Origin of the sequence: Flavihumibacter petaseus NBRC 106054 (assembly GCF_000974785.1) — a bacterium.
GTDB lineage: Bacteria > Bacteroidota > Bacteroidia > Chitinophagales > Chitinophagaceae > Flavihumibacter > Flavihumibacter petaseus.
Genome location: NZ_BBWV01000002.1, coordinates 980,417 through 1,203,663 on the forward strand (window position 1 = coordinate 980,417; position 223,247 = coordinate 1,203,663).

213 protein-coding genes and 2 tRNA genes (1 of these 215 cut by a window edge) are annotated in these 223,247 nt (G+C 49.1%); 153 read left to right on the forward strand and 62 right to left on the reverse strand.

The features are described from left to right. The 3 genes from FPE01S_RS14155 to FPE01S_RS14165 form a co-directional block, all read right to left on the reverse strand. Nucleotides 1-1,687, reverse strand: partial view of a glycosyltransferase family 117 protein gene (locus tag FPE01S_RS14155; protein WP_046369578.1) — the 5' portion only. 1,352 nt of this gene lie to the left of the window's left edge; 1,687 of the gene's 3,039 nt are visible here — the first part of the coding sequence; the start codon lies at nt 1,685-1,687; its stop codon lies off the left edge, out of view. A gap of 63 nt (nt 1,688-1,750) precedes the next feature. Then, complete coding sequence (locus FPE01S_RS14160; protein ID WP_046369579.1) at nt 1,751-2,572, reverse strand: SAM hydrolase/SAM-dependent halogenase family protein; 822 nt, start codon at nt 2,570-2,572, stop codon at nt 1,751-1,753. Beyond that, nucleotides 2,572-3,381 carry an SDR family oxidoreductase gene (locus FPE01S_RS14165; protein ID WP_046369580.1) on the reverse strand — a complete coding sequence of 270 codons (810 nt, stop codon included), beginning with the start codon at nt 3,379-3,381 and terminating at the stop codon, nt 2,572-2,574. Before FPE01S_RS14165 ends, FPE01S_RS14160 begins: the two co-directional genes overlap by 1 nt. A gap of 655 nt (nt 3,382-4,036) precedes the next feature. On the opposite strand from FPE01S_RS14165, the gene FPE01S_RS14175 reads away from it, so the two are divergent. Together FPE01S_RS14175 and FPE01S_RS14180 are read left to right on the forward strand one after the other, a co-directional pair. Continuing rightward, a tRNA-Lys gene (locus FPE01S_RS14175) sits at nt 4,037-4,109 on the forward strand. Nucleotides 4,110-4,232: 123 nt separating this feature from the next. Then, nucleotides 4,233-5,375 (forward strand): site-specific integrase, encoded by a 1,143-nt coding sequence (locus tag FPE01S_RS14180; RefSeq protein ID WP_046369582.1) that lies wholly within the window; start codon nt 4,233-4,235, stop codon nt 5,373-5,375. Between the two features lie 314 nt (nt 5,376-5,689). Here the strand turns inward: FPE01S_RS14180 and FPE01S_RS14185 are convergent, their stop codons facing one another. The 5 genes from FPE01S_RS14185 to FPE01S_RS14205 all read right to left on the reverse strand — a co-directional run bounded on the left by FPE01S_RS14185 (nt 5,690) and on the right by FPE01S_RS14205 (nt 8,282). After that, nucleotides 5,690-6,091 (reverse strand): hypothetical protein, encoded by a 402-nt coding sequence (locus FPE01S_RS14185; protein WP_046369583.1) that lies wholly within the window; start codon nt 6,089-6,091, stop codon nt 5,690-5,692. Between the two features lie 191 nt (nt 6,092-6,282). Continuing rightward, nucleotides 6,283-6,708 carry a hypothetical protein gene (locus FPE01S_RS14190; RefSeq protein ID WP_046369584.1) on the reverse strand — a complete coding sequence of 142 codons (426 nt, stop codon included), beginning with the start codon at nt 6,706-6,708 and terminating at the stop codon, nt 6,283-6,285. 10 nt (nt 6,709-6,718) lie between these two features. After that, nucleotides 6,719-7,108: a hypothetical protein gene (locus FPE01S_RS14195; protein WP_046369585.1), complete on the reverse strand. Its 390-nt coding sequence runs from the start codon at nt 7,106-7,108 to the stop codon at nt 6,719-6,721. A 1-nt stretch (nt 7,109) separates the two neighbouring features. Next, nucleotides 7,110-7,631: a hypothetical protein gene (locus FPE01S_RS25900; protein ID WP_157474030.1), complete on the reverse strand. Its 522-nt coding sequence runs from the start codon at nt 7,629-7,631 to the stop codon at nt 7,110-7,112. 171 nt (nt 7,632-7,802) lie between these two features. Beyond that, a complete protein-coding gene (locus FPE01S_RS14205) occupies nt 7,803-8,282 on the reverse strand; it encodes a hypothetical protein (RefSeq protein WP_046369587.1) in 480 nt (159 codons plus the stop codon). 437 nt (nt 8,283-8,719) lie between these two features. On the opposite strand from FPE01S_RS14205, the gene FPE01S_RS14215 reads away from it, so the two are divergent. From FPE01S_RS14215 to FPE01S_RS14560, 63 genes are all read left to right on the forward strand, one after another. Beyond that, nucleotides 8,720-8,956 (forward strand): hypothetical protein, encoded by a 237-nt coding sequence (locus FPE01S_RS14215; RefSeq protein ID WP_046369589.1) that lies wholly within the window; start codon nt 8,720-8,722, stop codon nt 8,954-8,956. 229 nt (nt 8,957-9,185) lie between these two features. Beyond that, entirely contained in the window at nt 9,186-9,596 is a 411-nt protein-coding gene (locus tag FPE01S_RS14225) for a hypothetical protein (RefSeq protein WP_046369591.1), read from the forward strand. A gap of 458 nt (nt 9,597-10,054) precedes the next feature. Next, a tRNA-Phe gene (locus tag FPE01S_RS14235) sits at nt 10,055-10,127 on the forward strand. Nucleotides 10,128-10,445: 318 nt separating this feature from the next. Further along, nucleotides 10,446-11,390: an AAA family ATPase gene (locus FPE01S_RS24955; RefSeq protein ID WP_169749170.1), complete on the forward strand. Its 945-nt coding sequence runs from the start codon at nt 10,446-10,448 to the stop codon at nt 11,388-11,390. Further along, nucleotides 11,387-13,525 carry a DNA translocase FtsK gene (locus FPE01S_RS14245; RefSeq protein ID WP_046369593.1) on the forward strand — a complete coding sequence of 713 codons (2,139 nt, stop codon included), beginning with the start codon at nt 11,387-11,389 and terminating at the stop codon, nt 13,523-13,525. Before FPE01S_RS24955 ends, FPE01S_RS14245 begins: the two co-directional genes overlap by 4 nt. 935 nt (nt 13,526-14,460) lie before the next feature. Beyond that, a complete protein-coding gene (locus tag FPE01S_RS14265) occupies nt 14,461-15,549 on the forward strand; it encodes a DNA polymerase III subunit beta (protein WP_046369597.1) in 1,089 nt (362 codons plus the stop codon). A gap of 9 nt (nt 15,550-15,558) precedes the next feature. After that, the gene (locus FPE01S_RS14270; RefSeq protein ID WP_046369598.1) at nt 15,559-16,002 is read left to right on the forward strand and encodes a hypothetical protein; all 444 of its coding nucleotides are present in this window, start codon (nt 15,559-15,561) and stop codon (nt 16,000-16,002) included. Between the two features lie 18 nt (nt 16,003-16,020). Beyond that, a complete protein-coding gene (locus tag FPE01S_RS14275; protein WP_046369599.1) occupies nt 16,021-16,242 on the forward strand; it encodes a PRTRC system protein C in 222 nt (73 codons plus the stop codon). 22 nt (nt 16,243-16,264) lie between these two features. Continuing rightward, a complete protein-coding gene (locus FPE01S_RS14280; RefSeq protein WP_046369600.1) occupies nt 16,265-17,443 on the forward strand; it encodes a hypothetical protein in 1,179 nt (392 codons plus the stop codon). After that, nucleotides 17,406-18,125, forward strand: a complete 720-nt coding sequence (locus tag FPE01S_RS14285) for a hypothetical protein (RefSeq protein ID WP_052955791.1) — start codon at nt 17,406-17,408, stop codon at nt 18,123-18,125. The genes FPE01S_RS14280 and FPE01S_RS14285 overlap by 38 nt, the downstream gene beginning before the upstream one ends. Further along, complete coding sequence (locus tag FPE01S_RS14290; RefSeq protein WP_046369601.1) at nt 18,122-18,922, forward strand: PRTRC system ThiF family protein; 801 nt, start codon at nt 18,122-18,124, stop codon at nt 18,920-18,922. The genes FPE01S_RS14285 and FPE01S_RS14290 overlap by 4 nt, the downstream gene beginning before the upstream one ends. Then, nucleotides 18,919-19,317, forward strand: coding sequence for a hypothetical protein (locus tag FPE01S_RS14295; protein ID WP_046369602.1), 399 nt, complete (start codon nt 18,919-18,921; stop codon nt 19,315-19,317). The genes FPE01S_RS14290 and FPE01S_RS14295 overlap by 4 nt, the downstream gene beginning before the upstream one ends. A gap of 9 nt (nt 19,318-19,326) precedes the next feature. After that, a complete protein-coding gene (locus FPE01S_RS14300; RefSeq protein WP_046369603.1) occupies nt 19,327-19,539 on the forward strand; it encodes a hypothetical protein in 213 nt (70 codons plus the stop codon). Next, nucleotides 19,523-20,284 carry a hypothetical protein gene (locus tag FPE01S_RS24960; RefSeq protein ID WP_052955794.1) on the forward strand — a complete coding sequence of 254 codons (762 nt, stop codon included), beginning with the start codon at nt 19,523-19,525 and terminating at the stop codon, nt 20,282-20,284. Before FPE01S_RS14300 ends, FPE01S_RS24960 begins: the two co-directional genes overlap by 17 nt. A gap of 2 nt (nt 20,285-20,286) precedes the next feature. After that, nucleotides 20,287-21,798 (forward strand): replicative DNA helicase, encoded by a 1,512-nt coding sequence (gene dnaB, locus FPE01S_RS14315; RefSeq protein ID WP_046369604.1) that lies wholly within the window; start codon nt 20,287-20,289, stop codon nt 21,796-21,798. 147 nt (nt 21,799-21,945) lie between these two features. After that, a complete protein-coding gene (locus FPE01S_RS14320) occupies nt 21,946-22,281 on the forward strand; it encodes a hypothetical protein (protein WP_046369605.1) in 336 nt (111 codons plus the stop codon). 2 nt (nt 22,282-22,283) lie between these two features. Beyond that, nucleotides 22,284-22,973 carry a hypothetical protein gene (locus tag FPE01S_RS14325; RefSeq protein ID WP_157474031.1) on the forward strand — a complete coding sequence of 230 codons (690 nt, stop codon included), beginning with the start codon at nt 22,284-22,286 and terminating at the stop codon, nt 22,971-22,973. Between the two features lie 7 nt (nt 22,974-22,980). After that, entirely contained in the window at nt 22,981-23,646 is a 666-nt protein-coding gene (locus FPE01S_RS14330) for a hypothetical protein (RefSeq protein ID WP_046369607.1), read from the forward strand. A 146-nt stretch (nt 23,647-23,792) separates the two neighbouring features. Then, nucleotides 23,793-24,275 carry a J domain-containing protein gene (locus tag FPE01S_RS14335; protein WP_157474032.1) on the forward strand — a complete coding sequence of 161 codons (483 nt, stop codon included), beginning with the start codon at nt 23,793-23,795 and terminating at the stop codon, nt 24,273-24,275. Next, nucleotides 24,275-24,667, forward strand: a complete 393-nt coding sequence (locus FPE01S_RS14340) for a hypothetical protein (protein WP_046369608.1) — start codon at nt 24,275-24,277, stop codon at nt 24,665-24,667. Before FPE01S_RS14335 ends, FPE01S_RS14340 begins: the two co-directional genes overlap by 1 nt. Nucleotides 24,668-24,697: 30 nt before the next feature. Beyond that, complete coding sequence (locus FPE01S_RS14345; protein ID WP_046369609.1) at nt 24,698-25,024, forward strand: helix-turn-helix domain-containing protein; 327 nt, start codon at nt 24,698-24,700, stop codon at nt 25,022-25,024. Next, nucleotides 25,021-25,359, forward strand: a complete 339-nt coding sequence (locus FPE01S_RS14350) for a hypothetical protein (protein ID WP_046369610.1) — start codon at nt 25,021-25,023, stop codon at nt 25,357-25,359. Before FPE01S_RS14345 ends, FPE01S_RS14350 begins: the two co-directional genes overlap by 4 nt. Further along, entirely contained in the window at nt 25,350-26,039 is a 690-nt protein-coding gene (locus FPE01S_RS14355; RefSeq protein ID WP_046369611.1) for a hypothetical protein, read from the forward strand. Before FPE01S_RS14350 ends, FPE01S_RS14355 begins: the two co-directional genes overlap by 10 nt. Nucleotides 26,040-26,292: 253 nt before the next feature. Then, on the forward strand, nt 26,293-26,520 hold the full coding sequence (locus FPE01S_RS14360) for a helix-turn-helix transcriptional regulator (RefSeq protein ID WP_072053995.1): 228 nt from the start codon (nt 26,293-26,295) through the stop codon (nt 26,518-26,520). Between the two features lie 98 nt (nt 26,521-26,618). Continuing rightward, complete coding sequence (locus FPE01S_RS14365; protein ID WP_046369613.1) at nt 26,619-27,092, forward strand: hypothetical protein; 474 nt, start codon at nt 26,619-26,621, stop codon at nt 27,090-27,092. Beyond that, nucleotides 27,089-27,601: a terminase small subunit-like protein gene (locus FPE01S_RS14370; protein WP_052955799.1), complete on the forward strand. Its 513-nt coding sequence runs from the start codon at nt 27,089-27,091 to the stop codon at nt 27,599-27,601. Before FPE01S_RS14365 ends, FPE01S_RS14370 begins: the two co-directional genes overlap by 4 nt. Next, a complete protein-coding gene (locus tag FPE01S_RS14375) occupies nt 27,582-29,168 on the forward strand; it encodes a hypothetical protein (RefSeq protein WP_046369614.1) in 1,587 nt (528 codons plus the stop codon). The genes FPE01S_RS14370 and FPE01S_RS14375 overlap by 20 nt, the downstream gene beginning before the upstream one ends. Next, nucleotides 29,165-29,716, forward strand: coding sequence for a class I SAM-dependent methyltransferase (locus FPE01S_RS14380; protein ID WP_052955801.1), 552 nt, complete (start codon nt 29,165-29,167; stop codon nt 29,714-29,716). The genes FPE01S_RS14375 and FPE01S_RS14380 overlap by 4 nt, the downstream gene beginning before the upstream one ends. 2 nt (nt 29,717-29,718) lie before the next feature. After that, nucleotides 29,719-30,057, forward strand: coding sequence for a hypothetical protein (locus tag FPE01S_RS14385; RefSeq protein WP_046369615.1), 339 nt, complete (start codon nt 29,719-29,721; stop codon nt 30,055-30,057). Continuing rightward, nucleotides 30,054-31,040: a glycosyltransferase family 9 protein gene (locus FPE01S_RS14390; RefSeq protein ID WP_046369616.1), complete on the forward strand. Its 987-nt coding sequence runs from the start codon at nt 30,054-30,056 to the stop codon at nt 31,038-31,040. Before FPE01S_RS14385 ends, FPE01S_RS14390 begins: the two co-directional genes overlap by 4 nt. Beyond that, nucleotides 31,033-32,046, forward strand: a complete 1,014-nt coding sequence (locus FPE01S_RS14395; RefSeq protein WP_157474033.1) for a glycosyltransferase family protein — start codon at nt 31,033-31,035, stop codon at nt 32,044-32,046. Before FPE01S_RS14390 ends, FPE01S_RS14395 begins: the two co-directional genes overlap by 8 nt. Before the next feature lie 61 nt (nt 32,047-32,107). Continuing rightward, nucleotides 32,108-32,425 (forward strand): DUF3892 domain-containing protein, encoded by a 318-nt coding sequence (locus tag FPE01S_RS14400; RefSeq protein ID WP_046369618.1) that lies wholly within the window; start codon nt 32,108-32,110, stop codon nt 32,423-32,425. 81 nt (nt 32,426-32,506) lie between these two features. Beyond that, a complete protein-coding gene (locus tag FPE01S_RS14405; RefSeq protein ID WP_052955804.1) occupies nt 32,507-33,928 on the forward strand; it encodes a phage portal protein in 1,422 nt (473 codons plus the stop codon). An 8-nt stretch (nt 33,929-33,936) separates the two neighbouring features. Beyond that, nucleotides 33,937-34,977, forward strand: a complete 1,041-nt coding sequence (locus FPE01S_RS14410; RefSeq protein ID WP_046369619.1) for a structural protein — start codon at nt 33,937-33,939, stop codon at nt 34,975-34,977. An 84-nt stretch (nt 34,978-35,061) separates the two neighbouring features. Further along, entirely contained in the window at nt 35,062-35,700 is a 639-nt protein-coding gene (locus tag FPE01S_RS14415) for a hypothetical protein (RefSeq protein WP_046369620.1), read from the forward strand. Nucleotides 35,701-35,730: 30 nt separating this feature from the next. Continuing rightward, on the forward strand, nt 35,731-36,315 hold the full coding sequence (locus FPE01S_RS24965; RefSeq protein ID WP_052955808.1) for a hypothetical protein: 585 nt from the start codon (nt 35,731-35,733) through the stop codon (nt 36,313-36,315). Between the two features lie 22 nt (nt 36,316-36,337). Then, nucleotides 36,338-37,432 carry a major capsid protein gene (locus tag FPE01S_RS14425; RefSeq protein ID WP_046369621.1) on the forward strand — a complete coding sequence of 365 codons (1,095 nt, stop codon included), beginning with the start codon at nt 36,338-36,340 and terminating at the stop codon, nt 37,430-37,432. 21 nt (nt 37,433-37,453) lie between these two features. Continuing rightward, nucleotides 37,454-37,774, forward strand: a complete 321-nt coding sequence (locus FPE01S_RS14430; protein ID WP_046369622.1) for a DUF6706 family protein — start codon at nt 37,454-37,456, stop codon at nt 37,772-37,774. Next, nucleotides 37,771-38,100: a hypothetical protein gene (locus FPE01S_RS14435; RefSeq protein ID WP_046369623.1), complete on the forward strand. Its 330-nt coding sequence runs from the start codon at nt 37,771-37,773 to the stop codon at nt 38,098-38,100. The genes FPE01S_RS14430 and FPE01S_RS14435 overlap by 4 nt, the downstream gene beginning before the upstream one ends. Next, nucleotides 38,091-38,597 carry a hypothetical protein gene (locus tag FPE01S_RS14440; RefSeq protein WP_046369624.1) on the forward strand — a complete coding sequence of 169 codons (507 nt, stop codon included), beginning with the start codon at nt 38,091-38,093 and terminating at the stop codon, nt 38,595-38,597. The genes FPE01S_RS14435 and FPE01S_RS14440 overlap by 10 nt, the downstream gene beginning before the upstream one ends. Then, a complete protein-coding gene (locus FPE01S_RS14445) occupies nt 38,594-39,007 on the forward strand; it encodes a hypothetical protein (protein WP_046369625.1) in 414 nt (137 codons plus the stop codon). Before FPE01S_RS14440 ends, FPE01S_RS14445 begins: the two co-directional genes overlap by 4 nt. Before the next feature lie 14 nt (nt 39,008-39,021). Then, nucleotides 39,022-39,534, forward strand: a complete 513-nt coding sequence (locus tag FPE01S_RS14450; protein ID WP_046369626.1) for a hypothetical protein — start codon at nt 39,022-39,024, stop codon at nt 39,532-39,534. Between the two features lie 50 nt (nt 39,535-39,584). Next, nucleotides 39,585-40,115 carry a hypothetical protein gene (locus FPE01S_RS14455; protein WP_046369627.1) on the forward strand — a complete coding sequence of 177 codons (531 nt, stop codon included), beginning with the start codon at nt 39,585-39,587 and terminating at the stop codon, nt 40,113-40,115. A gap of 173 nt (nt 40,116-40,288) precedes the next feature. Continuing rightward, nucleotides 40,289-45,211, forward strand: a complete 4,923-nt coding sequence (locus FPE01S_RS14460) for a glycine zipper domain-containing protein (RefSeq protein ID WP_046369628.1) — start codon at nt 40,289-40,291, stop codon at nt 45,209-45,211. A gap of 3 nt (nt 45,212-45,214) precedes the next feature. Continuing rightward, a complete protein-coding gene (locus FPE01S_RS14465) occupies nt 45,215-45,703 on the forward strand; it encodes a hypothetical protein (RefSeq protein WP_157474034.1) in 489 nt (162 codons plus the stop codon). Between the two features lie 12 nt (nt 45,704-45,715). Beyond that, on the forward strand, nt 45,716-47,281 hold the full coding sequence (locus FPE01S_RS14470) for a phage tail family protein (RefSeq protein WP_046369630.1): 1,566 nt from the start codon (nt 45,716-45,718) through the stop codon (nt 47,279-47,281). Nucleotides 47,282-47,350: 69 nt separating this feature from the next. After that, on the forward strand, nt 47,351-48,643 hold the full coding sequence (locus FPE01S_RS14475) for a hypothetical protein (protein ID WP_046369631.1): 1,293 nt from the start codon (nt 47,351-47,353) through the stop codon (nt 48,641-48,643). 5 nt (nt 48,644-48,648) lie between these two features. Further along, nucleotides 48,649-50,034 (forward strand): autotransporter outer membrane beta-barrel domain-containing protein, encoded by a 1,386-nt coding sequence (locus tag FPE01S_RS14480; protein WP_157474035.1) that lies wholly within the window; start codon nt 48,649-48,651, stop codon nt 50,032-50,034. Beyond that, nucleotides 50,031-51,497, forward strand: a complete 1,467-nt coding sequence (locus FPE01S_RS14485; RefSeq protein ID WP_169749171.1) for a PKD domain-containing protein — start codon at nt 50,031-50,033, stop codon at nt 51,495-51,497. Before FPE01S_RS14480 ends, FPE01S_RS14485 begins: the two co-directional genes overlap by 4 nt. A gap of 11 nt (nt 51,498-51,508) precedes the next feature. Continuing rightward, a complete protein-coding gene (locus FPE01S_RS14490) occupies nt 51,509-52,594 on the forward strand; it encodes a heparin lyase I family protein (protein WP_046369634.1) in 1,086 nt (361 codons plus the stop codon). 44 nt (nt 52,595-52,638) lie between these two features. Continuing rightward, nucleotides 52,639-52,893 carry a hypothetical protein gene (locus FPE01S_RS14495; protein WP_046369635.1) on the forward strand — a complete coding sequence of 85 codons (255 nt, stop codon included), beginning with the start codon at nt 52,639-52,641 and terminating at the stop codon, nt 52,891-52,893. Further along, on the forward strand, nt 52,893-53,150 hold the full coding sequence (locus FPE01S_RS14500; protein WP_046369636.1) for a hypothetical protein: 258 nt from the start codon (nt 52,893-52,895) through the stop codon (nt 53,148-53,150). The genes FPE01S_RS14495 and FPE01S_RS14500 overlap by 1 nt, the downstream gene beginning before the upstream one ends. Further along, a complete protein-coding gene (locus tag FPE01S_RS14505; protein ID WP_046369637.1) occupies nt 53,147-53,800 on the forward strand; it encodes a DUF6808 domain-containing protein in 654 nt (217 codons plus the stop codon). Before FPE01S_RS14500 ends, FPE01S_RS14505 begins: the two co-directional genes overlap by 4 nt. Nucleotides 53,801-54,032: 232 nt before the next feature. After that, a complete protein-coding gene (locus tag FPE01S_RS14515) occupies nt 54,033-54,287 on the forward strand; it encodes a hypothetical protein (protein WP_046369639.1) in 255 nt (84 codons plus the stop codon). 82 nt (nt 54,288-54,369) lie between these two features. Beyond that, nucleotides 54,370-54,915 (forward strand): hypothetical protein, encoded by a 546-nt coding sequence (locus FPE01S_RS14520; RefSeq protein WP_046369640.1) that lies wholly within the window; start codon nt 54,370-54,372, stop codon nt 54,913-54,915. Next, the gene (locus FPE01S_RS24970; protein WP_052955810.1) at nt 54,912-55,505 is read left to right on the forward strand and encodes a hypothetical protein; all 594 of its coding nucleotides are present in this window, start codon (nt 54,912-54,914) and stop codon (nt 55,503-55,505) included. The genes FPE01S_RS14520 and FPE01S_RS24970 overlap by 4 nt, the downstream gene beginning before the upstream one ends. 145 nt (nt 55,506-55,650) lie before the next feature. Next, on the forward strand, nt 55,651-57,393 hold the full coding sequence (locus tag FPE01S_RS14530; RefSeq protein WP_157474036.1) for a hypothetical protein: 1,743 nt from the start codon (nt 55,651-55,653) through the stop codon (nt 57,391-57,393). Then, nucleotides 57,390-58,718, forward strand: coding sequence for a hypothetical protein (locus FPE01S_RS14535; protein WP_046369642.1), 1,329 nt, complete (start codon nt 57,390-57,392; stop codon nt 58,716-58,718). Before FPE01S_RS14530 ends, FPE01S_RS14535 begins: the two co-directional genes overlap by 4 nt. 273 nt (nt 58,719-58,991) lie before the next feature. Beyond that, entirely contained in the window at nt 58,992-59,189 is a 198-nt protein-coding gene (locus FPE01S_RS14540) for a hypothetical protein (protein WP_157474037.1), read from the forward strand. 5 nt (nt 59,190-59,194) lie between these two features. Further along, complete coding sequence (locus tag FPE01S_RS14545) at nt 59,195-60,016, forward strand: hypothetical protein (protein WP_046369644.1); 822 nt, start codon at nt 59,195-59,197, stop codon at nt 60,014-60,016. 291 nt (nt 60,017-60,307) lie between these two features. Then, a complete protein-coding gene (locus FPE01S_RS14550; RefSeq protein ID WP_046369645.1) occupies nt 60,308-60,565 on the forward strand; it encodes a hypothetical protein in 258 nt (85 codons plus the stop codon). 27 nt (nt 60,566-60,592) lie between these two features. Then, nucleotides 60,593-60,892, forward strand: coding sequence for a hypothetical protein (locus FPE01S_RS14555; RefSeq protein WP_046369646.1), 300 nt, complete (start codon nt 60,593-60,595; stop codon nt 60,890-60,892). Further along, entirely contained in the window at nt 60,885-61,079 is a 195-nt protein-coding gene (locus tag FPE01S_RS14560) for a helix-turn-helix domain-containing protein (protein ID WP_046369647.1), read from the forward strand. The genes FPE01S_RS14555 and FPE01S_RS14560 overlap by 8 nt, the downstream gene beginning before the upstream one ends. Here the strand turns inward: FPE01S_RS14560 and FPE01S_RS14565 are convergent. Both FPE01S_RS14565 and FPE01S_RS14575 read right to left on the reverse strand, forming a co-directional pair. After that, the gene (locus FPE01S_RS14565; protein WP_157474038.1) at nt 61,074-61,298 is read right to left on the reverse strand and encodes a helix-turn-helix domain-containing protein; all 225 of its coding nucleotides are present in this window, start codon (nt 61,296-61,298) and stop codon (nt 61,074-61,076) included. The two genes, FPE01S_RS14560 and FPE01S_RS14565, sit on opposite strands and share 6 nt — an antisense overlap. Before the next feature lie 585 nt (nt 61,299-61,883). Next, a complete protein-coding gene (locus tag FPE01S_RS14575; RefSeq protein WP_046369650.1) occupies nt 61,884-62,465 on the reverse strand; it encodes a hypothetical protein in 582 nt (193 codons plus the stop codon). Between the two features lie 260 nt (nt 62,466-62,725). On the opposite strand from FPE01S_RS14575, the gene FPE01S_RS14580 reads away from it, so the two are divergent. Next, the gene (locus tag FPE01S_RS14580; protein WP_046369651.1) at nt 62,726-63,877 is read left to right on the forward strand and encodes an acyltransferase family protein; all 1,152 of its coding nucleotides are present in this window, start codon (nt 62,726-62,728) and stop codon (nt 63,875-63,877) included. On the opposite strand, the gene FPE01S_RS14585 is transcribed toward FPE01S_RS14580, so the two are convergent. The 4 genes from FPE01S_RS14585 to FPE01S_RS14600 form a co-directional block, all read right to left on the reverse strand. Further along, complete coding sequence (locus FPE01S_RS14585; RefSeq protein ID WP_046369652.1) at nt 63,853-66,930, reverse strand: beta-L-arabinofuranosidase domain-containing protein; 3,078 nt, start codon at nt 66,928-66,930, stop codon at nt 63,853-63,855. The genes FPE01S_RS14580 and FPE01S_RS14585 overlap by 25 nt on opposite strands. Nucleotides 66,931-67,054: 124 nt before the next feature. Next, on the reverse strand, nt 67,055-67,504 hold the full coding sequence (locus tag FPE01S_RS14590; protein WP_046369653.1) for an SRPBCC family protein: 450 nt from the start codon (nt 67,502-67,504) through the stop codon (nt 67,055-67,057). Nucleotides 67,505-67,601: 97 nt separating this feature from the next. Next, nucleotides 67,602-67,808, reverse strand: a complete 207-nt coding sequence (locus FPE01S_RS14595; RefSeq protein ID WP_046369654.1) for a helix-turn-helix domain-containing protein — start codon at nt 67,806-67,808, stop codon at nt 67,602-67,604. 3 nt (nt 67,809-67,811) lie between these two features. Further along, the gene (locus FPE01S_RS14600; protein WP_046369655.1) at nt 67,812-68,363 is read right to left on the reverse strand and encodes a DUF2975 domain-containing protein; all 552 of its coding nucleotides are present in this window, start codon (nt 68,361-68,363) and stop codon (nt 67,812-67,814) included. Between the two features lie 219 nt (nt 68,364-68,582). Between FPE01S_RS14600 and FPE01S_RS14605 the strand changes: the two genes are divergently transcribed. Beyond that, nucleotides 68,583-70,730, forward strand: a complete 2,148-nt coding sequence (locus FPE01S_RS14605) for a catalase (RefSeq protein ID WP_046369656.1) — start codon at nt 68,583-68,585, stop codon at nt 70,728-70,730. Between the two features lie 3 nt (nt 70,731-70,733). Then, the gene (locus tag FPE01S_RS14610) at nt 70,734-70,928 is read left to right on the forward strand and encodes a KTSC domain-containing protein (protein ID WP_046369657.1); all 195 of its coding nucleotides are present in this window, start codon (nt 70,734-70,736) and stop codon (nt 70,926-70,928) included. Here the strand turns inward: FPE01S_RS14610 and FPE01S_RS14615 are convergent. Next, complete coding sequence (locus tag FPE01S_RS14615; protein WP_046369658.1) at nt 70,915-71,586, reverse strand: hypothetical protein; 672 nt, start codon at nt 71,584-71,586, stop codon at nt 70,915-70,917. The two genes, FPE01S_RS14610 and FPE01S_RS14615, sit on opposite strands and share 14 nt — an antisense overlap. A gap of 191 nt (nt 71,587-71,777) precedes the next feature. On the opposite strand from FPE01S_RS14615, the gene FPE01S_RS26350 reads away from it, so the two are divergent. Further along, entirely contained in the window at nt 71,778-72,221 is a 444-nt protein-coding gene (locus tag FPE01S_RS26350) for a cold shock domain-containing protein (protein ID WP_046369659.1), read from the forward strand. 5 nt (nt 72,222-72,226) lie between these two features. On the opposite strand, the gene FPE01S_RS14625 is transcribed toward FPE01S_RS26350, so the two are convergent. The 6 genes from FPE01S_RS14625 to FPE01S_RS14650 form a co-directional block, all read right to left on the reverse strand. Further along, nucleotides 72,227-73,705 (reverse strand): YfcC family protein, encoded by a 1,479-nt coding sequence (locus FPE01S_RS14625; protein WP_169749172.1) that lies wholly within the window; start codon nt 73,703-73,705, stop codon nt 72,227-72,229. A 574-nt stretch (nt 73,706-74,279) separates the two neighbouring features. Then, nucleotides 74,280-77,393: an efflux RND transporter permease subunit gene (locus FPE01S_RS14630; RefSeq protein WP_046369661.1), complete on the reverse strand. Its 3,114-nt coding sequence runs from the start codon at nt 77,391-77,393 to the stop codon at nt 74,280-74,282. 4 nt (nt 77,394-77,397) lie between these two features. Beyond that, on the reverse strand, nt 77,398-78,501 hold the full coding sequence (locus tag FPE01S_RS14635) for an efflux RND transporter periplasmic adaptor subunit (protein WP_083990262.1): 1,104 nt from the start codon (nt 78,499-78,501) through the stop codon (nt 77,398-77,400). A gap of 21 nt (nt 78,502-78,522) precedes the next feature. Then, nucleotides 78,523-79,779, reverse strand: coding sequence for a TolC family protein (locus FPE01S_RS14640; protein ID WP_046369662.1), 1,257 nt, complete (start codon nt 79,777-79,779; stop codon nt 78,523-78,525). Nucleotides 79,780-79,848: 69 nt separating this feature from the next. Then, complete coding sequence (locus FPE01S_RS14645; RefSeq protein ID WP_046369663.1) at nt 79,849-81,216, reverse strand: sensor histidine kinase; 1,368 nt, start codon at nt 81,214-81,216, stop codon at nt 79,849-79,851. Continuing rightward, nucleotides 81,213-81,899, reverse strand: coding sequence for a response regulator transcription factor (locus FPE01S_RS14650; protein WP_046369664.1), 687 nt, complete (start codon nt 81,897-81,899; stop codon nt 81,213-81,215). Before FPE01S_RS14650 ends, FPE01S_RS14645 begins: the two co-directional genes overlap by 4 nt. A gap of 212 nt (nt 81,900-82,111) precedes the next feature. On the opposite strand from FPE01S_RS14650, the gene FPE01S_RS14655 reads away from it, so the two are divergent. Further along, on the forward strand, nt 82,112-84,481 hold the full coding sequence (locus FPE01S_RS14655) for an ABC transporter permease (protein WP_046369665.1): 2,370 nt from the start codon (nt 82,112-82,114) through the stop codon (nt 84,479-84,481). A 55-nt stretch (nt 84,482-84,536) separates the two neighbouring features. Here the strand turns inward: FPE01S_RS14655 and FPE01S_RS14660 are convergent, their stop codons facing one another. Beyond that, the gene (locus FPE01S_RS14660; protein ID WP_046369666.1) at nt 84,537-85,466 is read right to left on the reverse strand and encodes a hypothetical protein; all 930 of its coding nucleotides are present in this window, start codon (nt 85,464-85,466) and stop codon (nt 84,537-84,539) included. 74 nt (nt 85,467-85,540) lie between these two features. Between FPE01S_RS14660 and FPE01S_RS14665 the strand changes: the two genes are divergently transcribed. After that, nucleotides 85,541-86,974 carry a serine hydrolase domain-containing protein gene (locus FPE01S_RS14665; protein ID WP_046369667.1) on the forward strand — a complete coding sequence of 478 codons (1,434 nt, stop codon included), beginning with the start codon at nt 85,541-85,543 and terminating at the stop codon, nt 86,972-86,974. Between the two features lie 16 nt (nt 86,975-86,990). Here the strand turns inward: FPE01S_RS14665 and FPE01S_RS14670 are convergent, their stop codons facing one another. Beyond that, entirely contained in the window at nt 86,991-88,016 is a 1,026-nt protein-coding gene (locus FPE01S_RS14670; RefSeq protein WP_046369668.1) for an NAD(P)-dependent alcohol dehydrogenase, read from the reverse strand. 117 nt (nt 88,017-88,133) lie between these two features. Between FPE01S_RS14670 and FPE01S_RS14675 the strand changes: the two genes are divergently transcribed. Then, a complete protein-coding gene (locus FPE01S_RS14675) occupies nt 88,134-88,652 on the forward strand; it encodes a hypothetical protein (RefSeq protein ID WP_046369669.1) in 519 nt (172 codons plus the stop codon). Here the strand turns inward: FPE01S_RS14675 and FPE01S_RS14680 are convergent. Beyond that, nucleotides 88,646-89,833 carry an MFS transporter gene (locus FPE01S_RS14680; protein WP_046369670.1) on the reverse strand — a complete coding sequence of 396 codons (1,188 nt, stop codon included), beginning with the start codon at nt 89,831-89,833 and terminating at the stop codon, nt 88,646-88,648. The two genes, FPE01S_RS14675 and FPE01S_RS14680, sit on opposite strands and share 7 nt — an antisense overlap. 113 nt (nt 89,834-89,946) lie before the next feature. Here FPE01S_RS14680 and FPE01S_RS14685 point away from each other — a divergent pair, with 113 nt between their 5' ends. Both FPE01S_RS14685 and FPE01S_RS14690 read left to right on the forward strand, forming a co-directional pair. After that, on the forward strand, nt 89,947-90,525 hold the full coding sequence (locus FPE01S_RS14685; RefSeq protein WP_046369671.1) for a Crp/Fnr family transcriptional regulator: 579 nt from the start codon (nt 89,947-89,949) through the stop codon (nt 90,523-90,525). Nucleotides 90,526-90,599: 74 nt separating this feature from the next. After that, a complete protein-coding gene (locus FPE01S_RS14690; protein WP_046369932.1) occupies nt 90,600-91,493 on the forward strand; it encodes an SDR family oxidoreductase in 894 nt (297 codons plus the stop codon). Here FPE01S_RS14690 and FPE01S_RS14695 read toward each other — a convergent pair. Both FPE01S_RS14695 and FPE01S_RS14700 read right to left on the reverse strand, forming a co-directional pair. Beyond that, nucleotides 91,490-92,386 carry a hypothetical protein gene (locus FPE01S_RS14695; RefSeq protein ID WP_046369672.1) on the reverse strand — a complete coding sequence of 299 codons (897 nt, stop codon included), beginning with the start codon at nt 92,384-92,386 and terminating at the stop codon, nt 91,490-91,492. The genes FPE01S_RS14690 and FPE01S_RS14695 overlap by 4 nt on opposite strands. A gap of 28 nt (nt 92,387-92,414) precedes the next feature. Continuing rightward, a complete protein-coding gene (locus FPE01S_RS14700) occupies nt 92,415-93,353 on the reverse strand; it encodes a hypothetical protein (RefSeq protein ID WP_046369673.1) in 939 nt (312 codons plus the stop codon). Between the two features lie 65 nt (nt 93,354-93,418). Here FPE01S_RS14700 and FPE01S_RS14705 point away from each other — a divergent pair, with 65 nt between their 5' ends. Continuing rightward, a complete protein-coding gene (locus FPE01S_RS14705; RefSeq protein WP_046369674.1) occupies nt 93,419-94,177 on the forward strand; it encodes a methyltransferase domain-containing protein in 759 nt (252 codons plus the stop codon). A gap of 66 nt (nt 94,178-94,243) precedes the next feature. Here FPE01S_RS14705 and katG read toward each other — a convergent pair whose 3' ends face one another. Beyond that, nucleotides 94,244-96,529, reverse strand: coding sequence for a catalase/peroxidase HPI (katG, locus tag FPE01S_RS14710; protein ID WP_046369675.1), 2,286 nt, complete (start codon nt 96,527-96,529; stop codon nt 94,244-94,246). 159 nt (nt 96,530-96,688) lie between these two features. On the opposite strand from katG, the gene FPE01S_RS14715 reads away from it, so the two are divergent. Then, nucleotides 96,689-97,267, forward strand: a complete 579-nt coding sequence (locus FPE01S_RS14715; RefSeq protein ID WP_046369676.1) for a YdeI/OmpD-associated family protein — start codon at nt 96,689-96,691, stop codon at nt 97,265-97,267. Between the two features lie 15 nt (nt 97,268-97,282). On the opposite strand, the gene FPE01S_RS14720 is transcribed toward FPE01S_RS14715, so the two are convergent. Next, a complete protein-coding gene (locus tag FPE01S_RS14720; RefSeq protein WP_046369677.1) occupies nt 97,283-97,498 on the reverse strand; it encodes a hypothetical protein in 216 nt (71 codons plus the stop codon). 221 nt (nt 97,499-97,719) lie between these two features. On the opposite strand from FPE01S_RS14720, the gene FPE01S_RS14725 reads away from it, so the two are divergent. After that, nucleotides 97,720-98,124: a response regulator gene (locus FPE01S_RS14725; RefSeq protein ID WP_046369933.1), complete on the forward strand. Its 405-nt coding sequence runs from the start codon at nt 97,720-97,722 to the stop codon at nt 98,122-98,124. Next, nucleotides 98,121-99,665, forward strand: a complete 1,545-nt coding sequence (locus FPE01S_RS14730; protein ID WP_046369678.1) for a PAS domain-containing sensor histidine kinase — start codon at nt 98,121-98,123, stop codon at nt 99,663-99,665. The genes FPE01S_RS14725 and FPE01S_RS14730 overlap by 4 nt, the downstream gene beginning before the upstream one ends. 5 nt (nt 99,666-99,670) lie before the next feature. Here FPE01S_RS14730 and FPE01S_RS14735 read toward each other — a convergent pair whose 3' ends face one another. After that, a complete protein-coding gene (locus FPE01S_RS14735; RefSeq protein WP_046369679.1) occupies nt 99,671-100,414 on the reverse strand; it encodes a dienelactone hydrolase family protein in 744 nt (247 codons plus the stop codon). An 82-nt stretch (nt 100,415-100,496) separates the two neighbouring features. Here FPE01S_RS14735 and FPE01S_RS14740 point away from each other — a divergent pair, with 82 nt between their 5' ends. After that, nucleotides 100,497-101,183: a GNAT family N-acetyltransferase gene (locus FPE01S_RS14740; protein ID WP_052955812.1), complete on the forward strand. Its 687-nt coding sequence runs from the start codon at nt 100,497-100,499 to the stop codon at nt 101,181-101,183. Here the strand turns inward: FPE01S_RS14740 and FPE01S_RS14745 are convergent. Continuing rightward, nucleotides 101,102-103,366: an alpha-L-fucosidase gene (locus FPE01S_RS14745; protein WP_046369680.1), complete on the reverse strand. Its 2,265-nt coding sequence runs from the start codon at nt 103,364-103,366 to the stop codon at nt 101,102-101,104. The genes FPE01S_RS14740 and FPE01S_RS14745 overlap by 82 nt on opposite strands. Nucleotides 103,367-103,480: 114 nt before the next feature. On the opposite strand from FPE01S_RS14745, the gene FPE01S_RS14750 reads away from it, so the two are divergent. The 3 genes from FPE01S_RS14750 to FPE01S_RS14760 all read left to right on the forward strand — a co-directional run bounded on the left by FPE01S_RS14750 (nt 103,481) and on the right by FPE01S_RS14760 (nt 106,521). Continuing rightward, nucleotides 103,481-104,308, forward strand: a complete 828-nt coding sequence (locus FPE01S_RS14750; RefSeq protein WP_046369681.1) for a chromate resistance protein ChrB domain-containing protein — start codon at nt 103,481-103,483, stop codon at nt 104,306-104,308. Nucleotides 104,309-104,384: 76 nt separating this feature from the next. Further along, entirely contained in the window at nt 104,385-105,542 is a 1,158-nt protein-coding gene (locus FPE01S_RS14755; protein WP_046369682.1) for a chromate transporter, read from the forward strand. Nucleotides 105,543-105,558: 16 nt separating this feature from the next. Continuing rightward, nucleotides 105,559-106,521, forward strand: coding sequence for a DUF1259 domain-containing protein (locus FPE01S_RS14760; RefSeq protein ID WP_046369683.1), 963 nt, complete (start codon nt 105,559-105,561; stop codon nt 106,519-106,521). Here FPE01S_RS14760 and trxA read toward each other — a convergent pair. From trxA to FPE01S_RS14775, 3 genes are read right to left on the reverse strand one after another with little or no spacing between them, the layout of a single operon-like run. After that, on the reverse strand, nt 106,512-106,805 hold the full coding sequence (trxA, locus tag FPE01S_RS14765; RefSeq protein WP_046369684.1) for a thioredoxin: 294 nt from the start codon (nt 106,803-106,805) through the stop codon (nt 106,512-106,514). The two genes, FPE01S_RS14760 and trxA, sit on opposite strands and share 10 nt — an antisense overlap. Nucleotides 106,806-106,865: 60 nt before the next feature. After that, nucleotides 106,866-107,636 carry a response regulator transcription factor gene (locus tag FPE01S_RS25680; RefSeq protein ID WP_046369685.1) on the reverse strand — a complete coding sequence of 257 codons (771 nt, stop codon included), beginning with the start codon at nt 107,634-107,636 and terminating at the stop codon, nt 106,866-106,868. Beyond that, nucleotides 107,633-110,818, reverse strand: a complete 3,186-nt coding sequence (locus tag FPE01S_RS14775; RefSeq protein WP_052955814.1) for a sensor histidine kinase — start codon at nt 110,816-110,818, stop codon at nt 107,633-107,635. Before FPE01S_RS14775 ends, FPE01S_RS25680 begins: the two co-directional genes overlap by 4 nt. A gap of 120 nt (nt 110,819-110,938) precedes the next feature. Between FPE01S_RS14775 and FPE01S_RS14780 the strand changes: the two genes are divergently transcribed. The 7 genes from FPE01S_RS14780 to FPE01S_RS14810 are packed head-to-tail and all read left to right on the forward strand — an operon-like array spanning nt 110,939 to nt 121,862. Beyond that, nucleotides 110,939-114,013 (forward strand): SusC/RagA family TonB-linked outer membrane protein, encoded by a 3,075-nt coding sequence (locus FPE01S_RS14780; RefSeq protein ID WP_046369686.1) that lies wholly within the window; start codon nt 110,939-110,941, stop codon nt 114,011-114,013. A 17-nt stretch (nt 114,014-114,030) separates the two neighbouring features. After that, nucleotides 114,031-115,617 carry a RagB/SusD family nutrient uptake outer membrane protein gene (locus FPE01S_RS14785; RefSeq protein WP_046369687.1) on the forward strand — a complete coding sequence of 529 codons (1,587 nt, stop codon included), beginning with the start codon at nt 114,031-114,033 and terminating at the stop codon, nt 115,615-115,617. Between the two features lie 22 nt (nt 115,618-115,639). Then, nucleotides 115,640-117,133, forward strand: coding sequence for an arabinan endo-1,5-alpha-L-arabinosidase (locus FPE01S_RS14790; protein WP_052955816.1), 1,494 nt, complete (start codon nt 115,640-115,642; stop codon nt 117,131-117,133). A gap of 3 nt (nt 117,134-117,136) precedes the next feature. Beyond that, nucleotides 117,137-118,120, forward strand: coding sequence for a glycoside hydrolase family 43 protein (locus FPE01S_RS14795; RefSeq protein ID WP_046369688.1), 984 nt, complete (start codon nt 117,137-117,139; stop codon nt 118,118-118,120). A 9-nt stretch (nt 118,121-118,129) separates the two neighbouring features. Then, complete coding sequence (locus FPE01S_RS14800) at nt 118,130-120,172, forward strand: alpha-L-arabinofuranosidase family protein (RefSeq protein ID WP_052955818.1); 2,043 nt, start codon at nt 118,130-118,132, stop codon at nt 120,170-120,172. A gap of 2 nt (nt 120,173-120,174) precedes the next feature. Next, on the forward strand, nt 120,175-121,179 hold the full coding sequence (locus FPE01S_RS14805; protein WP_083990266.1) for an arabinan endo-1,5-alpha-L-arabinosidase: 1,005 nt from the start codon (nt 120,175-120,177) through the stop codon (nt 121,177-121,179). Between the two features lie 14 nt (nt 121,180-121,193). Beyond that, the gene (locus FPE01S_RS14810; protein WP_046369689.1) at nt 121,194-121,862 is read left to right on the forward strand and encodes an FAD-binding oxidoreductase; all 669 of its coding nucleotides are present in this window, start codon (nt 121,194-121,196) and stop codon (nt 121,860-121,862) included. A 17-nt stretch (nt 121,863-121,879) separates the two neighbouring features. Here FPE01S_RS14810 and FPE01S_RS14815 read toward each other — a convergent pair whose 3' ends face one another. Further along, on the reverse strand, nt 121,880-122,770 hold the full coding sequence (locus FPE01S_RS14815; RefSeq protein WP_046369690.1) for an AraC family transcriptional regulator: 891 nt from the start codon (nt 122,768-122,770) through the stop codon (nt 121,880-121,882). 92 nt (nt 122,771-122,862) lie between these two features. On the opposite strand from FPE01S_RS14815, the gene galK reads away from it, so the two are divergent. The 14 genes from galK (at nt 122,863) to FPE01S_RS14885 (ending at nt 140,329) form a co-directional block, all read left to right on the forward strand. After that, nucleotides 122,863-124,068, forward strand: coding sequence for a galactokinase (galK, locus tag FPE01S_RS14820; RefSeq protein WP_083990267.1), 1,206 nt, complete (start codon nt 122,863-122,865; stop codon nt 124,066-124,068). Between the two features lie 37 nt (nt 124,069-124,105). After that, nucleotides 124,106-124,549 (forward strand): RrF2 family transcriptional regulator, encoded by a 444-nt coding sequence (locus FPE01S_RS14825; RefSeq protein ID WP_046369691.1) that lies wholly within the window; start codon nt 124,106-124,108, stop codon nt 124,547-124,549. 126 nt (nt 124,550-124,675) lie between these two features. After that, nucleotides 124,676-126,538: an assimilatory sulfite reductase (NADPH) flavoprotein subunit gene (locus tag FPE01S_RS14830; RefSeq protein ID WP_046369692.1), complete on the forward strand. Its 1,863-nt coding sequence runs from the start codon at nt 124,676-124,678 to the stop codon at nt 126,536-126,538. A 9-nt stretch (nt 126,539-126,547) separates the two neighbouring features. Next, nucleotides 126,548-128,242 carry an assimilatory sulfite reductase (NADPH) hemoprotein subunit gene (gene cysI, locus FPE01S_RS14835; RefSeq protein ID WP_046369693.1) on the forward strand — a complete coding sequence of 565 codons (1,695 nt, stop codon included), beginning with the start codon at nt 126,548-126,550 and terminating at the stop codon, nt 128,240-128,242. A gap of 2 nt (nt 128,243-128,244) precedes the next feature. Beyond that, nucleotides 128,245-129,462 carry a glutamyl-tRNA reductase gene (gene hemA / locus FPE01S_RS14840; RefSeq protein ID WP_046369694.1) on the forward strand — a complete coding sequence of 406 codons (1,218 nt, stop codon included), beginning with the start codon at nt 128,245-128,247 and terminating at the stop codon, nt 129,460-129,462. Then, nucleotides 129,462-130,256 carry a uroporphyrinogen-III C-methyltransferase gene (gene cobA / locus FPE01S_RS14845; RefSeq protein WP_052955820.1) on the forward strand — a complete coding sequence of 265 codons (795 nt, stop codon included), beginning with the start codon at nt 129,462-129,464 and terminating at the stop codon, nt 130,254-130,256. Before hemA ends, cobA begins: the two co-directional genes overlap by 1 nt. Nucleotides 130,257-130,267: 11 nt before the next feature. Continuing rightward, nucleotides 130,268-131,080: a serine O-acetyltransferase EpsC gene (gene epsC / locus FPE01S_RS14850; RefSeq protein WP_217998214.1), complete on the forward strand. Its 813-nt coding sequence runs from the start codon at nt 130,268-130,270 to the stop codon at nt 131,078-131,080. Between the two features lie 29 nt (nt 131,081-131,109). Further along, nucleotides 131,110-132,021, forward strand: a complete 912-nt coding sequence (cysK, locus tag FPE01S_RS14855) for a cysteine synthase A (RefSeq protein WP_046369696.1) — start codon at nt 131,110-131,112, stop codon at nt 132,019-132,021. Between the two features lie 12 nt (nt 132,022-132,033). Then, a complete protein-coding gene (locus FPE01S_RS14860) occupies nt 132,034-132,738 on the forward strand; it encodes a phosphoadenylyl-sulfate reductase (RefSeq protein WP_046369697.1) in 705 nt (234 codons plus the stop codon). Nucleotides 132,739-132,758: 20 nt separating this feature from the next. Continuing rightward, nucleotides 132,759-133,670: a sulfate adenylyltransferase subunit CysD gene (gene cysD / locus FPE01S_RS14865; RefSeq protein ID WP_046369698.1), complete on the forward strand. Its 912-nt coding sequence runs from the start codon at nt 132,759-132,761 to the stop codon at nt 133,668-133,670. A gap of 177 nt (nt 133,671-133,847) precedes the next feature. Next, nucleotides 133,848-136,781, forward strand: coding sequence for a TonB-dependent receptor (locus tag FPE01S_RS14870; RefSeq protein WP_046369699.1), 2,934 nt, complete (start codon nt 133,848-133,850; stop codon nt 136,779-136,781). An 18-nt stretch (nt 136,782-136,799) separates the two neighbouring features. Continuing rightward, the gene (locus FPE01S_RS14875; RefSeq protein WP_083990268.1) at nt 136,800-138,293 is read left to right on the forward strand and encodes a TSUP family transporter; all 1,494 of its coding nucleotides are present in this window, start codon (nt 136,800-136,802) and stop codon (nt 138,291-138,293) included. 16 nt (nt 138,294-138,309) lie between these two features. Next, the gene (locus FPE01S_RS14880; protein ID WP_046369701.1) at nt 138,310-139,557 is read left to right on the forward strand and encodes a sulfate adenylyltransferase subunit 1; all 1,248 of its coding nucleotides are present in this window, start codon (nt 138,310-138,312) and stop codon (nt 139,555-139,557) included. Nucleotides 139,558-139,639: 82 nt separating this feature from the next. Further along, complete coding sequence (locus tag FPE01S_RS14885; RefSeq protein WP_046369702.1) at nt 139,640-140,329, forward strand: cell division ATP-binding protein FtsE; 690 nt, start codon at nt 139,640-139,642, stop codon at nt 140,327-140,329. A 7-nt stretch (nt 140,330-140,336) separates the two neighbouring features. Here FPE01S_RS14885 and FPE01S_RS14890 read toward each other — a convergent pair whose 3' ends face one another. From FPE01S_RS14890 to FPE01S_RS14900, 3 genes are read right to left on the reverse strand one after another with little or no spacing between them, the layout of a single operon-like run. Further along, nucleotides 140,337-141,461 carry a glycosyltransferase family 4 protein gene (locus FPE01S_RS14890; RefSeq protein WP_046369703.1) on the reverse strand — a complete coding sequence of 375 codons (1,125 nt, stop codon included), beginning with the start codon at nt 141,459-141,461 and terminating at the stop codon, nt 140,337-140,339. Continuing rightward, nucleotides 141,458-142,570: a glycosyltransferase gene (locus FPE01S_RS14895; protein ID WP_157474039.1), complete on the reverse strand. Its 1,113-nt coding sequence runs from the start codon at nt 142,568-142,570 to the stop codon at nt 141,458-141,460. Before FPE01S_RS14895 ends, FPE01S_RS14890 begins: the two co-directional genes overlap by 4 nt. Continuing rightward, complete coding sequence (locus FPE01S_RS14900; protein WP_046369704.1) at nt 142,545-143,525, reverse strand: Gfo/Idh/MocA family protein; 981 nt, start codon at nt 143,523-143,525, stop codon at nt 142,545-142,547. Before FPE01S_RS14900 ends, FPE01S_RS14895 begins: the two co-directional genes overlap by 26 nt. Nucleotides 143,526-143,642: 117 nt before the next feature. Between FPE01S_RS14900 and rpsO the strand changes: the two genes are divergently transcribed. From rpsO to FPE01S_RS14930, 6 genes are all read left to right on the forward strand, one after another. Next, nucleotides 143,643-143,915, forward strand: a complete 273-nt coding sequence (gene rpsO / locus FPE01S_RS14905; protein WP_046369705.1) for a 30S ribosomal protein S15 — start codon at nt 143,643-143,645, stop codon at nt 143,913-143,915. 112 nt (nt 143,916-144,027) lie between these two features. Continuing rightward, on the forward strand, nt 144,028-146,187 hold the full coding sequence (gene pnp / locus FPE01S_RS14910) for a polyribonucleotide nucleotidyltransferase (RefSeq protein WP_245624006.1): 2,160 nt from the start codon (nt 144,028-144,030) through the stop codon (nt 146,185-146,187). A 51-nt stretch (nt 146,188-146,238) separates the two neighbouring features. Further along, nucleotides 146,239-147,054, forward strand: a complete 816-nt coding sequence (gene prmA / locus FPE01S_RS14915) for a 50S ribosomal protein L11 methyltransferase (RefSeq protein ID WP_052955824.1) — start codon at nt 146,239-146,241, stop codon at nt 147,052-147,054. A 37-nt stretch (nt 147,055-147,091) separates the two neighbouring features. Continuing rightward, on the forward strand, nt 147,092-147,733 hold the full coding sequence (plsY, locus tag FPE01S_RS14920; RefSeq protein WP_046369707.1) for a glycerol-3-phosphate 1-O-acyltransferase PlsY: 642 nt from the start codon (nt 147,092-147,094) through the stop codon (nt 147,731-147,733). Nucleotides 147,734-147,800: 67 nt separating this feature from the next. Then, complete coding sequence (locus FPE01S_RS14925) at nt 147,801-148,610, forward strand: M48 family metallopeptidase (protein ID WP_046369708.1); 810 nt, start codon at nt 147,801-147,803, stop codon at nt 148,608-148,610. A 66-nt stretch (nt 148,611-148,676) separates the two neighbouring features. Then, nucleotides 148,677-149,348, forward strand: coding sequence for a YdeI/OmpD-associated family protein (locus FPE01S_RS14930; protein ID WP_046369709.1), 672 nt, complete (start codon nt 148,677-148,679; stop codon nt 149,346-149,348). An 8-nt stretch (nt 149,349-149,356) separates the two neighbouring features. On the opposite strand, the gene dnaG is transcribed toward FPE01S_RS14930, so the two are convergent. Then, the gene (gene dnaG, locus FPE01S_RS14935; RefSeq protein WP_046369710.1) at nt 149,357-151,300 is read right to left on the reverse strand and encodes a DNA primase; all 1,944 of its coding nucleotides are present in this window, start codon (nt 151,298-151,300) and stop codon (nt 149,357-149,359) included. A gap of 125 nt (nt 151,301-151,425) precedes the next feature. On the opposite strand from dnaG, the gene FPE01S_RS14940 reads away from it, so the two are divergent. From FPE01S_RS14940 to FPE01S_RS14965, 6 genes are read left to right on the forward strand one after another with little or no spacing between them, the layout of a single operon-like run. Beyond that, nucleotides 151,426-152,028, forward strand: a complete 603-nt coding sequence (locus FPE01S_RS14940) for an RNA polymerase sigma factor (RefSeq protein WP_046369711.1) — start codon at nt 151,426-151,428, stop codon at nt 152,026-152,028. After that, nucleotides 152,009-153,394 carry a porin family protein gene (locus FPE01S_RS14945; protein ID WP_157474040.1) on the forward strand — a complete coding sequence of 462 codons (1,386 nt, stop codon included), beginning with the start codon at nt 152,009-152,011 and terminating at the stop codon, nt 153,392-153,394. The genes FPE01S_RS14940 and FPE01S_RS14945 overlap by 20 nt, the downstream gene beginning before the upstream one ends. Nucleotides 153,395-153,451: 57 nt before the next feature. Then, nucleotides 153,452-153,880 (forward strand): OB-fold protein, encoded by a 429-nt coding sequence (locus tag FPE01S_RS14950; protein ID WP_046369713.1) that lies wholly within the window; start codon nt 153,452-153,454, stop codon nt 153,878-153,880. A 21-nt stretch (nt 153,881-153,901) separates the two neighbouring features. Then, the gene (locus tag FPE01S_RS14955; RefSeq protein WP_046369714.1) at nt 153,902-154,282 is read left to right on the forward strand and encodes a c-type cytochrome; all 381 of its coding nucleotides are present in this window, start codon (nt 153,902-153,904) and stop codon (nt 154,280-154,282) included. Then, the gene (locus tag FPE01S_RS14960) at nt 154,282-154,821 is read left to right on the forward strand and encodes a YceI family protein (protein WP_052955827.1); all 540 of its coding nucleotides are present in this window, start codon (nt 154,282-154,284) and stop codon (nt 154,819-154,821) included. Before FPE01S_RS14955 ends, FPE01S_RS14960 begins: the two co-directional genes overlap by 1 nt. 3 nt (nt 154,822-154,824) lie before the next feature. Next, nucleotides 154,825-155,703: a DUF5777 family beta-barrel protein gene (locus FPE01S_RS14965; protein WP_052955829.1), complete on the forward strand. Its 879-nt coding sequence runs from the start codon at nt 154,825-154,827 to the stop codon at nt 155,701-155,703. Here the strand turns inward: FPE01S_RS14965 and FPE01S_RS14970 are convergent. The 4 genes from FPE01S_RS14970 to FPE01S_RS14990 are packed head-to-tail and all read right to left on the reverse strand — an operon-like array spanning nt 155,669 to nt 157,438. Beyond that, on the reverse strand, nt 155,669-156,385 hold the full coding sequence (locus FPE01S_RS14970; RefSeq protein WP_052955832.1) for a thioredoxin domain-containing protein: 717 nt from the start codon (nt 156,383-156,385) through the stop codon (nt 155,669-155,671). The genes FPE01S_RS14965 and FPE01S_RS14970 overlap by 35 nt on opposite strands. Further along, nucleotides 156,382-156,891 carry a YkgJ family cysteine cluster protein gene (locus FPE01S_RS24975; RefSeq protein ID WP_052955834.1) on the reverse strand — a complete coding sequence of 170 codons (510 nt, stop codon included), beginning with the start codon at nt 156,889-156,891 and terminating at the stop codon, nt 156,382-156,384. The genes FPE01S_RS14970 and FPE01S_RS24975 overlap by 4 nt, the downstream gene beginning before the upstream one ends. Continuing rightward, nucleotides 156,884-157,159, reverse strand: coding sequence for a hypothetical protein (locus FPE01S_RS14985; protein ID WP_046369716.1), 276 nt, complete (start codon nt 157,157-157,159; stop codon nt 156,884-156,886). The genes FPE01S_RS24975 and FPE01S_RS14985 overlap by 8 nt, the downstream gene beginning before the upstream one ends. 12 nt (nt 157,160-157,171) lie before the next feature. Then, nucleotides 157,172-157,438, reverse strand: coding sequence for a hypothetical protein (locus FPE01S_RS14990; RefSeq protein ID WP_046369717.1), 267 nt, complete (start codon nt 157,436-157,438; stop codon nt 157,172-157,174). A 317-nt stretch (nt 157,439-157,755) separates the two neighbouring features. Between FPE01S_RS14990 and FPE01S_RS14995 the strand changes: the two genes are divergently transcribed. From FPE01S_RS14995 to FPE01S_RS15010, 4 genes are read left to right on the forward strand one after another with little or no spacing between them, the layout of a single operon-like run. Then, complete coding sequence (locus tag FPE01S_RS14995) at nt 157,756-159,666, forward strand: DNA topoisomerase IV subunit B (RefSeq protein ID WP_046369718.1); 1,911 nt, start codon at nt 157,756-157,758, stop codon at nt 159,664-159,666. A gap of 54 nt (nt 159,667-159,720) precedes the next feature. Further along, nucleotides 159,721-160,551: a DUF1835 domain-containing protein gene (locus tag FPE01S_RS15000; RefSeq protein WP_046369719.1), complete on the forward strand. Its 831-nt coding sequence runs from the start codon at nt 159,721-159,723 to the stop codon at nt 160,549-160,551. Nucleotide 160,552: 1 nt separating this feature from the next. Continuing rightward, nucleotides 160,553-160,936, forward strand: coding sequence for an SMU1112c/YaeR family gloxylase I-like metalloprotein (gene gloA2 / locus FPE01S_RS15005; protein WP_046369720.1), 384 nt, complete (start codon nt 160,553-160,555; stop codon nt 160,934-160,936). A 15-nt stretch (nt 160,937-160,951) separates the two neighbouring features. Next, nucleotides 160,952-163,462 carry a DNA gyrase/topoisomerase IV subunit A gene (locus tag FPE01S_RS15010; RefSeq protein ID WP_046369721.1) on the forward strand — a complete coding sequence of 837 codons (2,511 nt, stop codon included), beginning with the start codon at nt 160,952-160,954 and terminating at the stop codon, nt 163,460-163,462. A 47-nt stretch (nt 163,463-163,509) separates the two neighbouring features. On the opposite strand, the gene FPE01S_RS15015 is transcribed toward FPE01S_RS15010, so the two are convergent. Genes FPE01S_RS15015 through FPE01S_RS15035 form a run of 5 tightly spaced genes read right to left on the reverse strand, consistent with a single transcriptional unit; the run spans nt 163,510 to nt 168,644 of the window. Continuing rightward, entirely contained in the window at nt 163,510-164,487 is a 978-nt protein-coding gene (locus FPE01S_RS15015) for a hypothetical protein (protein WP_046369722.1), read from the reverse strand. Nucleotides 164,488-164,535: 48 nt separating this feature from the next. Next, nucleotides 164,536-164,970 (reverse strand): SsrA-binding protein SmpB, encoded by a 435-nt coding sequence (gene smpB / locus FPE01S_RS15020; RefSeq protein WP_046369723.1) that lies wholly within the window; start codon nt 164,968-164,970, stop codon nt 164,536-164,538. A gap of 10 nt (nt 164,971-164,980) precedes the next feature. Then, nucleotides 164,981-165,895: an acetyl-CoA carboxylase, carboxyltransferase subunit beta gene (gene accD / locus FPE01S_RS15025; protein WP_083990269.1), complete on the reverse strand. Its 915-nt coding sequence runs from the start codon at nt 165,893-165,895 to the stop codon at nt 164,981-164,983. A 46-nt stretch (nt 165,896-165,941) separates the two neighbouring features. After that, nucleotides 165,942-167,594, reverse strand: a complete 1,653-nt coding sequence (gene pgi / locus FPE01S_RS15030) for a glucose-6-phosphate isomerase (RefSeq protein ID WP_046369724.1) — start codon at nt 167,592-167,594, stop codon at nt 165,942-165,944. A 33-nt stretch (nt 167,595-167,627) separates the two neighbouring features. Further along, nucleotides 167,628-168,644 carry a threonine aldolase family protein gene (locus tag FPE01S_RS15035; protein ID WP_046369725.1) on the reverse strand — a complete coding sequence of 339 codons (1,017 nt, stop codon included), beginning with the start codon at nt 168,642-168,644 and terminating at the stop codon, nt 167,628-167,630. A gap of 331 nt (nt 168,645-168,975) precedes the next feature. Here FPE01S_RS15035 and smc point away from each other — a divergent pair, with 331 nt between their 5' ends. Then, on the forward strand, nt 168,976-172,494 hold the full coding sequence (smc, locus tag FPE01S_RS15040; protein ID WP_046369726.1) for a chromosome segregation protein SMC: 3,519 nt from the start codon (nt 168,976-168,978) through the stop codon (nt 172,492-172,494). Nucleotides 172,495-172,668: 174 nt separating this feature from the next. On the opposite strand, the gene FPE01S_RS24980 is transcribed toward smc, so the two are convergent. Further along, nucleotides 172,669-173,238 carry a cupredoxin domain-containing protein gene (locus tag FPE01S_RS24980; protein ID WP_157474042.1) on the reverse strand — a complete coding sequence of 190 codons (570 nt, stop codon included), beginning with the start codon at nt 173,236-173,238 and terminating at the stop codon, nt 172,669-172,671. A 384-nt stretch (nt 173,239-173,622) separates the two neighbouring features. Here FPE01S_RS24980 and FPE01S_RS15050 point away from each other — a divergent pair, with 384 nt between their 5' ends. The 4 genes from FPE01S_RS15050 (at nt 173,623) to FPE01S_RS15060 (ending at nt 175,043) form a co-directional block, all read left to right on the forward strand. Next, on the forward strand, nt 173,623-173,985 hold the full coding sequence (locus tag FPE01S_RS15050) for a LytTR family DNA-binding domain-containing protein (protein ID WP_046369727.1): 363 nt from the start codon (nt 173,623-173,625) through the stop codon (nt 173,983-173,985). A 210-nt stretch (nt 173,986-174,195) separates the two neighbouring features. Beyond that, nucleotides 174,196-174,459 (forward strand): hypothetical protein, encoded by a 264-nt coding sequence (locus FPE01S_RS15055; RefSeq protein ID WP_046369728.1) that lies wholly within the window; start codon nt 174,196-174,198, stop codon nt 174,457-174,459. Between the two features lie 2 nt (nt 174,460-174,461). Further along, nucleotides 174,462-174,614 (forward strand): hypothetical protein, encoded by a 153-nt coding sequence (locus FPE01S_RS25905; protein ID WP_157474043.1) that lies wholly within the window; start codon nt 174,462-174,464, stop codon nt 174,612-174,614. A 99-nt stretch (nt 174,615-174,713) separates the two neighbouring features. Continuing rightward, nucleotides 174,714-175,043, forward strand: coding sequence for a DMT family protein (locus tag FPE01S_RS15060; protein WP_046369729.1), 330 nt, complete (start codon nt 174,714-174,716; stop codon nt 175,041-175,043). A 6-nt stretch (nt 175,044-175,049) separates the two neighbouring features. Here the strand turns inward: FPE01S_RS15060 and FPE01S_RS24985 are convergent, their stop codons facing one another. The 3 genes from FPE01S_RS24985 to FPE01S_RS15075 are packed head-to-tail and all read right to left on the reverse strand — an operon-like array spanning nt 175,050 to nt 178,079. Beyond that, on the reverse strand, nt 175,050-175,805 hold the full coding sequence (locus FPE01S_RS24985) for a tRNA1(Val) (adenine(37)-N6)-methyltransferase (protein WP_052955837.1): 756 nt from the start codon (nt 175,803-175,805) through the stop codon (nt 175,050-175,052). A gap of 2 nt (nt 175,806-175,807) precedes the next feature. Further along, complete coding sequence (gene tsaD, locus FPE01S_RS15070) at nt 175,808-176,809, reverse strand: tRNA (adenosine(37)-N6)-threonylcarbamoyltransferase complex transferase subunit TsaD (RefSeq protein ID WP_046369730.1); 1,002 nt, start codon at nt 176,807-176,809, stop codon at nt 175,808-175,810. A 28-nt stretch (nt 176,810-176,837) separates the two neighbouring features. Then, a complete protein-coding gene (locus tag FPE01S_RS15075) occupies nt 176,838-178,079 on the reverse strand; it encodes an ABC transporter permease (RefSeq protein WP_046369731.1) in 1,242 nt (413 codons plus the stop codon). Nucleotides 178,080-178,197: 118 nt separating this feature from the next. On the opposite strand from FPE01S_RS15075, the gene FPE01S_RS15080 reads away from it, so the two are divergent. The 12 genes from FPE01S_RS15080 (at nt 178,198) to FPE01S_RS15135 (ending at nt 193,188) form a co-directional block, all read left to right on the forward strand. After that, nucleotides 178,198-178,575: a hypothetical protein gene (locus FPE01S_RS15080; RefSeq protein ID WP_046369732.1), complete on the forward strand. Its 378-nt coding sequence runs from the start codon at nt 178,198-178,200 to the stop codon at nt 178,573-178,575. A 53-nt stretch (nt 178,576-178,628) separates the two neighbouring features. Next, the gene (gene fusA2 / locus FPE01S_RS15085; RefSeq protein ID WP_046369733.1) at nt 178,629-180,767 is read left to right on the forward strand and encodes an elongation factor G2; all 2,139 of its coding nucleotides are present in this window, start codon (nt 178,629-178,631) and stop codon (nt 180,765-180,767) included. 139 nt (nt 180,768-180,906) lie between these two features. Beyond that, nucleotides 180,907-181,152: a hypothetical protein gene (locus FPE01S_RS15090; RefSeq protein ID WP_046369734.1), complete on the forward strand. Its 246-nt coding sequence runs from the start codon at nt 180,907-180,909 to the stop codon at nt 181,150-181,152. A gap of 70 nt (nt 181,153-181,222) precedes the next feature. Then, nucleotides 181,223-182,401 (forward strand): acetyl-CoA C-acyltransferase, encoded by a 1,179-nt coding sequence (locus FPE01S_RS15095; RefSeq protein WP_046369735.1) that lies wholly within the window; start codon nt 181,223-181,225, stop codon nt 182,399-182,401. A 1-nt stretch (nt 182,402) separates the two neighbouring features. Then, nucleotides 182,403-182,933 (forward strand): GNAT family N-acetyltransferase, encoded by a 531-nt coding sequence (locus FPE01S_RS15100; RefSeq protein WP_046369736.1) that lies wholly within the window; start codon nt 182,403-182,405, stop codon nt 182,931-182,933. Between the two features lie 96 nt (nt 182,934-183,029). Continuing rightward, on the forward strand, nt 183,030-186,434 hold the full coding sequence (locus tag FPE01S_RS15105; RefSeq protein ID WP_083990271.1) for a SusC/RagA family TonB-linked outer membrane protein: 3,405 nt from the start codon (nt 183,030-183,032) through the stop codon (nt 186,432-186,434). Between the two features lie 11 nt (nt 186,435-186,445). Beyond that, on the forward strand, nt 186,446-187,894 hold the full coding sequence (locus tag FPE01S_RS15110; protein WP_046369737.1) for a RagB/SusD family nutrient uptake outer membrane protein: 1,449 nt from the start codon (nt 186,446-186,448) through the stop codon (nt 187,892-187,894). A 14-nt stretch (nt 187,895-187,908) separates the two neighbouring features. Further along, entirely contained in the window at nt 187,909-188,796 is an 888-nt protein-coding gene (locus tag FPE01S_RS15115; protein WP_046369738.1) for a substrate import-associated zinc metallohydrolase lipoprotein, read from the forward strand. A 9-nt stretch (nt 188,797-188,805) separates the two neighbouring features. Further along, nucleotides 188,806-190,110 (forward strand): DUF4302 domain-containing protein, encoded by a 1,305-nt coding sequence (locus FPE01S_RS15120; RefSeq protein WP_046369739.1) that lies wholly within the window; start codon nt 188,806-188,808, stop codon nt 190,108-190,110. 63 nt (nt 190,111-190,173) lie between these two features. Further along, the gene (locus FPE01S_RS25910; protein ID WP_052955841.1) at nt 190,174-190,722 is read left to right on the forward strand and encodes a hypothetical protein; all 549 of its coding nucleotides are present in this window, start codon (nt 190,174-190,176) and stop codon (nt 190,720-190,722) included. A gap of 90 nt (nt 190,723-190,812) precedes the next feature. Further along, nucleotides 190,813-192,144: a S41 family peptidase gene (locus tag FPE01S_RS15130; protein WP_046369740.1), complete on the forward strand. Its 1,332-nt coding sequence runs from the start codon at nt 190,813-190,815 to the stop codon at nt 192,142-192,144. Between the two features lie 54 nt (nt 192,145-192,198). Then, on the forward strand, nt 192,199-193,188 hold the full coding sequence (locus FPE01S_RS15135; protein ID WP_046369741.1) for a pyruvate dehydrogenase complex E1 component subunit beta: 990 nt from the start codon (nt 192,199-192,201) through the stop codon (nt 193,186-193,188). A gap of 294 nt (nt 193,189-193,482) precedes the next feature. Here FPE01S_RS15135 and FPE01S_RS25915 read toward each other — a convergent pair whose 3' ends face one another. Continuing rightward, complete coding sequence (locus FPE01S_RS25915) at nt 193,483-193,635, reverse strand: hypothetical protein (protein WP_157474044.1); 153 nt, start codon at nt 193,633-193,635, stop codon at nt 193,483-193,485. Between the two features lie 109 nt (nt 193,636-193,744). After that, nucleotides 193,745-194,524, reverse strand: a complete 780-nt coding sequence (locus FPE01S_RS15140) for a DUF4846 domain-containing protein (protein WP_169749174.1) — start codon at nt 194,522-194,524, stop codon at nt 193,745-193,747. Nucleotides 194,525-194,638: 114 nt separating this feature from the next. Here FPE01S_RS15140 and FPE01S_RS15145 point away from each other — a divergent pair, with 114 nt between their 5' ends. Beyond that, nucleotides 194,639-195,802, forward strand: coding sequence for a sigma-54-dependent transcriptional regulator (locus tag FPE01S_RS15145; protein ID WP_046369743.1), 1,164 nt, complete (start codon nt 194,639-194,641; stop codon nt 195,800-195,802). A gap of 5 nt (nt 195,803-195,807) precedes the next feature. Here FPE01S_RS15145 and FPE01S_RS15150 read toward each other — a convergent pair whose 3' ends face one another. After that, entirely contained in the window at nt 195,808-196,701 is an 894-nt protein-coding gene (locus FPE01S_RS15150) for a MerR family transcriptional regulator (RefSeq protein ID WP_052955843.1), read from the reverse strand. A gap of 96 nt (nt 196,702-196,797) precedes the next feature. Between FPE01S_RS15150 and FPE01S_RS15155 the strand changes: the two genes are divergently transcribed. Both FPE01S_RS15155 and FPE01S_RS15160 read left to right on the forward strand, forming a co-directional pair. Next, on the forward strand, nt 196,798-198,354 hold the full coding sequence (locus FPE01S_RS15155) for a S26 family signal peptidase (RefSeq protein ID WP_052955845.1): 1,557 nt from the start codon (nt 196,798-196,800) through the stop codon (nt 198,352-198,354). 14 nt (nt 198,355-198,368) lie between these two features. After that, nucleotides 198,369-198,863, forward strand: a complete 495-nt coding sequence (locus FPE01S_RS15160; RefSeq protein ID WP_046369744.1) for a cytidine deaminase — start codon at nt 198,369-198,371, stop codon at nt 198,861-198,863. On the opposite strand, the gene FPE01S_RS15165 is transcribed toward FPE01S_RS15160, so the two are convergent. Both FPE01S_RS15165 and FPE01S_RS15170 read right to left on the reverse strand, forming a co-directional pair. After that, nucleotides 198,864-199,355, reverse strand: coding sequence for a methylated-DNA--[protein]-cysteine S-methyltransferase (locus tag FPE01S_RS15165; RefSeq protein ID WP_046369745.1), 492 nt, complete (start codon nt 199,353-199,355; stop codon nt 198,864-198,866). Between the two features lie 7 nt (nt 199,356-199,362). Then, on the reverse strand, nt 199,363-199,692 hold the full coding sequence (locus FPE01S_RS15170; RefSeq protein WP_046369746.1) for a tRNA-binding protein: 330 nt from the start codon (nt 199,690-199,692) through the stop codon (nt 199,363-199,365). A 71-nt stretch (nt 199,693-199,763) separates the two neighbouring features. Between FPE01S_RS15170 and FPE01S_RS15175 the strand changes: the two genes are divergently transcribed. Further along, complete coding sequence (locus tag FPE01S_RS15175) at nt 199,764-201,191, forward strand: Gfo/Idh/MocA family protein (protein WP_046369747.1); 1,428 nt, start codon at nt 199,764-199,766, stop codon at nt 201,189-201,191. 66 nt (nt 201,192-201,257) lie between these two features. On the opposite strand, the gene FPE01S_RS15180 is transcribed toward FPE01S_RS15175, so the two are convergent. The 3 genes from FPE01S_RS15180 to topA form a co-directional block, all read right to left on the reverse strand. Then, entirely contained in the window at nt 201,258-201,728 is a 471-nt protein-coding gene (locus tag FPE01S_RS15180; RefSeq protein WP_046369748.1) for a Dps family protein, read from the reverse strand. 48 nt (nt 201,729-201,776) lie between these two features. Continuing rightward, nucleotides 201,777-202,652, reverse strand: a complete 876-nt coding sequence (locus FPE01S_RS15185; protein WP_046369749.1) for a transglutaminase family protein — start codon at nt 202,650-202,652, stop codon at nt 201,777-201,779. Nucleotides 202,653-202,792: 140 nt separating this feature from the next. Next, on the reverse strand, nt 202,793-205,426 hold the full coding sequence (gene topA, locus FPE01S_RS15190; RefSeq protein ID WP_046369750.1) for a type I DNA topoisomerase: 2,634 nt from the start codon (nt 205,424-205,426) through the stop codon (nt 202,793-202,795). 162 nt (nt 205,427-205,588) lie between these two features. On the opposite strand from topA, the gene FPE01S_RS15195 reads away from it, so the two are divergent. Both FPE01S_RS15195 and FPE01S_RS15200 read left to right on the forward strand, forming a co-directional pair. Next, nucleotides 205,589-206,635, forward strand: coding sequence for a DUF4407 domain-containing protein (locus FPE01S_RS15195; protein WP_046369751.1), 1,047 nt, complete (start codon nt 205,589-205,591; stop codon nt 206,633-206,635). Nucleotides 206,636-206,659: 24 nt separating this feature from the next. Further along, nucleotides 206,660-207,112 (forward strand): nuclear transport factor 2 family protein, encoded by a 453-nt coding sequence (locus FPE01S_RS15200; RefSeq protein WP_046369752.1) that lies wholly within the window; start codon nt 206,660-206,662, stop codon nt 207,110-207,112. On the opposite strand, the gene FPE01S_RS15205 is transcribed toward FPE01S_RS15200, so the two are convergent. Together FPE01S_RS15205 and FPE01S_RS15210 are read right to left on the reverse strand one after the other, a co-directional pair. Beyond that, nucleotides 207,113-208,396 (reverse strand): hypothetical protein, encoded by a 1,284-nt coding sequence (locus FPE01S_RS15205; RefSeq protein WP_046369753.1) that lies wholly within the window; start codon nt 208,394-208,396, stop codon nt 207,113-207,115. It lies immediately after the preceding gene. 146 nt (nt 208,397-208,542) lie between these two features. Further along, complete coding sequence (locus FPE01S_RS15210) at nt 208,543-208,974, reverse strand: Hsp20/alpha crystallin family protein (RefSeq protein WP_046369754.1); 432 nt, start codon at nt 208,972-208,974, stop codon at nt 208,543-208,545. Nucleotides 208,975-209,191: 217 nt separating this feature from the next. On the opposite strand from FPE01S_RS15210, the gene FPE01S_RS15215 reads away from it, so the two are divergent. The 11 genes from FPE01S_RS15215 to FPE01S_RS15265 all read left to right on the forward strand — a co-directional run bounded on the left by FPE01S_RS15215 (nt 209,192) and on the right by FPE01S_RS15265 (nt 222,137). Then, a complete protein-coding gene (locus FPE01S_RS15215) occupies nt 209,192-209,605 on the forward strand; it encodes a BrxA/BrxB family bacilliredoxin (protein ID WP_046369755.1) in 414 nt (137 codons plus the stop codon). A 103-nt stretch (nt 209,606-209,708) separates the two neighbouring features. Then, the gene (locus FPE01S_RS15220; protein WP_046369756.1) at nt 209,709-210,878 is read left to right on the forward strand and encodes a prolipoprotein diacylglyceryl transferase; all 1,170 of its coding nucleotides are present in this window, start codon (nt 209,709-209,711) and stop codon (nt 210,876-210,878) included. Nucleotides 210,879-211,154: 276 nt separating this feature from the next. Next, the gene (locus tag FPE01S_RS15225) at nt 211,155-213,608 is read left to right on the forward strand and encodes an outer membrane beta-barrel protein (RefSeq protein ID WP_046369954.1); all 2,454 of its coding nucleotides are present in this window, start codon (nt 211,155-211,157) and stop codon (nt 213,606-213,608) included. 173 nt (nt 213,609-213,781) lie between these two features. Further along, entirely contained in the window at nt 213,782-216,238 is a 2,457-nt protein-coding gene (locus FPE01S_RS15230) for an outer membrane beta-barrel family protein (protein WP_046369955.1), read from the forward strand. An 86-nt stretch (nt 216,239-216,324) separates the two neighbouring features. After that, a complete protein-coding gene (locus FPE01S_RS15235; protein WP_046369757.1) occupies nt 216,325-216,819 on the forward strand; it encodes a YajQ family cyclic di-GMP-binding protein in 495 nt (164 codons plus the stop codon). A gap of 128 nt (nt 216,820-216,947) precedes the next feature. Beyond that, a complete protein-coding gene (locus FPE01S_RS15240; protein ID WP_046369758.1) occupies nt 216,948-217,196 on the forward strand; it encodes a type B 50S ribosomal protein L31 in 249 nt (82 codons plus the stop codon). 67 nt (nt 217,197-217,263) lie between these two features. Next, nucleotides 217,264-218,451, forward strand: a complete 1,188-nt coding sequence (locus FPE01S_RS15245) for a putative sugar nucleotidyl transferase (protein ID WP_046369759.1) — start codon at nt 217,264-217,266, stop codon at nt 218,449-218,451. Between the two features lie 14 nt (nt 218,452-218,465). After that, nucleotides 218,466-219,227: a triose-phosphate isomerase gene (gene tpiA / locus FPE01S_RS15250; RefSeq protein ID WP_046369760.1), complete on the forward strand. Its 762-nt coding sequence runs from the start codon at nt 218,466-218,468 to the stop codon at nt 219,225-219,227. 5 nt (nt 219,228-219,232) lie between these two features. Beyond that, nucleotides 219,233-219,700, forward strand: coding sequence for a hemerythrin domain-containing protein (locus FPE01S_RS15255; RefSeq protein WP_046369761.1), 468 nt, complete (start codon nt 219,233-219,235; stop codon nt 219,698-219,700). A 16-nt stretch (nt 219,701-219,716) separates the two neighbouring features. Further along, a complete protein-coding gene (gene kefF / locus FPE01S_RS15260; RefSeq protein WP_046369762.1) occupies nt 219,717-220,259 on the forward strand; it encodes a glutathione-regulated potassium-efflux system oxidoreductase KefF in 543 nt (180 codons plus the stop codon). A gap of 3 nt (nt 220,260-220,262) precedes the next feature. Continuing rightward, a complete protein-coding gene (locus FPE01S_RS15265) occupies nt 220,263-222,137 on the forward strand; it encodes a monovalent cation:proton antiporter-2 (CPA2) family protein (RefSeq protein WP_046369763.1) in 1,875 nt (624 codons plus the stop codon). Between the two features lies 1 nt (nt 222,138). Here the strand turns inward: FPE01S_RS15265 and FPE01S_RS15270 are convergent. After that, on the reverse strand, nt 222,139-223,247 hold a 1,109-nt coding region (locus tag FPE01S_RS15270; protein ID WP_046369764.1), incomplete at its 5' end, for a glycosyltransferase family protein.

Consider the following 223,247-nt stretch of genomic DNA (forward strand, 5'->3'; position numbering starts at 1 on the left):
CCTGCAATACACCAAGGCCGATCCAGATCGCGAAAGCATAGAAAGAACCCACATAGGCATAGTCCCGTTCACGGGGCTGGTTACCAGGCTGGTTCAGGTACAACACGATGGCGATACCGGTGAAGAAGAACAACGCTGCAGTTACCCAGAAATCGCGGCGGTTGGCGAAATACTGGTAAACGGCACCGAATATGCCCAGCAGGAAGGGCAGGGCAAACAGTTTATTGTTGGCCTTGTTGTGTTTGATGCTTTCCGGCATGGCGCCCTGGTTGCCGAGGCGAGCGTTGTCAAACGGAGAGATGCCGGTGATCCAGTTTCCGTCGCGCACATTACCGAAGCCCTGGATATCGTTTTGTTTGCCGGCGAAGTTCCACATGAAATAGCGCCAGTACATCCAGTTCAGCTGGTAGGAGAAAAAGAAACGGAAGTTATCGCCCATGGTTGGTCTTTCGCCGTCGGCGAGACCGAGCCAGTCTTTGTAAAAATTCGCATGCCCCTGGTCGTTACTCGCGTCCCATACGCGGGGGAAGAGCATCATGTCTTCCGGCTTGTACGTGGCTTTGATGTCCTGGCCGGTTTCAATATAACGATCGGCTCCCTTGGTGTACTTCATACCGGTTTCCTTGTAGTCATCCGGGCTGGCGGTGAAGACCTGTCCGTACAGCAATGGGAAATCGCCGTACTGGTCACGGCCGAGGTAACCTACCAGTGAATTGGGGTTGTCAACGTTATACATATCCACTGCCGGGTTGGCATTGGAGCGGATCATCGTGGTCACGTAGCTGGAATAACCGAGCAGCATGAAGATGGCGCACCAGATGCCGAGGCGCAGGAAATTCCAGTGTTTTTTGCGGGCGTACCGCAGGCCACCCCAAAGCAGGGCAGAAAGCAGTATAAAGAAGAAGATAAAGCCGCTGAAGAACGGCATGCCCAGGGTGTTCACGAAGCGGATATCGAACCAGCCGGCTGCTTTCACTGTCCACTGGATCACGACTACCTGAACAAATCCGGTAACGATACAGCCGATGATAAAGGCCCAGATGGTGCCTTTGGTGGTGGGCTGGTAACGTTTAAAATAGTATACGAGGACGATCGCGGGGATCGTCAGGAGGTTCAGCAGGTGTACACCGATGGAGAGACCCATCATGAAGAAGATGAATATGATCCAGCGGTCTGCGCCGGGTTCATCGGCGCTGTGTTCCCATTTCAGGATGGCCCAGAATACGATAGCGGTGAAGAAGGAAGACAATGCATATACTTCGCCTTCAACAGCACTGAACCAGAAGGAGTCGGAGAATGTATAGGCCAATGCACCTACTACGCCGGAGGCGATGATGGCAATGGTATTCTGACTGGTAGGTTCAGTATTACCCGGTGCCATCAGTTTGCGGGCGAAGTGGGTAATGGTCCAGAACAGGAAGAGGATGGTGAACCCGCTGCTGAGCGCACTCATGATGTTCACGCCGATTGCCGGGTTGGATCCGCCGAAGATCACGATGAACAGGCGGCCGAGCAATACGAACAGGGGAGCGCCGGGCGGGTGGGGAACCTGCAGTTTGTATACACTGGAAATGAATTCGCCACAATCCCACAGGCTGGCGGTGGCTTCCATGGTCATCAGGTATACCACACAGGCTATCGCACAAATGATCCAGCCGGCGATATTGTTCACTCTCTTAAAGTTCATAAAGCATTGGTTTAGAAATGCGCAGCAAATATAAGGGCTGCGCGGATGGCAAATATGTGGGATTTATTGGAAAAAGATCTTTACAGTCTGATAAAAAAGCCTGTTTTGCAGGTAGGCGTTCTGTGTCTGTTCGAGATAGCCCTGCAGGCCGAAGAGACCGGCAGCATTTCCTTTATTGATGGCGATTTCCAGGTAACCGGCTGAATTGAAGAGGGCCAGTTTCTCCCCCTCGGGTACGTCGGCATAGGTTTCGGAGATCCGGTCGATCACTTCATCCCGCTTGAAAACGATCTGGAAGCGGCGGCCTTTCCGCTGGGATTCAAAGGCTTCACGGGTGATATTGACCACCACATTCTCAAAATTATCAATATATATGATCTGTCCCTCAATCCAGGCTTCACTGAGCAGGGGTTTGAGCGGATTCTTTTCCACGTAGGGGACATCGGGTATCCCGATCTGGAGCAGGGGTTTTCCCTGCTGGATGTCCCGGATAGCATTTCCCATGATCCTGACACAGTGCAGGGTGTTCCTGGTTTCCTGGTTGCCTGCGGGCAGCCCCATGACGACCTCGGGTTTTTCTTCCAGGATCATGGTAAGCAGGCCATTATCGGCACAAAGGAGGTATTGATTCCGGTGGAAGGCGAGGAGCAGCTGGTCGGGCTTTTTTTCAAACAGGTTGACCAGCACGATATGGAAAGTAAAGTCCGGGAACTGCTGCAACGCGTTCCGGCAGATATAGGCCGCCTGCGGGTAGTTGAAGGGGGAAATAGTATGGGTAATGTCCACCACCTGGAATGCGGGATCGGTCCGGAGCAACTGACCTTTTACGGCGCCCACCAGGAAATCCTGCGTCCCGATATCGGAGGTGAGGGTGATCAGCGCCACTACTTCACCAGTTTACCGTCCTTGAAAAAAAACTTGTGGGTGAGCTTGTCAGCCCAGGACGGAAAAAAGCGGCTCATGAACACCGTTCGCTTGTCGGTGAAAGTGAGTACTTCGCTGCGTTTGCGTTTTTCGATGGCGTGAAGAATATGGTCGGCGCATTCGGAAGCCGGCATCATGGAAGCTTCGTCCATGGAAGTGGAACCGATGGCTTCTGCTTTGGCGTTCAGGGCGGCGACGCGGATATTGCTGGTGGTGAAGCCAGGGCTTACCCACATGACGTGCACCTGTTTGTCGAGCATTTCTGTACGGAGGGCTTCCAGCCAGCCCTGGAGGGCAAATTTGGAGGCTGAATACGCGCTTCTGCCTGGCAACCCGCGGTAACCGGCGATAGAAGAAATGCCCACCACCACACCCTGCTTGCGGATCAGTGAGGGCAGGGCGAACTTGGTGCAGTATACCGCACCAAAAAAGTTTACATCCATCACTTTGCGGAATACCTCGATCTCCGCGTCTTCAAAAAGGGCGCGCATGGATACACCGGCATTATTGATCAGGATATCAATGTCTCCGAAAGTGTCAATCGTTGATTCAATGAATTTACGGCAGTCATCTTCCTTGCTGACGTCGGCCACTACGGTGTGCATCATCACATTGGCATATTCCATCTGCAGGTTATAGAGCTTATCGTAGTTCCGGCCGCAAGTGGCAATCCGGGCGCCGAAAGGCACGAGTGCATCAATCAGTGCTTTTCCGATTCCTTCGCTGCCGCCGGTGATGGCGATGACCTTATTGGTAAAAAATGAAGACATAAAGTTCCTGGAGAATTAATGGCACAAACCTAGCCAAAAATTTACAGGCCCGCAAAGGTGGTTCACGGGAGGAATGAAATTTGGTTGGAACGTCTGGGTGGAAGGCGGCCGGTCGTTTCTCGCGGGTTGGTTTTTGCTGGGGTGTATGGGTCGCTGGCGCTCCCGGTTCACGCTGGTCTGTTTTTTTTCACGCAAAGCGCGCAGAGGAGCAAAGGCGCAGAGAAAGAAGTTAATACAGTACGTGAAGTGGGTGTGGGGGTTGGTGTAGAGAGAAGCTGAAGTAAAGAGGGATATGGGTGTGCGGATTGGTGATTGAGGGAGAGAAGTTAAGTTAAGAGGGATGTTGGTGTGCGGGTTGGTGATTGTGGGAGAGAAGTTGATATAATGAATTATGGGTTTGGAGCGTTGGTGAGTGTAGCGTGAAGTTGATTAGTCGCGTGAGGTGGGGTTGGTGAGCGGTGGATGTTAAGAGAGAAGTTTTGAAAAAAAAATGTTGGCGATGTTAAGTGGTTGTGATGCAGTCGTGACATAGTTTTGCAGGCGATGTGCCGGAGGCGAAATCATTGTTCTTTAAAAGGTTGATGAAATTTTTTGCAGAAAAATTTGGGAGTAAATGTTTTATCCCTATTTTTGCACTCCCAAATCAAACGGGAATGATTCCGTAGCTCAGCTGGTAGAGCAATACACTTTTAATGTATGGGCCCTGGGTTCGAGTCCCAGCGGGATCACAGGATTTACAGAGGAAATTAGGAAACCCGCCATCAAGGCGGGTTTTTCTATGTAGATAGGTGTCGATAAATGTGCTTTTATGGCTATAAAGTGCTATTTTTTGTTACCTATTCGTTACCATAATGGCAAAGTCTTCAGTAGCCCTTGTTCTCCAGGAACACAAGACAAACAAAAACGGACTGCATCCAATTTACTTACGCATCACTGTTGATGGCAAGCGCAACTACCTGGCCACTGGCAAGTATTGTTCAGCTCGCATGTGGGATGCAAGGAACGAATGTCTTCGGGACGCAAGCGATCATGCAAAACTCATCAACTCGGATCTGGATTTGATCAAGGCCGATGCTTTGAAAAAAATTGTTGATGATCGTGTGGCCGGAAAGCTGGTTACTTCAGTTTCTGTTAAGCGGGCTGCTGCAGCTCCCGGAAAAGGAGGGAAGGATTTCTTTCAATTCGCAGAAAAATTCATTGCAGCCAGTAAGGCTCGGAAGAACGACAGAACCATTGTTAACTATGTCTCCCATACCAAACACTTCAATTCTTTTATCAAAGGTCCGATAGCTTTTGAAGAAATAACACCGGAGCTGCTTGGAAAATATGAAGCTCATCTTCGGGCAGCTGAGATGTCGGACGGTTACACTCGTATACTATTAAGGCATATCAGAACGGTTTTCAATGCGGCCAAAAAAGAGGGCGCGACTGATTACTACCCATTCAATAATTTTTCACTTCCGGAGGAGAATTCCAGGCCGAAGGAATTCCTGTCTCACGAAGAGGTCAGGAAGATTGAAAAACATCTGAAGCATCTGTCTGGAGCGTCCCTTTCGTCAGCCCTCTACTTTTTGCTGGGCTGTTACACCGGCCTTCGCGTATCGGACTGGAAAACGTTTGATCAGGACGAAGCTGTGCGGGACGGCTGGGTAAGGACGGTAGCCAGGAAAAACAAAACCTGGGTTACGATGCCGGTACCGCCCGGACTCTCCCGGATATTGCCCTTGTTGGCTGAAAATTCATGCATCCAGTATGAGCAACAGATAAACGAATCACTTGGCCGGATCCTACCTGAAATAGGCATTACCCGGCACATTACCACTCACTGCGCGCGGCACACTTTCGCCGTGACGATGTGTGCTGAGCGAGGAATAAGTTGTGAAGTCTGCGCTGAACTGATGGGTATTACTGTCCAAGTTTGCTCTGAAACCTACTATAAGGTAACAAATGTCAAGATCGAAAAGGAAGTTAAGAAGGCTTGGAAAGGACTTTGAATATTTTACTTCTTCATTGATTACTTCGTAGGAAGACGAAATTTACCCTCCAATGGCATCCATCCATGGCCAGCAAAGAGATCATTAACAGTTCTCGGACGCCCATGCGTAGAGTTCGTCCATTGAAATTCCCATGGAACGACATGAAGTTTTTAAATGCAGTGCGGGCACATCTTTGTCGGCCTTTCGAACCACAATAGTTCTATAACCAGGTTTGGTATAGCTGGAATGACTGGCCCTTGTCCTGTCATATTTGAATCCATGTAATTGTAAAAAAGCCAACCAGCAAGAAGTTGGAATCGGTTTATAGGCCATCAGGCAACAAGTGTAAGGCTTCCAACGGTATTTTCTTCTGCATTAAAGTTTTTCAGAACTCCTTTGACGTCGACAAGCATTTTCGAGTATTGCTTGTGAAAGATTTTATTTTCTTTCCAACCTAGATCCCGTAGTTCGCGTTCAAACTGTTTTTTAGGAAGATTAACCAAATGAAAAAAGCAGTCGTTAATAGAATCAATGACCATTGCCTGGGCTTCCTGATCGTCGGTGCCATAGCCTGTAACCTCCAACGATGGAACATAGAAAACTTTCTGTTGTGTATCCTTATCCTTGAAGAAAAAGACTTTCAGTTTTGCTTTGACTAATTTTGTACTATAATTTATAGAAAGAGATTCGTGATCGATTTGCTCACCCGTAATATTTAGGTGCATTTGTGCCATAGTCAAAGTTGAGTTGCATTGCAAATTAAATAGAATAATTTCAATTATCATACAAGCTACTGTTAAATGCTGATAATCAAAGTGTTGAATATTGTTTATGACAATCCAATGTCATAAAATTGTCAACATGATGGTGATTAGCTGGTGTATTTTTGGTGACTTATTAGGGATAATCTGGTGATTTTAAGGACTCACTTTTCTTTGAGGACGATTACTTTAAAGATTTCCCAGGCCAAAACCAAAATTGATATCCCAATAGCAATTTTTGAAAGCCTTCTGGTCGACCGGTTCTCTTCCGGCAGATCTAGGAGCTGCTGGATCTGGAGATCCGTCAACTGCAGCTGGCGGTGGGCATGGATTTCTTGTAATTGTTTTTGTTTCTCCAATTCAGCTGCTTGAGCCTGATAGCCACCTTTAGCAATGAAGCCCTCTCCTCTAATTGTTGCTTTGTAAACTCTCCCTATTTGGTTTCTAGAAACCTCCATAATATATCCATCCGCCATTAGAACGGCGGCCAGCGGTAAAAACTGATTGTCAGGACCATGGTATTCGATTGACCAAACACCATCTGTAATCGTTTGACCAAGGAAATGGTCCTTATTTTCTGGAGTGAGCATCGATTAAGATTTAGGAAAAGAACTTAATATTAAGCGAGTACCATTCCTGGTGTTTCACCAGTTGCCTGTTGCTCTCGATCCAGCGCTTGGCCGTGGTTGGGATCATGGAGAAGTACCTCACGAACGGTTTCTCCTTCTTAAGCCCCAATAAATAGTCAAGCATAAGGTCCCGGGTTTTTTCATCTTCCAGAATCGGAAGTGCGATACATCGACATCCCTCGTGCCACCCGCCGAGGTAAGTAAACTCCTTCGGGTAGATTCCCTGCAGGTGCCGGCAGATCTGACAATTCATGTCCTGTTTGTTCGAAAGTCTTATCTCATAACCGATCACGAACCACTGGTCACGCCACCTGGCCATGTCATTTAAGGAGTAGAATTTGTTGATTGGATCTAACGCCATATCAAAGAAAGTGGTCAGATAGCTTGTTTAGTAGATCCGAGCAACAATCTGCGAAGGCTTTCTGTTGAGCTTTTTTGCCGTTGGACGTTCCCAAAGCATTTCCGGACTTTCGTTCCGCAGTGGCCATGTCGCTGAATATTCGGATCGTCCCATTCCTTTTATCAGCTGTCTTCACACTGATTTGGCTTTTGCCATTCCAAACTCCAGTATAGAATTCTGTATTATATTCTTCCAGGGTAATTGCCAGCATGATATCAGCTGATGTTGAGTCAGTGAAAGTTGCATTCGGCCAAGCTGATTTCAAGAAATTGGTAAGTATCACTTGATATTCTGAAGAAGAACATTCACCCTTAACTTTTCCAGAAAATACTCTTCCATCTGTAAATGATACCGAAATTTTAGCAACCGGAAGAGTTGTCCTGGGCGATGCCGTAATTGGATCTGGACACCACATATATGACTTTTGAGCGACAGTATTTAGTGTTATCAAAATCAGAAAAGGCAGGATCAGTACTCTTCTCATTATTTAAGGTTTAATTATAAGAAAGGGTGATTTCACCTATTGAATACAACAAAGTAAACATCTATATTGAACTCCCATCCTAAGAAAGGCACCATTCAGCAGACGTCATCAAACCCTAAACTATGCCTTTCATTCCTTGTCCTGGATGCCGCTACCCTGGCAGATGCCCGTTCATATCTTATCCGCTGCCAGATCGAGTAAGATTCTGCTTATTTGCTCCAGCTCGTTCTGTACAGCCTTCGGATCTCCCTTCGCACGAACAATTGCCTCGTGTTGAACGTGGGCCCGCAACCACCTATGTGTGTCCTGGTGGCCTTCGATCAGTTTGGCTAAACTAGGGCCAAACGATTCCAACACACGTTGTTTATTCGCATTCTCCTGCTCGAGAAGCTGAATATATTTAGCTTGCCAATCAGTTGATTTGCTTTCATCAGCCGGGCCACCCACACCAGGAGAGATATTGAATTTATTATAGAACTTTTCTAGAAAGCTGGGGGCCAGTGGGATCTTGCCGTTAATATAACTGCTCACATTTCCCTTGGAAATCACCAATTCGTTCGCAATCGCTGTCACAGGATTCTCTAGATTTAGGTAGGAAACATCCCGCTTAAATTGCTCAAAATCAACCGATTTATAAATGCTCTTGGACATTTGCAACAGCGTTGTAAAAATTGTTCTAAAATATGAGCAAAAATATTTGGAACAGTTCTAGAACTGTTTTTATATTTGTTCTGTCATTAACATGAAACGAATATTAAACGGAAATGACAGGAACACAAGATAGTAATACGACCCAACTCGACAAAGCTTTGGCTACACTGAAGGGACTTCTCATAAATGTAACGGACGAGGATAGGGCCGAGGCCATCAAGGACATGGATATGACGACTCAAACGATCACTCGTTATTTCAAGGGGAAGGGCAGGAACTTGGACACTGCGGTACGATTGATACAGTTCTTCCGGAAACGGATAGAAGACAGGGACAAATTGATATCAGCTTGAGTATCAGAGACTGAAAATGGAAAAATCCGGTTGCACAAGACCGGTAGAAAAACATAGGATTTTTTTGACCCCATAAATGCAACTATGACAACCGAACAGCGCCTGGAGAGAATAGAGAAGAAGCTGGATCAACTGCTGGGCACGGGGAAAAAGGCCAAGTCTTGGGTCAGTGGAAAGGAGCTGGCGAAACTTACAGGCTGGGATAACAACCGGCTGAGGGCAATGCGGGAAATGGGGGCAATACAATTCAAACGATACGGAAAGTCGATTTCATATGATCTCGATTCGATCCCGGAGAAATACCTAAAAGTTCAAGGATAATCTCATGAAAAAATTGATGATGGCAATCGTCCTGGGAATAGTATGCCTGGTACTGAACAGTTGTGGCCCTTGTGGAGGGATCATGGGATATCCAAACGGAAAAAGCTACCTGAAGAAATGAGCACTCTTGGTCGACGCATATTTCACCTGACGCTGCTTCTGCAACACTGCAACCCGGAAATGCGGGAAGGGCTGGAGGATTTAATAACCATGCTTCAAATTGAACGCTATGACCTATGCGATTAACATATCTCCTTACCTGGTAGGACAGCCGAAACATGCTGTTCTCGCTGAGGTGGATCATGTCTTCGGGAAGGCGATGGATATCAAGATCCCGCTGGACTACATCGATTGTCTCGCTGATCCAGTGAAGCTGAGGGAAGATGCGCATGCTGCAGCAATGAACAATTATGCAGAACTGAAGGTGCGTGATATGCTGGCGTCGATCGAAGGTGGAAATGTGATCGCTGATATCATCCGGATGGCGGCCGCTGATCAACGGTATTCGACCGAACTGGTGTTCAGTACCGTGGCAGATATGGCCCGAGACAACTACCCTGTGACAGAACAAATTATTGGATCGGAAACCCTCAAACAAGTTCTTTCATGGAATTCCAAAACGACGTGCACGCCTTGCTGACAATGCTTGGCTTTGTGATAGGATCGACCGTAGCGATCTATGTATCAATGGCAGTAGCGATTGCCTTTATCTACGGGGTGATTGAGTTGATCGTGGTGTTTCGAATTGTGTTCGATTATGTAACCAAAAGGCTTTCGGACTGGTTGGCACCGAGGTACAAAGAGGAGAATGATGGGGATTGGTTCGTTGAAAACTCCAGGCTATGAATGAGATATTGGCTTTTGCAGTGATTGTGTTAGGCTGGTATGTAATCACAAGTAACGATGACGATAAATTATTACCAGGTTAAGGTTTTGAAGTTTTTCTATGGTTTAGGGTTTAGGGGTTAAAACGCCCGTGATTTCCATCCGGGCTCCTTTTTAAAATCTGTGGCTTGACGGTGAGCCTATCATCGTTGCAGTTCTTTCCATCGGTTTTTTGTTAAACGAGCATGACGGCCTTGCATGTGGCCGTCATACGGACAGGTAACTCAGTTGGTAGAGTGCCAGACTGAAAATCTGGTGGTCACTGGTTCGAATCCGGTCTTGTCCGCGAACGGAGCACCTCAGTCCGATCACTGAGGTAAGCGAGGGAAGGCGCTGAAAACTTTAAGTGCAGTTAAGAACAGCGCCCCCTTGCTTTCACAAAGCAAATCAAAGTAAAATGGCTGTTTCACTTCCAGCAAATTTCACTACAGTGAACATAAAGTTTTCAAAGTTCCTGCACCAGCAGTTCAAACTCAAATGCAAAATGGAGAAAACAACAATGACCCGGCGCCTACGGGAGCTGATTCAACAGGATCTGAAAAGGGCGTAATAAAAAATGCCCTGCGCTAACAGGGCAAAAAAAACAAAAAGAAAAAACAAAAGTATGGGAATCTTAGACATCAGACCAGCAAAAAGAGGCGGCAGCAAAGCCATCATTGGCATTGCCGGTGTCTCTGGCTCCGGAAAGACCTACACGGCGCTCAAGATCGCCCGTGGCATGGTTGAGAAGCCCAGTCAGATCGGCTTCTTGGATACCGAAAACAAACGCGGATCCCTTTATGCTGACATCCTCGACGGCGACTTCATGATCGGTGATCTGTATCCGCCGTTCTCACCCAAACGCTACAGCGAAGCGATAAAGGAATTTCAGAATGCCGGGGTTAAGGTCCTGGTAATCGATAGCGTTTCACATGAATGGGAAGGTGAGGGTGGCTGTGACGATATCGCCAACGCGGCGCTACAGAACGACAAGAAGATGGCGAACTGGATCGGCGCCAAACGGGAGCATAAAAGCTTTATGAATACCCTGCTGCAGTGTGATATGAACATCATCTGCTGCCTTCGTGCTCGCGAAAAAACCGACTTCAAGAATCCAAATAAACCGGTTTCCCTGGGCATACAGCCGGTATGTGAGAAAAACTTCATGTTCGAGATGACGGCTTCGCTCCTGATGGAAAATGAGGGAAAAACGCAGCGTTTCCTGAAGATGCCGGCATTCCTCTTCGAGGCTTTCGGAAGTGGTAAAGGTTACCTGGGAGAAGCCACCGGCCGGAAGATCATTGACTGGATCAATACCGGCGAAAAGGAAGATCCTGAGATTACCCGTATAAAGTCAGAGATGCTCATGGCCTGTGAGTTCGGCCTGGCTGGTGTGATCGCCATCTGGAATGCCCTGACCCCTGCGATGAAAAAGAAGCTCGAGGCACACAAGAATATATGCAAGGAAGCGGCCCTGGAATACGAGCGCCAGGCAGAAGAGGGTGGGGAGACTCCGCAGGACACCCTGAAAAAGAATATGAAGAACGAAAAAATCCCTGAGCTGCCATGAGCCATAAATACAGAGACCTCGAACCGGAAGAGCAGGAAGAACTGTTCAGTAATTACCTGATGGATAGCTGGAGCTATTCTAAGGTGACCAGCTTCGCCCGTAACGAAAAAGGTTTCGAGATGAATCACATTTTCGGGCTATATGGGAAGAAATCAGCGACTTCTGTTGCCGGCAACGCATACCATACCGCGCTCCAGTACTTCTTCGAAACTATCCGGGATAAGAAGGGCCTGCTGCTGGATGTGGTTGAGCTGGAAGCCTGTGCATTTCAGTATATCGATGGTGTTTCCGCCAATGTGTGGAAGCTCGGAAAAACAACTCAAACCGTCGAAGAGTGCCAGAAGAAAGCAAGCTCAGTTGCTTCCACACTGCTCCGGAACTTCATAGTGGAAGTCGGAGTCTATCTGGATGACATGCAGGAGATCCTGGACGTCGAGGTTAGTATTGACGAATTTCTGACCATCAACGGCGTGGATATCCCCCTGCCATGCCATGGGAAGATTGACCTTGTTATCCTGACCACGGAAGGTAAAACCGTGATCGTTGACCACAAGTCGAAGACCTCCTACACGGATGACGATGAAATAGCCCTGAGTATCGGTACCCAGGCGATCACCTACGTCACTTCCTACGAAGCGCGTTCAGGCAGGACGATAGATGAAGTGTGGTTCGTGGAGAATAAAAGCTCTGTGAACAAGGATAAGTCTGCCCAGCTCCGGAAGTTCAAGGTGGAAATGGACCTCAACACCCGCCGGCTGTATGAAGCGCTGCTTTACGAACCGCTGAAGCGCATGCTGGAAGCCATATCAAATCCGGATTACATCTACCTGATCAATGAGGCGGATAATTATGTGGACCGCGCTGAAATGTACGACTTCTGGTGCCGGACAATGATCTGTGAAGTGGAAGATTTCAATGTCGAGGAATCGAAAAAGGACCTGGTAGCCAGGCGCCTGAAGCGGATCAAGGACTCAAGTCTAACAATCGTTACCCCCAACATTATCAAAAAATTCAAGGAAAACGCCTCGGCGTTCATCCAATACGATTTAAGCAACAAGAACATGACACAAGCTGAAAAAATTGAGCACGTTATGCGCAGCTTCGGAACAGCAATCCGGGTTGCCCATATGTTCGAAGGTTATTCCAGCAACACCTACCTCCTGGAGGTTTCCGCTGGTGTAAAGCTGGCATCGATCCAGTCTCATCGCCTGGATATTGCCAATGCCCTGGACGTTTCCAGTGTGCGAATCTCCAAGGATCTCGTGGTGCACGAAGGAAAATCCTACCTGGCTGTGGACTTCGTCAAGAAGCGTGACCGGGATCTGTTCTTTGACCGGTCTGCCTTGGTTGGCCGGAGGATTCCACTGGGCAAGGACAACTTTGACAATGTAGTTGCCTGGGATCTGGACAACAGTTCTACGCCACACATGCTGGTCTGCGGCGCAACAGGATCTGGTAAGTCTGTTTTCGTGAAATCCATTCTGGAGTATGGCCATCTCGCCGGCGTCAAGGAGATCGTCGTATTCGATCCTAAGTTCGAATTCACCGACTACAACCACCGGCGCAATGTTAAAGTGTACAACGATATCGAGGATATCGAAAAGGCTATGGAGAAGCTGGTAGAAGACATGCAGGGCCGGGTGAAGACTGGCCAGAACAGGTCCACACTGGTGATTTTCGACGAGTTTGCTGACGCCCTGGCCAACTCAGCCAAAGCAAAAGATCTTCGGATTTATGAGGAAATAGTAACGATCAATGCCAAGGGCGTTCCCATCAAACACCGTGAGCACGTCGGCGATCGCAAGCCGCTGGAAGAAAACCTCCGGATCCTACTGCAGAAAGGTCGCTCATCCGGGTTCCGGATTGTTGCCGCCACTCAACGGGCCTCTGTTAAGGTTATCACTGGTGATGCGAAAGTCAATTTCCCCGTGCAGGTTTGTTTCCGCGTGCCCAAAGAGGCTGATTCCCGCGTCGTTCTTGACGAATCTGGCGCTGAATCCCTTGCGGGCAGCGGTGACGGCCTGATCAAATCTCCGGAGTATAAGGATACCGTTCGCTTCCAGGCTTATTATGTAAAACCCAGCGAGATCACAGCTGTGAGTGACACCGGTGAGGAAATCATTGTAGTGGAATAGACATGAAGCCCCAGGACAGTTTCCTCCTCCCCGCAGACGTGTTCAGTTTTACTGGCAAACGTCAATATGCAGCAGCTGGCGACAGAGTTACGGTTGTTTCCGTGTCGCCAGCTGTATCGGGGGATCAGGTTCTGATTCTGGAAACGGCGGATGGCTTTCGGTTCCCATGGTCAGAAGACAAGCCAAAGAGAGTGGAAGTCCAGGCGCTAGATAGTTCCAAGAAACAAAAGTTAAAATCCGCGCCCATTCATCATAAAGAACAAACATCCCTTTTTTAACGACCAATTCCTATGGCAGCAACTTGTAAGCATGAACATTGTCGATTTCCGGTTTTCTCCCACGGCTACTGCAAAATCCATCAGTACTGCTGGAAGCAGGCTGCCGGGATACCGCCGGTCAGCAAAAAGAGGGTAAGCCTAAATAAGCAATACAGCATACTCGCCAGGACTTTCAAAAGGTTGTTTCCGGTTTGCATGGCAAAATTGCCAGGCTGCACCCATGCTGCAACGGATATCCACCATAAACGGGGACGGGGAATATTCTTTCTCGTGACCGCGACCTGGTTATCGGTATGTAGGTCATGTCACTGCAAGATCGAGCAGGATCCAGCTATGGCAAAAGAACGCGGGTTTAGCGACAGCAGATTAGGAAACCAAGATATCAGCAAATTATGACATCCAGCCAGATAAAACTAGTAGACCAACTGTTGGCGAAGGACAGGTTTATGATCCTTTCCCGAAATCATCGCGGCGCCGTTGCCTACAAAATATTCCAGGGTCGAATGAACCCTGTTGGCTATGCTCGGACCAAAACTGCAACCGCAATCTGGCACCTGATGAAGGAAGACAAGAAGGGTAGGGTCACGTTGAACCGTACCGCTATCCGGCAAGTACATGGTAATTCAACTGTCAAAAAACTTTATAAAAATCAACTGCATGCAAAAGGTGATTCTCAGCTCTGACGCGCTGAAAGCTGGCCTGAAAAAACTTTCCCAGGCCATCAGTAAAAAATCCGTCATGCCCGTCCTCCAGAACGTACTGTGTAAAGTTTCTGAGGGTCATATGGAGATGATCAGCAGCGATCTGGAGCTGACAATCAAGCTGGTTCTTGAAGTGGAAGCAAAGGAAAGTTTTCAGTTCCTGCTTCCCTTCGAATTCGTCAGTAAGATCGTGGGAATCCTTAAAGTTCAGCCGATAGCAATTGAGGTTGAAACCTCAAGGGTAGCGCTTAGAGCTGAGCACGATCTTTTTGAAATTGGGGGCTTCGAAGGTGCTGAGCTCTACCCGGCAGTGCCAGACATTCCAAAAAAGAACAGGACCATCCTGAATAATGAGTTGCTGTTTTGGTTGGGGCGTGCGATGGATACTGTCTCCAGTGACGAGAATCGGCCAGCAATGATGAAGGCTTGCCTGGATATCAAAGCTGAGAGCCTTACGATTGCCAGCACCAACGCAACGATGCTTTTCACAAAAGTGGCCGCCGTCGAGTCGGCAAACGTCGATCAACTGCTAATCACCCCTAAAGTTGCCAAAGTGTTGGAGGGATTTGCTGAGGCTGAGGTGTTCTGGCATAAAAAACAGATCGCATTTAAAAGCAGCCACATGACCGTTATCGCTACTCGACATGAAGATAAATTCCCAGATTACAAGGTTGTTATTCCAGACTTCAAGGCAAATCTCACTCTGGAAAGGTCGGTGTTAGTCGAAGCTCTGGAAAAGTCTTCTTTGAGCAGTAGCACGCTCACTACAGTTTTTCTCACCCGCGGCAAAGAGACGCAGACGATCTACTTTGAAACCTTTGATCAAGATCTCGATCGCAAAATTTTGATAGATATCACGGGTGACTACACCGGTACGGTTGATCAAGTAGCAATCAACCCAAAAAGCATGTTGACACTTTTAAAGCAGGTAGACTTTGGTGAGATCTCCCTTCATATCGAAAAGCCTGCCTCGCCTGTGCTGATCTCCAGTACTGAGGATGCTGGTTATTTAAGTCTTCTTGTACCATACAAAATCAATGATTAAAACTTTTATATGAACTTTTTTCAGTCACTTTTTGAAGCAGCTCCTGGCCTTGATCTTACCATACGGATGAAAGAAAAGGCCGGCATAATCACCATGACCGTTCTGCCGCACGTTGGCGCTAAGGATGGTAAGATCAAACCGGTCAATATCTCCGGTACCCCAGCTGATCTGGACGAAGGCTTCTTTGCAGCAATTACTCCGATGCTCGAAGCTGCCAAAGGCCTGACAGTATCGGAAGGCCCAGAAACCGCAAGCGATTCGGGTGATGATAACGGTACCGGGAAATCAGCACCAGCCAAAAAGCAGCCTGTTGAAAAGAAGTCAACTGCCAAGAAGCAGGCAATGAAGAAGGCGGCAAAGGCAGAGCCCAAGGACAGCGATACTGATTCGGAAGGTGATCAACCACCTACAGAGGAACTGAAACCAAAAGTTGAAACCCCATCCCTTTTTTAACCCAACAATTCAATACCAATGGCACTCGAGGTAACCAACCTGAAGCGCAGCTTCAAATTCAAGAAAGATGGCAAAATGATCACCCTGGCTGATGCTAACCCGGCATTTACCCTGGAAGAAACGGTACAGTTTTACAGTACCCAATACCCGGAACTCACGACTGCCACCATTGATGGACCCAAGGTGGAATGCGATAACGCTGTTTATGAATTCAAAACAACCATAGGTACCAAAGGATGAAAAATTCCAAGGAAACCAAACCATGCCGGCGAAAATTAAACATAAGAGATCTGCACCGCGAACTGGCGCATCTGTTTCAGGAAGAAAAACGAAACGGACGGCTAATGGCGGGAGAAGAGAAGCAGGATCGCCGGCAGCTGCCGTCATCGCAGATTCCTTTCATTCCCTGATCCTGAAGCCGGTGCCGGGACCGGTCGTATTCTTCAATGGCCAGCACAGGGATGCTGATGGCGAAGATGCCATGTTGATCTACCAGGCTGTTTTTGATGCGTACCGGCAGATGAAGTTCATCCGGAATGCAGAAAGGATTCGGATCAATCCAGCAGCTATAGGATTGAGCATTGAAAACAGCATTCATTTCTGCCTTACGGAAATAAAGAAGATGCTGCCGTCCCGGTGGGAGGTAAACGTGGAGAAGGAGGGTGATAAATACCTGGTAGTAATCTACTTCACCTGTGAATTAAACGACAGCTGGAACATATTTGAAGCGGGGCCGATTATCAGGATCCTGGAACAGGAAAATCCAAAGTTGCTCGGATACTTTCTTCAGTTTCTGTCTGCGATGGTCCGCGTTGCAGCGATCGGCAACTGGCAGACAGACTTTCAGGATGATTTATTCAACCTGCGTGATAGGGTTGAAGAAATGTGGGCAGATCCGGAGGAGTACGAAGACCTGGATGAACTGACACTTGCACTCAACGAGTATAATGCCGGCGCTCCAGATCACTTTGGCAGGAAGATTCTGAACATAAAAAAGGTAAATCTAAAGAAGCTGCAGCAACAGGCCCGTAGGTTCAGAAGCTGCCCGGAAGTGGCCAATGTGATCTGCCAGGGCTGTGAACTCCTGATGGAAGGAAGATCCCTTGCCGAATACCGGAATATGGACAGGATGGAAAAGGAAGGCTATGACGGGTATTACCTGCAACTGGATCTGCAGTACTGTGTGGTGTGGAAGTACGCTGATCCTGTTTTTGACGACTACGAGGAATATCTCAATTCAATGGCCAATGAAGGATTGGAAGAGCCGGAAATAAGATTGGTCATTGATCAGAACCTAAAACTGGAAGATATCCTTCACTGTGACGATCGAAAGTCGTGGCCTATGCGCTTGGCAAATTTCATGGACAGAGCAAAAGAGTTACTGGTAATATTCAAATCAAAGTATGAACCAACGGACGGACGCGCTGATGAAGACTTTTAACCCGCAACTGCTGATTGCGGTATATGCCCCTACCGGCAGCTGGATGGATGCCTACCTGGAAAGCCACGAGGTGGACACAAAGGGTAGGATTCTGGAAGGCAGGCCGCTGAAGCAGGAAACTATTGACGGGTTAGTGGATGTGTTCTACCAGGAACGGCAGCAAAGGAGCGAAATATCGGGCCTTCTGCCGCATAATATGCTCCATTTCCAACAACTGAGTGGTGGCGGCCACGAACTTATCTGGTACCGGCCAGCCGAGAAAAGGCAGCTGTTCTTTGCGGAGAAGCTCCACATACCTTCCGGCGAGGCCTGGGTGCCACCGATGATCTACCACGTTCATAAAAGGCAAATGGAAGTATTTGCCTGGGAAGATGATGGGTCACGGCCAACCGAAAAAACACAGCTGCTGCGTGCGCCTTTCCACAATGTTTCCGGGAGCGGTGATGTATGCCTGGGCAGTGCAAAAGCTAAGAAGCCCGAAACAAATACGATCGCGGCACTGCTAAAATACTGGGAAGATATGTTCTGGCTGAGCGAATTCACGCACCTGGCCGGCTCTGAAAACCCAACCAAAACGAATGTCAACCTGATCTGGAGACAGCTCATTGGCTCAGAAACCAAATGGTCTGACCTGGGTGAACTGTTACCAATTAAAAACACACTGGAGGATCTGCTGCCATGACCGTACACTATACGCACCCCTACCTGCTCAATCCGCAGCACAAGGTCACCATTAACCTGGTAGGTCTTGGCGGTACCGGATCCCAAATGCTGACGGCGCTGGCCAGGATCAACGAAACACTGCTGGCGATCGGCCACCCGGGCATTCATGTCAGGAGCTTTGATAGTGACACGGTTTCGGCTTCCAATATAGGCAGGCAGCTGTTTTCCCCTGCAGACCTCGGCATGAATAAGGCTGTAGTACTTACAACCCGGATCAACCGGTTCTTCGGCTATGAATGGGAAGGACATCCGGAAAATTTTTCCGGGCAATATAGAGCCAATATCACCATCAGCTGCATTGATTCTGCTTTAGGAAGGGTAATGCTTGCGGAGACAATTACCGGCAAACAGGGACCATGTGAGCCACTTGACCGGCCACATTATTGGTTGGATATCGGCAACCTTCAGAAGACCGGGCAGGTCGTGCTTGGAACTGTTACTTCCATCAAGCAACCGAAAAGCGACCAGCCCACCGTTAATCAATTACCAAATGTGATTCAGCGGTTTCCCGATATCAAGAAGATCAAGGAAGCAGATCAGGGCCCCAGCTGCTCAGTTGCCCAGGCGATCAGCCGGCAGGATCTCTTCATAAACAGCACGCTGGCACAATTCGGCGCCAACCTGATCTGGAAGTTATTCCGGGAGGGTATGCTGACTTACCATGGCTGCTACATCAACCTGGAAAGCTTCCTGGTTACTCCCATGAGGATTGATTCGTTCAATTATTCCATAAAAAAATCAAAATCCAAAAAATGAAGTTGAAGTATTTCACAGAACAGACGCTACCGAAGGTTAGGGGCGCTGGTGGTACAAGGCTCGCCAGGATCAACCTGAGCACGAAAGGAGCCATCCGGATAAACGAGGCAGCTTGTCAGCTTATCGGTATTAAGGATGGCGATAAGATCTCAATTGCCCAGGATCAGGAAGCCAAAGAAAACTGGTACATCTTTAAGGATCCCAGTCACGGATACCAGGTCCGTCTGATGAGTGACAAGAAAACCTGCGGGTTCAACCATGCAACGTTCATCGGCGCATTTAAAAAGGCTATGAACCTGAAAGATGACATCGGGGTTTCATATCTAATTGCTGGCCAGCCCACCGTGATGAGTGGTGACAAAACCAAATTCTGGGGAATTCTGATACCATCATAATCGGTAGTTATGGCACACCAATCAGTTCAACAGAAGTACGAAACGCTCGTGGACAAAGTCCGCCGGATGCGCAAACACCAGATCAATTGGTTCAACCTTCGGGTAAGCGACGATCTCCGGGCGGCAAAGAAACTGGAGCGTGAAGTTGATGCCCTATTATCCCAGGAAATTCCAATCCAGAAACCCAACCAAACGGATCTCTTTAATGGCAACAGAAGCTAGGCTGATCAGGAACGCAATATTGACCAGCGACAGGGTCAACAAACTTTCGTTCCCTGCAGAGGTATTTTTCAGAAGGCTAATGCATGTAGCTGACGACTACGGTAGATACGACGCGAGGCCGTCGGTCCTGAGAGTCGCACTGTATCCCCTTAAAATCGAAAAGGTGTCAGAATCGGACGTAGTCAAGTGGATGACTGAGTGTGTCAACGCGGGGCTCGTAAGGCAGTACACGGTCGATGAGAAAAATTATCTCCTGATAGAGCGATTTGGTCAAAGAATGCGTACCAAAAAAAGCCGGTATCCTGATCCTCATGGAGTTATGGAGGAATCGGCGGCGGATGGCGGCGAAGTGCAGCAACATGCGGCAACTGGCAGCAACAAATTACAAAATGTCGGAAGAGAAGTAGAAGGGAAGAGAAGTAGAAGAGAAGAGAAAGTGGCGGATAAACCGCCCATGCTCAAAGGAAAAAGTTTAGAAGACAGGGAACAGGAATTCTATGTTGAGCTGGCCAGCTATGTACAGACCTACGGAAAGGAAATGATCAGGAAGTTTTATGACTACTGGCGCGAGCCCAATAAATCGCGATCGAAAATGCGATGGGAGCAGGAACGTACCTGGGAGCTAAAGCTTCGCCTGATCAAATGGGAGGAACGGGACGCAAGTTTCAACCGGGGGAAATCAGAAAGACCAGTGGACGGGCTGACGATCAACGAAAAAATTAAGGCTGCCAGCAAGGCGAACTGATTATGGATCTGACGAACATAAATAAAAGCAGGAAGGACAGGAGACCCGCCGGATCGGTTGATCTCACCACGATGGTTTACGGGAAAGTTCCACCACAAGCGAAGGACCTGGAAGAAGCTATCCTTGGTGCGATCATGCTGGAAAGCCGCGCATTTGATACGGTTTCCGAAATCCTGCAGCCCGATCGATTTTATGTGAATGCGCATGAGCTGATCTTCCGGGCAATGCAGAACCTGGCTCAGAAGAGCGTGCCGATCGACATCATGACGGTTACTGAGCAGCTGAGAAAGCAAGAGCAGCTTGAAATGGTTGGCGGGCCCTATTACGTGACGAAGCTGACAAATACGGTTGTTTCCTCTGCAAACCTGGAGGCGCACTGCCGGATCGTCCTGGAAATGTACATGAAGCGGGAAGTGATCCGACTGGGTGGCCAGTTTGTGGGTGATGGTTACGATGACGCTGTGGATGTGTTTGACCTGATTGATCGTGTGGAGACCGATATCATGGCTCTGAGTACGTCCACTGTAAAAACTGACTTCCGGCCAATTTCTTCCGGATTGGTAAAGGTGGTTCACCAGATGGAGGATATCCGCCACCGGCCAGAGGCTCTTACAGGTGTGACGTCCGGATTTCCGGAGGTGGATCGGTGCACCAATGGGTGGCAGAAAACGGATTTGATTATCCTGGCTGCCCGGCCATCGGTAGGGAAAACCGCATTCGCATTGAACCTGGCCAGAAACGCTGCCATGGCACCGGATCCTGTGGGAGTGGGATTGTTCTCGCTCGAAATGAGTGAATCACAGCTGGTGCAGCGGATCCTTTCAGCGGAAAGCGGAATCTTTTTGGAACGGATAAAGAACGGACGGTTGGACGATCACCATATGGCGCAGATCTATCACCGCGGTGTCGAGCGGCTTCACGAAGCGCCGATCTATATCGATGATTCAGCAGCCCTGAACATTTTCGAACTGAGGGCCAAAGCCAGGAGGATGAAAAACAAGTTCGATGTCGGTCTGATCATTATCGATTACCTGCAGCTGATGTCCGGCGACACCAACAAAAGTGACAACCGGGAAAGAGAGATCGCCAAAATATCCCGGGAATTGAAGCGCCTGGCGAAGGATCTGGAGGTCCCTCTGATTGCCCTCAGCCAGCTGAGTCGGGCGATTGAAAGTCGGGCCAGCCGTGAGCCTCAGTTGTCGGATTTACGGGAATCAGGAGCGATCGAACAGGATGCTGACCTGGTTGGATTTCTCTACCGGCCATCGGACAAGGAGATCATGGACGACAGGGAACTGGAAAACAAGGGAATGGTGAAGATAGCAAAGCACAGGAATGGTTCTCTGATGGATTTCGTGGGTGAGTTTCACGGCAATATCCAGAAGTGGACGAACCTGAAGGAAATGAGCAGATTTTCTTCCGGCCAGCATTCAAACATGAAACCTATATCTAGCCCATACGGCAACAGCCAGGGAAGTTTTTACGAAAAAGATGACGATGAGATATCGTTTTAAGCTCGAGAGATATCCTTCAGGAATTGATAAAAGGTGCTCGATTTGTAATAGATCTCGCGACTTAAATGCCAATGTGGCTGGATATGCTCCCGTTCCCATTTTAAGAAATCAAATAGCGGCATAGGCCGCAAAAATACAATTCATTTTATGCCAAAGCAGCAGTTTCATTTCGCAGCGATCAGCAAAATAATCCTCGAGCACGAAGAGGGGACGCCGACGTCCATTCTCAAAAGCACGGATCTCAGGCTGGAGGTTTCAGGCAACCTCGACCGGTCAGTATACCTGGACGGCCGAGGGATGCCACGGCGCGATGCCCTGAAGCCCATTACGCAGGCATTGCTTTCGGGCCTGACGCTTAACATCGCCATGGGCCATGAAAAGGGTTGGTGGAAAGACCACGAGCATATACAGTACATCATTGAACAGCTGCAGCGACAGTTCGTGGCTCAGAAAGAGACCGGTGAAGGAATGATGGAATACTAAGCATGGAACCTAATAATAAGTCATCGATGACGGAGGCCGATATTCAGAGAAAGCTGCGCAATTTGTTTGCCGATAACAGCTACCACCTGTACAACCAGTACATCATAAAAGAAGGCTGGGAGAGCGACTATTTCAGTGTGACCAGGGCAGGATTGATTGTAGAATGCGAAGTGAAAATAAGCAGATCTGACTTCTTTGCAGATTTTAAAAAGCCCAAACACCGATACTACCAGGCGCTGGTGGCAGGGAAAAGCCATGTTGTCGATGATCTCGGCCGGTGGGATTATGCTGGTGATATTATTTGTTCTTTTCAAAAAGGGGTGCTTAATATGAAGGGATCGAATTGGGGATACAGACGTGGTCCAATAGGAAGATGGACCCCTGTTCACGAGTTCTACCAGGCGGATATCCGACATGAGAAAGTTCAATTGCGGGCGCCGTGTCACTCAATCCGGATCCGGCAGTTCGATGAAATGCATTTACCCCACCGGTTCATGTTTGCTGTTCCTAAAGGACTGATCCGTATGGATGAAGTGCCTCCATACGCCGGCCTGATTGAAGTCGATGAAGCAGAAACATTGGTGACAAGGCGCGGGCCGGTCCTCCATAAAAGGAAGAATCCGCCGCACCTGTGGAAAACCATTTTGGATAAATATTACTTCAAACATTCGCAATTGATAACAAACCCGTAATCGTAAAATGAAGCAGACACCGATACTTTTTTCAACGCCGATGGTTCAGGCGATCCTGAACGGACGGAAAACGCAAACCCGTAGAGTGGTGAAAGGCACTGCCCTGGAATGGTTGGATCGAGACGGGTTTGTTAAAGAATATGTGGCACTTCCAAAGAACGAACTGTGCCCTTACGGCAACCCAGGTGACTTTCTATGGGTTCGGGAAGAGTTTTATCAGATTGGTCACTGGAAGGAGGTTCCAGGTGTAAAGACCAAGACCGGCAAGATGAAATGGAAGTTTGTTCCCGACAATGGTGAGATCAGATATTCCGACAATCGGCCGGAAACTTTTCGAAAAGGCCGACATCACAAAGACCCATCTACTTCGGTTTGGCATAAGCGCCTTGCCAGGTTCATGCCTCGTTCGGCCTGCCGTTTGTTCCTGAAAGTAACCAATATACGTGTAGAACGGTTGCAGGATATCAGCACCGAAGATGTTCGGAAGGAAGGTGCCGGGCAAAACGTACGACAAATGTCGCTTTATGGTCTTGACGCAAAGGGAATCAGGGAGGTGTACGCAACTCACTTTAGTATCCTTTGGACATCCATCAACGGTGAAGAATCCTGGAATAGCAATCCGTGGGTATGGGTGGTATCATTCGAAAGAACAGATAAACCGGAATCATTTTAACCCCTCCCGGCGGGCAGTCGGGACAATATATGAACGAAACTATTGAAACGTATCCCCTCTGTTGGCCTACCGGGTACAAACGGACGCCAAACGGCCAGAGAGCATCGTCAAGGTTTGATCAGACCTACGATAAAGCTCAGCGGTTCATGAGAATGGAAGTTGAGCGCCTGGGTGGCAAGGATCTGATTGTATCAACGAATCTGCGGGTAAGGAAAGATGGCCTTTTGTATGCCGATGAGCTCAACCGACGAATTGATGATCCCGGCGTTGCCATCTACTTCAAGTACAAAGGGAAAGTGGTAGCCATGTGCGCGGATCAGTATCTCAGAATCTGGGAAAACATGTATGCCCTTGGCAAAGGCATCGAGGCATTGCGCGGAATGGAGCGCTGGGGAGTGAGTGAGTTCCTGGATAGGGCATTTACTGGATTTACCGCTCTTCCGGAGGCTACCCCTGGAAAGGATATATGGGGAATCCTGGGGCTTTCGTCCAGGCCCGAATATAGTGAGATCGTTCGCGTTCAGTATCGAAAGCTGGCCAAGGAACGGCATCCGGACCAAGGGGGCTCTGATGCCGCCTTTCAAGAGCTGGTTGATGCATTTAATAGAGCAATTCAAACATATGAATAATGGACTACAAACAATTTGAAGGACATACGCCGGGACCCTGGTTCCCGGTTGAGTTCGGCGGTTACTGGAATATCCACGATGAACCTTTCTACGAGGGAACCAACCTTTTAGATAAGGAAAGCTCCGATCAGGCTGATGTAAATGCGAAGCTCGCTGCCGCCGCGACACAACTTTTATCCCGCTGCATCGAACTGGAGAGGTGGAAAGCTGAGGCAACTATTGTTCAGCATAGGTGGGACAGAGTTTTAGATGCTGCGCAAAAATCCCCTGCATTCAAACTTGGCTGCGATATTCCTTCCAGAGTAGCCGAAATGATCGAGGAGAACAAAAGGCTGATGGAGGCGCTGGATGCAATGCTTACCACATTAGAATCATTGAAGGCTGCGAAGTAACGCCCGCGCCGCACTAATAAATGGAGAGGTATGAGAAAAATTACACTTGGTGAATTCCTTAAACAGCGACGCGAAGCCGCAGGACTTACCTTAAGGCAGATCGAGGAAGGTGCAGGGGTATCCAATCCATACCTGAGCCAATTGGAAAACGGGAAGATTAAACGACCATCAGTCAATATTCTGTATAAGGTGTGTTCTTTTTTGGGGATAGACTTTGACGAAGTTCTTTTTTATGCTGGATTGATCGACGAACATCCGGCTTTCAGTGACACCCAAAATATCACCGCTGAAGAACAACAACAGCTTTTGGAGTATTTGGAATTTCTCCGTTCAAAGAAAAACACAATTAAGCCATGAAAAGTGTCACCCTATTCCTCCTCCTCCTTGCCGGGTGCCAGGTACAGGCGCAGAATAAACCGGCTACCGTCGACGGGGAGACGAACCATGTAAGGGTATTCGCCTGGAAGTTCTGGAATGGTAACGACAGGAATGTCGCGACCATCCCGGATACGTCCCGCGCCATGATCACTGTTAGCCATAAGATCCGGTATAATAAAACCTTCAGATTCCCGGGCTATATCGTCCATAATGGTGGACGCCGGACCATTTTCGATGAATGCTGGCACAAGCTGCCGGAGACCTGGGCAGTCAAAAAAATTGAGAAACAGTTAAATCAACAAATATGCAATTAGAAGCTGTAGTTCAGACCGAACTGAACACAATGGTTGAAAACGGCACCATTGAAAAAATTATCCGGGAAAAGCTCACCAAGACTCTAAACGATGTCATTGAAGAATCCCTCCGATCCTGGTCGGATTTTGGAAAAAAGCTAAAGGAAGCTGTCAATAAAGCCTTGGATATCGACCTGGAAAGGTTATCGGTACTTGACTATAATGAAATTGTTGTCAGGACGGTAAAGGAGCAGCTTGATGCATCGTTATTCAAGCATGTTCAGGGCCCGATCGCTGACCAGATCCGGTCGTACGTTGGTTTGCTGGAAAAGCAGGAATGGAAATTATCGGAAATAATCCACAAGTTTATCTCCGAAGAGATCCTTGAGGGGAAGGACGGCTATGAGGATGGCGAGATCTACTGCGAAGTGAAAAAGTCTGAATACGGTACAGTCACGATTATTTTTGATGAGACAGAAAAGTCGTGGTATGATTGTAAATATCGTCTGTACGCTGACAGCAAGGACGGCAAGGTGTTTTCTTTCGCTATCGGTGACAAGTATAGCCGGAAAGAAATTCGCGGGGATGTCAGGATTGATGGTGTACTTCATGGTTTTGACGGCTTCATATTCAAGCTCTATGCTACCGGGGCGAAGATAATTTTGGATGAGCCGGAAACCTTCTGGTCTACCGGTGACTAAGAGATTGTTCCTGCGCAGAAAATACGGCACCGGCTCCGTACGGGGCGGGATTAGCACCAGAAGCGGCACAGGTGGCCTAAATACGCGGCGCGGGATTTGTAAATTCAGGTTATGATAGTAATAGTTTCCGATACCAAGACTTGCCCTGGCAGTCCAGAAGTCTCCATAACCATTTGCCGGTGGGAAAACGGCACAGCGGCCGAGACAGTTGTAAATATCCCAGTCGGCGAAACCATCTCCGTAATCAGTTGACATGAAATCCCCATTTGGAGAAAATATGAGGATTGCCAGGACAACCTGGGGATATACCCAGGAGCGTGCAGCTGAACTGATCGGTATCTCCCGGGCAAGCGTAGCTGCATATGAACTGTCGAACGCGCAACCATCTTTCGAAATACTCGAGAAGATCATTGAAGTGTACCGTATAGTCGATCTCAGCGACTTTATTTTCGATCCTCATTACTTTTCTTCCCCACGTTAACGCATCGAAAAGCGTTTTGCTATTGCCGTTAGCAATGAACGGCCCAACTGTTTGTGAAAGATAGGCAATAATTACATCTTGCCCGTGAATCAGTTCTTATGCAGAAAGTATCGGGCTTTTCTTCAAACGAATACCAGTTGATCGGGAAGCTTGTGGTAGAACGGGAACCCGCTTTTGCCGCCAACATCGTCAACTCCTTCCGGGTATCTCCAGCCAAAGAGAGAGACCTATCTAAAATCCCTCAGTTTTTCACATCGTACTGCCAGATGCGCGGAGTAGAGCAGGAGGCCCTGCTTGTTACCAGCGGCGACAGAACCAATAAACAGCTGATCCGGGTATTCGTGTCAGCCATCATGCGCTTGTATTGCCCGGAGCTATCCCTGTTGGTCAAGTTCCAGATGAAGGTAAGGAGCGGCCTGGTACAGGGTATTCAGCGCACCATTAACCGGACGCTCAGTAACACCACTGTCATGATCCGTCAGAACCTGATCCTGGAAACCGTATACGATGACTTCCGGGAAGATGTAGACGCAGCAGTTAACCATTTACTGGCATTAAATCCTGAGGTATGAAGACTGGACCAGCGAAAAAGCCCACGAAGAAACCGGTGAAGAAGGCAGCCAAGAAGAAGGCGCCGAAGAAGAAGCATGGGAGACCGGATCTATACACTGAGGAGGTGGCCGCGAAAATCCTTCACCTGATCTCCACTACCGCGAAAGGCCTTTCCTCAATCTGCAAAAGCGATAAGTCACTCCCTTCTGACGAGACAGTGCGCAAATGGATCAATGAGGACCGCGAAGGTTTCCTTGGGAGGTACACGCGTGCGCGTGAGGAGCAGGCTGACTTACTGGCGGAGGAGATAGTGGGCATTTCCGATGAGGTTTCCAGGAAGAAAGCGCTCTCTCACGAGGCTGTGGCCGCGGCCAGACTGCGGATGGATGCCCGCAAATGGGTGGCGTCCAAACTAAAGCCAAAAAAATACGGCGATAAAATCGACCATACTACTGACGGTGAATCACTTAACAAAGGATTCTTTGACTATTTAAAGCAGACATCGGGCAATGCCGGCAGCCAAGGTTAATGAATATGAGCAGCTGGCCATTGACCGGCTGAAGCGCTGGCGGAGCGACTGGGTTCTCTTTGCTGAAGAGGCTTTGGGCGTCACCATGGACGATGAGCAGAAGGCTATCCTCCGGTCTGTTCAGGTCAACAAGATGACTTCCGTTGCTTCCGGTACCGCCAGGGGCAAAGACTTTACTGCGGCGGTCTGTGCGGTGTGTTTCCTGTACCTGACACCGGTATGGGATGTGAGGGGAGAGATGACCGAAAATACAAAGGTGGCCCTCACGGCTCCGACTGACCGGCAGGTAGGCAACATCATGGTTCCGGAGTTTACCCGTTTATTTTTACGCGCTAAACGCAACGGCATAGACTTGCCGGGAAGGCTCACGGGGTACGATATCCGTACGGATAACAAAGAATGGTTTCTGACCGGTTTTAAAGCCGATTCCAAGCGGCATGAAAGCTGGTCGGGCTTCCATGCCTCCAATACCATGTTCGTGGTAACGGAGGCCTCAGGTATTCCTGAGGACATATTCGCCGCGATTGAAGGTAACCTGCAGGGTAACTCCCGAATCCTGATCGTCTTCAATCCCAACGTTTCAACCGGATATGCAGCGACCTCTCAGCGGTCACCCAGGTGGAAGACTTTCAGGCTTGACAGCCTCAATGCTCCCAACGTAGTGGAAAAGCGATCGATCATTCCCGGCCAGGTGGACTATGAGTGGGTAGCAGACAAGGTGGAAAACTGGTGCCATATGATTTCCCAGGATGATTTCTCCGTCACAGAAGGTGATTTCGAGTGGGAGGGTAACCTGTACCGGCCAAACGATCTTTTTCGGGTGAAGGTCCGCGGTATGTTCCCGAAAGTGGGATCAGACGTGCTGGTGCCTCAGCTGTGGATCGAGATGGCGAACGAACGATGGCTGGAATTCAAGAAAGACGGTCTGCCGGTTGAAAGGCCGCTGCGGCTGGGTGTCGATGTTGCCGGCATGGGACGGGACAGCAGCTGCTTCTGCCCACGATTCGGCGACCTGGTTGAACCATTCCGCCTGATCCATTCCGGAGGCGTGGCCAACCATATGGAGATCGTCGGCGTTACCAAAACAATCCTTGCCCAGCATACCGATTCTTTCCGAGGGGTTACCCCGCAGGCTTTCATAGACACCATCGGCGAAGGTGCTGGCGTATACAGCCGCCTGGTTGAGCTGGAGGTACCTCATGTGCACTCAGTGAAGGGCAGCAGCGCCGCCAAGATCGGCACAACGCCAATGAAGGATAAGACCGGCGTCCGGACCTTCCGAAACTATCGTGCTTTCCTGTACTGGAAGGTCCGCGAGTGGCTGGATCCTGACAATGATTCAAAGGCGATGCTGCCGAAGGACGATTACCTGCTTCAGGAGCTGACCGAAACCAAATGGGAGATGCTCAGCGATGGATCCATCAAGATTGAGGAGAAAGAGGAGATCAAGAAGCGGATCGGAAGATCTCCCGATCGGAGCGACTCCCTAGCCCAGACATTTCACAATTCGCCGGATGTGGAGGCAGCACCCGGCAAGAAGAAAAACCTTGCAAATTTTTTCAGATGAATACACTTATTACACAAGACAGGCTTGACGCACTTGCGGCGTTGGCAAAGCAAGCTGTACAGAGAGTCCCCGACTATTCTTTTGTGGCTGAGATCGGCATATACAAGGGAGGATCCCTGAAAGTGCTGGCTGACGCATTGCCGGACAGGAAGATTGTCGGATTTGACACATTCGAAGGGTTGCCAAAGGAGCATTTTACTGAAGGGGAAGTCCATCAGCCTGGTGAGTTTTCAGACACATCACTTGAAGCCGTCACGGAGTTCGTTCGCCACAGTGACCATGTTACACTGATCAAAGGCCTGTTCCCGTCTACTGCAGAACCTTATGCCGAATGCACCTTCAGCTTCGTCCACGTCGACACGGACTTCTACCTGTCTGTAAAATCATGCCTCGAATGGTTTTGGCCGCGCCTGATCCCGGGTGGTATTATGGTTTTCGATGACTACGACTGGCCCAACTGCCCGGGTGTGAAAAAAGCCCTGGATGAATTCGGACAGCCAATCCATGACACCGGCGCCGCCTACCAAGCTTATATCATCAAAAAATAAACATGAAACACTTACTGCTGCTGGCCCTCGTGTGCGCCAGTCTTGCCGCGACCGCACAAAAGAAGGATCCGCCAATGAAGGAATACGACTGGGTGATTGATCCACCGGGTAAGGACAACCGACCTGACACATTGGCTTACCAGCTGAAGGGCAAGACACCGGTGATCGTGAAGGATTCGGCTTTCGCCAAGTTGTATATCAGCACCGTCAACCAGGCCATGACCATGCAGCGCAAGCTACAGCTGGCGGATGCAGCCCTGCAATACGTGACAGTAAAAGGCCAGGTGGTGGACTTGGAAAAATTCCTGGCTATTATCGGACAATACAACAAGATCCAATGAAAGGAGTAGAGTTCCCCCAAATGAATGCCGTTCTTGGACGGCCTGGATCCATGAAAGAAACGGAGTGTTATGATTTGCCCATTCGGCGACACGTTACCAACCTGGGGCCGGCGATCGCCAGCGTCTGGGAGCTTACGGATGAGGATATCGACCGGATCATCGTTTCCAGGAAGATCTTCGTGAACACGATGGGCACCTCACTGGCGCCGTTCTCGCTGGATACGGAAGATCCGTTTCCGCGGAGAAGGGTCCTGCTGAGGAACCCAGATGGCCTCATCGGTGATTTCCTTGGCACGATACCGGCAATGATCGACGTTGCCCGGATCCACCAGCTGGATGTAGTGATCCATCCGGAAGCAAGAGAGTTGTTTGACTTGATTCCCAAACGATACGGTATAACCGCCATTGACGAACCTGGTTCCAATGACGGATATGACTACCACGGAACTATGGATATTTCAGCGGCCTTTACACTTTCCCATCAGAAGGATTACTACATGAGCCAGGCTCATATGGAGCTGTTGGGTTTGTGGGTGTCGCCGCAACCGCCAAAGGCTGAGTTGGATATTCCTGATATAGATGTGCCAGTGGCCGATTTTATCCTGGCGCCGTTCTCGAGATCACTGCCTTCTGAACAAAAATGGCCTGCGGCACAGTGGCAGAAGCTGGTGGATATGCATCCGGACAAAACTTTCGTAGTTATCGGCCATGACCGCGATCCCAGGAGGTTCATTACTGGCCGGAACGTACTTGACGCCTATGCCCAACCCATAACCGAGGTCTGCAATCTACTCAAAAAGGCCCGTCGCGGGTTGATTTCCGTGGTATCTGGGCCTTCGCATCTTGCATTCCACCTCGGAGTAAAAAACTACCTGCTCACCAATCAGAATATGACTTGGGGAAACAATCCGGACGCAATCCAGCTCCGCCACCAGATCCCCAATATGACCGCTGAAGACTTTTCAACCTTCCTTGATGCTTAGAGCTTTCCCATTATACACCAAACATTCGGGCTGTGACTATCATCGCGTGCATCTGCCGTTCAATTTTGCCAGTCAGTACCTGGATGCGCCATTTTTTGAAGGCTATTCGATCGAAAAGACGCTGGATTACATCATGGATGCAGACCTGGTAGTTTGGAATAGGGCGTGCCCGATCGATATCAACCACATTCTGGGCTTCCGAAAACGATCCGGGCTGAAGATCGTGGTAGATCTTGATGACTGGGTGGAGCTGCCTGTACGGCATCCGCTATATGAACACTTCCGGAATGGTTATGCGAAGCTGATCCTTGACCATCTCCGGTTCGCAGATCTGGTCACAGTCACTACTGACCGTCTGGCAAAGAAGGTTCGTCCGTACAATGCCAACGTGCTGGTAATTCCCAATGCACTCCCGTACGGAGAAGACCAGTTCGCACCTACAGATGTGGAAAAGCCAGACAAGTTCACCTTCGTGTATGCCGGCCAGTCATCTCACCTGGAGGATATCCGAATGCTGACCAATCCGTTCAACCGGATCCGCCAGCTGCCCGACATTGCCTTCTCCATGGCCGGATACCAGTCTTCACCGGTCTGGAAGAAAATGGAAGCAGTTTTTCACGGCATGCCGGGATATACCAGGATCCCAAACCAACCCTTGACCGAATACATGAATATCTACGATCAGGCGCACTGTTCATTGGTACCGCTCCTGGATAACCACTTCAACTGGCATAAATCAAACCTGAAGATCCTGGAAGCATCTGCCAAGAAGATCCCGGCGATCGTCTCCCATGTTCCGCCGTATTCTGATGATGCCGATGCACCGGTCCTGTGGGTGAAAAGGCAGTCCGACTGGTATGAGCACGTGCGGTACCTGAGCAAGAATCCAACTGCGGGGCAGGAAATGGGGGAGCAGTTGCATGAATGGGCCCGGGAAAAATACGACCTGCATAAATGGAACCAGGTGAGGTTTGAGGCATATAGTGAATTGTTGGTTTGTCCGTAGAAATACGGATTGCCGTGACTGCGGTATTACCGAATTTTACTGGTAACCCAAATCGAAAAATATGGCAAAATACTTTTGCACTGGCGTCTGGACTGGAAAAGACAAGGTTATAACACACCTTCTGCTTCATGAAGACTTGGAAATATTTTTTTCCAGCGGGAAAAAATATACAGTTGCCGCAGTGGTTGAATTACTTGAGTCTCAAAACAAGGTTATCACACGACAATGGGACTATAACAAGGGAAATTGGCGAGATGGAAGCCCGATACTTGCCGCTTACTTTACAAATGGGAATCCACCATACGTTCGTTCTCACCCTGATGCTAAAACTTCGGATAATTTGGATAATATTTTGGTATTGAATTCCATGATTCCGTAACCGACCCTTTTGATGTAATTCAGCACATTCTTTCACAGAAATAGCCACTCCCCGCAGTGGCTATTTTTATTATTGCCCTGTATGACACAGGAGCAACTTGACGAACTCGTTTCCGATCCGGAAAAATTAAAGGCACAATTGGATGCCGAGAAGCCGGTCAAGAATTTGGCCGATATCCTGAAGCAATACGAGCCATCTACCCACGACATCACTGACCAGACCAAGCGCCCGGACAAATTGGTTACAACTGATGCTGGTACCAGCACAGTTACGGTTGCCAGGCTGACGCTAAATCTGCAAAAGAAGATCGCATTCTATGCCGCGGCATTCCTGTGTGCCAACCCGGTAAAGGTGGATGCTGCAGCAGCTGACGAAACCCAGCAGGGCCTGCTCGATGTCATTCGAAAAACGCTTGAGGATAACAAGGTCGACTACAAGAACATGCAGTTGGCTGAGATGATGATGGCGGAAACAGAAGTTGCCGAGCTGTGGTATACAGAGCCTCTGCCGCCGGACAGTACAGTTTGGGCTGGCACTGTCAATGAAAAAAAAGCAGAGTTCAGGCTTCGCATGAAGGTCTTGGCCAATTCACTTGGTGATGCATTATACCCGGTTTTTAATGAATTCGGTGACATGATCGCCTTCGGTCGTGGATATTTCGTCGGTGCCGAGGGTTCAAAGTCCGAGATGTTGGAGCTCTATACAGCTACAAAGATCTATATCTATCAAAAAACAACGAATGGGTGGATTGAACTGAAATCAGCTGCAAACATCGTTCAGAAAATCCCGGTGATCTATTACAGGCAGCCGAAACCAGAGTGGTCAGATGTCCAGACGCTGATAGACCGCCTGGAAATATCAATTTCCAACCACGGGGACACGAACGACTACTTCGGCTCACCCATGGTCAAAGTAAAGGGGGAGGTTAAAGGGTTCGCGAAGAAGGGCGAGAGTGGCAAGGTGATTGAAATGTCCGAATCAGCTGATGCCGACTACCTCACCTGGGATCAATCGCCAGATTCGATCAAGCTGGAACAGACCAATCTGAGATCCTTCATCTACGACAATACCGACACTCCTGATATTTCATTCACTCAGATGAGCAAACTGGGAACATTCTCAGGTTTTGCCATCAAACTGCTGTTCATGTCTGCCCACCTGAAAGCAGCAAAAAAGGAACAGACGTTCGGCGAAGGCGTTCAGAGGAGACTAAACTTTCTCAAAGCCGCCATGGCCAAAATCAATGTTACGTTGGAAAAGGGGCAGGTTCTTTCTGTGAAGCCTAAGTTCAAATATTTCCTTCCAGAGGATACCGAGACGGACGTAGATGTATTGGTTCGCGCCAAGGAAGGCGGCATTCTTTCTCAGGAATCCGCAGTTGCTGCAAATCCTCTGGTATCCAATCCAGAGGAGGAACTGGAGCGTCTCAAAAAAGAACGTGACGCTGCTGCAGGCCTGGATGAAGCAATCAATGATGATGTTACTGATCCGGATGAAGAATAATTACCGGTATGCCTACCCCCAAACGTAAGTTCAGCCTCAAGGATATCATCCGGAAATCCCAAAACCAGAATATCCGCAATGCCCAGCGCGTTCTGGATGAGATCATGGCGCTGATGGATAAAGGTGCCTCGAAAGCTGCGAACCTGGTAAACAGGCGTCAGCTGATCAACAACCGGTTTCTACCCAAGGATGTTCGGGACGCCATTGACAGGATTGTTACCACCTTTCACGCTGACGCAAGCCAGGTGATCATTAACGGCATCACCAGGGCTCGGAAGCTGGCAGATGAAAAGACCAACGTCATTTCCGAGGGATACATGGGAGGGGGGCAGAAACCGCCAACTAAGGCAACGGAGATCTCATCTTCTGGTGGCCGCAGACGCCGGCCGCCATCCGCACCGAAAAATCCGATCGCATCAAACTTTGGCAAGCACTTCAACCCAAGGAGCCTTTCTCCTCGAGTTTGGAAGCTTGCGAACTCATACAAATCCACCATCAACAAAACCCTGGTCGATGGCATGAAGAAGGGCATTGGCGCCAAGCAGCTGGCCAAGGACCTTACGCGCAACCTGCGCAACCCCAGCGGATCCCTTTCACCTGGTACCGGCGTGTACCGGTCTCCGAAAAAGAATGCAGAACGATTGGCCCGCACTGAAACAAATCTTGCATATCAATTCCAAGACTTTGAACGCTGGCAAACCCAATGGTTCGTTACTGCGATCGAAATAAGGCTGAGTGCACAGCATCCGAAATACGATATCTGTGATCCCCTGGTTGGAGAGTATCCTAAAGATTTCCTATTTCCTGGATGGCACCCCAACTGTTTATGCATCGCGGTGCCAGTGCTCGCTGACGAAGAAACCCGCGACGCCATGCTGGACTACAATCTTGGACTACGCAAGTATCCGCCGGAAGTAAAATACCGGACGATCGTTCCCGGTAGAATGATTCTCTGGATGAAAAACAACAGTGAGCGCATTAAAAAGTGGAAGAATCAGCCCTATTTCATCAAGTACAACCAGAAACACCTCGCTGATTTGATGGAATAAATGTAACAAAGCAGGGTCTTTCACAAACACTCAGAATGCGCAAGGGAAGAAGAAACAATTTCACGCAAACAATTATTTATTCCCATGCACAAGGCGAAAATTCTGGCACAACTGAAGGCGAAACACCCAGGGGTGTCAGCGGCGGTTTTGGAACTGGTGGCCGACAAGCTCGCGCAAACAGTGACCGAAGAAGCCAAGATCGATGAAGCCATTACGGCACTCGACAACATGCCTATTTCGATCAAGGACTTTGCCGATACACTTCAAAAAGAAGGGGATCGCAGAGTAACTGAGGCACAGAAAAAGTTCAAAGAGAAAAAAGCAGAACCGAAAGAGGAGGATACCCCTCCTGGTGACAACAGCGATTCTGCACTTGCAAAGCAACTGAAGGCTCTTACTGATAAGCTTGATCGCCTGGAAGGCGAGAGGCTGCAGTCTGATTATGGTCAAAGGCTTGCCAGGAAACTCACCGACGCAAAAATACCAGCGCAACTGGCCAAGGGGCGCACGGTGACCAGCGACGATGAACTGGAAACTGTGTTCAAAGAAATCGAAACCGATTACGCGGATATGAAGCAGACTATGGCCAATCAAGGATTCGGTGAAGTGCCGAAGCCGGGAGAAGGTCAGAAGACTGAGCCCACGAAAACGGCAGTTGAAGCCGGCATTAAGGATTGGGCAGCCAGGAACCAACCTGCAAAGGAAGCTCCGGTAGCCAAGTAATTGAATCAATCAATTCAAATTTTTTCAACCATGGGTTTACATCCTAAGAAAGAATCCGCCCAGAGCGGTAAAGTGATTTTCCAGAAAGTTCTGGAAACAGCCCGTGGTGGTTTCACACTGGACCCGTCGGGTCTCAGCGAAGGAAATGTAATCCCTGCCGGTACACCCATTTCTTTTGATGAAACCACCCGGAAAGCCCGGATCCTGAAAACCGCCAAGGTTTATGAAACCGCTGGCGGATCAGCCACTACCTACAAGGTAGAAAAGGGCCATCTGCTGAAAGTGGGTGAATATGCTGGTGCAACTGTAGGCGGTCCTGCTTACGCGATCACAGCGATCGACACCAGCAACTCGGCCTACGATACAATCACGGTTGGTACCACCATCGGAGCTGCTTCAGCTGGAGCTGCTTTGTTCCAATCAAGCGCAACCGGTGCGTCATCCGCTGCGCTGATGGTGACCGCTAAAGGTCTGTCCTGGGACGATGTGGAATATGCAGAAGATGCCAGCGTGTCAGTAGTGCTGCGCGGCACCCTGTATGCCCGTCGTGCGCCGGCAGTTCCTTCCAGCGTGGTTACCGGCCTTCCTCTCATCATTTTCTCAAACAGCTATTAAACCACAGCGGAGGAAATAAACTATGAGCAAGTTAAAATCAATTTTCGGTGCTTACGCAGATCAGCTGCAGTTGGTCATCGATGCGAGGAACGACAGGTTCGATCCTCTGTGGTACCCGAAGTATTTCGGGTTAGCCCCCAAGCAGATGTCGCTTGATTTCACCACCGTGATCGGGGCAACCCGTATTGAAGCAGCTGCTTCTGTGGTGGATCGCGATTCTGAAACTCCTTTGAGGAGCCGTCCGGATCTGAGTAAATACTCAGGATCCATTCCTGCCATCAGGGAAATGTTCATGATGAAGGAAAGCGACCTGCGCGAGTACGAGATCATGAAGGCAATGCCTCTGAGTGATGCAGCCCGCCAGAACGCCATCCTGGATCTGATCTGGAATGACACCAAAAAAGCAGGTAACTCGGTTTTCAAGCGCGTCGACATGATGTGTTTGCAGGCAGTTTCTACTGGCGTAATCAGCCTGGATACTACCAATAACCCTGATGGTATCGTTACCGGTACCATTGATCTGCTGATGCCTTCTGACAACAAGAAGCAAGCAGCAGTAACCTGGGCAACAGCAGCAACCGCCACGCCAATTACCGACATCACCAATGTTGTGAAAGCCGGCCAGGACATTGGCGTAACCTTCGCCAAGATCCTGATGTCGCCGATCCTTTTTGGCTACTTCAAAAAGACCAAGGAAGTAATAGATTCCCTCACCGGTTTCTATTATGGTCCAAAGCCTGGCGGTAGCTTCAATCCGATCGGTGTAACCACGCTGGACAACATCAACAATTTCCTCAGCCAGACCGGTCTGCCAACCATCGAATTGGTTGATCAATCCTATGGCGTGGAGAAGGATGGCAAGATCGGTGTACTGCGTCCGTTCAGCGACAACAACGCTTCTTTCATTCCTGCCGGACAGCTGGGCGTGATCAAAAACGCATTTGCGATCGAGGAATTTAAGAAGAGTGAGAGTGTTTCGTACGCAAACTTCGGCCCTGCACTCATTTCCAAATGGGTACAGAATGAGCCAGTTCGTGAGTGGACGAAAGCCGAGTGGAACGCGTTCCCTGGATTCGAGTCCATTGACCGGACGTTCCTGCTGACCGCCGTGTATTAATCACAATCAGCTCTTTGAATAATGACTGTAAAAGAAGCCTTGATCGCAGAGATTGCAATGTCAGTTGATGACATGCTTGTCGACAAGACCCTGGTGGATCATGGGGTTTATGAAAATAGAACCTACACCAAGGAGCTTTCCGAAACAATAGGGAAGGCATCCATCGACATTCTGCTTTCAATATGGACAATGCCTGATGTAAGCGAAGGCGGCTATTCGGTTAAATACAACCGTGACGCCGTCAAATCAAGGCTTCTTTTCCTTGCGGGGAAATATGGCAGGACTGATATCACAGACCAGCTGAACCCCAAGCCAACTGTCACCAGCAAAACGGTGTGGTGATCAGGCAGTATCCACATACTGCTTTCTTCACCATTCCGGCAACGGTAGTTCAAGATGCCAATGGGAACTGGACGGAGATCTCCGGCACCAGTTCCACCATTGAGCAGATCTGCCGTCTGGAAACACGGACTGGTAGAAATGACGCCTATATCACCGGCGAAGACGGTGTAAAGGTGGAAATGACAGCTGTGATTTATATGCCGGTAAATGCGCCAAAGATCGCTGTAGGTACTTGGGTGGTGGTAAAGGATAAATATGGGGCGATCCTGAGGAGTACTGTGAAACAATATTCCAAAGGCCAACTGAATACCAGGATATGGGTATGAAGTTCACACCGCAGTTCTCCAGCTACGATATCACCGAATTTATTCGGCGGCAGGTATCCGTGGTAGAAAATGCCACACTGGATCAGCTGCAACAAATCGGTGAACAGTTTGTGCGGGACGCCAGATCTACCAGCACCTACAAGGACAGAACCAGGAATCTCCGCGGTTCCATCGGCTACATCATCCTGAAAGATGGTGCTGTGGTCTTTGGAAATTTCGTGGAGCCGAACAGGAAGTCAACCGGCAAGCGGACAACCAAAAAGGCCAAGAAGGAAAGTGTTGAAAATTTCGTCGGAACTGAGCTTGGACGAAAACTGGCCATTGAGATAGGGAAGGAGCATCCTGTTGGGTATGTGCTGGTGGTAGTCGCAGGCATGAGCTACGCCGGATACGTGGAGGCCAAAGGGTATGACGTGTTGACAGGTTCAAGCCTGAGTGCAGAAGCAAACCTGGTTAAGGCAATCAATAAAATTCAAGCCCGTCTGAAAAAGCTATGAAGTCGAATTACGAAATAGTAGACCTGATTTGGACCCGCCTGAATGCCTCTGACGAACTGAAGGGTATGATATCCGGGGGCATTTTCAAACACAAGCGTCCGGACGGCTCAACAGCCCAGGACATTGCGATTGTGCCTTTGGTGAGTGGTAACGAGCAGCTGCAGACCAGTTTCGTTAACGTCAACTTTCATTGCCAGAACCTTGAGGTTACTATCGGTGGCCAGCCAGCTGTTTATCAGCCGGACCATGTCAAACTGAAAGAGGTTACAGAATTCCTTATTCCCCTGCTGGATGATTACTGGACGGATGATTACCATTTTGAAGTCCAGCGACAGACAGATTTCGAAGAGCCAGATATAAAAGAAACTTTTTCCAATATCCGAGTGATCGTGTATTCCATCAACGTTTAAAATTTTTAACTACCATGGGTAAGTATAAAATCGGTCTTACGACCATCAAACTGGGTGCAATCGCCGTTGACGGCGGTATGGGCACTGTTCTCACCGCTGTGGGAGATACCGTTGCCGGTACTGCCCAGATGACCACTGAGGATGATCAGAAAACGGACTTCAACATCGAGGAAAGTGATTCCCCGGTGATGTCGATCGTAACCACACCGGGTGCCATCACGCTGGCCTGGTCCACTTATGCCAACGATGCAACTACCCTGCAGAAGATGTTCGGTGGTACCATCGTTCCGGCAGGATCTGGCGGAGGTGAGACCTGGAAAGCTCCCGATTCCTTCCCTGAGCAGGAACTGTCTCTGGAAGCTACCTGGAAGCAGGGTGGTATTCTGCGTGTTCCCCGCGCTAAAATTGCAGCAAACCTGAATATGTCCTTCAAGAAAGACACTCTTTCTCAGATCGACATCACGGCGACAATCCTGCAACCTACGAAAGCCAATGAGCCGCGTATTTCTATCGAAAACGCCAACTGATATTCAATTTCCTAACTAAATCCAGGGCCCCGTAACAGGGGCTTTTTACTATGCTGAAAGAAACTGCCCAGGCAATACTTGAGACGCCTTACAAGGTGGATATACGCGGGATGCGCGGGCATCCGATATTTTTCTGGCGCCAGGTGCCGTTCGTGAAGACTTTCGAACTGCAGCCCCTCAGTCTGGGTTCGCTGACGAGAATCTCGGAGCTGATCCTGGACATCAACCCGGATTATTTTGCTGCCGGAAAGGCAATGCAGGACCTGACGTATGAACTGGCGCTGAAGCACGGGAGGGCGCTGGCAACCATTGTGGCTGTTGGGTTTACCAACACAAAAGCGAAACCGCGTGAGGAGCTGGTTGATATGATCCTCGAATACGTGACACCTGCCCAGCTGGCAGATATTTTTTCAGTGATTGTAGCAAAAATTGATATCACGGGTTTTATAACTTCTATAGTCTCAATCAGAGGGACGAGCATTCTGACGAGGACGAATCCAGCAGATCAGGGGAGTCAAATAGCCTCTGGGGAACCATCGGAGGAATCATCAAGTACTTCCGGTTCTCCTGGCACGAAGTAGTATGGGAGATGAGTTACGTCAATGTACTCATGCTTTCTGGTACTATTCCGAAGTATGATTTCGGAAGGAAGAAAAAGAAGTCTGGTGAGGACCCCGACGGTCCCGCGGAAGATCCAGATAAAGAGCTCGACGCTGATGAGCTCGCCAAATATTTAGGACTCAAATAAGTAACCATGGCAGATTCTCAACAGACCACCGGCGCCAGCCTTTCCTGGAAGGCCAGTATTGACTACTCGGAAATCCCAAATGACATAGCTGCCATCCAGCGCATGTTTAAAGAGCTGGGAGTCGGTATCGTCAATCCTGATGACATATCCGCACCAATGAAGGAGGCTCAGGCTCAGATCGACCAGGTCATCAAGGATCAAGCTGCTCAGGAATTAAAGTTGCGGGAAGAGGTGGCGCAGCGGGTTGTTTCCATCAATGAGGACGTTGCCAAGAAGCAGATTCAGTTCTATAAAGACCAGAATACCCAGGTTGAAGATCAGATGAAGGCCCTGGTTGCCTACCAGGAAAAGATCAACGCCATCGCTGCAGACTCTGAAAAATTGAAGTCACCTGTAGAAATGCCGGCTTTCTCCGGCGGCGGTGATCTCAACCAAATTTTGTCAGAGTCCAAGAATCTGTTTGCTCAGCTGGACCAGGAAACGGCCGAATATGTTTCACAACTGTTGTCGTTGGAGCTGGCATTGGCCAAGATTCGGCAGAGCCAGCAAGAACTGGATGCTGCCATGGACGGCGGTAAGGTTACTACGGAAGAGTATGCGCAAGCGACGGCCTCGCTGAATGTACAACAAGCCGCTGTAGAACAGAATATTCAGGAAATCGTCCAACGTCAGAAGGATCTGGCGAAGATCAACCAGGCGGAGATCGGTTCCATTGAACAGAAGAAACTTGCCTTGGAATTCCTCCGGAAGGAATACGAGGCGCTTTCCGAGGCTGAACGCAGTGGTGACGCCGGAAAGCAGCTGTCTGATGAAATAGCCACCCTAAATACAGAGATCAAGAACCTTGACCCGACAAAGCTCAAGGAAATGAAGCTTCAGACCATCAGTCTGTCAAAAGAACTGAGTGGTCTGCTTGAAAATATGGCCAAGAACCCTGGATCCTCACAGTTCGATGACTGGAAAGACCGGGCGGTTGAGATTCAGCAGAGCCTGGCCAACGTTCGGCAATCTTTGAAAGATGCTGCTTCAGGTGGCGACCTAAATTCCATTACTCAGAAGACGATCGCACTCCGGAAACTGCGGGAAGAATATAGCAAGCTGAGTGATGTACAGCGCGACAGCCAGCAGGGTGAGGACCTTAAAGACAGGATCCAGTCACTTGCGAAAGAGATCAAGGCCTTGGATCCTGCAAAAATTGAAAAGGCTAAGGAAAATATTCAGACAGCCAGGGCCGAGCTGAGTAAGCTCATGGACCAGATGGCGCGCAATCCTAATTCTCCGCTGTTTGAGTCTTGGAGGGAGCGTGCGACCGAATTGAAGCAGTCCATTGAAGCCGTACGCCATGAAATTGAGCTGACTGCCTCCCAAGCCTCCTGGGTGGATGCCATAAAAGAAGGTGTGAGTGGCGCCGTTGGTGTCTTTGCGTCGCTCACTGGTGCTGTTGCCCTGTTCACCGGTGAGAATGAGGAGGCCGAAAAGGCCATTATGAAGACTCTGGCAGCTATGGAGCTGCTGAACGGCGTGCAGGAGGTGTCAAAAGTACTCGAGAAGGAAAGCAAGCTGAATATCTTTCTGACCAACCTGATGCGAAAGGAATCAGTGGTACTAACTGAGGCGCAAACCGTTGCCGTTGCTACACAGACTGCTGCAACCACAGCCGGTACCGCTGCCCAGACAGCATTGAATACCGCCATGTTGGCAAACCCGGCATTGCTGCTGGTTGCCGCCATCACTGCGCTGATCGGCGCCTATATGGTTTACAGAAAGCGGGTGGAAGAGGCGGAGGAAGCTCAGAAGCGGCAGGCCGAAACCCTGAAAAAGATTGGCAACTCCTACGCTGAGCACACCGCCAAGATTGCCCCTTACCTGGAAGCGCTGAAGAAATCCAACTTGACTGAACACGAACGTCTGGAGATCTATAAAAAGTTGCAGGAGATCGAGCCGAAGATCGTTGAAAACCTCGACGCAAAATCGCTCTCCTACGAAAATCTTAATGTCAATGTTCAGAAATACATCAAGTCGCTGGAGAAGCAGATCCAGCTGGAGGCCAACCAGGAAGCACTTACTGCCGGCATCAAAAAGGTGCTGGATCTTGACCGGCAGATTAAGCAACAGAATGAACTGGTTGAACTGAAGCGGAAAGATTATGAGGCTTCCAAAAAGCTCAGCACCGTCGCAGGCGGCAGCAGCACCGGTGTTACCAATACTGAAGATCGACTTTCGCCACTGATCGCAGCCAAGGAAAAACTTGACGAGCTGACCCAGGAGAAAATCAAGGCTCAACGGGAGAACGAGCACCTGATTGAATCGAATGCCGAGCTGGCCATGTCGCAGATCAATCAGGCGGAAGACTATGGTCGGACTGTTGAACGTATAGACGAAGAGATTGCAGCGCAGAAAAAACTGCAGACTGAGCGGTCAACAACTGCTGAACAGTACCTGCTATACCAGAAGCGTATCAACGAGCTGGAGGCTGAGCGGAAGCGGATTACCGGTGAATCCAAGAAAGATACACGTGATCGTATTCGTGAGGACGATGCCCTGAACGCCATCCTGAAAAAGCGACTGGCCATCCTGGAGGGTATTGCTGGTCTTGAGCGTGATGCTAAGCAGAGCGGCATGATCGAAGAGGCCAGTGAGCTGGATAAGATCAATGAAAAGTACGATAAACAGATCCTTGCGCTGAAAGCTGTAAACAAGGAAATTGATATATACAATCAAAGACATCCTAAAAGCCAAATCAATCCCCTCGGCGCGGCAGAATTGGCAAAACTTGAAGCGGCAAAGAATGTGGAAATTGCCAATTACCTGTACAAACAGGATGCCAAGCAGTACTTAGATTCACTTGACCAAAAGCAAAAGGCATTCGAGGATTTTCAGCAGATCCAACTGGAAGGTAATGATGAACTGACTGCCGTTGCCCGCGAGCATTATCGTGATCAGATCGGAGACTATACGAGTTATTTGGATTTCTTGAGATCAGAATCAGAGGGTGTTGTTAAGAAGATCTCAGATTCCTTGTTGACTGATCCGTCGAAAAATGTGGGCAATGTGACCAAGCTTTTCGGGCTGGCTAAGGCGTACATGGAAGAGATGATACGTGTCAGTAATGTAATTAAACAGAAGCAGATCGATGATTTGGCGGACATGCTGCGCCGGACGGCTACGTACAATATTCGTCGCAAAGAGTTGGAAGTGCGGTACCAGAAAGACGTCGCTGCACTGGAAAACAACCCCTTGATCAAGGACAAAGCGGGCCGCAGGGCTGTACTTGACCGGCAGTTCAAGGATGACCTGGAAGCGCTGAAAATTCACACTGCAGAGGAGTCTGCGGAATACCGGAAACTGAATGATGTTATCGCTGAATATGGCCGCAAAGCTCTGAAGATCCGCATTGCTGATAAAAAGGCATACCTGAAAAAGGTTGCCGAGACTGTAGGAGTTGAAAGTAATTATTACAAGGCTCTGCAGAAGGAAATCAACGATATGGAGTTTGAATTGAAGGCCGATACCTTCGATTCCTTCAAACAGTTTGCAGCCCTTGCAGTTGAACTTACCGAGTCCATCGGCCAGATCAATGATGGTTTCGCACAAACCAGCAACCTCATTTCCGGTGTTCTGGAGTCTGCTGAATTGCTCTCTACAGCTTTTAGCAAGACAGCTGACACCTCCGATAAGATACAGGCAGGTGTCGCGGGCGTGGTGAAGCTGATTGATATTGTTGTTTCCTCAGCCAAACAACGAAAGAAGGCAGAGGAAGATTATTACCGCCAGATCCTGGGCCAGCAAGCGGAATATAACCGGCTGCTGAATGATCAGATCGGCCTCCAATCAGAACTGAACGAATCAGTATTTCTTCCGGATTTTGAAGGGCGACTGCGCGATGGTGTTGAAAAGCTTAACGACGCAAACCAGCGGTACCAAAAAGCGCTGGAAAAACTGTCGGAAGGTCGTGCCAAGTATGATGAGAAGCTGGCGACGGATCTGCAAAACATCGGCCGCGGTATTGGTGCTGGTGCGGCGGCCGGCGCTGTCGTTGGTAGCATCGTGCCGGTAATTGGAACAGCCATTGGCGCGGCTGTTGGTGCCGTAGTCGGCGGCTTGGTAGGTTTCTTTGGCGGCAAAAAGAAGAAGGACGAATTCGGCGCACTGCTGGAAATTTACCCGGATCTGGTTAAAGAAGGCGCCAATGGGTGGGAAGAGCTCAACAAGGAACTTGCGCAAACGCTAATCGATCAGAACCTGGTGGACGAAACGACCAAGCAGCTGCTACAGGACACCATGGATTGGGTGAAGCAAATTGAAGAGGCCCGAGAGCAGATCAAAGGTGTGGTTTCTCAGCTCGCTGGTGATCTGGGCAACAACCTTCGGGATGCATTGGTAACTGCTTTTGAAGATGGCTCCGATGCTGGTGTTGCCATGGCAAACACCGTTGGTAAGTCACTGGAAAACATCCTGTCGCAGCTGATATTCAACCAGGTATTTTCAAAAGCCTTTAAGAAGCTCGAGGATGACATGACTGCATCCTTTGATATCGGCGGAGATGGTTCATTTATTGACGATTTTGGGTCATTTTTCGACCAGGCCAAGGATCTATACTCACAGTTCTACGAAAGCCTGACTGAAGCGCAAAAGGCTGCAGCTGATCAGGGCATCGATGTGTTCAAGCAAATAGATCAGGCGAGCCAGGATAATTCTCTCAAAGGCGCCATCAAGGGGATGACGGAGCAGCAGGCGGAATTGCTCGCTGGGCAGTTCGGAGGCCTTCGGATGACAGCTATAGATCAGCTGAACGTGGCCACCAGCTCCCTTAATGTTCTGGCCGAGATCCGAAACAACACCGCATATATCCAGTTGCAATATTCCGTCACCCAGGAAATGAAGGCCATTTTGAAGGACTTTCAGCTTTCCGGATTAAAAGTGAAATAATCTATGGACACTACACAACTATCAGGGTGGTACCGGATCGACGGGCGCGATCTGTGGACCGTTTATTCCATGTTCGTGGAATCCGGATCCGACGGCTTCCTGAAATATGCTGCCAAAAAGGAAAGCATTACCCATGACTGGCGTGACGAGGATGGCCTGGACGTGGACTTATCTCAGATATTCCTGAAGGATCGTGATATTACCCTGAATGTGGCTATCCTGGCTGAGAGTGAAAGCCGTTTCTGGGAGGTCTATGAGGCGTTCCTGGCACATATGATGCAGCCGGGTCAGCGACGAATTGAGGTGACCGAGTTCGGGGACCGGTCATTTAATGTCTTCTACAAGGAATGCAACAACTTCAAACGGTTCACCAGGATCAAGGACTCCAACCTGATCGGCTGCAAATTTTCTATTGTCTTCACCGAAAACAAACCCAGCATCTCATCCAACGTCTATATCGTGGATGATCAGGGTAGGTACTTGATTACTTAACCCTATTGGAATATGAAAACGATCGATATCTACCGCGGGACGGACTTACTGGCCACCATCAAGCCATCCGATAGCTCCACTCAGAACAAGGCCATCATGGGTGACAATGCCCTGAATCTTGACTTTGAGGATAGTCGGCATATCAGTTTCCAGATAAACGACTGGTGCGAAGTTTTCGGAGAGCGGTACGTGGTGAATGCAAAACCTACCGTAACCAAATCCAGCACCAGGTACTATGATTACAAGGTTCCGATGGTCGCCGAGGGTACGCTGATCTCCCGGGTGCAATTCCTTTTCCTCGGCGATGACAATTCTTTGAAGGAGCCGGATTTCTCCCTGATGGGAAATGCTGACACCTTCATGGATCTGCTGATGCAGAACCTGCATCGGGTGGACAGCAGCTGGGTCCGTGGCCAGGTGCAGCCGACTGCGTACAAAAACATGACATTCTCTGCAGAGAACTGCTACAACGCACTTTCGCGGATAGCGGAGGAGTTCGGTACTGAGTTCTGGCTGGAAGGTAAGACCGTTCACCTAGTGAAGCGGGTGACGGATACTGGTCACACGTTCAAATATGGCCGGGGAAATGGCCTTTACGATCTGACTGGCCAGCCGATCGACCAGAGCAGTGTGATCACCCGCTTATATGCATTCGGGTCTGACAAGAACCTGCCCTCAGATTACAGGAATTTCAGCAGGCGGCTGCGGATGACCGATGGCGAGCTGTACGTGGAACAGAATACCGCCCAGTATGGTGTCATTGAGTTCACCCAGATCTTCGACGACATCTTCCCCCACCGTACTGGAAAGGTTACTGGTGTAAATGCTATCGACCCCTTCCTTTTCACCGATTCGACCATGGATTTTGACATCAATGCCCAGCTGCTACCCGGGATTTCGGCCAAGGTGACATTCAATACCGGCCAGCTGTCTGGCTATACGCTGGAGATTAAATCCTTCAACAACACCACCAAGGAGGTGCGAGTACTGCTGAACAAGGATGAACGTGCCCTGGATATCCCCAACACCAATATCCGGCCAGCCATCGGGGATGAATACGTGTTCGTGGACATCATCATGCCGGACAGTTACATCACTGCGGCTGAAGCTGCATTAAAAGAGGCTGCTGTAAGTATGCTGGATCAGGTTTCCGTTCCCCAGGAAAAGTATACGGTGACGTTCGACCCAACGGTGCTGAGGAGGAAAAATATCATTCCAGCTATTGGCCAGCTCCTGTGGATCACCGATTCCCAATTCGGCCTTGATCGTAAGATCCGGATCACATCTTCCACCAGGAAGGTAGTGGATGAATGGGACATATCTGTTGAGCTGGCTGATACAGTGAATGCCGGCAAGATTGATCTCCTGGTGAACAATGGTAGTAACAACGCTCGGGATATTGTCAGCCTGGAAGATTACCTGAAGAACAACTCCACGCTTAACAACAACATCATTGGGGACGTGAATATCCGGCAAGGGACCGTAAGGCTAGAGGAGTTTCCTACCACCGCAACAATGACTGGATTTTCTGAAGTGGTTGTGGAAAACGCTACCGGCAAGCTTTTCAAGAAGGTCTAATTGTGTAATTAAAGCCGTTATTTCACACACTGTCCAAAGCGCTGCAACCATGCCGGGTAATATTGCCCCATGGCGGAACATATAACAGTTCGGATACCAGAGTTGCCGGCGGTCAGTGATGAACATCCGCTTACGCTCGCCGACACTTTCCCGCTCTGGAGTGCGGATGACAATATCACCCGCCACACAACCCTCAGTAAGCTTCGCGAATTCATTGCGACCGGTGGCGGGCCCACTGCAGCGCCCATTGTCATCGGCAATACTATTTACCATACTGTCACAGTTGGAGAGGCTGGTGACGGTGAGGAGACGATCCTTTCCATTCCTTCGCTTGCGGGTAAAAACTATAAGCTGCGCCGGGATGGAAGCGACATGGAGCCAGGTATTGCTTTTAACAATCTGTCCGCCGGTGGACTGCAGCTGATTCGCCCTTTTGATTACCTGGTGGCAGGGCAGTTATATGTGTTCGACTTGTTCGAACTGGCAGGCGGATCCTCAACACCAGGAAGCGGCAGCGGGTCCTTGTACAAAGGCGTTATTCGGGTTGATACCAACAAATTGATGGCACCAGGCGACATGAATAAGATCATGCAGCTGCGCGGCGGCGCCAGCGCCATTACGCTTACGCTTCCGGACGGCTCGCTGATACCGGCCAACTCCCTCACCATCATTGAGAGCAATATCCTGAACGATAAGCATAACGCTGTTACAACCTCTGGTGGCCAGTACATCTACATGAATGGCGCCAGTTACAACACTATCTATCCAGGAATAGGAGAATCGGTGTGGCTCTATTTTGATGAGGATGGATGGTATATCCTCAATGATTTTGGTGGCATCTATCGCGAGCTGGGCAACATTGTACCGGTATATAAAGCCGGCCCGAACGATCTGGTATTGGATGGTTCACTTGTTTCCCGGGCTGATAATGCCAGGCTGTGGCAGGTTGTTCAGGGATTTGGGTCCTCGCTTGTTTCTGATACTACCTGGAATACTGCAGATGCTCTTGTGGCCGGCAGGACAGTTCAGAAGCCTTACCGTGGCTGCTTCAGTACGGGTGACGGATCTACGACATTTCGCCTTCCTGACTACCGAAACATGACTTTGCGGGGTCTTAAATCGCTGATTGGTGGTGATACCGAACGCTTCCTCAACAGGCCAGGCGGCTACCAGCGACATGAATTCGAATCCCATGATCATGATGTGCAGCCGCCGAATTCAAATAGTGACAGCGGATCAGGAAAAACTGCAACCGGTAATGACTCTCCGGAAGGATCTATCGCTCCATACAGCACTTCAGCTGTCGGTGGGGCGGAAACCAGAATGGATAATATCGGGGTAATCTGGGTGATTAAACGATAACGGTTATGAAGAACTTTTCAATATTATTTCTCTTTTTGCTGGCGAAACTTGGCGCCCTTGGGCAGAATACCAAGAGCGGAATCTTCTATACGCCCGTCCCCACACCGATGAAATACGATCGGCTGTGGATAGGGAAGGAGCTTTCGCTGTCCGACACAACCGCTCTGGGTGCCCAGGATTACACCAGGATCGCCAATCACAATGGTGACCTGTATCTGTCCTATCATGATCTCGACTGCGATTGCGCGAAGTGGAGGAAATATTCAAGTGGAGTAGGATCTGCAGATACAACTTATATTATTCCTGGTCCAAGTGGAGGAGGTTTTTATCAGTTGGTACGCCAGATAGATTCGACCACCATCCAGGTTAAGAGTTTGGGAACCGATCTGCCTACGGGCTACATCACTGAAACAGATTCAAGTCTCTTGCTCCAGATAAGGAAATGGGTGTTGGATAGCGTATCCAGCTTCACAACTCCAACGATATACACCGGCAACGGTGTATTGAATGGCAATCGTACAGTTGACGCATCATCATACACACTTACTGTCTCATCCAGTGTTACGGGGTTTGTTCCGGTTATGGATGTTGCATCAACAGGCACCCGAACCGCATTGCGCGGATCTTCATCAGGCACTGGAGCTGGAGTCAATGGGGTGTCTTCAACAGGAATCGGGGTGAATGGAACGTCGAGTTCAAACGGTATCGGTGTATATGGGTTGTCATCAACCGGCACCGGTGTTGCTGGACAAACGTCTCAGGCGGGTACGGGTTCAGCTATTGCCGGGACATTTACTGCCAGCAACCCCGGATCAGGAAGCAGTGTTTATAGGGTCGTATCTTTCATTGCCTCGCCAGGTACGGCCGGGGATGGATTAGGGCTGCAGCTTGATTTCACGGGTAAGAACTACGGGGCCTCCTCTGGTTCGTTCATAATGAACAAGATTAAATCCGAATGGCTGTCTGCGAACAATGCAACCCGCACAAGTAAGTTCACGATTACCGGCGTTTCCAACGGTACTGAAACCGACTGGCTTACATTGATTCCCTCATATGGTCTTTTGCATGGAGATACAATTTCCACTCGTGCATATGCTCGCAATGCTGCTTTGTCTGTTGTCGATGCAACAAATGTCGCTGATGGTAACTACGTAGTCACTTCTAACGATCGTTTCTTGTTACTGGGCGATATCACCGCCGACCGCACCGTGACGGTCCCGGATGGGACTGTAGTCAACCAACGACTGGAAGTCGACTGCACTAATACCACAGGCTTTTCCTGGCTGATTTCCGGCAATGTGGTCTATTATGACGGTACCGCAATTCCGTCATTTTCGCCTGCGTATTACCGATTTTACTGGAACGGAACTAAATGGAAGCAGATCCAATGAGGTATTTGCTGACCATATTATCCGTTTTGATTGCCTGTGTTTCGCACGGGCAATTGATGTTTTCATGCAGCTTCGAGATGACACCTTTCAACAAGTACCAGGAATCTCCGGAGAAGAAATTTCCAGTTGAGCAGGCTGTTGGATATACTGACCGGGTTCGAGCGGATAACGCTTATGTTGTTACTGGCGCAAAGTCGGCCAGGTTCGAACTGAATACAACGGATCCCCAGTCCAATGTTGGAAATCACCGGTCAGAAATTGTTCCATATGAAAATGCTGCCGGCGTCTGGTATGAATGGACGTCTACTTTGGATCCAAATAACTGGGCTGATGACGCACAGGAGGAAGTAATTGCCCAATGGCATGAGCGGTCAGCCAGCTGCTCGGCATCTCCCATGCTTTCCCTGGAGACTAAGTTTTACCAGGGTGCACAGCAGTTCCGGATCATGACCAGGTATAGTGACGCTGATTATTGTGCAAATAACGGCGCTGCGAGAAAAGAACGTGCACCCGTTTACATTGGACAAATCACCAAGGGAGTACTGATTCGCTGGATTGTATACTACAAAGTTGGATTTGCGGGTGATGGTGAGATTCAGATATGGCGTGATCATGTCCCGGGCGAGGCAAATCCGCTCAAAATGGTTTCGGTTTATCACCTTGAGAATGCCACAACGGCTTACCAGGGCATGAACGCGGCGACATACTGGAAACTTGGTATATACAAATGGGTATGGGACCGGCCCAGCTATGGAGGATCCACATCGACCAAGCGTGTACAGTGGATCGATGACCTGAAAGTATACGGTGCAGCTACCACCAAAGAGGAGCTGATGCCCTCCGGATCTGGGAATCTTTACCCGATAGCGAACGTAGGGTCACCAGCAACAGTCGCCGGCGGCACGAGCATCTTCGCTCGTACAGTGAGTGACAGTGATCCAGACGGATCTGTCGTATACCGGAAATGGACACGCATTTCGGGTCCCAATACTCCACTGCTCTCCAGCGGCAGCACCTCACAAACGCTTTCACTTGAGAACCTGGTACCGGGAGATTACCTGTATAGATATACGGTTGTAGATAATGCTGGCGATACAACATTTGCCACGCTCCCCATTAATGTTGGATCCTCCGGAAATGCAGCTCCTGCCGTTACCGTTACTCCATTGCCGGGTGCTATTAAGAATACCAACGGCCAGCTTTTGCTTCAAAGTGATGGTGGTACTGATAGCGACGGTACGATCCAAAACATACTGTGGGAAAAGATCTCCGGCGAACCCGTAAACATTATTTCTCCTGGATCTGCCAGTACTCAGGTTTCGCTACTCAAGCCAGGCTACTACGTGTTCCAAGTCACTGTGACCGATGACAAGGGAGCTGTCGCCAGCCGACAGGTAAGCCTCCGAATAACTGACAATTCAGCCATCAAAATCTCTGGCAGGGGAGTATTCAAAATGCTATAAAAAACTTTTATATGAAAAAACTAATCGTTGATTTCAGTGGAACAATCCAGAAAGCAAGCAAATACGGTGTGCTGGGCGAAGTCCAGGTTAATTCACCTTATGGCGTACAAAATGCAGTACTGCCAGGCACGAGTATCAAGGCAATCCGGTTCGAAACCCGTTCGACCGATACGGCGATTTATGGTGGTGTGCGCTCGGAGATCGTTGTAAATGCACCAGTGAAGGACGCTACGGCCTTCAATCCCTGGTTTGCCTTCAAGTTCTACATCCCGTCAGCTGAGTGGGACGGCGGAACAAAGGAATGCATTTTCCCCTTCCAATTTCATGACAAGAGCCTGGCTGACGGTGGCGAGAAAGCGTCACCGAATTTCGCTTTGGAGATCCTGAACAAGAGGTTTCGTGTGGCTACCAGGTGGAGCACTGCAGATTACAACACAGCCAGCAACCGGAAAGAAAAGTGGACAGATATCGGTCCTGCTCCGATGGACCAGGTCGTTGACCTCGTTGGTTACTATTTACCCCGGACTGATGGAACAGGAGTTCAAAAATTGTGGTTTAATGGCAAAGAGGTCTTTAACCTGGTTGGAGCAAATGCATTTGTCGGCAGCTACTACGACTACCTCAAAGTGGGCAACTACAACTGGAACAGGGTGCTCAAATGCGTCGGTTTTATCGGAGGTCCGCTGATTGTCGGTGATTCGGCGGAGACTTACGAAAGCATGTATGCTGCGCTTCAGCCGGCAAGTCCGCAACCGGTTCCCAATAAGGCGCCTGTCGTTACTCTAACCGACCAAAACGTGGTTACTACGTTCGCCACTTTATCCGCTTCTGTAGTTGATCCGGATGGTAAGATCGTTTCCACACAATGGCGTCAGGTGTCCGGCCCAAACGTCGCCCTTATCGGATCCCTTCAGTCGGCCGTAACCGGTATTTCCGGCCTCGTTACCGGTCAGTACGTGTTCGAATGTACTGCGACTGATGACAAAGGCGCTCAGACTGCTGGCAAATGCACAGTTGATGTTGATATACCCGTCCCCGCGAAAAAGGTGGTGTTTGAAGGAAGAATGTTTGACGACGGTACCTGGGAGAAACTGTAAACAACCAATAGATCCTTAACCCGTATCGCCTAAAAATGATACACATGCCAAATAAAACCATGCACTACGGAGATAGCGCAATTGCATACTGGACCGGATTTTTCAGTGCCGGCAGCACAGGAGTATTGCTTCTGAAAGTTGATTGGGCATTTCTGCCCATTGAGATCGGCGTTAAGATATTCATTGCTATTGTAATTGCCTTTCTGGGTGGGATTGCTGGCGTGGCAGGTAAGGATATCTATAATTCCCGGCTGAAAAAATATATCGTAAAAGAAGACAAAACCAAAAAGGAAGAATAATGGGTCAAACGACAATCAAAACGACGAATGTCAATAAGCCTGCACCGCGCTGGTGGAGGAAGTTGGAAAGGGCAATGTTGATTGCCTTCATCCCCGCGGCAGTTACGATTATCCAGGGTGTCAAGTTCAAAGACGAGCTGCAGGCTACCAAGCTTGTTTTGTTCCTAAATGTCGGCGTAGTGGCATTAATAAAGGGAACAGGAATGATTCTGGCCAATGGGGAAGAATACACCAGCACGGAAAAGCCTGATCAATGAGCACCAGTAAAACCATTCTGGGTATGCTGTTCCTTGCCCTGTTGATCATCCTGGCATTGAAGGACTGGTCGTGCAATGAACCAGCCGAACCTTCAGTGAATATCGACAGTATCGCGGCTACTCATGAAGCTATTCTTGCGGTAAAGGACAATCGTATTGCGGTACTTGACAGCCAGATCAGCGAGGCGAAACATCAGCTGCGGTCAGACAGCACATTGATCGTAAAGGCAAACGCACTGATCAAACCCCTCAACCAGAAAGTGCGTGACCTGGTAGCCGCCAATGAGCGGCTGAAAGCTGCAGGCGACATTCCAGGCCGTCTCGACAACTGTGATTCGCTTGCCGACTATAGCTTGCGCTTTGCCATCCAGGAGGATAGCCTGCGTGCTTTGAATGAAGCATATCAGCAGCTGGGCAGTGATCTCGGCGTCATCTATGGCGCTGCGATCGATGCAGCCAATGATAAGGCCCTGGCTGAAACGAGGCAAAGGCAGTATCTGGAATCGCTGTTGCGGGCGACCCCCGCGCCGGTTCGCGAATCCCCCATTTCCCTGGGCCTGCATGCTGGGTATGGCGTGTCTGCCGGCGGCATGTCGCCGGTGATCAGTGTCGGAATCAATTATCGCTTAATCAAATTCAAACGGAAATGATATTAAAATTCATCTTTCACACCTGGACAGGTGGTGTCGTACTCGGTGCTTGGATCGCGGGCTTTATTCTCGCTTCTGAGCGGTACACAATCTTCACAGCAAAGGGTAAATACCCTGACAAAGTTATCGGCGACTGGCTCGCTGCCATCTTCTGGCCGTTGCCGACGCTATGGCGATGGGCTGAGGCTGGAATAAGGTGGTTCAAATCTCGCAAGAAGTAAAATCAACCTATATGACAGTAAAAGCAAAGTTCCGCTGTAACAACATTGTTGACTCAAATTTCGGTACCGCTACTGACGGTAGTATCTTTGGAAACCGAAAAGTGCAGTTCTCTCCCGTGTATGGCAATTCCGGTGAAAATGCTTCGTTCGCGAAAGCAACACCCAATGGCAATCTCGAACTGCAGATTGACAAATCCACACCAGCCTATGACTTCTTCAAGCCAGGCAAGGAATATTACCTAACAATCGAAGAGGCGACTGCCTGATATAAGTCAGCTTTAATGTAATTACAGACGTTCTTTCACACAAATAGCCACCCGCAGCGGTGGCTATTTTTATCATTGCCGCATGGGAAACGTTCCATCATCGCGGCCACAACTCACAAAAGAAGCAGCGCTTGAAAAGGTGGCTGCTTTTTCTGTTCCTGAAAAAGTTATTCTGCTTGGAATTCGCGGGTATTACCGTGATACAATGGGGGAGAAGGGAAAAAACGACCGTGGGATCTATGATGATGCCATTTTCGTAATTGCCCCCGACTATTTTGCCTCCTTCAATGCTAATACAGACCCCACCGTTAAGCGGAATGGGGTCTCTGTGTTGAAACCAGGCCTGCATTACTACAAGAAAGGTCGCCACCGGATCAGCCGACCACCATCCTATCCAGCATTTCGCCCAGACACACCAGGGGAGCTGCTGCCTGTGACCCGTGATGACATTGGCGACAGCATGGGCATCGCTATCAACATTCATAAAGGCGGGTACAATAGCACCAGTTCAGAAGGTTGCCAAACGATTTATCCTTCACAGTGGGAAGCTTTTCAGACTAAGGTGTACCAATTAATGGATGAGGCAGGCCAAACACGAATTCCGTACATCTTAATCGAACAAGCATGATAACAGGAAGTAGCACAATCAGCAGTGCGGACATTTTTTTAGGTACAGGATATGAAGATCTCCAGCTCGATACCGGCATTGACCTATCTGGTGCGAATAATCCACAGGTCCATTACAAGAAGCCTAGTGGCGAAACAGGTGTTTGGCCTGCTACTATTGAGGGAAGCACCCTATTCTACAATATAGCATCCGGAGACCTGAATGAATCTGGCACTTGGAGTTTACAAGCCGCAGCTGCGATCGCGGGCGAGCCAGCCAAAGGGAAAATTGTTGACATGGAAGTACTGGTGCCGCTAATCATTGGTGATCTCCCGGCGACAGGCACCCCAGGCACTGAATTCACGCTTATGCAGGACGGGGCGATTCCTCTAATCACCGACAGGTTGCTCTCTGTGGTTTTGTTGTTTCCGGAGGAAGAAGCCAGTGCACTGCAGGCAGTGGTTGGCTCAGTTGAAATTCGTCCCGCAATACCGGCCTACCCAGATAATCGTGGTAACGCATTTAACCCACTGATTTTTACCACAGAAGGTGATCAGATGACTATTACTGGAATCACTTCAACAACCAAAGTCAAACTTTTCTATGCGTAATATTTTTTTTCTTGCAACCTTGTTTGCTGCGACCGTTGTTTATGGTCAATCAGACTTTATCCAAGCTCGCAAAGGCTTGTTCCTGGAAAGCCTACGCCCGCCATTGGATACCGCCAGGGCTCCGATATTCTTGGGCGAAATTCGTGTGAGCTCCACCAGTAATGAAATGTACAAGGCGATCTCTTTGTCCGGCGCCCACAAATGGAATGTCATTGCAGGTACTGGTGGTGGTGGTGCAGGTGCGTGGGGAGCTATTACCGGAACACTGTCGGATCAAACTGATCTTCAAAGCGCCTTAAATGGCAAACAGTCCAGTCTCGTTAGCGGTACCAATATTAAGACAGTGAACGGAAATTCATTGGTTGGTTCAGGTGATGTTGCAGTAGGATCTACCAATAGTAATGTGGGATCCGGTTACAGGCTGGCAGTGCAAAACACAAATAATATCAAATCTTTGACACCTGGCCAGTTTGTGAAAATTGACAGCACGTCCTCGACGAATACATTGGGCATTGACTCCACAACCTTTCCGTTTTTTATCCCTACGGTTCCTGATATTCCAACCCTGGAATCAAAAGGGATTTCAGATAACAACCAATTTATCCTGAAGGATGTCGGTATTTTCGAGTATAGAGCCAGTGGAACTCCCGACGGTAGCAGCTCGTTTGCTGCCAATGGTGGCGGTATCTGGCTCCTGGTCACCAACAACGTCGGCCCCTCTACGTTTTCAGACCTGGCTCAGCTCGCTGGAACCATCACTGACAACAATAAATGGGTGAAGTTCGGTACAGCCATCATTCGATTCAGTACCGTTACGAATAACGACGGTACGCAGGTCTATCGAAAGCAGGGGCAATCCTTCACCTGGACAACAGTTGATCAGCCATGGAATAATAATGATACGCACCGAAAGCTCTTCACGGATACAGCTATTTCAAGCGGCGCCTCCGGCATCCAGGTGAATTTTGCCAATACCAGGGCGGTGATCTACGGATCAATCAACATGGATGAATCATTGGCACAGTTTGGTATGGTAGGCGGTGGAACGATTGCCAACGCCAATGCTGATTTCCGGGTATTCAAGCAAGAAAACCATACCTATCAGTTTACAGATGCACAGATTACATCCCTTAATGCAGGTACAGAAATTACGTTGAGTAAGCGAAACAGTAGTACCAATGCGTATATATACACAGGCACATGGGATGACACGAAGCTAAAATATGATGCAAGCACTGGCCTGTTTACGCTCAGATCATTTGGCGTCAACTCCTGGACAAGGGATGCATCTTCTATGTCGCCAATTATCGAATGGGCAGGCGCTGACAGTATGTATTGGGCACGCCCGGTAATCGAGACAAGGGATATGACCGAATCTTCAGGAACGGTCAACTGGCCATTAAGTACCGCCTGGCAAAAGAAATTCTACCTGGTGAACCACCTTGGTCAGATCAGAACAACCGCGTTGCGATCAACCGATAATCTTAACATCATTCAGAATGGAGTTTGGGAGCATGTCCCTCATGCTGCAGCTGATGGCCGTGCGGCGGCTGATTTCCAGAAGAACATTTTTGTTTCTTCCGGCGGTACGCTTCGTAATTACTGGTGCTTGTTCATTATGGAGATCTGGGCCGACACCTATAACGTGACAGGATCTTCAGATATCATGGTTCACTGGCAACAATTCCGAAATGGCTCGGGTATCGCAACAAGTTACCGTCTGCAGGAAGCAACCCTTGCAAACTATTCTGATGCTGTGGACATCTATACCGGTTCGGCCTTGCAGTTCCGGGATTCCAGCCCTCAGAAATATTACCGGCTATACGCCACTGTCGGAGGCGTCGAATCGTTGGTCACTTCATTTAACCGCAAACTCCCAGCAAGATGAGAACGCTCATTCTGTTGTTGATATCCTGCTCATTCCTGGCCGCTCAGCGGCCGGGGATGCCTGTTATTACCCCTGAGATGTTCGGGGCTAAAGGGGATGGTCGGGCCGATGATACACGGCCACTGCAGCTTGCAATCGATTCAGCGGTGAAAGTCAGCGGCACACTTTATGTTCCAAACAAATATCGAATAACCAATAGTTGTTTAGCGGCAGCATGGAATGGCAAAGAATATGGCACATTCACTTTTAAAATGATTGGGGATGCTACCTGGTGGGATGTCAATAACAGATCTGTAATCATCGCTGACTTTAAAGATGGTTTTGCCCTGGGCATTCAGCGGGGAAAAGGATGTGTTGTGCAGGGAATCAACTTCCAGGGAAAGTATGTGGCTCCGAAAAGCAGCTACCTTGAAATGGTCCTGGGCGCCGTTCCGTCTGATACCACCTGCCTGGATACCCGGTATGCCGTATACTGCGCGGTGGCCGTGGATCCGGTGGGCCCTAAAAAGCCTTCTACCGGTGGCTATCCTCGCTGTGAAAGTTTGTACCGCGGCAACACCTCAGGATCCACCGGCATCACTATTGACAATTGTACAGCCAATGGATTTACCGTGCCATTCATAACATCCCCAAACGGACAGACACAAAATGCTGAACAGCTCACCTTTTCCAATATCCGCATAGGCGACGGTAAATTTGGCTTTGTTGGCTGCCAGGCACAGGAACGGACCAACTTAATTTCGAACGTCGGCGCATGGGGCACGCTGCACACTCTGTTCCATTTCGGTTCCTATGGAGCTGGCCAGGCAGGGCAGTGGATGGTGGATCGCGCCAACATTGCAGGTAATGTGTTTCAGATCGTGTCCAGGAACAGCAGTGGGTTTTACCCCCTCACTATGACCCGAATTGCAGCAGAATCGATCGTGCGTATCGGCAGCTGGTACAGCGGGGTTGGTGATGTGCTTGACCTTTCGAACATTCACCTGAAATACATCGACCAGATCGGCTTTATACCCCCATATCACCTGAAGGGTGAGGGGCTGACCATTCGGAATAGCAACATACGATATTACGGGTTATCACTGCCAGTGATCGTTGACGGCAAAGTCAATTGGGAAGGCAAGTGGACGCGGGCAGCCGTAAAGCCTGATAGTACCTATTCTTTTGACCGGGTAGGAGCGTTTACAGAAGTGCAGCCCGGGCAATTCGTTGACTATGGCGATCAGGGTTCCTGGAATTCAAAGGGATTCGGGTACCATGACGGCAAGAAGCTTTACACCACGCCCGGAGTTACTGGCAACTACCGGTTGAACAAATTGAAATAACACTTTTTCTCATAAGCAGTTAGTTTTGGTACGGCCCCTGTTTCTACAGGGGCTTTTTTTGTGCTATTTGATAGTTGATATTCATATTATTATGTATATGTGACCCTGTAAAGTGTCGGTTAACAAACCTTTGGCGTACTATTTCGGTTAAAATATCGTCTTTAGAACTAGGAAATGAAGTTTGAAAACAATATGTTTGGCTTGGAATGGGTTAATAAGGCAATGTTCTTTATGAAAAACCGCGTATTGAACCACCTTATTCAAAAGTCAACTATGCATGTCAGAATTAGCGACAAAGGCCGCCAATTGATCAACAACAGAAATCTCGCTTACAAAGTTGTTGAGACTGTTATTAATCAGAAAGCCCAGTTAGATGAAGGCAAAGCTGTAAAGGTTGATGACACCAACACTACTGTCCAGCTCGTAACCACAATCAAAGAAGCTCCGGCTGCCTCTAAAGACAAGAAGTAGTATTAATGAACTTCGTACTGAGTTCCCTTGTCTTGGTAATTCTTCTATTACCAGGATCGGTGGTTATTAAAGGATATTACACATCTTTTGAGGAAAAAAAGTCAAACATTCATATCCCCTTTAGCGATTTGCTTTGGCGGGGTCTGATCTTTTCACTTATCATCCACTCAATCGGAATTTGTGTGCTCAATCTTTTGGGAAGGCACACTGATTTCAGGATGTTCTATTGGATAATTTCGGCCAAAGACATCGACTTTGTTGAGAATGACTTCAACAAAGTGTTTTTGCAATTCATGTTCTATATCCTCAGTGTATGCCTGTTGACATTGTATGTTACAAAAAGGGCAAAAGAGTACATTCAGGACAGGAATTGGGATATCGATTATTACTCTCTCCGAAATACAAATTATTGGTATCATATTCTCAGTGCTCGTTATTTGAACGGTAGAGGTGTGCAGGGCTCACTGGGCGAAACCGACATTATTGTAGTTGATGTGCTTACTGACAAGCAGGTTTTATACACCGGTATTCTCTTAGATTTCAATTATTCTCCTCAAAAGGATGAGCTGGAAAACATAATTCTAGGGACCGTTTTAAAGCGAAATTGGGCCAAATCTGCTGATGATGATCGTATTGACAAAGACGAACATTCAACTGGCAAACCTTCAAAAATTCCAGGAGACGTTTTTGTAATACCAGCTAAGCAGATCCTCAACTTGAACATCCACTACTTGAAATTGGGATCAGAGATTTCCGTGGGGCCGAGCTCCACATTAACTAAGCAGGAAGGTCCAAAAATTTCACAAGGGCCGCTTGCAAAGGGTTAATCTAATTCGTACGTTGTATTTTTCATAGGATAAGGTTTAAATGGCCCGGCAGTTCTCTGCAGAGCTCTTTCTTTTTTACGGGAACCAGTAAAATTGTTTCTGACCCGCCAAGTACCTTCATTGCCTATAGCATTGTTTTAGTTTTTCGCCCCTGTATCTTCCCAGCAGGGGCGTTTTCTTAAAATAGTTGTCAAAATATTTTGACATATCAAACCCGCTTTGTATCTTTGATCTATCATTAACAAAAACGGTGATCCTGAACACCGCCACAAAAAAAGCAGATGAAATAAGATGGCTACAATCACTTTTCTTTCCGCCGAAAAATCCCTGAAAGTAAACGCTGACAAGCTGGTAGGTGTGTCTACCCAGTCCCTTTACATTCGTAAAGGTCACCTGAGCGGCGCATTGTTCGTAAGTCAAAAGAGAACTGGTGGCGAAGGCGCTGGCGATATCTGCCGGTTGGTTGATGGCGAGATTGTAACGGTAGGCGCCAACCTTTTTGCTAGGCTGATGATTTACGCCGACAAAGCTGGCGCTGTGATCAACTAATCAACGGGCCTTCGGGCCCCTTTTTATATGGACAAATTCTTACTTGCCGACAACCCCATGACGGAAAGCGATGAAACGTATATCGTTCATGCGTTGCCGCCGTTCAGCTTGATCCAGGCATTCCAAGGAGCCGGAAAGGCAAACATTGCACCGGAGCTATTCCAGTCATTCGCTTTCCGAAATTCTATCGGGGAGGTGGAAGACTGGACACTTGCGATCCTTTACAGCGAAGCTCCGGTCGATCAAGCTGGTAAGCTGCTATCCAAGGCATGGCGCTGGTACCGCGCGTACATGGAATGGGAAGACAAACAGTTTGACAATGAATAACACCGAAAATAAGCTGGTAGCATACATACGCGACGCCGCTATCTTCAACATCTCCCAGCTGGAAAAAGCTGCAGGTCTGTCCGGAGGAACGCTTTCCCGGGCAATCAAAGGGGAGCGGGGACTGTCAGAATCAGCCGAAAAAAAGATCCTGTGGGTGTTTAAGCAGCTGGGGGTGACGCCCTCATAATGGGCGTTCCGGTATAAAGTAATGCAGGGAGCACTTGAACCTGAATGCCAGCATGTTGATGTCATTCGGTTCGTAGGTGTATGGCCCCTCATATCGCTCCATCTGGATGATTTCATCCACCGGCCGGTCAAGCCATTCAGCTATTTGCTCCTGTGAAATATTATGGCTTTCCCGCATCGCCCTGACGCGGTCGGTGACGTATATGTAGATGGGTTCCATGGGCTGAAGATACATTCCTTTATGCTAATTAATTTAGCAATACCTTCGCGCCATGCCCTGGTACCGCATTACTTTTTCAATCCGTGGGGTGGCCAAACTAGCCTACCGTAATCTGCCGTCAACTGATATTGATGAGGTGTTCCGTGATATACAAGGGAAGTGCGACCGGCGGTTCGGCTTTGGTACTGTCCAAGATTTTGACTGCGTCATGATCTCCAGGTGGTCGACTCCTTTCAAGGAATTTGAGAAACACTTGTCGCCAAGAACAGGTAAGGAATATTTTATATGGAAAGGGTACCGTGACGAACCGGAATAATGTCCCTACCTTAGATTATTCTTCGCCATTGGCTTGGAAGAAATAAAGGTTTCAGCCGCTGAACCAGTCAATCAGCGGCTTCTTTAATTCCAAGAGTGATGGATTATCGTTACCTATTTGTTACTAAAATGATGATTTTGCCCTGTAATACACTGGTATTGGGCATTAATTCATAATAAGAATGTCCCAGCGGGATCACAGAAAAGAGGTCATCGAAAGATGACCTCTTTTTTTTGATTGTTATTCCCGGTGCATTCATGCAATTCAGGTTACTTTTTTTTCGGCGGTGGTGGCGGCATTTTGGGAGGCCGTTGTTCATATTGATACACCAGGTTGATCTTTCCGTTGTTGTCAAACCGCCATACTTCATGCAATTCTTTGGCTGTCTTTTTTCCTTTTGCATCCGTTGAAATTTCACGGGTCCAGATGGCTACCCAGTTTTCATTTTTATTCTTGCTGCGGAGCGGTACCCAGGCATGAACTGAATCTACAACAGTTCCCATCTGTGCCCTGGCCTTGCCGGCCATGGCAACCAGGCTATCCCTGCCGCCGGCAAACATGGTACCATCGGAAAAATACATCGTGTCAACTTCTGCGAAAGAATTTTTGAAATTGTCTGTTTTGTTGTCATCCCAGTCTTTGTACACCTGCAACAATGTTTGTGCATTTTTGGCATCGCCGATCTCAAAATCGGAAGAATAATCTGCCGTGTAAGGATATGTAAGGGTTTCCTGTTTTACCGTACTCGTGGTATCGGTAGTGGTCGCTGCTTCTTCTGTTTTTGTTTTGTCGGGGTTGGAACCGCAGGCTGCCAGGAAGGCAAACGCTGCGAATAGATAAATCTGTCTCATAAAATGAGTTTCTAAGGTTTTAAAATGAACAAGGTTAAAAGCGATGGAGTAAGGGGCGGAAGCGGGACTGGATGAAAGCGTAACGGATGACAAAGGGACAGGATGGAAGTGGGCCAGTAATGCTTATCCTAAGTTACGCATTTCGGGGCGGCTGAAATACGCCAAAATGAAACAATCTGCCTGTATTATGATACTATTTGGCCGGATCCGGGTAAGTGTTTTATTTAATTTGCCGGTTTGCGTTCCATATAAACTGATTGATGAATAACAACAGCCTTGCCACAAAACCGCACTACCCGATCCTGGATGGATTACGCGGTGTTGCAGCTATTATCGTGGTCACCTTTCACCTCACGGAACCGTTAGGTACCGGGCACCTGGATATCCTGGTCAACCACGGCTACCTGGCGGTGGATTTTTTCTTTTTGTTGTCGGGCTTCGTGATCGGCTATGCTTATGACGATCGCTGGCATAAAATGTCCGTCGGCTCATTTTTTAAACGGAGGATCGAAAGGCTCCAGCCAATGGTAGTGCTGGGGATGATCCTGGGTGCGATCGGCTTTTATTTTACCGACTCCACCATCTGGCCGCTTATTCATACGGTACCGCTCTGGAAAATGCTGCTGGTAATGTTCATCGGTTTTACGGTGCTGCCGGTACCCCTGTCCATGGATATCCGCGGATGGCAGGAAATGCACCCCCTCAACAGTGTAACCTGGTCGTTGTTTTTTGAATACATCGCCAATATTCTGTATGCGATCGGTATCAGGAAATTTTCTAATGCTGCGCTGGGGCTACTGGTGTCGGTTGCTGCCATTGCGCTTGCCCATCTTGCCATTACCAGCCCCAACGGGGATGTAAGCGGCGGCTGGACGCTGAATGCAGAACACCTGCATATTGGTTTTATCCGGGTGATGTATCCTTTTTTTGCAGGATTGTTGCTGAGCCGGATAGCCAAACCCACACGCATTAAGAATGCCTTTTTGTGGTGCAGCCTGCTGGTCGCGCTCGTGCTGTATATGCCGCGCATCGGCGGGGCCGATCATCTCTGGATGAATGGCCTCTATGAATCTGTCTGCATCATCCTTGTTTTCCCGCTTATTGTTTACCTGGGTGCGAGCGGCGTAATTCATGGCACGACGGAACGCAGGGTCTGCAAATTCCTCGGAGATATTTCCTACCCGCTTTACCTGGTGCATTATCCCCTGGTATATTTCTACGTTGCCTGGATCAGCAACAACAAAGGCGTGACCATTGTACAGGCCTGGCCTTATGCGGCAATGATCCTGTTCGGCAGCATTGTTTTGGCTTATGCCAGCCTGAAATGGTTTGACGAACCGGTACGCAAATGGCTGAGAAAAAAAGCTGACGCCAAAAAGCAGGCAAATCATTTGAGCCTGACATCCAGGTAAACGGAATGCCGGCCATAGGTTTCATAAAATGGTTTGAACTCCACATCGTCGATGGTAAATTCCAGCTGTTGCGGATCGCCCTTGATGGACTTACCGAGATCCTGCGCATCCAGGGTTATCTTACGCCAATCTTTTCGTGCTGAAGATTCCTGGGCAGCCAGTAAAACCGGGCCGTAAAAGAGGCTGGCAATATTCTGCTGATCCATAACGGGGTCGAGGTGGAACTGGAACGGCATTTTCAATTCGATCGTATCACCGGCTTTCCAGGTGCGGCTGATCTTCAGGTAGGTGCCCGGCTTTGCGGAAAGTTTTTGCTGCACGCCATTGATCTTCACAAAAAATCCTTTGGTTGCCCAGCCCGGTACGCGAACATGTACATCAAATTTTCCACTGCCCTTAATAGTCAGCCGGGTATTGTCTGCATTGGGGAAATCGGTGGTCTGTTCTACGGACACATTCCGTTCCGTCCAGTGTACGGTGGAAGGAATAAAGAGGTTCACATAAAGCGCCTGGTTGTCGAGGCTTTTGAAGTAGATAGAATTCTGCAGTTTGGTACTGCTTTCTATAGCCGTGCCGTTGCAACAGGTAAAGCCTGTCATATCTGAATTGCTGAATTGTTTCACCGAACCGGGACGAAGCGGCACGTGGTAAGTGTTGGCCGGACTGTTTTCCGCTACTGAAGCGAGGATATGGTTGTACAAGGAACGCTCATAGTAATCCATGTATTCCGCTTTCTGGTCGTACAGGAAAAGGTCGCCGGTAAGCTTCAGCATGTTGTAGGTGGCGCAGGTTTCATTTTGTCCGCCTTCTGAAAATCCGTTTTCATACAGCGTTGCCGGCTGACTGGTAAAACATTCGGCATTGTTGGGATTGCGCGCGCCTGCCACACCGCCGATGCTGTACATATAGTCGTTCACCATCTTGTACCAGAAATTGTCGGCGATCTTATAATACTCGGGGTTGTTGGAAACCCTGTACATTTCGATGCTGCCCACGATCTGGGGAATATGCTGGTTGGCGTGCAGACCCCGGAACAGGTCAACGTTCCTGGCCAGTCCGTGTGCATGTGCCGTGTCGCCATAGAATACCCTGATATTGTCAAACAGCTGCGCCGTTTTCAGGTGATTGGGCTGTTTGGTTAACCTGTAGAGGCGGGCCATGGCTTCGTTCATGCCGCCGAATTCTCCTGCGATGTAAGTGTTCCACATTTTGATGAGCGTATCGGTGGGCACTTTGCTCAGGCGTGCATACACCCAGTCGCCCATGCCGGAAGCAACAGCCAGCGCTTTTTGGTTGCCGCTGACTTCATACACATCCATCAGTCCTGCCAGGATCTTGTGTAAAGTGTAATAGGGCGCCCATACCTGTGTTTTTTGTCCGCCGTATTTCGCGCCGTTCTCCAGCATAATAAACTGGTCCGGCGGATAGGCGCTGATGAAGCCTGTGCCCCAGTTCCAGTAATCGGTACGGATGCCTTCGTCACTGAGATCTGAATCATATGCTGTTTTGCCCGGGCCTACGGGTACTGCTGTTGGATCGCTTACATTTGGCCCGCCTGCTTCTTTTGGTTTGCCGGACAACTGCGACAATGCGTACAGGGTGTTGACCATGTACTCCATTTTCTCCGCAAAACCGGCTTGCAGCGCCTTGTCATAGCCCGTGCCGGCATAGGCCTGGGCGATGGCAGAAAGATAATGCCCGGTAGCGTGTCCTCTTAATTTCGTATCGCGGCTGTCCCACACACCGAGTGGCTTTGCGCCTTCCGGCTGGGGCTGTCCGAAAGCATGGCGGAACATATAGAGAAAAGAATTGGGATCTGTTTTTGCCAGCGTGTTGACAAACTTGTCGCGGTTCAGCACAAACTGGGTGCTGTGACCGTGTGCGTCTGATTTCAGGGTTACTTTTCCGAGATCAAAAGCTGCGAGTTTCAGGCCCGGTGTTGTTGCTTTGCCGTTCGCTTTAACGGTCACGGTAGCTTTAGGTTTGAAGTCTGTTCCTGCAACGCGCCCGGTCACTGTATAGGTGCCCGGCTTAAGCACGGCAGTGTTGTCGGTATCTTCGGGCCACAGCACCCGAACTTTGGGGCCTTTTCCCTTCAATTCATTTTTGTAGGTTCCGGAAACATAAGCCGGCAGGCGTGGCAGGTCACCCTGGGCTGTTTCCACGGTTACGTCGGCCACTTTGACCAGGTAGGTGTTATACAGCTGGGCTTCGTCGGGGGCAAAACGCGGAAGTTCATCGGCCGGCTTTTTTCCGCGTGTATTGACGGAGCCTTCATTCAGGCCTTTGCCGCCTTTGGCATTGTTGAAGATCCCTGCTACCTGGTCGCTGCTGAGGGGAACCCGGTAAATCCGGAAATCGTGGATCATCGCGTTCAGGTTCGGATCACCAGCCTGGAGCGATTTCCCGATATATAATTTTTCGCCTTGTTGCTGGTTGGCAACCACGGTGAGTTCCAGCGGAATATTTTTGATTTCGCCAACAAGCTTGCTGTTTACATAGGCAACAACAGACCTGGCAGGAACATCGATGACGATCGCCAGGTGCACCCACTTGTTAACTTCTATTGCCGGTGACACTGTTTCTTTGTTGCTGCCGGTTTCCGCGGTGATGGAAGTCAGGAATCCTTCTTTGCTTTTGGTACCCGCAGGTGTTGCAGAAAAATGTTTGTTCGCATCTTTTCCGAAATCAAACCAGCGCTGTCCTGGTTGATTGGAACGCAGGTAGATCCACCCGGAGATGCTGAGCGATTCGAGGTCGGCCAGTGCGTCAATGGGAAGGGTCAGAAAGGAAGCGCTGTCTCCTGGAAGTGATAGTACTTTTCCAAACCGGTTGTCGTTGACAAATGCCACGCCGGGTCCCTGGATGGTGGCATGCAGGTTGTTCCTGCTCCAGTCTTTCGTATCACCGGCAAATACATAACGTGCGATCATTCCCGTTTCACCGATACCGTCCAGGATCTGGTCCCCGTTCTGGGCAAAGGCGGAGCTGATTCCCGTGATCAGTACGAATATGAGCTGGAAGAAACGGGCGGGCGCCTTATACCTTTTCATACATTGCTTAATTGTCATCTTTACATTTAAAAAGCAATATGAAACTAGGAAGCGCCCGGAATTTCCGCTAGGTTTATTTTAGCTAACCATGAATTGATATTAACAGGGTAGGGCAACCTGTACCTTATGCATCAGGGATAACCGGCTCTACCAGGCGTTTCAGTTTATCTAAAGATTCCTGCCAGCCAAGGTAGCACATGTCGGCCGGGATTTGCTCGGGAATGCCTTCCTGGGTGATCTTGAGTTCGGTTCCGGCGATGGATTTTTTGATCCAGACGCTGGTGGTCATTTCACCGGGCAGGTTGGGGTCGTCAAATTTGTCGGTGTATTTCAGGAATTCATTGGGTTTGATCTCCAGGTAATTTCCGCCGAAGGAATGGCCGTTCCCGGTAGAGAAGTTGTGAAACGACATCCGGAAGGTACCGCCCGTTTTGGGTTCCATGTGGTGCACCGTGCAAAGGAAGCCATAGGGGGGTAACCATGCTGCCATAGCAGTCGCGTCTGTAGAAGCGCGGAATACTTTTTCCGGTGATGCTGTGAGCACCCTGTGCAGGGAAACTGAATTGCTTGACATAAGATCTGTTTTGTTTGACAGGACAAAGATGGAGAGAAGTGGCGACAGGGAAGGAGGGTGCATCCGGCTTTTCCGGGGGCCATTTGCGACGGCAAACTTATTCTTCTTTATACTCGAGAATATCCGCAGGCTGGCAATCCAGCACTTTGCAGATCGTTTCGAGTGTGCTGAAGCGGATGGCCTTGGCCTTCCCGGTTTTGAGGATCGAAAGGTTGGACAGGGTCAGGCCGACTTTTTCGGAAAGTTCATTCAGCGACATTTTGCGCCGGGCCATCATGACGTCAAGGTTTACAATAATGGGCATGGGTCAGATGGTTAATTCGTTTTCAGATTGAATTTCAATTCCTCTTTTGAAGAGCTGCGAGATCACAAACAGCACTACCGCCATAAAATACCAAACGTCCGAACCGCCGAACCGCAGGTATTGGGTATCCGGAAAAGTAACACCTTTCTGCACCAGCCAGCCGGTATAGTTGATGCCATAGGAACAGAAAAACCCGATCATCAGCGCGAGGCACGCCAACACTACAATGAATCGTTGTACAGTTTTGCTGAAGGGCAGTGCGAGGTCCAGGTCCTTCCGGTGCAGGATCCTGATGATCTGGTAGAACATCGTGGCTTTCAGTATGGCTACGATACTCATGATCAGGGTAATGGCAAAAAAGTGTCCCTTGTCGTACCGGAACAGGGCAGAAAGGTCAACCTGTTGCCACAGCTGTTTGACGGCACCTGGTTTAACGAGTGCGAAAATCGCATTGAGGATGAAGCCGCCTGCTTCTATACAGATCCCGATGAATATGATCCAGGAGAGGATCAGCAGGATGTTCAGGATATGCCTGAGCGTGATCTTGAATTCCATGATGAATTGTTTTGGAACCACAATACTAATAAATATTTATTGAATAACAATAAAAATAGATCACTATTTAATAAATATTTGTTGCCCTGCTTTTTGCTTGTTTTCTATTGATGATGGTCACGACCCAGGTTAATGTAGAGGAATCTCGCGTTTGAAAACGTTTCTCCCAGGCACAAGAATTTAGATGCGACGATACTATTCATTCGTTAATTCATCCACATGCCATCTAAAAAAAATAAACCCACTGAAAAGATTACTGCCAGCGAAAAAGTGAACGAGTTGTCTGCTGACAGGGAAAATAGTGCCGGGCAACTGATGACGACCAACACCGGTGTCAAAGTGAACGATGACCAGAATTCGTTAAAGGCCGGCGAGCGAGGTGGCACACTTATGGAGGACTTTATTTTCCGGGAAAAAATGACCCATTTTGATCATGAAAGAATTCCCGAAAGAGTCGTTCATGCGAGAGGTTCTGCAGCCCATGGTGTGTTTAAATTGTACAAACCGCTTTCCGAGTTCACAAGGGCGGCCTTCCTCAACGACACGTCAATTGAAACGCCTGTTTTTGTGCGTTTCTCAACAGTAGCAGGATCGCGTGGTTCTACGGATCTTCCGCGTGATGTCCGCGGGTTTGCGGTTAAGTTTTATACGCAGGAGGGCAATTTCGATCTTGTGGGCAACAATATGCCGGTATTCTTTATCCAGGATGCCATCAAATTTCCGGACCTCATCCACGCCGTAAAACCTGAGCCGCATAACGAGATCCCGCAGGCAGCGTCGGCTCATGATACTTTCTGGGATTTTATTTCGCTCATGCCTGAATCCACGCATATGATCCTCTGGCTGATGAGCGATCGTGCCATTCCCCGTAGCCTCCGGATGATGGAAGGATTCGGTGTACATACTTTCCGGCTGGTGAATGATGCCGGCAAAGCCTGTTTTGTCAAATTCCACTGGAAGCCGCTGCTGGGTGTGCATTCCGTTGCGTGGGACGAAGCCCAGAAAATTTCGGGCAAGGATCCGGATTTCCATCGGCGTGATCTCTGGGAAGCAATCGAAAGCGGCAATTTCCCGGAATGGGAATTTGGCGTGCAGATCGTGAAAGAAGAAGACGAGATGTCTTTCGATTTTGATCTGCTGGATCCAACGAAACTGATCCCGGAAGAACTGGTGCCCGTCATTCCCATCGGAAAAATGACCCTGAACCGTAACCCGGACAACTTTTTTGCAGAGACGGAGCAGGTGGCTTTCCACGTGGGACATGTAGTGCCCGGCATCGATTTTACCAATGACCCGTTACTGCAGGGCCGCCTCTTTTCCTACACCGATACACAGCTGATCCGCCTGGGTGGTCCCAATTTCCAGGAGATCCCCATTAACCGGCCCGTTGTGCCTGTTCACAATAACCAGCGTGACGGTTTCATGCGGCAGACGATCAACCAGGGAAAAACAAGTTATCATCCCAATTCCATCGGTGGCGGTTGTCCCTTTCAGGCCAAATGGGCAGAACAGGGATTTGCCTCTTATGCAGAAAGGATTGATGCGAACAAGGTCAGGGCACGCAGCAAGAGTTTCTTTGATCATTTCAGCCAGGCCACGCTGTTTTACAACAGCCAGTCAGAAGCAGAACAGGAACATATTGTGAACGCATTCAGCTTTGAACTGGGAAAGGTGGAGATCGTTGCCATCCGGCAGCGCATGCTGGGCATCATTTCCCAGGTTGACCAGGCGCTGGCAGAAAAAGTGGCCTTTAACCTTGGCCTGGAAGTGCCAAAGAAACCGGAACAGCCCATGAACCATAGTATCCCTGCCGACGGCAATCCAAAAGATTTTCAGCCCGTGCCGGGAAAAAGTGCAGTGGAACGATCGGCCGCATTGAGCATGGCCAATACGGTGAAAGGAGATATCCGTACCCGTAAGGTGGCTGTACTGGCAGCCGACGGCGTTGACATCAATGCCGTGAACGAAATGATGAAAGCATTGACCGCGCAGGGTGCGGTGCCGGAAATTGTTGCCCCAAGGCTGGGCGTGATCCGCCATAAAAATGCTTCTCTTCCCGTAAACAAAAGCCTGCTGACGGCAGCATCCGTATTGTATGATGCCGTATATGTACCCGGCGGAGAAAGCAGTGTGGTGACGATCGCCGGAAATAAAGATGCCATCAACTTCCTCAATGAAGCTTACCAGCATTGCAAGGCAATTGCATTTGATACCGATGCGCAGGTTGTGTGGGAACAAACTTCTTTTGGAGAGATGTTCCCGGATCATGGTATCGTGGTGGAGGAAGACCCGGTAAAACTGGCCAATCGTTTTATCGGGGCGATCGGACGTCATCGCTTCTGGGAACGCGAGGCCGAAATCAAGTAGCCATTGCCCTCAACAGTTATTGCCCATATAGATTATTCCCCTGCAGACCATACGCTGACGATCCGTTTCGTCAGCGGTATGGTCTACCAGTATCTTGACGTGCCTGAACCCGTCTACCAGGCTTTCCTCCAGTTCAGGGAAAAGGGAGTTTACCTGAACAAATTTATCAAAGGGAAATACCGGTTTAAGAAGTTATGAATTCCATTTTTCTGATGTTTTCCAGGGAGAAGGACGAAGTATTCAATTGTTGGTTTTCCCGGACAAAATCCTGGTTTGTCCGCACCCCGGTGACGCGTCCTTTCCAGGCGTCATAATCTGAATAGAAGGAGGCGCGTACAATGTCCTCCGGGGTAGCCAGCAGGTTTTCCGTCAATTTTTCCATTGTTGTCAACGCTGATGACTCTGATCTGCACGTGCTCAGTACAAACAACAGAAATTGGTCTACGGCAAGGAAGTAAAGCAGTCCGTCATGGTTTTTTTGCTTGTAGTCGCTGCAAAGTCTAATGAGGTCATGATAATGAAATTGCTCCAGTAGCCCATATTGCTCCCTGAAGGAATCAATAAAAGTCATGATTTCCGGCAGATCCGCTTCAGCATTTTCCCATCTGAAATTTCTTACCATTCCCTGTTGATTCAAACAGGGAATGGATATGGTTGCCGGCAGATCACCGGATGTGTTTATATACCGGTCTGAAATCAGTGAATTCAGTTCAAAGTAAAGCCGGAAATAGTCTTTGCGGGGCCTGTCAATATAAAAGCCTGCCAGGAAAGGGCCATAATTAACAAGACAGGAATTCCTTGTAACGGAATAATCCAGGCGCGCTGCAATCGCTTTTAACAGTTTTTGATTGGTCACCCCGCAAATATAAGTGCCTGACTAACAGTACGCTTGCCCATTTGTGCAGGATTTTGTAGCTTTGTCAGGATTCCCTCCCGTAATCACATCTGTCCAATTTCTGGCTTTTTATCAGGTATACGCTGCAGGCTATGGGCAGTGTGATTCGTCCGATACCAAACTGAAACATTGTTAACCAAATAGTATAAAATATGGCTACAAGCTGGAATAAAAAGGAAAGAGAAAACAAGAAAAAAGCTGAACGCAAGAAGAAGGAAGAAAAAATGCAGGACAGAAAGGAAAATGCCGCGAAAGGTAAAAGCCTTGATGACATGATGGCGTACCTGGATGAAAATGGCAACCTGACCTCAGTACCCCCCGACAACCGACCCAGGAAAGAGATCCGGGCGGAGGATATCGAGATCGGTGTACCGCGCCAGAAAGATCCGTCTCCGGAAGACCTGATCCGTAAAGGGACCGTTACCTATTTCAATGACGGGAAGGGCTTCGGTTTTATCGAAGACAGTGAAGATAAGGAACGTATTTTCGTGCACCAGTCTGAAGCCAACGGTCCGTTGCGCGAAGGCCTGAAGGTGACTTTCGAGATCGTAAAAGGCCCGCGTGGTTTCCAGGCAGCCAATGTTACTGTCGGTTAAGGCAGTTACCAGATGCCTGCCAGTAAAAAGATTACGCAAAGCACCACCAGTGCCACCAGCAGTGGCATGATAAATTTCAGCCAGGCTTTGTAACTCACATTGATGATCGCCAGGTTTGGCAGGATCAGCCCGGTAGGCGTGAGAAAAGCCATGATATTCATGCCATACTGGTAAGCATTCACCACTTCTTTTCCCGGCAGGTTCACAATGATGGCCAGTGCGCCGATGATCGGCATTGTCAATACAGCCATCCCGGATGTGGAGCTGATAAAAATGCTGAAGAAAAAATAGAATACCAGCAGCAGCAGGATAAAGACAGCCGGCGGCATTCCGCCAACCACACCCGCGGCATAATACAGGATGGAATCACTGATATGCCCGTCATTGAGAACTACTGTAACACCCCGCGCCACGCCCACAATAAAGGCAACACTCAGCAGGCTCTCTGCACCTTTCAGGAATTCCCTGATAAAGACCTTTTCCTTCATCCTGCTGATCACCGCCACCAGGATGGAAGCGCCAATAAAAAGTGCCGACATTTCCAGGGTCCACCAGCCAAAGAAAACTACGCCGGCAATCATGCCCAGGAAAGTGGCGATATAAATAAACAGCAACAGTTTTGTACGCAGGTCGAGCTTCTTGAAACCGGTGCCGGTTTCCAGGTTGACTGCAAATGCAGGGGCAACGTTGCCATCAATTTTCAACACGATCGAGCGGGAGGGATCTTTCTTTACCCTGGCCGCATACCGCAGGATATAGATATCAAGCATGGCCGTAATACCGGCCCAGATGGCAAGGCGCTGGTAGAGACCGTCAGCCCAGTTAATGCCTGCAGCATTGGACGCGATGATTGTGGAAAACGGGTTCGAAAAAGCAGACACCACACCGATGGTCGTACCGCCGAAAATGATGGCCAGCGGAACCATCAGGTCGTACCCGGCCCCAAGAAACAGCGGAACCAGTAAAGGGTAAAATATCAATGCTTCTTCCGCCATGCCATACGATGCTGCAAAAAAAGAAAAGATCGTGGTGAGCAGAACAATCAAAACAGGTTCGCGTCCTTTCATAACAGTGGCCAGCCACGTGATGCCTTTCACGACTGCGCCGGTTTCCGTGATCACAAACATGAAACCACCGATTGTAAGGATGAACAGGATGATATCGATGCTTTCATGAATGCCTTTTACCGGCGCCTGCAAAACCTGGATAAATCCCTGCGGCGTGTTTGCTGTCTGCTGAAAAGTACCGGGAACCGAAACCGGTTTGCGCAGATCCCCATTGGTGAATTTCTCCAGGGCAATATGCATACCGAGACTATCCAGCGTATGCTGTGTGTAGGGCAACTGCACTTCACTTCCGGCACCGGTAAGCACAAAGTTGTTGCCATTCACGGAAAGCTTGCTGTATTGTCCTGCCGGTATCACCCAGGTTCCGATCGCGGCGATCACTACCACGATCATCAGGATGGTCAGCGGAGATAGCATGTTTTTTGTAGCGGCCATGCACAAATCAAAACAAAAAACAGGGGAAAACAAGGATCATCCACCGAAATCGTCCACTGAAACCGCCCAGCGATTCTTTGGCGGACCGGAACGCTGTGTCCAGTTCTTTACCGGCGATGTCATTATGAGGATGATGCCGGAAACACGGTAGGATCCACTGCTCAGCAGGTAGTAACTGCCATGCCGACTCCCGGCACGGGCAGCGCAAGGGTATAACTATTTTAGGAAAAGACACACTTGTTGCTTCCTGATGCTTTAAACATGCTGGAAAATTGCTTTAAAGTTGCTTTAACCTTGCTTCAAAATAGCTTTTTCCCTATGATAACCTTGCTGCTGAAGCAAGGTTAAAGCAAGGATTAAGCAACCTTTAAGCTTGTATTAAGTTAGTTTTCAGCTAGTTACAGGCAGTTGCAATCGTTAATTAATGCGCGCACTTACCTTTTATTCCTCTAAATAACTGGTTCCCAGGTAGTAATTATCATTGGAAAGTGTTTTGTTATAGCATCCCGATACCGCGAAATAAAACGCAATTGCGAAAATCATCTCCACCAAACCATCATACCCCCGCGAGCTTCCTTTTCCTTTCCCGCAAATGAAGTGCCTTATGATACACAATGGGAAATACGAGCAGCGTGAAAAGTGTCGCCGTAACCAGGCCCCCGATGATGACGATCGCGAGCGGTTTCTGGCTTTCTGAACCGATCCCGCTGCTAAGCGCCGCTGGCAGCAAACCGATAGCTGCCATCAGCGCCGTCATTACCACAGGGCGCGTTCTCACCCGGACTGCATTCACAATCGCTTCGTTTAGATCGGAAACTGTTTTCGTTTGCCGGTGGAATTCCGAGATCAGGATCACCCCGTTCTGCACGCAGATACCAAACAGCGCGATAAACCCTACGCCGGCGGAGATCCCGAAATTGATGCCGGTGACATGCAGTGCGAGAATGCCGCCGATCAGGGCAAAAGGCACATTGATGAGTACGTAAGTAGCATCTTTGGCGTTGCTGAACATGATGAACAGTAAAATGAAAATAAGCACCAGGCTGATGGGTACCACCTGCAACAACCGTTCACTCGCCCGAACCTGGTTCTCGAATTCTCCTGTCCACCCTATACGATATCCTTCCGGCAGCCGGATTCCTGCATTCAATTTGGCCTGTGCTTCAGAAATGGTGCTGCCCAGGTCTCTTTCCCGAACCGAGAATTTTACACCGATAAATCTTTTGGTATTGTCCCGGTAAATGAACGCCGGACCGGTAACCTGGCTGACAGTCGCCACTTCCTTCAGCGGGATCCTGTTGCCCGTGATCGTGGGGATCATGAGCATCATAATATCGTCCTCATCCTGCCGGTACGCCTTGTCGTACCGGATCCGGATATCAAACTTCCTTTCGCCTTCATACTTCTGTGTGGCAGTCTTGCCGCCGATGGCCATTTCGATCACCGCCTGTGCATCGGCTTTGGTGATGCCGTAGATGGCCATCTTTTCTTCGTTCAGCAAAACACTGATCTCCGGCTGGCCGATGTTCCGCAGGATGCCCACGTCCTTGATGCCGGGTACCGCTTTGATCTGCTCAATTACCTGGTTGGCGATCTCATCGAGTTTATCGAGATTTTCACCGTAGATCTTAACGGCATTGGAGGCATTCATGCCGGCCACCGCCTCGGCCACATTGTCAATGATCGGCTGCGAATAGTTATAGTTGATTCCCTGGAATGCCTTTAGCCGGGTGTCCATTTCTTCCACCAGGTCGTCCAGTGAAATTTTGCGCTGCCAGTTTTCTTTGGGCTTCAGGTTCACCTGCATCTGCACGTAGTAAAAACCACTCGGGTCGGTGCCGTCATTGCTTCTGCCGGTCTGGGACAAAACTCCGTTCACTTCCGGGAACTGCATCAGTTCTTTCCGCAGTACGCGCACCATCTCTACAGTTTTCGGCAGGGAATAGCTCATCGGCATTTTGGCTTCCACCCATAGGGCACCTTCGTTGAGCTGGGGAAGAAATTCACTGCCGAGCCAGCGGGTGGAAAAAATCGTCAGCACAAAAGCAGCTGCCGCAACCAGCAGCGTCAGTTTTTTGTGTGTGAATGTCCATCGGAAGGCACTGACAACCAGTGCATTGACATTGCGGGTGAAGAAATTGTCTTTCTCACGAACGTTCCTGCGTAGCAGGAGGGAGGATAGCACCGGTACAATCGTCAGCGTAAAGAGCAGTGCACCCAGCAGGGCAAAGCCAAGCGTCCAGGCAAGCGGCGAAAACATTTTTCCTTCTACTTTTTCGAAAGAGAAAATGGGCAGGAGTGCCGCTATGATGATCAGCTTGGAAAAGAAAATTGCCTTTCCCATCTGAGTGCCGGTGGTTTTGATCAGGCCCATTTTAGCCAGGCTATTGAATCGTTTCATGCCCACCTGGTGGGCCTTATGGTCGAGTGCTACAAAGATTCCCTCTACCATCACTACCGCACCGTCAATAATGATTCCGAAATCTATAGCGCCCAGCGACAGCAGGTTTGCGCTCATGCCCCTGAGTTTCAGCATCAGGAAGGAGAACAGCAGGGAAAGCGGTATGACCACTGCCACGATAACGGTCGTGCGCCAGTCGGCCATGAACAGGAATACCATTACCGTTACCAGCACGATACCTTCCACGAGGTTGTGCATGACCGTTTTGGTGCAATAGGCCATCAGGTTGTCGCGGTCGTAAAAGGTTTCCATTTTCACGTCAGACGGAAGAATGCCATTGTTCAGTTCGTGGATCTTTTCCTTCACCCTGCCCAGCACTTCGCCGGGGTTTTCGCCTTTGCGCATGACAATGATGCCTTCAACCACATCATCGTCATGGTTTAGGCCAACCTGGCCCACCCGCGGTGCGCTCGCTTCGGAGACGGTGGCTACATGTTTTACCAGCAGCGGGTTGCCGTTAAAAATATCAACAATGGTATTTTCAATATCCGACCGGTTGTCCAGCAACCCGATGCCCCGCACGACGTACGCCTGGCCGTTCTTCTCGATCACATCACCACCAACATTGAGGTTGGATTTGCTGACGGCCTCAAACAATTCCAGCGGTGTCAGGTCATATTGCTGAAGCTTTACCGGGTCAACAGAGATCTCATAAATTTTTTCCTGGCCACCGAATGCGACGATATCCGCTACGCCCGGAACGCGGCGCAATTCCCGGTCGATGGTCCAGTTCTGGATGGTCAGGAGGTCACGGGTGTCACGGGAGTTGCTTTTCAGCACGTAACGGAAGATTTCGCCGGTGGGGCCGTACGGCGGTTGTACATCCGGTTCGACGCCATCAGGCAGAGACACATTCCGCAACTGGTTACTGACCTGTTGCCTTGCAAAAAAGTCCTCCACATCATCTTCGAAAATGATCTTGATCACCGACAGTCCGAACATGGTAATGCTGCGCACATTGGTCTTTCGCTGAACGCTGTTCATGGCGATCTCAACCGGCGTGGTTACAAACCGCTCAACTTCCTCTGCGCTGCGGCCGTTCCATTCCGTAACAATGATGATCTGGGTATTGGTCACATCAGGGAACGCTTCGATGGGAATTTTGACAAAGCTGAATATTCCGGCAATCACGAGTATGCCGACCCAGAAAAAAGTGAAGAATTTGTTCCGGAGGGAAAAAGAGATTATGTTTCGAATAAAGCCATTCATGGGGTCAGTCGTTTATCGCGTCATAGATCAGCAAACCATTCTTTGAAATCACTGTTTCACCGGCTGCGAGGCCGCTGCTGATGTAGGTGACATCATTCAGCTGGCTGTGCAGCTCAACCTGGCGGGTCTCGATATTCTGCCGGTCTTTGAAGATCATTACCCAGTATTTGCTTTTGTCGAAAATGATTGCGGAGGTGGGCACTGCCACCTTCTTCTCAGGTTCGGCGTAACGCACGTTAACCGTGCAGTTCATATCCGGCTTCAGTTTGAAGTCGTGGTTGGGAATGCGCACCCTGATCTTCATCGCCTTAGTGGCCGGATCGATCAGGCTATAGATCTTTTCAACCTTTCCCTGGTAATTCAGGTCGGGAAATGCAACCGTATTAACGAGTACATCATAATTTTCCTTTATGCGGGGAATGTCGGCTTCGTTTACATTCGCCACTGCCCAGATCTCGTTCATTTCGGCAATGGAAAAAAGCGGTTCATTTTCATCGGAGCGCAGGAGTTCGTTGATGTTGATGTTTTTCGTTACCACGAATCCGCTGATCGGTGCAACGACGTCGAAAATGGATCCCGCTTTCAGCCGGTAAATTTTGTAGATCTCGTTGATCCGGTTCAGCCTTGCTTTTGCCTTTTGCAGTTCGGTTTCTGCTGCGGCAACATCCTTTTCAGAATTGAGTTTGCCGGAGAAAAGGTCTTGTTGCACCCGGAGGTTTTTCTCAGCGATCACAAGATCATTGGCGGCATCCAGTTTTTCCTGCTGGAAGGTTGCCACTTCACTGCTCTGTAAAACGGCTAGGAGTTGCCCCTGGCTGACACGATCTCCCAGGCCAACATTGATGGATTTTACCACACCACTCAGTACCGAGTACACCTGCGCGGTCTTGTTGTTGTCAGTGGCGATCTTGCCAAACAACCTGATCTCATTTTTCACCTGCTGCAGTTCAGCATTAATGAATGCACACTGGCGGTACATGGTGTCACTCATGGAAAAGGCGACTGCTGTTTCTTCCATTTTTCGCGATTTGCAGCCGGCCAGAAGAAATAGCATCATTGCGGCCACCAGGATGGTCAGTGTGGCACGGGTAGTAATTGTATAATGCATAAGTATTATAGCAATAATTGGTTAGTAGAGGTCTTTTCCTGCCAGGCGGTTGAGTTCCTCGGCGGCAGCTACCAGTTGTGTCCTGGTCCGGGTGAGTTCGGTGATCACATCATTATAAGATTCAAAGAAGTCGATGAATTCCATGATGGATACATTTCGCTTCTGAAAATTGCCGGTCATGCCTTTGAGTGTAAGGTCAAAGTCGGCGTTGTAGAGCCCGCTTACTTTCCGGTATTCACTGATACTTTGGTTATACCAGGCATATGCATTCCTGACCTGGCTGTTTACTTCATTTTCAAGGGCCTTCAACTGGTACCCGGTTTCCCGGCTTTGAAATGCTGCGGCCTTAATATTACCCTGGTTGCGGTTCAGGAAAGGAAGAGGCAAGGCAATTCCGGCGTTTACCTGGTTCATGAAGGCGCCGCCCCGCTGATCATAGGCAGAGAAGACCGTGAGATCCGGTACGACATATCTTTTCTGAAGGTCCAGGTGCTGGTTCGCGAGGACCTGTTGTTGTTTCAGGATCAGGAGATCGGGACGCGATTCCCCGGCGGTTGACTGAACCGTTTCCGGGGCAATCACCCTGATGTACCGCGTAATGTCATCTTCGGAAAATTCGAACCGGATCACAGCGGGTACCTGCATCAGTTGCTGGAGGTCTGCCTGTGTCTCAAACCAGGTCTTCAGTACTGCTGAGCGGTCATTATGCAGTTTGAGGTAGGCACCTTTCAGCCGCACGACCTCCTTCAGGGCAATATTACCCTTATCGGCCTGCACCTGGTAGCTCTGCAAAAGGTTTTCCAGCCAGGTCATTTGCTGGTTGTACTGGCCCAACAGGAATTCCTGCTGGCCTGCGGCATAAAGGCTGCTGTGCAACCGGTATTTTAAGTTCCTGGTGGTTTGCTCGAGTTCCAGCGCGGCGATGCCTGCATTGGTTTTGGCTATTTCGATTTCAGCTTTGCGCTTGCCGCCGAGAATGATCAGTTGTTCCAGCTGGATCGCTTTCTGGCCGGTTTTTCCGGCATGCAATATTTTGTTGTTTTCAGGATCCCAGGCGTTGAAGTCGATCGTCAATACAGCATTCGGGTACAGTTTCGCCTGGATCACCAGCGCATTTTGCCCTTCGATGTTCATAGAGGCAGCAAGGAGGTAGTAGCTGTTTTGCAGGAAGATGCTATCGGCCTGCCTGATGTTAATGCGCAGGGTATCCTGTGCTGTAACCATGGCCGGAAAGCAGAAAATAAAAAGGAAGAGGATTTTGCCGGTAACGCCGCTCATCAGTTGTGCTCAATGGTGGCTGCAAAAGTGTAACCGGCAACCTTAAAATCACCTTAAAGCGAATAAATTTCAGCTTAAAGGCAGTTGAATAAGAAAGGTGTTGAGGTGATCATTGGTGGCGGCATAACTGATGGTGCCGCCGTGAAGAGAAATGATTTTTTTTGTCAGTACCAGTCCCAGTCCGAAGCCAATCTTTCCCCGGCTGTTTTCCCCGCGAAAGAAGTGGTCAAAGAGGAACTTCTCTTCCTCGTTTGATAATGTTTTACCCCTGTTCATCACGGCTATGTGTACACTATTGAATTCCCGGCTGTTGAATTGTATTTCCGCCCGGTTGTTGCTGCTGTAGGCGATGCAGTTGCCCAGCAGGTTCTGGAATACCTGCCGGATCAGCATTTCATTGACAGCACCGGTAAGGTTGCCAGGCGGCATGTCTTCGGGGGAATACTGCACGTCGAAATGAAAGCCAGGGTGGATCTTCGTTAGTTCCTCAATCGCGTCGAATGCAATTTCGTCTATTCTTTTCGGCTCCTTCCGGAGGGGTTGCCCGGAATCTGATTTGGAGATCTCCAGCAGTACGTTGATCACATCTGCGAGGGATTTTGTTTTGTCGATCTGCTGATCCAGTGCGTTCCTGGTGATTTCGCCGGTAGCCTGATTTTTGATCACTTCCAGCTCTGATACCAGCACGGCAACCGGCGTTTTCAGCTGGTGCGAAATATGGTGTATGGAATGTTTCTGGAAAGCAAATGCTTCCCGGGTGCGGTCTGCGAGTTCCTGGAACTTTTCGTTGAGGTAGTTGATTTCATGCGTGGTGGTATGCAGAACGGGAATATGTTCCTGCTCACCCACCTGGTAACGACCCAGCAGGTTAGCCAGCCGGTCGATGGGTTTCGAAATTCTGCCGGCGAGGAATAATGAAACCAGCAGGACGGCCAGGGTGATGGCTGCAAAAACAATAAAAAGGATATTGCGGAGATAGGTCAGCTTCAGGTAGCCAAATTTGTCGTAGGCTTTGCTTATTCCGTAGAAGTATTTGCTACCCGATTTGAAATAAATGGCAACCACATCGTACTGGCCGTCTTTTCTTTCGATCCAGTTGTTGTTGATGGAAAGGTTGTTGAGGAGATCATTGGAGTAACTGATCGGCAGGTCATCCAGGCTGGAATAAATGAGCTTCCTGCTGTTGTCAAAGATGAGCAATTTTTCGTCCAGCAGCGAATTCAGGGTCATCCGGTCGATTGCTTCCGCCAGGTCTTTGTCAGTTTTTTCCACTTCTGCAATGAAATGGAGGGTACTGGTGATCTTTTCTTTCTGCCGTTGCTGGAATTCTTCTTCACGATAGGAGGAAAACAGGAGGTAGATGATGAACAGCGCGATGGCGGTCAGCAGGGTGACAGTTGCGGAAAAATATACCAGTATTTTATTCCTGATCTTCATTCAGCTTCGAGGTAGTAGCCGTATCCGACCCTGGTTTTGATCGTGTTTTTGCCGAAAGGTTTGTCAAGTTTGTTCCGAAGGAAGTTTACATAAACCTCAATGGTGTTCGTATTGGTATCAAAGGCGGTACCCCAGATGGCTTTGATCAGTTCCTGCTTGGATACGATTTCTCCTTTTCGTTCGCAGAGCATTTCAAGAACCTGGTATTCCCTGGGGGTTAGTGTCACTTCGCTATCCCGGCGAAAAACCTTTTTGGTTTTAGGATAAATAACGATATCGTCTGCAATGAGTGTTTCATTGTCTTTACCGGATGTTGCACCGGACCTGTACCGCCTGAGCAGTGCCTGTGTGCGGAGGATCAGTTCACGCAGGTAGAAGGGTTTAGTGAGGTAGTCGTCTGCGCCACAGTCGTAGCCTTTCACTTTGTCATCCAGCTCACTAAAAGCGGTGAGGAGGAGAACAGGTGTTTCGGTATTGTGTTTCCTGAAGTCGCGGCATAAATCGAAACCGGTTTTTCCCGGGAGGTTAATGTCCATGATCACGCAGTCGAATTGTTCCCTGCGGAGCATCCTGTCGGCTAGCTGACCGTCGAATACGCCTTCTGCGGGCATGTTTTCTGCACGGAGTGCGTCGATGATGTTCTTGTTCAGAATGGCGTCGTCTTCAATAACCAGGATCCCCATGCGTGCAAGGTATGTTTTTGTTCTGATGCGAAGGTTCCGCCAGGTGCCTGGGCTGATTGCCTGTGCAACAGCAAGGACGTGTATCGAATCCGGACAAAAGTCGTTCGGTTGCGCACGGGGGTGAGCCTGTTATAATATGCAAATCACTGATAGCGAGTTACATGGCGGAATGGCATAGGTTTAGGGGGGATAGGAGAACAAACCCGCGACACATGTTTACCAACTACCTGAAAATTGCATTCCGGAGTACCTGGAAGAACAAATTCCATTCCGCCATATCCATTTCCGGGCTCGTCCTTGGCCTCACCGCGGGGATCCTGATTTTGATATGGTGCCAGGATGAAAGAAGTTATAACCAGGCGTCGGGTGAAACATCCCGGGTTTACAGGGCTATCCCCAATTTTAAATCCGGCGCGGAAGATAAATATTTCCCGACAGTTCCTTCGGCACTGGACTATGTGGCCAAAGATGTTCCGGGAATTGAGTTATCGGGATTGATCATCCGTAACTGGAATGAGATGGTACTGCGGTCAGGTGAAAAGATCTTTTCCGAAAGAAACAGCGCCTTCGTTGACCCGGAATTGTTTGCGATCCTTGGGTTTTCCTTTTCAGCAGGTAATAGGAATTTACCATTCCGCGATAACAGGTCCATTGTGCTGACGGAAGCTTTTGCAAAAAAGTATTTCGGTGATGACAATGCAATCGGAAAGTCTATACTACGCGAAGATCAGAACGAAACTTATACTGTTACCGGTGTGGTAAAGACATTAAAGAATTCTCAGGTTTCATATGATTTTTTTCTCCCCGTATCGATCATCAACCAGTATTTCGGCAATCCCGCAGACCCGAAAAAAGGAATTGATGGCGACTGGCGTAACTATGATTATGAAATGTACATGCGGCTGAAACCCGGGGTTAAGACCAGTATTGTTGCCAGCCAGTTGACAGGATTGCAAAAGGAGAATGTTTCCGACGAAATCACAAAGACCCTTCAGTACTCCCTCCAGCCTTTGGCAGACATCCATTTGTACCAGCCTGATGGTTCGCCCGGGCTCATTACGATCGTCAGGATCTTTACCTGGGTTGCATTTGTCATCCTGTTTATTGCCGCCATCAATTACATTAACCTGTCCACAGCCAGGGCTGCGCAACGGGCCAGGGAGGTAGGTGTGCGCAAAGTGATCGGCGCTGCCAGGCACCAGTTGTTTTTCCAGTTTATCATGGAAACGCTGGTGGTTTTCGTGATCTCCATGGCAATATCACTGCTGCTGATCGCCCTGGTATTTCCGCTATACAATTCCCTTACGGGTAAGGACCTGGTATTTGACCTGTTCGATTTGGCTATATGGAAGGTTTTAGGCGCGAGCATGCTGGTCACCTTGCTGGCTGCTTCCGTTTACCCCGCTATTCTTTTGTCAGCATTCCAGCCGATACAGGCAATCCGCGGTAAATTCTCCATCGGCAGGGGAAACCATTATCTCCGGAAAATATTACAGGTGACACAGTTCGGGTTCTCCGTCGTTTTTATTATCTGCACGATCATCATGGGCAGGCAACTGAATTATGTTCAGACGAAAAACCTGGGGATAAATAAGGATGGCGTGTTCCGGCTGGAACTAAAGAACATGAGGGGTAAATATGACGCTGTCAGGAATGAACTGCTGAAGGAGTCTTCAATTGCGGGGATCTCCGCTGCGGGCCAGGATGTGCTGCAGGTGGGTTCCAATACCACGATGAACGACTGGCCGGGAAAAGACCCGTCACAGTCCCTGCTGATCTTTTCGTTGCCGGTTGAACGTGATTTCCCGGAACTGCTTCAGTTGAAGCTGGCAGAGGGACAAGGTTTCACCGGTACAGCAGCAGATTCAGGATATTTTTTGCTGAATGAGACGGCAATTGCTGCGATGGGATTGAAAGATCCTGTCGGCAAGTCATTCACCCTCTATAATACTAAAGGGACTATTGCGGGGATAGTGAAAGATTTTCACTTCCGCGACATGCATCAGAAAATCGCACCCTGCGTTATTTTCTGGAAACCTGGCTGGGCCGGACAGTTGTACGTAAGGCCGGTGCCGGGAAAAACCACAGCAGCATTAGCGGCGGTAAAAAAGCTCTGGACACAGCATAACCCGGCTAACCCTTTTGAATATAATTTCCTGGATGATAGCTACAACAAATTATACCAGGCCGATCAGCGCATGGGAGAATTGTTTAAGGTGTTTGCCGTAGTTGCCATCCTGATCTCCTGCCTGGGTTTGTTCGGATTGATGGCTTATACCGCACAGCTGAAAACCCGCGAGATCGGGATCCGGAAAGTGCTTGGGGCAAGTGTGGCATCCGTTATTGCTTTGCTCGCGCGGGATTATGTACGCCTGGTATTGCTGGCAATCGTCATTGCGTTTCCGCTGGGCTGGTATGGGATGGATCGCTGGCTGCAGGACTTCGCTTACCGGGTGCCGGTGCGGTGGTGGATATTTCCGCTGGCCGGCGGAAGTGCGTTATTGGTTGCCGTACTCACGATCGGGTTCCAGGCTATCCGGACAGCAGTGTCCAACCCGGTGAAGAGTTTGAGGACGGAGTAGGGTGGTTAGTCGGCTCGCCTGGTGCAAGAGGGCGAATCTTCAATTCAGCCTGCTTTCAATTTAACTTATTGAGCATTTCAAGGAATGGTCCCGGAGGAAAAATCCGTAAATTCTTGCTTTCAAGTTTATACGGTACTGGTGTAAAAACGCCATCGCAGTACCAGAAAATTTCGGGGCTAACAGAGCCTGGTCCCTCCTGGTTCATGCCATGTGTAATGGGGATAAGTTTGTTCATAGCATCAGCGACCTGGAGATTGTTGATGGGATAGATGATTGCTGCATGCCGGTGGGGAAGTGCTACCAGGGCACCATGTTGCCCCAGGAGGTCCTGCCGGGTTTCAAGATCAAAAACAATGTTGGTGACAAAATGATGATCGCCTTGTGCAAACCAGATGTCAAAACCTTCCAGACTTACTTTGGAAATCTCTGTAGTGTAGTTAGCCCTGATGTTATTTTTTCCGATGGAAAACAACACGTCAGCGGGCTGATTCCAGGGCTCAACCTGATCGGGCTTTACGGAACTTACGACATGAGGGGTGTCGAACACCAGGCATGCAAGGAGTTCCCCGGAAAATGGCTGATATACTATATTATCCAATCCGACGGCGCTGAAATAATCCTGGGGATACAACCGGACACCGAGAAAATTGCGGGCTGTTTCCATGGAGGATAACAGGTTGTCAATTTCATCATTCATGGTAGCACCCTCCTTCATTTTTTCAAAATGCTGCCGGATCACTTCGTGGTACTGTTTCCTGCCTTCCTGCTTGCACAGTTGTGCAACGTTGACCAGGCCCAAATGACTGTACCCGAATATTTCCCTGTCTGAAGTAAGGACACCTTCTTCAGCGTTGATGATATATTGAAAGCCCTTAAAATAGCGATCGATTTCATCGAGGAAGTGCTGGTATTCTTTGCCATTAAAAAAGCCTGCCCAGGCAGGCACAGGTATGGACTCTTTTTTTCTTTTGAAAAATGAAAACATTTCGGATGATTGATAAGGTTATGTTGTTGGAAATGTAAAAATAAATATTGAGTATCTTCAGGGAAGTTGGCGATATGCGTTATTTGAGACTGAAAATATTACTCTTCGTATTGAGTGTTGCAGCTGTAACCTTTGCCCAGGAGAGGGCGAAAAGACTGGAGGACATGATGCGCCGCTACCATGAGTATAACATGTTTGACGGTGCTGTATTGGTGGCGCAGCAGGGAAAGGTTGTTTATGAAGGGGCGTTCGGTATGGCCAACCGGGAGTGGAATATTCCGAACAGCACCGACACTAAGTTTATGATCGGTTCAGTGTCCAAACCACTCACGGCAACCCTGGTGCTCATCCAGGTACAGAAAGGCCTGGTTCAACTGGACAGTGCGCTGGAAAAATACCTGCCTGAATTCCGGGGGAAACCCGCGGCAAAGGTTACTGTCCGCCAGTTGCTGAACCACACATCGGGCATTCCGAATTACGACATCATCAAAGACTTTTTTCCGAGGATCAGCCGGCAGCATTACAGCCGGGAAGACTATCTCCGGGTGTTTATGGATTCAGCATTGGCTTTCCCGCCGGGTTCCCGCTACGCTTACAGCAGCTGGGGTTATTTTACGCTGGGTTGCATCATGGAAAGGGTTACGGGAAAATCCTATGCGCAATTGATGAAAGAAGACCTTTTCGATAAGGCCGGCATGAACAATTCCGGATCTTATTTTCATACGCAGATCGTGGCCAGCCGTGCGACAGGGTATGACTACAGTTTCGGGAGTTATACTTCGTCGGATTTCCGCGATCAGTCCAATACCATGGGCACGGGTGATCTTTATTCTACGGTGGATGACCTGTTCAGGTTTCACCTGGCACTGACCAATAATACCCTGTTCAGTAAAGAACTGACCGCTGAAATGTTCCGCCCGGGAATAGATCCGGCCAACTATGGCTTTGGCTGGTTCAATAAGCAGTTCAGGTACTCCCCGGCAGACAGTGCTGCTTCAAATTTTCACCTGGGCATGACGGATGGATTTATTTCGTTTTTCCGGCGGATCCCGGCAGACAACAGCATGGTGGTAATCCTCTGCAACAGTTCCCCGACAGATTTTTTCGGGATCACGACAAACCTGTATAAAGTGCTTTATGGTCAACCGGTAGTATTGAAACAGCCGGTACACAAAAAGATGGAAACCATCATCGGCAGGGAAGGTGCCAGCGCTGCTGTAGCTGCCTGGCCTTTGATGAAAGCCGATACGGCGCATTATTATGCCGACTGGATCTCGATGAATTTTCTTGCGCAGCAATTGTATGATCTGAAGCGTTTTGAAGAGGCAAAGATCATTTCCGAAAACAATGTGAAGGAGTTTGCAGACAAGGATCTCGTACAGGTCACTATGGGCAACATTTACCTGGCACTCGGCCGGAAAGCTGATGCGCGCAGAGCATACGAAACTGCCATAAAAATCAATCCGGGTTACGAAGAAGCCAGGAACCGGTTAAAGGAGCTGCAATGATCGGCTTAGTGGCTGATCAGGGGATCAGCACGGCCCGGCCTTTGATCTTTCCGTTCCGGAGTTTGTCATAGACTTCGACGGCCTGGTCCAGTGGATATTTTTCAATTTCAATATGGATCTTTTTCTGCCTGGCCAGTCCCACTACTTCCATTAGTTCAGTCCGCGAACCCCAGTAGGGATTGGACATATTGACGCCGAAGGGCAATCCCATCATGTTGTAACTGAATTTTCCGCCACCCAGCCCGATGATGGTAAGGTCGCCGTTCAGGGAGACCACTTTGGCGCCGAGTTCGATCGTTGACGTAGCGCCAACGAAATCCAGCACTACTTTGGCTTTTTTGATCCCGGTTATTTTTTTGATCTGCTCCGCGGCATCGCTGTCTTTGGAATTGATCGCATAGGCAGCACCGAGTGAACGGGCGAATTCAAGGCGGTCGGGGGTGATGTCACAGGCGATAACAGTAGCGCCGGTCATCGCCCGGAGGATCTGCAGGGCGACGTGCCCCAATCCACCCACACCGATCACTACCACGAATTCATCGGACATCAGTTTATGCAGGGAGCGTTTGATGGCGGAATAGGGGGTAAGTGCGGCATCCGTCAATGGAGCGGCGATCACGGGATCCAGGTCGTAGATGGGAACCAGCAGCCGGGAGGAAGGCACCAGCAGGTATTCGGCCATGCCGCCGTTCAGGCCGAGACCGCCACCGAAGGCCATCTCGCTCTGGTGATCACAGTAGTTTTCGCTGGACAACTGGCAGGGTTTGCAATGGCCGCAACCCCAGGGGCCATAGACCAGCACGGCGTCGCCTTTTTTATAGCCCTTTACTGCAGGACCCATGGCTTCGATCCAGCCCGCATTTTCATGACCTAATGTGAAAACTACCCCGGAAACTGTGCCTTCGTCAATGATGTGGAGGTCAGAGTGGCAAACGCCGGCGCCGCCGATCTTCAACAATACTTCATCACCAGTAGGAACTGGCTTTTCCTGGTCATTGACTACGCGGACATCTTTGAGGCCGAAAAATCGTACTGCTTTCATAAAAATAAAATTTAGCGCTACCCGTTATTTCCAGAAAGCCTTAAACGTAGAGAGAGGGACTGCAAAGGTACTTCAAACCATGACTGGTTCCACTATGTTTAATTCAACCTTAACCTTATGAGACGTCTCATTTTAATCCTTTCCGTGCTGGCAATCTGTTTTGCTTTCGGCTGTACGAAAACCGAATATCTTCCTTCGGAGATTATTTACCGCGACACAACGATTGTGATACACCATGATACGACGATAGTGTCGGGGCCGTACCAGGTGAGAATTCAACTGCCTGGCCTGGGATGGCAATCAACTGAATATTGGATTCCGGAATCTTTTCGTATTGAGCGCTTTAACATTGATTACTATTCCGGGGTGGATTCCGTCGCATTTTCATTTTCCAATATTCTTGAACCGTTGCCTGGCGCTGGTACTGTTGAATTATTCAATCTTACTGACAATGTTCCTGTCGAAGGAAGTTTGATTAATATTCCTGCGAACAGTGGTCCGACATATTTTCAATCTGCCAATCTGGTTAGGTCTTTCCCTCATAAAGATATCAGTTTGGGATTTCGATTGAGGGCCGCAAAAGATGGAGAACTGATTCAAATGGCGGATGGTGTGCTTTACATATACAGTCATTGAGTCTCTTTCCGAAGGCCCGTATCTCCATTTGCAATTAGGGTGGTCACTAGGCCAATGGCAAAAAACGCCACCACGATTGGCAACACATCTTCACTAAGCAGGCTGCTGATAATAGCACCCAGCCCTGCACCTACAAAAAAGAAAGATGTGCCGTAAAGGGAAGAAGCAAGGCCTGCCGTATTGCCCATGGGCTCCATGGCCAGTGCACTGCTGTTCGGTTCTACTGCAAGGTTGATGCCGAGGAGCAATCCCACGGAGATCACAAAAATATAAAGCTGGGGCGGGCTTCCGAAAGCCAGCGTCCATAGCAACAGGAGTGATGCGACGATGGTATAGGCAACCAGCAGCCAGCGCAGGGTGGGTTTTGACCCAAATCGTGATGCGAGCCGCGAGTTGGTCAGGGTACAAATGGCCATCCAGAGGCCAATGGCGCCGAAGACCCAGGCAAACAGCTTTGGACGATGGTAGATGTCGCTCACAATATGCGCGGAACTGGATACCCATGAACTTAAACCAGTGAACAACATCGTGGTGATCGCAGTATACCGCAGGAAAATCCTGTTGCGGAAAATCTGGCTGACCGACGCAGCGAAATGGGGGAAGTTGAGCGGCTGGCGTTTTTCCCGCGGAAGCGATTCATTCAGCCGCAGTGACCAGGCGAATGCGATTACGGCGAAAAGCGGCGGTGTCAGCATGACCATCCGCCACGACGAAACCTGCATGATGGCCAGTCCCAGGAATGGTGCAAAGACCGGGGTAGACAGGAAGATGGTAAAGATCAGCGACATCATATGGGCCATCTGGTCACCCACATAGCGGTCCCGCACACCCGCAATGGTTGTCATGAATACTGCAGATGCCCCGATACCGGCCACAAATCTCGCAGCGAAGAGTGTTGCCATCGAAGGTGCGTAAGCTGCAGCGATGCCACCCAGAATGTAGAGCGGAAATCCAACCCTGAGAATGGCGAGGCGACCGAAGCGGTCTGACAATGCACCGAAGATCACCTGTGCTACCTGTCCCAGGAAAAAGAACACCACGATATTGGCAGTTGCGGTGGAGTTTGCGGGGAGGTGGAAGTGTTGGCGGATTTCGCCGAATACCGGCAGCATGATATCGATGCCGAGGGCGGTCAGCATCATGGTACAGGCAGAGAGTGCGATAAATTCAGCTTTGCTCATCGGCGCAATTGACTTTCAAATTTATTGGCTGAATAGATATGGCGAAGGTGTTATAACGGACTTTCCCCGGGGGCAGTTTGGACATGCGCGGGATCACCTAATTTTGGGATAGTATGTTCAAAGTGTGGCAGACATATTGCCGGCAGGTTCAGCTCAGTGCGGAAACGGTGGAAAAAGTTTTTGCTGCTGCGCAGCAACGTACCCTTCAGCGCAACGAATTATTATTGCAGGAAGGCCAGGTCTGCCGGTACAAGACTTTTGTGTTGACAGGACTGCTCCGCACTTATGGGCAGGATGCTGACGGCAGTGAGCATATACTGCAATTCTCTCCTGAAAATACCTGGACCGTTGATGCCGAGAGTTATGACAGGCAGGCACCATGTGCATTTAATATTGCCGGGGTGGAACGTTCGGAACTCCTGTTGTGGACAAAAGCAACATTCGATTCGCTGATGAACGAACTGCCTGAGCTGCAAAGCCTTTCACAGCGCCTGATCTCGGGAACCGTCCACAGCAGCCGGCATCGCCTGTTTTCAGCCCTGAGTGACCCTCCCGAAGTGAAATATGAAGCATTTGTCCGCAGCTTTCCCGACCTGCTTAACCGGTTGCCTTTGCATATGATTGCGTCTTACCTGGGTGTTTCCGTGAAGACCCTGACAAGGGTGCGGCAGGCGCAGTGGCATCGCGGGTGAAACAGGGACAAATGTCCCGGTTTATTGCCGGCAGCTATCCCAAATTTGTAGCCATTTCACTTAAAACATTTCATATGCGTGTTTTTGTTACGGGTGCTACCGGATTTGTGGGTTCTGCTGTAGTAAAACAGTTATTGGATGGCGGTCATGAAGTAATTGGACTTGCGCGGTCTGACAGCAGTGCGAAGGCACTTGATGATGCCGGCGCGTTGGTTCATCGTGGTGACATTGATGATCCGGAAAATCTCCGGCTGGGTGTTGCAAAGGCAGATGCCGTGATCCATACGGCATTCAATCATGACTTTTCGCAGTTTAAAGCAAATTGCGAAGCCGATCGCCGGGTGATACTCTCGCTGGGTGAAGCACTTGCCGGGTCAGATCGTCCACTGGTAATCACCTCTGGCGTCGGGTTACTGCATTATGACCATCCTGTTGCGGAATCTGATCAACCATCGTCCTCAGCGATAATTCCCCGTGCGGCAACTGAAGAGGCCGCTAAAGTTGTTGCTGACCGGGGAGTGAATACCTATATTGTCCGCTTACCGCCCAGTGTTCATGGAAAGGGAGATCATGGATTTGTACCCATGGTGATGGCAATGGCAAAAGAAAAGGGCGTGTCAGCTTTTGTGGGTGAGGGCGCAAATCGATGGCCCGCGGTACACCGGTCCGATGCTGCTGCGATCTACCGACGTATTATTGAACTGCAGCCGGCTGAAAAGACTTTCCATGCTGTTGCAGAAGAAGGCATTCCGTTTCGACTGATCGCAGCGGCTATAGGAAAGCAATTGGATTTACCGGCAGAAAGCAGGTCCCCGGAAGCCGCAACAGAACATTTTGGATGGTTTACACATTTTGCCATGATGGATTGTCCTGCAACAGCCAGCCTAAGTCATGAATTGCTTTCCTGGAAACCAACTGAACTTACCCTGCTGGACGACCTGGCAGCAGGAAACTATTCAGACCGTTAATAAACGAATTCGTAACGGATAGTGCCCAGCAGTGGCTCTTCCACTTTAGTCATTAACATGGCACTGATATGTCCCTTGCTGTTATATTCATAGGAGACATTGATCGTTTCATGATCGGTGATGGACCCATCCGTGCTGGTAAATGCGACCTGTGTTAACTGGTTGCCATCTGAGTAGGGAAAATTCACCACGCCGCGGGAATAATAGATGCAGAATTCATATAAGTCCCGCAAGTCTTCTATGTAATGATCTTTTCCGAGCAGGGTAAACATCAGCCTGTCAATCGGGCCGGATTTACCGGAAGTATGGTAAGTAGCTGTGTAATTTTCAAGGCGGTTTTCCAGGGTATTGAAACCGGAGCAGTTTACGAGCCCGGTTCCGGAATATTCGTATTCGTAAGGTTCGCGTTCAATGATCTGGTTGCCGGCGTTATAGACGCTTCTCCGGGATACCTTGTTATGCGTGGTGGTGATTACCGCATTACTTCCTGAAATAGCGTATTGGAAAAATGTCGTGTCTGGTTTGCCCTGTTCGGTTTCCGTGCTGATATATTGGATCCGGTTATTATCATCCCGGTGTATTTCAGCAATGCGGGGTTCGCCATTTGGCCATATCCGCCTGCAGCTGATCAGGTAGCCATCATCGTTCAGCTGGTAGCGGTAATACAGATCATTTGGGCTGGCTGTTAAAAGGTCGTCGCCATAAACCTCGTAAACATGCTGCAGGGTATCCATCAGGAAGGTGAAGTGTATTTCACCACTCTGACCGGGGATGGAGAGTTTAATGGCCTTTGGAAGCAGGTTGTTATTTGTTTCATCGGTTCCGGCCGGGGTCGAATCTTTATGGCAGGAAACAAGGGCCACGCAAAGGAAGCCGAACAGGATCTTTTTCATGGAAGGTTATTAAAAGCTGGTAGCAGAATTAATAGACAAACGTATACCGATCGCTTCTGTTGTTTACACCCTGTTGGGCATTTTGCAGCATGGAAGTGATGTCTCCATTGTCGTCATACTCGTAGGAGAAATTGATTTTCCGGTTATATTCTGTGCTGCTGTTCGGGCCGGTGCTGAATTGGTATTCCAGTTCCTGGATGGGGCTGCCGTCGGAAAGGGCAATGCTGGTCATACCCTCAATACCGAAAACGGAGAACATGTATAGTTTGCGGATCTCTTCAATATAGTAGTCTTTTCCGAGAATTGTTCTCATCAGGAAATCAAGCCGGCCGGATCTGCCGCCGCGGTAATAGCTGACGCGGATATTCTCAAAAACATCAGGTAAGGTATAGTCCGTTGCACACATCACCATGTTGCCTTTCTGGTAAGCGAAAGAATACCCGGTAGTCCGGACAACTTTGTTGTTGGCATCGTAAACGCAACGGGTAGTTCCGGTAGCAGCAGTTGTCCATCCATCGACAGGGTTGTTGGTGGTACGGATTACCGTGCGCCCGTCTTCAACGGAATAGTCAAACCAGGTAGTGGTGCTGAAGCCGTAGGCATCGGTGGATTTGATCGTTTTGATCTGATTGTTGTCGTGCCGCTGGATTTCTACTGTGTTGCGTGTTCCGTTTTCTCCTGGCTGGAAGCATTTAACCAGGAAGCCATCACTATTCAGCTGGTAGCTGTATGCAAGTGCATCGTATAGGGTTGCCGTAGCCGTATCATCCTTGTACAGGCTGAAGCTATTATTGGCCTGGTCGACCATAAAATTGTAAAAATCTGTCTTGTCCGTATTGACCTGAAGATGCTGTATTTGTTGGGGAAGGTCCTGGGAGGTATCCCGCTTTTGAGGTTCGCTGTCGGAGTCTTTTTTACTGCACGCAAACAGGCTGGCGCATAGAAGTAGGGTAAGGAGCTTTTTCACAGGGGTTTAAATTTGCAGCGAATATAATAGCAAACTTTGAAATCTCATAGTGTACCTTTAGTTGCATGGCCTGGAATCCTGAGTTATACAACCAGTTTAAGGAAGAACGTTATCAGCCTTTTCACGACCTGGTTGGGCATATTTACCCCCGTCAGGGAATGAATATCATTGACCTGGGGTGTGGAACGGGAGAGCTTACCCAGCTGCTCGCCGAAAAATTTTCACCGCACAAGATTACCGGAATTGATACCTCTGCCGAAATGCTGGCCAAAGCACCGCGGACCGGGCGGATCGCCTTTGTGAATCGCTCCGTGGAAGCCCAGTTGGAACGGGAGGAGCATTGGGATCTCATATTCGCCAATGCTTCCCTGCAATGGGTCGACGATCACGCGGTCCTCTTCCCAAAAATCATCAGCAAACTCCATAGCGGTGGACAACTTGCTGTACAAATGCCATCGCAGCAGGAAAATCGCCTGAACCAGGTGCTTGATACGCTGGTGCGTGAGTCGCCCTTCCGCGAAGCGTTGCAGGGATGGCGGCGGGATTCCCCGGTACTTGGCCTTGATGCCTATACGCAGTTATTTTTTCAACAGGGTGCGCAGGATGTTGTCATCTACCAGAAAGTTTATCCGCTGCTTGTTCCGGCGGCGGACCGCCTATATGATTTTATCGCCGGGTCTGCGCTTGTTCCTTATATGGAACGCCTTGAAAACCAGCTGCAGGATTTGTTGGAGGCTGCTTTCCGTGAAAGGATCAGGAAGCAATTTAACGGTACGCCGGTGGTATATCCCTTCAAGCGGCTGATCCTTTACGGGAGATTCTGAATCAGTCCATAAAGCAAAGCCGCCCCAACGGTAGTCGGGACGGCTTTTCAATTGGCGCTAATTGCATTATCTCGGGATGTCGAAACGATCAAGGTTCATCACCCTGGTCCAGGCGGCCACAAAATCCTTTACGAATTTTTCTTTCGCATCTGCACTGCCATATACTTCGGCAATCGCCCGCAGTTCGGCATTTGATCCGAATACGAGATCAGCTCTTGTGGCAGTCCATTTTTTATCACCAGTTTTCCGGTCAGTGCCCTGGTATACTTCCCTGCTGTCGTCTGCCGCTTTCCAGGCGGTATTCATGTCAAGCAGGTTGACAAAAAAATCATTGGTAAGCTTTCCGGGCTGTTGGGTGAATACGCCGTGGGATGAACCATCAAAGTTGGTATTCAGTACCCGCAGTCCTCCGAGGAGAACGGTAAGCTCCGGCGCAGAGAGTGTCAGCAATTGCGCTTTATCTACCAACAGGGCTTCTGTTGATACGGGTAGTGTTGTTCTCCTGTAATTCCGGAAGCCGTCAGCCAGCGGTTCCAGGAAGCCGACGGAGTCAACATCGGTTTGTTCCTGAGAAGCGTCCATTCGGCCTGCTGTAAAGGGAACGGTCACTGTAGTTCCGGCATCTTTGGCTGCTTTTTCAACAGCTGCACTTCCGCCCAGCACGATCAGGTCAGCCAGCGAGATTTTCTTACCTCCGGCAGCGCTGTCATTATAAGCCTTCTGAATGCCTTCCAGTACACCAAGCACTTTTTGCAGCTGCGCGGTGTTGTTCACCTGCCAGAATTTCTGCGGTGCAAGTCGGATGCGTGCACCGTTGGCGCCGCCCCGTTTGTCGGACCCGCGGAAGGTCGATGCAGATGCCCATGCAGTGGAAACCAGTTCGGCAATGCTTAGACCGGAAGCAAGGACCTTTTCTTTCAGGGTGGCGATATCGGCAGCATCCACCAGCGGATGGTTCACAGCAGGTATAGGATCCTGCCACAACAGTTCTTCTGCAGGAACATCGGGACCGAGATAACGCGCACGCGGACCCATATCGCGGTGGGTCAGTTTGAACCATGCACGGGCAAAAGCATCTGCGAATGCATCAGGGTCATTCAGGAAGCGGCGGGAGATCTTTTCATAAACCGGATCGAGCCGCAGCGAAAGATCGGTAGTAAGCATCGTCGGGCGGTGCTTTTTATTGTTATCGTAGGCATCCGGAATAATACCCTCTGCATCTTTCGCAACCCATTGGTGGGCACCTGCGGGGCTTTTGGTGAGTTCCCATTCGAAGGCAAACAGGTTCTCAAAAAAGTTATTGCTCCATTTGGTCGGTGTTTTCGTCCAGATCACTTCCAGCCCGCTGGTAATGGTATCAGGTCCTTTACCGGTGCCGTAGCTGTTCTGCCAGCCGAGGCCCTGCAGTTCAATGGAAGCGGCTTCCGGTTCCTTGCCAACGTTTGGGGTTGCCGGGGCAGCACCATGCGTTTTGCCAAAACTATGTCCGCCGGCAATCAGGGCGACAGTTTCTTCGTCGTTCATCGCCATACGCCCGAAGGTGTCACGGATATCCTTAGCCGCAGCGATAGGGTCGGGGTTACCGTCGGGTCCTTCCGGGTTTACATAGATCAGTCCCATCTGCACGGCAGCCAATGGTTTTTCCAGGTTGCGGGCGTGGATCTTGCCATCGGCATCGTCGTCAGAAGATACGACGCCGTGTTCTTTCGGAACGCCGGGTGAGCCGTTGCTGTAGCGGATGTCGCCACCCAGCCAGGTCGTTTCAGCGCCCCAGTATACATCTTCATCAGCTTCCCAGGCGTCTGCACGTCCACCCGCAAAGCCAAATGTCCTGAAGCCCATCGATTCGAGTGCGATATTGCCGGTGAGGATCAGCAGGTCGGCCCAGGAAATATTACGGCCATATTTCTGCTTGATCGGCCATAACAGCCGGCGGGCCTTATCGAGACTGACGTTGTCGGGCCAGCTGTTGAGCGGCGCAAAACGCTGCTGGCCAGAACCCGCCCCACCACGCCCATCGCCTACACGATAGGTCCCCGCGGCGTGCCAGGCCATCCGGATGAACAGGGGACCATAATGGCCGAAGTCAGCCGGCCACCAGTCCTGTGAATCGGTCATCAGGGTGTGAAGATCTTTTTTTACGGCTTCCAGGTCAAGGCTTTTGAAAGCCGCTGCATAGTCGAATGCTTCCCCGAAAGGATTCGATTTGGGGCCATGCTGGCGCAGGATGCCAAGCTTCAACTGGTTCGGCCACCAGTCGCGGTTTCTCGTGCCGCCACCTGCAACAGGTTGCTGGTTCAGGCTTCCATTGTGGAACGGGCACTTGCTGATGTCTTTAGATTCTTTTTCCATTTGAATTATTTATGGCGTTACAGGGCGATAAAATTAGCCTTTTGGGTATATAAGTTTTATCGATTAATTCTATGTTTACATAGTTAAAAACTATCAGGCAGGTTCCCTTGAAGGTACTTTTTTTAATAATTTGTGCCTCATAATCAATAAGCCTGCAGCATGAATCCTAAGGTTGATTTCTTCTTTGACAAAACATCGCAGTGGCAGGCGGAATTCCAGCAGCTCCGGAACATCCTGCTGGATTGCGGCATGATGGAAGAATTGAAATGGGGGGTGCCCTGTTATACTTACAATAACCATAACGTGGTGCTGATGCACGGCTTCAAGGAATACTGTGCCCTGCTGTTTTTTAAAGGAGCGTTGTTGCAGGATCCGGAAGGTATCCTGGTGCACCAGTCTGAAAATGTTCAGTCGCCAAGACAAATCCGTTTCACCAGTGTAAAAGAGATCGTGAAGCTGGAGAAGGTGCTAAAGGTCTACGTGTTTGAGGCGCTTGAAGTAGAGAAGGCGGGATTAAAACTTGCCCCCAAAAAAACATCGGCCTATGCGGTGCCGGAGGAGTTTCAGAAACAGCTGGATAAAAGCAAAACACTGAAGAAGGCGTTTGAAGCACTTACGCCGGGACGTCAAAGGGCATACCTGCTCTACTTTGCATCGGCAAAGCTGGTCAAAACACGGGAAGCAAGGGTGGAAAAATACAAGTCGCAGATCCTGGCAGGTAAAGGGCTGGATGACTAAACGTTGCCTGGTGATCTATTTAATGTCGAATGCCTCTTTGATCTCCCGCAGGGATTCCTGGTTCACAGGATCGCCACTGGCGAGTTTCTGCAATGCACTAATCATTGCCTGCTGTCTCTTTACCAGACTGTTCATCCGGATCATCCATCGCAGCACCATAATGGCCAGCGTCAGAAAACACAGTATTAAAAGTCCGTACGCAGATTCAAAAGTGTTCAGGTCCCCCATCATGACTGTGGTAAACGGGTATTTTTATCATTTATTATGCCAGCCATGCCGGTATTGTCAAAGCGTCTTCAACCAGACAATTTTTTCCGGTAAAACCAGAAGAACCATTACCGTTGCTGTGGCAAAATCTACTCACTGTATTAATATTTACTGGGACGATGACTGGAAGGTGATTGTTAGGTCAATTCCGTAAATTTATTTCAGCAATAGGACGAATGGAAACTATGGAATTGAACAATCACCACCTGATCTGCATGCTGATTGATGATGATTCGGACGACCAGGAAATATTCGCACTTGCACTGAAAGAAGCTGATCCTGCTGCAAAATGTATTTCCGTAAATGATGCTATGGAGGGCCTTCGACTGCTTCGGAGCGGTACGGTTCCAGATATCATTTTCCTCGATGTGAACATGCATAAGATAAATGGATTGGCTTGTCTCCGGGAGATCCGCAAGATCGGGGGACTGGATAAAGTGCGGGTGATCATGACATCTACCGCTGCCGATCCGGCGGTAATCCGGCAGTGTTTTGCACTCGGTGCCGAGAAGTATATGGTTAAACCTCCTGGTTTGGAACCATATGTAAAGGCTTTGCAGGATACCCTTAAGCAGGAGAATATTACATGACAGATATTTCGGGCAATATTTATCAGAGAATGGTCGAGGAAATTGAGGATTATGCGATCATTTTATTGAATTGCGACGGCATTATCCAGAATTGGAACAGAGGTGCACAAAAAATCAAAGGGTACACTGCAACAGAAGCCATTGGCAAAAGCTTTACCATGTTTTACCTGCCCGAAGATCGTGCTTCGGGCTTGCCCCAGGTGTTGCTGCGGCAGGCTGGCGCAGCGGGACGTGCCATTCACGAAGGGTGGCGCCTGAGGAAGGACGGTAAACGTTTTTGGGGAAGCACGACGTTGACTGCCATACATGACAGTTCCGGCACGGTTATCGGGTTTTCAAAAGTTACTCATGATCTTACGGAAAAAAAGATGGCGGATGACCGCATGGCTCATACCGCGTCAGAATTGAGAAAAGCCAACAACAGTCTCCGTAAAAGCGAAGAAAGGTTTCAGCGGATGGTACGCGAAGTACGGGACTACGCCATCATCCTGCTGGATGAAAAAGGAAATATCCTCAATTGGAATGCAGGAGCTGAAAAAATAAAAGGTTATACTGCCTCAGAAGTCATCGGGCTGAATTTCAGAATCTTTTATTTGCCGGCAGACCAGGAGAGGGGGCTCCCGGAGCAATTGATCCATATGGCTGAAAAAGAGGGGCGGGCGGTGCATGAGGGCTGGCGGTTAAGAAAAGACGGAACTGCATTCTGGGGTAGTATCGTCATCACTGCACTTCATAACGAAGAGGGGAGTTTAATCGGATTTTCAAAAGTCACCCGTGATCTGACTGAACGTAAACAGGCTGAAGATAAATTACAGGAATACCTGCTGACACTGGAACAGCAGAATCGTCGCCTGGAACAGTTTGCCTATGTAGCATCCCATGATCTCCAGGAGCCGCTCCGGAAGATCAGGACTTTTACGGACATCATCCGGATTCATCGGGGCAATGGTGAGATGGTGGAAAAGTATTTCGAAAGAATTGATGCTTCCGCCCACCGCATGAGTGAACTGGTTGCGTCTGTTCTTCAGTACAGTCGTTTGGAGATGGCTACTTTCGAGACGGTTGATCTTGATAGGGTGCTTGATCTCGCTAAAGAGGAGCTGGTACTCCCGATAGAAGAACGAAATGCGGTGATTGAGGCGGATACACTTCCCCTGATTTCCGGGATCCCGATACAGTTGCAGCAATTGTTTGTCAATTTGTTGGGCAATGCCATAAAATTTGCAGAAGGCCAGCCTATTATCCGGATCAATGTGGCTGAAGTTCAAAGCAGGGAAATTCCAGGCGCTCCTGCATCCCTGAAGGCAGGCCCTTGCTACGCCATAAGTTTTCGGGACAATGGGATCGGGTTTGATCAGCAATATGCCGGCCAGATCTTTTCCATGTTCCAGCGGTTGCACCCCAAACATGAATATGGCGGAACCGGCATTGGCTTGTCGATCTGTAAACGCATCATGGAGAATCATGGCGGTTTTATCCGCGCTGAAAGCGAAGAAGGCAGCGGATCCACTTTCTGGATCTATTTTCCTTATTCAGACTGACGCGCTTATTTCAGTACTTCTCCGAGGAAAAGCAAAGTATGCTGCCAGGCCCTGCCGGCCATTACCTCATTATAGTCTTTTGATTTCGGATCGGTAAAAGTATGTTTCGAATTTGCGTAGGTGATGATCTGCCAGTCGGCCTTTCCTTCATTCATTTCTTTAATGGTTGCGGCCATTATCTCCGGTGTAACTCCCTGGTCGTCTGCAGGGTTCTCTATCAGCACCTTAGTGTTGATCGGTGAATTAGTGCGGGAGCTATCCTTGCCAAGTCCCCCATGAATTGACACAACACCCCTGACCGGCAGATTCCCTCTTGCTGTTTCCAATGCACCACTGCCCCCGAAGCAATAACCGATAACTGCCAGTTTTTCGGGCCTTGCACCAGCTTTGGTCAGCTGCTCAAGTGCCAGCTGAATGCGGCGCTGGTAGGCGGCATAGTCCTGGCGGTACTTGCCGGCCATCTTTCCCGCAGCCTCGTTGGTGGTGGGTGTATTGCCCTCCCCATAGATGTCGGCTATAAAGGCGATATAACCCTGTTTTTCAAGATCGCCTGCTGCTGTCCGGGCTTCGTCGTCTACACCCTTCCAGGCGGGAAGGATCAGCACGCCGGGCAGATTTTTGCCCGCATTCGAAGTAACCCAGCCATTGAGTTTTTGCGCGCCATCGCTGTAAGAGACGGCTTTGAGGGACTGTGCGCTGAGCAGGTCCATGGAAAGCACGAGGATTGCGAACAGGTATATACGTTTCATTATTGGTTATTGTAGCTAAAAGTTAGCAAAAACCGGGCAGAGTTCACGCCTGAAAGCAGGTGCCGTGACGTATCTTGGTAGCATGACTGAAGCGAGGTATGAAGATAAGGCGCTGGTGGCTGGCATTCTTGCATCCGCCTTTGATCAGAATGCAAGCGTGAATTATATCGTGCCGCAGGATCACCGGCGAAAGGACCGGCTGCTGCAGCTCATGACCTATGCTTTTGACGTGTGCTTCCATTATGGCAAGGTATTGCTGTCTGATGATCACATGGCCTGCGCGCTGATTACATTTCCGGAGCAAAGAAAATTCGGCTGGCGGACAATCACGCAAGACTGGCAACTGGTTAGCAGATGCCTGGGCTGGTCGCGTTTGCAAAGAACACTTTCGAGGGAAAAGGCCATCAAAAAAAAGCAGGAACAATTATCCGGTCAGTTCTGCTACCTCTGGTTTATCGGGGTTAATCCGGAGCAGCAGGGCAGGGGGAATGGTACGGCCTTACTGAAGGAGGTAATGAAGATCGCGGCTGAACAGGATCGGATATTATTGCTGGAGACGTCAGTTGAACAAAATATCCCCTGGTATGAAAGGGCGGGACTGATCGCATATGACCAGCTCGACCTGGGATACAGGTTATATTTCTTTCAACGACTGCCGGAAACGGTTCAGTCATGCATTGGTGGCACCTATTGCGAAAAGAACTCCAGCTCAGCTATGGAGAAGCTGTCATCATTGGCCGCAGCTGCCAGGCATTCCAGGCGCACATAACGGGCATTGGCAGCGGCTGGGAAATTGAACCGGCGGGTAGTGGGATCATTGACCAGGTTGCCAAATGAAAATTCAAGTGGTTGTGACCAGGTGTTGCCATCGTCACTGAATTGCAAGCGGCCTTTTTCCAGCAAGCCCTTCGACGAACCGACAGGTGGTGTGTACGCGAAACCTGACAGTGAATTACCGGCGCCCAGGTCGATCACGATGAAGTGCTGATTGCCTCCGGCAGACAGCCACCAGGTTTTGGGATCATTGTCAAATGCCGCATTGCCGGGATGTTTGTCTGTTTCGCTGTCAACCTTCACCAGTTTCCAGTTTTTGCTGATCAGTCCGAAGCTGCGCCGGGCAACAGCGCCTTTTTCTCCTTTGTTTTTGCCTGTGGAAATCGCGATGGCCCTGATCTCGCCACCGTTGTTCTCAAATGGCTGGCTGAAAAGGCTTGTATTACTACCCGGTTCACTGCCGTCGGTGGTATAACGGATTTCATAATCGCCTGCCAGGTTTTTTGCGGCGTTTTCACCATGCGGTTTCCAGCCGAAAGCCTGCTGTAAAGGTGAAATATTGATAAGGCCATTGCTATTACGCGTGATCCCCAGTTGTGGTGGCCGCGTTTTGTAATAATGTGCAGAAATCTTGCTGATCGCCGGCGTGGCACGGCTTTCCAGGATCCTGATCCGGAACTTTGCTGAAGTAGTTTCAGGAAAACGAAGGATTCTTTTGTAACCGATATTGGTTGCTGCAGCAATCTCTTTCCAGTTATTATCGATCCATGCGTCGAGCGCGTGTTTTGCAACGCGTTCGCTGTAGGAAGTGATGGCTTCCTGGATCACCAGACGGTTGATGGTTACTGGAGTCGCGGTAGTGATCACCATTTCCTGTGGTTTGGATGCCGGCAACAGTTGAAACGTTTTGTCTGAGTTATCCAGCACTGCTGCGGCGCCTTTGGCACCCGCTAAGAGATCTGTACCATAGGTAACACGGATCCGCTCACCAACTTCCTTTAATACACCAACATCTTCCGGAGAGAATTTCCCGTTGCGGTTCGGCGGAATATTGAGCAGGAAGGTAGAGTTGCCCCCGACGGAGCGTTCATAGATGTCAAAGACGTCATCTGCATTCCTGACCTGTTGCAGGCTGTCATCCCGGTAAAACCAGCCTTCGCGGATCGACGTATTTGTTTCCGCCTGCTGGTAGTGGAGGAACTTTCCTTTTTCCAGTTCGGCAAGGCTACCCAGCGACTCCGCTTCGAGGTCCGGAAAATGAATGGCTGTGCGCGGGTCATCTTCGTAGGGAATTACATTCCATTCGGTAGTGCGGGTACGGCCACTTTCATTGCCGCACCACCGGATATCTTCCTTTCCAAAGATCACCGCCTGCGGCGCAAGCGTGCGGATCAGCTTTTTCCAGGCGGTATAATTGTATTGCTGGTTGCCTTTGCGTTTGGGATGCGCGCCATCAAACCATACCTCATCTACGGGGCCGTATTCTGTGAGCAGTTCAAAAAGCTGGTTCAGGAAATATTCGTTGTAGTCATCCACTACAAAATCAAAGGTGTTTTTATTGGCGAATGGTCTTCCGGGAACAGACCGGGGTATGGTTCGCTTTGTATAGCTGCTCCCGTTGCCGTACAGGCCTTTTTCATTTTCGATCTGGAAAAGATCAGCGGGGGAAAGATAAATGCCCAGGCGCAGTCCGGATTTACGGCAGGAAGCTGACAGGTCTTTGATGATATCTCCCTTGCCCTTTTGGAACCCGGTGGACATAATGCCGTGATCAGTATAGCGGCTTTGCCAGAGAACAAAACCGTCGTGATGTTTGGCGGTCAGGATAACCATTTTCATGCCTGCAGCTTTCATGGCAGCACACCATTGGTCCGTGTCCAGTTCTTTCAGATCAAAAATGTGCGGGTCTTCCTTTCCCGTTCCCCATTCCATCCGGGTAAAGGAATTGGGGCCAAAATGTATAAAGGCGATGAACTCTTTTTTAAGCGCTGCATATTGGTTTGCTGTAGGAACCACATGTACCGCTTTGGCAATGATCTGTTCCGGGCTGTCTCCTGGTTCAATGGCGATGGTATTCGCGTTGGCTATTGATCGTTTGCCGGATGATGATGCAGGCGATTGGGCGGAAAGCTGCAGGGCAGCGGCAAGGCAGGTCAGCAGGCAGAAGGATTTGATCATGACAAAGATTAGTATGACAATGGGCGCTAAAATTCCCGATTTGCGTGAAGCCCAACTTCCTGAAAAAGTCCAATTTCTGCTTTAAATTACCCCTTATACCAGCTATTGTCACTTATGAAATGGATCACCCGTGAACGTCCCAAAATTGACCGGATTGCCTGCCCATGGCTGATCAGGAAGTTTATTGATCCGCAGGCAGAGTTTCTCTACGTGCCCTTCCGGGAAGTGCTGGCGATGGCGGATCAGCTGGGTGCTATCCCGTTTGATGTTCCGGATGTGAAGTTTTCGCATAAAGGAGCATATTGCACGTTTGATGCACTGGTTAAGGAATACCGGATCGAAGATCCTGCCGTTGATACAATGGCAGTGATCATACGGGGGGCAGACACAGACCGCCACGACCTTGCTCCGCAAGCGAGTGGTCTCTGGGCGATATCCGCAGGGCTGGCTCAGCATTTCACCAACGACCACGAGTTGCTTGAAAAAGGGATGTTGCTGTACGATGCCCTGTACGCCTGGGCCAAATACCTGCAGCATGAAAAACATACCGGCCAGCCTTTCGAAAACCTGCTGGTGAATGTATTCAACAGTCATCTGAAGGGGAAAAGAATTCCCGCATGGGCAAAGGAGCTTAAAGAAATGATCCAGGACCATATCGATACCAACCTCACGTTAAAGGAAATTTCACGTGGATTGGATATCAGTCCCTCATATTTATCACGAGAGTTCTCCAAATACTTCAACGATCTTTCGTTCGGAGAATATATCCGGCAGCAACGGATAGAAAAAGCAAAGGAACTGATGCGAAACGGAACATATTCCCTTACTGACATTGCATACCTGACCGGGTTCTCGGACCAGAGCCATTTTACGCGGATCTTTCAGCGGCATACCGGTGAAACGCCATCTGCCTACCGGAAAAAGATTCCACGCGAGAAATGAGCCCGGAAGTGCAATTTTATACAAGTAGTGAACAGGCGTACAATTCCCGCGCTGCAAGCCGGCGTAGTATTGCCAAATGAATAATGGCAACACCCTGGTGCCCGCTTACAGTCTTCGGCAACTTGCGGGTTATTTCCTGAAACTTGGAACTGTGGGATTTGGCGGCCCGGTGGCACTGGTCGGTTATATGCACCGTGACCTCGTAGAACAACGTAAATGGATGACCGAAGAGGATTACAGGGAGGGACTTGCACTGGCACAGCTGGCGCCGGGCCCGCTGGCTGCCCAGCTGGCAATCTATCTTGGTTTCGTACATTATCGTTATTGGGGAGCAACACTGGCAGGCATCGCCTTCGTGATCCCGTCATTCCTGATGGTCCTGACTATCGGATACATTTATGTGCAGGCCGGTGGAATTCCCTGGATGCAGGCAATCTTTTACGGGATTGGTGCTGCGGTGATCGGTATCATCGCGGTGAGCAGTTACAAGCTGACCCGGAAAAGCCTGGGCAGCAATAAGCTGCTCTGGCTTTTTTTCCTGGTGCTGGCGGTGTCTACCTATCTGACCGAGTCCGAAAATCTCTGGCTGATCCTGGCTGCAGGTGCGATCAACCTGCTGGTGGTAGCGCCGCCGGGATGGCCTGGAAGGAAGCAGTATTATTACTACCCGGTATTGTTGCTGCAGATCGGGGTTGCAGCTGCACCAGACAAACTCATGCAGATCGCCTGGTATTTTTTTAAAGCGGGAGCTTTCGTATTTGGGAGCGGTCTGGCGATCGTGCCTTTTCTCTATGGTGGGGTAGTGAAGGAGTTCGGCTGGCTGAATGAACAGCAGTTTTTGGATGCCGTTGCGGTGGCGATGATCACACCGGGTCCGGTTGTGATCACTGTCGGATTTATCGGTTACCTGGTAGCAGGTTTTCCCGGTGCGACAGTAGCTGCTTTGGCGACTTTTCTACCCTGCTACCTGTTTACGATTCTCCCGGCCCCCTGGTTTTCGCGTTATGGAAAGCACCCTTCCATCAAGGCATTCGTTGACGGGGTGACCGCAGCAGCAGTCGGTGCAATTGGCGGGGCGGTGCTGGTACTGGCCAAAAGGCAATTGACGGATATTACCACGATCATTCTTGCAGTATTGACTATCTTGGTGTTGCTGCGTTTTAAAAAGATCCCCGAACCATACCTCATCCTGGCCGCGGCAGTCAGCGGCCTGCTGATCAAGACTTTCTTATAACCAGTAATTCTGAAATATGAAAAGCATAATGCTGATACCTGCCTTAATGGTTCTGCTTGGCTCCTGCAGCCAGCCTTCGGGAACTGCTGTCCGGCTGAATGCAGATAAAGGCAAACAGGATACCATCATCTGCTCGCCTGCCGGTAATCCCATCGATTTTACCGTTATAGAAAAAATAACAGGTCTGAAAGGTATATCCAAAAATGGGGAGTATAAAATCACCGTGCCGCAAAATGACCTGAAAGTGGTCGTCGATGGATTCAAAATAATCCCGCCAATGGGTTTGGGAAGCTGGGTGGCTTTCACACCCTGCCGGCAGGAGGTAATGGTCATGGGTGATATTATCCTGGCAGAAAATGACCTTCAGCCCGTACAGCAGGAAGTTATCCGGCAGGGTCTTGCGATCACAGCCATACACAATCACTTCGTGCGCAACCACCCGAATGTGTTGTACATGCATATTGATGGTCGCGGCAACCTTGAAAAAATGGCCGGTTGTGTGAAGGCTGTATTGGATAAAGTAAAAACTTTAAGGGGAGGTGATCCTGCGGCTGTAAAGGCAGACAGCGTGGTGAATACCCTGAATACAGCCAGTTTGGATAATATCCTTGGCTATAAGGGAGAGATGAGCAAAGGTGTTTACAAGTATACGATCGGCAGGCCGGATGTGCCTTTGCAGGAGCATGGTATTCCGGTCAGCGCTTTCATTGGCTTTAATACCTGGGCGGCGTGGCAGGGTACACCTGAAAAAGCTGCAGTTGCCGGCGATTTCACCATGCTGGAAGAGGAGGTGCAGCCAGTGATCAGAACGCTGATCAGTAGCGGAATTGAAGTAGTCGCTGTTCACAACCACATGGTCCAGGAAACACCCAAAGTGTTCTTTCTGCACTATTGGGGAACAGGTGATGCACAGCAACTGGCCAGGGCGTTAAGAGCGGCATTGAATCAGTGTGGAAAAAAAACGGGGCATCAAAGCTGATCCAGCTGCCGGATGATTTCCCGGGCCGGGGTTACGCCGCTGGTGCGCCAGACAACCTGCCCATTGCGAAAGATCATCAATGTTGGCACTGACTGAACGCCGTATCGGCGCGCATAAGCGGGATTTTTATCGATGTCCATTTTCAGAACGGTGGCCTTTTCGCCGACTTTGTCTTTTACTTCCTTTAAAATCGGTGGCATCATTTTGCAGGGACCGCACCATTCTGCGAAAAAATCCACGATCACAGGCTTGTCTCCCTTGATATGCGTTTCGAAACTGTTCATGATTACCTGCTATTGGTGTAAAGCAATAACGCAGGTTCCGCATAATTGTTCAGGCCAGTTTCAGCGATTGTCCTGTCGCAACTGCTGGTTGTAGGCGGATGGCGAAACTCCGAACTGTTTGGCAAAGCTTCTGCCGAAATTGGTCTGTGACCGGAATCCTACCATTGCGGCTACTTCAAAAATTTTGTAATCGCCGGAAGCCAGCAATTCTGCCGCTCTTTTGAGCCTGCTGAGATTGATCAGCTCATGCAATGTGAGGTTGGAAAGCGATTTGATCTTCCGGTAAAGCGTCGGCCGGCTCATGTTCATTTTGCGTGCGATCATTTCGACGTCCAGTTCTTCTTCTTCGATATGTTCGTAGATAATTCCCCTGAGTGTTTCCAGGAACTGCTCGTCTGATTTCGTGTGTGCCATACTGCGGATATGCACCAACGGCGAATTGGCAAAATAGTCTTTCAGCTTGTCGCGGTTAGCCAGCAGGTTGGCCACCTGTGCCTGCAGGAATTCAGGAGAAAATGGTTTTTCGATATAGGCATCTGCCCCCAGTTCCAGCCCCTGGATCTTGCTTTGCAAAGCATTCTTGGCAGTGAGCAGCACAACGGGAATATGACTGTAATCCACGCTGCTTTTGATCAGCCGGCAAAATTCAAATCCATCCATTTCCGGCATCATCACATCTGAGATGATGAGGTGCACCGTTTGTTCCTGCAGGATGGCCAGCGCCTCTTTGCCGTTGGCGGCTTTCTGAACGGCATATCTTTCCGAAAGATCGCCGGCGATGAAATCCAGCATTTCTTCATTGTCTTCCACGATCAGGAGGGTTGGTCTCATGGGATTTGATTTTCCGGCCAGTTGCGCCGTTGCGTGAAGGGACTGAGGTTAAATTCGTGTTGCTGCCGGATTGGCAATTCCAGGCGGAATACATTTTTTTCCGAAACCGGTGATGCCATCTGCAGGCTTCCGTTGTGCAAAGCTGCGAGTGATCTTGAAAGGGCAAGGCCGATACCGGTTCCTTTCTTTTTTTCCGATTCGCGCAGACGCACAAAAGGTTCAAAGATCTTTTCCCGCAGGTTGTCGGGAATTACGTCACCATCACTGGATACTTCCAATACAAACGAAGTATCATCTTCCTTTACCGGGTAAAGCTGAACAGCGGCAGCCGTTGCGGCATATTTAATGGCATTGCTGAACAGGTTATACAGGATCTTGTGGAAAGCATCGAGGTCGATATAAGCCTGTACCGGTTGTGGTGGCAATTGCAGGCGGAATTCGATCTGGTGTTGATCTGCCAGTTCCTTAAACCCGGCAAACACATCGTCGAGGATGTCAGCAATGTTTGCTTTTACGAAATTCAGGCTGAAGCCCTCCTGTTCTGTTTGCCGGAAGTCCAGCAACTGGTTGGTGAGTTCGATCAGGCGGTTGGTATTCCGGTCCATGATGCGCAGGTTATGCGTAAGGTCCGGCAGCTGGGCTGATTGGCGGATCACTTTTTCAAGAGGCGCCTTGATCAATGTGAGCGGCGTCCTGATCTCATGCGCTACATGAGTAAAGAAGTCAACCTTGGCGCGAAAGATCTCTTTGTCTTTTGCGATCTCCAGCAGTTCATAACGGCGCCTGTTGATGGCCTCGGTTCGCCGGTGGTAAGCACGGATCAGCCACGCGATAAGCGCGGCTGCCAGCAAGATGTATCCCGCGTATGCCCACGGGCTGCGCCACCATGGCGGAAGAATTTCTATAGACAGGCTCGCTGATTCACCGTCAAGCACAGCGTTCATCTTTCGGACGGTGAACATGTACCTGCCGGGGGCGAGGTCGGTAAAATAGGCTTTACGGTTCTGCTTCAGGAAAGTCCAGTTCTTATCCAGACCCTCCATCCGGTATGCATATTCCGTCATTTCAGGGGCGGTGAAACCGAGTGCAGCAAAGTCGATACTTAAAGTCGACTGATCATAGGGCAGCACTATTTTACGGGTAAAACTGATCGACTGTTGCAGCCGGGATTCACCACCGATAGGCAATTCGCGGTTGAACACCTGGAATCCCGTGATATACATCGGCGAGGGCGACTCAGGTTGTAACATCGCTGCCGGCTGAAAGCTGATCATGCCTTTTACACTGCCGTAATAAAGCCTGCCGGAAGCATCCTTATATACTGAGTTGAAATTATACTGATCGTTCAGTGTGCCGTTTGGCGTTCGGTAAATCGTGCTGTTGCTGTTCTCTTTAAACTGAACGATGCCATTGGAAGTAGACAGCCAGAGGCGTTGCAGGTTATCTTCGGTTACCGTGAGAATAAAGTTTGACGGTAGTCCCGCTTCTTTGCGGAAGGTGGTAAAGGTCTTGCTGGCGCTGTCAAAACGGCAAAGCCCGTCTTCTGTTCCCAGCCAGATCCGGTGATTGTGATCTTCATAGATATAGTTGACCCGGTCGCTGCTGAGTGATTTACTATCGGTTGCACTATGCCGGTAGTTGAATTGTTTTCCCGTGTGGGGATCAAAAACATTTACGCCATCGCCGTATGTTGCCCCCCAGATCCAGCCGCGGCTGTCTACCAGCAGGTGGGCATACCAGTTATACAGGGGCAGGCCTTCAATGACGGAAAAGGTAGCCGTACTCTTGTTGTAGCGATAAGCGCCGCGGGTGGTTCCTGCGAGAATGTGTCCCTCCGCGTCCCTGGTTAGGCAATAGATGAAATTGCTCAGCAAGCCGCTGCCGTTTTCAATTGAAAAGTGGCGGATCACTTTCTGCTGTTGCAGATCCATCAGGTCAAGGCCATGTTCAAAGGTGCCGATCCACAATTGTCCGGAGTCGACCAGCAGTCCATGGATATTCGCATAGCTGATGCTTCCCGCAAGTCCGGACGGCTGAAATACGGAAAATAACCCGGTTGCCGTATCCAGTTTGTTCAGGCCTGCATCTTCTGTGCCGATCCACAGGCAGCCTTTGTTGTCGGCATGAATTTCCCGGACTACATTTCCACTGAGTGAATTCTCACCCGTTTTTGGAAAGTATTTGTGGAAGACAGTTGCCTGTTGGGGAAAATAGTTGACACCGCCGAAATAGGTGCCGGCCCAAACACCGCCTTCGCTGTCTTCGAGGAGCGTGTATACTGCATTGTCAGAGATGGAGTAGGGGTCGTTGTAGGCTTTCTGCAGATTGACGGTTGCCCTGGTGGCGCGATCGTAGGTATAAATGCCATTCTCGCTGGCAATCCAGATATCACCCGACTGGCGCTCGAGGAAGTTGCGTACGAAGATGCCTGTGCTGTCTTTGGCCTTGTACAATAACGAAACGGTGATATGGTGTAGGGGGTTGAAGATCCTGGCGCCATTACTCGTTCCGGCCAGGATCTGACCATCGCGGGTCGGTACAATCTTCTCTATCCATAAAGACCCATCCTGGAGCAATTGAAATCCCTGGAAAGTATTTCGATCATTATCGTAACGGAATAACCAACCTGTCGGTGTGGAAGCCCAGAGTGTTCCGGTTGGATCGGTACAAATGGAACTTACTTCAAAATGACCCGGAATCGGAAACACCGTGATCCGCTGTTGTTGCTGATCGTACCGGTACAACGTAAAGAACTGCACAAACCAGAGGTTTCCGTGGCGGTCCATTTTCATATCCGCTACAGGCAGCGAACTGGTTGGGCGGATCAGGGTAAAGCTTTCTGTCTTTTCATTATACCGGTAAAGGCCACGTTCCGTGCCGACCCAGATAGTACCATGCGGGTCTTCATAAAGACTGTGAATAAAATTGTTGCCAATGGAACCCTGCTGCGCTGGATCGTAGCGGAAGATTTTAAAGCTGTACCCATCAAAACGGTTCAGGCCGTCTTTAGTGCCCAGCCAGAGAAATCCTCTTTTATCCTGGATTGCGGTGATGACGGCATTGTTGGATAAACCGTTCTCTACCTGGTAATGCCGGAAATTAGCCACCTGGGCGGTTGCCCGGTTGCCTGTTGCCAGGAACAGCAGTACAAATACATTCAGGGAAAGCAGTGTCGTCCGCAAGCGTAGGTCGTTTAACCGGGCTAAAAATACATACTTGAGATGATTTGTAGAATTTCTGAGACGCTGTGTTGAGCAGGTAAAAAATAAAAAAATCAATTTTAGACCATTAACTGCTTGCATATGAAAAAGGTTGCTCTGCGACGGCACCTGTGTTCGATAACACAGGCATTGCTGATAATCTGTCTGTTAAGTGTACATATTACACTATTTTCCCAAACAAAAGCTGTTACCGGTACTGTTTACAATGCTTCAGGCGAGCCGCTTTCGGGCGCGACGATCAGTCTGAAAAATTCCGGTTCAGCCACTTCCACCAATGCCAATGGCAAATTTTCCATTAAGGCGCCTCCCGACGGCATCCTGGTGATCTCGTCCATGGGGTTTGCCTCCACCGAACTGAAAGTGGGGGAGCAGACCGATCTGCGGATCGTACTGAATACATCCGTTGATCCGCTGGATAATGTGGTAGTGGTTGCCTATGGCCGCCAGAAGGTGAAGGACCTGACAGGTTCAGTTGCCGTGGTGAATGTTGATAATGCGAAAAAAACGGCGAGTTATGACATTGCCAAAATGTTACAGGGGCAGGTTGCCGGTGTAACGGTTCACGGCAGTGGTGAACCCGGCGGTTATGTGCAGCTGAAAATCCGAGGCGTTACGACTTTCGGGAACAATGCTCCCCTGTTTGTAATTGATGGTGTTCCGATGGACGCGCCGTTTGATTTTTCGCCGGATGATGTGGAGAGCATGCAGATATTAAAAGATGCTTCTTCCGCAGCCCTATACGGGGCGCGCGCAGCAACAGGTGTGGTAATTATCACGACCAAAAAAGGTAAAAAAGGCCCGATAAAAATTGACTACAATGGGTATTATGGCTGGCAAAAGATTCCCAAAACACTGCCGGTGACGGACCGTGAAGGCTATCAGAAGATCACCAGCGCAGCAGAAATCAACGCAGGCTTGACGGTTGCACCTGCAAATGATCCTGCTAGCCCGAATTTCAGTACCATCAATACCAACTGGCAGGATGCGCTCTTTCAGACAGGAAAGATCCAGGACCATCATATCAATCTTTCCGGTGGAGGCGATAACATCAATTACAGCCTTGGGTTAGGTTATTTCGATCAGACGAGTACCATGGTGGGCCCGCAAAGTTATAAGCGCTTTACGTTGAACAATGCTTTTAGTGGCAAGCGCGGGATTTTCAGTTATGGCGGAAAAGTCGCCTATACCCAGTCTGATAAGGTAAACCTCGCCATAACCGGTGATCATGCAGTGTTCGGGGGAGGGGTTACCAGTATGCTGACTGCGATTCCGACCATGCCGATTTATGACGAAAACCGACTGGGCGGATATGGTGGCAGCGATGAACTGCTAAACCGCGCGATCGCTCTGAACGTAATCGGCATGAACAACCTGGTGACCGATAACAGTGACCGCAACCGCTTTTTCGGTAATGTCTGGGGCGAAATCGAAATCGTGAAAGGCCTCCGCTATAAACTCAACCTCAGTTACGATTACACCAATTACAAGAACTATCATTTCGAACCTAAATTTGACCTTGGGTTCTACTATCTCAACAACAACTATATTCTCAGTGATAACAGGGGCAATGGTTACACCGGGCTGGTAGAGAACCTGCTGACCTACAACGTGGTAACCGGAAAGCATAATATTGATTTCCTTGCAGGTACTACCTACCAGGAAGGTCATGGTGAATGGACAACCGGGCGCGCCACAGGCAATGGTGATTACGAAACATACAATTTCAGCGCGTTGCCATCCGAGGATAAAGTGTTGCTGGGAGAAAGCAGTACCAGCACGATCCTGTCTTTCCTCGGCAGGGTGAATTACAACTACGACAGCCGGTATATGCTCACCGTGAATTTTCGCCGTGACGGCTCATCGCGCTTCGGACCAGCCAACCGCTATGGTAATTTCCCGTCCGTGAGTGCGGCCTGGAATATTTCCAATGAGAAATTCATTCACCTGCCTGCTGTGATCAGTAACCTGAAGATCCGCGGTGGTTACGGTACACTGGGTAACCAGAATTTTGGTGATTACCTGTTCCAGTCATATATCAATCCGAATGCGAGTTACAATTTCGGCGATGTGCTGGCACAGGGTTCCGCTGTGGTGTATGTGGCTGATCCGAACCTGCGCTGGGAATCTACCAAAACAGGAAATGTGGCCATTGACCTTGGTTTCTTTTCCAACCAACTGACCTTCTCAGCAGAATACTTTAACCGTGAATCCTACGACATCATTACGAGTTTGCCGCTTCCGTATTCTGCAGGATCTTTTCCTGCAAACATTACGACCAATGCAGCATCCATGCGCAATAAGGGTCTGGAGTTCACCCTCAACTATCAGCATCAGACCAGCAAAGATTTTCATTATGCCATCGGCGCCAATCTCGGCACATTGCAAAACAAAGTGCTGAAGCTTGGCCTGTATGATAATCCGATCTATGGCTCCGGAAGCAAAACTGAAGTGGGCCGCGAGATCGGCGAGTTGTTCGGATTTGTGACCGAGGGAATTTTCCAGAACCAGGAAGACCTGGACAAGCATGCCAAACAAACCAATGCCGCAGTAGGTGATATGATGTTTAAAGATACCAATGGCCGTGACGCGGAAGGTAAACTTACCGGGCAACCGGATGGCCTGATCACGGATGATGACCGTGTTTACCTGGGTTCGACTATTCCTTCTTTTAACTATGGGTTCAACCTGAGCCTTGGGTACAAGCAATTTGATTTCTCGTTTTTCTTCCAGGGACAGGGCGGCAATAAAGTGAACAATGGCGTATATGGCTCGCTGATGAGTACCGACTATGGCAACCACCACCAGGATGTGCTGAATTTCTGGACCCCGCAAAACACCAATACGAATATTCCGCGACCTGTTAAAGGTGACCCCAACGGTAACGGCCGTTTTTCCGACAGGTTTGTAGAAAGCGGTGCTTATGGGCGCCTGCAAAATGCAGTGCTCGGATATACATTTTCTCCGCAACTGCTGGCCAGAACGAAAGTGCTTAAATCTTTCAGGGCATATGTATCCGGTCAGAATCTTTTCACCATCAGCAACTACAAGGGATACGATCCTGATTTTATCAGTGATGGATTGTTCAGCAGGGGATTTGATTATGGTTCTTTCCCCAATCCCCGCACCATTATGGTGGGTCTGCAAGTAGGCTTTTAACCTTTTAATTCTGGAAAATGAAAAACAATATTTCCCGATATACATCTATAGTCCTGGTAGCTGCGGGTTTGGCAGCAGGAACAGGATGTGCTAAAAAACTGGAACAGGAAAACCCGAATGCGCAGACTGCCGAAACCTTCTGGCGCAATGAATCGGACGCCATGAAAGGCGTGAACGCGTCTTACGGCAGCATGCAGGTAGACGGAACCTATATGCGCTTTTTACCGATGCTGCTGGATGTTCGTGGTGACGATGTTCGCAGTAACAGTCCCTGGAGCCAGATCTATAATATCGGCCGTTTTGCCCTGGGAACAGGTATCGGCGATGGTTACGGATGGACCTACGAGTCCTGTTACCAGGGGGTGTTCCGTGCAAACCAGGTATTGGAGAACGTTCCCGAGATCACGATGGATGAAGCGCTGAAGGCAAGGATCATCGGGCAGGCGCATTTCCTGCGGGGGTTCTATTTCTTTCACCTCGTGAACCTGTTCGGAAATGTGAGTCTGCCGCTGCAATCCGCTGCCAAAACAGGCCAGTTCTATGTGCCGCAATCTTCTGCGGCTGACGGATGGAACCAGGTCATTGATGACCTCACCCAGGCAGCAGGACTCTTGCCGGTAGATTACAACGCGGTGGATGGTCCCGATAAAAGTCAGACAGGCAGGGCTACAAAAGGTGCGGCACTTGCCTACCTTGGAAAGGCCCTGCTGTTCAATCATCGCTTTGCAGAAGCAGGTGAAAAATTCAAGGCGGTGATTGATCTGAACAAATACGCACTGATGCCGGACTATAAGATGAATTTTGTGGATGACAAATATTATCCTGGTGCAGAAAATAATGTGGAATCCGTTTTCGAAGTGCAGTTTTCTACTGTAGCAGGTGGTGTGGACCTGGGATGGGGAGGAGCACCTGCGTCCGCCTGGGGCAAATATTCTGCCCGCGCCATTACCTGCGCGCCAAGAGGATTTGGCTGGGTGGATGTGCAGCCGACGTTTTCCGTTCGCGATGAATTTCTCCAGGAGAAAACGGTGGATGATGCTGTCGATCCCCGGCTCGACGCGACGATGTTTTACAATAAGCCCGGCACTTCGATATACGGACATAATTTTCAGGATTTTTATGCCAACAGTCCCGCAGACCTGAATGACCTCTTCTGTCGCAAATACCAGAACGGCGATGGTCAGCGGCCGGATGAATTTGACTGGCGGTCAGGCATCAATGAAAGGATCATGCGTTATGCAGATGTATTGCTCATGTATGCGGAGTGCCTGAATGAAACCGGTAACACTACCCAGGCGGCGCAGTATATGCAGCTGGTACGTTCCCGGGTAAAGTTGCCCAACCGGGAGGCTGAATTTGCGGCAATGTCGCAGGATCAGTTCCGGGATCAGCTGGCACATGAACGCCTGCTTGAATTCTGCCTGGAAGGCCATCGCTTCGATGATATCCGCCGCTGGGGTTGGCTGCAGGATGGCAGCAAACTGAGTCTGCTTAAACAACGTGATCCTGAGTTCAACAGCTATGTTCCCGGAAAGGAGGTGTATCCCATTCCATTGATCGAGATTCAGAACAATCCCGGATTTATCCAGAACCCGACATACTAAACAAAGGGCTGGAAAAACTGACATGAAAACAATCGGAAAGAAATTAGTAGCTGCAGGTGTATTGTTCCTGTTATTACAGGGAAATACGTCCTGCAGCAAGCATGGCGATGAACCGGTACCGGTGGATACAACTATTGATCCGCCGGTGCAACCGGTCTTTGATATCAACAGCATTTCGGATACTTATGAGTCCCTGGCGCCATTTGCCAACTACCTGCACTGGGGATCCTATAATGTACATGATCCGTCTGTGATCAAAGTGGGTGAGTATTATTATTGTTACAGTACAGATGCAGGTTTTGGAATTTCAGTGCGGTCGGGGATTCAGATCCGCCGGTCAAAGGATCTTGTAGTGTGGGAATACATGGGTTGGGTGTTCAATGCACTGCCTGCACAGGGAGCAGCCTTCATTCAGTCCAAGGGCGGAACCGCATTTGATGCGCTGTGGGCACCTTATGTGTTGAAATCAGGCAATGAATACCGCTTGTATTATTCCCTTTCCAGTGCAAAACCAAGGCTGAGCGTGATCGGCATGGCAACAGCAAGCAGCCCCATGGGTCCCTGGACGGAAAAGGGACTGGTGGTGACTTCCCTCGATGATGCCTCAATACAGACAAATGCCATCGATCCCTCGGTGATCACACTGGCTAACGGCAATCAATACCTGTATTATGGTTCGGCATGGGACGGGATCTATGTATTGCAATTGAACGCTGCCACCGGTCTTGCCCTGAAGAATGCCGACAAGGGAAAGCGGATCGCCAACCGCGGGTTTACCGATGGCAGGTACAATGGCAATATAGAAGGTGCGGAGATCATCTACAATGCAGCGCAACAACAATACTACCTGTTCATCGCCTATGACTGGCTGCAGACCAAATACAATGTAAGGGTTTGCCGGTCGGCCAATCCGGAAGGACCGTTTTATGATTTCAATGGAAAGGATGCCAATAGCAATGAAGATCACGGACCGATGATCCTGGCACCCTACCAGTTTGAAGGACATGCCGGCTGGCAGGGTGTGGCGCATTGTTCAGTATTCCAGGACGGCAACGGGCAGTATTTCATAGCCCACCAGGGACGGCCGGTGGTGAACAGTTATTATATGGACCTGCACGTGCGGAAGATCTTCTGGACCCCTGATGGCTGGCCGGTGGTATCACCGGAAAGATTTGCCTGGGAAGACAACGCTGTGGTGGATCAGTCGATGCTTCCGGGTTCCTGGGAAAAGATTGAATTGATGTATTCGGTTGTACCGGGTTATGCCGATGAACAAAAGCTGCCCGACCTGCAGGTGGCGAAGAAGATCAGTATCGACGTGGGCGGTACATTAAACGGTGAGGCAGGCAGTTCCTGGACCTACCAGGCGCCCTGGCTGGAAATGAAATGGAAAAATGGCGGGAATGAAAAAGTATTGGTACAAAAAGGCAGGGATTGGGAAAATCGCATTCAAAATTCACTTATTTTCACCGGACTCAACAATGAGGGAACTGCTGTCTGGGGTAAAAAGCATTGATCCATGTATAAGACAAGCATTTCTATTCGTCATTGTCCGACGCTGGTATTACTGACATTGCTGCACCTGGTGGCAAAGACGCAGGATACCAATTTTATCGCCAAAGGAAATCCCATTATCTCACATGTGTACACAGCCGATCCTGCCGCACTGGTAGTAAAGGACACACTGTTCCTGTTCACGGGGCACGATGAAGCACCGCCGGGCAGGGAGGGGTATGTGATGAAAGAGTGGCTGTGTTTCTCTACTACCGATCTGAAGCACTGGCGTCAGTATCCCGTTCCGCTGGATGTTTCAGCATTCAAATGGGCCAAAGGTGATGCCTGGGCTTCGCAGGTGATCAACCGAAACGGAAAATATTACTGGTACGTAGCAGTGGAGCATGGTGCCATTCCGGGAAAAGCGATAGGCGTTGCCGTTAGCGACCGTCCGGAAGGTCCTTACAAGGATGCCATTGGAACCGCACTGATCACGAATAATATGACCTCAGCTGCCACAATCAGCTGGGATGATATTGATCCGAGTGTGATCATTGACGATGACGGGCAGGCTTACCTGTTCTGGGGCAACACGCAGTGCTATTATGCAAAGCTCAAAGCGGACATGACAACACTGGATGGCACAGTGCAGCTGGTGAACGGTCTGCCACAATTCACGGAAGCACCGTGGATCCACAAGCGGGGAAGTTGGTATTATCTTTCTTATGCCACGTCTTTCCCCGAAAAAATCCGGTACTCGCGCTCCCGAAGCATTAACGGCCCGTGGGAGCCTATGGGTATCCTGAATGAGCTGGCCGGCAACAGCAATACCAATCACCAGGCCATCATTGACTTTAAAGGAAAGAGTTATTTTATTTATCATAATGGCGGTATACCCACAGCAGGGGGCAGCTTCAGGCGGTCCGTCTGCATCGATCCGCTTTACTATAACAAAGACGGCAGTATGAAGCGTGTGGTAATGACATCTGAATCCGTTTTCCAAGATTAAATCTGAAGTATGCGTTACGTAAAATTTGCCGGGGCAGTGATGCTGGCTACTGTTATGGGTACCTGTTGTATGGCACAGGTTGACAACAGGCAACAGGAGCCTGGAATAGCTGAGCGAAAAATGACCCGTCACAAAAAAACTGCCGCCACGGAGATTGCTGTGAATGTCAGGGAGCAGGTCGCACCCATTGCACCAACCATGTGGGGTGTTTTTTTTGAAGACATCAACCTGGGCGCCGATGGCGGTATCTATGCTGAAATGGTGAAAAACCGGTCTTTTGAATTTCCCAAACCATTTATGGGTTGGAAAGTAGTGCGGCAGCAACCCATTGAGGGCGATATGGAACTCGTGAACAGGCCCGATAATGTCAACAATCCACGTTATCTGCGGCTGAAAGTCAGCAGCAGTGAAGCGGGGAGTTTCGGCCTGATCAATGAGGGATTCAGGGGGATGGGGGTAAAAAAAGACCTGCGGTATGATTTTTCTGTGCTATATCGTGTGATCTCCGGCAACGTAGTGCTTCATGTGGGCTTGCGTGACAGTCTGGGGAACGTACTCGGAGAGAATAAACTAATACTTCCTGCAAGCAATGACCAATGGCAAAAAGGGAGTGTCTCTTTTGAATCCGCTAAGCGGGAATTGAAGGCACAGTTTTTCGTTTGGGCAACCGGTAGTGGTGTGGTGGACATCGACATGGTATCACTTTTTCCTGCTGACACCTGGAAAAACCGTCCCGGCGGATTGCGTGCAGATATGGTGCAATTGCTGGCAGATATGAAGCCTGGTTTTTTACGGTTTCCGGGCGGGTGTATCGTCGAGGGATATGATCTGTCGCAGCGTTACCAGTGGAAGAATACCGTAGGACCTGTTGAAGATCGTCCGTTGCTCATCAATCGCTGGAATTTTGAATTTGCACACCGGCCGACACCTGATTATTTCCAGACATTCGGCCTTGGTTTCTTCGAATATTTCCAACTGGCGGAAGATATTGGCGCGTCACCGCTCCCTATTCTCAATTGCGGTATGGCCTGCCAGTTCAACACTGGTGAACTGGTGCCGGTAGAAAATCTCGATCCCTACATCCAGGATGCACTTGACCTTATCGAATTTGCTAACGGTGAGGTTTCGACGACGTGGGGCAAGGTTCGCGCCCGGATGGGGCATCCTGCACCATTTAACCTTCGCATGATGGGGGTGGGTAACGAGAACTGGGGTCCACAGTATATTGAAAGGCTGAAGGTGTTTACACAGGCGATCAAAGCAAAATATCCGGAGATCACCCTGGTGAACAGTGGTGGAACCGATCCCAGTGGAGAGCGCTTCGATTACCTGAACCAGACTCTAAGGGAGATGAAAGCTGATGTGATTGATGAACATTACTATCGCCGCCCGGAATGGTTTCTTTCCAATGCCCGCCGGTATGACAGCTATCCCCGGAACGGTTCAAAAGTATTTGCCGGTGAATATGCAGCGCAGAGCGATAAAATGGTGAGTACCGACAACCAGAACAATTGGCTGACAGCAATGTCGGAAGCAGCGTTTATGACAGGACTGGAACGGAATTCCGCTGTGGTGCAGATGGCTGCCTATGCTCCCTTGTTTGCGCATGCGGATGGCTGGCAATGGCGGCCGGACCTGATCTGGGTCAATAACCTTGACATATTCGGCACCACAGATTACTATGTGCAGCAATTGTTTTCTACCAACCGGGGTAACTATACCGTTCCGATTTCCATGGCCGGAGAAGTAATGGCCGGTGGTGACAGCCTGTATGCTACTGCGGCAATTGACAGTGAGCACCAGGAACTTATTATTAAGATTGTGAATACCGGTGCCACCCCGCAACAAAAGACTTTCCGGCTGAACGGACTGGCAAAAGCAAATTCATCTGGTACGGTTCAGTTGTTGTCAAATCCTGAAGTTTCTGTTCAGAATAGTTTTGATCAACCCAAAAGAATATCGCCTCAAACTGCTACAGTTGCTGTTCGCAATCGCCAGTTACCATATACGATTGCACCTTATGCATTTGCCGTTATACGCGTGAAGTTGTGAAGATGAAATGGTTTGTTGATCATAGAAATTTAATACGGCACTTCCTGGTGATCATGATCGGGTTACTGCCGGTGGCGGGTTATGCAACAGATAGCCTGCCCGGAATACATGATCCGGTAATTATCCGGGAGAAGGGATATTGGTATGTATTCGGAACCGGGCGTGGCATCACCGTGATGCGTTCAGCTGACCGCAGGAATTGGAAAAGATTACCTCCGGTTTTTGATCAGCCGCCGGGTTGGGCAGTTAAGGCAGTTTCCGGGTTTAAGGGTCATATCTGGGCTCCGGATATCGCGTATGTCCGTGGCCATTATTACCTGTTCTATGCGGTATCTGCTTTTGGAAAGAATACGTCCTGCATCGGGGTGGCCAGCAATAAGACCCTTGATCCTGATTCGAAGGAGTATCATTGGTTGGATCATGGAAAGGTAATAGAATCAGTACCGGGCAGGGATATGTGGAATGCGATTGATCCGAATCTTATCCTGGATGAAAAAGGAACACCCTGGCTGAGTTTTGGTTCTTTCTGGAATGGGATTAAAATGGTGCAGCTGGATAGTAGTCTGACCCAACCGGCAACACCACAGCAATGGTATACACTGGCAGCGAGGTCAAGAAATCCAGTACTGCCTGATTCCGTTGCCGGAGACGCTGCTATTGAAGCACCGTTTATCTTTCACCACAATAATTATTACTATCTCTTTGTCTCATTCGATTACTGTTGCCGCGGCGTAAAAAGCACATATAAAGTAGTGGTCGGACGAAGTAAGTCGATTATTGGTCCCTATCTCGACAGGGATGGCGTTCCGATGACGCTGGGAGGTGGTACCCTGGTGCGGGAGGGGGATGCCAACTGGATGGGTATTGGCCATAACGCCGTTTTTTCTGATGATGGCAATGACTACCTGCTCTATCATGGTTATGATGCACACGACAATGGAAAATCAAAATTGTGGCAGGAAAAGATCCGGTGGCGGGACGACTGGCCGGAGGCAGTTATAAAATGACTTAAATTTATGTCATGCCAACACACCGCGTCACCCTCACCGAAGTCAAGCCGGTCACACACGATGTGAAATCGTTTCATTTTACACGGCCGGATGGTTACGAATTTGTTCCCGGCCAGGCAACCGATGTAAACCTGGTGGACGAAGACTGGAAGCAGGAAAAGCGTCCATTTACCTTTACGGGATTGACAGATGCCCGGGACCTGAGTTTTACCATCAAAGGATATCCGGATCACCACGGTGTGACGGATAAACTGCATCACTTAAAAGCAGGTGATCAGATTGAGATAGATGATCCGTGGGGAGCTATCAGTTATAAGGGACCCGGGTATTTTATTGCCGGCGGCGCCGGGATCACCCCTTTTATTGCGATCTTCCGGGACCTTCACCGCAAAGGTCAACTCATTGGAAATACACTCTTTTTTTCCAATAAAACGGCAAAGGACATCATTTTGAAAGAGGAATTGATCGCCATGCTGGGAGATAAGGCGATATTCATTTTGAGCCAGGAAGCAGGGGATGGGTATCCGAAAGGGCGAATAGATGAAGCTTTTTTGCGGGATCAGCATCTTGACCTGAAAAAGCATTTCTATATCTGTGGTCCGGATCCGATGATTCAGCAGATCACTGCAACGCTGGAGGGAATGGGGGCCAATCCCGAGGCTGTAGTATTTGAGAAGTGAGGAAGGTTTGAAGGTTGTCAGACCTTGTTATCCATCACCACGCCGGTTTTGGCAACCTCACGATAATGCTTGGGCGCATACCCGGTTGTTTCCTTGAACAGTTTGTTGAAATTGGAGATCGTTTTGTAACCACAGTTGTAGGCTATCTCTGAAATGGTCCAGTCGCTGTCCAGAAGCAGTCTGCATGCATTGCTGATGCGCACCTGGTTGAGGTATTCCACAAAATGGATCTTGTTGCGCTTTTTAAACAGGCGGCAAAAGCTCTGGGGGGTAAGGTTGGTCAATCGCGACACATCCTTCAGCTGGATATCGGTGCGGAAGTTTTCATTAACGAAGCGATACACCTCGCAGAGCCTGTCCTTTTCCTTGCCTCTTTCGTGATTGATAAGTTCTTCCGCGTTGAGCGGGATGAGATCTGCAGAGCCGGAAAGTTCGTGGAGCAATTGTAGCAGGCAGAGGATCTTTTCAAATCCTTTGGCCACCAGGATGCGTTCCATGAGCGTGACAACTTTCTCGCGGGTCACACCATGTATACTCAGGCCGCTGCCTGATTTGGTAAGCAGTTCCCGGATAGCCGTGGCTTCCTGGAGGTTGAAGATGCCAGACTCGAGGATGCTGGGATGAAAATATAGGATCAGCGATCGCGCTCTTTTATCTGCCCGGCCTTCCATGAACATTTCATCATTGATCCAAACATGCGGCAGTTGTGGTCCGATCAACACCATATCACCGGGTTCAAAAGGTTCGATACCGTTGCCGATTATCCTTTTCCCAAAACTTTCCCTTACATACACGAGTTCAAATTCCGGGTGTACATGGAGGGGAGAGTTGAAAAAATGCTCGTTCCTTTCCAATACGGTAAAAAGGGTATTGAGCTTTAGCGCAATTTCCGTTTCCAGTATTTTCATATCACATCATCAGGTGTTTGGCAAATTAGGTTTTTTCGGACGAGTAGGAAACTTTCCCTTAAATTAGATAGTTTTATAGCAATCAACGATTCATGACCCCTTCTGCCAATACACCGAAGGTGCAACCCTTATTGTCCACTCAACTGGCTGTATCTCAACGGTTTTCGCAATATTTTGGATCCGAGCCCGACTTTCTTGTCAGTTCTCCCGGCCGAATCAACCTGATCGGCGAACATACCGACTATAATAATGGCTTTGTGTTGCCGGCTGCGATCGACAAGCAAACTTTTCTGGCGATCAGCCGGCGAACAGATAATGATCTTCACCTGCTGGCAACGGATCTCGATGAAACCTGGCAGGGAAGCCTTTCCCAGGTGGGTACGCCGGTTGGCAACTGGACAGACTACCTGGTTGGCGTGATCGACCAGTTGCATCGCAGGGGCGTCCGGATCAGCGGCGTTAATATTGCCATGGGCGGAAATATACCGGTCGGAGCCGGTCTATCCTCTTCGGCAGCAATGGAGTGCTGCATGATTTTCGCCCTGAACGAAATGTTCCGGCTGGGGCTGACCAGGCTCGAAATGGTTCGCATTGCCCAGGCTGCAGAAAACCAGTATGTAGGGGTGAAATGCGGCATCATGGATCAGTTTGCCTCAGTATTCGGGAAAAAAGGACATGCACTGCTGCTTGACTGCCGCAGCATGAAGTCAGAATATGTTCCCCTTGATCTGCACCAGCATGCGATCCTGTTGCTGGATACCCGCGTAAAACATTCCCTGGCTTCCGGAGAATACAATATCCGGCGGGAGCAGTGTGAAATGGGGGTTCGTGCACTTAGGAAAGTATATCCGCAGGTACAAAGCCTGCGGGATGCCAACCGGGCCATGATTGAATATACCCTGAAAGATATCGTTCCCGAACTTGTTTACCTCCGCTGTAAATATGTAGTGGAGGAAAACCTGCGCCTGCAGGTCGGTACGGAAGCCCTTCGCCGGAATGACCTGGTCAGTTTCGGGAAGAAGATGTTTGCTTCGCATACCGGTCTCAGTAAACTGTATGATGTCAGTTGCCCGGAACTCGACTTTCTCGTGGAGCTTGCCCGGGAGGAACATGCGATTATCGGCGCCCGCATGATGGGTGGAGGATTTGGTGGCTGCACCATTAATATCATCCGCAAACCCTTTATCAATGAGGTAGTGGATAGAATGGGCAAAGCCTTTTTCCTGCGGTTCGGCCAGGAACCGTTGGCGCATATCTGCAATCTGGCCGATGGCACACAATTGATCAGCAACAAATAACATATTCCAGGGAAATGCAGTATTTTGCCCGACTTATATGCTCTCTGCCAAAGCACAATATGCCATTCATGCCCTGACATACCTGGGTGAACAATATCAGGCAGGTTTTATTCCCATCAACCAGATCGCTGAAAAACGGAAAATCCCGGCCAAGTTCCTGGAAGCTATCCTGCTTGAACTGCGGAAAGCCGGTATACTTGGCAGTAAGGCGGGCAAAAACGGGGGATACTACCTGCTCAAGCATCCCCGGCAAATTCCTATGGTGCAGGTGCTCCGGCTGATGGACGGTCCTATTGCCCTGTTGCCCTGCGTCAGCAAGATGTTCTACGAACCCTGCCGGCTTTGTCCCTACTCAGAAGGACAATGTAATATCCGGCAGATTTTTTTCGAAGTCCGTGATGCCACCCTGCAGGTAATCGAGGGCAAATCTTTGCATGACCTGATGCAGAAGAACAATGGTTCGGACGACTTTGTAATCTAATACTTTATTGATATTCAATTAATTACAGGTATATTCGATGAATGGTAGTAACAATTCCTATTAAAATGATAGGAGTTGTGGTATTTGTAATTATCTTTGGTGTGTTCGGTAAACCAACTTGTGTCTATGACCTCTGCCAGTTTGATGCTACCCGCAAACCTGTTTTCTATAGCTGAACAGGAGCAGGTGCAGCAATTGATTCAGAAATTTAATAACCAGCAGCTGCAATGGCTGGCCGGTTACCTGACGGGACTGCAACACAGTAACCAGCAGTTACTGCAATTGATCAACCGCATCCCGGTTCCCCAGGAATCCCTCGCCAGTGAACCGCTTCCTGCCACCGATCCGGTGACTGTATTGTTTGGCTCCAAGAGCGGAAACAGTAAGAAAATTGCAAAAAATCTCCACGATAAACTGATCGCCCGAGGCTTTACTGCCGTGTTACAGGATATGAACCAGTACCAGGGTGCAAAACTCAAGGAGGAAAAATGGCTTTTCGTCGTCGTGAGTACACATGGCGAAGGTGATCCTCCGCCCGCAGCGGAAGACCTGCACAGTTTTGTACACAACCGCAAAGCACCGCTGATGAAGGAAACCCAGTATGCCGTACTGGCCCTGGGCGACAGAAGTTACGCGAGCTATTGCAAGACCGGAAAGGATTTTGACGCCCGGTTCAATGCGTTACAGGCTACCCGCCTGATCGATTGCATGGAAGCGGATGTAGATTATGAAGAAACAGCCGATGCCTGGACCGAAGCGGTGTTGTCACGTTTGCAGGACAAATTCGGTGCAGGTGCCCCGAAACCGGCAGCCACTAACGGTCATGCCGCTGTGGTAAACGGAACCGTAGCAAAACCAGCGGTTGCCTATACCCGTAAAAATCCATTCAAAGCGACCGTCCTGGAGAAGATCCAGCTCAACGGACGCGGCTCAGCAAAGGAAACCTACCACGTAGAACTGTCCCTTGAGGGAAGCGGCCTTTCCTACCAGCCTGGTGATACAGTTGGCATCTGGGTAGAGAACGAACCAACGCTCGTCAACGGGTTGTTATCCTACAGGAAATGGGATCCCCATACCATCATCATCCGGAAAGATACGCCGGTTGCGGTGGGTGACTTCTTACTGAAAAATGCTGAACTGACTACTGTCAGCGGCAGCTTTCTGAATGCTTACCTTCCTTATATATCAGATCCTGCTGACGCACATGCCCTGAAGGGAATTTTGACTGACAAGCAGGAGCTGTCGGCATATGTATTCGGGAAAGACATCTGGGATGTGTTGCAACAGTTCCCGGCACAGATTTCCGTGGAGGATTTCTGCCAGATCGTGTTGCCCCTGCAACCGCGGCTTTATTCCATTGCAAGCTCTTTCAAGGCACATCCTGATGAAGTACATTTAACCGTTGGCCGCGTACAGTACCAGCATCGAACGCGGCTGCATCGCGGGGTGGCATCAAACTTTGTTTCCGATTTCCTGGAAGTGGGTTCTGAAGTACCGGTGTTTATTGAGACAAATGAATCATTCAGGCTCCCGGAAAACGGCAGCACCCATGTTATTATGGTGGGACCCGGTACTGGAATCGCTCCGTTCAGGGCGTTTGTGGAAGAAAGGGCAGAAGAGGGTTCGGGAGGAAAGAACTGGCTCTTTTTCGGGGATCAGCATTTTACTACCGATTTCCTTTACCAGACAGAATGGCAACGGTTTATTAAACAGGGGAACCTGCAGAAAATGAATACTGCATTCAGCCGCGATACCCGTCAGAAAGTTTACGTTCAGCACAGGATGCAGCAGCACAGTTCAGAACTCTATCGCTGGCTGGAAGAAGGGGCGCATTTCTATGTTTGCGGTGACGCTAAGAGGATGGCAAAAGATGTTAAGCAAAGCCTCATCAATATTGTTCAGCAGGAGGGAGGAAAAGACGAAGCAGCTGCAGCTGAATATGTAAAACAACTCGTGAAAACCGGCAGATACCAGGAGGATACCTATTAAGCAGAAATTATGGCGCTCAACCAGGATAAATCAAAACTCAGCGAAGTAGAGCATATCAAGGAGAAAAGCAAATACCTTGAAGGCACTATTCAGGACAGTCTGAAAGACGAAGTGACCGGCAATCTTTATGCGCAGGACCAGCAGCTTATCAAGTTCCATGGAAGCTATGTGCAAAGCGACCGGGAGCTGGATAAAGAACGCAAAGCGCAAAAACTGGAACCACTTTATTCCTTTATGATCCGGGTAAGGGTGCCGGGAGGCGTGGCTACTCCGGAGCAATGGCTGGTAATTGACGAACTTGCCACCAAATATGGCATGCCAACCCTGAAGCTGACTACCCGTCAGGCATTTGAACTGCACAATATCTATAAGCATGATCTGAAGCAGACCATTAAAGAGATCAATGCCTCAGCGCTGGATTCTATTGCAGCCTGCGGTGATGTGAACCGGAATGTGATGAATTCAGTGAATCCCTATACTTCAGCTATCCACGAAGATGTGCAACAGGTTGCCCTTCGTGTAAGTGAACACCTCACGCCGCGTACAACAGCCTATTATAAGATCTGGGTAAATGAAGAACAGGTGGTAGGGCCTGAAGAGGAAGCCCCCATTGATGAACCGATCTACGGAAAAACTTATTTGCCCCGTAAATTCAAGATTACATTCGCTATCCCCCCTTATAACGATACTGACGTATTTGCGCACGATATTGGCCTGATTGCAATCGAAGAAAATGAAAAGCTCATAGGCTTCAATATAGTGATTGGTGGAGGAATGGGCATGACCTTCGGTGATGATTCTACCTATCCCAGGATAGGGAATGTTATCGGTTTTGCACCATCTGAAAATATTCCTGATATCTGTGAGAAGATCGTCACAGTTCAGCGCGATTATGGTAATCGTGAAAATCGGAAAAACTCACGGTTTAAATATACTATTGACCGGCTGGGACTTGATTTTATCCGGAAGGAAATCAATGACCGGCTGGGATATGAGCTCGCTCCTGCGCGGCCTTTTGAGTTTACTACCAACGGTGATTCCTATGGCTGGATAAAGGGCAGGAACGGCAAATGGTTCAATACCCTTTATATTGAAGGAGGCCGGGTGAAGGATACTGATCTGTTCCAGCTTCGGAAGGGCCTTCGTGCCATTGCACAGATCCTCGAAGGCGGTGATTTCCGGCTAACGGGTAACCAGAATGTGGTTATCGGCAATGTGTCAGAAGCGCTGAAACCTGAAGTGGATAAACTGCTTGTTCAATACGGTATTGTTGCCCACCAGGAAGTGAGCAGCCTTCATAAGCATTCCATTGCCTGTGTGGCGCTGAATCTTTGTCCCCTGGCCAACAGCGAAGCAGAACGTTATCTGCCATCGCTGATCAACAGGATCCATGGTTTGCTGGAGAAAAACAGTATTGGCGAAGAACCAATTACGATCCGCATGACGGGTTGCCCGAATGGGTGCGGCCGTCCTTATCTCGGCGAGATCGGCTTTGTCGGTCGTGCACCAGGTAAATACAATCTATATCTTGGCGCGTCATTCAATGGCGACCGGCTCAATGTTCTGTATAAGGAAGCACTTGATGAAGCAGAAATTTTGCAGACACTTGATCCGCTGATCGCTTCATTTGCGAAAGAAAAACATGCCGACGAACATTTTGGCGACTATGTTGTCAGAAAACAAATCGTTCAGCATATCAATTAAATATGATCGCAGTAGCAGGAATCAGTCACACCAGCGCGGGCTTTGAAAGCCTGGCCACTTTTACGGGAAAGTATACCCGAAAGGAAGAGGCATCTCTGCACCTTTCGGGTCAGATCTGGGTGGAGACCTGCAACCGTATTGAATTATACGCGGAACTGGAAAAAACATCACAGCAGGAAATTGAAAACATCCTGTTAAGACAATTTGGCCTGACGCAGAAACCGGCTGGTTTTTACGTGTATACAGGAGGGGACGCAATTTTTCACCTGTTGAAAGTTGCTGCGGGACTGGATTCGGCAGTTCTTGGCGAAGACCAGGTGCTTGCTCAGTTAAAACAGTCCTTTCAACGTGCGGCTGAAGCAAGAATGACCTCACCTTACCTGAATAAGGTGTTCCACAAGACTTTCGCTACCGGAAAACAGGTACGAAGCCTCACCGGAATCAACAAGGGGAACCGCTCAGTTGCTTCTATTTCTGTGTCACTTGCTGACCGGTTCCTGCGGGATAACCAGTTGTCCAAGAATGCCTGCATTCTTGTTCTTGGAGCCGGAGAAACAGGTAATCTCCTGACCGAAATCCTGGTCGATAAAAAATACAGGCAGATCCGTATCTGGAACCGCACGGCGGATCGCGCCATTGAACTTTCGAGCCGTTTTGGGCTGGAGACAGTTGCCACCAGTAGCCTGCCTTCAGCTTACCAGGATGCAGATATCGTACTGGTTGCCACTTCCAGCAAGAAAACATTGATCGATTACCAGGTTGAAGGCACAAGGAAACAACGTCTGTTGATTGATCTCTCCATGCCCTTCCAGGTTAAACCCGGAACAATTATTCCCGGTACAACGCATTTTAACCTGAGCCAGATCACTGCAATTCGTGAACAAACGGACAAGAGCCGTCAGAAAGCGGTGGAAGATGCCCTGCAACTGGTTTATGCCGCGCAACAGGAAATTCTCAGCTGGCAGGATCAGAAATGGGTGGCACAAACACTTTCACAGTGGAGAAGCCTTTTGCAAATGGTGCAGGAGAGGCAGATTCGTGATTTTATGCGCGATAATCCTGATGCTAATCCTGAACACCTGCAGGAATTGGCGATCCGCATGAGCAGCCAGGTACTGAAGCAACTTGCATGGACGATCCGGCAGCAACAGCTGACAGATGAAGGAAGCCAGTGGTCGAAATTGCTGGCAACTGTTGAACCATACGAACAACTGAACTGATGCAGAACGCTACGACCATAGGGAAAGTATACATTACCGGCGCTGGCCCCGGTGACCCTCAACTGCTCACGCTGCGCGCCCGTACCGTGATCGAACTGGCGGATGTTATTCTGTATGACAACCTGGTTAACCAGGAGATACTGGATTGGTCCCGCCCGGATGCGATAAAGATCTCCGTCGGAAAACTGCCGTATTGTTCCGTGATCACCCAGGAAACCATTCACCAGTGGATGCTCGATCATGCATTGGAAGGCAGACAGGTGGTGCGGCTGAAAGGTGGCGATCCGTTGATTTTCGGCAGGGGAGCGGAAGAGGCAGCATTTCTTCAGGAAAATGGCGTGTCTTTCGAGATCATTCCCGGAGTAACCAGCAGCCTGGCTGCCGCTGCCTATGCAGGAATCCCCCTGACACACAGGGAAAATGCACAGATGGTATTGCTGGCAACCGGACATACGAAGAGGGGAACAAACAAAGGCCTTGATTTCGACTGGGATCAGCTGGCCGCATTTAAGGGAACGATTGTTTTTTATATGGGCGTTAAACACCTGGAACAGATCGCTGAAAGCCTGGTAAAGGCCGGCAAAGCGGACGGGACGCCGGCTGCGGTAGTGGAAAACGGGAGTTTGCCACACCAGAGGGTGATAACAGGTAATTTGTCGGACATTGCAGCGTTATCCAAAGCAGCCGCCGTAACCACTCCGGCACTGCTTCTCGTGGGAGAAGTGGTGAAATATCACCAACAGCTGAATTGGTTTGCTGCGGTACAGTCCATTCACCAACAGGCAATCGCATGAAAAATGATCGTATGACATTATTACACGGCTACATATTGAGCTCGTCGGTACCGAAAAAGAAGCAGGTAATCGACTTCGCCCAGGAACTGGTCGACTATCTTTTTCCAGTAGTAGAAAACGAAAAGACCTACGAAGCAAAACATCGTAAGAAACTTGACAGTTTAAAGAATCTTTTCTCCGAGATCCTTTTTGCTTTCAGTGAAAATTATAACCTTAACCAGGAGACCATCAGTGAACAGTTCTTTGATTCGATCGACCAGGTAAAGGCAGATCTCCTTGAAGACGCCAGTGCCCTGCAGCAATTTGACCCTGCAGCCAAATCACTGGAGGAAGTTGTGCTGACCTACCCGGGATTTATGGCAGTAACTGCATACCGGGTTTCAAATGTGTTGTACCGCCTCGGCCTGCCATTGGTGCCGAGGATCATCAGCGAGTGGGCACATTCCACTACCGGCATTGACATTCATCCCGGTGCAACGATCGGGGTGCCGTTTATGATCGATCATGGTACAGGTGTGGTCATCGGAGAAACTTCCGTGATCGGTAAGAATGTAAAGATCTACCAGGGAGTTACGATCGGAGCCCTGGCTGTAAAAAAAGAAGAAGCAGAAGTAAAACGTCATCCTACCATTGAGGATAACGTAATTGTATATGCGAACAGTACCATTTTGGGGGGCAAGACTGTGATTGGCCGGGAAAGCATTATCGGCGGTAACTGTTTTATTGTGGATTCCGTTCCGGCATTGAGCCTGGTTTATCATCAACCCATCATCACCGTTAAAAACAAAAAGGACTTTACCGAGCCGCTAAACTGGATCATCTGAGTCCTGAACCCCCCAAAAAATAAAAAACCATGATTGCAGCAAACATTCTTGAAACAATCGGCAACACGCCTCACGTAAGAATCAACCGCCTTTTCGGCAACGGCCACGACGTGTACATCAAGCTGGAGAGGGCAAACCCCGGAGCAAGCATCAAGGATCGTATCGCATTGTCTATGGTGGAAGATGCAGAAAAGAAAGGCATCCTTCACAAAGACAGTGTGATCATCGAGCCGACTTCCGGGAACACTGGTATCGGACTCGCACTGGTTGCTGCAGTTAAAGGTTATAAGATCATCCTGGTAATGCCGGAAAGCATGAGCATTGAACGCCGCCGGCTGATGAGTCTCTATGGAGCAAGTTTTGAACTGACGCCCAGGGAGAAAGGCATGAAAGGTGCGATTGAGAAAGCAAAAGAATTGTGCGCAGCAACACCCCACAGCTGGATGCCGCAACAGTTCGACAACCCTGCCAATACAGACATACACCGCAAAACTACAGCAGAAGAAATTGCAAAGGATTTCCCTGACGGGCTTGATTATATCATTACTGGTGTTGGTACCGGTGGCCACATTACAGGATGCGCAGAAATACTGAAGCAGAAATTTCCAAAGCTGAAGGTGTTTGCGGTAGAACCTGAGCTGTCGCCGATTTTAAGTGGCGGATCACCGTCTCCTCACCCCATCCAGGGCATTGGTGCCGGCTTTATCCCCAGTATCTATAATGCCAACGTGATCGACGGTGTGATCACGGTTAGCAAGGATGATGCATTTGGTTATGCCCAGCGGGCTGCAAAGGAAGAAGGTATCTTTGGCGGCATCTCAACGGGCGCTGCACTTGCGGCTGTTGCAAAAAAACTGCAGGATATTCCTGCCGGCAGTAAAGTACTGACGTTTAATTATGACACCGGTGAACGTTATCTGTCCATCGACGGTTTATATTGATTATTGATCACAATGACCACTGAAGCTTTAAATAAAGACCTGATCTCCCTGTCTGCCGCGGACAGACTGCGGCTGATCTGCAGCCTCTACCCCGAAGGTGTCGTGTTCTCGACATCACTTGGACAGGAAGATCAGGTGCTTACCCACCTGATTGCCCGGCAACAATTGCCGGTTGAAATATTTACGCTGGATACGGGCCGGCTTTTCCAGGAGACTTATGATATCATGGACCGTACGATTGCCCGTTATAAAGTAACCATCAGGACGTATTTTCCTGATACTGCCAGGGTAGAAGAACTGGTTACCCGCAAAGGGCCGAACAGTTTTTACGAATCAGTGGAAAACAGGAAAGAGTGCTGCTTTATCCGCAAGGTGGAACCCCTTAACCGGGCGCTTAAAGGAGCTAAAGTGTGGATAACAGGATTGAGGGCAGAACAAAGCGAGAACCGCCATAACCTGTCCATCGCCGAGTGGGACGAGTCAAGGCAGCTGTTGAAAGTGAACCCGCTGCTGGACTGGACCTATGAAGAGATGCTGTCGTTCATCGAAAAGGAGAATATACCCTATAATAAACTGCACGATAAAGGATTTCCCAGCATAGGATGCGCTCCCTGCACCAGGGCAATTGAGCCGGGTGAAGATATAAGGGCCGGCAGATGGTGGTGGGAAGCATCCCAGAAAGAATGCGGATTGCACCAGGAAAAAGTTCATTCATAAAGACCACAAGAAAGATTAGTATGTCAAGCACGTCAACCATACCCGCATTTCCCCGGATGTTAGAGGATGAGAGTATTTACATAATGCGGGAAGTGGCAGCACAATTTGAAAAGCCTGCCCTGTTGTTCAGCGGTGGTAAGGATTCCATCACCCTGGTAAGACTGGCCCAGAAAGCTTTCTGGCCGGGAAAAATTCCTTTTCCGCTGGTACATGTAGATACCGGCCATAATTTTCCCGAAACTATTGCATTCCGCGACTGGCTGGTAAAGCAAACTGGTGCTGAACTGATTGTAAGATACGTGCAGGATAGCATCGACGCCGGAAAAGTTAAGGAAGAAACCGGTAAATACGCCAGCAGGAACGTACTGCAGACAGTAACATTGCTGGATACCATTGAAGAGTTCAAATTCGATGCCTGCATCGGTGGTGCCCGCCGTGATGAAGAAAAAGCCCGCGCAAAGGAAAGGATCTTTTCCGTACGGGATGACTTCGGTCAATGGGATCCCAAAAAGCAAAGGCCGGAACTTTTCGACCTGCTGAACGGCAAAATAAATATTGGCGAAAACGTACGCGTTTTCCCGATCAGCAACTGGACAGAACTGGATGTATGGACTTACATCAAGGAAGAAAACATGGCGATCCCGTCCATTTACTATACCCACAAGCGGGAAGTGATTGAGCGGGATGGTATGATCTGGCCTTACAGTGATTTTTTGAACACTTCGGAAGACGAAGTGCCTTTTGAAGAAATTGTTCGTTTCAGAACGGTGGGAGATATGACCTGCACTGCAGCAGTTGCATCTACTGCCAATCATGTTGACGATATTATCCGTGAAATTCTTGCTGCTAAAATATCCGAACGAGGCGCACGTATGGATGACAAACGCAGCGAGGCCGCCATGGAGCAACGCAAAAAAGAGGGATACTTTTAAAAAAAGTATCCCCGCTTAAAGCGTTTTTTTTTGGAATATTAATCTACTAAAAAACTAGAGTAAATGCAACGCAACCTGACAATTAGAGTGCGTACGACGTTCGACCGATGTTGTTGTTAACTGCTGATTTTATGCTGACCCAAAACAACAAACAACAACTGCCAAAAAAGAAAAAAAATGAAACGTCAACACTTTAATAAACTTTACCTGCTGATCATTCTGATCACATCAACCGCCATATCGCCGCTTTATGCACAGCTGAATGGCTCCTTCGTTATCTCCGGTCGTGTAACCGATGACCAGGGGCACGCGCTGGAAGCGGTTTCTGTTCAGATCCTTGATACACAGTTCGGATCCGTAACAGACAGTCTTGGTTATTTCAAACTGGTAGGCAACAAGCCATTTCCATTCACGCTGCGATTTACCAATGTCGGTTTCGCACCAAAAGATGTACTGGTAAAATCGCTGAACGACAAAGTGAGCGTCCAGCTGTTCAGCCAGTCACTGATCGCCAATGAGGTGGTAGTGACCGCGAGCCGGCAGGCAGAAAAACTGCTGCGTTCACCGGTTACTATTGAGAAGCTGGATATCAGGGCCCTGAAAGAGACACCCGCGCCATCATTCTATGATGCATTGGGTAACCTGAAAGGGATTCAGCTGACCACTTCTTCACTCACTTTCAAGATCCCCAATGCCAGGGGGTTTAATATTCCCAACAACTTCCGGTTCATGCAGCTGGTTGATGGTGTTGACATGCAGGCTGCTACGCTGGGTGTTCCGCTGGGCAATGCCATCGGGCCGACCGAACTGGATATTGCCAGTGTGGAAGTAACACCGGGCGCAGCCAGTGCGCTGTACGGCATGAACGCCATTAACGGTATGGCCAACCTGATTACCAAGAATCCTTTTAATTCACAGGGATTGAGCGTTTATCAGCGTACCGGTGTGAACCATGTTGATGGAAAAGATCATGCTGCAAGCGTAATGACGGAGACTGCTATCCGGTATGCGCAGGCTTTCAACAATAAGTTTGCCTTTAAGCTAAACTTCAGTTATCTCCACGGAACCGACTGGGTGAGCAACAATGCAACTGATCAGAACACCAATGACAAGAACACTGCCAATCCCGGTTTTCCCGAGCTGAATGGCTCGAATAACGCCGCGTATGATGCCTGGAACAAATATGGTGACGAGAACAATAACGCTGTAACGGTGAGCGGTGTGAACTACCAGGGTTCGAATCAGACCTTCCTCGTTCGTCGTACCGGCTATTGGGAAAAAGACCTCGTGCATCCCCAGGTGGATAACCTTAAGGCCGATGTAGGTCTGTATTACCGTTTCAAACCCAGCCTGGAGTTGTCCTACGGCTACAGGGTAGGCAAGATGGATGGTATTTTCCAGCGGGGTAATAAAGTGCAGCTGGACAATGTGATCGTTCAGAACCACAGGCTGGAACTCAAAGGAAAAAACTTTAGCGCACGTACATATGTGAGTATTGAAAATACAGGTGATTCCTATAACCTGAAACCATTGTCTGACAACCTTGACCTGACACATTTGTCCAACAACGCCTGGAGGGATAAATTTAAGGCCAGTCTTCAGAATTCATTGAATAATGGTGTAGATCTCGCTTCCGCTATGTCGGTGGCCCGTACTGATGCTGATGCCGGCCGTGTAGAACCCGGAACGCCCGAATTCGATCAGTTGAAAAAGACGATCATTGGGATCAATAACTGGGATCACGCGAATGCAGGGATTGCAGGAGCACCTCCCACCGGCGGTGCGTGGTTGAAACAACGCAGCCGTATGTATCATGCAGATGCGCAATGGGATTTGAGTGATAAGGTAAAATGGTTCAACCTGCTTGTAGGTGGTGACCTGCGGATCTATGAAGTGATTCCTGATGGCAACAACTTTGTTGATTTCAGCCGCCCTGTTGATCAGCGCAACAAACCAGTTGAAGTAGACGGAAAAGTTCCGGATTCTTCTGACTTCGGCAGCAATGTCTATTATAAGAAATACGGGTTCTTTGCTCAGGTAACCAAAACATTCTTCAATGAAAAGCTGAAAGTGTTTGCTTCCCTGCGTTTTGACCATAACCTGGAATTCTCACCAAAATTCAATCCCAGGGCGGCAGTTGTATACAGTCCGAACGAGCACCACAATTTCCGTTTTGCTGTTCAGAACGGTTATCGGTTCCCCGCGTTGTTTGAGGCGCTTTCTTTCGTGAACAACGGTAACGTTCGCAGGGTGGGTGGTCTTTCCTTTATCAACGAGGGGCTTGGTTACCTGGATAACTCCTATACGCTGACTTCTGTAAACAACTTCAATGCAGCAGTAAACAAAGATGTAACAGCGGGCATGACCCAGAATGACGCTGCACTGAAGAACCGTGATCTGCTTGCAGTTACTGACCTTGCTCCCACTCAACCGGAAAAGATCGTTTCTTTTGAAGCGGGTTACAAGGGCGTGTTCCAGGAAGGTCGTCTGTTTGTGGACCTTGATTTTTATCACAATACATATACAGGCTTCTTAGGCCAGGTGGAAGTTTCAGTTCCCAAGGATGGCCAGGTGGGTTCTGACGAGGCAGTCGTTGATATGCTGGCGTCCAACCGTTCCAAGCAAACCCGTTACCGCGTATTCACCAATGCGAAGAATACTTACCGGAACTACGGTTCTGCACTCGCGGTTACTTACCGGTTCTACCGGAAGTTTACTGTTTCCGGTAACGTCAGCTACAATAATATCAAAACCAACAAAACATCAGATGTTTTTGTAACTGCCTTCAATACGCCGAAATGGTCAACCAACCTTTCCGTTGGAAACCGTGAAATAGTAAAGAACCTGGGTTTCAATGTGGTGTGGAAATGGCAGGATTCATTCCTGTGGGAAAGCCCCCTTGCAAATGGCGTTGTGCCATCATTCAGCACTATCGATGCTCAGGTTACCTACAGGATTCCGCAATGGAAAGCGACCATCAAAGTGGGCGGTTCCAACTTGTTCAATCAGCGGTATTTCCAGTATGCTGCCGGTCCGACGATCGGAGGCCTCTACTATACAACCATCGTTCTGGACGGATTATTCTCGAAAGCCGATGGCTCAGTTAAATAATAACATTTTGTACATTGTATGATGTCACCCCAACCAGCCAATAATCTTTACCCAGTTTTTCTGCAACTGAACCGCCTGAAAGTGTTGGTGGTCGGGGGCGGTCATGTAGGAGAGGAGAAACTTAATTCCCTCTTGCTATCTTGCCCGGATGCAAATATTACCCTGGTGGCCATCACGATCAGTGATGCCATCAGGGACCTTGCTGTAAAACATCCGACACTTGTACTGCATCAAAAACCATTTGTTCCGGGAGATTTGTTTGAGATGGATGTGGTGATTGCGGCAACCAATGATGCTGAACTGAATGCAATGGTGAAGCAGTCTGCCAATGACGCGGGTGTACTGGCGAATATTGCCGATACACCTGAGCTGTGTGATTTCTACCTGGGGAGTATTGTAAACAAGGGTGACCTGAAAATTGCAATCAGCACCAATGGCAAGTCACCCACCATAGCGAAACGCCTCAAGGAACTGTTCAACGATGCCATTCCTCCTGAAATGGATCAGGTACTGGACAATATGCAGCAGATTCGTTTACGCATGAACGGAAATTTTGCGGACAAGGTGAAAAAACTGAACGAAATCACAGGCGTGCTGGTCGCAGAAAGCAGTCCGTCGAAAGTGAGTGCGGAAAGAAAATGGAAAAAGATCGCCTCCCGGCTGGTCCTTCTGTTTACAGCAATGATCATTGGCCATGTTATCCTTTCTTCCGTTCCGCTACCACCGATCGGAGAAATCTGGGCAACAGCCAGCAGCTACGTGACGCGGGAATTCCTCTTCTTTATACTGGCCGGTTTTCTTGCGCAGCTCGTAGACGGCCTGCTTGGAATGGGATACGGCGTTACTTCTGCTACCTGTCTTATTACGGCAGGCGTAAATCCAGTTGCTGTGAGTGCAGCGATACATACCTCGGAGATCTTCTCCGCAGGAGTGAGCGGTTACAGTCACTATCGTTTCGGTAATGTAAACAGGAAACTATTCAAACATCTCGTGATCCCGGGTGTGATCGGTGCAGTGTTAGGTGCTGCCATGCTGGTCATCCTGGGTGAACATGCCGGGAAATGGCTGATGCCGATTATTGCCCTTTATGCCATGTTCCTTGGTATCAAGATCTTCAGCCGTGCCTTCCAGATCAAACAGAATAACAGCCGGAAAATCCGCCGCGTGGGATGGCTGGCGTGGTGCGGCGGATTCCTCGATTCCTTTGGCGGCGGCGGATGGGGTCCGATTGTAACGAGCACACTGATTTCAAAAGGCAGAAGCCCCCGGTATACGATCGGTACTGTAAGCCTTACGGAGTTTTTTGTGACACTTGCCAGTGCAGCAACCTTCTTCTTTACTGCCGGTATAAGTCACCTTGCCGTGGTGATCGGGCTGCTGATGGGAGGATCCATTGCTGCACCGATATCCGCTAAACTCGCAGGAAAACTTCCTGCCAAAACCATGATGATCGGTGTGGGTGTGATTGTAATGATCTGGAGTATCAGGCTGATTGTGAAAACATTTCTATAATGATTAATTTTGACTAATGGATATTGTAAGAATTGCGACTGCCGGAAGTGTGGATGACGGCAAAAGTACCCTGATCGGAAGACTGCTGTATGAAACAAACAGCATTACGCAGGATAAGCTGGAGGCCATTGAAAAGGCAAGTAAAAGGCGCGGGGTGGATTACACCGATCTTTCCCTGCTGACCGATGGCCTGATTGCTGAAAGGGAGCAGGGCATCACGATTGACGTGGCCCATATCTACTTTTCGACGCCCGCCAGGAAGTACATCATTGCTGATACGCCGGGCCACTTTGAGTACACCAGGAATATGATCACAGGAGCGAGTAATGCACAGGTGGCCATAATCCTGATAGATGCCCGTAATGGTATAGTAGAGCAAACACACCGGCACTTTTACATTACCCAGTTGCTGCGGATCCCCTATGTGATCGTATGCATCAACAAAATGGACCTGGTCAATTACTCAGAGAGCCAGTTCAACCAGGTGAAACAACAGTTCAATGAGCTCTTTTCAAAAGCGAATTACCGCGAACAGCAATTGGAATTCATTCCGGCTTCATCGCTGTACGGCGATAACATTTCCCGGCGTTCAGAACAGATGTCGTGGTACAAAGGGCCGTCTATCCTGGAGTTCCTGGAAAACATTACCTGGCATGAACAGGAAACCCAGTTTCCTGCACGTTTTCCGGTGCAGTATGTCATTCGTCCGAAATCTGACCAGTGGCATGATTTCCGTGGATTTGCGGGTAAACTGACCAGTGGCGTCCTGAAGAAAGGAGATGAGGTAGTGGCACTGCCTTCACAACGGTCATCTGTAATCGAAAAGATCTTCCGTTTTGAAGAGGAGATCGATCTTGCAGAAGCCGGTGACAGTGTGGTGGTTACCCTGAAAGATGAAATAGATATCAGCCGTGGCGACATGATCGTGAAAAAAGATCAGGTTCCTGCCGGTCTGAAAGAGATCTCAGCCAGGATTTGCTGGCTGGATCATGCGCCGCTGAAAGCCGGTAAAAACTACCTGCTGCAGCATGGCAGCAATCGCGTAAAGGCAAAAGTTACCAATCTGTTCAGCAGCATAAATGTGATCGATTATCAGAATATCGAGGGCGTGGAAGAGATCGGATTGAATGAAATTGGCTATATCACCCTCAAAACAGCGCGTCCGGTGAATGCGGATAATTACGCCGCCAACAAGTTGAACGGTACGTTTATCCTGATCGATGAGGGATCCAACAATACAGTAGGCGTAGGGTTCATCGGCTGATTCGGTCATTGTGGAACACATTCCTTAAGCCGCACCAGGTCAGGTGCGGCTTTTTGTTGCAATAACCCTTACATTTGTTTTCATGGCAGAAAAGATCATCGAACTGAACAACGTCAATATATACCAGGGTGACAACCTCATCCTTCAGGATGTGAACATTGTGATCAACCGGGGCGAATTTGTTTACCTGGTAGGCAAGACGGGTACAGGTAAATCCAGCCTGTTAAAGACTTTGTATGGGGACCTTACCCTGAAAGAGGGTAGCGGAACAGTCGTGGGCTTTAATCTGAAGGAAATGGACTGGAAAAAAGTCCCCTTCCTGAGGCGGAATCTTGGTGTGGTATTTCAGGATTTTCAGTTGCTGACAGACCGCAATGTGAATGACAACCTCAAATTCGTGTTGCGGGCAACCGGCTGGAAAGACGATAAGCTGATGAACGAAAAAATTGCAGATGTGCTCGAGAAAGTCGGGCTGAAATCAAAAGGTTTCAAGATGCCTTTCGAAATGAGTGGCGGGGAGCAGCAAAGGGTGGATATTGCGAGGGCACTATTGAATTCGCCAAAACTTATCCTGGCCGACGAACCGACAGGAAACCTGGATCCTGAAACTTCCGACGAGATCATGCAATTGCTTTTCCATATTTGCCGTGACTATGGCACTTCCATAGTGATGGCTACCCACGATTATATTGTTATCAATAAATATCCGGCGCGGACCTTGCGCACAGAAAGGGGCAGGGTGGAAGACAATGCAACAGTCTCCATGCAATAGGTGTGGATCAGGAACGGATAACGTCTAGCAGATTGCCGGCTGTTACCGAATTGTTGAAATGGGCCTCCAGTATCTTTCGGCGGAGCCGGATCTCTTCTTCTCCGAACGGCATATGATATAATTGCATCACTACGCGCTGTATGGCAGCCGGTGTTTCCGCAATATGACAAAGTGGCCCCAGTGGTGTGCCTTCAATTGCAGCATCATTTACAACGCAGTGCCGTCCGTTGAATAAGGCATTCAGCAGTTTCAGTTTAACGCCGGTCTCATTAAAGGAGGGAAGGATATTGATCTGTGCCTTACTGATAAGGTCTTTCAATTCGCGTTCTTCCGGGTCGGCAATCAGGCAGGTATGGCATCCCTGATGCGCGATCCGCTCCAGCCTCGAGGAAGGGTTTTTGCCAGCAACAACAAAAGGAAGCTTCATTTTTACAAACACTTCTTCCAGCAACCATTCCGCCGCTTTTTCATTTTCGGCAACGCCAAGATTACCATGGTACAGGCAGAATGAACCCAGTCCTTCCGCCGGTTTCAGGTCCTGGTGCGGTACAAAGACGGGTAATGTTTTTACAAACTTACCGCCGAGAACCTCCCGGTAGTAACGTGTATCCCTATCCGAAAGGGTAAGGATCTTCACGCGGCTTGCTACCATAGCCTCATATTTCTCGAGCAGGCGGCTTTCATTGAAATAGAAAGCCTTTTTCATTAATGACCGTTCATGACGGTACAGGTGTTTGTAATAGCAATGTTCTACATTAAACAGCCGCAGGGTAATGTTTCGGTTGTCGAACCGTTTATCCTGAAGCAGGTAACTGCAATGAATTCCTTCCAGGAGTATGGGGTGGTCATCAGCTGCAAGACGGTCAAGCAATTCAGGATTGGACCGCGAACTGACGATATAGGGTAACTGAAAAGAAAATCCTTTATGACCTTCCTGCCGGCGGTAATAAAACACTTCGCGGCAAAACTGGTTGAGTATGGGCTGCTCACCACGGCCGTATTCAAAGCAATGGAGAATGATTTCTACCCCTGCAGCATGAAGGGACTGCAAGGTGCAGAATATATCGATCACGCCACCATAATCAAGTGGATAGGGCACATCGTGGGATACTATATGTAGGCATTTGTTCACTTATCCGATATTTTTTGATAAACAGCCAATAAGTGTTTCTCTTCATTTTCCCAGCAGTACGTTTTGGAGGCATGGCGGCAATTTTCCGTCAATTGCTCATATACAACAGTATCTTCCAGCAAATGGTTGAGCGCACGGGCAATTTCAGCAGACCTGGTACTGCCAAGCAGAATGCCCACCGGTTGCTCCTGCTGCACCCGCTGGTACTCGGGAAAATTCATGGTTACCTGGGGTATTCCTGCCTGGATGTAATCAAAGAACTTATTGGCAAGTGAATACAGCTGATTCAGCCCCTCAGGCTCAACCAGGTTGATGCCGGCCCAATAATAAGGAGTTAGTTTTCTTAAAGTCTCCGGTGGAACAGGCTCATGGAAAAAGACCTTGTGCTGAAGGCCAAGCGACCGGCAAAGGGCTTTACATGCATCCAGCCTGTTGCCGGAACCATAGAGATCAAGTTCGGCGGGAACGGTCAGCATCGCTTCGAGAAGTTGTTCAATACCTCTGCCTTCATTGATCGCACCCTGGTACAGAAAACGTTTTTTTCGTTGAGTAACCGGCACCTCATTTTTGTTCCTGAAAGGCAGGTTCCTGATCACAGTATACCTGACGCCATACCTGTTTTCAAAGGCCTCTGCTATACTTTGGCTTACCGTATACCCCAGCGGAAACCTTTGCAGGGAAAATGATTCTATTCGTTGCCATATTTTCTGGATTGCCGGACGCCTGACCACTTCCTTCAATTCGCTGAAATATTCATGCGCGTCATAAACACGTACAATGTTTTTCCATTTACTGTTGATATATACAGGAAGGATGGTGTCAAGGTCAATTGCACAGATGATGTCTGTTTTGCGGAAGAGCAGCCACCAGAAAAGCCGGATATTGAATTCAGCATAACTCAGCGGGCCTTTCCGTAACCAGGAGTTTAGTCTGAATGCAGGGTAGGGCAGTTCAGGGAGCGGTAAGCGAGTCATGGTACGACCTACCAGTACTACCTTGTAACCATTCGAAGCAAGAGTGCCGCAGATGCGTTGCATCCGTTGATCGGTGGAAGGATCATTGTTAATGGTAAAAATGATCCGCTTAGCTGCCACGGTATATTGCTTCAATCAGTTCAATGGAAGAAAGTCCGTCCTGCGGGCCGGGTAGCCGGTGCGAATGGCCGGAGAGCGCCAGGAGTAATTCGTCGTAAACTTCTGCATGATGGCCGGGGAGGGTATTTCCTGGCAATCCGGTTTTAGAAATGCCGGTGGAATTGTCTTCAATCTCCAGCCAATCGAGTTCCTGCATATGCGTTCCGCCCAACCGGAGCGTAGCTTTTTCGAGAACAAGCAGGAGGGAGGCTTCCATGTTGCGGTTGGTTGCATTGACCGTCCAGTGCAGGCTGCCAATTGTTCCTGCGGTGTTTTCCAGCAGGGCGATTCCACTGTCCTCTCCCTGAATCCAGGGCTGGTGCAATTCATTCTTCATCGACACAGCGGTAGGCTTCAGATTTGGAACAAAACAGCATAGGGCATCCAGATAATGGCTGAACTGGGTATACAGGATGCCGCCATCCAGTTCACGCGACCCTCTCCAGCTGCTTTGCCGGTAATAATCCGCCGGCCGGTTCCAGCAGGCATTCAGCTGAAAACTCAGCACCCTTCCCCAGGCTCCCTGCCTTATCTTTGCCAGGATTTGTTGCAGAATGGGGTGAAATCTGGCAGAAAGAACCAGGAAAACCTGTCTTGCTGATTGCCGGGACAACTCCGTCAAAACAGCAACTTCGCTGCTCCTGAGGCAAAATGGTTTCTCACAAAGCACATGCAGCCCTTTGGCAAGCGCAAGTCTCACATGGTGGAAATGAAGACCATTAGGGCTGCAGATTACAGCAATATCGGCTGTTGCCTGTTCTAGCATAACCGAAGGATCGGCAAATCCCGGAACAGGAAATATTTGGGTAAAATCGGCGAGTATACCGGAATCGGGGTCGGCTACTGCTACGAGAATTCCGGTACGCCGGATCTGTTCGGCATGCCGTCTGGCAATTCTGCCGGCACCAATGAGCACAAATCGAATGGGCATAAGCGGCGGCAAAATCCAAAAAAAACATCAATTTTCAACGTATTTCCCGGATTTTCCATAACTTTGCCGCCAATTTAAGCAGATATAACAATTGGATGTTTCGTAAAAAAAGAAATGATGTCTTATTTAACTAAAGAAAAAAAATCTTCCATTTTCACCGAGTTTGGTGGCAATGCGGCAAATACTGGCTCCATTGAAGGACAGATTGCTTTGTTGACTGAACGGATCAGCGCAATTTCCAAGCACCTCCAGGCCAACAAAAAGGATTTCTCCACCCACCGCGGTCTGATGCAGCTCGTAGGTAAGCGCAAACGCCTGCTGACTTACATGAGCAAACACAACCTGACCGGCTACCGGCAGCTGATTGAGAAATTAGGCATTCGGAAATAACCGAAATAATGATATATAAAACTATTCCCAACTGATATGAAAAGTTGGGAATAGTTTTTTGCGCGTTAATATATAAATCATAGTAGAACCTATGTTATCACAACCTCTACAAGTGAGCTTCGAAGTAGGTGAGGGCCGTCAGGTCATCATCGAAACCGGCAAGCTGGCCCGCCAGGCCGACGGTGCAGTTACCGTTCGCCAGGGCAACTGTATTATCCTAGCTACCGTTGTTGCCAATAAAGAACCCAAAGAAGGTCAGTCCTTCTTCCCCCTGACGGTTGATTACCAGGAAAAGTTTGCCTCTGCCGGCCGCATTCCCGGCTCTTTCTTCAAAAGAGAAAGTAAACTTAATGACTATGAAGTGCTCACCAGCCGTCTCATCGACCGCGCACTTCGCCCCCTTTTCCCGGAAGATTATTTTTGTGACGTACAGGTACTGGTTACCCTCGTTTCCAGCGATCCCGAAGTAATGCCCGATGCACTTGCCTGTCTCGCTGCATCAGCGGCACTTGCCGTTTCAGATGTACCTGTTCAGGAAATCATTTCCGAAGTACGTGTTGCACGTATCGATGGGAAGTTCATCGTTAACCCCCTTCGTTCAGAACTCGCGAAAGCCGACATGGACTTCATTATCGGTGCTACCGAGAAGAATATCATGATGGTGGAAGGTGAAGCAAAAGAGTGCCTGGAAGAAGACCTGATCAAAGCGATCGAGCTGGCACATGACGCCATCCGCGTTCAGGTAAAGGCCCAGCAGGAACTCCGCGACAAGAAAGGTGTATCCGGCAAACGTGAATACAAGAAGCCGGAGCAAAACGAAGAGCTCCGTGCTAAAGTTGAAGCTTTCGCCAAGGAAAAAGTTTATGCTGTTGCGAAAAGCGCACTCTCCAAACATGAACGCAGTGACCGTTTCGATGAGATTGGCACAGCACTACAGGAGCAACTGAAAAAAGAATACGAAGTTGCAGAAGGTGAGGAGCTTGATTCCGCCATTTCCAAAAAAGCAAAAGGCTATTATGGCGACCTGCAGTATGATGTAGTGCGCGACATGATCCTGAATGACCGCGTTCGCCTTGATGGACGCGGCCTGGAGGATGTTCGCCCGCTGGCTATGGAAGTAGATGCGCTGCCTTCTCCCCATGGAGCAGCCCTGTTTACCCGCGGTGAAACACAGTCACTCACTACCGTAACCCTTGGTACACCACTGGACGAGCTGCTGGTGGAAAGTGCTGCAGTTTCCGTTTATTCAAAATTCATCCTGCACTATAACTTCCCGCCATTCTCTACCGGTGAAGTGAAAATGATGCGTGCACCCGGCCGCCGCGAAGTTGGTCACGGTAACCTGGCTATGCGTTCCCTGAAGCAGATGATGCCTGGTGACGAATATCCGTACACTGTCAGGATTGTGAGTGATATCCTGGAGTCAAATGGTTCCTCGTCAATGGCTACCGTCTGTGCAGGTTCACTTGCTCTGATGGACGCAGGTGTTCCTTTCCCCAAACACGTTTCCGGTGTGGCAATGGGCCTGATTACCAAAGAAGGCAAATTTGCTGTACTGACCGATATCCTGGGTGATGAAGATCATCTTGGCGATATGGACTTTAAAGTAACAGGTACCCGTGAAGGAATTTGTGGTGTGCAGATGGACATTAAGGTTGACGGCCTCAGCATGGATATCATGCGCCAGGCACTTGCTCAGGCAAACCGCGGACGGATGCATATCCTCAACGCCATGTACGAAGCTATCCCGGCTGCGCGCGGCGATGTTAAACCGCATGCTCCCCGCATGGTGAAACTATTCATCGATAAAGAATTCATCGGTGCCGTTATCGGACCTGGTGGTAAGGTGATCCAGGAAATGCAGCGTGAAACCGGAACCACTATCAATATTGAAGAAAAGAACAACCAGGGTGAAGTAAGCATCTTTGGTGCTAAAAAGGAAAATGTTGATAAGGCGGTTAACTGGATCAAAGGTATTGCTGCCCAGCCTACGGTTGGTGATACCTACGAAGCTACCGTGAAGTCAATTCAGCCTTATGGTGCGTTCGTGGAATTCCTGCCTGGCAAACAAGGTTTGCTGCACATTTCCGAAGTGAGCTGGAAGCGTCTGGAAACACTTGAAGGTGTTCTGAAGGAAGGCGACGTGGTAAAAGTGAAACTGACCGGAACTGATCCGAAGTCCGGCAAGTTCAAACTCAGCCGCAAAGTGCTGCTTCCCAAGCCTGAAGGCGCACCATCCGGTGGTCAGCAGCGTCCGGAAAGAAATGACTAGACTTTTATAAAATAATCTGACCCCGATCACTGATCGGGGTTTTTTCTTGTTATGATGAACTACCAACAGGTAACGATTACCGTAAGCGATCCTGAACAACGCGATATCCTGATTGCACTACTGGCAGATATCGGTTACGAAGGCTTTACAGAGGAGCGGGACACCCTCAGGGGGTATATAGCCCTGCCTGAATTTGACGAAGCGTTGCTACACGAAATTGTTGATCCCATGGCACTCTCTTTTACGTTGGAGACGATACCGCAACAGAATTGGAACGCAGCCTGGGAATCAAGTTTTGAGCCGGTGGTAGTTCCCGGTTTCTGCGCCGTGAGAGCCGATTTTCACGAGCCGCAGGAAGGTGTATTGTACGACATCGTGGTTACCCCAAAGATGAGTTTTGGCACCGGTCATCACGCTACTACTTTCCAGATGCTGGAAGCAATGGGAGAATTGGTTTTCAGCAGGAAGTCAGTTTTTGACTTCGGTACGGGTACGGGTGTTCTGGCAATACTTGCAGAAAAAATGGGTGCTGAAACTGTTCTCGCCATTGACAATGACGACTGGAGTATTGACAATGCCGGGGAAAACTTTTCCCGTAATGGTTGCAATAAAGTAGCTCTCAGGAAGGCAGAAAACCTGGACGGGGTGCAACCACAGGATATCATACTTGCAAACATTAACAAACGGGTGATCCTGCCATCACTGCCAGCTTTGAAACAATTGTTGAAACCAGATGGTGTATTGGTGATCAGCGGTTTATTGGCTGCCGACATACCAGATGCAGAAAATGCAATAGCATCAGCCGGCCTGACGTTAATCAAAAAACAGGAAAAAGAAAGCTGGATTTGCTGGACATTGAAAGCCTGATTTCCCTATTTTTGAAAAATCCAACTCGACCATTCGCATGAAAGAGGCTCTGCTGATATTAATCGCCTATTGTATCGGCTCCATACCCACGGCAGTTTGGGTTAGTAAGCATTATTTCGGAATTGACATCCGGGATTATGGCAGCGGTAATGCCGGTGCTACCAATACTTTCAGGGTACTGGGTCCCCGTTGGGGTACCCTGGTGATGGTCATCGATGTGCTGAAAGGCCTCGCCGCAGTCAAGTTGTCTTTATTGCTTCCCTATTATCTCGAGAATGATATCGCATTAACCAATTTGCAGATGGGACTTGGTATTGCTGCCGTACTGGGTCACATCTTCCCGGTCTGGGCCGATTTTAAAGGTGGAAAAGGTGTGGCCACCCTGTTTGGACTGATCATTGGCATTTCACCCTGGACGGCCCTTTGCTGCTCCGGTGTTTTCCTCCTGGTGCTATACCTGACCCGGTTCGTATCACTAAGTTCTATACTTGCCAGCATTGCATTCCCGGTATTCATCCTGGTCATTTTTAACGTAGACAATCACGCGTACCGGGTGTTCGCGATTGCGGTCGCCCTGCTCGTTATCCTCACCCACCAGAAGAACATCAGCAGGCTCTTCCGTGGAAGTGAGGGAAAAGTTCCCATCCTCAAATACCGCGACCGCCGCCGGAACAAATAAGAAGGGGTTGTAGAAATTATTCCCGGGGCTGGTATGTAAATTGAAAGGTTCCCTGCAAATTTGCAAGATGAAGAAGCTTATCTATACCCTGCTGATCGCAGCGTCGGTCACTTCCTGCAGTAAGAATCCCATTACCGGCCGTAACCAGTTGACATTGTTCTCTGAATCAGAGATCCAGAGCATGGCGACACAGGAATACCAGCAATTCCTGTCACAGAATAAAGTAGTTGCTGCCAGCGCCAGCAAAGACGCTGAAATGGTGCGCCGTGTGGGCCAGCGGATTTCCAATGCCATTACCAGTTATTACAGTCAGAAAGGCCTTTCCAATGAATTGGCAGGGTATAAATGGGAGTACAACCTGGTGGATTCCAAAGAAGTAAATGCCTGGTGTATGCCGGGAGGCAAGATCGTGGTATATACGGGCCTGTTGCCCATTACCCAGAACGAAGCCGCACTGGCTGTTGTAATGGGCCACGAAATCGCCCACGCGCTGGCCAAGCATGGCAACGAACGCATGAGCCAGGGAATGGTGCAGCAACTGGGTGGCGTAGCGCTTTCAGTAGCTGTTGCCAACAAACCTGAGGCAACCCAGCAGATCTTTATGGGCGCCTATGGCCTCGGTAGCCAGTACGGTGCTGTTTTGCCTTTCTCCAGGAGCAATGAGCTGGAGGCCGATAAATACGGACTTCTCTTTTCAGCGATGGCAGGTTATAATCCCCAGGAAGCAATTCCGCTGTGGGAAAGAATGGCTGCAGCCAGCCAGGGCAACCGTCCTCCGGAATTTGCCAGTACGCACCCCGCAGAGGCTACCAGGATCGAAAAACTGAAGGAACTGATGCCGGAAGCTATGAAATATTACAAGCCGGTGGGCAAGTAATCCCTGCTTTTTTTTGTAAATTTGCATCCCGCTATAATTATTCCTTCCAGTTAAATTATACCAGGTATGTCGCAGAATTTATTCGAAAAATTGCAATACAACGAAGAAAAGAATCTGCTCATACAGGGCCTCCCGTCCTCCATCGAAAAGCAGTTCAGCAAAATGACCTTCGCTAAGAATGTCACTCCTTTGCTGAAAAGCAGAAGGATCGATTTTGCCCTGGTGTTTGCAATCAACGAAAACCAGTTGAATGGCATCCTGGAAGATGTTCTGCCGGCATTGCACGATGATTCAAAACTGTGGATTGCCTATCCCAAGTCTTCTTCCAAGATTGTCAGCAACCTGAATCGTGACTGCAGCTGGGATAAAGTAGTGAATGCCGGATATGAAGGCGTACGCCAGGTGGCGCTCGATTCTGTCTGGAGCGCGCTGCGGTTCAAAAGGGCTCAAAGGATCAAGGAGATGAGAAGGGCGTCGGCAAACGGCGGACAGCCTGCTCCCGTAGAAGGTGTTGATTTTGTAAACCGCACTGTTGATGCACCACCTGATCTTCAGAAGCTGCTGCAATTGAAAAAGAACAGGAAAGCCCACGAGTTTTTTGACACGCTTTCCTTTACCAACAAGAAAGAATATGCTGTGTGGATCACATCAGCAAAAAAAGAAGAAACACGTGTAGCCAGGGTAGAAGCAAGTCTTGAAAAATTATTGGCGGGCAAGAAGAATCCTTCCGAGAAATAATATTCCGGTTATCTTACAATTACTGTTCCCAGGTGGAGCAGTAATTCTTTTTCCATCTTTTTCAGCGCCTGGTGGGTTTGCAGTAGTGTAATCTGTTCATCGGGTGTATGCGGCCGCGAAAGATCCGCCTGGTTTTCTTCGATCATTCTTTTGATCTTCCTGAGTTTCAGGTAACCCAGGGTGGAAGTAACTTCTTCCCGGTAGAGATCCTCGCGGGTACTCGCACTCATCTTGAACTTATTCTTCCACTTGTCACTCACCTCATACTTCAATTCCAGCAGGCTTACCACTACCGAAGAGAGGGCCTGGTCTTCATGGTAAAAGAAACTTCGGGCAGTTGGTTCCAGTCCGCCTTCAAACCAGGTTCTGTAAGTTTGAACAACCTGCACAAGGCTTGCATTATCCAGAAGTTCTTCATCCAGTTCCTCCAGGATATGGTTTGCAACGAGGTGCTGGTCATCCCATGGTTTCAAGCCAAATTCAATCAGGGCCCTGACAACTGCCCGTTCCTGCATTTCATCGCGGATCAGCAGTTGAAAGCTCTCGTCTTCCCCCTGGATATTGTCAGGTGGAAATTCTCCGGCACCAAAATCCTGGAACTGTTCCTCAGTTGGCTGCCACTTGCTTTCCTCTTTGCTGACCCTTTCGCGGATGAACTTGTTAACGAGGTGAATCAGGCCGGCTTCATCGATCTGCAGCAATCCCGCACATTGGCGGATATAGTCCTGTTGCCGGGTAAAGTCTTCTGCTTTATTGATGCGTGACAACGTTTCCGCGATCTGGTTGACCACGGTAGCTTTTTTTATACTGTCATTTCCGGCATCTTTCAGGGCTACTTCCAGCTGGAAGAGAATAAAGTCTTTCTTGTTCCCCGAAACAAAATCGCGGAAGGCCGCCGCACCTACTTTGTTGACGTAGCTGTCCGGATCTTCCTTGTCAGGGATAAGCACAAGTTTCACATTAAGCCCTTCCTCCAGCGCCATGTCCAATCCCCTGAGGGCTGCCTTGATACCCGCTGCATCGCCATCGTAAATGATCGTCAGGTTGTCGGTATATTTTCTTACCAGCCGGATCTGATCAGTGGTCAGGGAAGTTCCGCCGCTGGCGACAACATTTTCTATACCGGCCTGGTGAAGACTGACAACATCCGTATAGCCTTCCACGAGCAGGCACTCGTCCAGTTTGTCGACGCTCTGCCGGGCGAAATACATACCGTACAGGATCCGGCTTTTGAGATAGATTTCGTTTTCCGGAGTGTTGATATACTTTGGCGCCTTGTCGTTCTTGCGGATGATTCTTGCGCCGAATCCAAGCACCTTTCCATTGGTATTGTGAACAGGGAAAATGATCCGTCCCCGGTAATTGTCCACCAGGTCATCATTCCTTACAGCAGCAAGTCCGGATTTGACCAGGAGTTCAGGGTTGTATTGTTCCCGCAGCGCCTCTGTTACAAAAGCTTTGCGGTCTTCCTTGCAGTAACCGATTTGAAACTTTTCAAGGATGGCGGGGTTGAATCCCCTTTCTTCGAGATAAGACATGCCCACTGCCTGGCCTTCCTCATCTTCTTTCAGCACACGGCTGAAATAACGTTGAGCAAACTGGTTCAGGATATAAAGACTTTCTGCCGCCTGTTGCTGTTCCCTTTGTGCCGGGCTGACCGCTGTTTCTTCCACTTCTACGCCATACCGGCCGGCAAGCCAGCGAAGCGCCTCCACGTAACTCAGTTTTTCGTGATCCATCACAAAACTGACCGTATTGCCGCTTTTTCCGCACCCAAAGCATTTGTAGATCTCTTTGGTAGGCGAAACAGTAAAACTGGGCGTTTTTTCATTGTGGAAGGGACAGAGTCCCAGGTAATTGGTCCCCCTTTTTTTCAGTTTTACGAAACTGCCCACCACATCGATGATATCGATACGGCTGAGAATCTGTTGTATGGTTTCCTGGGTGATCAAATGTGAGCGGACGGGCAATTTACGACGAAACGAATGCGCGTGCCCGGCTTTCCCGAAAAAAAAGAATGTATTTTTAATCCGGTCCGCAACCGGACTGATCCCAGCTACGTAAAGGGGAGTATTCAATGGTTTCCGGAGACGCCCAACAGTCGGATCTGCAAGCGCTTATCGATGGATGCATTCGTAAAGAGCGTGAAAGTCAATCGGCACTCTATGCCCGTTTTTTTGGCTATGGCCATACTGTGTGCCATCGCTACGTATCCAATGATGCCGATGCCATTGAAGTAATAAACGATGCATTCCTGAAAATCTTCCAGGAACTGCGGAATTTCAGACCGCAGCAACCCTCCCTGGAAAATGCCCTGAAAGCCTGGATCAGAAGGATATTTATCAATACTTCCATTGATCACCTGCGCAAACGCAAAGTCAGGACCTTCTGGCTGGGGGAAGATGTCGATACTCGTGAATGGCTGGCGGTTCCGCCACAGGGGCTGGACCGTCTTTCGCATGAAGAGTTACTGAAAATGATTGGCAAACTTTCCCCGGCTTACCGGCTTGTATTTAACCTGTTTGTTATAGATGGTTGTTCCCATGAAGAGATCGCTAAAATGTTGAAAATATCTGTAGGTGCTTCAAAAAGCAACCTTGCGCGTGCACGGACCAATCTCCAGCGAATGATCCTGCAGGCGCAACCCCAAATCCTAAACCATGGACAAAGAGCAATTTAATCATATGGACGATTGGTTCAGGGAAGCGGCTGACCAGCCTGGTCCCCCCATGCCGGAAACGGCGTGGAAGGACATGGAACGCCTTCTTGACCAAAACGAAAAAAAACGCCGCCGGATTCTTTTCTGGTGGTGGAGCGGACTGGTGCTCATCGGTGCACTCGTTTACTTCCTTGAAAAAGGAGATCATACCCGGCCTGCTGTATTACCTCAAGCCAGCAATGAAACAGTAACTGGCAAACCGGATCAACCAGCCAGCAAAAGTAGTGCTGCTGCAAACGGTCAAAAGAAAGCTTCTTCCCTGAATGAACCCGCGACCCTGAAATCCGTACCCCAATCTTTACCCGTTGACAGATCTGAAAGTGATCCGTCAGCCACGCCTGACGGCAATGCTAACGGAGACCATCCTGCTGCATCAGCTTCTGCCAGCAGTGATAACGCCCGGTTGAAAAAAGGCAGCGACACCGGAGCGACCACTGCTGCGGGCCAGCACCGCCAAAAATCACGGGATGCCCAGGGGCGTCAACGATCCGGCCACCAGGCGGGGCAGCTGACAAAAACAGAAAACCCGGCTAACGGAAACAGGAGTGTAAAGGAAGCAACGGGTCTATGGGAACTTGATGCCAGCCTGCCCGGTGCGGTAACGGCACAGGCCGGATCAGGATACCCGGCCGGTACACCGGAATATCCTTTGTCTTCGCCCCGGACATTGCCGCTGCCACCCGTGGACAAAAACCTGAAGAAGAAATCGCAACAGCAAGACCCGATTAAAAACCGATGGTTTGTTTATGCCGGTGGCGGACTCGAAAGGTCGTTTGTACCTGGCAACAGCCTCGGTTCAACAGCATGGGGCGGGGGCTTCGGAGCAGGGTACAGGTTTGCACAAAAATGGTACGTACAAAGCGGTCTTACTTTCTTTCACAAAATTTACGATGCTGACGGTTCAGACTATCATCCGCCGGATGGCTCTTATCTGAACCAGCCTGGTGTTGACCTGATCGATGTTGAGGCAGACTGCTTCGTGATGGAATGGCCGATTCTCCTGCGCTATGATTTCCTGCAGAAAAAACAATACCGTGTTTACGCTACTGCGGGCATTCAATCGGCACAGATGAAATCAGAGACTTACAATTACGACTATACGAAAGACGGAAACCGTTATTATTATAAACATACTTACGAAACCGGCAAGTTTAAATTTGCCAACGCGATCTCCCTCGGAGCTGGCGGTGAGTGGCAGGTAATGCCGCGCCTTCACATTCAGCTGTATCCATCTGTTACGATCCCCGTATCGGGTGTTGGTGAGGGTAATGTCAAAATCGGCGCACTCAATGTGCAGGCCGGAGTCAGGTATCAGTTACCATTCTGATTTTTTAAAACCCTACGCAACCCCTGTTCAGTTTTCTTCGAATAGAAAGTTGGAGATATGGTTGTAGGAAAATTATCCGTAAAACGGAAACTATTGATTGTATTGGCGGTCGGAGCGCTGGTGGCCGTGTTGACCTGGGGTTGGGTAGCTTACCACCAGCTTCGGCCATCAGTAGCAACGCTACAAGCGGACACCAGCCTCTCTGCCAATGCCCTCTTTGCAGCATTTTCCAGTGATGAGCTTGCTGCAGGTCACCATTTTATGGATAAGATCCTCGAGGTACAGGGAATTGTTCAGGCTGTTGACACCAGTTCCGGACAAGTCGCCTTACTGCTCCAAACGAGCGGTAATGGGAATATCAATTGCCTGCTCCGGGATAAACCTGACGGCAATCAATCTGAATTCCTGAACCGACAGATCACCATCAAAGGGAAATGCGCCGGTTACCTGGTAGACGTCAGCCTGGTAGACTGCATCATTCAATAAACCTCCCATAAAACATCGAAAATGAAAGCCCAACACATCCTGCTGGCCAGCCAGCTTATTGCCCTATGCCTGCTATCGTCCTGTAGTAAAGACAAGGAATCCGATCAGCCAACGGATCCCGACAATCCCCCGACCTGCAACACTGCGAATATGTCATTTGCCAACAACGTGCTGCCCATCATCAATTCCAATTGCAGCAGCTGCCATGGCGCCACACCAACCGCACCGTTTTCCCTTACCAACTATGCCGAAGTGAAAGTAGTTGCGGATGATGGCCGCCTGATCGGTGCCATCAACCACCAAAGCGGTTATGTTCCGATGCCGCAAAACGCTGCCAAACTTTCCTCCTGCAATATTGCAAAAATCCAGGCCTGGATCGACCAGGGTAAACCCAACAACTAATGCTCACCTGGCTTTCTGTTTTCTTTATGTTGATGTCACCTGTATTGTCGCCATCACCTGGTGACTGGATGACCAAAAACGGCAACGTTCGCCTGTATTCCCATACCCCTCTGGAAGACATTAAAGCTGAAAACCGTCAGGTTCTTTTCCTGCTTGATCCTGAAAAACAAACAGTGAAAGCAATGATGCTGGTAAAAGCTTTCCTCTTTGAAAAGGCATTGATGCAGGAACACTTTAATGAAAACTATATCGAAAGTGACAAGTATCCCAAAGCCGGTTTTGAAGGAACCTTTGAACCAGCCATTGACCTTTCGAGAAAAGGAAAACTCGACCTCACCGTGAAAGGCAATATCACCCTGCATGGCGTAACAAAACAGATCAGTTTTCCCGCTGTGGTTGAGGTGAAGGAACAGACCATTGCCGGACAAACCAGGTTTCTCCTGAAACCCGAGGACTTCCAGATTAAGATTCCCGGGCTGGTGCGCGACAAGATCGCATCAGAAATGGAAGTAACGGTATCCTTTGAATGTAAACCCTGATTTATGAACAAGACAACCATTATTATCCCGATCCTGCTGTTACACCTTTTCAATACAGCATTGGCACAGGATACAACATTGAATACAAAATTTCCGGTAACCGGCACTTTCAAGGGCACCTATATACAAAATCAGGCAAGCGTTGAATCACCCAAAAAGGGCGTGTTGCAGGTAATGATCATGCACCGGTTCGGCAGAATAAGTGATGGCCTCTACGATTTGTTCGGGCTGGACAATGCCACTATCCGGCTGGGTTTTGATTATGGAATAACGGACAAACTGGCCATTGGTATCGGCAGGAGCTCATACGAGAAAACTTATGACGCAAGTTTCAAATACAGGATATTTACGCAACAGTCTGATAACTCCATGCCGTTGACCACGTCGCTGTATGCCGGCCTGGCTTACGTTACCTTGCACTATCCGGAAAAACCCTATTACGATGGTAAATACCGCACCAATTATTTCACCCAGTTACTGATCGCCCGGAAGTTCGGCAGTTTTTTCTCCCTGCAGCTGACTCCTTCCTGGATACATTATAACCTGGTTCCTGAAGCAGATGATAAAAATGATGTGTTTGCGGTTGGATTGGGCGGCCGTTTCAGGATCAGCAAACGGGTCAGTTTTAATACGGAATATACTTACCTGTTGCCGGACCAGGTAAACAGCACCCAGGTATACAATTCATTTTCCGCAGGTTTTGATATTGAAACAGGAGGACACGTTTTTCAGTTTGTGTTCAGCAACTCACAGGGACTCGTTCCTACCTCCTTTATCAGCCAGACTGCCTATCAATGGCGGGATGGGGATATCTACTTTGGATTCAACCTGTCGCGGGTGTTTCAGCTTAAAAAGAAGAAAACAGTGCCTTCAGGGTATTGAGGTCTACAAGGCCTTGCTGCTCCCAGACGAGTTTACCTTCTTTATAGAGAAAAAAATGTGGCAGTGCTTCAACTTTTAATTGTTTCGCCAACTCCGTTTCCTGTCCGGCGTCCAATTGCAGGAGTGTAAAAACTCCTGCTTTTTCTTTTACCAGTGAGTCCAGAACAGGAGCCATCTTCCGGCAGGGCGGGCACCAGGGGGCACCAAAATCAACGAGCACATACTGATCACCTGAAATTGCTTTATTGAATAATTCCTGCGACATTGCCTGTTGCGGAGACTGTCCTTCCACAGGAAGGCCGCTTTTCTTCCAGGCACTGATTCCGCCTTTTAATTCAAAAACAGTAAATCCTTTCTGTTTCAGTTGCAGTGCTGCTTCGTGACTGCGCCCGCCACTGAGACAATAAACCAGTACCGGCCGGCTTTTGTCGAGAAAGGAAATTCTCCTGGCATATTCCTGCGGCATATTCCAGTCGGCCTGCATGGCATTGCGAAGATGACCACCCTGGTATTCTGCTGCAGTCCTGACATCCAGCAGTTGCACCAGGGAATCAGCTAGCTTGTCAGAAAAGGCTGCAGGTTGGAGGGCTTCGCCCTGCTGGCCACAGGCCGCCAGGCCAAACACGAACAGGCAAAGAAAAAGATAACAGGCTCTACGGGCAGGAATAATCAGCGCTTTCATGGCGTAAAATTAGTACATGCTTTCAATGCTTCCACCACATTGAAGACGATGGGGCAGCGTCCATAATGCTGCAAAATGAAAAAGAGCCTGGCGTTGAAACCGGGCTGGTCGAGGTGCGGGAAGGATCGGCAGGTGGAAAAGCGGTTGTCATAAATCCGGCAAAGATTTCCTTCCAGGAAATGGCAGGGCATACTGCTTACCAGCAGGCGGCCGGAAAGACTTTCTTCAATATATTTTGATTTGACAACAGCCAGCGGCTCATTCAAGGCTTCTGCCAGGCTGTTGGCTTCCTCTTCCGTCACATCCACCATCATACTCCGGCAGCAGTTTCCGCAGGCACAGCAGTCGACTGCTTTTGTCACAGCTTCCTGCAACGGGAAAACCAGTTCATCAGTTGCCGCTGCATCCTGTTGCGCCATAAAGTGCCTGAAGGCGAGGTTTTCAGAATACCTGCTTTCTGCCAGTTGTGCAATCTCCGTAAGGTCAGTAATCAGGGTTTTATTCATCCTCGTCATCCTCCCAGGACAGATCGTCCTCATCCTCATCATCATAAAGCGATAAGATGGCAGAAGCGCTGTCATAATCCAGCTCTTCGATCACCTCATGAATGGTATCCTCTCTTTTGCGCCAGAAATCTGCGTCCATCTGTCCAAAACTTCTCAGTAACACACATTTTTCTGTAAGCGCCAAAAGGGAAATCAATTCGATTTCCCCATTAACAGTACCTCTGATCAGGTAAAAATTGCCTGCCTGAAGGTCAGCGTAAGTTGTCATGATTAAGCGGTTTTATTCTTCGCCATCTTCATAAAATGCATCCTCATTGCTGTAATAGGCAGTTTGCCACTCACGCACTTTATCATCACTCAGCAACTCAAGAATTTCATGAATCGGGTCCTGCTTTTTCCTCCATTCTGTACTTTCTGTTTCTCCAAAACGGGTAATGAAAAGGCAGTAATCGGTGTCCATATTCACCTTGATCAGTGAAACAGGACCATCTGCTTTTTCCTGGATCAGATAATAACAACTCGTCTCCAACAAGGAATAGTTATACATACACGCAATTTTTCAACAATTAATCTCAATAACGGGTTGTAAATCAGCACCTAATGGGTTAGTATTCCAACTTCGGGAGGCTGGCTGAGGTTAGTAAAGAGCCGGGCCCTGCAACCGTGTCGGAAAATCAAAAATAGGGATATTCGGCGATCTGTAAAAGCGGGAGAGTACTGTTTCCGGAATTTAAAATAAGGTTAACCAATCTGTATTGAAAACCAGCAGGTTAGCTGGCAGGGAGGCTTTTCCACAGGGGTGCACAATCCACATTTTCATCATGCAGCCGCAATGGCTATATTTGCCCCCTTTAGGCGAATTCTATGGCAGAAACACAAAAATCAGGATTTGAGTATACCGAAGATTCCATCCGGAGCCTCGACTGGCGGGAGCATATCCGCCTTCGGCCCGGAATGTATATCGGTAAGTTAGGCGATGGCACCAGCGCAGATGATGGCATCTATGTGCTGCTGAAAGAAGTGATCGATAACTGCATCGATGAACACACGATGGGTTATGGCAAACAGGTGGAGATCTCCATCAAAGATCGTGTAGTCACCATCCGCGACTATGGCCGGGGTATTCCCCTGGGAAAACTGGTGGACGTGGTGAGCAAAATCAATACAGGAGCCAAATACGACAGTAAGGCTTTCCAGAAAAGTGTGGGTCTGAATGGTGTGGGTACGAAAGCCGTGAATGCCCTGAGCACTTACTTTAAAGTCACCGCCTTCCGTGACGGAAAAGAGAAAACGGCGGAGTTCGAGAAGGGACAACTTATTAAAGAGTATAAGGAAACGGCCAGCAAAGAGCCCAATGGCACTTTGGTGAATTTTACGCCGGATGATACTGTTTTCCGCAACTTTCATTTCCAGGAAGAGTATATCGAGAACCAGCTCTGGAACTATTGCTACCTCAATGCCGGACTTGCCCTGCATTTCAATGGGAAAAAATTCATCAGCAAGAACGGACTGCTCGACCTGCTGCAGCGGAAAACCAATGAAGATGAACTGCGTTACCCCATCGTTCATCTGAAGGGTAACGACATCGAAGTGGCCATCACCCACAACAACGACTATGGCGAAGAGATTTTCAGTTTCGTTAATGGACAGTTCACAACGCAGGGGGGTACCCACCAGCAGGCTTTCCGGGAAGCATTTGTGAAGGTGGTAAGAGACTTCTATAAAAAGGATTACGAAGCTTCGGATATCCGGGCCAGCATTACGGCTGCCGTTTCTGTACGCGTGGTGGAACCCGTATTCGAATCGCAGACGAAAACCAAACTCGGTTCCCAGTACGTGGAAGAAGGCGGTCAGAGCATGAAGGCCTTCATTCTCGAATTTCTGGCAAAGGAGCTGGACAATTACCTGCACAAGAATCCGTCAACCGCAGATGCGCTGAAAAAACGTATTGAGCAGAGTGAACGCGAAAGAAAAGAACTGGCAGGTATCAAAAAACTGGCCAATGAGCGGGCTAAAAAAGCCAATCTGCACAACAAGAAGCTAAGGGATTGCCGTTTTCACTACAACGAAGAACCTTCCGGCAAAGACAAGGAATCAGTTGCCCTGAAACAACGGGAAAGCACCATTTTCATTACCGAAGGTGATTCTGCAAGCGGCTCCATTACAAAGGCGCGCAGTGTGGAAACACAGGCGGTTTTCAGTCTCAGGGGTAAGCCACTGAACTGTTACGGGCTGACCAAAAAAGTGGTGTATGAGAATGAAGAATTCAACCTGCTGCAGCATGCCCTCAACCTTGAAGACGGAATCGAAGGCCTGCGGTACAACAATGTGGTGATCGCCACCGATGCCGACGTAGATGGTATGCACATCCGTCTGCTCCTGATGACATTCTTCCTGCAGTTCTTTCCTGATCTCGTAAAAAACGGCCACGTATATATCCTGGAAACGCCCCTGTTTCGCGTCCGCAATAAACAGGAAACCATCTATTGTTACGATGAAAGTGAAAAGGCGGCTGCTGTGAAAAAACTGGGCAATAAACCAGAAATCACCCGCTTTAAGGGATTGGGTGAGATCTCCCCGGATGAATTTTCACGGTTTATCGGCGAAGACATGCGGAAACAGCCGGTGCTGGTAATGCCGGAAACGCATATCCAGCAATTGCTGGAATATTATATGGGCAAAAATACACCGGTGCGCCAGGACTTTATCATTGACAACCTCCGGGTGGAGCTTGACCTGGTAGAAGATGGAGAGGCAGCAGCCGGTGCAGCCTGATCTTAAGCACTATTGAACACACCGCCGTTTTGTCGGTATTGAATTTGGAGAACTATGATCCATATTGTTTTTAATGAAGCGGATATTGCCGTATTGCAACAGGCTATTGTCCTTGAGCCAACACTGGAAGGTGAGATCCTCCTGATCAGGGACGACTATGCCGTAGGACCACTGTACAATATGTATAAAGGGGAAGGCCGTGAGGAGAGAACGAACTGGTGGCGGGAAATCCTTGCCGGCGGTGATTATGAGGGGAAAGCCGATACAGGTGAAGTAGATGACTTCAAAACAGCGGCTGAACTGGTTGGCCGCCTTCGGCGCGATGAGTCGGAGTTCGTGTGGATCTGGGCCGCCCAGAACAAACATGATGTTTGCGGCTATTACTGGCTCCTGCATTTCGTGAAGGAGTTCCAGGGAAGGATACATATCCTCTATCTGAACAATCTTCCCTTCCTGAATGAAAAAGGCCAGTTGTTTTACCCTACCTGGCTGAGTTCCATCCCGCCCAAAGAGTTCCTTAAAGCAAGGAAACTCGCGCGGCCGGTAACACTCAGTGAATTTGAGGTGGATCCGGATGAATGGATCAAACTTTCGGAAGAAAAAAAAGGCGTCCGCATCCTCGAAGGAGGCAAAAAACTGTCGCAATACGATTATGATTATTATGACAGCGACCTGGCCAAATACATCACCAACGACTGGCAGAAAGCCTCCAGAATAATTCACCAGTTTCTTTCAAAGAACAAGGTGACTACCGGCGACGCATACCTGCTCTGGCGATTGAAAACACTCATTCGTGACGAAAAATTCGACGTGCAGGGCGAACAGAAGAACATGAAAGATTTTGAGATCAAGCGAAAATCAGAAACGCCGGTAGAAACAGAATAGGATGTTGTCAGCTATTCACCATATCGCCATCATTGCCGGAGATTATAACCGGAGCAAAGAATTTTATACCCGTGTACTCGGACTGGAAATTGTCCGGGAGGTGTACCGGGAGGAAAGGCAATCCTACAAACTTGATCTCTCACTGAATGGCCAGTACATAATCGAGCTCTTTTCCTTTCCGGAAGCGCCGGCCCGGCCTAGCCGCCCTGAAGCACAGGGATTGCGGCACCTTGCATTCGCTGTCAGTGATATTGATGTTGAAGTATGCAGGCTAGCAGGAAAAGGCGTGAACATGGAAGCGATCAGAACAGATCCTCACACCGGCAAACGGTTTTGTTTCTTCAGCGATCCGGATGGATTGCCACTTGAATTGTATGAAATTTAAATCAGACTTAGGATAATGTCGAAAGGAAAATCGAATGACAATTTACCCATAGGAGATGGCGGCGTGACCGGGCAATACAAATCCTGGTTCCTCGACTATGCTTCCTATGTGATTCTGGAAAGGGCGGTACCGGCCATTGAAGATGGCCTCAAACCAGTGCAGCGACGCATCCTGCATTCCATGAAGGAAATGGATGACGGGCGTTTCAACAAGGTGGCCAATATCATCGGGCAGAGCATGCAATATCACCCGCATGGTGACGCAAGTATCGGGGAAGCGCTGGTTAATATGGGGCAGAAAGACCTGCTGATCGAAACCCAGGGAAACTGGGGTGATGTGCGCACGGGAGATGATGCTGCCGCCCCGCGTTATATTGAAGCCCGCCTAAGCAAGTTTGCCCTGGAAGTTGCTTTCAACAGCAAAACCACGGAATGGCAGCTGAGTTACGACGGCCGTAAAAACGAGCCGATCGCTTTGCCCATGAAATTTCCGCTGTTGCTCGCACAGGGGGCAGAGGGTATTGCTGTGGGGCTGAGCACCAAAATCCTGCCCCATAACTTTTGTGAACTGATCGACGCTTCCATCAAATACCTCAAAGGAAGAAAGTTTGAAATATTTCCTGATTTTCAGACAGGCGGCATGATCGACGTTGGTGGCTATAATGAAGGGAAACGTGGTGGGAAAGTGCGGGTGCGGGCCCTAATCGAAGAATTGGACAAGAAGACACTGGTCATCCGCAATGTGCCCTATGGGGTGACCACTTCCGGCCTCATTGATTCCATTATCAAGGCAAATGACCAGGGTAAGATCAAAATCAAAAAGGTTACGGACAATACTGCGGCTGAAGTAGAGATCCAGGTCGACCTGGCGCCGGGCATTTCTCCCGATATTACAACAGACGCGCTTTATGCCTTTACAGATTGTGAGGTCAGCATTTCCCCCAATGCCTGTGTGATCGTAGACCAGAAACCAAGATTTCTCAGTGTTCATGAGCTGCTTTCGGTTTCTGCCGACAACACCCGCGAGTTGCTGAGACGGGAACTGGAGATCAGGCTTGCCGAACTGCAGGAGAAGTGGCACTATACTTCACTGGAAAAGATCTTCTTTGAAGAGAAAATCTATAAGGAGCTCGAAAAGAAGCATGAGACCTGGGACAAGGTGATCGAATCAATCGACAAGGCCTTCACCCCCTTCAAAAAGAAGCTGAAACGGGAAATCACCCGTGAAGATATTCTCAAGCTCACGGAGAAGCCTGTCCGCAGAATCTACCGCCTTGATATCGACGAACTGAACAACCAGATCAAAGGACTCGAGGGGGAGATCAAACAGGTGAAACATGACCTCGAACATCTGACCGAATATGCGATAGCCTATTATGAGAACCTGCTGAAAAAATTCGGCAAGGGCCGGGAAAGAAAAACCGAGATCAGGCCATTTGAGGCAATACAGGCCAAACAGGTAGCCATCGCGAATACCAAATTGTATGTAAACCGGACGGACGGATTTATCGGTACCGGACTGAAGAAAGACGAACTGGTTTTTGAGTGTTCCGACCTGGACGATATCATCGTTTTTACCAGGCGGGGACTGATGAAAGTGGTGCGGGTGGGAGAGAAGGTCTATATCGGCAAGGAGATCCTGCATGTGGCCATTTTCCAGAAGAACGACGAACGCACTACGTACAACATGATCTATGTTGATGGTGCCAGCGGAACCAGCTTTGCTAAACGATTCAATGTGACGGGTATTACCCGCGACAAGGAATATGATCTGACCAAGGGAAATGATAAGAGCAAAGTTCACTATTTCACCGCCAATCCCAACGGTGAAGCCGAAGCGGTAACGATCATACTCAGCCCGAATTGCCCGGCGCGTATCAAGCAGTTTGACTTCTATTTCGAAGAACTGGAGATCAAGGGAAGGTCAGCGATAGGCAACCAGGTATCCAAATACCCGGTCAAAACGGTCCGTTTCAAAGAAGCGGGAAAATCAACGCTCAGTGCGATCAAGTTGTGGTTCGATGATCGTTTTGGCAGGTTGAATACCGAAGAAAAGGGGAGCTACCTGGGAAGCTTCGATGGTACGGAAAAGCTGGTGGTTTTCTATAACGACGGCAACTACGAACTGACCGACCTTGAAATGACCCAGCGGTTCGATCCGGAAAAGATCCTTTTGCTGGAGAAATTCAACCCGGAAAAGGTGATCACTGCAGTTTATCTCGACAACGACAAACTTCAGTATAATGTGAAGCGCTTCGTTATCGAGACGTCCACGCTGCAAAACAAATTCCTTTTCATCAAGGAAGGAAACAACAACCGCCTGGAGCTGGTTACTACCGACCCCAAACCGGTATTACTGTTGCATACAGGCCGCGGGGCACAGGCGCGTACGCAGAAGATCAAACTGGGCGATTTTGTGGAAGTGATGGGCTGGAAGGCCGTTGGTAATAAGCTGGCCGACTTCAGCAAGAGCACTGAAATGGAATGGGAGCCAAAAGAAGAAGGCGTGCAGAAGAAACTCTTCTGACGCCCTGATTCATATTTAATATCGATTATCGGAAAGCGGGTAACCAGTTATTTGGTCCCGCTTTTTGGTTTTCTTCTGATCCTTACAGAACCATTCTGAGAATAGTTACTGGTCAGGAATACTTCCTGCGGGGTATCTCCATCGTATACCACCATGAGGGCGGTATTGGGTGGTATACGACCGAGGTTCTCGGCAAACATGGAAACATCGTTGAATTCCCTGGTGGGATCCAGCTTCACATATATCGTGGTGGCTTTTGCAGAGATCATCTGTTTTTCCAGTACCGGGTTGCCGTTCAGGAACACCGAAATGCTGTCGCCGTCGATATCACCGTTATCGTAAAAGCTGATCCGAATTGAATCCGCAGCAACAGTAAGTTCGTTGGTAATAACACTTTGACGTTGCTTGAACCTGGCAGTCAGCGAACTGAGGTCCATCTTCGGCGTATTAACAGAAGGGCGGGACAGTCCGGCAGAAGTAACGGCATTTTTGATCACCGGGCCGTCTTTGTCATCTTCCACCACAATATCCTCAACAGATGGTTGCCAGAGTTTTTTGGCAAGCCCTTCATTGATCAGGGAATCTTTTTCCATCAGGGAATCCAGTGAGAACAACACGCGCAGTTCGGGACAGGTATATTTATAAGAGCCGTCAGACATCAATGACCCGCGTACAAAGGAGCCAATCTTGGAAACTCGTAAAGTTCCTTCAAAACTCATGTTGCAGGTGACGCCATCGATTGAATTGGCCTTGTAAAAAACTACAGGAATATTTGGGATACTTACCTGGCGTGTTTTCGGATCGTAAGTGCCTTTTACGTAAAAGCTCTGGTATCCATTACGGAAATAATAACCGAAAATGCCCTCTACCTGGTTGCCTTTTTGCTTGATAACCAATTCGGTAAGGTAGTTGTTGAAGGTGCCATCCAGCACTACATCAGCTTTACCATACCAGCTTCCTCCCATGGTTTGGGCCCCTGCATGAAGGGAAATGATCAACAAGGATATCAGAATTATACGATGCATGTTCGAAAATTAAGCAAAATACCTTATGGAATGCAAGGATACAATAATTTATTTCAGATACCGTTTAATGTCGCGCTCCACTTCTCTTTTCTTAATTGAATCACGCTTGTCGTGTACCTTTTTCCCCTTCCCAAGACCGATTTCCAGTTTTGCAATATTCTTTTCTGTGAAAAAGATCTTTAACGGAATGATGGTGTACCCCTTTTCTTTGATCTTGGATTCGAGCTTGCGTAATTCCTTTTTGTGCAATAGCAGTTTCCGTTCCTGGCTGGGTGCATGTTTCTGGGTAGTGCCATATGCGTATTCCGAAATATGCAGATTTTTTACGTATAACTCACCTTTTTCAAACAGGCAATAAGCATCATTGAAGCTGACCTTGCCGGTGCGGATGGATTTGACTTCCGTACCGACCAGAACCATGCCTGCGATATAGGTCGTTTCAAAATAGTAATCGTGAAAGGCTGATCTGTTCCTCAGTTCCAATGAAAAAGGTTTATTGTTTGAAAAGCAGTAGCAGTGTGCTTAGCCTTTCCTTCAGGTTCTTCCGGTCTACAATGAAATCGAGGAACCCGTGTTCAAGTAAAAATTCGCTGCGTTGAAATCCTTCAGGAAGATCGCGTTTGATCGTTTCCTTGATCACACGGGGACCGGCAAAACCAATGAGCGCACCCGGTTCGGCAATATTGAGATCACCCAGCATCCCGAAGGAAGCAGATATCCCGCCAAAGGAGGGATCCGTAAGGAAAGAGATATAGGGTATTTTGGCGTCAGTCAGTTGTGAAAGTTTTCCGGACACTTTGGCGAGCTGCATCAGTGAGAATGCCGACTCCATCATCCGGGCGCCTCCCGATTTGCAAATGATCATTAACGGTAGCTGGTGTTCAAGACAGTAATCTGCTGCCCTTGCGATCCTTTCACCCATAACTGAACCAAGCGAACCGCCGATGAATTCAAAATCCATACAGGCAATCACGATACCCTGGCCGTGCATTTTTCCTCTTGCGATCCGGATACTGTCGGTTATGTCGGTTTTACTCCAGATTTCCTTCAGCCGCTTCTCGTAAGATTTCAGGTCTGTAAAATGCAGGAAATCCTTGGAACGGATGTTCTCAAACATCACTTCAAATCCATCTTCATCAAACAATATGTCAAAGTATTCCGTGCTTCCGATACGGTGATGATAATTGCATTTGGGACACACAAAAAGGTGTTCCCGCAGTTCATTCATCGTGCATATAAAGTTGCATTCAGGGCATTTGGTCCATAAGCCCTCAGGGGTTTCTTTTTTCTCTGCAGTGCTGGTAAGGATACCCTTTTTGATACGCTTGAACCAGCTGGTCTTAGTCTCTTCCGTCGGTCCCTCTTCACCTGCCAGGTTTGCATCAAAATCTTCCTCGTGTTGTGCCATGAGCCCTTTTGTTTTGGCGGCTAAGATAAGAAACCTGAGGAAAACCTTAGGTGCGCATTCTTTTGTAGGCATTGATCAGGCCATTGGTCGACCCGTCATGCCCGGTAATGGCTTCGTCACCTTTCAGTTCCGGCAGGATCTTGTTGGCCAGTTGTTTGCCCAGTTCAACGCCCCACTGATCAAAACTGAAAATATTCCATATGACACCCTGAACGAAGATCTTATGTTCATATAAAGCAATCAGCTGCCCGAGGGTGAATGGCGTGATGGATTTTACCAGTATGGAATTCGTAGGCCTGTTGCCGGTGAAAACCTTGAAAGGGACAAGTTTTTCAACTGCTTCAGCAGCGGTTCCCGCTTTAACGAGTTCCGCCCGGGCTTCGTCTGCAGACTTGCCATTCATCAGTGCCTCCGTCTGGGCGAAGAAGTTGCTGAGCAGTTTCATATGATGGTCGCCGATAGGGTTGTGGCTGATGGCAGGAGCGATAAAATCACAGGGAATGACCGGCGTGCCCTGGTGGATCAGTTGATAAAAAGCGTGCTGCCCGTTGGTACCCGGTTCGCCCCAGATAATGGGTCCGCTGCTATATTGAAGCGGGTTACCGGCACGATCAACCGATTTACCGTTGCTCTCCATATTGCCCTGCTGGAAATAAGCAGCAAAGCGATGGAGATACTGGTCGTAGGGGAGAATGGCTTCCGTTTGTGTGCCGAAAAAATTGGTGTACCAGAGACCAGTCAGGGCAAGAAGAACAGGTATATTCTGATTCAGCTCCGAATTCCGGAAATGCTGATCCAAATCGAAAGCTCCCTTGAGCAATGCTTCAAAATTGTCGTATCCGATCGTCAGCACGATGCTGAGCCCGATGGCGCTCCAGAGCGAATAACGGCCGCCAACCCAATCCCAGAATACGAACATGTTTTCCTTGTCGATCCCGAATTTAACCACCTCTTTCTCGTTTGTGGAAAGGGCTACAAAATGGCCGGCAACGAATTTTTCATTCCCCGCAGCTTTGAGGAACCAATCCCTGGCAGTATGGGCATTGGTCATGGTTTCCTGCGTCGTAAAGGTTTTGGATGCGATGAGAAACAGTGTTTCTTCCGGGTTTACTTTTTTCAGGGTCTCAGCGATATGGGTGCCATCTACATTCGACACAAAATAAGGCTGGATGTTGGGTTGCCAGTAAGGTTTAAGGGCCTCCGTCACCATCAATGGTCCAAGGTCGCTGCCGCCGATACCGATGTTAACGATATAGCGGATCGGTTTGCCTGTATAACCTTTCCATTCACCGCTGTGAATGCGGGAAGCAAATTGTTTCATTTGATCCTGCACCGCCCTGACGCCAGGCATTACATCGGTACCCTCTGCCATTACCGGTGCGCCGGAAAAGTTGCGCAACGCAGTATGTAGTACGGCACGGCCTTCTGTCTGGTTAATGGGATCGCCCTTGAACATTGCCTGGATAGCTTCAGGAAGGTTTACTTCCCGGGCGAGGTCCAGTAATAAATTCCAGGTTTCAGCAGTGACGATATTCTTCGACATATCCACCAGCAGGTCGCCATGCTGCCGGGAGAACTCGCTGAAGCGTTCAGGATTGGCCGTAAACAGCTCGCTTATCGATAATGTATGTGCCGTCTGGTAGTGTTGTTGCAGGGCGCGCCATGCGGCCGTAGACGTGGGATTGATCGTTGGTAACATAGTATTGATTGCTTGCTGCTATAAAAATAGGCATTACAGGGCAGCAATGCATGCTATCGTTTTGTCGACCATATTGTCAGTTACATCAAGATGTGTAACCATCCTGACTTGCGTCGCAGAAATAGCCGTGCAAAAAATTTCTGAAGCCTTCATCTTTTCCACGAAATCAACGGGCGTGTAAGGAGGGAGTACTTCAAAGATGACGATGTTGGTTTCTACCGGAAGCATCCTGCCGGTAAATGGCTTCCGGCTCAGTGCTGCACCGATCGCCTTCGCATGTGCATGGTCGGTAGCGAGCCGTTCGATGTTGTGTTCCAGGGCATAGATCCCCGCTGCAGCCATATACCCCGCCTGACGCATGCCGCCTCCGAATACCTTCCTGATCCTCCGGGCCTGCCGGATGTAGTCGCTGTCCCCGATCAGCAGGCTGCCCATGGGACATCCGAGGCCTTTGTTGAGGCAGATGGAAATACTATGAAACAACCTTCCGTATTGTCGCGCTTCCTGACCAGTCGCCACCAGGGCATTGAACAGCCTGGCCCCGTCAAGATGAAGCCGGAGCTGGTTCTCCTCACATACTTTCCGGATGGCCATCATTTCGTCCCAGTCATAACAGCTTCCTCCGCCACGGTTACTGGTATTCTCCAGGCAAACCAGGGAAGTCCGGGCTTTGTGCACATCGTCAGGATTGATGGCGGCGGCCACCTGGTGGGCCGTGATCCTGCCCCTGTCGCCGGTAAGCGCCCTGACCTGGGAGCCGCTGTTAAAAGCAATGCCTCCGCCCTCATAAATGTAAACATGGGCCTGCTGCTCACAAATGACTTCGTCTCCAGGTCTGGTATGCACTTTGATGCCGATCTGGTTGCTCATGGTACCGGAAGGGGAATAAATCGCTGCTTCGCGGCCAAACAGCGCGGCAGCCATTTCTTCCAGGAGGTTAACGGAGGGATCTTCCCTGAAAACATCATCCCCCACCGGGGCGTGCCACATGGCATCTTTCATGGCCGGAGTTGGCCGGGTAAAAGTATCGGAACGGAGTTCTACGCGCATATTTCAAATATAGGGGGAGAATATGACACCAGCCGTAGAGGTATTTTATACGGTTTTAAAAACACTATAAATACCCATGACTTCACAAGATCATTCCGGCTGAAGATCCTACACAGTTATCAGCACTATATATTGATAATTAGTATTATGCTGCTTTAATTGATTTATATTTATGCTATTATCTGGTTAATCTATTTATTATCAATTATGTAGGGTACATAACACTTTGCTGTGCATAATTCGTGTGGAACTAAAATCCTGTAATTCAGATAGCGGCTTATCTTTTATAAGTCAAACGGCTATATTTGCTTCCCTCCAAAAACTGGACATAGTGCGATTAAAGAGTTTAGAAATCAAAGGCTTCAAGAGCTTCGCCGACAAAACGGTGGTGCATTTTGATCAGAATATCACTGGCATTGTTGGCCCCAACGGCTGTGGCAAGAGCAATATCATCGATAGCATCCGCTGGGTGATCGGGGAACAGAAGATCAGTCAGCTGCGGTCGGAAAACCTCGAAAGCCTCGTTTTTAATGGTTCAAGGTCACGTTCTGCCAGCGGATTGGCCGAAGTAAGCCTCACCTTTGAAAACACCAAAAACCTGCTTCCGACCGAGTTCAATACGGTGACCATCACCCGCAAATTCTACAAAAGCGGAGAAAGTGAATACCGCCTCAATGATGTCAACTGCCGGCTGAAGGATATCCAGAACCTGTTCATGGATACCGGTGTCAGTACAGACAGTTACAGCATCATCGAACTGGGAATGGTGGACGACCTGATCAAGGATAAGGATAACAGTCGTCGCCGGATGCTGGAGCAGGCTGCAGGAATCTCCATTTATAAAACGCGGAAGAAAGAAGCCCGCCAGAAACTTGACCTGACTGAACAGGATCTTGCCCGTATCGAAGACCTGCTGTTTGAGATCAATAACCAGCTGAAAAGCCTCGAAAACCAGGCTAAAAAAGCGGAGAAATACTACGAGATCAAAAAGGACTACAAAGAGTTGTCCATTGAACTCGCCATCGCCTCCCTTGAAGGGTTTAACCTGACCTACCGCGAACTGAACGAACAGACCCAGGCGGAAACAGACCGTAAAATTCATCTCGAAGCGCAGATCGCCCAGGAAGAAGCAGCCATCGAGCAGGAGAAAGTAGGGTTTATTGAAAAAGAGAGAGCGCTCCAGTCCATGCAGCATGAATTCAATGACCTGCTGCAATTGCTGAGAAGCCGTGAAAATGATAAGAACCTTGCTGCGCAGCGCCTGAATTTCCTGCAGGAAAAGGAAGGGAGCCTGCGTGAGTTCCTCGAAAAAAGTGAGGGACAAGCCAAAGGCCTTGAAGAAAGTATCGCATTTACCACTCAGCAGGTAAACGAGGAAGAAGGTAAACTGGAGCATTTCGAAAACCAGCTGGATGAGTATAAGGAGAGCGTGACCCAGAATCGCCAGGTTTTCGACGAACAGCGTACTGCACTGGATGCTGTTCGCAGTGAAAATCTCCAGATTCAGCGCAGCCAGTTTGAGGCCGAGAAAAAAGTAGCTGTTGCAGATACCTCCATCCAGAACCTGCAGCGCACCATCCAGCAACTGGAAGAAGAACGCGAAGTGCGTGGCAGCCAGTTGAAACAACTGGAAGAAGACCGTACGGGAAAGGACGAAGAATTATCTACCCGCCAGCGTGATCTTCAACAGTTGCAGGAGCACCATGACCGGACCAAAGAGCAGATCCTGGCAAGCCAGCAGGAAATGGAAGTATTGCGGCAGGAACTCGCAGAAGAAAGCCGGAAACTGGATGCCCGGAAGAACGAATATGACCTGCTGAAAAGCCTCATTGATTCCATGGAAGGTTATCCGGAAAGCATCAAATTCCTTCATAAGAACCCTGCCTGGAATCATCATGCACCAATTCTTTCCGATATTATCTACGTAAAGGAGAATTACCGTGCCGCGCTCGAGAATGTACTGGAACCCTACCTGAACTATTATGTGGTGAATAACCTCCAGGAAGGGTTACAGGCAGTTCACCTGCTTGATGCCAATAAAAAAGGGAAGGCGAATTTCTTCCTGCTGGACAAGTTTGATGGCGCCCGGCATGCAGGATCTCAACCGGAAGGAACCGTACCGGCACTTTCTGTAATTGAAGTGGATGAGCCCTACCGGTTCCTCGCAGAACATCTGCTGGGCAATGTTTATATCGCGGAAGACGAACAGGCACTCGAGAACAGCAACGGCGCCGTTGTATTGGAGAAATCCGGGAAATACGTAAAGGGAAAGCATTTCCTGACCGGTGGCAGCGTTGGCCTCTTTGAAGGAAAAAAGATCGGAAGGGCCAAGAACCTGGAGAAACTGAAAGAAGCCATTGACCTGCAGGAAACAGTTGTGAATAATCTCAGGGCTGCCATCCAGCAGAAACATAATGAAGTGATCAGCTTCAATGAACAATTGAAGGAGCAGGCTATCCGCCAGGGCCAGCAGGATATCAATCAACTCAGCAACCAGCTTTTTGCCCTGCAGAATAAAATTGAAAACCTCCATGCGCAGCAATCGACAGGCCGTAACCGCCTGGAAGACCTGCAGCAGCAATTGCAAACCACACAGGGAGGCATTGCCGGCACCCGCCAGGAACTTCAACAACTGATGGAGCTTATTGCTGAAACCGGATCTAAACTCCTGGAACAGGAGCAGGCTTATAAAACAGCAGAGCAGGAATACAACACTGCCAATGCCCGCTATAACGAATTCAATCTTTCCCTCACCCGCCAGCAAAGCCGGATCAACTCCCTTAAACAGGAACTGACCTTCAAATCCAACCAGCTCCGGGAACTCGCCAACCAGGTAGAGAACAGCCAGGCCCAACTGAAGCAGACGGTGGAAAGCATTACTGAAAGCGCAGACCTGCTGACGACAGCAGAAAACGGGCTGGTTGAACTGCTCCGTAAAAAAGAGGAAGATGAAAAGATCCTGAATGCTGCCGACCAGGCCTATTACAACATCAGGAATCAACTCAATGAGAAAGAGTCCGAACTCAGGCACAAATCCAAAGAAAGAGAACAACTGGAGCAGTTGCTTGGTGCGATCAAGGACCGCCTGAATGAGCTGAAACTGCAACTGGCCGGTATGAAGGAAAGGCTCCAGGTAGAGTTTCGCATCAACCTCGATGATATCCTGGATCAGTCCCGCAAAACGGATACACCCGTAGAAGAGTTGCAGGAGAAAAGTGACCGGATGAAGAAAAGGCTGGAGAACCTGGGTGAGGTCAACCCTACGGCCATCGAAGCTTTCACGGAAATGAAAAAACGTTACGAGTTTATCCTCGAACAAAAAAATGACCTCGTAACGGCGAAAGACAGCCTGCTGCAGACTATCGCAGAGGTGGAAAGCACAGCCAACCAGAAATTCCTCGATACTTTCAACCAGGTGAAGGAAAACTTCATCAAGGTATTCAAGGCCCTGTTTACGGAAGAAGACCAATGCGACCTGATCCTGGAAAACCCGGAAAACCTCGCTGAAACAGGTATCGATATTATCGCCAAACCCAAGGGTAAACGGCCGTCTTCTATCACGCAGTTGAGTGGTGGAGAAAAAACCTTAACGGCCACAGCACTTTTGTTCGCGATTTATTTGATAAAACCGGCTCCTTTTTGTATACTTGATGAAGTAGACGCCCCCCTGGATGATGCCAACGTCGGAAAATTCACCAACATGATCCGCCGTTTCAGTGAAGAGAGCCAATTTATTATCGTTACGCACAACAAAATGACCATGGGTGCCGTTGATGCTATCTACGGTGTAACCATGCAGGAAGCCGGTGTAAGTAAACTGGTACCCGTAGACTTCCGGAACTTAAATTAGTGTAACCGTCCACCATTATAAAAGCACTGCCGAATGGCGGTGCTTTTTTTACGCCGTACATTTACGGTTGTCTTCTATTTTACTGCCCACTACCTTTATACGAAGAGGTTGCAATTCTTGTTATCACAAGAGAAACCGTCCCGCCTGGCGGGACGGTTTTCTTTTATGCCGTTTTTAAATTGTCACCTCCAGCTTTCCCTCATTTCCCGGTATGTCCTTCGCTACTGCGCGGATTACAGTTCCGGCAAGCGCAGGATTCGGTACCCGGGTGGTGTAGGTCCACTTCAGCCGGTTGATGTAATGGAGAATAGCGTCGCCCTCTTCCAGGAGCTCACCCGAAACAGCATAAATACCTACATGTACTGTCGCCACCCGGAAATCATCAATTGCAGTGACCACGATTTCCTGGCCGGAAAGTCCGGTATAAAACGAAGTGTTGACAGTATTCACTACCGGGGGCATCCGGTAGTCACGGATTGCCAGGTTGTAGGCGTTGTTGTTGTGGGCAATCATTTTGTCATACTCGGCTTTCAACTCGGGGTTATTGACGGCCGCACTGGCATAGGCGGACGCCTCACTGAAAAGTTCACGTTCCGCCGCTTGCCGGGGTGAGACAGGCGCATTTTTGTTGCGGGTCGGTAGCCTGGCAATGATGGTATCATTGCCTCTTTTCTTGTACATAAACTGGTTTCCCATTTTTCCTCTTGCCATTTTGACAAGCAGGTTGTCTGTAATCTTACTCATTTTAAATCGTTTTTCATGTAATGAATTTTGTTTAATTTCTTCCATCGTTTGCGGCAGGAAGTTTGCCGGGGTCACACCACCCGGCAATGTGTGACCATGCCGCGACAACAGGAATTCAAAAGTAAAAACTGCGTTTGCTGTTTTTTGAACTTTGGGGCGAACCTGCTTAACCGTTGGGGTGAACCTGCTTAACCGCTGGGGTGAATGTTGTTTGAAAAGCCTTTTGACCGGCATCCGTGCGTTACCCCACCCGCAGCAAACCTACAGCGGTGGTACAGCGGTACCCCAGCAAAGGGGTGGGTTTGCACGGGGACCGCTGTAGGTCGGGTGTAGGTCGGGTGGTGGTTGGTAACGATTTAAATCTCCCGTTTAAACTTGATCGATATGAATCAATCCTGCTTTTTTTACCGGAGGGATGGCCTGCTCCGGCGCATTAACTGTGCGGACATTCTCTTCCTTGAAGCTTCCGACAATTACACGCGGATCCACACCGAAAAGGGGGTACATACCGTACGTGCCACTTTCAAATCCGTGCTGGAAAAATTAGAAGAAAAAGGTATTGTTCAAATCCATCGCTCTCATGCCATCCTGGTTGACAGGCTTGACACGATTACGGGTGAACAGGTAATTCTTGCCGGGGAAAAAGAAGTGGAAGTTCCCTTCAACCGCAAATATCTTCCACAGCTGGCAAAGCACCTCGAGATCATCGGACCGCCGCTGGATCTGGAGGATGAAGCTGAAAGTTGATCGGATCCGGGTTGAAAAAACGAAAATTGAACGGATAAAAACGGAAAATCGAAAAGGATTTTGCAGCACTTCTTTGCCTGCATTTTTACGACACCGGGTTCAGTTGATATTTAAAGTCCCTGCAGGATTGGCCAAACCCGCTTCCGGTCTGTGTTTCAGGGACCTTTTTGTGCCCTATTGGAATTGTGAAAATATTTTTATAAAGTTATAGTGTTCAAATCATCGTGCGCATTCGAAGCGAATGAGCGCCTGACAGGAACTATCGCAGTGGAGCAGTCACATAGTTTGGCGGGAGGTGTGACCCTGCCCAGCTTTCTCCGGCGAAGTACATCCAGGCGCAACATTTTTGCTGCGACATTCACGGCAATTTCCACCAACCTCCTCCTGCAGTATGCGCAGTTCCAGCGTAAAGCGGTGCTGCGGGAATTGCTATGGATGAAAACCTGCGCCATTAATCAATTTAAAATTCAATAAGTATGGCGAATTCCATCAATAGGCCGCTGTCCCGGCGCGGCCGCAAATCAATAACGGCCAACGGACCCAAACACCGTGGCCGTACCTGGACACCCGCACAGCTGGATGCCCGCAAGAACTTCCAGCAGAATGTTTCCCGGCGAAAAAACGGGTAATCAAGTATAACTGAAAAATCCCCGCGTAGTCTTATGCGGGGATTTCTTATAAGTAAACTGATTCGTTCGAATAGCTACATTTGACCCTCAATTACCGATATGCGCACCATCTTCCTACTGCTCGCTTCCAATATTTTCATGACCATCGCCTGGTACGGACATCTTCGCCACAACGATGTGCCACTCTGGAAAGCAATCCTGGTGAGCTGGCTGATCGCCTTCTTTGAATATTGCCTGATGGTTCCGGCTAACCGCATCGGGTATGCGAGCGGATTCTCGGGTTTCCAGCTGAAAATGATCCAGGAGGTGGTCACCCTGGTTGTCTTTTCCCTTTTTGCTGTGCTCTACCTGAAAGAACCTTTCCGGTGGAATTACCTGATCAGTTTTTCCCTGCTGCTGGGAGCCGTTTATTTTATGTTCAGAAAATGAACGGGGTTACTTTTTCCGGAAACGCTCATGGTATAACGGTAAATAGAAGGGCGCCATCAACGCATCAAATCGATCAGAATAAAAACCATTTTCCCGGATAACGATGGTTTCCGCTTCAGGCATAACGGTGGCAACGATTCCTTTCCGGAAGAGCAATAAACACCGGAAAGGAGCATGCTGTCCCGTTTGTTTGAGCCATGCCATCCGGTGAAGCGTCAATCCTTCCTTACCAGCCAGTTCGACAGCGCTGGTATTTCGGTCTGCAGGGAGCAGCAGGCTGAGATAACCACCAGTTTCCAGCCATTGACTGCAGGCAGCCAGCAGCCATTCCAATCCCATACCCGATTCGTGTTTGGCCATCCGGCGACCGGCATGTTTCGGCAACAGATCGTCGTCGAAAAACGGCGGATTAGAAACCATTAACTGGTATTGCCTGTCCGGCACGAAAGTCCGGGCATCCTGGTGATACACCCGCAGTTGTTCCCGCCATAAACTGCTGTCGAAATTTTCTGCTGCTTCTTCCGCTGAACCCTGGTCGATCTCAATTGCGTCCATCTGCACCTGCAGTTCCTGAACCAGTTGAAGGGATAACAATCCTGTTCCCGTACCGATATCCAGTCCGGCAACAGGATGAAAAGTTCCTTCTTGTTTCAGCTGGTCAACTGTCCACGCTCCGAATACACAGGCATCCGTACATACTTTCAGCAGGCTTTTTTCCTGCCTGATACTGAATTGCCGGAAATGAAATTCCACCTGTGCCATAACTACCAGTTTGCCCGCGCGGTGGGGACGGTATCCAGCGGACTGAATTGTTGCGCAAGGTATTTGTAATAGGCCGTCAGGGCGATCATGGCAGCGTTGTCAGTGCAATATTCGGGAGCAGGGTAGTAGGTATTCCAACCCATTTGTTTTCCGGTTTCCGATAAAGTATTTCTTAAGGCGCTGTTGGCCGAAACACCACCGGCCAGGCAGACCTCCCGGATACCGGTTTCCAGGCTGGCTTTTTTCAGCTTATTCATCAGTATGCTCACGATCCTTTCCTGCACAGATGCACAGATATCAGCAAGATTCGATTCCACGAAGCCGGGATCGTTTTTGGTATTTTCCTGGATGAAATAAAGAATAGCGGTTTTTAGCCCGGAGAAACTGAAATCAAGCCCGGGGATCTGGGGTTCCGGGAACCTGAAACGGCGCGGATTACCCGACCGGCCGTATTTGTCGATCAGCGGCCCGCCAGGGTAGGGAAGCCCGATGATCTTGGCCGTTTTGTCAAATGCTTCGCCCGCAGCATCATCAATCGTTTCACCGATCACTTCCAGGTGTTGGGGAGAATGGCAAAGAACGATCTGGGTGTGTCCGCCACTGACAGTCAGGCACAGAAATGGAAATTCCGGTGCCGGCGTTTCAATCAGGTTTGCCATCACGTGGGCCTGCATATGGTGCACGGCGATCAGGGGAATATTCAACGCCAGGGCCATGGACCTGGCAAACTGGGCGCCCACAAAAAGCGCCCCGATCAGCCCGGGAGCCTGGGTAAAGGCAATCGCATCAAGTTCCTTTGCGGTAACGCCGGCCACCTGCAAGGCCTGGTCTACAACCGGTACAATATGCTGCATGTGTGCCCGGCTGGCCAGTTCGGGAACCACACCGCCATAGGCCTCATGAACCTTTTGTGAGGCAATGATATTGGAAAGGATCTTTCCATCCCTGCACACAGATGCTGCTGTTTCATCGCAGGAAGACTCGATGGCTAGAAGTAACGGCATGCGCAAAATTAGGCAATGGTGAACAAACCTAGTTGCTGCGGATAGCTACAACAGGATCCATTTTTGCGGCTATGGATGCCGGTATGATTCCGGCCAGTATTCCGACAAAAATGCAGATGCCGATGGCCTTGGCCATAATGCCAAATGAAATAGTGATTGGAAAACCCATCTGGCTGGAAATTGCCAGCGTCAGCAGGAATACCAGCAAAAGTCCCATCAGACCTCCCATGATACAGAGAAAAGCCGATTCCATCAGGAACTCCATCAGGATGGTCATCCTTTTGGCACCGATCGCCTTCTTGAGGCCGATCTGGCTGGTCCTTTCCCGCACGGTAACAAACATAATATTGGCCACACCGAACATGCCCACGAGGAGTGAGAGTACGGCAATAAAAAATCCGCCCATATTAATGCCACTGAATATACCTGCAGCAAACTCACCGAAGGCATCAATATCATTCAGGGAAAAATTATCAGCCTGCCGGGGTTTCAGTTTCCTGATGGATCGCATGGCGCCGGCAGTTTCATCACGCAGTGCCGCCATCGGAATATGCTCCCTGCCCTGCAACATCAGTACCGGCTGTGACCATTCTTCTTTGACCAGTCCCTTCATAAAACCATATGGCAGCAGGATACAGTTGTCAAACTCCCAGCCGCCGATGATGCTGCTGCCCTGTTTTTTTACCAGTCCCACTACGTTGGCAATCTTCTTGTAAATGACTATTTTCCGGCCCACCGCCTTCTCCGGTTTGCCGAATAACTCTTCTGCTACTTTATAACCCATCACCACTGAATTGGCGGCATAATCAAAATCGGTCTGCTGAAAATAGCGGCCATCGATCACTTCAATATTCTGAATATTGGAGAAGTCTTCCGTAATTCCGTATACCCGCACATTATCCAGTTTCTGATCTTCCATTTCCACGGGATCCTGTCTTTGCAGGGCAAAGGCGATGTTGGCTGCTTCTGGTACCGTTTTCCGCAACAGGGGCAATTCTTCAATTTTGGGAACCGGCCTGTTCAGTAATTTCCAGTAGGGGATCTGGCCACTGTAATCCCATTTATCAATAAAAATGGTATTGCTTCCCAGGGCTTTAATGTCTTTCTGAACATTCTCTTCGAGGCTGTTGACGGTAGCCAGTACGCCGATAATACAAAAGATGCCGATGGTGATTCCGAACAATGACAGGAAGGTTCGCAACTTATTGGATCTGAACTCTCCAAGTGCCATTTTGAGACCTGTTCCTAAAATTTCCAGGGTTCTGCGCATATTTCAAATGTAGCCCGTTTTTTGTATGTTTTTCCCAAAAAACAGTCTTACATTAGAAGTGCACAATCCACCCCCTGGAACCCTTAGGAAGATATTTACTCACCAAAAATAAATTCCAATGGTTACTACAGACATCAGCCAGTTGAATGGAGAGTGTTCTACCTGGAGAAACACCCTCCGTGATCAAAGAAGCCAGTTCACCTCGCTCAAAGAAAAACTTCAACTACTTTCACTCAACCTTCAAGATCAGAAATCACTCCAGGACCTCGAACATCTGCAGAATCAGTTTTACATCCAGCTGATCAACATTCACGACCTCAAACACGCTATCCGTGAACACGAACAGATCGCCAGCTGGGAAATTAACCGTAATGGACAGGTAAGCGACGCTACCTGGTCGGCACATGAAGAACTGCACGACCAGTATGAAAACCTGCAGCACCACTTAAAAAACGTTCAGACCGAATTCAAGCATTTCGCAACAGTACTGCAGTGATGTCATTCTCCTGACATCAACATGTTGTTTTTCTCACCCTTAAATGAATTGCGATGCCTGCCGAATTTGATACCAATCATGTTAAAAATATTGTCTTGCTCGGTCATGCCGGATCGGGCAAGACCTCTTTAGCGGAATGCATGCTCTTTGAAGCAGGCATTATCCAGCGCCGGGGATCCGTCGCTGCCCGCAACACTGTAAGTGATTACCATGAGCTCGAACAGGAACGTGGTAATTCCATCTTTTCCACGTTGATGCATGCCCGTTGGCGCGGATACAAGATCAACCTGATAGATACGCCCGGTTATGACGATTTTGTCGGCGAAGTAATCTCCGCACTTCGCGTTGCCGACACCGGTGTCATGCTGCTCAATGCCGCCATGGGGGTAGAAGTGGGAACTGACATCACCTGGCGATACACCGAACAGTTCAGAACGCCGATGATCTTTGCCGTCAACCAGCTCGATCACGAAAAAGCTGATTTCGATAAAACGGTACAACAGGCGAAAGAACATTTCGGGTCAAAAGTGGTGCTCGTGCAGTATCCTGTACAGCAGGGCGAAGGTTTTCACGAGATCATCGACCTGCTGCGCATGACCATGTACAAATTCCTTGATACCGGTGGCAAACCGGAGAAAAAGCCCATTCCTGATTCAGAAAGGGCCAGGGCTGATTTTTTGCACAAGGAACTGGTGGAGGCAATTGCCAGCAATGATGAATCGCTGATGGAAAAGTATTTCGACAAGGGAGAGCTGGATGAGGATGAAATGAAGGATGGCATGAAAAAAGCGATGATCAACCATGACCTGTTCCCTTTATTCTGCCTGAGCGCTGAACGGAATATGGGCAGCGGGCGCCTGATGGGATTCATTGACAATGTTTGCCCCAGCGCCAATGAAATGCCGCCACAGCGCACCCGGAGCGGCAAGGACCTTCCCTGCCGTTCAGAAGGTCCGCCCTGTATTTTTGTGTACAAGACAGTTTCAGAACCGCATGTGGGAGAATTATCTTTTTTCAAAGTCTATTCCGGAACGATAAAATCGGGTATGGAACTGGAGAATGAAAACACCCAGGTGAGCGAAAAGCTGTCGCAGCTGTTTGCTGTGGAAGGCAACCGCCGGATGAATGTAAATGAGCTCACTGCGGGAGATATCGGCGCCACGCTGAAACTCCGGAATACTCATGTGAACAATACGCTTCATGACCGCGGTGCTGCATTGGAGCTGGAACCCATCGTATTTCCGCCACCGAATATGAGTGTAGCGATAGAGCCGGTGAATAAGGGTGAAGATGAAAAGCTGTCGCAGGCCCTTCACCAGCTGGTAGAAGAAGACGCAACCGTTCGGGTGGAGATCTCCCCGGAACTCAGGCAGACCCTCTTGCATTGTCAGGGCGATATGCACCTTGCGGTGATCAAGTGGAAGATTGAGCATGTAGGTAAGGTGGAGATCCGCTTTGCCCGTCCGCGTATCGCCTACCGTGAAACGATCCGGAAGTCTGCCGACGCACAATATCGCCACAAGAAACAATCCGGCGGAGCCGGACAGTTCGGGGAAGTACACATGCGGATTGAGCCCTGGTTCGATGGCATGCCTGAGCCCGGCGGGCTGACAGTCAGGGGGAGAGAAACCCACGAGCTCCCCTGGGGCGGTAAACTGATCTATTACAATTGCATTGTCGGTGGGGCCATCGACACGCGTTTCCTGCCCTCCATATTGAAAGGAGTGCTGGAAAAAATGCAGGAAGGGCCACTGACCGGCAGTTATGTACGTGATATCCGGGTGTCGGTATTTGACGGAAAAATGCATCCTGTAGACTCCAATGATATTTCCTTTAAACTGGCAGGCCTTCAGGCATTCCGGCAGGCTTTCCGGAATGCGGATCCTTTGCTGCTGGAACCCATTTACCAGCTTGAAGTGATGTGCCCGGATGATTTAACCGGTTCTGTAATGGGCGATCTGCAAACGCGTCGCGCCATTGTGGAAGGCATGGAATCAGAAGCTCACTTTACCAGGATCCAGGCGAAAGTTCCGCTGGCAGAAATGCATGAATATGCTTCTTCGCTGCGCTCCATCACCCAGGGACGCGCCAAATTCCGCATGGAGTTCTCACTTTATGCACCGGTTCCGTTTGAACTGCAGAAAAAACTTACAGAAGAGTATAATAAGCAGGCTGTACTGGAAGAAGCTTGAGCAATAACATATAGTGAGATGATTTTCAGGGGATTAAATTCGTTTCGATAAACGGACACAATTTTGAATAAGTTTGCCCGTTTTTTTGATGATCCGTTTTTAATCCGTAAATGACCCCAACTGAAAATTGTCCCACCCTATGAACCAACAGCTCTATTTCAACGATCAGGCACATATTGCCGAAAAGTTTTTTTTGCTGCAGGATCATCTTGCTGACACAAGTAAAATGGCCGTCCTGAAAATCCGCAACTGGAAGCTGGTTGAGCATCTTCCCGAAACCAGCCAGCGTTACCAGAAGCACATGCAACAAACCTTATTTAACGTTGTTGCCAACGAATTCATTTTATGTGAAGTCGGGTTTCACTTTTCCCCGGTAAACAACTAAAAACAAAGGGCTCTGAACAGGGCCCTTTGTTTTTATCGAACCACTTACCTTTGGCTGACGAAGTTTCCATATGAAAGAAGTATATATCGTTTCAGCCGTACGCACCCCGATCGGTAGTTTCGGGGGTAATCTCAAATCATTTTCCGCTACGCAACTGGGTGCAATCGCCGTAAAAGGTGCATTGGCCAAAGCAGGCATTGCGCCTGACCAGGTAAATGAGCTGCTGATGGGCGCCGTTATCCAGGCCAACCTGGGCCAGGCACCTGCCCGCCAGGTCGCCCGCTTCGCCGGTTTACCCGATAATGTTACCTGTACCACGGTGAATAAAGTCTGCGCAAGCGGCATGAAAGCCATTGCACAGGGCGTTCAGAGCATTCTGCTGGGTGATGCTGATATCGTGGTTGCCGGAGGCATGGAAAGTATGAGTAATGTTCCTTTTTATGCGGATCAGCTCCGCTGGGGAAACAAATATGGAAATGCTACGCTCATAGATGGCCTGGCTAAAGATGGCCTCACTGATGTATATGATGGCAAAGCCATGGGTAATGCTGCAGAACTTTGCGCGTCCACCTGTGGCATCTCCCGGGAGGAACAGGACAAATTTGCCATTGAAAGTTACCAACGGAGCCAGGCTGCCTGGGAGAAAGGACTGTTTACCGCTGAGATTGTGCCTGTTCCGGTAGTGCAAAGAAACGGTGAGACCCTGTTGATCGAAAAGGATGAAGAACCCTGGAATGTCAAATTTGATAAGATCCCGTCACTGAAACCTGCCTTTCAGAAAGAAGGGACAGTTACAGCCGCCAATGCATCCACCATGAATGATGGTGCCGCAGCCGTGGTACTGATGAGCAAAGAAAGGGCAACTCAGCTTGGCATAACGCCCATCGCCGCCGTAATTGGCTATGCTGATGCCGAACAGGCACCAGAATGGTTCACCACCACGCCGGCAATCGCTGTTCCCAAAGCCGTCGGGAAAGCCGGGCTGACCATGAAGGATATCGACTGTTGGGAATTGAATGAAGCCTTCTCGGTAGTTGGTATCGAAAATACCCGCAGGATGCACCTGGATCCGGCAAAAGTGAATATGCATGGTGGTGCAGTGTCGCTTGGCCATCCACTGGGTGCAAGCGGCGCAAGAATTATCGTTACGCTGATCAATGTGCTGAAGTCCAACAATGCCCGTTACGGTGCTGCCGGCATCTGCAACGGGGGGGGTGGCGCATCGGCCATGGTCATCAAAAACCTGTGACATGCCTGATATAAGGCTGGCGGGAAAAGAGGACGCACAACGCATCAGTGCGCTCAGCCGGCAAACATTTATTGATTCCTTCGCTGCAGACAACACCGCTGCAGATATGGAAATCTTCCTGAACAGCCAGTTTACCATATCGCAACTGGAGGCACAGGTAGGGCAGCCACTTAATCATTTTTTCATCACCTGGGAACAGGAAGAGCCGCTGGGGTATATGCGGCTGATTGAACATCCTGACGGTCATCCTGATTTCCGGCCAGGTTTTCCTTCTTTTGAGATCAGCCGCTTTTATGCGGTAAAACAAGCCATTGGAAAAGGAATCGGTCCCCTGATGATGGCTTATGCCCTCGATTTCGGCAGATCACTCGGTTATCCGGTTTGCTGGTTGGGTGTTTGGGAAAAGAATGCCCGTGCATTGCGGTTCTACAGCAAATTTGGTTTCACGCAGGAAGGCAGCCATGCTTTCCTGTTGGGCACAGACTGGCAAACGGACCTCATCCTGTTTGTTGAGCTCGATAAGAATTGCTGATATCCTCCGATCGCCATCTTCCAAAATGTCGTATTTTAAACCATCGTTTTCAAACTAATCGTTGTCCTACCAGTAACACCATTAACATAACTGTCTATGATCCTTTTCCCTAAGGGAGTCCGGCTAACTGCATGTGCAAACCTGTTGAAGTTTCGGCCCTTTGTGATGCTGATTGCCCTGATGGCGGGTGGGCTCCTGTCGCTGCCGGCCAGCGGACATACCCGGAAAGCAGCTCCTTTTCAATCTGATACCGCTATTGCCCGCGGCAGGGTAGTAGACAGAGCCGATAACAAACCCATTCCCGGTGCTACTGTTACCAACCTGCGCTCAGGCAAATCGATCTTCACCAATACCCAGGGTGAGTTTGCCATTCCGGCATTTCCCGGCGACAGTATCCGGATCACTGTTGCAGGCATGCAGCCTTCCACCGTCGCCTATAATGGTGAACCCAGTCTGGCCGTCAGCATCGCCAAAGGAGAGGCAACGCTCTCGGAAGTGATCGTGACTGGTTACCAGAATATCGACCGTAAAAAATTTGCCGGGGCGGCTGCCGTGGTGAAGATGGACAATATCAAAATGGAAGGAACAGCTGATGTGACCCGCATGCTCGAAGGCAGGGTGGCCGGCGTGGCTGTTCAGAACGTATCCGGCACTTTTGGTGCCGCTCCCAAACTGAGGGTGCGTGGCGCCACTTCCCTGAATGGCGACAACAAACCGCTTTGGGTGGTTGACGGCGTGGTACTGGAAGACATCGTTAATATTTCCAATGACCAGCTGTCCAGTGGTGACCCAACCACCTTGCTGGGTTCCAGCGTAGCCGGGTTGAACTCAAATGACATTGAAAGCTTCGATATCCTTAAAGATGCAGCAGCGACCGCCCTGTATGGAGCCCGTGCGATGAACGGGGTAGTAGTGATCACTACCAAAAAAGGTAAATCAGGCAAAACCACCGTCAACTACAACGGCAGTTACGGTGTCCAGTTCAAGCCCACCTACGGCGACTATAATATCATGAACTCCATGGAGCAGATGAGTGTGCTGGCCGAACTGGAAAGAAAGGGAAGCCTGAATTACACCATCCTTTCACGGGGTGATATCGGTGTTTACGGCAAGATGTATGAGGCATTGGGCATGAATGACGCCGGCAGCTTCGACCTTCAGAATACCCAGCCGGAAAGAGCCGCTTTCCTGAAACGGTATGCTTATGCGAATACGGATTGGTTCGATGTGCTCTTCAAAAACAATTTTGTACAGGAGCATTCGCTCAGCATTTCCGGTGGTACCGAGAAATCCCAGAACTATTTCTCCCTGAGTTATTACGGCGACAACGGATGGACCATTGCCGACAACGTAAACCGGTTCACCATGAACTTCAGGAACAACTACAAGTTCAATGACCGGTTCAATGCAGGATTCTCCACGCTGGGATCAATCCGGCAACAAAAAGCGCCTGGCACACTGGCAAGAAACCCTAACCCGGTGGAAGGCCAGTACGACCGCGATTTTGACATCAATCCTTTTAGCTACGCAGTCAATACCAGCCGTACCCTTACGCCTTATGACGAAAATGGAAACCTCGAATATTTCAGGAGGAATTATGCGCCATTCAATATTATTCACGAACTGGATAATAATTATCTCGACATCAATATTATTGATCTGAAACTACAGCTGGATGCCACTTACAAATTTACCGACAAGTTCAGGTATGAGTTTGTTGGTGCCGCACGATATGTAAAGTCTACAACTGAACACCAGGTAACAGAATATTCAAACATGGCCAATGCCTATCGTTCGGCCGGTACGACGGTGATCAGGCAGAACAACAAATTCCTTTACCGTGATCCCGATAACCCCGAAGCGGAACCGGTAGTTGTTTTACCGTATGGCGGATTTTACAACCGCAACGAAGACTACCTCGTGAACTATGATGTGCGCAACTCACTGAATTATTCAACTGACATTGGTTCCAAAAGTAGCCTGAACGTTCTTGGCGGCGTACAGATCCGTGCCACCAACCGCCAGAATTACAACAACACGGGATATGGCTACCAGTATGATAATGGAGGGATTCCGCTGGTGGACTATCGGATCCTGAAACAGACCATCGAACAGAATTTCCCGTATTATGGCATGAGCAAGGACTATGACCGGTTCGTCGCCTTCTACGCCACAGCCAACTACACCTTCGACAACAGGTTCAACCTTACAGCCACAGGGCGGTACGATGGTTCCAACCGCCTCGGCAGCTCCCGCCAGGCAAGGTGGCTGCCGACCTGGAGCGTTGCGGGCTCCTGGAATATGGAACAGGAAAAATTCCTGGAAGATGTCAGCTGGCTCGATTACCTGACCCTGCGCGCCAGCTATGGACTTACCGCCAGTATGGGACCTGCTACCAACTCGAATATTGTATTGCGTACCATCAATACCAACCGGCCCTACCTGACAGAAAAGGAATCGGTGATCACCCTGGCCAACCTGGAGAACAAAGACCTGACCTGGGAGAAAATGTATACCAGTAATATCGGAATAGATGCCTCCATGTTCAACCGGCGCCTGAGCTTCAGCATAGATGCATACTACAGGCAAAGCTATGATCTCATCAGCCTGATCAAAACCTCAGGCATTGGTGGTGAAGCCTACAAGGCAGCGAACTATGCAGATATGGATTCCTATGGCGGTGAGTTCGTGATCAACGGGGAAATTATCCGTAAGAAGGACTGGGGCTGGCGTTCAACGCTGACTTTTGGCTACAACAAGAACAAGATCATCAATGCCCGCAATGAACCAACCATTTTCAGCCTGGTAGTGCCTGAAGGTGGCAATAAGGAGGGGTACCCGGTAAGAAGTCTTTTTTCCATCCGGTACGATGGCCTCGACCACAGAACCGGGATGCCCAATTTTATCGATGAGACCGGAAAAAGCAACAACACGGTCTACCTGCAGGATCAGAATACCAGCTACCTGAAATATGAAGGGCCGGTTGATCCTCCGTTCAACGGCGGATTCTCCAATACATTTCATTACAAGGCGTTCAGCCTGAATATCTTTATTACCTACCAGGCGGGTAACAAGATCAGGCTGTATCCAAACTTCCGGACACTATATACCGACCTGGATGCCATGCCGAAAGAATTCAAGGATCGCTGGGTGCAGCCGGGTGACGAAGTTTACACAAATGTTCCTTCTATCCTCGGGGTATTTGAACAATCAAGGCTAACTGGTGCATATCCATACAATAACTACAATTACTCTGATGTCAGGGTCGCCAGCGGTGATTTTATCCGCCTGAAAACTGTTTCCCTTTCGTACCAGTTTCCCCAGAAAATTGTGCAGTCCATCAAGGCAAATAATCTTGGCGCTACGATTTCTGCCACCAACCCGTGGCTGATCTATTCTGATATTGCGCTGAAGGGACAGGACCCTGAATTTTTCAATGCCGGCGGTGTGGCGCAACCTATCCAGAAACAAATTACGTTAACCCTGAAACTGGGATTCTAAATCACTGCCACATGAAAAAGATTCTCGTATATAGTCTGTTGTTACTGGTGACGGGGTCAGGTTGTTCAAAATTCCTGGAGAAGTCCCCGGATAACCGTACCGAACTGAATACCCCGGAGAAAGTATCACAATTGCTCGGCACGGCTTATCCGCAGGCCAATTACATGGATTTCGCGGAGAGTATGTCCGACAATGTTGGCGATAAAGGCGTGGGCGTTCCGGACCTTACCAATGTCGGTTCCTTCCGTTTCGAAGATATTATCGACAATAACCAGGATTCCCCGGAGTATTACTGGAATGCCTGCTATTCTGCCATTGCCGCCGCCAACCAGGCGCTGAAGACTTGCCTCACTGCTTCAGATCCCCAGAACTATATTTCCCAGAAAGGTGAGGCGCTCGTTGCAAGGGCTTACAATCATTTCATGCTGGTAACACTTTTTGCCAAATGCTATGATCCGGAAACCGCAGTTTCTGACCCTGGTGTTCCATATGTAACCGAGCCGGAAGATGTAGTGATCAAACAGTATGACCGGAAGACAGTTGCCTATGTGTACGAAATGATTGAAAAGGATCTTTTGGAAGGGCTACCGCTGCTGGACGATAAACGTTACAATGTGCCGAAATACCATTTCACAAGGGTAGCCGCCAATGCTTTCGCTTCCCGGTTTTACCTTTTCAAGCGCGATTATGAGAAGGTAGTGACCTATTCCAGCCAGGCATTGGGTTCAGGCAGCCCCACCACCTTGCTGCGGCCCTGGAATACTGACTACCTGGCAATGACCTACCAGGAGTTGTTTGAAGTTTACGCAAGGGCATCCACGAACGCCAACCTGTTGCTTGTGGAAAGCTCCTCTACCTGGGCCCGGTATTACTATCGGGTAAGATTTGCCCTGAATAATGCCAAGCGTGACGAGGTGCTTGCGGAGAATGTAACTGGCGGAGAATGGGCATTTCTGTATCACCTGTATTCTTCCGGAGGTGAAAACCTGTTGATTCCAAAGATCAATGAATATTTTGTGCAGAGTTCGATCAATGCCAATATCGGCCTGCCCTATGTCATGATTCCGCTCTTTACCGCGGAAGAGGTGTTATTCAACCGTGCAGAAGCCAATGCCTGGCTGGGTAATACAAGTGCTTCCCTGGTTGACCTGAATGCTTACGCAAGCACCCGCATCAGGAATTACAGTGCAGCGGCAAACAACATAACAGCAACCAAAATCCGGAATTATTACAATACCAGCAATGCTACTGTCGGCACCGTCCGGACCGTGCTTGATTTCAAGAGAGCGGAATACTTACAGGAAGGTATGCGGTGGTTTGACATACTGCGTTACCAGATCCCGGTACAACACCGCACAGCAGAAGGAGAGGTGATCACACTTGGTAGTGACGACCCACGCCGGTTATTGCAACTGCCGCAATCCACCAGCCTTTCCGGACTTCAACCCAATCCCAGATAGCCTTAACCCATTATATGAAAAGCGTACAATATTTATTCTTATTGCTGATAGCGGGACTAGCCGGTTTGTCATCCTGCAAAAAAGACAATGTCTCGGGGAATGCTGATGACATCCCCGGCCTCGGTGGTGACGAATGGGTAAATGGTCCGGTTGACGACTGGCTGTTCACCAATTATACCCAGGTCTACAATGTGGATGTCAAATACAAATGGAGCCAGACAGAACTCAGTGAACTCAACAAGTTTGTTGTGCCGGTTGATGAGGCCCAGGTGATTCCCGTGATGACTGCTATTAAAGATATCTGGGTAACGCCTTATGAACAGGAAGCCGGCGGCAATTTCATGAAACAATACATGCCAAGGTTTATTATCCTGTTTGGCAGCCCAAGCTATAATTCCGATGGGTCGTTTACGCTGGGCCAGGCAGAAGGGGAGGGCAGAATATTGTTGTTTGACCTGAACAATTTCCGATCCAAGGGAATGCCTGGATATGAACCGGTAGATTCACTGACGGTAAAGGAGATGTTCCATACCATCGAACACGAGTTTGGCCACACCCTGCATTTCAACATTATGTATCCTGTGGAATTCAAAACAATTACCGGGGGGTATACGTCCAATTGGAATAACAATACCAATGCGCAGGCCAGGGAGCAGGGTTTTATTTCCAATTATGCCATGAATGGCCCGGATGATGACTTTGTGGAAACCATCGCTTTCCTGCTGGTGGAAGGACAATCCTGGTTCCAGGCAATGCTGGCCACCATCGAAAGTGATGAAGGCAGAACCAAACTGCAACAGAAAGCCGCGATGGTGGAAGACTATTATCATAATGCCTGGAATATCAATTTCAGAAGCCTGCAAACGCGCACGCGGGCAGCGATTATTGCCTATACCAAATAAAAGACCGTTATGAAAAGAATATTATCGCTGTTGCTGATCGCTGGTCTTTTTAGTGCCTGCCAGAAAGACGAATCTCCTTTCGATAAAGGACCCGATGAGCGGATCAACGAAACCCTTGCTTCCTACGAGCAGGCACTTGTCAGTTCTCCGGCCGGCTGGAATGCCACCATCATAACCGGTACCGGTGGACTGTTCAATTTTCATTTCAGATTCAATGCGTCAAACCGGGTATTCATGTTCAGTGACTTCAACCAGGAAACCGCCGGCACTGAAAAAGAAAGCAGCTACCGGCTGAAATCCCTGCAGCAACCCGTGCTCATGTTCGACACTTACAGTTATATCCATCTATTGGGAGACCCTACAGGCAGTGTCAACGGCGGACAAAACGGTGAAGGCCTCAAAGTCGACTTTGAATATTCCCTTGATACCTTGTATGCCGATAGCATTATTCTGACCGGCAGGTTTTATGGTACACGACTTAAGCTGATAAAGTCTGACCAGGCAGATCTGGATGCCTGGCAAAATGGAATCTGGGAGAACAACCTGGCATTTCTGAATATCAGCGAGATTCTTGAATATTTCAAGCGGTTTTCGCATGCAGGCGTTACCTATGAGATGCTTATTGATGAAACCAGCCGAACAATCCTTTTTCACTGGGTATCCGGTGGTACCTTACGGACTTTCGTGACCAGTTACTACTTTGACAATACCGGCCTGGTGCTGCAGGAACCATTAGTGAACGGAAATACGACAATAACTGGTTTCGATCATTTTGACTGGAACGACAATAATAAGACACTGGACATGCAGGTGAATGGCCAGGACGCAACGATTGCGGGCGCAACTGCTCCTTTGCGGACAGACCTGGGAGCCCCGCGCCGGTGGTGGGAAGCAGCCGCCAATGCTGGATCCTATTGGATTTCACCGACCGGGTTCCATGTGAATGGTGTGGACGATGCCTATCATGTGACTGAGGTACCCAATTATTACTTCACTATTTTCTGGCCGGCATACGGCCGGACCCAGGATAATGTGGTAGTTGATATATTAGGGTTTGTTACACAGGAGATCGGCGGGCTCGCGCTGAATATCGCCGCGGGGTACAGACCCCCGAATTTTACCAGTGATGGTCGGGTAGTCTTCCCCTTCCTGGACGTTCTGACAGACGTTCCGCCGGAAGCAAAAGATGCTTTCGAAAAAACCTATCAGAAATTCAGTGAGGCGGAAGGATTTTATTTCGTTCAAACGGGAGCATCATCGTATGATATGGTCGCCGCTTCGGATGCTCGATCTTGGATCTCATGGGTACGCTAATTTCATACAGTGAAACCTAAAATCGTTTAACTTTAGATTAACCATAAACGTAAAATCAGTTATATGAAAAAATTAATCCTTAAAATGTCCGGGCTTGGCTTGTTGTTCCTCACGCTCACGCTGAGCTCCTGCTCCAAAGAAGGTGATACAGGTCCCGCCGGTCCTGCTGGTCCCGCCGGCCCGGTTGGTCCTGCAGGTCCAACTGGTGAAACAGGAACCGCCAATGTGATCTATTCCCCATGGCTCTCCGTTGATTTTAATGACAACGGTATTGGCGAGATTGAAGCACCCAGCCTGTCTGTCGATGTTTTGAATTCCGGTACCGTTAAAGTTTATTTTAACCTCAATGATGAAACAGATCCGGTTGTCTTCCCCCTGCCCGCAGTGATCAATCCGGCCTTATTTATTGAAGAGCCAACGGCTGATGACCCGTATATGACCCTGGATCCCATATTTACAGAAGGAAGCATTACCATTCTTTCCAATTATATTCTGACGGGAGCACCGTTCCGGTATGTGATCATACCAGGTGGTGTGGAAGAAGGAGGACGTTCTGCAGTTAACTGGAACGATTACAATTCCGTTAAAAAATACCTGAACCTGAAAGACTAGTCTTTCTACCCAAAATCTTGTTAACGATACCGGCTCTCTATAGGCCGGTATCGCTTTTTATGGCTAATATCGTAATCTGAAAAATACCACATGAGAGCTTACCTGTATATATCCCTGGCTGTTATCCTGGCCACCACCAGCTGTAAGAAAAATGATTCCGGACCTTCGCAGTCGCAAAGTGTACTGGATAGTTCGCTGGCTATTGCAAAAGATTATTACCTGTGGTATAACCAGATCCCCGGGGATTTTAAAAGCAGTAATTATTCAGACCCCAATCAACTGATGCGGGGAATCCGGCAATATAGTACTGAAACAGGATTTACAGGACCGGTCGACCGCTGGAGCTTCGGCATTCTTAAAACAGAATGGGATGATGTGAGCAGTGGCATTTCCGGTGATATCGGGATCGGTGTCTTCTACCATGATGAGGATGATCTGCGGGTTACTTATGTAGAACCGGCTTCTGCCGCTGGTGTGGCTGGAGTGCAACGCAGCTGGCGCATCACCAAACTCAACGGGCGAACAGACCTGACATATTCTCAGAGTACTGCAAATTTCATTGTTGATGCTGTTTATGGCGGTAATACGGCCAGCATTACATTTGAAAAGAATGACGGTACTACTGTTGAACTCACACTGAACCCGACTACGTACCAGGACCAGCCTATCCTGCTTGACACCGTTTATACAGCGGGCAGCAAAAAGATCGGATACATGGTGCTGAATTCTTTCCTTGGGGATATTGACGGCATGAAAGCCAATTTTGCCAAAACCTTTGCCGATTTCGGAACAGCTGGTGTTACGGATCTCGTTGTTGACCTGCGGTACAATGGCGGGGGGTATGTAACCCTGCAGGAAGAACTCGCCAACTACCTGGTGCCTGCGACGAAGTCAAATACGCTCATGTACAAAGAAACATTCAACGATAAACTGACAGAATACAATGAATCCGCCAACTTCAGTAAAAAAGGAACGCTTGAGCCCGGGCACATTGTTTTCATCATCAGTCAGAATACAGCGTCGGCATCGGAGGCATTGATCAATATTATGCGGCCGCAGCTGACCGTTAAACTGGTTGGCCCCAGTCATTCCACTGGCAAACCGGTAGGGTATTTCCCTATTCCGGCGGGGGACTGGTATGTGTTCCCCGTTTCGTTAAGAATAGTGAATTCCCTGGATGAGGGCAATTATTTCAACGGCTTTGAGCCGGATAAAGTGACGCCTGACGGTCTTGATCATACCTGGGGTGACCTGGATGAAGACTGCCTGGCCGCCGCCTATAGCTATCTGACTACCGGTAACTTCAGGAGCAGTAACCGGGAATCTGCAGCGCTGACTGCGAGCAGGATTGGTATATACAATAAAATGCATACACAAAAGCGGCAGCTACTGGTGGAAACCAGGAGTATCCGATACCGCTAATTTTTGCGCATTTCATTACGAACCAATATTTTTGCCACTCCAAAAACTATTCGAATGGCAAGATCTATCGCATATAGAGAGGCACTGCGCGAAGCAATGAGTGAAGAGTTCCGCCGTGATGACCGTGTTTTCCTGATGGGTGAGGAAGTCGCGGAATACAACGGAGCTTACAAAGTGAGCCAGGGCATGCTCGATGAATTCGGTAGCAAAAGGGTGATCGATACGCCCATTTCCGAACTTGGTTTTACAGCGGTTGCCGTAGGAGCAGCACAAAACGGACTCCGTCCTATCGTGGAATTCATGACCTGGAACTTTGCCGTCCTGGCATTGGACCAGATCCTCAATACAGCTTCCAAAATGCTTGCCATGAGCGGCGGACAACTGAGCTGTCCGATCGTGCTGCGCGGCGCCAACGGTTCTGCCGGGCAGCTGGGAGCACAACACAGCACAGCTTTCGAAAGCTATTATGCCAATATTCCCGGAATCAAGGTAGTTAGCCCCAGTAACCCGTATGACGCCAAAGGTTTGTTGAAACAGGCCATCCGTTATGAAGAAGATCCCGTGATCTTCATGGAAAGCGAAGTGATGTACGGAGAGAAAGGAGAAGTTCCTGAAGAAGAATACTATATCCCGCTGGGAAAGGCGGATGTAAAAAAAGAAGGCAAGGATGTGACGATCGTTTCCTTCAATAAGATGATGAAAGTGGCCCTGGGTGCTGCTGACGAGTTGGAGAAAGAAGGGGTAAGCGCTGAAGTGATCGACCTCCGCACCATTCGTCCGCTCGACTGGCACACTATCCTCGAGAGCGTGAAAAAGACGAACCGGTTGGTAATCGTGGAAGAGCAATGGCCATTTGCGTCTATCTCATCCGAAATCTCTTATCGCATCCAGAAAGAAGGATTTGACTATCTCGACGCGCCGATCCGCAGAATTACTGCGGCAGATGCGCCACTCCACTATGCGCCTAACCTGGTTGCAGCGGCTTTACCTGATGTAAGCCGTACTGTTAAACTCGTGAAAGAGGTAATGTACCTGAAAAAATAAGGCAGGGTAAACCTGTACATATACCGCCGGAATTGTCTGACAGTTCCGGCGGTTTTTTATAATGCCCGGGATCTGGCTTCGCCCACCGCCTTCGACTGCTGAAGCGTTAGCGTAAGCAGTAGCTTTAGTGAAGGTGGGAATCGACAACTATGTTGAGTATTGGAAGAGTAGGGGAAAAACGGGCTAATGGAGTTTGAAGTTGGCTCATGATCCGCCAGGTGATGAAAACAGGAAAGCCGCTGAATTCAGCGGCCTTACTGTCATTAACCATTATTATATCAATCCATCAAAAATTTAGCCATTAGCCAGCTTCAGCATACTGCTGATGGTGAGCAAAAAGCAATAACTGTAAGCCATCAATACTCCGGCAAGCACCACGATCTTAGCAGTCAGCTGCCAGACGGACACTTCACGGGTCGTTTTCAGGGGGTGTTTTAAAGTGTTCATAGGTGGATATTTCGTTATTCATTAGGATAATCCAAAAGTACTTTACCACACCAGGCAAGTCAAGATCAGAAATACTTGATTTTATTTAGTAATACTACGAGCGCATTCTTCACCAATTACGATCAAATCTGTACCAGGAATTACCGGGGAACTTCCATTCCGGAGTTACAATAGTGGTTTGTAATTCGCTGTTAGTCAAACTATACCAGGGATTTAACGCTGTATTTTCCGGATTTTTTACAACATGCAGGTCCTGTGCAGGCATATATCCCTGCATCAACAGGTAGATGCGCCCACCCGCGTTATTTACTGCGACGTCCAGTACCAGTACTGCGTGGCCGGGATGACCACCCTCCAGGAGAACATCTCCTGGTTGTGGCAGGGCGGCTGACAACCGTTTCAGCTGATGGGAAAGTGAAGCAGTTCCCGCATAAGTGAAAACCACCCGCAGAAAACCACCCAGCTCGTTACGGTTATTCATAGCTGTTATACCTGCTGCATTTTCCCGCAATACCAGCCGGTTATTTTTCAAACTATAGCGAACGCCCCGGCACCAATCCGTGTACCGGAGCCATGTGCCGTCTGTTGCCAGGAATGCAATTCTGTTGTATGCGCCGCGGGAGAACAGGTACTTCGCATGCAACAACATAACGGCATCGGCACATTGAACCAGGTCCGTCGATCCAACGGGAATATTTAATACTGCATACTGAGCAGTCTGCCTCCTTTTCAGGGTGCCATCAAAAAGAAACACCCTGTTGTCTTCCCTCAGTGGCAAACTTCTCAGATAGGCTGTAATTGAAGTGTCCGCAACGGGAAGCCTGTTGTATCCGGGAGGTAAAGGGATGCTGCTGACCGTAGCAGGCGAGGACAGTCGAAAAAGTGGCAAAAAAATTGAAAGGAAGAAGGCCAATTGCATTTATAACTATTTTTGGATGGATCGAAGATGCACAGGCACCCTGCTTGCATACCAGCAGATTCATTTTAGACTAATCTTAACAGCATGTCAAACATCCTGATCATTGACGACGAAAGGGCGATTCGCAAAACACTGGGAGAAATACTTTCTTACGAGGGGTATAAAATCGAGGAAGCATCCGATGGGGAAGAAGGCCTGAAAAAATTCAGGGAGCGGACATTTGATGTCGTACTATGTGATATCAAAATGCCCAAGCTGGATGGCCTTGAATTCCTGGACAAAGCCAGGGAAGCAAATCCGGACGTGCCCATCATCATGATCTCCGGACACGGCACCATTGAGACTGCCGTAGAAGCTGTTAAAAAGGGCGCGTTTGACTATATTTCCAAACCACCGGACCTCAACCGCCTGCTGATCACCCTTCGCAATGCAATGGATAAAACCTCCCTGGTTACCGAAACCAGGGTGTTGAAACGTAAAGTCAGCAAGGTGCAGGAAATGATCGGTGATTCACCGGCCATACAGCGCATTAAGGATACGATTGAGAAAGTGGCACCTACGGATGCCCGCGTACTGATTACGGGAGAAAACGGGGTGGGTAAAGAACTCGTGGCAAGGTGGCTGCATGAAAAGAGTAACCGCTCATCCGGCCAGCTGGTAGAGGTGAATTGTGCTGCCATTCCAGGCGAACTGATCGAAAGTGAGCTTTTCGGTCACGAAAAAGGCTCTTTCACATCCGCCATCAAACAACGCATCGGCAAATTTGAACAGGCGAGTGGCGGCACCCTGTTCCTCGACGAGATCGGGGATATGAGCCTCACCGCACAGGCCAAGGTACTGCGGGCGCTACAGGAAGGTAAGATCACGAGGGTAGGGGGAGAAAAGGAAATATCAGTAGATGTTCGGGTGATTGCGGCTACCAACAAAGACCTGCTGAAGGAAGTGGAGGAGAAAAACTTCCGGCTTGACCTGTACCACCGCCTTAGCGTGATCCTTATTCACGTACCGTCACTGAATGAGAGAAGAGACGATATCGTGCTGCTCGTTGACAAGTTCCTGGAAAATATCTGTGCCGAGTATGGCATCGCCAAAAAAGATATTGATAAGGCAGCGCTTGAAGCCCTGAAACAATATAACTGGACCGGTAATATCCGCGAATTGCGGAACGTGGTGGAAAGGCTGGTAATTCTGTCTGGTAAGGTAATACAGCGTGAAGATGTGCTCAATAACATTGTGCAACGCAGTTGATTTGTTTAAGCCAGGCGTGGTTGCCCTTCATGGTCGGAAGCAAAGGCCAGCAGCGCATTGTCCGTTTCCAGCCAGTTAATGCCTTTGGCAGGAACCGGCCAGGCCTTTTGCTTCCCTGAAATCACGATGGAAACATGCGGAAAGTTTGTTTTCAATGCAGCAAGTGCATCCATCGGGTTATTTTCACAAAGCTGGGTGATCAGGTGGGTATAGATATGGGTGATCCCGTGAACAGCCAGCACATCGTTCAATGCTTCCCAGGACGCTTCTTTTCCCAGGTAGAGTACCGGCGTGCCGTTTTTGCGCAACAGCCAGGCCATGAATAACAGTGGTATTTCATGCGGTTCTCCGGCAGGTGTGAACAACAATGCTCTTCGTCCCGTATGGTACACAGGTCGCGGAAGGGATTCGATAGCCAGTACTATTTTTCTCAGGATCAGGTTACTGCCGAAATGTTCCTGAGCCGGAATGGCCCTGTCGATCAGCCAGTACATGCCGATCTTCTCCAGGTAAGGGAACATGACTTCCAGTACCGCTTTTTCAAATCCCAGGCGGAGGATAAGCGCATCGAGAATATGATTAAATCTCTGCTGGTCAAAAGCCTGGGTTGCTTCCAGCAACTGAAGCACATGACCCTCATGCTGGCAGCAATTTTCAATACTGTGGGCAAGCTGTTTTAGCTCGGTTTCCGTCATCGCCGCCAGGTGGGATATCTTGTGGCCGTATTTGTACAATAGTGCGAGGCGGAGGATGTGTTTAAGGTCTTCATCGTCATAAAACCGGTGGCCGCTTTCTTTCCGCTTGGCAGGACAAACCCCGTAACGCTGCTCCCATATCCTGAGGGTATGCGCCTTAATCCCCGTCAGGTTTTCAATATCATTTATAGTGAAATGATTCATGTTAACAAATTATTGGGGTTGTGGCTGTCATATTTTTTGCCTCGCTGTTACAAATACACGCAGAATGGTATTTTTGTCCGAATATAAACCGCAAGAATGACATCGAATCAAATCCTGATCGTAGCGCTGATATCTCTCCTGATCTTTATTTTACCCGCTTTTGGTTTATCAAAGCTATTTCAAAAAGCCGGAGCTCCGGGTTGGAAAGCCTGGATTCCCTTTTACAACACCTGGGAGATGATAAAGATTGCGAAAAGACCAAAACACTGGTTCTTTTGGCAGTTTATCCCGGTGGTAGGATGGTTCGTGACACTGGGCATATATATAGAATTCATTAAATGTTTCAATAAGTTCGGTTTTTGGGAACATGCTGCGACCTGCCTGGTTCCCTTTATATACTTTCCCTACGTGGCACTGTCCCCCAAAACCCGTTATATTGGGCCAGACGGGGTAAAACATTATCAGAAATCCACTGCGCGGGAATGGATCGACGCGGGGGTGTTTGCGATTGTTGCCGCTACGCTGATCCGGACCTTCATTTTTGAGGCTTACGTCATCCCTACCGGGTCCATGGAAAAGACCCTGCTCGTGAACGATTTCCTGTTTGTAAGCAAACTCAGTTACGGCCCGCGGATTCCGAATACGCCGCTGGCAATCCCTTTTGTTCACCATACTATACCGGGAACGGATATGCGCTCCTATACCGAGGTCATCAAACTTCCTTACAGCAGGTGGTTTGCAAGCGCCGTAAAAAGAAATGACGTGGTGGTGTTCAATTTTCCCACAGGCGATACCGTCATCAATAAACCGGAGTTTCAGTCCGTCAATCCTTATTACGACGCAGCCCGCATGATCGGCAATGGCAGTCTCGATGCCGGCCGCAGGGAGATCCTGGCAAATCCGGACGCCTATCCGCTCGTTATCCGGCCGGTCGACAAGCGGGAAAATTACATCAAGCGTTGTGTGGCTATTGGCGGCGACACACTCGAAGTAAGGGACGGCCGGGTTTACATCAACAGCCAGCCCGGTTTCGAACCGCCGCATTCGCAAATCCAGTATGAAGTGGAAACAAATGGTCAGCCGATGAACGCTGAAACGATGCTGGAAGAGTACAATATCGATATTGAAAACCCGGAAGAGCTGACCAGCCTGGGTGGCAATAAATTCAATATGCTGCTGACCAATGAGGCAGTTGCGAAGATGAAACAGTCAGGAATTGCGAAATCCATCAAGCCGCAACTGATGCATGCAAACATGATCGATCCCCGTTTATGGGGACAACTATGCTATCCGTATGATACCCTGCACAAATGGACGGTAGACGACTTCGGCCCGCTCTGGATCCCCGAAAAAGGCAAGACACTTACCCTGACACCGGAGAATTACTCACTTTACGAGCGCGCGATCCGGGTTTACGAGAACAATACGCTGGAACAAAAAAATGGTCAGTTTTTCATTAATGGAGTAGCTTCGAACCAGTATACCTTCAAAATGAACTATTACTGGATGATGGGAGACAACCGCCACTATTCCCAGGATAGCCGTTTCTGGGGATTCGTGCCTGAAGACCATGTAGTAGGCGAAGCCTGGATCATCTGGATGAGTGTGAAAAACGGTATACGCTGGAACCGCCTGTTCCGGAGCATTAAATAACAACAGTAACCGCCATGCAGGAGCATTCGTATCAATTCTCCTATGCACTTTACGACAGCATTGATGACCTGACGGAGGAAGATGCATGGCTCTTATCGGAAGCGCGGGAAGTTACTGAACATGCCTATGCGCCCTATTCGAATTTTCATGTTGGCGCTGTTGCAAAACTGTCGAATGGCGAGATCCTTGCGGGTTCCAATCAGGAAAATGCATCGTTTCCCGTGGGGCTTTGTGCTGAACGGGTGTTGCTGGCATCCATTGCCTCCCTGTTTCCGAAAGTTCCGATTGAATCTATTGCCTTAAGTTATCGCAGCAGCCTGGTGGACAGTGATCATCCCATTACGCCTTGTGGCATTTGCCGCCAGAGCCTGCAGGAATATGAGAAGCGGGTAAAACATCCGATAAGGCTGATACTCGGTGGTATGGAAGGAAAGGTCATTATCATACCTGCCGCCAGCATGTTGCTGCCACTGAGTTTTAGTCCGGAAGATATGGGTAACGGGCGCTGATCAGAAGAGCGTTTGCACACCCCATGCAATCTTTTGTTCATGCTGCAACAACCAACGTTTACGGGATAGTCCGCCGGCATATCCTACAAGATCTCCTTTTGCGCCAATCACCCGGTGGCAGGGAACGATGATCGCAATCCGGTTCCTGCCATTGGTGCTGGCTGCTGCCCTGATGGATTTGGGATCACCGAGCTTACGGGCAAGCTCGGTATAGGAAATTGTTTTACCGTAAGCGATACCACAAAGTTCCGACCAGACAGATTGCTGAAAACTGGTACCTTCCTGGTGAACGGGCAATTCGAATTGCCTCCTGACACCCTGGAAATATTCAATGAGTTGCTCTGTACAATTCTGCAGGAGCGGCGAATACTCTCCCGCAGCCGGCAATTCCAGGTGTTCGTCCTCCCGGCAGAAGTGAACTTCTTCGATGTAACTGCTGGTGGCCGTGATTCGAATCAATCCGATAGGCGATTGGTAATAAGCCGTCGGCATGCTGGTTTTACCCTATTTTATGGCCGTTTTCCACAGCACGTTCGGGTTGTAATAAAACTACATCATTGTTTTCATTGTATATGCCCAGTACAAGGCATTCGCTGACGAAGTTGGCGATCTGTTTAGGAGGAAAGTTCACCACGGCCACCACCTGCTTTCCGATCAGGGCTTCTGCTGAATAAAGTGCTGTGATCTGGGCAGACGACCTTTTCATACCAATTGCACCAAAATTGATTTCCAGTTGCCAGGCAGGCTTTTTCGCTTTGGGAAATGCATTGACAGCTTCGATCGTTCCCACCCGTATGTCTATTTTTTCAAAATCATTCCAGCTGATCATCTTTTTTGGCTCAAAGTACTAGGCAATCCGTAAATTCAAACCCCTATTTATTCACAAACCGATTGTTTATTATGGCTCGCAAATCAGATTCGCGGAGAAAATTTCTTCAATCCACATCCCTGGCAGCTGCGGGATTTTTTATCGTTCCCCGGCATGTACTGGGTAAAGGTTATGTAGCACCCAGTGATACCCTTAATGTTGCCGGCATTGGTGCAGGCGGTAAGGGTGAAAGCGATCTTTCCGAATTTTTTAAAACAGGCAAAGTAAATATTGTTGCCCTCGCCGATGTTGACGACCGTCAGGCAGTCAATTCCCGGAAAGCGTATCCCAAAGCGCGTTATTACAAGGACTTTCGTGAAATGCTGGACAAGGAAAAGAAGAATATTGATGCAGTTTCCATATCCACTCCTGACCATACACACGCCAATGCTACGCTTGCAGCAATGAAGCTCGGCAAGCACGTATATACGCAGAAACCGCTCACCCATGATATCTACGAAGCAAGGCTGTTGACAGAAGCAGCAAAAAAGTATAAAGTGGTGACCCAGATGGGTAACCAGGGTGGAAGTGGCGATGGCGTTCGCCGCGCTAAAGAACTGATCGATGCCGGTATGATCGGTGACGTTACCGAAGTACATGCATGGACGAACCGTCCCGTATGGCCACAGGGTATCGCAACACCAACCGGTAAGTTTGATGTTCCCAAAGAACTCGACTGGGATCTCTGGCTCGGACCTGCTAAAGCGATCGATTACAATCCGGCTTACCTGCCTTTTAACTGGCGTGGATGGTGGGCTTTCGGTACGGGTGCACTGGGTGACATGGCCTGCCATATCATGGATCCAATTTACCGTATCCTGCCTATCCTGTATCCTTCTTCAGTGGAATGCAGCGTGGCCAATATCTGGAAAGACATGTGGGTAGAAGGCAATTTTACCGATAGTTGTCCCCCTTCGTCTATTATTCACCTCAACTACCCCCGCACCGACGGCAAAGGCAATATCAAAGTCTCCTGGCATGATGGCGGCCTGCTGCCTGTGCGCCCGGATGAATTGCTACCCGAAGAAGCATTCGGTAACTGGGATGGTGGTGTGCTGTTTATCGGCACCAAAGGAAAATTGCTGGCTGATTGTTATGGTCAGAATCCCAGACTGCTGCCTACACTCAAAATGAAGGAAACTTTACCGCCGGCAACCATTGCACGTGTTCCGGAAGGTCACTATGCACAGTGGGTAAATGCCTGTATCGCAGGGTATGGCAAACAGACAACCAGTTCACCATTTGAATATGCCGGTCCTTTCACGGAAAGCATCCTCATCGGAAACCTCGCGATCCGCAGCTGGATGATGCAGAACCCCAATCTCAAAGGATGGAATGACAAGTACATGGGCCGCAAGACTCTGCTGTGGGATGCCAAGAACATGCGCATCACCAACTTTGAAGAAGCCAACCAGTTCGTGAAGCGCGAGCGTCGCCCGGGTTGGGAATTAAGCCTGTAAGGTTTTTGCAGCATAAAATTATCAGGAGTGTAACCACTGTTATCAGCAATTACACTCCTGATTTTTTTATCCGAGGTAAGAACGGATCATCCAGGCCATTTTTTCGTGCTGGCGCAGAATGCCGGTCAGCAGATCCGCAGATCCGGTGTCTTTGAGTTTTTCCGAAAGCTCATCAATATCCTTCCTGATGGTGCGGATAAGTGTTTCATGATCACTGAGAAGATTTGTCAGCTGTTCCTGCTGGTGATTGGTATAATCAGGTTCCAGCAGGCGGGTGATTTCCAGCAGGTCTTTCAACCGGCCTGTTGCATAATGGCCGAGCATGCGTACACGTTCTGCAATTTCATCTATTGTCTCTGCGAGTTGTTCATACTGACCTTCATAAAAGAGATGCATTTCATGAAAGTTATCGCCTTCATAATTCCAGTGATAATTCCTTGTCTTCATGTAGAGCACATGCTCATCTGCCAGTAAAGTGTTGAGGATAAGTGATACTGCTTCCGAGTTCTTGGCACTGATGCCGATATCTGCTTTCATAACAATCTGATTTAATACTTAAATCAAATGTAATGAATCATTGGCTAGTCACTCGCCTAGAAGTTGGCTGAGTTGCATTAACTCTTCGTATTTGTAGCGCTGGCTGTCGTTGTCAAAACAGCGCGCAAACTCTTCCAGCAGGATCTGGATGATGCGGATATTGGTGAGTGGTCGGAAGAAATGCGCGGTGGGAGGTACGGAGATTCTCCGGAAATAGGTCTCCACATCTTTTTGGGAATATACCTGGCCGCTCATGGGATCAATGAAGAAACTGATGCGGTTGGAAGGGTTATTGGGCAATGCATCCCACTGTCCCTGTTCCACATCGAAATATGCCAGAATATGTTGCCTGGGGATTGGGATTGCACGAATGGGAATATCCAGCAGGTCGCAAAGCACCAGGTAAAGTATTCCGTTGCTGATGGCATTTCCCTTTTTTGATTCCAGCACATTATTCAGGAGGAAATCATTGGGTTCACTGTAGTTGATATCCGTGCCTTTCAGGTGATAATAATTGTACAGGATGGTGGTCAGCACATTGGTCTGTTCCAGCGGTGTCAGGTAATTGTTCAGCTCCAGCCAGATATTGCGCCTCATTTTTTCAATATCCTGCAATACCTGGCTGACCTGCAGGTCAGGATAACGGAATTTGGATACCAGCAGGGCACCGGCTAAAAGATCAGGCTCCGGCAACGCTTTCCAGCGGGCGAAATCCTGGGACAATTCACAGTATTGAAGGCGGTGAATCAGTAATTCGATCCGTTCCTGAACAGCTTCTTCCGGGGTGTTTTCCCAAAGATGTTCCAGGTTGGGGATGATGTTTGAGCCGAGACTGAGGATACGGTCACTAACCGTACTATAAACCTCGATGTCGGGATCATCGATCAGGTGGAAAAGGGCTGATATTTCACGGGTTTCTTCCATCGGTACAAGGGTTAACAGAATCAGCTTCCTTACTATGACGCGTAAGTGCCGCAGATTATTGTTACCATTATGCAAATAAATTTCGGTCCGCCTGGCTGAACAGCGGCCTTTTACTTATCCACACCCGTTAATATCAGCAGTTATTTTTTCTTCTTCGGGGCTGATTTGGTCGCGGTTTTTTTGGTAGCCGGCTTTTTGGGGGCAGCTGATTTTTTAGTGGCTGCTTTTTTTGCCGGTGCCTTTTTGGTTGCTTTTCCACCTGCGGATTTCTTATCAAAAGCGGTAGGATCCTGCGCCACAATCATGGCTTTTACAGCATCGAGAGAAATATCTTTCAATTCAGCTTCCTCCCATTTGCCACCATCTTCCTTCCGGGTCACTTTCAGCATTTTTTTACCCATGCGGATAAACGGACCCCAGCGGCCATTTTCTATGGAGATCTTCTCTTCGGGCCACTGACGGATATAGCGGTTGGCTTCTTTCTCCAACTTCTTCTGAATGAGTTCCTCGCAGTCACGTTGCGTGAGCCGATCGAAATTATAGGCTTTGGGAATATTGATGAAAAGGTCATTCCACTTGATAAAAGGTCCGAACCTGCCTTTTCCTTTTGTCACCGGCAGTCCTTCATAGGTGGCAATGGGCGCATCGGCTTCCTTCTTCGACTGAATCAGGTCAACGGCTCTTTCGAGATCCACCGTCAGTGGATCTTCACCGCGTGGGATAGAGATAAATTCTTCACCCCACTTTACGTATGGTCCGAACCGCCCGATATTTACCGACACTTCGCTGCCCTCGTATTCACCGATGGTCAGGGGCAACCGGAACAGTTCCATGGCCTCTGCATAACTGATGGTCTCGATACTCTGACCGGATTTGAGTTTGGCAAACCGCGGCTTCTCTTCGTCACTTACATCCCCGATCTGTACCATTGGGCCATACCTGCCCATCCTGGCCACCACCTTTTTACCGGATTCCGGATCAGTGCCCAATTCTCTTTCGCCTTTGATGCGTTCTGCATTCTCAATCGTGTTGTCAACATCCTTTTTAAAAGGATTGTAAAACTCATCGATCATTTTATGCCATTGGCGTTTGCCGTTGGCAACCTCATCAAACTCTTCTTCAATTTTGGCTGTGAAACCATAATCCATCACGTCATTGAAATACTGGTTCAGGAAATCCGTCACCACCAGTCCCAGGTCAGTCGGGAACAGCTTTGATTTTTCCGCTCCGGTATTTTCAGTTTCTGTTTTACTTTCAAGTTTATCGTGTTCCAGACGAAGTACGCGGAAAGTCCGTTTTACGCCTTCCTTATCTCGCTTTTCCACGTATCCGCGTTTGAGAATGGTGGAGATGGTGGGAGCATAGGTAGAGGGTCGGCCAATGCCGAGTTCCTCGAGTTTTTTTACCAGGGACGCTTCCGTATACCGGGGAGCGGGGCGGTTGAATCTTTCCGTAGCTGTCATCTGGCGAAGGGGTAGTTTCTGGCCAACCAGCAACGCCGGCAGCATGGTGTCCGCAGCCTCCTCTTCGGCCTGGTCCTCTTCGTCACGGTCTTCCCGGTAAACTTTCAGGAAGCCGTCAAATTTCAGCACTTCGCCACTCGCGGTCAGTTCTTCCTTATTGGTGGAAATCCTGATTTTAGCTGTTGTTTTTTCCAGTTCAGCGTCAGCCATCTGCGAAGCCATAGTCCGTTTCCAGATGAGTTCATACAGCCTTTGCGTATCGGGATCACCAACGGATGTTACATCCATATAGGTAGGGCGGATCGCTTCGTGCGCTTCCTGTGCCGATTCATTCTTGTTCTTGTATTTGCGGGCCTGAAAATATTTGTTGCCATATTGTTCGTTCACCTGCTGACGGATCCCATCCATTGCCGTATCACTCAGGTTGACACTGTCCGTCCGCATATAAGTGATCTTACCGCTTTCATAGAGTTTCTGTGCGAGCAGCATGGTACGGCTTACTGAATAGCCCAGTTTGCGGCTGGCTTCCTGCTGAAGGGTAGAAGTGGTAAATGGCGCGGCAGGTGATTTTTTACCTGGACGAACCTGGATATCCGATACCTGGTATTCTGCCCCGCGGCAGGAGAGCAGGAACGATTCTGCATCGGTCTCGTGGGAGAAACGCTGCCCCTCTGCCCTGAAGGATACCGGACGTTCGTTATGGTCAGATGCAGTAAAATAGGCGTCAATCTTAAACTGGCTGGTGGCATTGAAGGCATTGATCTCCCGTTCACGTTCCGCTATCAGACGGACGGCAACACTCTGTACCCGTCCCGCGCTGAGCGAAGATCCCATGCTCATTTTGCGCCAGAGCACCGGGCTAAGCTCAAAACCAACGATCCTGTCCAGTACCCGGCGTGCCTGCTGGGCATTCACCAGGTCCATATTTACTTTCCTGGGATTCTGCACTGCTTTCTGGATGGCAGGCTTGGTGATCTCGTGAAAGACTATCCTTTTGGTTTCCAGGGGGTCCAGCCCAAGCACCTCGCAAAGATGCCAGCTGATCGCTTCTCCTTCACGGTCCTCATCCGTTGCCAGCCATACTTCGTCACTCTTTTTGGCAAGCTGCTTCAGTTCGCGCACAACCCTTTCTTTGTCGTCAGGAACGATATAACGTGGTTTATACTGGTTCTTGATATCAATACCCATTTCACCTTTTTCCAGGTCCCGGATATGGCCATAGCAACTTTTCACTTCAAAATCCTTACCCAGGATCTTTTCGATCGTCTTTGCTTTGGCAGGTGACTCTACTATCAATAAATTCTTCGCCATCGGTTCTAGCTCGTTTAAAATATGATTTCCGGTCGGTGCAAGTTTAGGTGAATTTTTCCTCGCATTCACATTCCTTTAAAAAATATTCACCCGAAATGGTCGTTCTTTGCATAGTTCCCGCTTCTACCAACCACCGCATTTTACTGAAAATAAAAGACTTTTATGGCAATCATGGGCTATGATGCCTTTACGGGCCGTGACGGGAACGCGTCTCCTTTTCTTTGGTGGTGTGCGGGAGCACATGCGCCGACATTGCAGGAATTTCCTACGGAACAAAATAAATACAGCACCCTGGGCGGAGTCCTGCTGGCCACATTTGTGCTGGCAGCGCTTTCCTCCGGATATGCTTTTTTTACCATATTTGGCAATGTATGGTGGGCAATCGGTTTTGCCCTTCTCTGGGGCGCCATCATCTTCAATTTCGACCGCTTTATGGTGGCGACTATCCGTAAATATGGCGTATCGCCGGCACGGCAATGGCGGGTTACCTTTCCCCGGATCGTACTGGCTGTATTAATTGGTATAACCATCGCCAGGCCGCTTGAGTTGAAACTTTTCGAAAAAGAGATCAATGTAAAGGTATCTGCCAACCTCAACCGGAAAATGGCTTCCTTCGACAGGCAGCAGGATTCCCTCTTTGCAGCCAATACACATGCTGTGCAGGCAGAAAGGGACCAGCTGGCCACGGAGCGGAGAGCAATGTCTGATACCTTGCTGCGGTTACAGCAATCCTATATCCAGGAAGCTGATGGAACAGGAGGCACCGGGCAACGTGGTGCGGACCGGATTACCCGGCTTAAACAGGATGCCTATGCACAAACTGCGGCGGGATATGCCGACCGTTTTCAACGGATCGACTCCCTGATGAAGAAACATGACCGGTACCTGCTGATTGCCGGCGACTCCCTGGCCCAAACCAAAATGGCTTTCGCACAAACCGCAAAGGAAAGCATCGGTTTTCTGGAAAGGAATAAGGCGTTGTCGGACCTGTCCAAAGAAGAAGATGCCGTCTTCTGGGCAAACTTTTTTGTAAGCCTGCTGATCATTCTGCTGGAAACAGCGCCGATCATCGCCAAAATGCTGCTTCCGGTCGGTCCGTATGATATCGCGATTGCCAAAAAAGAACTTCTTCCGATGGGTCAGATGCAACAGGAACTGGAAAAAGCCCAGGAAAACCTCCGGCCACCGGCAGGTATGTCGGCCGTTTAGGTATATTAGCCGAAATTCTCCTGCATGAAAATTCGATTGGCGTTAATTGCAAGCCTGATGAGCAGCGCTGTGTTTGCGCAAAACTCTGATGAAGAAGGAATCAAATCAAGTGTAAACCAGCTGTTCACCGGCATGAAAACAGGCGACACCGCATTGCTGGCTGGCAGTTTTGCTCCCGGTGCCGTACTGCAGACGATCAGGCAGAAAAAAGACGGAAGTGTTTCCGTTGAAACAGAAGATCTCAAAGCATTTGTCACCAGTGTCGGAAAACCGCATCCCGATGTTTATGATGAACAGATCGAATTCGGAAAGATCCTGGTCGACGGAAACCTGGCATCTGTCTGGACACCCTATAAATTCTACGTCGGCAAGAATTTCAGCCACTGTGGTGTGAACTCTTTCCAGCTGGTTAAGATTGCAGGCACCTGGAAGATCCAGTATATCATTGATACCCGGCGTAAAACAGGCTGCGAATAATTATTTCTTCGTCAGCTTGTACTTCTTGTTCACCTTGGGACTGTTGAAATACTGGTTGAGCTCTTCTTCGCTTAACCCGCCGGTATCTACCATGGGTACATCCACCAGCTGAACCTGAACGGCTTTCAGTTCTGCGCGGATCTTGGCTATCTTGGAAAGGATATCCGGATCCTTTTCACCGATCAGCATGTTGTCAGAAAGGTTGTATTCAAGACGTTTGATACAGGCGCGAACGGTGGAAGCAGAGTTCTGCTCATAAGTCTTCGTGGGAGAAACAGCTTCTTTTACCGGTACGAGCGCAACGCCGACGCTTGGCAGGATCTTACCTACGTTTTGTGTACCCGGAGAAGTGCTGGTCGCCAGTGCTGTACCGGTAAGTGCCGAGGTGCCAGACGCCACATCAAATGTACTCCTGGTATTCTTGGTTCCCTTTACGCTTTTATCCAACTCGCGGAAAGTATATTTCAACTGCAGGATATAGCGGTTCACTTCTGAAACCGTTTTATCATATTCATTCTGGCGGAACGGATAATTCAGCGCATCGCGTACGATCACCCTGATGGTAGCCGTGTCTCGGTTAAAGAATTTATCTGCTCCGATAAAGCTGATGGTAAATACACGCATCTTGGCTGAATCGGTCTCTTTCACGAAATCATACGGAATCGGCCAGACGAAGGCTTCATTACACTTCGTAACGTTATTGTAGTTCCGAAGCGGGGTGCTCACCAATGTGGTAATGGACTCGATCGGAAAACTTCCCGTTTCACACTGCACTTTAAAATTAAGGGTATCACCTTCATCAATGTACAATACATTGCTTACTGAAGGCTTGACCTGTGAATAGACGATCTCGGTATTATAAAAGACCAGTGAGAAACTGGTGTCCACCCTTTCAGAAGGATTTGCCAGGTTCTGAACGCCCAGGTACACTTTGTATTCCTGGTCATATTTCAGGCGGCCCGAAAGAAAATAGGATTTCTCCGCCTTAAAAGAAAGAACACCGTCATCCTTATTGATCCGGAGGCCCACAGGGGCATTCTTCAGGAACCAGAAATAACGGGACGAATCCTTGTTTATATCAAGGTTATACGTCATTGCAGAGTCAACATGCAAAGTGATATAGGGATTCAGGTTAATAATCCTAAGTGAAGTATCGGGAGCAACGGGCAAAACGGTATCAGTCGTATGTTTGACTACAGTGGTATCCTGTGCCTTAACCGAAACCGAAAAGAGAACCAATACAAAAAGACTTAACCAATAATTCCGGGAACGTATCAACGCCATTCTCTGAATGTTAATTTAAGCTAGTTGAAAAAGTGAGGCAATATTATGCTATTTTAAGCAAACACCTATTTAACAATTTGTTAGAATGAAAAACCCCATCGTAAAAACGATGGGGTTTAACCAAAACCAACTGCTTATGAGAACGATTATTGAATATTGATTGCCTGCGGTTGCAGTTTCACTTCAGCTTTTTTCGGAAGGAAAACTTTCAGCACGCCGTTTTCATATTTTGCCTGAATTCCAGCTGTGTCAATTTTTTCATCGAGTGAAAAACTACGTTTGAAGGAAGCGAGAGAAAATTCTTTCCGCACCACTTTAAAGTCTTCAGTCTTTTCTTCTTTTTTGTGCTCATAGGAAATGGTCAGCAGACCATCTTCTACCTGTAATTTGATGTCCTCCTTGCTGCGACCGGGAGCTGTCAGCTCAAGATGATAAGCATCAGTTGTTTCGACGATATTTACCGGAGTTGTGCTAAATGCAGGAGAAGCCTCACGGGAGAAATAAGCCGGAAAATCCTGGAACCAATCATCGATCAGGTTACGCTGGCGGGAAGGCTGATTGAGTTTTACGAGTGTCATGTTATTTGATTTTTTGATTTTGCGATTTTCATTAAGGGCTTCAAATGCTGTACCGGCACGATATATATGCCATTCCTGACATGTTTCGGGGAAGAGTTAGAGGAGTTAGCGGACATTATGGCGGTTTTGACTGAACATATGCGACATATTGTCTGTTGTGAACCATTTGAGTGGATTGCGTGTTTTTCAATAAATTTGCACCTTCAAAAAAGACAGCATGTATCCAGTAGAGATAGTATTACCGATGAAAGAAGAGCTCACAGAAGAAGGCTTTGTTGAGCTGCTGACTCCCCAGGAAGTAACTGATCAGCTTGGTCAGCCGGGAACAACCCTTGTAGTGATCAACTCTGTTTGCGGTTGCTCTGCAGGAACCGCCCGCCCCGGTGTATTGATGGCCGTAGCCAACAGCGACAAAAAGCCAGATAACCTGACTACCTCTTTTGCCGGGTATGATATTGATGCGGTGAAGAAACTCAGAGAACACCTGTTGCCCTATCCGCCTTCTTCTCCGGCTATAGCATTGTTTAAAGACGGACAATTGGTACACTTTATCGAGCGGCACATGATCGAAGGCCGTTCAGCACAAATGATTGCCCACAACCTGATCGCCGCTTTCGAGCAATATTGTTGATTTTCATCGTGGTCCTGAAATATTAAACCCCTGCCATGCAGGGGTTTTTGTTGCCGAATGCTTATCATTGCGCATTATTGGCTTCGCCACACAAAACATTTGCATGTACCCCAACCTTTATTATGCCTTCAGAGACCTTTTCGGATGGAATCTTCCGGGTCTTAGGTTTATTAACTCCTTCGGCTTTTTCGTTGCACTGGCATTTTTGGGCGCAGCCTGGGTACTGACTGTGGAACTTCGCAGGAAAAGCAAACTTGGGTTACTGCAATATGAAGAGACCAAAATAATCGTTGGTAAACCTGCAGGTTTTGGCGAACTCGCCATCAATTTCCTGATGGGCTTCCTCCTCGGATATAAGATCATCGGAGCGTTCGTGATAGGGCCCGAGGACCCGCAATCCTTTATTTTTTCCGACCAGGGCAGCTGGCCGGTCGGGATCCTGGCCGGATTGTTTTTTGCCGGTTGGAAATGGGTGGAGAAGAACAAGCAAAAACTTGATAAACCAGAAGAACGCACCATTCGCATCTGGCCTCAGGACAGGGTGGGGGACTTTGTTGTATTTGCCGCCCTGTTTGGATTTGGTGGTGCTAAAATCTTTCATAACCTGGAGAACTGGGACGATTTTGTAAAAGATCCCATTGGTGCGCTGCTTTCCTTCAGTGGACTTACTTTCTATGGCGGACTTATTTGTGCAGCGATCGCTATACTCTGGTATGCCGGCAAACACAAGATCTCAAAAAGACATCTTTGTGATGCCACGGCACCCGGATTAATGCTCGCCTATGCTGTTGGACGGCTGGGTTGCCAGGTTGCCGGAGATGGCGACTGGGGAATTGCCAGTACCCACCCCAAACCTTTTTCCTGGTTGCCGGACGGTTTCTGGTCCTATACCTACCCCCACAACGTAATTAATTATGGTGAAGCCATCCCAGGTTGTACTGGACCCTACTGCAGCCAGTTGCCAGTGGGCGTTTACCCTACGCCATTATATGAATCCATTATCTGCTTCGTGCTATTTGGCATCCTTTGGTATTTCCGCAAAAGGATCAACGTTGCAGGAAGGATCTTTGCCCTCTACCTGGTGCTGAATGGCTTTGAACGGTTTTTTATTGAAAAGATCCGGGTGAACACCAAGTACTCCATCTTCGGATTTCATCCCACACAGGCAGAAATCATTTCTACCCTGCTGGTGCTTTCCGGTATCGCTATCTGGATCTGGATGGGTAAACTGACCCCACCGGCAGCAAGCCCACGGACCGCCGATCTCACTTAAAATTTTTTATCCAAAAGTGCCTGGCCGGTATACCGGACCAGTGAATTCCTGTCCCCGGGAGCCGTTTGCCCTTTATCCAGCAGGCTCACCACTCATCCCAAAAGGGAGCATGGCTGTAACCCTAAAGCATTTATCCCGTCTGATTGCTGTCTGCGTTTTGCCGGAAATCAGCAAAATAAACCATTCGGCACAAAACAATGTACATTGCATAGCATAGTACCTACCTTTGAACTGTAATTGATGAAAAAGGGTACCAAACTAATAAAAGAACCTGTTATGAAAAGAACCTTAGCCTTACTAACACTCGCTTTAATACTCCTTAGCTTTTTCAGTTTCGCTCAAAATCCACAGGGCTCCCTTACCGGCAAAATCGCCGATACCCAGGGTAAGCCATTTGAAGGGGCCACAGTTTCTCTCCTGAAAGCCGCTGACTCCACCCTTGTGAAAACAATTTCTACCGATAAGTCCGGCCAGTTCCGCTTCGATGAATTGCCGGCAGGCAACTACCTCATCAAATCTACCGCAGTTGGTTTCCAAACCAGTTTTCAGCCTGTCCCGGTAGCCACCGGTGCTGTCAGCCTGCCTGAATTGCGCCTGACAGCCACCTCACGCGAACTGAACGCAGTAACCGTCACTGCCAGGAAGCCCTTTATCGAACAGAAGATCGATCGCACCATTGTGAATGTTGACGCCGCCGTTACCAATGTGGGCGCCACAGCTCTTGAAGTACTCGAAAAATCGCCTGGTGTAATGATCGATAAGGATGGCAATATCAGCCTCAAAGGGAAGCAGGGGGTTATGGTCATGATGGATGGCAAACCCACCTACCTTACCGGCGACCAACTGACCAACCTGCTGAAGACCATGCCGGCCAGTGCCCTTGACCAGATCGAAATCATCACCAACCCTTCCGCGAAATACGACGCAGCCGGAAATTCCGGGATCATCAATATCAAGACCAAAAAGAATAAGCAGAAAGGGTTCAACGGATCTGTTACTGCGAACTACGGCCAGGGATATTACTGGAAAACCAACAACAGCTTCAACCTGAATTACCGGACCGGTAAAGTAAACCTCTTTGCCAACGGCGGTTACAGTGTCTGGAATGGCTTTCAGACCCTCGACATCAACCGGAAATACAAAGATGCTTCATCAAAGGCGCTGACAGCCATTTTTGATCAGACCTCCCACATGAAGAACGAGAATACCAACTATAACCTTAAACTGGGTGCCGACTATTACCTGACGAACAAGACAACCCTTGGGTTCGTATTCAACGGTAGCATTTCTCCGGAAAAGCAAACCGGCAACAATACCAGCTACCTGATGAGCCCGGCCTCCGTAACCGACAGCATCATCTACTCTGCCAGCAATACAAAAGATAACTGGAAGAACAAGAGCATCAACCTGAACCTGCGCCACCAGTTTGATTCATTGGGTAAGGAACTTACTGCAGATGTGGATTATGTTTCCTACGGTTCAAAAAGCCAGCAATATTTCGATAATACGACCTATGATGCCCAGTGGAATGAAAAGTATACCGAGTCTCTGAAAGGATACCTTCCGGTTGACATCAGTATCTACTCTGCCAAGGTGGATTACACCATGCCCCTTGGTAAGGGCGGCAAACTGGAAACCGGGCTGAAAGGAAGTTATGTGAACACCGATAACGAAGCCAATTACTACAACCTGGAGAACAACAACTGGGTGACCGATTATGGCAAGACCAATCACTTCCAGTACAAAGAAAAGATCATGGCCGGTTATGTGAACTATAATATCCAGTTGAAGAAATGGGGTATCCAGACCGGCCTCCGGTACGAGCATACCAACTATACCGGTGATCAGTTCGGCAATCCAACCCGGAAAGATTCTTCCTTCTCCAGGACTTATGGCAACCTGTTCCCGACCATCTTTGTAAGCTATGCAGCGAACGACAAAAACACTTTCGCTGTCAGCCTCGGCAGGAGAATTGACCGCCCCGCTTACCAGGACCTCAACCCCTTCATGTTCTTCCTCGATAAATTCACCTATGGCTCAGGCAACCCCTACCTGCAACCTCAGTTCACACAGAATGTTGAATTGACCCATACCTATAAAGGCTGGCTGACCACAACCCTGAACTACAGCCACACGAAAGACCTGTTCACGGAAACCTTCCAGCAGGATGGCTACGCAACGATCGTTCGCCAGGGCAATATCGGTAGCCGTGACAATGCCGGACTCGCTATGAGTGCACAGATCCCGGTAAGAAAATGGTGGACAGCAATCCTTTACGGCAATTACAGCTACAGTGTTTTCAAGGGTCAACTCTACGGTGAACCGATTGAAGTAGAAGCAGGAAATCTCACCTTTAACGTGAACAACCAGTTCAAATTCAACAAGGGCTGGAGCGCTGAACTCAGCGGTTGGTACAGAACCAAAGGCGTCGAAGGGCAGATCGTTATCATGCCAATGGGTGCAGCATCAGCGGGTTTGTCCAAACAGGTACTGAAAGGTAAGGGCAGCGTTAAACTGAATGTGCGCGATATCTTCTATACCCAGCAGGCAAAAGGCGACATCAATTTCCAGACTACTGAAGCTCATTTCCGCAACAGCCGGGATTCAAGAGTGGCCAATATCTCTTTCGTTTACCGCTTTGGCAAGCCGCTTAAAGATGCCAGGCAAAGAAGAAACACCGGAGGTGCAGGCGACGAACAGAACCGGGTGAAAATGGGCGGGAACAACTAATTCAACCATTGCCATTAACCTTATCCACAATACACGTAACCGGGATAACCCCCTTATCCCGGTTACTTTTTCGCTCATGATAAGTTGGTTACGTACGCTTTCGTACTTGATTTGAACCGCCTGCAACATTTCACGTTATTTTCCTTCGTTCAATGATCAATTTTACGACCGACATGAAACCCATCCTACTTATCCTGCTGCTGGGCTTACAGGCCAACCTGCTTTTCTCCCAGTCGTCCGGTACACTTACCGGTTTCATTCAGGACAATAAACAGCAACCACTGCCATCGGCAACTGCGACGTTAAAAACAAGCGATGACAAACGTCTGGTGAAAGCGGCGGTAACCGATAAGACAGGCAGGTTTGAACTTTCACAACTCCAACCGGGTTCCTACCAGCTTGATGTAACCATGGTCGGTTACGATACGATAGTCCATAAAGCAATCACCATTGCCGCAGGTGAAACCACCACCCTTCAACCATCAATACTTACCAGGAGCAATCAATCACTCGCAACGGTTACCGTCACTGCCAAAAAACCAATGATTGAGGTGAAGGCAGATAAGACAGTGGTGAACGTGGAAGCCTATATCAGTAACGCCGGAAGCAATGCCCTGGAGGTGCTGGAAAAATCACCGGGTGTGACGGTCGACCGGGACGGAAACATCAGCCTGAAAGGAAAGCAGGGCGTAATCATCATGATCGACGGTAAACAGAGTTATCTCAGCGGGCAGGACCTGGCCGAGCTGTTGCGCAATACGCCATCCAACCAGCTCGAAGCGATTGAACTGATGACGCAGCCATCTGCCAAATTCGATGCCGCCGGCAACAGCGGGATCATTAATATCCGTACAAAAAAAGGCAGGGCAAATGGTTTTAACGGTACGGTAAGTCTCAGTTATGTTCAGGGTGTATACCCCAAATCGCCCAATAGCATCAACCTCAATTTTAAGAAAAACAAATGGTCGATGTTTACCGCGTTGAATTACTCTTACTGGGAAGGATTCAACGAACTCGGGATCAACAGGAAATTCCGAAACAGCGAAGGGGGTAGCCTGAGCGCTGTTTTCGATCAGCACACCAGCGGCCGGTTTCATGGAAAAAATTACAGCGCAAGGGCAGGAGCTGACTACCAGCTGACCAGAAAGACTACCATTGGCATGCAGGTGAACGGCACCTATAATCCACGCACGTTTTCTGCAAACGGTGTAGCCGATATCTATGATGGAAAAGGTATCCTGGACTCGAGCAATTACGCCATCTCCACCAACACTGATCCATGGAAAAACTGGGGTGCCAACCTGAACCTGCGCACCAAACTCGATACGACCGGCAGAGAGTTCAGTATGGATCTTGATTATATCAATTACCGCTCCCGCAACGAACAGAGTTCCTATAACTATACCTATTACCAACCCGGCAACATATTAGCTGACTCCTTCCTGTTGCAGGGCTACCTGCCTTCCGATATTAATATCTACAGCTTCAAAGCAGACTACGTGCATCCGTTGGGAAAATATGGTCGCATTGAAGCGGGCGTGAAGAGCAGCCTCGTTCATACTGATAACGATGCCCGGTATACGAAATGGCTGGCGGATGAAGCAACCTGGGTACCGGACCGGACCAGGAGCAATCATTTTATATACGACGAAAACATTAACGCAGCCTATGTAAATTATAACAGGGAGATCAAGAAGTGGTCGGTGCAGGCCGGGTTGAGACTTGAGCAAACCCATGCCAAAGGAAAACAACTTGCCAACGATGCAGATTTTACCAGGGATTACGTACAGCTGTTTCCCACCGTATTCACTACCTATTCACTGAATGAAAAAAACAAGTTCAACCTTTCCTACGGCCGGAGGATAGAACGCCCCAATTACCAGGACATGAACCCCTTCCAATATTTTCTTGACCAGTATACTTACCGTACGGGAAACCCGAACCTGCAACCGCAGTTCAGCCACAATATTGAGTTGTCCCACAACTTCCGTTCAGTGTTGAACACCACACTCAACTATACGCTCACAACGGATATTATCAACGATATCCTTGTACAGAACGACAGTACGAAAGTGACCTATCAAACGAAAGAGAATATCGCCCGCCGGAGGAATATCGGTATTGCCATCAGTTACAACCAGCAGCTGACCAAGTGGTGGACCATCAGCCTCTTCGGAAACGCATTTAACAATCATTTTACGGGTGAAGTCAATGGGTTGCCTCTGGATGCCAGCATCACTTCCTTTTTAGGCAATATGAACAACCAGTTCAAGATCGGCAAAACCTGGGGCGCTGAACTGAGCGGTTTCTACAGGAGCAAGATGCAGGATGGCGGGCTGATCATTGCAGAACCGATGGGTGTTATATCGGGAGGTGCATCGAAACAGATCCTGAAAGGGAAGGGAACATTGAAACTTACCATTGCCGATCCGTTTTATATCCAGCGGTTCCGGGGGTATACGCAGTTCGGCTCCATTGATACAAAGATCAATGCCCGTTGGGATAACCGTAGGGTCGGTCTGACATTTACCTACAGGTTCGGAAAACAGCAACAGGGGTCCGGCAACAACCGCAGGCGCACCGGCACTGCCGAGGAAGAAAGCCGCGTTGGGGGCGGAAATCAGCAATAGTTTTTTCTCTATGAGTGTTAGTTTAAGGTTAGATCGTCCTGTTTCTACAGGACGATCATTATTTTTGTCCGGAATAACCCAATTATATGCCATCATTTGACCTGGTCAGCAAAGTTGACCTGCAAACACTCGATAACGCCGTAAACACGGTGAAAAAAGAAATTACGAACCGTTTTGACTTCAAGGACTCCCCGGTGTCCATTGAGCTGAACAAAAAGGATTTTTTGCTGACAATCGAGGTGGAAAGCGAAATGAAACTCAACCAGGTACTGGATGTGCTCATCAGCAGGAGCATAAAGCAGGGGCTGGAAGCTACTATTTACGATATGGAAGCCAAAAAGGGATATCAGAGCGGAAAGGTGTTCAAAAAGGAAATCCCCGTCCGGAATGGCCTGAAACAGGAAGATGCTAAGAAAGTAGTGAAGCTGATCAAGGACTCTGGACTAAAGGTACAGGCTGCAATTATGGATGATATGGTCAGAATCACCGGGAAGAAAATCGATGATCTTCAGAGCGTTATATCAGCCAGTAAAACCTGGGGCCTCGGTATACCATTCCAATACGTGAATATGAAGAGCTGATAATCAGCAGGTTAGCAGTGAAAATCTTTTTACCTTTGTTGAGCGGAATACCGGTGAAATAGCCTAATTTTGCGGTTTCGTAAAAACAAACAGTACGGCAAAATCCGTACGGCCTTAAAAGCGCAAATATGAAACAAGGTATCCATCCGCAAAGTTATCGTACGGTAGTATTCAAAGACATGAGTAATGGTGTTGCGTTCCTCAGCAAATCTACCGCAGCGACAAAAGAAACTATCCAGTGGGAAGACGGTAACGAATATCCGCTGATCAAGCTGGAAATTTCCAACACATCTCACCCGTTCTTTACCGGTAAGAATGTGATGCTTGACACCGCTGGTCGTATCGACAAATTCAAGAAGAAATACGCCAAGAAATAACACTGGTGCAGTAAGATGTTATCAACCGGTCGGGCCTTCCGACCGGTTTTTTTATTAGCTTTAAGCCATGCATTGCATCCTGTTTTCCGAAGAATATTGCCGGCCGGAAAATCTCTTTCCATTTACACTTACCAGGAGGATCCAGGACATCCGCATTGGCTTACTGACCATAAGGGAAAAATGGGAAAGATTCCTTTCGCTTCCCTCAAAGGACAAATGGGAAGGTGATTACAAGGAGTCGGAACGTTCCCTGAAAGTAGACAATTCTCTTCCTGAAGGTAATTATCTGCTCGTGCACGCGAACATCATTCCGCATGAAGCGCTGATCAGTGCAGTCATGCAACTGCAGAACGGCGAACTGCTGGTACATCCGGATGCAGGTGCCATAGCGCTGCGTTTTACCCGCAATGAAGTGCTCGGTATACATCAGATCAGGGTGGGTCGCATGATCCAGTATGAAGACCCGGTGCATAGCATCGTCAATCCCTGGGATATCTTTCATCTGAATGAACTGGCCATTCGCCTCGACATGCAACTGGTAACGAATGGACGCCGGTCCGCAACCCTGTCAGCCACTAATCGCGTTATGGGAGATAATCCCGTATTCCTGGAGGAAGGCGCCGAAATGGAGCATTGTATCCTCAATACCACAGCCGGCCCCGTTTACATCGGGAAAAATGCCTTGGTGATGGAAGGAAGTTGTATCCGGGGACCATTCGCGCTGGGAGATCATGCAGTAGTGAAAATGGGTTCCCGTATTTATGGCGCTACCAGTATTGGTCCTTATTGCGTTGCTGGAGGTGAGATCAAGAATACCGTTATGATGGGATATTCCAATAAGGCGCATGATGGTTATCTTGGAGACACGGTAGTGGGAGAGTGGTGCAACCTGGGAGCGGGTACATCTTCCAGCAATGTGAAAAACAATGCCGGGCAGGTATTCGTGTATCATCCTGCCAGCGAAGGAGGAAAAGGAATAGCCGGAATGAAATGCGGGCTGCTGATGGGTGACTACAGCAGGGCTGCAATCAATACCTCCTTCAATACCGGCACGGTGGTGGGCGTTTCAAGCAGTGTTTTCGGCAATGGCCTGTTGCCCAAATACATTCCCAACTTCTCCTGGGGAGCAGAAGGCATCCGAAAATATGAATTCGACAAAGCACTGAGGGATATCCGAAACTGGAAAAAATTAAAGAACAATACCTTAACTGAGCGCGAAGAAAATATCCTGAAATATATTTACGATAATTTTTAAATAATACCATTCGAATGAGAAAGCAAATTGCTGCAGCCAACTGGAAGATGAACTGTACTTATCAGCAAGGTGAAAAGCTTCTGGATGACATTCTGAAATCAAAGCCTTCCCTGCAACCGCAGCAAACCGTGATCTTTGCAGTACCATTTCCCTATCTCATTATGGCCAGCAGTGCCGTAGCGAACGAGAACAATGTTTCCGTTGCTGCCCAGAACTGCTATCAGAAGAAATCAGGAGCTTATACCGGAGAAGTTTCAGTAGAGATGCTGCAATCCATCGGGATCCGGTATTGCATCATCGGGCACAGCGAAAGAAGGGAATATTTTCATGAAACGAATGCTGACCTGGCGGCAAAAACAGATTTGTTACTGGAAATGGATATCCGGCCGGTTTTTTGCTGTGGTGAAGCATTGGAAATCAGGGAAGCTGGTTCTCAGAATACCTGGGTAGAACAACAACTTCAGGAATCCCTGTTTCACCTGCCTGCAGAGAAATTGACCCGCATTGTGATCGCCTACGAACCCATCTGGGCCATAGGAACCGGAAAAACTGCATCAGCGGCACAAGCCCAGGAAATGCACGCATTTATCAGAGGCGTACTGGCTGCGAAATACGGAAAAGAAATTGCTGATGAGATCTCAATTCTTTATGGCGGTAGCGTAAAGGCAGCCAACGCAAAAGAAATTTTTGGGCAACCGGATGTTGATGGGGGCCTGGTAGGCGGAGCATCGTTACAGGCTGAAGAATTTGTAAGCATTATCAGTGCATTAAAATAAATACTATGCAAAGGGCGGAAGCATTACAACCTCTTTCAAGGCAGCACAAAGCTGCCCTGATGACCTGCCTGCTGGTACGTAAGGGTGTCAGCAGGCAGGCGCCCATTGCCACCATCGTCGATTTCATCCGGAAAAGCTGGGAGCAGGATATCGCTCCCCATATGGCGGCAGAAGAAAACGTACTGCTTCCCCTGCTGAACAGCCACCCCAAAGGCAAAGCTTTTGCCGCTACCATTCTCCGTGATCATGACCTGATCCGGACCAGCATTACCCACCTGCCGATGGACGGTACCAATTACCGGCTGCTGGGTGATATTGCCGATATGCTGGAACAACATATCCGCTACGAAGAAAGAATTGTCTTCCAGGAAATGCAGGCCTTTATCCCGGCTGACACATTGAATAAATTACATATTACCGAATCTTCCACTGCACCGGTGTGCAACACCTACCCGGTTCATTTCTGGGAATAGTTTACTAATTTTCCATATGACGAGGATTCTGATCCTGTTTGCTCACCCGGCTCTGGAGAAGTCACGGGTGCACAAACAACTTTTACGCTCTATCCCGGCAGCCCCATCAATCAGGCTGCATGACCTTTACGAACAGTATCCGGATTTTCTTATTGATGTAGAACGGGAACAACAACTATTGCTGCAACATGACCTCATTGTGTTGCAACACCCATTTTACTGGTACAGCATGCCGGCGATACTGAAACAATGGATGGACCTCGTATTGGAACATGGCTGGGCATATGGCACAGGAGGAACAGCATTGAAAGGCAAAACTATGTTTAATGCCATCAGTTGTGGCGGCTCTGAAGCATCCTATCTTCCGGGAGGCCGGCATGAGTATTCGGTGGATGATTTCCTGATCCCGTTTAAACAAACCGCTAAACTTTGCCATATGGGCTATGGTTCACCATTCATTGTATATGGCACGCATAAACTGGATGTCACCGGAATTCAGGAAGCGGCAAAATCTTACGGCATGTGGTTATCTGAAATTGTGGAAGCAGTCAAAATCTGATACATGGATCAACAGGCTTTTATGTTTCAGGCACTGGTCTATCTCGGTGCCGCAGTCATCCTGGTACCGCTGGCAAAAAGAGCGGGACTCGGTTCAGTACTCGGTTACCTCCTGGCAGGGGTACTGATTGGTCCCGCATTGCTGAACCTCGTCGGCCATAAAGGTGAAGACATTCTCCATGTGGCTGAATTCGGGGTGGTAATGATGCTATTCGTTATCGGTCTTGAACTTGAACCGGAAAGGTTGTGGAAACTGCGCAAGTCAATTCTTGGCCTCGGCGGACTTCAGGTGCTGTTCACATTCGCCGCCTTCACCTTTCTGGCATGGCTGGTCGTTAAAGACATCAGGATGTCGCTGGCTATCGGTATGATCATCGCTCCAAGCTCAACGGCTATCGTGTTACAAACCCTCCAGGAAAAAGGCCTGATGAAGATCCCTGCCGGACAAAACAGCTTTGCCGTACTGCTTTTCCAGGATATTGCTGTAATCCCCATGCTTGCCATCCTGCCTTTGCTGGCTTCAGGCAATGGCGGGGCGGCTGACGACCATGCGCATCCCAGCGGCATGCTTTCCCTTCCGGGTTGGGCGCAAACCCTCGTTGTGCTTGGCGCAGTGGCAGGCATTATCCTTGCCGGACGATACCTGGTACGGCCCCTGCTGCGGCTCGTAGCTGCCACCCGCCTGAGAGAAATATTTACCGCGACTGCCCTGCTGCTCGTCATTGGTATCACCGTAATCATGACGGCTGTCGGACTAAGCCCTGCACTAGGCAGCTTCCTGGGTGGCGTTGTGCTCGCCAACAGCGAATACCGCCATGAACTTGAAAGCGATATTGAACCCTTTAAGGGACTTCTCCTGGGACTGTTCTTTATAGCTGTCGGCGCAGGGATAGACTTCGGACTTATCCGCGACAACCCCCTTACCATTATCGGCATTGTTTTGCTGATTATGATCCTGAAAGCAATTATCCTGTGGACGGTCGGAAGATATTTCAGCATGGGCAAAGACCAGCTCTCCATTTTCAGTCTTGGCCTTTGCCAGATCGGAGAATTCGCCTTTGTACTGCTTTCCTTTACCCGCCAGGAAAATATTCTGACAGGAGAGATCAATAATTATCTGGTCGCAGCCGTGGCCATCAGTATGGCACTAACGCCTCTGCTGTTCCTGGTGCTGGACAAAGTGATCCTTCCCCGTTTTGGTGAATCCGATGAGAAAGAGATCAAGGCAGATGCCATCAATGAAAAAAATCCCATTATTATTGCCGGATTCGGCCATTACGGCAATACCGTCGGCAGATTCCTTCGCGCTAATGGTGTTGGGGCAACTATCCTCGACAACGATGCCGACCGGGTGGACTTTCTTCGTCAGATGGGATTTAAAGTTTTTTATGGTGATGCATCACGCTACGACCTGCTCGAAGCTGCAGGTGCTGCCGAAGCGAAAATCCTGCTCATGACCATTGACGATGCAGAAAAAAGACTGGAAATGATTGAAACGATCAAAAAACATTTCCCTAACCTGCAGATGATGGTTCGCTCCAGTAACCGCAACGATGCATATGACCTGATGAACGCAGGCATGCTGCATATCTATCGTGAAACACTGGAAAGCTCCCTCCGCATGGGCATCGATACCATGCGGCTGCTCGGCTTCCGCGCCTATGCCGCCCAGCGTGCCGCACTTACCTTCCGCAAATACGATGAAAGAACACTGAAACAGTTATCTGCTATCAGGGACGAGCGCCAGTATATCAATACTGCCCGTCAGTTTATCGAAGAACTTGAACAGATCATCCGTAATGACAACCGCCTGCCCGACCTTGGCGCAGAAAGAGGCTGGGAGGAAGAAGGATTGATCCGCGAAGCCAGCCGCGAATAACTCAGCTGAAAAATGCAGGATGTTCTGAACGGATTTTTTCAAGCGTATAATGACCAGCAGCCAGTTGTGCCTGCCCGGCCAGCTCGCGATAACGCTCCTGATCATTCAGCAAATCCTTCAGTTCAATACCCAGTGTGGTTATATCTTTGTAGCGAATACCGGCTGTTTCAAATGCAGCAGGCAAAGTCAACGCCAACGGACTCAAGCAGGGTCTACCATGCCTGATCATATCAGCAAGGTTGCCAGTTGATTTGGTAATACCATAAGTCTCTTCAATATTTCCGCAACTCGTGGTTCGAACCTGTGTCGGCATCCAAATAAAATGAGCGGCTGCCAGCTCTGCTTCAAAGATCCCCGGATCAACAGACCGGCCCTCAAACCAGCGTATCCCGGGATGCAGCAGTTCGCGGCACCGCTGCCATACAGTTTCAGCATATTGCCCTTCACCACCGCCCAGCAATACTACTTCAACACTTCCTTCAGGCATCGTCGTCAGCAATTCAAAAACTTCATCATAATTGCGCCGTCGCGCATCGATACTGCCGGGAACAACAATCCGCAGCGGCACTGAAAATTTCCCGGCGCGCTCACCACCGAAAATACCGCCGGCGATCACGTGTACAGGTTTTCCCGCAGGCGCCCTTTTCCGCAGATAAGGCACCAGTGTTTCCGAAATTACATTCAATGCCGTCACCCGGTGTACCAGCAGTTTCTTCCCGATATACCGGGCCCAGCTTTTGGGGTGCCAGCCAGCACCATGTGGAAACAGGCAATTGATATCATGCACCGTAAGTATTGTCTGTAACCCGGAAGACAGTTTTCTGACCATTTCCGCATAGTAGAAGTGATGTTCCGCAACGGTATTCAGGAACAGGAGTTCAATGTTTTCCGCCCGGATCACTGCAGCTATCCGGTGGCACCAGGACGTAGTCTTTTCATTTTCTCCCCGGATGATCCACTGCACATCGGATGTTGCAAAGCCGGGTAATGATTTGACGGTCGAGGCAGTTGAAGCGGTGGTAAACACAAAGATCCCGTTCCGCCCATTGTCCAGCAGACGTATCAATGTACCGGCAATTTCAAAATGGTCCGCCTCCTGGATTCCAACGT

Excerpts from the sequence above, each read along its gene's own strand:
- FPE01S_RS14165 (WP_046369580.1), bottom strand. The coding sequence starts at position 3,381 with ATGTCTTCATTTTTTACCAATAAGGTCATCGCCATCACCGGCGGCAGC.
- FPE01S_RS14180 (WP_046369582.1), top strand. The coding sequence starts at position 4,233 with ATGGCAAAGTCTTCAGTAGCCCTTGTTCTCCAGGAACACAAGACAAAC.
- FPE01S_RS14185 (WP_046369583.1), bottom strand. The coding sequence starts at position 6,091 with ATGGCACAAATGCACCTAAATATTACGGGTGAGCAAATCGATCACGAA.
- FPE01S_RS14190 (WP_046369584.1), bottom strand. The coding sequence starts at position 6,708 with ATGCTCACTCCAGAAAATAAGGACCATTTCCTTGGTCAAACGATTACA.
- FPE01S_RS14195 (WP_046369585.1), bottom strand. The coding sequence starts at position 7,108 with ATGGCGTTAGATCCAATCAACAAATTCTACTCCTTAAATGACATGGCC.
- FPE01S_RS25900 (WP_157474030.1), bottom strand. The coding sequence starts at position 7,631 with ATGAGAAGAGTACTGATCCTGCCTTTTCTGATTTTGATAACACTAAAT.
- FPE01S_RS14205 (WP_046369587.1), bottom strand. The coding sequence starts at position 8,282 with ATGTCCAAGAGCATTTATAAATCGGTTGATTTTGAGCAATTTAAGCGG.
- FPE01S_RS14215 (WP_046369589.1), top strand. The coding sequence starts at position 8,720 with ATGACAACCGAACAGCGCCTGGAGAGAATAGAGAAGAAGCTGGATCAA.
- FPE01S_RS14225 (WP_046369591.1), top strand. The coding sequence starts at position 9,186 with ATGACCTATGCGATTAACATATCTCCTTACCTGGTAGGACAGCCGAAA.
- FPE01S_RS24955 (WP_169749170.1), top strand. The coding sequence starts at position 10,446 with ATGGGAATCTTAGACATCAGACCAGCAAAAAGAGGCGGCAGCAAAGCC.
- FPE01S_RS14245 (WP_046369593.1), top strand. The coding sequence starts at position 11,387 with ATGAGCCATAAATACAGAGACCTCGAACCGGAAGAGCAGGAAGAACTG.
- FPE01S_RS14265 (WP_046369597.1), top strand. The coding sequence starts at position 14,461 with ATGCAAAAGGTGATTCTCAGCTCTGACGCGCTGAAAGCTGGCCTGAAA.
- FPE01S_RS14270 (WP_046369598.1), top strand. The coding sequence starts at position 15,559 with ATGAACTTTTTTCAGTCACTTTTTGAAGCAGCTCCTGGCCTTGATCTT.
- FPE01S_RS14275 (WP_046369599.1), top strand. The coding sequence starts at position 16,021 with ATGGCACTCGAGGTAACCAACCTGAAGCGCAGCTTCAAATTCAAGAAA.
- FPE01S_RS14280 (WP_046369600.1), top strand. The coding sequence starts at position 16,265 with ATGCCGGCGAAAATTAAACATAAGAGATCTGCACCGCGAACTGGCGCA.
- FPE01S_RS14285 (WP_052955791.1), top strand. The coding sequence starts at position 17,406 with ATGAACCAACGGACGGACGCGCTGATGAAGACTTTTAACCCGCAACTG.
- FPE01S_RS14290 (WP_046369601.1), top strand. The coding sequence starts at position 18,122 with ATGACCGTACACTATACGCACCCCTACCTGCTCAATCCGCAGCACAAG.
- FPE01S_RS14295 (WP_046369602.1), top strand. The coding sequence starts at position 18,919 with ATGAAGTTGAAGTATTTCACAGAACAGACGCTACCGAAGGTTAGGGGC.
- FPE01S_RS14300 (WP_046369603.1), top strand. The coding sequence starts at position 19,327 with ATGGCACACCAATCAGTTCAACAGAAGTACGAAACGCTCGTGGACAAA.
- FPE01S_RS24960 (WP_052955794.1), top strand. The coding sequence starts at position 19,523 with ATGGCAACAGAAGCTAGGCTGATCAGGAACGCAATATTGACCAGCGAC.
- dnaB (WP_046369604.1), top strand. The coding sequence starts at position 20,287 with ATGGATCTGACGAACATAAATAAAAGCAGGAAGGACAGGAGACCCGCC.
- FPE01S_RS14320 (WP_046369605.1), top strand. The coding sequence starts at position 21,946 with ATGCCAAAGCAGCAGTTTCATTTCGCAGCGATCAGCAAAATAATCCTC.
- FPE01S_RS14325 (WP_157474031.1), top strand. The coding sequence starts at position 22,284 with ATGGAACCTAATAATAAGTCATCGATGACGGAGGCCGATATTCAGAGA.
- FPE01S_RS14330 (WP_046369607.1), top strand. The coding sequence starts at position 22,981 with ATGAAGCAGACACCGATACTTTTTTCAACGCCGATGGTTCAGGCGATC.
- FPE01S_RS14335 (WP_157474032.1), top strand. The coding sequence starts at position 23,793 with ATGAGAATGGAAGTTGAGCGCCTGGGTGGCAAGGATCTGATTGTATCA.
- FPE01S_RS14340 (WP_046369608.1), top strand. The coding sequence starts at position 24,275 with ATGGACTACAAACAATTTGAAGGACATACGCCGGGACCCTGGTTCCCG.
- FPE01S_RS14345 (WP_046369609.1), top strand. The coding sequence starts at position 24,698 with ATGAGAAAAATTACACTTGGTGAATTCCTTAAACAGCGACGCGAAGCC.
- FPE01S_RS14350 (WP_046369610.1), top strand. The coding sequence starts at position 25,021 with ATGAAAAGTGTCACCCTATTCCTCCTCCTCCTTGCCGGGTGCCAGGTA.
- FPE01S_RS14355 (WP_046369611.1), top strand. The coding sequence starts at position 25,350 with ATGCAATTAGAAGCTGTAGTTCAGACCGAACTGAACACAATGGTTGAA.
- FPE01S_RS14360 (WP_072053995.1), top strand. The coding sequence starts at position 26,293 with ATGAAATCCCCATTTGGAGAAAATATGAGGATTGCCAGGACAACCTGG.
- FPE01S_RS14365 (WP_046369613.1), top strand. The coding sequence starts at position 26,619 with ATGCAGAAAGTATCGGGCTTTTCTTCAAACGAATACCAGTTGATCGGG.
- FPE01S_RS14370 (WP_052955799.1), top strand. The coding sequence starts at position 27,089 with ATGAAGACTGGACCAGCGAAAAAGCCCACGAAGAAACCGGTGAAGAAG.
- FPE01S_RS14375 (WP_046369614.1), top strand. The coding sequence starts at position 27,582 with ATGCCGGCAGCCAAGGTTAATGAATATGAGCAGCTGGCCATTGACCGG.
- FPE01S_RS14380 (WP_052955801.1), top strand. The coding sequence starts at position 29,165 with ATGAATACACTTATTACACAAGACAGGCTTGACGCACTTGCGGCGTTG.
- FPE01S_RS14385 (WP_046369615.1), top strand. The coding sequence starts at position 29,719 with ATGAAACACTTACTGCTGCTGGCCCTCGTGTGCGCCAGTCTTGCCGCG.
- FPE01S_RS14390 (WP_046369616.1), top strand. The coding sequence starts at position 30,054 with ATGAAAGGAGTAGAGTTCCCCCAAATGAATGCCGTTCTTGGACGGCCT.
- FPE01S_RS14395 (WP_157474033.1), top strand. The coding sequence starts at position 31,033 with ATGCTTAGAGCTTTCCCATTATACACCAAACATTCGGGCTGTGACTAT.
- FPE01S_RS14400 (WP_046369618.1), top strand. The coding sequence starts at position 32,108 with ATGGCAAAATACTTTTGCACTGGCGTCTGGACTGGAAAAGACAAGGTT.
- FPE01S_RS14405 (WP_052955804.1), top strand. The coding sequence starts at position 32,507 with ATGACACAGGAGCAACTTGACGAACTCGTTTCCGATCCGGAAAAATTA.
- FPE01S_RS14410 (WP_046369619.1), top strand. The coding sequence starts at position 33,937 with ATGCCTACCCCCAAACGTAAGTTCAGCCTCAAGGATATCATCCGGAAA.
- FPE01S_RS14415 (WP_046369620.1), top strand. The coding sequence starts at position 35,062 with ATGCACAAGGCGAAAATTCTGGCACAACTGAAGGCGAAACACCCAGGG.
- FPE01S_RS24965 (WP_052955808.1), top strand. The coding sequence starts at position 35,731 with ATGGGTTTACATCCTAAGAAAGAATCCGCCCAGAGCGGTAAAGTGATT.
- FPE01S_RS14425 (WP_046369621.1), top strand. The coding sequence starts at position 36,338 with ATGAGCAAGTTAAAATCAATTTTCGGTGCTTACGCAGATCAGCTGCAG.
- FPE01S_RS14430 (WP_046369622.1), top strand. The coding sequence starts at position 37,454 with ATGACTGTAAAAGAAGCCTTGATCGCAGAGATTGCAATGTCAGTTGAT.
- FPE01S_RS14440 (WP_046369624.1), top strand. The coding sequence starts at position 38,091 with ATGGGTATGAAGTTCACACCGCAGTTCTCCAGCTACGATATCACCGAA.
- FPE01S_RS14445 (WP_046369625.1), top strand. The coding sequence starts at position 38,594 with ATGAAGTCGAATTACGAAATAGTAGACCTGATTTGGACCCGCCTGAAT.
- FPE01S_RS14450 (WP_046369626.1), top strand. The coding sequence starts at position 39,022 with ATGGGTAAGTATAAAATCGGTCTTACGACCATCAAACTGGGTGCAATC.
- FPE01S_RS14455 (WP_046369627.1), top strand. The coding sequence starts at position 39,585 with ATGCTGAAAGAAACTGCCCAGGCAATACTTGAGACGCCTTACAAGGTG.
- FPE01S_RS14460 (WP_046369628.1), top strand. The coding sequence starts at position 40,289 with ATGGCAGATTCTCAACAGACCACCGGCGCCAGCCTTTCCTGGAAGGCC.
- FPE01S_RS14465 (WP_157474034.1), top strand. The coding sequence starts at position 45,215 with ATGGACACTACACAACTATCAGGGTGGTACCGGATCGACGGGCGCGAT.
- FPE01S_RS14470 (WP_046369630.1), top strand. The coding sequence starts at position 45,716 with ATGAAAACGATCGATATCTACCGCGGGACGGACTTACTGGCCACCATC.
- FPE01S_RS14475 (WP_046369631.1), top strand. The coding sequence starts at position 47,351 with ATGGCGGAACATATAACAGTTCGGATACCAGAGTTGCCGGCGGTCAGT.
- FPE01S_RS14480 (WP_157474035.1), top strand. The coding sequence starts at position 48,649 with ATGAAGAACTTTTCAATATTATTTCTCTTTTTGCTGGCGAAACTTGGC.
- FPE01S_RS14485 (WP_169749171.1), top strand. The coding sequence starts at position 50,031 with ATGAGGTATTTGCTGACCATATTATCCGTTTTGATTGCCTGTGTTTCG.
- FPE01S_RS14490 (WP_046369634.1), top strand. The coding sequence starts at position 51,509 with ATGAAAAAACTAATCGTTGATTTCAGTGGAACAATCCAGAAAGCAAGC.
- FPE01S_RS14495 (WP_046369635.1), top strand. The coding sequence starts at position 52,639 with ATGCCAAATAAAACCATGCACTACGGAGATAGCGCAATTGCATACTGG.
- FPE01S_RS14500 (WP_046369636.1), top strand. The coding sequence starts at position 52,893 with ATGGGTCAAACGACAATCAAAACGACGAATGTCAATAAGCCTGCACCG.
- FPE01S_RS14505 (WP_046369637.1), top strand. The coding sequence starts at position 53,147 with ATGAGCACCAGTAAAACCATTCTGGGTATGCTGTTCCTTGCCCTGTTG.
- FPE01S_RS14515 (WP_046369639.1), top strand. The coding sequence starts at position 54,033 with ATGACAGTAAAAGCAAAGTTCCGCTGTAACAACATTGTTGACTCAAAT.
- FPE01S_RS14520 (WP_046369640.1), top strand. The coding sequence starts at position 54,370 with ATGGGAAACGTTCCATCATCGCGGCCACAACTCACAAAAGAAGCAGCG.
- FPE01S_RS24970 (WP_052955810.1), top strand. The coding sequence starts at position 54,912 with ATGATAACAGGAAGTAGCACAATCAGCAGTGCGGACATTTTTTTAGGT.
- FPE01S_RS14535 (WP_046369642.1), top strand. The coding sequence starts at position 57,390 with ATGAGAACGCTCATTCTGTTGTTGATATCCTGCTCATTCCTGGCCGCT.
- FPE01S_RS14540 (WP_157474037.1), top strand. The coding sequence starts at position 58,992 with ATGCATGTCAGAATTAGCGACAAAGGCCGCCAATTGATCAACAACAGA.
- FPE01S_RS14545 (WP_046369644.1), top strand. The coding sequence starts at position 59,195 with ATGAACTTCGTACTGAGTTCCCTTGTCTTGGTAATTCTTCTATTACCA.
- FPE01S_RS14550 (WP_046369645.1), top strand. The coding sequence starts at position 60,308 with ATGGCTACAATCACTTTTCTTTCCGCCGAAAAATCCCTGAAAGTAAAC.
- FPE01S_RS14555 (WP_046369646.1), top strand. The coding sequence starts at position 60,593 with ATGGACAAATTCTTACTTGCCGACAACCCCATGACGGAAAGCGATGAA.
- FPE01S_RS14560 (WP_046369647.1), top strand. The coding sequence starts at position 60,885 with ATGAATAACACCGAAAATAAGCTGGTAGCATACATACGCGACGCCGCT.
- FPE01S_RS14565 (WP_157474038.1), bottom strand. The coding sequence starts at position 61,298 with ATGGAACCCATCTACATATACGTCACCGACCGCGTCAGGGCGATGCGG.
- FPE01S_RS14575 (WP_046369650.1), bottom strand. The coding sequence starts at position 62,465 with ATGAGACAGATTTATCTATTCGCAGCGTTTGCCTTCCTGGCAGCCTGC.
- FPE01S_RS14580 (WP_046369651.1), top strand. The coding sequence starts at position 62,726 with ATGAATAACAACAGCCTTGCCACAAAACCGCACTACCCGATCCTGGAT.
- FPE01S_RS14585 (WP_046369652.1), bottom strand. The coding sequence starts at position 66,930 with ATGAAAAGGTATAAGGCGCCCGCCCGTTTCTTCCAGCTCATATTCGTA.
- FPE01S_RS14590 (WP_046369653.1), bottom strand. The coding sequence starts at position 67,504 with ATGTCAAGCAATTCAGTTTCCCTGCACAGGGTGCTCACAGCATCACCG.
- FPE01S_RS14595 (WP_046369654.1), bottom strand. The coding sequence starts at position 67,808 with ATGCCCATTATTGTAAACCTTGACGTCATGATGGCCCGGCGCAAAATG.
- FPE01S_RS14600 (WP_046369655.1), bottom strand. The coding sequence starts at position 68,363 with ATGGAATTCAAGATCACGCTCAGGCATATCCTGAACATCCTGCTGATC.
- FPE01S_RS14605 (WP_046369656.1), top strand. The coding sequence starts at position 68,583 with ATGCCATCTAAAAAAAATAAACCCACTGAAAAGATTACTGCCAGCGAA.
- FPE01S_RS26350 (WP_046369659.1), top strand. The coding sequence starts at position 71,778 with ATGGCTACAAGCTGGAATAAAAAGGAAAGAGAAAACAAGAAAAAAGCT.
- FPE01S_RS14625 (WP_169749172.1), bottom strand. The coding sequence starts at position 73,705 with ATGCTATCTCCGCTGACCATCCTGATGATCGTGGTAGTGATCGCCGCG.
- FPE01S_RS14630 (WP_046369661.1), bottom strand. The coding sequence starts at position 77,393 with ATGAATGGCTTTATTCGAAACATAATCTCTTTTTCCCTCCGGAACAAA.
- FPE01S_RS14635 (WP_083990262.1), bottom strand. The coding sequence starts at position 78,501 with ATGCATTATACAATTACTACCCGTGCCACACTGACCATCCTGGTGGCC.
- FPE01S_RS14640 (WP_046369662.1), bottom strand. The coding sequence starts at position 79,779 with ATGAGCGGCGTTACCGGCAAAATCCTCTTCCTTTTTATTTTCTGCTTT.
- FPE01S_RS14645 (WP_046369663.1), bottom strand. The coding sequence starts at position 81,216 with ATGAAGATCAGGAATAAAATACTGGTATATTTTTCCGCAACTGTCACC.
- FPE01S_RS14650 (WP_046369664.1), bottom strand. The coding sequence starts at position 81,899 with ATGGGGATCCTGGTTATTGAAGACGACGCCATTCTGAACAAGAACATC.
- FPE01S_RS14655 (WP_046369665.1), top strand. The coding sequence starts at position 82,112 with ATGTTTACCAACTACCTGAAAATTGCATTCCGGAGTACCTGGAAGAAC.
- FPE01S_RS14660 (WP_046369666.1), bottom strand. The coding sequence starts at position 85,466 with ATGTTTTCATTTTTCAAAAGAAAAAAAGAGTCCATACCTGTGCCTGCC.
- FPE01S_RS14665 (WP_046369667.1), top strand. The coding sequence starts at position 85,541 with ATGCGTTATTTGAGACTGAAAATATTACTCTTCGTATTGAGTGTTGCA.
- FPE01S_RS14670 (WP_046369668.1), bottom strand. The coding sequence starts at position 88,016 with ATGAAAGCAGTACGATTTTTCGGCCTCAAAGATGTCCGCGTAGTCAAT.
- FPE01S_RS14675 (WP_046369669.1), top strand. The coding sequence starts at position 88,134 with ATGAGACGTCTCATTTTAATCCTTTCCGTGCTGGCAATCTGTTTTGCT.
- FPE01S_RS14680 (WP_046369670.1), bottom strand. The coding sequence starts at position 89,833 with ATGAGCAAAGCTGAATTTATCGCACTCTCTGCCTGTACCATGATGCTG.
- FPE01S_RS14685 (WP_046369671.1), top strand. The coding sequence starts at position 89,947 with ATGTTCAAAGTGTGGCAGACATATTGCCGGCAGGTTCAGCTCAGTGCG.
- FPE01S_RS14690 (WP_046369932.1), top strand. The coding sequence starts at position 90,600 with ATGCGTGTTTTTGTTACGGGTGCTACCGGATTTGTGGGTTCTGCTGTA.
- FPE01S_RS14695 (WP_046369672.1), bottom strand. The coding sequence starts at position 92,386 with ATGAAAAAGATCCTGTTCGGCTTCCTTTGCGTGGCCCTTGTTTCCTGC.
- FPE01S_RS14705 (WP_046369674.1), top strand. The coding sequence starts at position 93,419 with ATGGCCTGGAATCCTGAGTTATACAACCAGTTTAAGGAAGAACGTTAT.
- katG (WP_046369675.1), bottom strand. The coding sequence starts at position 96,529 with ATGGAAAAAGAATCTAAAGACATCAGCAAGTGCCCGTTCCACAATGGA.
- FPE01S_RS14715 (WP_046369676.1), top strand. The coding sequence starts at position 96,689 with ATGAATCCTAAGGTTGATTTCTTCTTTGACAAAACATCGCAGTGGCAG.
- FPE01S_RS14720 (WP_046369677.1), bottom strand. The coding sequence starts at position 97,498 with ATGATGGGGGACCTGAACACTTTTGAATCTGCGTACGGACTTTTAATA.
- FPE01S_RS14725 (WP_046369933.1), top strand. The coding sequence starts at position 97,720 with ATGGAATTGAACAATCACCACCTGATCTGCATGCTGATTGATGATGAT.
- FPE01S_RS14730 (WP_046369678.1), top strand. The coding sequence starts at position 98,121 with ATGACAGATATTTCGGGCAATATTTATCAGAGAATGGTCGAGGAAATT.
- FPE01S_RS14735 (WP_046369679.1), bottom strand. The coding sequence starts at position 100,414 with ATGAAACGTATATACCTGTTCGCAATCCTCGTGCTTTCCATGGACCTG.
- FPE01S_RS14740 (WP_052955812.1), top strand. The coding sequence starts at position 100,497 with ATGACTGAAGCGAGGTATGAAGATAAGGCGCTGGTGGCTGGCATTCTT.
- FPE01S_RS14745 (WP_046369680.1), bottom strand. The coding sequence starts at position 103,366 with ATGATCAAATCCTTCTGCCTGCTGACCTGCCTTGCCGCTGCCCTGCAG.
- FPE01S_RS14750 (WP_046369681.1), top strand. The coding sequence starts at position 103,481 with ATGAAATGGATCACCCGTGAACGTCCCAAAATTGACCGGATTGCCTGC.
- FPE01S_RS14755 (WP_046369682.1), top strand. The coding sequence starts at position 104,385 with ATGAATAATGGCAACACCCTGGTGCCCGCTTACAGTCTTCGGCAACTT.
- FPE01S_RS14760 (WP_046369683.1), top strand. The coding sequence starts at position 105,559 with ATGAAAAGCATAATGCTGATACCTGCCTTAATGGTTCTGCTTGGCTCC.
- trxA (WP_046369684.1), bottom strand. The coding sequence starts at position 106,805 with ATGAACAGTTTCGAAACGCATATCAAGGGAGACAAGCCTGTGATCGTG.
- FPE01S_RS25680 (WP_046369685.1), bottom strand. The coding sequence starts at position 107,636 with ATGAGACCAACCCTCCTGATCGTGGAAGACAATGAAGAAATGCTGGAT.
- FPE01S_RS14780 (WP_046369686.1), top strand. The coding sequence starts at position 110,939 with ATGAAAAAGGTTGCTCTGCGACGGCACCTGTGTTCGATAACACAGGCA.
- FPE01S_RS14785 (WP_046369687.1), top strand. The coding sequence starts at position 114,031 with ATGAAAAACAATATTTCCCGATATACATCTATAGTCCTGGTAGCTGCG.
- FPE01S_RS14790 (WP_052955816.1), top strand. The coding sequence starts at position 115,640 with ATGAAAACAATCGGAAAGAAATTAGTAGCTGCAGGTGTATTGTTCCTG.
- FPE01S_RS14795 (WP_046369688.1), top strand. The coding sequence starts at position 117,137 with ATGTATAAGACAAGCATTTCTATTCGTCATTGTCCGACGCTGGTATTA.
- FPE01S_RS14800 (WP_052955818.1), top strand. The coding sequence starts at position 118,130 with ATGCGTTACGTAAAATTTGCCGGGGCAGTGATGCTGGCTACTGTTATG.
- FPE01S_RS14805 (WP_083990266.1), top strand. The coding sequence starts at position 120,175 with ATGAAATGGTTTGTTGATCATAGAAATTTAATACGGCACTTCCTGGTG.
- FPE01S_RS14810 (WP_046369689.1), top strand. The coding sequence starts at position 121,194 with ATGCCAACACACCGCGTCACCCTCACCGAAGTCAAGCCGGTCACACAC.
- FPE01S_RS14815 (WP_046369690.1), bottom strand. The coding sequence starts at position 122,770 with ATGAAAATACTGGAAACGGAAATTGCGCTAAAGCTCAATACCCTTTTT.
- galK (WP_083990267.1), top strand. The coding sequence starts at position 122,863 with ATGACCCCTTCTGCCAATACACCGAAGGTGCAACCCTTATTGTCCACT.
- FPE01S_RS14825 (WP_046369691.1), top strand. The coding sequence starts at position 124,106 with ATGCTCTCTGCCAAAGCACAATATGCCATTCATGCCCTGACATACCTG.
- FPE01S_RS14830 (WP_046369692.1), top strand. The coding sequence starts at position 124,676 with ATGACCTCTGCCAGTTTGATGCTACCCGCAAACCTGTTTTCTATAGCT.
- cysI (WP_046369693.1), top strand. The coding sequence starts at position 126,548 with ATGGCGCTCAACCAGGATAAATCAAAACTCAGCGAAGTAGAGCATATC.
- hemA (WP_046369694.1), top strand. The coding sequence starts at position 128,245 with ATGATCGCAGTAGCAGGAATCAGTCACACCAGCGCGGGCTTTGAAAGC.
- cobA (WP_052955820.1), top strand. The coding sequence starts at position 129,462 with ATGCAGAACGCTACGACCATAGGGAAAGTATACATTACCGGCGCTGGC.
- epsC (WP_217998214.1), top strand. The coding sequence starts at position 130,268 with ATGACATTATTACACGGCTACATATTGAGCTCGTCGGTACCGAAAAAG.
- cysK (WP_046369696.1), top strand. The coding sequence starts at position 131,110 with ATGATTGCAGCAAACATTCTTGAAACAATCGGCAACACGCCTCACGTA.
- FPE01S_RS14860 (WP_046369697.1), top strand. The coding sequence starts at position 132,034 with ATGACCACTGAAGCTTTAAATAAAGACCTGATCTCCCTGTCTGCCGCG.
- cysD (WP_046369698.1), top strand. The coding sequence starts at position 132,759 with ATGTCAAGCACGTCAACCATACCCGCATTTCCCCGGATGTTAGAGGAT.
- FPE01S_RS14870 (WP_046369699.1), top strand. The coding sequence starts at position 133,848 with ATGAAACGTCAACACTTTAATAAACTTTACCTGCTGATCATTCTGATC.
- FPE01S_RS14875 (WP_083990268.1), top strand. The coding sequence starts at position 136,800 with ATGATGTCACCCCAACCAGCCAATAATCTTTACCCAGTTTTTCTGCAA.
- FPE01S_RS14880 (WP_046369701.1), top strand. The coding sequence starts at position 138,310 with ATGGATATTGTAAGAATTGCGACTGCCGGAAGTGTGGATGACGGCAAA.
- FPE01S_RS14885 (WP_046369702.1), top strand. The coding sequence starts at position 139,640 with ATGGCAGAAAAGATCATCGAACTGAACAACGTCAATATATACCAGGGT.
- FPE01S_RS14900 (WP_046369704.1), bottom strand. The coding sequence starts at position 143,525 with ATGCCCATTCGATTTGTGCTCATTGGTGCCGGCAGAATTGCCAGACGG.
- rpsO (WP_046369705.1), top strand. The coding sequence starts at position 143,643 with ATGTCTTATTTAACTAAAGAAAAAAAATCTTCCATTTTCACCGAGTTT.
- prmA (WP_052955824.1), top strand. The coding sequence starts at position 146,239 with ATGATGAACTACCAACAGGTAACGATTACCGTAAGCGATCCTGAACAA.
- plsY (WP_046369707.1), top strand. The coding sequence starts at position 147,092 with ATGAAAGAGGCTCTGCTGATATTAATCGCCTATTGTATCGGCTCCATA.
- FPE01S_RS14925 (WP_046369708.1), top strand. The coding sequence starts at position 147,801 with ATGAAGAAGCTTATCTATACCCTGCTGATCGCAGCGTCGGTCACTTCC.
- FPE01S_RS14930 (WP_046369709.1), top strand. The coding sequence starts at position 148,677 with ATGTCGCAGAATTTATTCGAAAAATTGCAATACAACGAAGAAAAGAAT.
- FPE01S_RS14940 (WP_046369711.1), top strand. The coding sequence starts at position 151,426 with ATGGTTTCCGGAGACGCCCAACAGTCGGATCTGCAAGCGCTTATCGAT.
- FPE01S_RS14945 (WP_157474040.1), top strand. The coding sequence starts at position 152,009 with ATGGACAAAGAGCAATTTAATCATATGGACGATTGGTTCAGGGAAGCG.
- FPE01S_RS14950 (WP_046369713.1), top strand. The coding sequence starts at position 153,452 with ATGGTTGTAGGAAAATTATCCGTAAAACGGAAACTATTGATTGTATTG.
- FPE01S_RS14955 (WP_046369714.1), top strand. The coding sequence starts at position 153,902 with ATGAAAGCCCAACACATCCTGCTGGCCAGCCAGCTTATTGCCCTATGC.
- FPE01S_RS14960 (WP_052955827.1), top strand. The coding sequence starts at position 154,282 with ATGCTCACCTGGCTTTCTGTTTTCTTTATGTTGATGTCACCTGTATTG.
- FPE01S_RS14965 (WP_052955829.1), top strand. The coding sequence starts at position 154,825 with ATGAACAAGACAACCATTATTATCCCGATCCTGCTGTTACACCTTTTC.
- FPE01S_RS14970 (WP_052955832.1), bottom strand. The coding sequence starts at position 156,385 with ATGAAAGCGCTGATTATTCCTGCCCGTAGAGCCTGTTATCTTTTTCTT.
- FPE01S_RS24975 (WP_052955834.1), bottom strand. The coding sequence starts at position 156,891 with ATGAATAAAACCCTGATTACTGACCTTACGGAGATTGCACAACTGGCA.
- FPE01S_RS14985 (WP_046369716.1), bottom strand. The coding sequence starts at position 157,159 with ATGACAACTTACGCTGACCTTCAGGCAGGCAATTTTTACCTGATCAGA.
- FPE01S_RS14990 (WP_046369717.1), bottom strand. The coding sequence starts at position 157,438 with ATGTATAACTATTCCTTGTTGGAGACGAGTTGTTATTATCTGATCCAG.
- FPE01S_RS14995 (WP_046369718.1), top strand. The coding sequence starts at position 157,756 with ATGGCAGAAACACAAAAATCAGGATTTGAGTATACCGAAGATTCCATC.
- FPE01S_RS15000 (WP_046369719.1), top strand. The coding sequence starts at position 159,721 with ATGATCCATATTGTTTTTAATGAAGCGGATATTGCCGTATTGCAACAG.
- gloA2 (WP_046369720.1), top strand. The coding sequence starts at position 160,553 with ATGTTGTCAGCTATTCACCATATCGCCATCATTGCCGGAGATTATAAC.
- FPE01S_RS15010 (WP_046369721.1), top strand. The coding sequence starts at position 160,952 with ATGTCGAAAGGAAAATCGAATGACAATTTACCCATAGGAGATGGCGGC.
- FPE01S_RS15015 (WP_046369722.1), bottom strand. The coding sequence starts at position 164,487 with ATGCATCGTATAATTCTGATATCCTTGTTGATCATTTCCCTTCATGCA.
- accD (WP_083990269.1), bottom strand. The coding sequence starts at position 165,895 with ATGGCACAACACGAGGAAGATTTTGATGCAAACCTGGCAGGTGAAGAG.
- pgi (WP_046369724.1), bottom strand. The coding sequence starts at position 167,594 with ATGTTACCAACGATCAATCCCACGTCTACGGCCGCATGGCGCGCCCTG.
- FPE01S_RS15035 (WP_046369725.1), bottom strand. The coding sequence starts at position 168,644 with ATGCGCGTAGAACTCCGTTCCGATACTTTTACCCGGCCAACTCCGGCC.
- FPE01S_RS24980 (WP_157474042.1), bottom strand. The coding sequence starts at position 173,238 with ATGAGTAAGATTACAGACAACCTGCTTGTCAAAATGGCAAGAGGAAAA.
- FPE01S_RS15050 (WP_046369727.1), top strand. The coding sequence starts at position 173,623 with ATGAATCAATCCTGCTTTTTTTACCGGAGGGATGGCCTGCTCCGGCGC.
- FPE01S_RS25905 (WP_157474043.1), top strand. The coding sequence starts at position 174,462 with ATGGCGAATTCCATCAATAGGCCGCTGTCCCGGCGCGGCCGCAAATCA.
- FPE01S_RS15060 (WP_046369729.1), top strand. The coding sequence starts at position 174,714 with ATGCGCACCATCTTCCTACTGCTCGCTTCCAATATTTTCATGACCATC.
- FPE01S_RS24985 (WP_052955837.1), bottom strand. The coding sequence starts at position 175,805 with ATGGCACAGGTGGAATTTCATTTCCGGCAATTCAGTATCAGGCAGGAA.
- tsaD (WP_046369730.1), bottom strand. The coding sequence starts at position 176,809 with ATGCCGTTACTTCTAGCCATCGAGTCTTCCTGCGATGAAACAGCAGCA.
- FPE01S_RS15075 (WP_046369731.1), bottom strand. The coding sequence starts at position 178,079 with ATGCGCAGAACCCTGGAAATTTTAGGAACAGGTCTCAAAATGGCACTT.
- FPE01S_RS15080 (WP_046369732.1), top strand. The coding sequence starts at position 178,198 with ATGGTTACTACAGACATCAGCCAGTTGAATGGAGAGTGTTCTACCTGG.
- fusA2 (WP_046369733.1), top strand. The coding sequence starts at position 178,629 with ATGCCTGCCGAATTTGATACCAATCATGTTAAAAATATTGTCTTGCTC.
- FPE01S_RS15090 (WP_046369734.1), top strand. The coding sequence starts at position 180,907 with ATGAACCAACAGCTCTATTTCAACGATCAGGCACATATTGCCGAAAAG.
- FPE01S_RS15095 (WP_046369735.1), top strand. The coding sequence starts at position 181,223 with ATGAAAGAAGTATATATCGTTTCAGCCGTACGCACCCCGATCGGTAGT.
- FPE01S_RS15100 (WP_046369736.1), top strand. The coding sequence starts at position 182,403 with ATGCCTGATATAAGGCTGGCGGGAAAAGAGGACGCACAACGCATCAGT.
- FPE01S_RS15105 (WP_083990271.1), top strand. The coding sequence starts at position 183,030 with ATGATCCTTTTCCCTAAGGGAGTCCGGCTAACTGCATGTGCAAACCTG.
- FPE01S_RS15110 (WP_046369737.1), top strand. The coding sequence starts at position 186,446 with ATGAAAAAGATTCTCGTATATAGTCTGTTGTTACTGGTGACGGGGTCA.
- FPE01S_RS15115 (WP_046369738.1), top strand. The coding sequence starts at position 187,909 with ATGAAAAGCGTACAATATTTATTCTTATTGCTGATAGCGGGACTAGCC.
- FPE01S_RS15120 (WP_046369739.1), top strand. The coding sequence starts at position 188,806 with ATGAAAAGAATATTATCGCTGTTGCTGATCGCTGGTCTTTTTAGTGCC.
- FPE01S_RS25910 (WP_052955841.1), top strand. The coding sequence starts at position 190,174 with ATGAAAAAATTAATCCTTAAAATGTCCGGGCTTGGCTTGTTGTTCCTC.
- FPE01S_RS15130 (WP_046369740.1), top strand. The coding sequence starts at position 190,813 with ATGAGAGCTTACCTGTATATATCCCTGGCTGTTATCCTGGCCACCACC.
- FPE01S_RS15135 (WP_046369741.1), top strand. The coding sequence starts at position 192,199 with ATGGCAAGATCTATCGCATATAGAGAGGCACTGCGCGAAGCAATGAGT.
- FPE01S_RS25915 (WP_157474044.1), bottom strand. The coding sequence starts at position 193,635 with ATGAACACTTTAAAACACCCCCTGAAAACGACCCGTGAAGTGTCCGTC.
- FPE01S_RS15145 (WP_046369743.1), top strand. The coding sequence starts at position 194,639 with ATGTCAAACATCCTGATCATTGACGACGAAAGGGCGATTCGCAAAACA.
- FPE01S_RS15150 (WP_052955843.1), bottom strand. The coding sequence starts at position 196,701 with ATGAATCATTTCACTATAAATGATATTGAAAACCTGACGGGGATTAAG.
- FPE01S_RS15155 (WP_052955845.1), top strand. The coding sequence starts at position 196,798 with ATGACATCGAATCAAATCCTGATCGTAGCGCTGATATCTCTCCTGATC.
- FPE01S_RS15160 (WP_046369744.1), top strand. The coding sequence starts at position 198,369 with ATGCAGGAGCATTCGTATCAATTCTCCTATGCACTTTACGACAGCATT.
- FPE01S_RS15165 (WP_046369745.1), bottom strand. The coding sequence starts at position 199,355 with ATGCCGACGGCTTATTACCAATCGCCTATCGGATTGATTCGAATCACG.
- FPE01S_RS15170 (WP_046369746.1), bottom strand. The coding sequence starts at position 199,692 with ATGATCAGCTGGAATGATTTTGAAAAAATAGACATACGGGTGGGAACG.
- FPE01S_RS15175 (WP_046369747.1), top strand. The coding sequence starts at position 199,764 with ATGGCTCGCAAATCAGATTCGCGGAGAAAATTTCTTCAATCCACATCC.
- FPE01S_RS15180 (WP_046369748.1), bottom strand. The coding sequence starts at position 201,728 with ATGAAAGCAGATATCGGCATCAGTGCCAAGAACTCGGAAGCAGTATCA.
- FPE01S_RS15185 (WP_046369749.1), bottom strand. The coding sequence starts at position 202,652 with ATGGAAGAAACCCGTGAAATATCAGCCCTTTTCCACCTGATCGATGAT.
- topA (WP_046369750.1), bottom strand. The coding sequence starts at position 205,426 with ATGGCGAAGAATTTATTGATAGTAGAGTCACCTGCCAAAGCAAAGACG.
- FPE01S_RS15195 (WP_046369751.1), top strand. The coding sequence starts at position 205,589 with ATGGCAATCATGGGCTATGATGCCTTTACGGGCCGTGACGGGAACGCG.
- FPE01S_RS15200 (WP_046369752.1), top strand. The coding sequence starts at position 206,660 with ATGAAAATTCGATTGGCGTTAATTGCAAGCCTGATGAGCAGCGCTGTG.
- FPE01S_RS15205 (WP_046369753.1), bottom strand. The coding sequence starts at position 208,396 with ATGGCGTTGATACGTTCCCGGAATTATTGGTTAAGTCTTTTTGTATTG.
- FPE01S_RS15210 (WP_046369754.1), bottom strand. The coding sequence starts at position 208,974 with ATGACACTCGTAAAACTCAATCAGCCTTCCCGCCAGCGTAACCTGATC.
- FPE01S_RS15215 (WP_046369755.1), top strand. The coding sequence starts at position 209,192 with ATGTATCCAGTAGAGATAGTATTACCGATGAAAGAAGAGCTCACAGAA.
- FPE01S_RS15220 (WP_046369756.1), top strand. The coding sequence starts at position 209,709 with ATGTACCCCAACCTTTATTATGCCTTCAGAGACCTTTTCGGATGGAAT.
- FPE01S_RS15225 (WP_046369954.1), top strand. The coding sequence starts at position 211,155 with ATGAAAAGAACCTTAGCCTTACTAACACTCGCTTTAATACTCCTTAGC.
- FPE01S_RS15230 (WP_046369955.1), top strand. The coding sequence starts at position 213,782 with ATGAAACCCATCCTACTTATCCTGCTGCTGGGCTTACAGGCCAACCTG.
- FPE01S_RS15235 (WP_046369757.1), top strand. The coding sequence starts at position 216,325 with ATGCCATCATTTGACCTGGTCAGCAAAGTTGACCTGCAAACACTCGAT.
- FPE01S_RS15240 (WP_046369758.1), top strand. The coding sequence starts at position 216,948 with ATGAAACAAGGTATCCATCCGCAAAGTTATCGTACGGTAGTATTCAAA.
- FPE01S_RS15245 (WP_046369759.1), top strand. The coding sequence starts at position 217,264 with ATGCATTGCATCCTGTTTTCCGAAGAATATTGCCGGCCGGAAAATCTC.
- tpiA (WP_046369760.1), top strand. The coding sequence starts at position 218,466 with ATGAGAAAGCAAATTGCTGCAGCCAACTGGAAGATGAACTGTACTTAT.
- FPE01S_RS15255 (WP_046369761.1), top strand. The coding sequence starts at position 219,233 with ATGCAAAGGGCGGAAGCATTACAACCTCTTTCAAGGCAGCACAAAGCT.
- kefF (WP_046369762.1), top strand. The coding sequence starts at position 219,717 with ATGACGAGGATTCTGATCCTGTTTGCTCACCCGGCTCTGGAGAAGTCA.
- FPE01S_RS15265 (WP_046369763.1), top strand. The coding sequence starts at position 220,263 with ATGGATCAACAGGCTTTTATGTTTCAGGCACTGGTCTATCTCGGTGCC.